Origin of the sequence: Nocardia sp. NPDC019323 (genome assembly GCF_044389845.1) — a bacterium.
Lineage (GTDB): Bacteria > Actinomycetota > Actinomycetes > Mycobacteriales > Mycobacteriaceae > Nocardia > Nocardia implantans.
The window spans coordinates 400,836-593,214 of sequence record NZ_JBIRYN010000005.1 but is presented as its reverse complement, the minus strand read 5'-3'; the positions used below and the strand labels follow the sequence as shown (position 1 = coordinate 593,214).

The 192,379-nt window shown below is 69.2% G+C and carries 189 protein-coding genes and 1 pseudogene (1 of these 190 running past the window's edge); 79 read left to right on the top strand and 111 right to left on the bottom strand.

What is annotated here, in order from left to right:
• Positions 1-191: 191 nt before the first annotated feature.
• On the bottom strand, positions 192-1,715 hold the full coding sequence (locus ACH49X_RS22105) for an acyl-CoA synthetase (RefSeq protein ID WP_357206226.1): 1,524 nt from the start codon (positions 1,713-1,715) through the stop codon (positions 192-194).
• A 589-nt stretch (positions 1,716-2,304) separates the two neighbouring features.
• On the opposite strand from ACH49X_RS22105, the gene ACH49X_RS22100 reads away from it, so the two are divergent.
• Together ACH49X_RS22100 and ACH49X_RS22095 are read left to right on the top strand one after the other, a co-directional pair.
• The gene (locus ACH49X_RS22100; protein ID WP_397070674.1) at positions 2,305-3,003 is read left to right on the top strand and encodes an oxygenase MpaB family protein; all 699 of its coding nucleotides are present in this window, start codon (positions 2,305-2,307) and stop codon (positions 3,001-3,003) included.
• Positions 3,004-3,126: 123 nt separating this feature from the next.
• Positions 3,127-4,356 (top strand): erythromycin esterase family protein, encoded by a 1,230-nt coding sequence (locus ACH49X_RS22095; protein ID WP_195081060.1) that lies wholly within the window; start codon positions 3,127-3,129, stop codon positions 4,354-4,356.
• 87 nt (positions 4,357-4,443) lie between these two features.
• Here the strand turns inward: ACH49X_RS22095 and ACH49X_RS22090 are convergent, their stop codons facing one another.
• The 3 genes from ACH49X_RS22090 to ACH49X_RS22080 form a co-directional block, all read right to left on the bottom strand.
• Positions 4,444-4,635: a DUF3072 domain-containing protein gene (locus ACH49X_RS22090; RefSeq protein ID WP_195081061.1), complete on the bottom strand. Its 192-nt coding sequence runs from the start codon at positions 4,633-4,635 to the stop codon at positions 4,444-4,446.
• Between the two features lie 93 nt (positions 4,636-4,728).
• Positions 4,729-6,036 (bottom strand): uracil-xanthine permease family protein, encoded by a 1,308-nt coding sequence (locus ACH49X_RS22085; RefSeq protein ID WP_397070671.1) that lies wholly within the window; start codon positions 6,034-6,036, stop codon positions 4,729-4,731.
• A gap of 235 nt (positions 6,037-6,271) precedes the next feature.
• Positions 6,272-7,126, bottom strand: a complete 855-nt coding sequence (locus ACH49X_RS22080) for a fumarylacetoacetate hydrolase family protein (RefSeq protein ID WP_195081062.1) — start codon at positions 7,124-7,126, stop codon at positions 6,272-6,274.
• 76 nt (positions 7,127-7,202) lie between these two features.
• Here ACH49X_RS22080 and ACH49X_RS22075 point away from each other — a divergent pair, with 76 nt between their 5' ends.
• Genes ACH49X_RS22075 through ACH49X_RS22060 form a run of 4 tightly spaced genes read left to right on the top strand, consistent with a single transcriptional unit; the run spans position 7,203 to position 10,346 of the window.
• Positions 7,203-7,943: a FadR/GntR family transcriptional regulator gene (locus ACH49X_RS22075; RefSeq protein WP_195081403.1), complete on the top strand. Its 741-nt coding sequence runs from the start codon at positions 7,203-7,205 to the stop codon at positions 7,941-7,943.
• A 12-nt stretch (positions 7,944-7,955) separates the two neighbouring features.
• On the top strand, positions 7,956-9,200 hold the full coding sequence (locus ACH49X_RS22070; RefSeq protein ID WP_195081063.1) for a DUF3500 domain-containing protein: 1,245 nt from the start codon (positions 7,956-7,958) through the stop codon (positions 9,198-9,200).
• Complete coding sequence (locus tag ACH49X_RS22065; protein WP_357206224.1) at positions 9,197-9,604, top strand: hypothetical protein; 408 nt, start codon at positions 9,197-9,199, stop codon at positions 9,602-9,604. The genes ACH49X_RS22070 and ACH49X_RS22065 overlap by 4 nt, the downstream gene beginning before the upstream one ends.
• A 4-nt stretch (positions 9,605-9,608) precedes the next feature.
• Positions 9,609-10,346: an IclR family transcriptional regulator gene (locus tag ACH49X_RS22060; RefSeq protein WP_357104762.1), complete on the top strand. Its 738-nt coding sequence runs from the start codon at positions 9,609-9,611 to the stop codon at positions 10,344-10,346.
• Between the two features lie 89 nt (positions 10,347-10,435).
• On the opposite strand, the gene ACH49X_RS22055 is transcribed toward ACH49X_RS22060, so the two are convergent.
• Positions 10,436-11,656 (bottom strand): MFS transporter, encoded by a 1,221-nt coding sequence (locus tag ACH49X_RS22055; RefSeq protein ID WP_357104765.1) that lies wholly within the window; start codon positions 11,654-11,656, stop codon positions 10,436-10,438.
• A gap of 331 nt (positions 11,657-11,987) precedes the next feature.
• On the opposite strand from ACH49X_RS22055, the gene ACH49X_RS22050 reads away from it, so the two are divergent.
• A complete protein-coding gene (locus ACH49X_RS22050) occupies positions 11,988-13,577 on the top strand; it encodes a bifunctional 3-(3-hydroxy-phenyl)propionate/3-hydroxycinnamic acid hydroxylase (protein WP_357206222.1) in 1,590 nt (529 codons plus the stop codon).
• 159 nt (positions 13,578-13,736) lie between these two features.
• On the opposite strand, the gene ACH49X_RS22045 is transcribed toward ACH49X_RS22050, so the two are convergent.
• From ACH49X_RS22045 to ACH49X_RS21995, 11 genes are all read right to left on the bottom strand, one after another.
• A complete protein-coding gene (locus ACH49X_RS22045) occupies positions 13,737-15,059 on the bottom strand; it encodes a UDP-glucose/GDP-mannose dehydrogenase family protein (protein ID WP_195081067.1) in 1,323 nt (440 codons plus the stop codon).
• Positions 15,052-16,002: a glycosyltransferase family 9 protein gene (locus ACH49X_RS22040; protein WP_195081068.1), complete on the bottom strand. Its 951-nt coding sequence runs from the start codon at positions 16,000-16,002 to the stop codon at positions 15,052-15,054. Before ACH49X_RS22040 ends, ACH49X_RS22045 begins: the two co-directional genes overlap by 8 nt.
• On the bottom strand, positions 15,993-16,682 hold the full coding sequence (locus tag ACH49X_RS22035) for an SDR family oxidoreductase (RefSeq protein ID WP_195081069.1): 690 nt from the start codon (positions 16,680-16,682) through the stop codon (positions 15,993-15,995). The genes ACH49X_RS22040 and ACH49X_RS22035 overlap by 10 nt, the downstream gene beginning before the upstream one ends.
• 8 nt (positions 16,683-16,690) lie before the next feature.
• The gene (rfaE2, locus tag ACH49X_RS22030; protein WP_357206220.1) at positions 16,691-18,088 is read right to left on the bottom strand and encodes a D-glycero-beta-D-manno-heptose 1-phosphate adenylyltransferase; all 1,398 of its coding nucleotides are present in this window, start codon (positions 18,086-18,088) and stop codon (positions 16,691-16,693) included.
• Positions 18,085-18,648 (bottom strand): SIS domain-containing protein, encoded by a 564-nt coding sequence (locus ACH49X_RS22025; protein ID WP_195081071.1) that lies wholly within the window; start codon positions 18,646-18,648, stop codon positions 18,085-18,087. Before ACH49X_RS22025 ends, rfaE2 begins: the two co-directional genes overlap by 4 nt.
• Entirely contained in the window at positions 18,645-19,688 is a 1,044-nt protein-coding gene (locus tag ACH49X_RS22020; protein ID WP_195081072.1) for a glycosyltransferase family 9 protein, read from the bottom strand. Before ACH49X_RS22020 ends, ACH49X_RS22025 begins: the two co-directional genes overlap by 4 nt.
• Positions 19,685-21,184, bottom strand: coding sequence for an HAD-IIIA family hydrolase (locus ACH49X_RS22015; RefSeq protein WP_357104782.1), 1,500 nt, complete (start codon positions 21,182-21,184; stop codon positions 19,685-19,687). Before ACH49X_RS22015 ends, ACH49X_RS22020 begins: the two co-directional genes overlap by 4 nt.
• Positions 21,181-22,803: a carbamoyltransferase gene (locus ACH49X_RS22010; protein ID WP_195081074.1), complete on the bottom strand. Its 1,623-nt coding sequence runs from the start codon at positions 22,801-22,803 to the stop codon at positions 21,181-21,183. Before ACH49X_RS22010 ends, ACH49X_RS22015 begins: the two co-directional genes overlap by 4 nt.
• A gap of 120 nt (positions 22,804-22,923) precedes the next feature.
• Positions 22,924-23,895: an NAD-dependent epimerase/dehydratase family protein gene (locus ACH49X_RS22005; protein WP_357104786.1), complete on the bottom strand. Its 972-nt coding sequence runs from the start codon at positions 23,893-23,895 to the stop codon at positions 22,924-22,926.
• 8 nt (positions 23,896-23,903) lie between these two features.
• On the bottom strand, positions 23,904-25,196 hold the full coding sequence (locus ACH49X_RS22000) for a glycosyltransferase (RefSeq protein ID WP_357104789.1): 1,293 nt from the start codon (positions 25,194-25,196) through the stop codon (positions 23,904-23,906).
• Positions 25,197-25,227: 31 nt separating this feature from the next.
• Positions 25,228-26,205 carry a glycosyltransferase gene (locus ACH49X_RS21995; RefSeq protein ID WP_195081077.1) on the bottom strand — a complete coding sequence of 326 codons (978 nt, stop codon included), beginning with the start codon at positions 26,203-26,205 and terminating at the stop codon, positions 25,228-25,230.
• Positions 26,206-26,363: 158 nt separating this feature from the next.
• On the opposite strand from ACH49X_RS21995, the gene ACH49X_RS21990 reads away from it, so the two are divergent.
• The 4 genes from ACH49X_RS21990 to ACH49X_RS21975 all read left to right on the top strand — a co-directional run bounded on the left by ACH49X_RS21990 (position 26,364) and on the right by ACH49X_RS21975 (position 30,511).
• Positions 26,364-27,755: an aldehyde dehydrogenase family protein gene (locus ACH49X_RS21990; RefSeq protein ID WP_357104795.1), complete on the top strand. Its 1,392-nt coding sequence runs from the start codon at positions 26,364-26,366 to the stop codon at positions 27,753-27,755.
• Positions 27,756-27,830: 75 nt separating this feature from the next.
• Positions 27,831-28,730, top strand: a complete 900-nt coding sequence (locus ACH49X_RS21985; protein ID WP_324722411.1) for a polysaccharide pyruvyl transferase family protein — start codon at positions 27,831-27,833, stop codon at positions 28,728-28,730.
• On the top strand, positions 28,727-29,611 hold the full coding sequence (locus ACH49X_RS21980) for a glycosyltransferase (protein WP_323124284.1): 885 nt from the start codon (positions 28,727-28,729) through the stop codon (positions 29,609-29,611). The genes ACH49X_RS21985 and ACH49X_RS21980 overlap by 4 nt, the downstream gene beginning before the upstream one ends.
• A gap of 3 nt (positions 29,612-29,614) precedes the next feature.
• Positions 29,615-30,511, top strand: coding sequence for a glycosyltransferase family 2 protein (locus tag ACH49X_RS21975; RefSeq protein ID WP_195081079.1), 897 nt, complete (start codon positions 29,615-29,617; stop codon positions 30,509-30,511).
• A 35-nt stretch (positions 30,512-30,546) separates the two neighbouring features.
• Here ACH49X_RS21975 and ACH49X_RS21970 read toward each other — a convergent pair whose 3' ends face one another.
• From ACH49X_RS21970 to ACH49X_RS21960, 3 genes are all read right to left on the bottom strand, one after another.
• Positions 30,547-31,524 carry an acyl-ACP desaturase gene (locus tag ACH49X_RS21970; RefSeq protein WP_357206236.1) on the bottom strand — a complete coding sequence of 326 codons (978 nt, stop codon included), beginning with the start codon at positions 31,522-31,524 and terminating at the stop codon, positions 30,547-30,549.
• Between the two features lie 117 nt (positions 31,525-31,641).
• Positions 31,642-32,421: a sigma 54 modulation/S30EA ribosomal C-terminal domain-containing protein gene (locus tag ACH49X_RS21965; protein ID WP_357104802.1), complete on the bottom strand. Its 780-nt coding sequence runs from the start codon at positions 32,419-32,421 to the stop codon at positions 31,642-31,644.
• Positions 32,422-32,675: 254 nt separating this feature from the next.
• Positions 32,676-33,416 carry a hypothetical protein gene (locus ACH49X_RS21960; RefSeq protein ID WP_357206217.1) on the bottom strand — a complete coding sequence of 247 codons (741 nt, stop codon included), beginning with the start codon at positions 33,414-33,416 and terminating at the stop codon, positions 32,676-32,678.
• A 571-nt stretch (positions 33,417-33,987) separates the two neighbouring features.
• Between ACH49X_RS21960 and ACH49X_RS21955 the strand changes: the two genes are divergently transcribed.
• The gene (locus tag ACH49X_RS21955) at positions 33,988-34,587 is read left to right on the top strand and encodes an SLATT domain-containing protein (RefSeq protein WP_195081082.1); all 600 of its coding nucleotides are present in this window, start codon (positions 33,988-33,990) and stop codon (positions 34,585-34,587) included.
• Positions 34,588-34,689: 102 nt separating this feature from the next.
• On the opposite strand, the gene ACH49X_RS21950 is transcribed toward ACH49X_RS21955, so the two are convergent.
• The 8 genes from ACH49X_RS21950 to ACH49X_RS21915 form a co-directional block, all read right to left on the bottom strand.
• Positions 34,690-35,979 carry an aromatic acid/H+ symport family MFS transporter gene (locus ACH49X_RS21950; RefSeq protein ID WP_357206215.1) on the bottom strand — a complete coding sequence of 430 codons (1,290 nt, stop codon included), beginning with the start codon at positions 35,977-35,979 and terminating at the stop codon, positions 34,690-34,692.
• Between the two features lie 161 nt (positions 35,980-36,140).
• Positions 36,141-37,106, bottom strand: a complete 966-nt coding sequence (locus tag ACH49X_RS21945; RefSeq protein WP_195081084.1) for a VOC family protein — start codon at positions 37,104-37,106, stop codon at positions 36,141-36,143.
• Between the two features lie 29 nt (positions 37,107-37,135).
• Positions 37,136-38,215, bottom strand: coding sequence for a 4-oxalomesaconate tautomerase (locus ACH49X_RS21940; protein WP_357104808.1), 1,080 nt, complete (start codon positions 38,213-38,215; stop codon positions 37,136-37,138).
• Positions 38,212-38,922, bottom strand: a complete 711-nt coding sequence (locus ACH49X_RS21935) for a 4-carboxy-4-hydroxy-2-oxoadipate aldolase/oxaloacetate decarboxylase (RefSeq protein WP_357206213.1) — start codon at positions 38,920-38,922, stop codon at positions 38,212-38,214. Before ACH49X_RS21935 ends, ACH49X_RS21940 begins: the two co-directional genes overlap by 4 nt.
• Positions 38,919-39,731 carry a DUF1932 domain-containing protein gene (locus ACH49X_RS21930; protein WP_357206211.1) on the bottom strand — a complete coding sequence of 271 codons (813 nt, stop codon included), beginning with the start codon at positions 39,729-39,731 and terminating at the stop codon, positions 38,919-38,921. The genes ACH49X_RS21935 and ACH49X_RS21930 overlap by 4 nt, the downstream gene beginning before the upstream one ends.
• Positions 39,728-40,465 (bottom strand): PIG-L deacetylase family protein, encoded by a 738-nt coding sequence (locus ACH49X_RS21925; protein WP_195081088.1) that lies wholly within the window; start codon positions 40,463-40,465, stop codon positions 39,728-39,730. The genes ACH49X_RS21930 and ACH49X_RS21925 overlap by 4 nt, the downstream gene beginning before the upstream one ends.
• Positions 40,466-40,583: 118 nt before the next feature.
• The gene (locus tag ACH49X_RS21920; protein ID WP_357206209.1) at positions 40,584-41,252 is read right to left on the bottom strand and encodes a GntR family transcriptional regulator; all 669 of its coding nucleotides are present in this window, start codon (positions 41,250-41,252) and stop codon (positions 40,584-40,586) included.
• A gap of 179 nt (positions 41,253-41,431) precedes the next feature.
• Entirely contained in the window at positions 41,432-42,721 is a 1,290-nt protein-coding gene (locus tag ACH49X_RS21915; protein ID WP_357206207.1) for an oxygenase MpaB family protein, read from the bottom strand.
• A gap of 475 nt (positions 42,722-43,196) precedes the next feature.
• Between ACH49X_RS21915 and ACH49X_RS21910 the strand changes: the two genes are divergently transcribed.
• A complete protein-coding gene (locus tag ACH49X_RS21910; protein ID WP_357104820.1) occupies positions 43,197-43,868 on the top strand; it encodes a TetR/AcrR family transcriptional regulator in 672 nt (223 codons plus the stop codon).
• A 30-nt stretch (positions 43,869-43,898) separates the two neighbouring features.
• Here ACH49X_RS21910 and ACH49X_RS21905 read toward each other — a convergent pair whose 3' ends face one another.
• The 6 genes from ACH49X_RS21905 to ACH49X_RS21880 all read right to left on the bottom strand — a co-directional run bounded on the left by ACH49X_RS21905 (position 43,899) and on the right by ACH49X_RS21880 (position 50,005).
• Entirely contained in the window at positions 43,899-45,443 is a 1,545-nt protein-coding gene (locus ACH49X_RS21905; protein WP_357206205.1) for a subtype B tannase, read from the bottom strand.
• A 16-nt stretch (positions 45,444-45,459) separates the two neighbouring features.
• Positions 45,460-46,077: a UbiX family flavin prenyltransferase gene (locus tag ACH49X_RS21900; RefSeq protein ID WP_357206204.1), complete on the bottom strand. Its 618-nt coding sequence runs from the start codon at positions 46,075-46,077 to the stop codon at positions 45,460-45,462.
• The gene (locus tag ACH49X_RS21895) at positions 46,074-47,573 is read right to left on the bottom strand and encodes a UbiD family decarboxylase (RefSeq protein ID WP_195081093.1); all 1,500 of its coding nucleotides are present in this window, start codon (positions 47,571-47,573) and stop codon (positions 46,074-46,076) included. The genes ACH49X_RS21900 and ACH49X_RS21895 overlap by 4 nt, the downstream gene beginning before the upstream one ends.
• A 22-nt stretch (positions 47,574-47,595) precedes the next feature.
• Positions 47,596-47,943, bottom strand: coding sequence for a DUF2218 domain-containing protein (locus ACH49X_RS21890; RefSeq protein ID WP_195081094.1), 348 nt, complete (start codon positions 47,941-47,943; stop codon positions 47,596-47,598).
• A gap of 524 nt (positions 47,944-48,467) precedes the next feature.
• Positions 48,468-49,397: a hypothetical protein gene (locus ACH49X_RS21885; protein ID WP_357206202.1), complete on the bottom strand. Its 930-nt coding sequence runs from the start codon at positions 49,395-49,397 to the stop codon at positions 48,468-48,470.
• Positions 49,394-50,005: a hypothetical protein gene (locus ACH49X_RS21880; protein ID WP_357104832.1), complete on the bottom strand. Its 612-nt coding sequence runs from the start codon at positions 50,003-50,005 to the stop codon at positions 49,394-49,396. Before ACH49X_RS21880 ends, ACH49X_RS21885 begins: the two co-directional genes overlap by 4 nt.
• A gap of 60 nt (positions 50,006-50,065) precedes the next feature.
• Between ACH49X_RS21880 and ACH49X_RS21875 the strand changes: the two genes are divergently transcribed.
• From ACH49X_RS21875 to ACH49X_RS21865, 3 genes are all read left to right on the top strand, one after another.
• Positions 50,066-50,833 (top strand): AraC family transcriptional regulator, encoded by a 768-nt coding sequence (locus tag ACH49X_RS21875; protein WP_357206200.1) that lies wholly within the window; start codon positions 50,066-50,068, stop codon positions 50,831-50,833.
• Positions 50,834-50,956: 123 nt separating this feature from the next.
• Entirely contained in the window at positions 50,957-51,418 is a 462-nt protein-coding gene (locus ACH49X_RS21870; protein WP_323124280.1) for a GNAT family N-acetyltransferase, read from the top strand.
• A gap of 84 nt (positions 51,419-51,502) precedes the next feature.
• Positions 51,503-51,946 (top strand): TIGR03618 family F420-dependent PPOX class oxidoreductase, encoded by a 444-nt coding sequence (locus ACH49X_RS21865; protein ID WP_357104839.1) that lies wholly within the window; start codon positions 51,503-51,505, stop codon positions 51,944-51,946.
• 169 nt (positions 51,947-52,115) lie between these two features.
• Here the strand turns inward: ACH49X_RS21865 and ACH49X_RS21860 are convergent, their stop codons facing one another.
• The 4 genes from ACH49X_RS21860 to ACH49X_RS21845 form a co-directional block, all read right to left on the bottom strand.
• On the bottom strand, positions 52,116-52,508 hold the full coding sequence (locus ACH49X_RS21860; protein WP_195044655.1) for a hypothetical protein: 393 nt from the start codon (positions 52,506-52,508) through the stop codon (positions 52,116-52,118).
• Between the two features lie 236 nt (positions 52,509-52,744).
• Positions 52,745-54,910 carry a 3-hydroxyacyl-CoA dehydrogenase NAD-binding domain-containing protein gene (locus ACH49X_RS21855; protein ID WP_357104842.1) on the bottom strand — a complete coding sequence of 722 codons (2,166 nt, stop codon included), beginning with the start codon at positions 54,908-54,910 and terminating at the stop codon, positions 52,745-52,747.
• 29 nt (positions 54,911-54,939) lie between these two features.
• On the bottom strand, positions 54,940-56,151 hold the full coding sequence (locus ACH49X_RS21850) for an acetyl-CoA C-acetyltransferase (RefSeq protein WP_195081101.1): 1,212 nt from the start codon (positions 56,149-56,151) through the stop codon (positions 54,940-54,942).
• A gap of 209 nt (positions 56,152-56,360) precedes the next feature.
• On the bottom strand, positions 56,361-56,846 hold the full coding sequence (locus ACH49X_RS21845) for a carboxymuconolactone decarboxylase family protein (RefSeq protein WP_195081102.1): 486 nt from the start codon (positions 56,844-56,846) through the stop codon (positions 56,361-56,363).
• Between the two features lie 330 nt (positions 56,847-57,176).
• Here ACH49X_RS21845 and ACH49X_RS21840 point away from each other — a divergent pair, with 330 nt between their 5' ends.
• From ACH49X_RS21840 to ACH49X_RS21830, 3 genes are all read left to right on the top strand, one after another.
• Positions 57,177-57,671, top strand: a complete 495-nt coding sequence (locus ACH49X_RS21840) for an anti-sigma factor antagonist (protein WP_195081103.1) — start codon at positions 57,177-57,179, stop codon at positions 57,669-57,671.
• A gap of 166 nt (positions 57,672-57,837) precedes the next feature.
• The gene (locus tag ACH49X_RS21835) at positions 57,838-58,743 is read left to right on the top strand and encodes a cyclase family protein (protein ID WP_195081409.1); all 906 of its coding nucleotides are present in this window, start codon (positions 57,838-57,840) and stop codon (positions 58,741-58,743) included.
• Between the two features lie 42 nt (positions 58,744-58,785).
• A complete protein-coding gene (locus ACH49X_RS21830) occupies positions 58,786-60,324 on the top strand; it encodes a long-chain-fatty-acid--CoA ligase (protein WP_357206198.1) in 1,539 nt (512 codons plus the stop codon).
• Positions 60,325-60,876: 552 nt separating this feature from the next.
• On the opposite strand, the gene ACH49X_RS21825 is transcribed toward ACH49X_RS21830, so the two are convergent.
• The 6 genes from ACH49X_RS21825 to ACH49X_RS21800 all read right to left on the bottom strand — a co-directional run bounded on the left by ACH49X_RS21825 (position 60,877) and on the right by ACH49X_RS21800 (position 66,799).
• Positions 60,877-62,274 (bottom strand): phosphotransferase, encoded by a 1,398-nt coding sequence (locus ACH49X_RS21825; RefSeq protein ID WP_357296696.1) that lies wholly within the window; start codon positions 62,272-62,274, stop codon positions 60,877-60,879.
• Positions 62,265-63,449, bottom strand: a complete 1,185-nt coding sequence (locus ACH49X_RS21820) for an acyl-CoA dehydrogenase family protein (protein ID WP_195081105.1) — start codon at positions 63,447-63,449, stop codon at positions 62,265-62,267. Before ACH49X_RS21820 ends, ACH49X_RS21825 begins: the two co-directional genes overlap by 10 nt.
• A complete protein-coding gene (locus tag ACH49X_RS21815) occupies positions 63,446-63,838 on the bottom strand; it encodes a nuclear transport factor 2 family protein (protein ID WP_195081106.1) in 393 nt (130 codons plus the stop codon). The genes ACH49X_RS21820 and ACH49X_RS21815 overlap by 4 nt, the downstream gene beginning before the upstream one ends.
• Positions 63,839-63,873: 35 nt before the next feature.
• A complete protein-coding gene (locus ACH49X_RS21810; protein ID WP_357206194.1) occupies positions 63,874-64,794 on the bottom strand; it encodes a hydroxymethylglutaryl-CoA lyase in 921 nt (306 codons plus the stop codon).
• Complete coding sequence (locus ACH49X_RS21805; RefSeq protein ID WP_357206192.1) at positions 64,791-66,047, bottom strand: CaiB/BaiF CoA-transferase family protein; 1,257 nt, start codon at positions 66,045-66,047, stop codon at positions 64,791-64,793. Before ACH49X_RS21805 ends, ACH49X_RS21810 begins: the two co-directional genes overlap by 4 nt.
• Positions 66,048-66,166: 119 nt before the next feature.
• The gene (locus tag ACH49X_RS21800; RefSeq protein ID WP_195081109.1) at positions 66,167-66,799 is read right to left on the bottom strand and encodes a TetR/AcrR family transcriptional regulator; all 633 of its coding nucleotides are present in this window, start codon (positions 66,797-66,799) and stop codon (positions 66,167-66,169) included.
• A gap of 109 nt (positions 66,800-66,908) precedes the next feature.
• Here ACH49X_RS21800 and ACH49X_RS21795 point away from each other — a divergent pair, with 109 nt between their 5' ends.
• Together ACH49X_RS21795 and ACH49X_RS21790 are read left to right on the top strand one after the other, a co-directional pair.
• Positions 66,909-67,475 carry a VOC family protein gene (locus tag ACH49X_RS21795; protein ID WP_357206190.1) on the top strand — a complete coding sequence of 189 codons (567 nt, stop codon included), beginning with the start codon at positions 66,909-66,911 and terminating at the stop codon, positions 67,473-67,475.
• 15 nt (positions 67,476-67,490) lie between these two features.
• Positions 67,491-68,129: a carboxymuconolactone decarboxylase family protein gene (locus ACH49X_RS21790; RefSeq protein ID WP_195081111.1), complete on the top strand. Its 639-nt coding sequence runs from the start codon at positions 67,491-67,493 to the stop codon at positions 68,127-68,129.
• Between the two features lie 24 nt (positions 68,130-68,153).
• Here the strand turns inward: ACH49X_RS21790 and ACH49X_RS21785 are convergent, their stop codons facing one another.
• Positions 68,154-68,675, bottom strand: coding sequence for a MarR family transcriptional regulator (locus tag ACH49X_RS21785; protein ID WP_357206189.1), 522 nt, complete (start codon positions 68,673-68,675; stop codon positions 68,154-68,156).
• A 58-nt stretch (positions 68,676-68,733) separates the two neighbouring features.
• On the opposite strand from ACH49X_RS21785, the gene ACH49X_RS21780 reads away from it, so the two are divergent.
• From ACH49X_RS21780 to ACH49X_RS21770, 3 genes are all read left to right on the top strand, one after another.
• Positions 68,734-69,459 carry an SDR family oxidoreductase gene (locus ACH49X_RS21780; RefSeq protein WP_357206187.1) on the top strand — a complete coding sequence of 242 codons (726 nt, stop codon included), beginning with the start codon at positions 68,734-68,736 and terminating at the stop codon, positions 69,457-69,459.
• A gap of 179 nt (positions 69,460-69,638) precedes the next feature.
• Positions 69,639-70,469 carry a DUF1684 domain-containing protein gene (locus ACH49X_RS21775; protein ID WP_195081114.1) on the top strand — a complete coding sequence of 277 codons (831 nt, stop codon included), beginning with the start codon at positions 69,639-69,641 and terminating at the stop codon, positions 70,467-70,469.
• Positions 70,466-71,530: an LLM class flavin-dependent oxidoreductase gene (locus ACH49X_RS21770; RefSeq protein WP_195081115.1), complete on the top strand. Its 1,065-nt coding sequence runs from the start codon at positions 70,466-70,468 to the stop codon at positions 71,528-71,530. The genes ACH49X_RS21775 and ACH49X_RS21770 overlap by 4 nt, the downstream gene beginning before the upstream one ends.
• Before the next feature lie 29 nt (positions 71,531-71,559).
• Here ACH49X_RS21770 and ACH49X_RS21765 read toward each other — a convergent pair whose 3' ends face one another.
• Both ACH49X_RS21765 and ACH49X_RS21760 read right to left on the bottom strand, forming a co-directional pair.
• Positions 71,560-72,051 (bottom strand): DUF2505 domain-containing protein, encoded by a 492-nt coding sequence (locus ACH49X_RS21765; RefSeq protein ID WP_195081116.1) that lies wholly within the window; start codon positions 72,049-72,051, stop codon positions 71,560-71,562.
• Between the two features lie 214 nt (positions 72,052-72,265).
• A complete protein-coding gene (locus ACH49X_RS21760) occupies positions 72,266-73,252 on the bottom strand; it encodes an oxygenase MpaB family protein (protein WP_357206185.1) in 987 nt (328 codons plus the stop codon).
• Between the two features lie 148 nt (positions 73,253-73,400).
• On the opposite strand from ACH49X_RS21760, the gene ACH49X_RS21755 reads away from it, so the two are divergent.
• On the top strand, positions 73,401-74,165 hold the full coding sequence (locus ACH49X_RS21755; RefSeq protein WP_357206183.1) for a TetR/AcrR family transcriptional regulator: 765 nt from the start codon (positions 73,401-73,403) through the stop codon (positions 74,163-74,165).
• Positions 74,166-74,181: 16 nt separating this feature from the next.
• On the opposite strand, the gene ACH49X_RS21750 is transcribed toward ACH49X_RS21755, so the two are convergent.
• From ACH49X_RS21750 to ACH49X_RS21700, 11 genes are all read right to left on the bottom strand, one after another.
• Entirely contained in the window at positions 74,182-75,162 is a 981-nt protein-coding gene (locus ACH49X_RS21750) for an oxygenase MpaB family protein (protein WP_195081119.1), read from the bottom strand.
• A 41-nt stretch (positions 75,163-75,203) separates the two neighbouring features.
• Positions 75,204-75,887, bottom strand: a complete 684-nt coding sequence (locus ACH49X_RS21745) for a hypothetical protein (protein ID WP_195081120.1) — start codon at positions 75,885-75,887, stop codon at positions 75,204-75,206.
• Complete coding sequence (locus tag ACH49X_RS21740; protein ID WP_195081121.1) at positions 75,884-76,855, bottom strand: MlaD family protein; 972 nt, start codon at positions 76,853-76,855, stop codon at positions 75,884-75,886. The genes ACH49X_RS21745 and ACH49X_RS21740 overlap by 4 nt, the downstream gene beginning before the upstream one ends.
• On the bottom strand, positions 76,852-77,883 hold the full coding sequence (locus ACH49X_RS21735; RefSeq protein WP_357104867.1) for an MlaD family protein: 1,032 nt from the start codon (positions 77,881-77,883) through the stop codon (positions 76,852-76,854). Before ACH49X_RS21735 ends, ACH49X_RS21740 begins: the two co-directional genes overlap by 4 nt.
• A complete protein-coding gene (locus tag ACH49X_RS21730; protein ID WP_357104869.1) occupies positions 77,880-78,968 on the bottom strand; it encodes an MlaD family protein in 1,089 nt (362 codons plus the stop codon). Before ACH49X_RS21730 ends, ACH49X_RS21735 begins: the two co-directional genes overlap by 4 nt.
• 11 nt (positions 78,969-78,979) lie before the next feature.
• Positions 78,980-79,999, bottom strand: a complete 1,020-nt coding sequence (locus ACH49X_RS21725) for an MlaD family protein (RefSeq protein WP_357206182.1) — start codon at positions 79,997-79,999, stop codon at positions 78,980-78,982.
• The gene (locus ACH49X_RS21720; RefSeq protein ID WP_195081125.1) at positions 79,999-81,012 is read right to left on the bottom strand and encodes an MlaD family protein; all 1,014 of its coding nucleotides are present in this window, start codon (positions 81,010-81,012) and stop codon (positions 79,999-80,001) included. Before ACH49X_RS21720 ends, ACH49X_RS21725 begins: the two co-directional genes overlap by 1 nt.
• Positions 81,009-82,034 carry an MlaD family protein gene (locus ACH49X_RS21715; RefSeq protein WP_195081126.1) on the bottom strand — a complete coding sequence of 342 codons (1,026 nt, stop codon included), beginning with the start codon at positions 82,032-82,034 and terminating at the stop codon, positions 81,009-81,011. Before ACH49X_RS21715 ends, ACH49X_RS21720 begins: the two co-directional genes overlap by 4 nt.
• Positions 82,035-82,041: 7 nt before the next feature.
• Entirely contained in the window at positions 82,042-82,926 is an 885-nt protein-coding gene (locus tag ACH49X_RS21710) for an ABC transporter permease (protein ID WP_357206180.1), read from the bottom strand.
• Positions 82,926-83,639 (bottom strand): ABC transporter permease, encoded by a 714-nt coding sequence (locus ACH49X_RS21705; RefSeq protein ID WP_195081411.1) that lies wholly within the window; start codon positions 83,637-83,639, stop codon positions 82,926-82,928. The genes ACH49X_RS21710 and ACH49X_RS21705 overlap by 1 nt, the downstream gene beginning before the upstream one ends.
• Before the next feature lie 453 nt (positions 83,640-84,092).
• Entirely contained in the window at positions 84,093-84,299 is a 207-nt protein-coding gene (locus tag ACH49X_RS21700) for a hypothetical protein (protein WP_195081128.1), read from the bottom strand.
• Between the two features lie 142 nt (positions 84,300-84,441).
• Here ACH49X_RS21700 and ACH49X_RS21695 point away from each other — a divergent pair, with 142 nt between their 5' ends.
• Positions 84,442-85,104, top strand: coding sequence for a cyclase family protein (locus ACH49X_RS21695; protein ID WP_357206178.1), 663 nt, complete (start codon positions 84,442-84,444; stop codon positions 85,102-85,104).
• A 40-nt stretch (positions 85,105-85,144) separates the two neighbouring features.
• Here ACH49X_RS21695 and ACH49X_RS21690 read toward each other — a convergent pair whose 3' ends face one another.
• Positions 85,145-85,996, bottom strand: a complete 852-nt coding sequence (locus ACH49X_RS21690; RefSeq protein ID WP_195081130.1) for a crotonase/enoyl-CoA hydratase family protein — start codon at positions 85,994-85,996, stop codon at positions 85,145-85,147.
• Between the two features lie 238 nt (positions 85,997-86,234).
• Between ACH49X_RS21690 and ACH49X_RS21685 the strand changes: the two genes are divergently transcribed.
• Positions 86,235-86,996: a 3-hydroxyacyl-CoA dehydrogenase gene (locus tag ACH49X_RS21685; RefSeq protein WP_195081131.1), complete on the top strand. Its 762-nt coding sequence runs from the start codon at positions 86,235-86,237 to the stop codon at positions 86,994-86,996.
• Between the two features lie 163 nt (positions 86,997-87,159).
• Here the strand turns inward: ACH49X_RS21685 and ACH49X_RS21680 are convergent, their stop codons facing one another.
• The gene (locus ACH49X_RS21680) at positions 87,160-88,089 is read right to left on the bottom strand and encodes a hypothetical protein (protein ID WP_357206176.1); all 930 of its coding nucleotides are present in this window, start codon (positions 88,087-88,089) and stop codon (positions 87,160-87,162) included.
• 98 nt (positions 88,090-88,187) lie between these two features.
• On the bottom strand, positions 88,188-88,949 hold the full coding sequence (locus tag ACH49X_RS21675; protein WP_195081133.1) for a DUF4239 domain-containing protein: 762 nt from the start codon (positions 88,947-88,949) through the stop codon (positions 88,188-88,190).
• A gap of 915 nt (positions 88,950-89,864) precedes the next feature.
• Here ACH49X_RS21675 and ACH49X_RS21670 point away from each other — a divergent pair.
• The 4 genes from ACH49X_RS21670 (at position 89,865) to ACH49X_RS21655 (ending at position 94,490) form a co-directional block, all read left to right on the top strand.
• The gene (locus ACH49X_RS21670) at positions 89,865-90,977 is read left to right on the top strand and encodes a hypothetical protein (protein ID WP_195081134.1); all 1,113 of its coding nucleotides are present in this window, start codon (positions 89,865-89,867) and stop codon (positions 90,975-90,977) included.
• Positions 90,978-91,333: 356 nt separating this feature from the next.
• Positions 91,334-92,605, top strand: a complete 1,272-nt coding sequence (locus ACH49X_RS21665; protein WP_195081412.1) for a cytochrome P450 — start codon at positions 91,334-91,336, stop codon at positions 92,603-92,605.
• A 327-nt stretch (positions 92,606-92,932) separates the two neighbouring features.
• Positions 92,933-93,808, top strand: coding sequence for a DUF4231 domain-containing protein (locus tag ACH49X_RS21660; protein ID WP_357206174.1), 876 nt, complete (start codon positions 92,933-92,935; stop codon positions 93,806-93,808).
• 298 nt (positions 93,809-94,106) lie between these two features.
• Positions 94,107-94,490, top strand: a complete 384-nt coding sequence (locus tag ACH49X_RS21655) for a VOC family protein (RefSeq protein ID WP_357104883.1) — start codon at positions 94,107-94,109, stop codon at positions 94,488-94,490.
• A 112-nt stretch (positions 94,491-94,602) separates the two neighbouring features.
• Here the strand turns inward: ACH49X_RS21655 and ACH49X_RS21650 are convergent, their stop codons facing one another.
• The 3 genes from ACH49X_RS21650 to ACH49X_RS21640 form a co-directional block, all read right to left on the bottom strand.
• The gene (locus ACH49X_RS21650; RefSeq protein ID WP_357104885.1) at positions 94,603-95,037 is read right to left on the bottom strand and encodes a hypothetical protein; all 435 of its coding nucleotides are present in this window, start codon (positions 95,035-95,037) and stop codon (positions 94,603-94,605) included.
• Positions 95,038-95,174: 137 nt separating this feature from the next.
• The gene (locus tag ACH49X_RS21645) at positions 95,175-96,734 is read right to left on the bottom strand and encodes a serine hydrolase (protein WP_357105481.1); all 1,560 of its coding nucleotides are present in this window, start codon (positions 96,732-96,734) and stop codon (positions 95,175-95,177) included.
• A 184-nt stretch (positions 96,735-96,918) separates the two neighbouring features.
• Complete coding sequence (locus ACH49X_RS21640; RefSeq protein ID WP_357104887.1) at positions 96,919-98,640, bottom strand: GMC family oxidoreductase; 1,722 nt, start codon at positions 98,638-98,640, stop codon at positions 96,919-96,921.
• Between the two features lie 187 nt (positions 98,641-98,827).
• On the opposite strand from ACH49X_RS21640, the gene ACH49X_RS21635 reads away from it, so the two are divergent.
• The gene (locus ACH49X_RS21635; RefSeq protein WP_195081139.1) at positions 98,828-99,526 is read left to right on the top strand and encodes a TetR/AcrR family transcriptional regulator; all 699 of its coding nucleotides are present in this window, start codon (positions 98,828-98,830) and stop codon (positions 99,524-99,526) included.
• 119 nt (positions 99,527-99,645) lie between these two features.
• Complete coding sequence (locus ACH49X_RS21630; protein ID WP_323124278.1) at positions 99,646-100,554, top strand: nitronate monooxygenase; 909 nt, start codon at positions 99,646-99,648, stop codon at positions 100,552-100,554.
• A gap of 5 nt (positions 100,555-100,559) precedes the next feature.
• Here ACH49X_RS21630 and ACH49X_RS21625 read toward each other — a convergent pair whose 3' ends face one another.
• Together ACH49X_RS21625 and ACH49X_RS21620 are read right to left on the bottom strand one after the other, a co-directional pair.
• Positions 100,560-100,754, bottom strand: coding sequence for a hypothetical protein (locus ACH49X_RS21625; RefSeq protein WP_195081141.1), 195 nt, complete (start codon positions 100,752-100,754; stop codon positions 100,560-100,562).
• Between the two features lie 34 nt (positions 100,755-100,788).
• Complete coding sequence (locus ACH49X_RS21620) at positions 100,789-102,108, bottom strand: family 1 glycosylhydrolase (protein ID WP_357104891.1); 1,320 nt, start codon at positions 102,106-102,108, stop codon at positions 100,789-100,791.
• 368 nt (positions 102,109-102,476) lie between these two features.
• Between ACH49X_RS21620 and ACH49X_RS21615 the strand changes: the two genes are divergently transcribed.
• The 10 genes and pseudogenes from ACH49X_RS21615 to ACH49X_RS21570 all read left to right on the top strand — a co-directional run bounded on the left by ACH49X_RS21615 (position 102,477) and on the right by ACH49X_RS21570 (position 112,014).
• Positions 102,477-102,959, top strand: a complete 483-nt coding sequence (locus ACH49X_RS21615; protein WP_195081143.1) for a nitroreductase family deazaflavin-dependent oxidoreductase — start codon at positions 102,477-102,479, stop codon at positions 102,957-102,959.
• Between the two features lie 27 nt (positions 102,960-102,986).
• Positions 102,987-105,270, top strand: a pseudogene (locus ACH49X_RS21610) (molybdopterin-dependent oxidoreductase).
• Between the two features lie 93 nt (positions 105,271-105,363).
• Complete coding sequence (gene lexA / locus ACH49X_RS21605; protein ID WP_195081145.1) at positions 105,364-106,023, top strand: transcriptional repressor LexA; 660 nt, start codon at positions 105,364-105,366, stop codon at positions 106,021-106,023.
• Positions 106,024-106,082: 59 nt separating this feature from the next.
• Positions 106,083-106,970 (top strand): Sir2 family NAD-dependent protein deacetylase, encoded by an 888-nt coding sequence (locus tag ACH49X_RS21600; protein WP_357104897.1) that lies wholly within the window; start codon positions 106,083-106,085, stop codon positions 106,968-106,970.
• 167 nt (positions 106,971-107,137) lie between these two features.
• The gene (locus ACH49X_RS21595) at positions 107,138-107,341 is read left to right on the top strand and encodes a hypothetical protein (RefSeq protein WP_195081147.1); all 204 of its coding nucleotides are present in this window, start codon (positions 107,138-107,140) and stop codon (positions 107,339-107,341) included.
• A gap of 156 nt (positions 107,342-107,497) precedes the next feature.
• Positions 107,498-108,340 (top strand): ABC transporter permease, encoded by an 843-nt coding sequence (locus tag ACH49X_RS21590; RefSeq protein ID WP_357206172.1) that lies wholly within the window; start codon positions 107,498-107,500, stop codon positions 108,338-108,340.
• Complete coding sequence (locus ACH49X_RS21585) at positions 108,341-109,069, top strand: ABC transporter ATP-binding protein (RefSeq protein WP_357206170.1); 729 nt, start codon at positions 108,341-108,343, stop codon at positions 109,067-109,069.
• Positions 109,066-110,655, top strand: coding sequence for an FAD-binding protein (locus ACH49X_RS21580; RefSeq protein ID WP_357104906.1), 1,590 nt, complete (start codon positions 109,066-109,068; stop codon positions 110,653-110,655). Before ACH49X_RS21585 ends, ACH49X_RS21580 begins: the two co-directional genes overlap by 4 nt.
• Complete coding sequence (locus ACH49X_RS21575) at positions 110,655-110,996, top strand: 4Fe-4S dicluster domain-containing protein (protein WP_195081151.1); 342 nt, start codon at positions 110,655-110,657, stop codon at positions 110,994-110,996. The genes ACH49X_RS21580 and ACH49X_RS21575 overlap by 1 nt, the downstream gene beginning before the upstream one ends.
• 16 nt (positions 110,997-111,012) lie before the next feature.
• Positions 111,013-112,014, top strand: a complete 1,002-nt coding sequence (locus ACH49X_RS21570; protein WP_357206168.1) for an ABC transporter substrate-binding protein — start codon at positions 111,013-111,015, stop codon at positions 112,012-112,014.
• Between the two features lie 142 nt (positions 112,015-112,156).
• Here ACH49X_RS21570 and ACH49X_RS21565 read toward each other — a convergent pair whose 3' ends face one another.
• The 3 genes from ACH49X_RS21565 to thrS form a co-directional block, all read right to left on the bottom strand.
• Entirely contained in the window at positions 112,157-112,774 is a 618-nt protein-coding gene (locus ACH49X_RS21565; RefSeq protein WP_357206166.1) for a TetR/AcrR family transcriptional regulator, read from the bottom strand.
• 301 nt (positions 112,775-113,075) lie between these two features.
• Positions 113,076-114,416 carry a cytochrome P450 gene (locus ACH49X_RS21560; protein ID WP_357206164.1) on the bottom strand — a complete coding sequence of 447 codons (1,341 nt, stop codon included), beginning with the start codon at positions 114,414-114,416 and terminating at the stop codon, positions 113,076-113,078.
• Between the two features lie 86 nt (positions 114,417-114,502).
• Positions 114,503-115,723: a threonine--tRNA ligase gene (gene thrS, locus ACH49X_RS21555; RefSeq protein WP_195081154.1), complete on the bottom strand. Its 1,221-nt coding sequence runs from the start codon at positions 115,721-115,723 to the stop codon at positions 114,503-114,505.
• Between the two features lie 251 nt (positions 115,724-115,974).
• On the opposite strand from thrS, the gene ACH49X_RS21550 reads away from it, so the two are divergent.
• From ACH49X_RS21550 to ACH49X_RS21530, 5 genes are all read left to right on the top strand, one after another.
• Positions 115,975-117,267 (top strand): extracellular solute-binding protein, encoded by a 1,293-nt coding sequence (locus ACH49X_RS21550; RefSeq protein ID WP_357206162.1) that lies wholly within the window; start codon positions 115,975-115,977, stop codon positions 117,265-117,267.
• On the top strand, positions 117,264-119,075 hold the full coding sequence (locus ACH49X_RS21545; protein ID WP_357206160.1) for a hypothetical protein: 1,812 nt from the start codon (positions 117,264-117,266) through the stop codon (positions 119,073-119,075). The genes ACH49X_RS21550 and ACH49X_RS21545 overlap by 4 nt, the downstream gene beginning before the upstream one ends.
• A gap of 31 nt (positions 119,076-119,106) precedes the next feature.
• Positions 119,107-120,813 (top strand): tetratricopeptide repeat protein, encoded by a 1,707-nt coding sequence (locus ACH49X_RS21540; RefSeq protein WP_357104922.1) that lies wholly within the window; start codon positions 119,107-119,109, stop codon positions 120,811-120,813.
• Positions 120,814-121,164: 351 nt separating this feature from the next.
• Complete coding sequence (locus ACH49X_RS21535) at positions 121,165-121,374, top strand: formyltransferase family protein (RefSeq protein ID WP_357206158.1); 210 nt, start codon at positions 121,165-121,167, stop codon at positions 121,372-121,374.
• Between the two features lie 9 nt (positions 121,375-121,383).
• A complete protein-coding gene (locus ACH49X_RS21530; protein ID WP_357104926.1) occupies positions 121,384-121,962 on the top strand; it encodes a histidine phosphatase family protein in 579 nt (192 codons plus the stop codon).
• 85 nt (positions 121,963-122,047) lie between these two features.
• On the opposite strand, the gene ligD is transcribed toward ACH49X_RS21530, so the two are convergent.
• From ligD to ACH49X_RS21515, 3 genes are all read right to left on the bottom strand, one after another.
• The gene (ligD, locus tag ACH49X_RS21525) at positions 122,048-122,989 is read right to left on the bottom strand and encodes a non-homologous end-joining DNA ligase (RefSeq protein WP_195081417.1); all 942 of its coding nucleotides are present in this window, start codon (positions 122,987-122,989) and stop codon (positions 122,048-122,050) included.
• Positions 122,990-123,246: 257 nt separating this feature from the next.
• Positions 123,247-123,645, bottom strand: a complete 399-nt coding sequence (locus ACH49X_RS21520) for a PPOX class F420-dependent oxidoreductase (protein ID WP_195081158.1) — start codon at positions 123,643-123,645, stop codon at positions 123,247-123,249.
• A gap of 161 nt (positions 123,646-123,806) precedes the next feature.
• Positions 123,807-124,283 carry a DUF1772 domain-containing protein gene (locus tag ACH49X_RS21515; protein ID WP_195081159.1) on the bottom strand — a complete coding sequence of 159 codons (477 nt, stop codon included), beginning with the start codon at positions 124,281-124,283 and terminating at the stop codon, positions 123,807-123,809.
• Positions 124,284-124,525: 242 nt separating this feature from the next.
• Between ACH49X_RS21515 and ACH49X_RS21510 the strand changes: the two genes are divergently transcribed.
• The gene (locus ACH49X_RS21510) at positions 124,526-124,909 is read left to right on the top strand and encodes a GFA family protein (protein ID WP_195081160.1); all 384 of its coding nucleotides are present in this window, start codon (positions 124,526-124,528) and stop codon (positions 124,907-124,909) included.
• A gap of 54 nt (positions 124,910-124,963) precedes the next feature.
• Here ACH49X_RS21510 and ACH49X_RS21505 read toward each other — a convergent pair whose 3' ends face one another.
• Positions 124,964-126,412, bottom strand: coding sequence for an amidase (locus ACH49X_RS21505; protein WP_357206156.1), 1,449 nt, complete (start codon positions 126,410-126,412; stop codon positions 124,964-124,966).
• A 523-nt stretch (positions 126,413-126,935) separates the two neighbouring features.
• Positions 126,936-128,141 (bottom strand): site-specific integrase, encoded by a 1,206-nt coding sequence (locus ACH49X_RS21500; RefSeq protein WP_195081162.1) that lies wholly within the window; start codon positions 128,139-128,141, stop codon positions 126,936-126,938.
• 1,023 nt (positions 128,142-129,164) lie between these two features.
• Between ACH49X_RS21500 and ACH49X_RS21495 the strand changes: the two genes are divergently transcribed.
• The 4 genes from ACH49X_RS21495 to ACH49X_RS21480 all read left to right on the top strand — a co-directional run bounded on the left by ACH49X_RS21495 (position 129,165) and on the right by ACH49X_RS21480 (position 132,871).
• Positions 129,165-130,100, top strand: a complete 936-nt coding sequence (locus tag ACH49X_RS21495; RefSeq protein ID WP_357206154.1) for a hypothetical protein — start codon at positions 129,165-129,167, stop codon at positions 130,098-130,100.
• Positions 130,058-130,699: a 1,4-alpha-glucan branching protein gene (locus ACH49X_RS21490; RefSeq protein WP_357206234.1), complete on the top strand. Its 642-nt coding sequence runs from the start codon at positions 130,058-130,060 to the stop codon at positions 130,697-130,699. The genes ACH49X_RS21495 and ACH49X_RS21490 overlap by 43 nt, the downstream gene beginning before the upstream one ends.
• A 90-nt stretch (positions 130,700-130,789) precedes the next feature.
• Positions 130,790-131,386, top strand: a complete 597-nt coding sequence (locus tag ACH49X_RS21485) for an HdeD family acid-resistance protein (RefSeq protein ID WP_195081164.1) — start codon at positions 130,790-130,792, stop codon at positions 131,384-131,386.
• 54 nt (positions 131,387-131,440) lie between these two features.
• Positions 131,441-132,871 (top strand): S8 family serine peptidase, encoded by a 1,431-nt coding sequence (locus tag ACH49X_RS21480; protein ID WP_357206152.1) that lies wholly within the window; start codon positions 131,441-131,443, stop codon positions 132,869-132,871.
• 275 nt (positions 132,872-133,146) lie between these two features.
• On the opposite strand, the gene ACH49X_RS21475 is transcribed toward ACH49X_RS21480, so the two are convergent.
• Positions 133,147-133,983, bottom strand: coding sequence for an alpha/beta fold hydrolase (locus ACH49X_RS21475; protein WP_195081166.1), 837 nt, complete (start codon positions 133,981-133,983; stop codon positions 133,147-133,149).
• Positions 133,980-134,567, bottom strand: coding sequence for a WHG domain-containing protein (locus tag ACH49X_RS21470; protein ID WP_323124273.1), 588 nt, complete (start codon positions 134,565-134,567; stop codon positions 133,980-133,982). The genes ACH49X_RS21475 and ACH49X_RS21470 overlap by 4 nt, the downstream gene beginning before the upstream one ends.
• A 140-nt stretch (positions 134,568-134,707) precedes the next feature.
• Between ACH49X_RS21470 and ACH49X_RS21465 the strand changes: the two genes are divergently transcribed.
• Positions 134,708-135,538 carry an alpha/beta hydrolase gene (locus ACH49X_RS21465; protein WP_357206150.1) on the top strand — a complete coding sequence of 277 codons (831 nt, stop codon included), beginning with the start codon at positions 134,708-134,710 and terminating at the stop codon, positions 135,536-135,538.
• 24 nt (positions 135,539-135,562) lie between these two features.
• Here ACH49X_RS21465 and ACH49X_RS21460 read toward each other — a convergent pair whose 3' ends face one another.
• On the bottom strand, positions 135,563-135,802 hold the full coding sequence (locus ACH49X_RS21460) for a helix-turn-helix domain-containing protein (protein ID WP_195081168.1): 240 nt from the start codon (positions 135,800-135,802) through the stop codon (positions 135,563-135,565).
• A 254-nt stretch (positions 135,803-136,056) separates the two neighbouring features.
• Between ACH49X_RS21460 and ACH49X_RS21455 the strand changes: the two genes are divergently transcribed.
• The 3 genes from ACH49X_RS21455 to ACH49X_RS21445 are packed head-to-tail and all read left to right on the top strand — an operon-like array spanning position 136,057 to position 137,671.
• On the top strand, positions 136,057-136,290 hold the full coding sequence (locus ACH49X_RS21455; protein ID WP_051020738.1) for a hypothetical protein: 234 nt from the start codon (positions 136,057-136,059) through the stop codon (positions 136,288-136,290).
• Complete coding sequence (locus ACH49X_RS21450) at positions 136,290-136,838, top strand: DUF6879 family protein (protein WP_357104950.1); 549 nt, start codon at positions 136,290-136,292, stop codon at positions 136,836-136,838. Before ACH49X_RS21455 ends, ACH49X_RS21450 begins: the two co-directional genes overlap by 1 nt.
• Positions 136,839-136,843: 5 nt before the next feature.
• On the top strand, positions 136,844-137,671 hold the full coding sequence (locus tag ACH49X_RS21445) for a helix-turn-helix transcriptional regulator (RefSeq protein WP_357206148.1): 828 nt from the start codon (positions 136,844-136,846) through the stop codon (positions 137,669-137,671).
• Between the two features lie 51 nt (positions 137,672-137,722).
• Here ACH49X_RS21445 and nuoN read toward each other — a convergent pair whose 3' ends face one another.
• The 14 genes from nuoN to ACH49X_RS21375 all read right to left on the bottom strand — a co-directional run bounded on the left by nuoN (position 137,723) and on the right by ACH49X_RS21375 (position 154,389).
• Positions 137,723-139,348: an NADH-quinone oxidoreductase subunit NuoN gene (gene nuoN / locus ACH49X_RS21440; RefSeq protein ID WP_357206146.1), complete on the bottom strand. Its 1,626-nt coding sequence runs from the start codon at positions 139,346-139,348 to the stop codon at positions 137,723-137,725.
• The gene (locus ACH49X_RS21435; protein WP_357206144.1) at positions 139,345-140,967 is read right to left on the bottom strand and encodes an NADH-quinone oxidoreductase subunit M; all 1,623 of its coding nucleotides are present in this window, start codon (positions 140,965-140,967) and stop codon (positions 139,345-139,347) included. Before ACH49X_RS21435 ends, nuoN begins: the two co-directional genes overlap by 4 nt.
• Complete coding sequence (gene nuoL / locus ACH49X_RS21430) at positions 140,964-142,850, bottom strand: NADH-quinone oxidoreductase subunit L (RefSeq protein WP_195081173.1); 1,887 nt, start codon at positions 142,848-142,850, stop codon at positions 140,964-140,966. The genes ACH49X_RS21435 and nuoL overlap by 4 nt, the downstream gene beginning before the upstream one ends.
• A gap of 1 nt (position 142,851) precedes the next feature.
• Entirely contained in the window at positions 142,852-143,151 is a 300-nt protein-coding gene (gene nuoK, locus ACH49X_RS21425; protein WP_195081174.1) for an NADH-quinone oxidoreductase subunit NuoK, read from the bottom strand.
• Complete coding sequence (locus tag ACH49X_RS21420) at positions 143,148-143,978, bottom strand: NADH-quinone oxidoreductase subunit J (RefSeq protein ID WP_195081175.1); 831 nt, start codon at positions 143,976-143,978, stop codon at positions 143,148-143,150. The genes nuoK and ACH49X_RS21420 overlap by 4 nt, the downstream gene beginning before the upstream one ends.
• Positions 143,975-145,870: an NADH-quinone oxidoreductase subunit NuoH gene (gene nuoH, locus ACH49X_RS21415; RefSeq protein WP_397070607.1), complete on the bottom strand. Its 1,896-nt coding sequence runs from the start codon at positions 145,868-145,870 to the stop codon at positions 143,975-143,977. Before nuoH ends, ACH49X_RS21420 begins: the two co-directional genes overlap by 4 nt.
• Positions 145,863-148,400 (bottom strand): NADH-quinone oxidoreductase subunit G, encoded by a 2,538-nt coding sequence (locus ACH49X_RS21410; RefSeq protein ID WP_195081177.1) that lies wholly within the window; start codon positions 148,398-148,400, stop codon positions 145,863-145,865. Before ACH49X_RS21410 ends, nuoH begins: the two co-directional genes overlap by 8 nt.
• Positions 148,397-149,719, bottom strand: a complete 1,323-nt coding sequence (nuoF, locus tag ACH49X_RS21405) for an NADH-quinone oxidoreductase subunit NuoF (RefSeq protein WP_195081178.1) — start codon at positions 149,717-149,719, stop codon at positions 148,397-148,399. Before nuoF ends, ACH49X_RS21410 begins: the two co-directional genes overlap by 4 nt.
• Positions 149,716-150,447, bottom strand: a complete 732-nt coding sequence (gene nuoE, locus ACH49X_RS21400) for an NADH-quinone oxidoreductase subunit NuoE (RefSeq protein WP_357206142.1) — start codon at positions 150,445-150,447, stop codon at positions 149,716-149,718. Before nuoE ends, nuoF begins: the two co-directional genes overlap by 4 nt.
• Positions 150,444-151,769: an NADH dehydrogenase (quinone) subunit D gene (nuoD, locus tag ACH49X_RS21395; RefSeq protein ID WP_357104964.1), complete on the bottom strand. Its 1,326-nt coding sequence runs from the start codon at positions 151,767-151,769 to the stop codon at positions 150,444-150,446. Before nuoD ends, nuoE begins: the two co-directional genes overlap by 4 nt.
• Positions 151,769-152,545: an NADH-quinone oxidoreductase subunit C gene (locus ACH49X_RS21390; protein WP_357206140.1), complete on the bottom strand. Its 777-nt coding sequence runs from the start codon at positions 152,543-152,545 to the stop codon at positions 151,769-151,771. Before ACH49X_RS21390 ends, nuoD begins: the two co-directional genes overlap by 1 nt.
• A complete protein-coding gene (locus tag ACH49X_RS21385) occupies positions 152,542-153,096 on the bottom strand; it encodes an NADH-quinone oxidoreductase subunit B family protein (RefSeq protein ID WP_067807367.1) in 555 nt (184 codons plus the stop codon). Before ACH49X_RS21385 ends, ACH49X_RS21390 begins: the two co-directional genes overlap by 4 nt.
• Before the next feature lie 51 nt (positions 153,097-153,147).
• Positions 153,148-153,528, bottom strand: a complete 381-nt coding sequence (locus ACH49X_RS21380) for an NADH-quinone oxidoreductase subunit A (protein ID WP_195081182.1) — start codon at positions 153,526-153,528, stop codon at positions 153,148-153,150.
• A gap of 441 nt (positions 153,529-153,969) precedes the next feature.
• Positions 153,970-154,389 (bottom strand): response regulator transcription factor, encoded by a 420-nt coding sequence (locus ACH49X_RS21375; RefSeq protein WP_195081183.1) that lies wholly within the window; start codon positions 154,387-154,389, stop codon positions 153,970-153,972.
• Positions 154,390-154,530: 141 nt separating this feature from the next.
• Between ACH49X_RS21375 and ACH49X_RS21370 the strand changes: the two genes are divergently transcribed.
• The 3 genes from ACH49X_RS21370 to ACH49X_RS21360 are packed head-to-tail and all read left to right on the top strand — an operon-like array spanning position 154,531 to position 158,045.
• Positions 154,531-156,072 (top strand): hypothetical protein, encoded by a 1,542-nt coding sequence (locus ACH49X_RS21370; RefSeq protein ID WP_195081184.1) that lies wholly within the window; start codon positions 154,531-154,533, stop codon positions 156,070-156,072.
• A gap of 3 nt (positions 156,073-156,075) precedes the next feature.
• On the top strand, positions 156,076-156,519 hold the full coding sequence (locus tag ACH49X_RS21365) for a hypothetical protein (protein ID WP_195081185.1): 444 nt from the start codon (positions 156,076-156,078) through the stop codon (positions 156,517-156,519).
• A complete protein-coding gene (locus ACH49X_RS21360) occupies positions 156,516-158,045 on the top strand; it encodes an FHA domain-containing protein (protein ID WP_323124271.1) in 1,530 nt (509 codons plus the stop codon). The genes ACH49X_RS21365 and ACH49X_RS21360 overlap by 4 nt, the downstream gene beginning before the upstream one ends.
• A gap of 25 nt (positions 158,046-158,070) precedes the next feature.
• Here the strand turns inward: ACH49X_RS21360 and ACH49X_RS21355 are convergent, their stop codons facing one another.
• Positions 158,071-158,925, bottom strand: a complete 855-nt coding sequence (locus ACH49X_RS21355; RefSeq protein WP_357206138.1) for an SAM-dependent methyltransferase — start codon at positions 158,923-158,925, stop codon at positions 158,071-158,073.
• A gap of 65 nt (positions 158,926-158,990) precedes the next feature.
• A complete protein-coding gene (locus ACH49X_RS21350) occupies positions 158,991-159,854 on the bottom strand; it encodes a LysR substrate-binding domain-containing protein (RefSeq protein WP_323124290.1) in 864 nt (287 codons plus the stop codon).
• Positions 159,855-160,010: 156 nt separating this feature from the next.
• Between ACH49X_RS21350 and ACH49X_RS21345 the strand changes: the two genes are divergently transcribed.
• From ACH49X_RS21345 to ACH49X_RS21325, 5 genes are read left to right on the top strand one after another with little or no spacing between them, the layout of a single operon-like run.
• The gene (locus ACH49X_RS21345) at positions 160,011-161,453 is read left to right on the top strand and encodes a form I ribulose bisphosphate carboxylase large subunit (protein WP_357206136.1); all 1,443 of its coding nucleotides are present in this window, start codon (positions 160,011-160,013) and stop codon (positions 161,451-161,453) included.
• 20 nt (positions 161,454-161,473) lie between these two features.
• Entirely contained in the window at positions 161,474-161,896 is a 423-nt protein-coding gene (locus ACH49X_RS21340) for a ribulose bisphosphate carboxylase small subunit (RefSeq protein ID WP_357206134.1), read from the top strand.
• A complete protein-coding gene (locus ACH49X_RS21335; RefSeq protein ID WP_357206133.1) occupies positions 161,886-162,890 on the top strand; it encodes an AAA family ATPase in 1,005 nt (334 codons plus the stop codon). The genes ACH49X_RS21340 and ACH49X_RS21335 overlap by 11 nt, the downstream gene beginning before the upstream one ends.
• Positions 162,891-162,914: 24 nt before the next feature.
• Positions 162,915-163,991 carry a class 1 fructose-bisphosphatase gene (locus ACH49X_RS21330; RefSeq protein ID WP_357206131.1) on the top strand — a complete coding sequence of 359 codons (1,077 nt, stop codon included), beginning with the start codon at positions 162,915-162,917 and terminating at the stop codon, positions 163,989-163,991.
• Positions 163,992-164,002: 11 nt separating this feature from the next.
• Complete coding sequence (locus ACH49X_RS21325) at positions 164,003-164,881, top strand: phosphoribulokinase (RefSeq protein WP_195081191.1); 879 nt, start codon at positions 164,003-164,005, stop codon at positions 164,879-164,881.
• A gap of 14 nt (positions 164,882-164,895) precedes the next feature.
• On the opposite strand, the gene dinB is transcribed toward ACH49X_RS21325, so the two are convergent.
• Complete coding sequence (gene dinB, locus ACH49X_RS21320) at positions 164,896-166,131, bottom strand: DNA polymerase IV (RefSeq protein ID WP_357104989.1); 1,236 nt, start codon at positions 166,129-166,131, stop codon at positions 164,896-164,898.
• A 117-nt stretch (positions 166,132-166,248) separates the two neighbouring features.
• On the opposite strand from dinB, the gene ACH49X_RS21315 reads away from it, so the two are divergent.
• From ACH49X_RS21315 to ACH49X_RS21305, 3 genes are read left to right on the top strand one after another with little or no spacing between them, the layout of a single operon-like run.
• Positions 166,249-166,629 carry a BlaI/MecI/CopY family transcriptional regulator gene (locus ACH49X_RS21315; protein ID WP_043691105.1) on the top strand — a complete coding sequence of 127 codons (381 nt, stop codon included), beginning with the start codon at positions 166,249-166,251 and terminating at the stop codon, positions 166,627-166,629.
• Positions 166,626-167,576, top strand: coding sequence for a M56 family metallopeptidase (locus ACH49X_RS21310; protein WP_195081193.1), 951 nt, complete (start codon positions 166,626-166,628; stop codon positions 167,574-167,576). The genes ACH49X_RS21315 and ACH49X_RS21310 overlap by 4 nt, the downstream gene beginning before the upstream one ends.
• A gap of 19 nt (positions 167,577-167,595) precedes the next feature.
• Positions 167,596-168,705 carry a DNA glycosylase AlkZ-like family protein gene (locus ACH49X_RS21305; protein WP_357206129.1) on the top strand — a complete coding sequence of 370 codons (1,110 nt, stop codon included), beginning with the start codon at positions 167,596-167,598 and terminating at the stop codon, positions 168,703-168,705.
• Positions 168,706-168,890: 185 nt separating this feature from the next.
• On the opposite strand, the gene ACH49X_RS21300 is transcribed toward ACH49X_RS21305, so the two are convergent.
• Complete coding sequence (locus ACH49X_RS21300) at positions 168,891-170,315, bottom strand: MFS transporter (RefSeq protein ID WP_357206127.1); 1,425 nt, start codon at positions 170,313-170,315, stop codon at positions 168,891-168,893.
• A gap of 11 nt (positions 170,316-170,326) precedes the next feature.
• Positions 170,327-171,124, bottom strand: coding sequence for a thioesterase family protein (locus ACH49X_RS21295; RefSeq protein WP_357206125.1), 798 nt, complete (start codon positions 171,122-171,124; stop codon positions 170,327-170,329).
• 54 nt (positions 171,125-171,178) lie between these two features.
• Here ACH49X_RS21295 and ACH49X_RS21290 point away from each other — a divergent pair, with 54 nt between their 5' ends.
• The 4 genes from ACH49X_RS21290 to ACH49X_RS21275 are packed head-to-tail and all read left to right on the top strand — an operon-like array spanning position 171,179 to position 172,976.
• Positions 171,179-171,652 (top strand): helix-turn-helix domain-containing protein, encoded by a 474-nt coding sequence (locus ACH49X_RS21290; RefSeq protein ID WP_195081196.1) that lies wholly within the window; start codon positions 171,179-171,181, stop codon positions 171,650-171,652.
• A gap of 52 nt (positions 171,653-171,704) precedes the next feature.
• Complete coding sequence (locus ACH49X_RS21285) at positions 171,705-172,118, top strand: NUDIX domain-containing protein (protein ID WP_357206124.1); 414 nt, start codon at positions 171,705-171,707, stop codon at positions 172,116-172,118.
• Between the two features lie 32 nt (positions 172,119-172,150).
• Positions 172,151-172,648, top strand: a complete 498-nt coding sequence (locus tag ACH49X_RS21280) for a hypothetical protein (protein WP_357206122.1) — start codon at positions 172,151-172,153, stop codon at positions 172,646-172,648.
• Positions 172,649-172,694: 46 nt separating this feature from the next.
• Positions 172,695-172,976, top strand: coding sequence for a hypothetical protein (locus tag ACH49X_RS21275; protein WP_195081198.1), 282 nt, complete (start codon positions 172,695-172,697; stop codon positions 172,974-172,976).
• Between the two features lie 151 nt (positions 172,977-173,127).
• Here the strand turns inward: ACH49X_RS21275 and ACH49X_RS21270 are convergent, their stop codons facing one another.
• The 4 genes from ACH49X_RS21270 to ACH49X_RS21255 are packed head-to-tail and all read right to left on the bottom strand — an operon-like array spanning position 173,128 to position 176,825.
• Positions 173,128-173,727 carry an ATP/GTP-binding protein gene (locus tag ACH49X_RS21270; protein ID WP_067807418.1) on the bottom strand — a complete coding sequence of 200 codons (600 nt, stop codon included), beginning with the start codon at positions 173,725-173,727 and terminating at the stop codon, positions 173,128-173,130.
• The gene (locus ACH49X_RS21265; RefSeq protein WP_195081199.1) at positions 173,708-174,082 is read right to left on the bottom strand and encodes a DUF742 domain-containing protein; all 375 of its coding nucleotides are present in this window, start codon (positions 174,080-174,082) and stop codon (positions 173,708-173,710) included. Before ACH49X_RS21265 ends, ACH49X_RS21270 begins: the two co-directional genes overlap by 20 nt.
• 8 nt (positions 174,083-174,090) lie before the next feature.
• Entirely contained in the window at positions 174,091-174,504 is a 414-nt protein-coding gene (locus tag ACH49X_RS21260) for a roadblock/LC7 domain-containing protein (RefSeq protein ID WP_067807423.1), read from the bottom strand.
• Positions 174,505-174,506: 2 nt separating this feature from the next.
• Complete coding sequence (locus tag ACH49X_RS21255; RefSeq protein WP_195081200.1) at positions 174,507-176,825, bottom strand: nitrate- and nitrite sensing domain-containing protein; 2,319 nt, start codon at positions 176,823-176,825, stop codon at positions 174,507-174,509.
• A 275-nt stretch (positions 176,826-177,100) separates the two neighbouring features.
• Between ACH49X_RS21255 and ACH49X_RS21250 the strand changes: the two genes are divergently transcribed.
• A complete protein-coding gene (locus ACH49X_RS21250; RefSeq protein ID WP_357206120.1) occupies positions 177,101-178,654 on the top strand; it encodes a succinic semialdehyde dehydrogenase in 1,554 nt (517 codons plus the stop codon).
• Positions 178,655-178,718: 64 nt separating this feature from the next.
• Here the strand turns inward: ACH49X_RS21250 and ACH49X_RS21245 are convergent, their stop codons facing one another.
• On the bottom strand, positions 178,719-179,198 hold the full coding sequence (locus ACH49X_RS21245; protein ID WP_195081202.1) for a DUF779 domain-containing protein: 480 nt from the start codon (positions 179,196-179,198) through the stop codon (positions 178,719-178,721).
• Between the two features lie 70 nt (positions 179,199-179,268).
• Positions 179,269-180,480: a transcriptional regulator gene (locus tag ACH49X_RS21240; protein WP_357206118.1), complete on the bottom strand. Its 1,212-nt coding sequence runs from the start codon at positions 180,478-180,480 to the stop codon at positions 179,269-179,271.
• Positions 180,481-180,677: 197 nt separating this feature from the next.
• Between ACH49X_RS21240 and ACH49X_RS21235 the strand changes: the two genes are divergently transcribed.
• Positions 180,678-180,803 carry a hypothetical protein gene (locus tag ACH49X_RS21235; protein WP_357105006.1) on the top strand — a complete coding sequence of 42 codons (126 nt, stop codon included), beginning with the start codon at positions 180,678-180,680 and terminating at the stop codon, positions 180,801-180,803.
• Between the two features lie 4 nt (positions 180,804-180,807).
• On the opposite strand, the gene ACH49X_RS21230 is transcribed toward ACH49X_RS21235, so the two are convergent.
• Together ACH49X_RS21230 and ACH49X_RS21225 are read right to left on the bottom strand one after the other, a co-directional pair.
• Positions 180,808-181,131 carry a hypothetical protein gene (locus ACH49X_RS21230; RefSeq protein ID WP_195081204.1) on the bottom strand — a complete coding sequence of 108 codons (324 nt, stop codon included), beginning with the start codon at positions 181,129-181,131 and terminating at the stop codon, positions 180,808-180,810.
• Between the two features lie 104 nt (positions 181,132-181,235).
• Positions 181,236-182,408, bottom strand: coding sequence for an MFS transporter (locus ACH49X_RS21225; RefSeq protein ID WP_357105009.1), 1,173 nt, complete (start codon positions 182,406-182,408; stop codon positions 181,236-181,238).
• Between the two features lie 64 nt (positions 182,409-182,472).
• On the opposite strand from ACH49X_RS21225, the gene ACH49X_RS21220 reads away from it, so the two are divergent.
• Positions 182,473-182,850 carry a MerR family transcriptional regulator gene (locus ACH49X_RS21220; RefSeq protein WP_357206116.1) on the top strand — a complete coding sequence of 126 codons (378 nt, stop codon included), beginning with the start codon at positions 182,473-182,475 and terminating at the stop codon, positions 182,848-182,850.
• Positions 182,851-183,058: 208 nt separating this feature from the next.
• Here ACH49X_RS21220 and ACH49X_RS21215 read toward each other — a convergent pair whose 3' ends face one another.
• The 3 genes from ACH49X_RS21215 to ACH49X_RS21205 form a co-directional block, all read right to left on the bottom strand.
• Positions 183,059-184,198 (bottom strand): alkaline phosphatase family protein, encoded by a 1,140-nt coding sequence (locus tag ACH49X_RS21215; protein ID WP_195081207.1) that lies wholly within the window; start codon positions 184,196-184,198, stop codon positions 183,059-183,061.
• Between the two features lie 43 nt (positions 184,199-184,241).
• Entirely contained in the window at positions 184,242-184,553 is a 312-nt protein-coding gene (locus tag ACH49X_RS21210) for a nuclear transport factor 2 family protein (protein WP_195081208.1), read from the bottom strand.
• A 61-nt stretch (positions 184,554-184,614) separates the two neighbouring features.
• Complete coding sequence (locus tag ACH49X_RS21205; protein ID WP_357206114.1) at positions 184,615-185,241, bottom strand: TetR/AcrR family transcriptional regulator; 627 nt, start codon at positions 185,239-185,241, stop codon at positions 184,615-184,617.
• 111 nt (positions 185,242-185,352) lie between these two features.
• Between ACH49X_RS21205 and ACH49X_RS21200 the strand changes: the two genes are divergently transcribed.
• The 3 genes from ACH49X_RS21200 to ACH49X_RS21190 are packed head-to-tail and all read left to right on the top strand — an operon-like array spanning position 185,353 to position 187,573.
• Complete coding sequence (locus ACH49X_RS21200; protein WP_357206112.1) at positions 185,353-186,429, top strand: NAD-dependent epimerase/dehydratase family protein; 1,077 nt, start codon at positions 185,353-185,355, stop codon at positions 186,427-186,429.
• A gap of 10 nt (positions 186,430-186,439) precedes the next feature.
• Positions 186,440-186,640 carry a hypothetical protein gene (locus ACH49X_RS21195; protein ID WP_195081211.1) on the top strand — a complete coding sequence of 67 codons (201 nt, stop codon included), beginning with the start codon at positions 186,440-186,442 and terminating at the stop codon, positions 186,638-186,640.
• Between the two features lie 48 nt (positions 186,641-186,688).
• Positions 186,689-187,573 (top strand): TIGR03621 family F420-dependent LLM class oxidoreductase, encoded by an 885-nt coding sequence (locus ACH49X_RS21190; protein ID WP_195081212.1) that lies wholly within the window; start codon positions 186,689-186,691, stop codon positions 187,571-187,573.
• A 15-nt stretch (positions 187,574-187,588) separates the two neighbouring features.
• Here the strand turns inward: ACH49X_RS21190 and ACH49X_RS21185 are convergent, their stop codons facing one another.
• From ACH49X_RS21185 to ACH49X_RS21175, 3 genes are all read right to left on the bottom strand, one after another.
• Positions 187,589-187,978, bottom strand: a complete 390-nt coding sequence (locus ACH49X_RS21185) for a hypothetical protein (protein ID WP_195081213.1) — start codon at positions 187,976-187,978, stop codon at positions 187,589-187,591.
• 157 nt (positions 187,979-188,135) lie between these two features.
• Positions 188,136-188,711, bottom strand: a complete 576-nt coding sequence (locus tag ACH49X_RS21180) for a bifunctional 2-polyprenyl-6-hydroxyphenol methylase/3-demethylubiquinol 3-O-methyltransferase UbiG (RefSeq protein ID WP_195081214.1) — start codon at positions 188,709-188,711, stop codon at positions 188,136-188,138.
• 21 nt (positions 188,712-188,732) lie between these two features.
• The gene (locus ACH49X_RS21175; protein ID WP_357206110.1) at positions 188,733-189,590 is read right to left on the bottom strand and encodes a helix-turn-helix transcriptional regulator; all 858 of its coding nucleotides are present in this window, start codon (positions 189,588-189,590) and stop codon (positions 188,733-188,735) included.
• 100 nt (positions 189,591-189,690) lie between these two features.
• Between ACH49X_RS21175 and ACH49X_RS21170 the strand changes: the two genes are divergently transcribed.
• Positions 189,691-190,410: an SDR family NAD(P)-dependent oxidoreductase gene (locus ACH49X_RS21170; protein WP_357206108.1), complete on the top strand. Its 720-nt coding sequence runs from the start codon at positions 189,691-189,693 to the stop codon at positions 190,408-190,410.
• An 84-nt stretch (positions 190,411-190,494) separates the two neighbouring features.
• Here ACH49X_RS21170 and fabG read toward each other — a convergent pair whose 3' ends face one another.
• Both fabG and ACH49X_RS21160 read right to left on the bottom strand, forming a co-directional pair.
• Entirely contained in the window at positions 190,495-191,247 is a 753-nt protein-coding gene (fabG, locus tag ACH49X_RS21165; protein WP_357105033.1) for a 3-oxoacyl-ACP reductase FabG, read from the bottom strand.
• A 14-nt stretch (positions 191,248-191,261) separates the two neighbouring features.
• Positions 191,262-192,379: the 3' portion of an acyl-CoA dehydrogenase family protein gene (locus tag ACH49X_RS21160; RefSeq protein WP_195081218.1), read on the bottom strand. Its footprint extends 31 nt past the window's final position; only the last 1,118 of its 1,149 coding nucleotides appear in the window; its start codon lies off the right edge, out of view — the gene reads right to left on this strand; it ends in the stop codon at positions 191,262-191,264.

Below are 192,379 nucleotides of genomic sequence, written 5' to 3'. Positions count from 1 at the left end.
AGATCATGCACACGTTGCCGCATGCCGCGCAGGTCGCGATCCGGGAATCACTTGCCGACAACGACGATACGCAGGTGATGGCCTACAACAGCGGCAACATGACGACGCTGGGGGATGGCGCGGCACGGTAGCGGGAGCGAACGTGCTGCCGGACCGCGTCCGCCGTCCGGCAGCGCAACAGCGAACTCCGGTCAGATGTCGGCTTCCTCCAGCTTGCGGCGCATCAGCTTGCCGGTGGCGTTGCGCGGCAATTCGTCGACGAACACCACGTCGCGAGGCACCTTGTGGCGGGCCAGGTTCGCTTTGACGTAGTCCTTGATCTCCTGCGGGTCGCGCGTGGCGTTTTCGGCGGGCACGACGAACGCGCGCAACCGTTTACCGAAGTCGCGATCCTCCACGCCGACGACCGCGGCTTCGAGGACGTCGGGACGGTCGGCCAAGAGGTTCTCCACCTCCAGCGGGTAGACGTTCTCGCCACCGGAGACGATCATGTCGTCGTCACGGCCGTCGATGAACAACCGGCCGTCGGCGTCGAAGTGGCCGACGTCGCCGCTGGACAGCAATCCGTCGACCATTTCCTTGTTGCGTCCGTCGGTGTAGCCGGAGAAGCTGAGCCCGCTGGAGACGAAGATCGTGCCCACCTCGCCGGGCGTGGTAATCCTGTTGCGCTGCGCGTCGTAGATCGCGACCCGGCAGCCGACCGGGGGTCTGCCGACGGTGCCCGGCGCCACGCGCATGTCGTGCGGGGTGGCCACGGCGGCGACCGCGACCTCGGTCGAGGCGTAGAGGTTGTACAGCACATCACCGAAGGCGGCGGCCGTGCGCCGGCTCAGGTCCGGCGAGACAGGCGCTCCCGCGGTGAAGATCACCCGCAGTGCGCTCGTGTCGAACTGCTCGAGGACGGCGGGTCCGAGGTCGAGGATGCGCTGCAGCATGGTCGGTACCACCACCAAGGTGGCGGCGCGGTGCTCGGCGACGTTGGCCAGCGTCCGGCGCGGATCGAATCTGCGCTGCTGGAAGACGATCTTGTTGCCCAATGCCCAGCCGAGAGTGAACTGCGACAGGCCGGTGCCGTGGAAGATGGGGGCCGCCATCACGACCGTGTCGTCGCGGGGAAACGGCACTCGGTGCAGGAACTGCGCGGACTGCAACGGCGAGACCTTCTCGCGCGGGGCGCCTTTGGGAGTGCCGGTTGTTCCGCTGGTCAGAATGACGATGCCGCCGGGGCGTTGCGGTGGCGGCAGCGGCGCGGACGAGTTGGCGGCGATGAGCGAGTCGATCGTCGGTGTGCCCGGCTCGACGGCGTCGCTCTCGTCCACCCAGCTCAGAATGCGCGGCACCCGTCCAGGCACCGCGCCGAGCAGTTCGAGGAATTCGCTGTCGAGCAGGATCGCGCCGACGTTCTCTCTGGCGGCGACCTCGGCGAGCTGCGGCTTGGCGAAGCCGGTGTTCATCAGGACCACGCGGGCGCCCAGTTTCCCGGCGGCCAGCAGGGTCAGGACCATTCCACGGTGGTCGCGGCAGAGTGCGGCGAGCACTGTGCCGGAGCCGATTCCGGCGGCGGCGAGCCCGCGGGTGAGCGCGTTGGACTGCTCGTCGAGCTGATCGAACGTGAGTGTTCCGCGTTCGTCGACGATCGCGGGTGCTGCCCCGTGGGTGCGGGTGGCATGAGCCAGCGTGGTGACGAACGGGCCGTACACGGAGGCTTCACGCATCACGCGAATCGTCTCCGCCGGCCGCGCCGGATCGACCACCCCGCGCCTGGCCGGCACGGCGGCCGCCGAGACCAGGTCGGCCACCGACCGCAGCGCCACGAGGGGGGGAGCGCAACGTCATGGTCATCCAACACCTCCAGTGAGCCGATCGGCGATCGAACCCAGCCGCCGAGCCGCCCCGTCGATGCGGCTCTCCGGCGATGAAGCCTACCTCGAGAGAAGAATCATCATTCACATAAATGCCGATTCGACCCGCTGGAGCGAGGGGGTGGGCGATTGCCGCCGCGGAGGCTTGATGAGAGGATAAAGTGAATTCTCTATCAACATATCGTTGGAGCTGGGCATGTCCGAATCCGAACCGGCAGCGCGGCTGTCGAGCACTCCTGCGTGGCCGCGCGACTCCGACCTGCTCGGCCGCGGCGATGCTCGGCACCTGTCCGCAGGGCATCTGCGGGCGGCGTGCGCCCCGGAAGCCGATATGCAGACCGCCTCCAGTCGTGTGAACCGCGCGGTCTCGGTCGGCGGTCCCGGATCGTTGCTGCGGAAGTACCTCGGCGACCGGCGATTCGCGCTGGCGCTTCCCCGGGCGGTGGCCCTGCAGATACTGCATCCCGCGATCGCGGCGGCGCTCACCGAGCATGTGACCTACCGGCTGTGGTTGCACAAGCGCCGCACCGTCAACGCGATGGTGCAGATCGCCTATTCCGACCGGGATCTGCGCTCACTGATCCACGCGGGGCACGCCCACGTGCAGGGTGGTGACGATTCGGGCGCCCGCTATCACGCGCTTCGGCCGGACGTGTTCTTCTTCCAGCATGCGACGTATGTCGACACGCTCTTCTTCGCGATCAACACATTCATTCGCCCGCTGACGCCGGAAGAGAGCGACGGGCTCTATCGCGAATGCGTCGAATGGTATGGCCGGTACGGCATTTCGGCCCGGTACATGCCGCGCACACTGCCGCAGTTCCGTGACTACCTCGAGGATGCCTGTGCGACCACGCTGCGCACGAGTCCGGCCGCGGCGCAGCTTGCGCCGCAGGTGCTGCGGCCGGACGCGTGGATACCACGGGCGCTGCCGGACTCGGTGGTGCGCGCTATCCAACACCCGCGAGCGCGGGATCTCCTCGGTGTGCCGCCTCGTCGCGGTGACCGGTCCGCGTTGCGCCTGTACGCGCTGGCGTCGAGAGCTGCGGGGTCCGTCGCGCCACGTCGCGTGAAGTACCTCCACCCTGCTCGCACGGCTGGCATCGGCGCGTCATGGGGAGTGGGCCAGGGGGGCGATTGACACCGGGCTCTGCCGAAAATACCTTTGTGATCAAATATAAATATGTTTGAGTGCAAAGATACTTTCCGTTGTTCTCCGTGGCCCGCGCGGGGTTCGGCGAATCAGTTCTCTCAGGAGCAGATCATGTCGGATGAGACGCACGACGCCGCGCATGTGGCGCGCTGGATCCGCGACTTCGCGCACCCGCTTGTGCAGGTCGAGGCCGATGGATCACTCGCCGACCTCGCGGCGTTGGCCGACCGGGCCGACGGCGCTGTAGTCGTCGGAGTCGGCACAACCACCCGAGCGGGGCACGAACTCTCCGTAACCGCACACCGCATCCTGCGATTGTTCGTGGAAAAGCTGGGGTTCCGGGCGCTCGCCTTGCTCGATGACGAATCGGTGGTGGCGGCCATGGACGCATACGCGCGCACGGGCGCCGGGGACGCGCGGGCGATCCTGGGTCAGGCGTGGGTGCCGTGGCGTACGGCTGAGACGCTCGCGGTTCTGCGGTGGGCGCGGGAATTCAACGCGGCGCATCCGCACGACCCGGTGCGCCTGGTCGGCCTGGCTGCCGAGACCGCCAAACCGTCGCACTACGAGCGGGTGACTCGCTTCGTGGAACGTGCCGCACCGCAACGGCTCGCGGAGCTGAGATCGCATTACGATCCGATCGTGACGGCCCATCGGCTGGGCGAGCACATCCAGCGCGCGAACGGCACCCACCCGGGGCGCCCGTTCGCCGACCATGCCGAAGACGCGTTGGCGCTGGTCGCGTCGCTGCCCGCTGCCGCCGACGCGCCCGAAGTCCTGGACGCGGCTCGCCTCATCGTGCGATACCACGACAACAGCACCGCCTCGGGCCGGCGTGACTTCGCCGCCGAATCGCTCGATGCCGCTCGCCGCATCGTGGACTGGCACGATCGCACGGGGCACCGGATCGTGTACTGGGAAGGCGTGTCCAACACCGCCGTCGCGCGAGAACTCACCGTCGCCGCTATGTCACAACGGTTTCCGAGTACGGGCTCGGTGCTGCGTGACCACTTCGGAAGCGGATATCTCTCGGTCGCGCTCACCTTCCATCATGGCAATGTCCGTGCCGACCTGGCCGTGCCCGCCCCGGCGGCGGGCTTCGCCGACGCCGTGCTCGATCAGCCCGAACTCGGCGACTACCTGCTCGATCTCCGGACCGCACCCGCGGGCGCGGTCCGGAGCTGGCTGCATCGGCCCGCCAGGCTCCGCCTCGTCATCGGCACCTACCGTCCCGAGCGCGACACCGACCACCACATCGCCGGCGCGGGCCTGGGTGACTGGTTCGACGTGCTCCTGCACATCCGGACCATCACCCCCACCCGCTCGCTTGCCGGACCGTGACCCGCCTACGTTGCGGGGCGTCGACGGAGTGCGCGCCCGGCCGGCGCACAGCGCCTCCCGCCGGTTCGGCGGGAGGGCCGCAGGCGGTCAGGAGCCGCGGCCGGTGCGTCGCTGGAGTTCATCGATCAGCTGTGACGCCTCCGCCTTGGTCAGTCCCTCCGGCACCTGCGCACCCGCTTCCTGGGCCAGGGTGTGTAGGTAGGAGTCCTGCGGGCCGGTCATCGGCTCGTCGCCGGTGGTCCACTCGTCCGGATCCTTCTCCGGCTTCGGCTGCACCATCGTCGCTCCTCACACTCGACAGAACAGATGTTCGACTCCCGCCTACCCGGATCGTGGAGCGTCAATCAGCGGTGCGGAGAATCCGGCCGCCCGTCACCGGACCGTCGGTTCCTCCGGCCTCGCCACGGCGTCGGGCGCGGCCGTCCCGCGCCATCCCCCGATCAGCCGCATCGCGTGGTAGATCAGCAGCGCGGCGACGGCGCCGAGGGTGATCCCGCCGAAGTCGAGATCTCCCATCACCCATGTGAAGTCGGCGATGCCGATGACCAGCGGGACGGCCGCGGTGAACTGGTTGATCGGCTTGCCGAAGTCCACCCGATTGCTCACCCAGATGTGCACGCCGAGAATTCCGACCAGGCCGTAGAGCGCGGTCGTCACGCCACCCAGCACCCCGGCCGGGATGGCGGCGATCACCGCTCCCACCTTCGGCGACAGGCTCAACGCGACGGCCGCGGCCCCCGCGACCCAGTACGCCGCGGTGGAGTACACCTTGGTCGCGGCCATCACGCCGATGTTCTCCGCATACGTAGTGGTCGCCGAGCCGCCGCCGCTACCGGCGAGCACCGTGGCCAGACCGTCGGCCGCCAGCGCGCGGCCCATGCGCCGGTCGTAGTCGATGCCGGTCATCGTGGTGATCGACTTGACGTGCCCGATGTTCTCGACCACCAGCACCAGGACCACCGGCAGGAACATCGGGATCACCGCGAGATGGAAGCTCGGGGCGTGGAAGTCGGGCAATCCCACCCAGGCCGCCCGCCCGATCGCCGCGGTGTCGACCTCGCCGCGCGCGAGCGCGAGCAGATAGCCGAGCACGACACTGGTGACGATCGCCAACCGGCCGAGCAGCCCGCGCAAGAGCACCAGACACAGAATCATCGAGACGAGCACGACCGTCGCGGTGATCGCGTCCTGCTCGAAATTCGTCTTGGCGGTCGGCGCCAGATTGAGGCCGATCAGTGCGACGATGGCGCCGGTGACCACCGGGGGCATCAGCGCTTCGATCCAACGCGCGCCGGCGAAGTGCACCACCACGCCGATGACGATCAGCAGGGCGCCCACCACGACGATCCCGCCGAGGGCGGCGCCCATTCCGCCGGACGCGCCGGCCGCGAGGACCGGAGCGATGATCGCGAAGCTGGAACCCAGATAGCTCGGCAGCCGGTTACGGGTGATCACGAGGAACAACAGGGTGCCGACCCCGGAGAACAGCAGCGTCGTCGACGGCGGGAACCCGGTGAGCACCGGAACGAGGAAGGTGGCGCCGAACATCGCCACCACGTGCTGCACTCCGATCCCGATCGTGCGGGGCCAGGTCAATCGCTCGTCGGGCGCGATCACAGCGCCGGTGGCGACCGGAGTCCACCGGAACATCGATCCCGTCCGCGATTCGGGGGTCGTCATGGGAGCAGTCTGCGGCATCGGGGGTCGGCCAGTTGTGTGGGCCGCGGTCGTCGCGGTCCTGGTTTCGCCGCCGGAGCCGAACGAGTCGACGCCCGCGGCGTGTTCCGCCGCGGGCACCGCGCCGCCCGGCAGTCGGCGCGGTGCCGGGACGCTCACCGTTCCCCGCGGAACATGGGTGACGGAGAGATCCGCCGTCGGCGGCGATACGTGCCGGACGACGGAAGCCGGTCGATCGTCACCGGTCGGCCGTACGGCCCTCGTTGCCGACGATGGTGTTGCGCAAGATGCCGAGCCGTTCGACCTCCACCTCGACCGTGTCGCCGGGCTGCAACAGCCAGGCGGGGGTGCGGGCGTAGCCGACGCCCGACGGCGTTCCGGTAGCCAGCAGATCGCCCGGTCGCAGGGTGAAGGTGCGGGAAATATGGGCGAGTGTGTCCCCGACGGTGTAGACCATCTCGTCGGTATGGGCGTCCTGGACGGTTTCGCCGTTCACCCGGGTGGTGATGTGCAAGCCGTCGCGCAGATCGCCCACTTCGGCGGCGGGGACGAGGGGGCCGAGCGGGCCGGATCGGTCGGCGTTCTTGCCCAGGATCCACTGCGAGGTGAGTTTCTGCGCACGGCGCGCGGTGACATCGTTGAACGTGGAGTAGCCGACGACCGCGGCGAGGGCCTGCTCGGGTGTGGCGTCGGCCAGCCGACTGCCGACCCAGGCCATCACCTCGCCTTCCCAGTCGAGACCGGCCTCGTCGGCGGGCACGGGAATCTCGTCGCCGTCGACGGTCAGTGACGCGGGCCAGCGGGCGAACAGCGTCGGGTACTCGGGGAGGGGCTCGGCGCGGAAACTGCCCTCGGCGACGTGTTTCAGGTAGTTGAGGCCGATGCAGACGACGCGCGCGTCGGGCAGAACCGGCGGCACCAGGGTCACCTGATCACGCGCGATGACTTCGGTGCCGCCGCGTGCCATGAAGCCCGCGGCATCCGCCCAGAACTCGGTCAGACCGGCGACCACCGTGACGAACTCGCCGTCGGCGGACAGGTCGGCCACCTCGATGTTGCTGGTGCCCTGGCGTTTGATCCCGACGAGTCTCATGTCCACTTGCTCCTGTATGCCGCAAAAACAACTAAACCCTTTTAAACCTTCGTAGGTTTATGGTTCTATGGTGACTATGCCCGAACGGTCACCGCGGAAGCAAGGGGTGCACGCCGCCCCGTCGAAAGTCTTCGAGTCGCGTGCCGGAGCGTTCGCCCAGCGCACGCGCGCCGAGCAGCTGGCCGCCGCGTTGGACGAGCGCATCCGCAGCGGCGGACTGGCGCCGGGGGAGCCGATCGGCACGCTGGAATCGCTGCGTGCCGAAACCGGCTTCGCGTACTCGACGGTCAGCGAGGCGGTCCGGTTGCTGCGGGATCGCGGGGTGCTCGAGATTCGCCCCGGCCGCAACGGTGGCCTGTTCGTCGCCGATATCGGCCCCGTCGTGCGGATGCGCCGCACGCTGCTCGACGTCACCGACGAGCCGTCGGCGATCGCCGACGCCATCGAGCTGCGGGATCACCTCGAGGTGCTGATCGATGTCGCGGCCGCGCGGCATCGCACCGCGCGAGATGTCGCCGAACTGGAAGAGCGTCTCGGCGCGCTGGAGATCGCGCCGACGTGGGACGACTTCGTGCACGCGAACTGGGCCCTGCACGAGCGCATCGCGGCGATCTGTCCGAACGAGATGGCGCGCGCGGTCTACGTCGGCACGCTCGGCCACCTGAACACGACTTCACCGCGCATCGAAGACCGTGATGCCGACTCCTACCGGCGCCAGCGGTACCAGATCCATGTCGATCTGGTCGCCGCCATTGCCTCGGGCGACGAACCCGCCGTGCGCGAGGTCGTCACCCGGCACAACGACACCACCGTGTGAGAGGAACCCGCGATGGCCGGAGAATTCCGCCGCTACCTGTTCGACCACGATCATCCGCGCCTGGCCGACGTGCGCGGCATGGACGCCTACACCTACCGCAAGGCCGCCAGGCAGCAGGGAACCTTCACCGGTGATCTGGTGGCGGGCTGGACGCCGTTGTATCTCAACGAGTTCCGCGGCGTCACCGAGGACGGGAACCTGCGCGCGGACGTCCATCGATTCCAGCCGCCGCGGCCTGGCGAGGAAGCGCCCGTCGCGGCGATGGTGACCGCGGCGCAGGCCCTGCTCGCCGCGCTCGACGACGACGCACGCGAGCGCATCCGCTATCCGGTCGACGCGCCGGAGTGGCAGACCTGGGCGAATCCGGAGTTCATGCAGTTCGACACCGGGTTGCGCCTGGAGTTCCAGCCCGTGGACGTGCAGCAGAAGGCTTTGGCGTTGATGCGTGCGTCGTTGAGCCCGGAAGGCTACGAACTGGCGCACAACATGATGCTGATCAACGGCTTCCTCGGTGAAGTCGTCGGGTTGGAGAGCATCCTCAACGAGTTCAGCTACAACGTGGCCATCTACGGCACCCCGCATCCGGTCCAGCCGTGGGGTTGGCAGATCTTCGGACACCACATGGCGGTGAACTGCCTGGTGGTCGGCGGTCGCATGGTCATCGGCCCTGCCTTCCTCGGCGCCGAGCCGAACGAGATCGATGCGGGCGAGCATGCCGGGGTGGAAGCGTTCAACCCGCGGATCGAGCTCGGTGTGCGGTTGATGGCCGCGCTCTCGCCGGAACAGCGGGCCGCCGCCACGGTCTTCGAGCAGATGGTCGATCCCGCGATGCCGCCCGGCCGGGTCCATCCCGGCGACGAGCGTCACCTCGCCGGCGCCTTCCAGGACAACCGGCAGATCCCGTTCGAGGGCGTGCGCGTCGCCGAATTGTCCTCGCAGGCGCAGGAGCTGGTGTTCGCGATCGTCGAGCAGTTCGTCGGCCTGCTGCCGGAGGGCCCGCGGGCGGCGAGGATGCGCGAGGTCCGCGACTTCCTGTCCGAGACCTGGTTCTGCTGGATCGGCGGTCACCAGCCGGGTGACGTCTTCTACTACCGCATCCAGTCGCCGGTGATCATCGCCGAACTCGACCACCACTGCGGAGTGTTCCTCGACTACGACACCCCGAAGCCTTTCCACGTCCACACCGTCCTGCGTATCCCGCACGGCAACGACTACGGTCGGGCCTACCTACGGCAGTGGCAGCAGGAACACCCGTGACGCGGAACCACCCTGCGGTGGCGGGCGAGGTCGCCCGTCACCACATCGCCGAACTGCTGCACCGTTACGTCGACATCGCCGACCGCAAGGACGTCGAGGCGGCGGTCGAGTTGCTCGGATCGGCGCGCGTGCGGTTCCCTGCGGGCGGCTACGACGCATCGGCGGATGCGCGCGAGTTCTTCACGAACCTGTGGGCGCTCCCATCGGCGCACCGGCATGATGTCACCAACCTGCGGGTGTCGCCGGTCGAGCAGCACCGGTGGCGCGCGCACGCTCACTACACGCGGTGGATCTTCGAGCCGGAACCTGTCTTGCACACCCTGGGTGAGTACACGCTGGTGGTGGACTCCGGAGACTGGACCTTCACCGAACTGACCGTGACCAGGACGTGGACGAGGGGCTGAGGCGATGGCGGACATCGGCCGCGCCACGGTGATCCTCGATGCCATCGCCGAAGGGCGCGGTCCGCTCACCCTGACCGAACTGGCCGGTCGCACCGGCTTGCCCCGGTCGACGGTCCATCGGATCGTGCAGGCCCTCGAACGCGAGTTGTACGTCGTGCGGGTCGCCGATCGTCACGGCTACAGCCTCGGACCGGGTCTGCTCAAATTCGGCATGAACGCGCACCTGCGACTGCTGTCGGGCAATCGGCCCCGGTTGGCGCGGCTGGCCAGGGAGATCAACGAGAACGTCGAGCTCGCCGTGTTCAGCGGCCGCGAGGTCGTCGTGGTCGATCAATTGGCGTCACCGGATCGCCTCCGTGGCGTCACGAAGGTGGGCAAGAGTTTCTCCCTGCACGCGAGCTGTCTCGGCATGGCTCTGCTGGCGCACCTGCCCGACGAGCGGGTCCGCGACCTGCTGTCCGCGCCGCTGACCCGGTTCACGGCGAAGACCGTGACCGACCGTGCGCGCATCATGGAGCGTCTGGAGCAGGTCCGTCGGTCGCATATCGCGATCGATCAGGAAGAGCACGACCTCGGTATCTGCGCGGTCGCGACGGGCTTCCTCGGCCCGACCGGTGCGCTGCAAGCGGTTTCCGTCGTCATGCCCACAGCTCGCTTCACCGAGAAACGGGACCTTGCGATCGAGGCTCTCGGCCGGGTCAATCCCGCGGTGGTCGCGTCCGGGACGACGCCGTGGCGCTGATCCTTCCTCTCGTCGCCGCGACTGCGAACGCCCGGAACCGGCGATCGGGGGCACTCCCGGATCGCCGGCTCTGAATCTCACGGACCAACTCAGGCCGTTGCCGCCGACACCGTCGGCACCGCCAGCGGATCGTCGCCGGCCCGGCCGAATCGCCCGCGTGCGGTGCGGTCCGCGAGGTAGAGGCCCACCACCGCGATCAGGCATACCGCCGCCGACGCGGCGAACAGGGAGAAGACGCCGTGGGCTCCGCCCGCCGCGATCGCGCTGCCGCCGACCACCGGCCCGAGAAACGCGCCGATGAACGACGTGCTGTTGGACCAGCCCAGTGCGGTGGCGCGGACGGGGAGCGGGAAGATGTCCGCGGTAGTGGTGTGGACCAGATTCATCGTCGAGTGGCCGCCGATGCCCATCAACGCCACGCACCCGATCGTGGTCACCGTGGACAGCGGCAAGACCAGGATGCCCACCAGCCCGCTCACCGTGCAGGCGCTGGTGAGGATGCCGATCAGCGCCGCGCCACGGCGGTCGGCGGCCAGCGCCGTGCCGAACGAGCCCGCCACCGCCGCTCCGGTCAGCGTGAACGTGATGAGCAACGCCACCGAGAGGGAGTAACCGAGGTCGACCATGGCTTGGGTCGCCCACACGTTGAGACCCTGCCAGGCCACCATGTTCGCGACCGCGCACCCGGCGATGATCGCGGTGGCCACCGCGCCGCGCCCGGCGAACATGACGCGCAGTTTGCGCCGGGTCGACCAGAGCCGGCCCGCCACTTCCTGCGGGGTGTCGGTCGGGATCGTCATGGCCGCGACGGCGATCATGATGGCCAGCGCGGTGCCGGCCCCGACGAAGAACATCGGGCGCCAGCCGTAGGCGGGCAGGATCGGGATGGCCAGCAGCGCCGCCGCGACGCCGCCGAGCGGGATGCCGGCCATCGTGATCGTGACGACCACCGACGCGTGCTTCGCGGCCGAGCTGTTGCGGGCCGCCGTCATGGCGGTGGTCAGCGACCCGCCGACGCCGAAACCGGTGACGAACCGCGCGAACGCGAGCACGACCACGTTCAGCGCCGATCCGGTCAGGAGCGCGCCCAGGGCGAACAGACCGATCGCGATCAGCAGCACCCGCTTGCGGCCGACCCGATCGGCCACCCAAGGAGCCATCACCGATCCGAGGATCGCTCCGATGTAGACGAGGCCACCGACCAAGCCGGTCGCCTGGTCGGTCAGCCCCAGCGTGGTGTCTTCCAACAGCAGCGGAACCACCGAGCCGTACACGATGAGATTGAAGCCCTCGATCACGGTGATGAACATGCACAGGACGATGACCCAGGGATGCGATCGGGTTTCCGGAGTTGCAGGGGTCCCGGGCGAAGTGGTCAGTTGCATAGCAGTCTCCAGTCTGGCGAGCGGCGCAAACCGGCTCGGCGAGTGACGCACGACATACTGGACGGACGACTGTGACCTGGGTAACCCGCCAGTCCCGGATTCCGGGACACCAACCGCGCCGCCGGGACCCGCCGTCGCGATCCGACGTTCTGTCCCGGAATACGGGACGCAGGCCGTGACCGGCGGCACACCGGCTCGCATCCTTCTAATCACTCGCGCGCAGCAGCCTTTGATCACGAGCCAGAACGGACCTGCCATGAACACCAGTCCCGCCACCCCGCTTCGGACGACCGCCGAAGTGCTGATCGTCGGATTCGGCCCAGTGGGAAAGCTGCTGGCCGTCAAGCTGGGCAGGCAAGGCCACACCGTCGTGGTGGTCGACCGCAACGAGGCGGGTTATCCGCTGCCCCGCGCGGTGACCCACTGCTCGGACGTCGCCCGGATCCTGCAATCCGTCGGTCTCGCTCCCGACACCATCCCGCACATCACCGAGCCCTACGACGACATGTACTGCTGGCGCAACGGCGACGGGCAGACGCTGGTCGAGGTCGACTGGAGCGGACGCGGGGAATCCGGCTGGTACAACACGTATTTCTTCAACCAGCCCGACCTGGAGGACGCCTTCGACCGGATCATCGCGGGCCTGGAGACCGTGCGGGTGCTGCGCGGCTGGGAGGCGATCGCGCTGTCGCAGCGGTCCGACGATGCCACCGTGGTCATTCGTTGCGGCGCGACCGGAGAACAGCGGTCGGTGACGGCGGACTGGGTCATCGGCGCCGACGGCGCCAACAGCAGGATCCGCGGCTGGGCGGGCATGGATTGGCACGACGACGGTTACTTCTTCGACTGGCTGGTCGTGGACGTGAAGCCACGGCCGGGATCGGAGTTCCCGCACGTGGCCAGGCAGAGTTGCGATGTGCGGCGACCCACGACCATGGTGCCCGGTGGTCCTGGACGCAGGCGCTGGGAGTTCATGCGGCTGCCATACGAGACGCCCGCCGAGCTCAACCGCGCCGAGAAGGCGTGGGAACTGCTGGCCCCGTACGGCCTCACGCCGGGCAACGCGGACCTCGAACGGCATTCGGTGTACACATTCCAGTCCTGCTGGGCCACCGAGTGGCGCAAAGGGCGGGTCGTGCTCGCCGGTGACGCCGCGCATCTCATGCCGCCGTTCGCGGGGCAGGGCCTCGGCGCCGGTCTGCGCGACGCCATGAACCTGGCGTGGAAGCTCGACGCGGTCCTGCGAGGCGCGGCCGACGAGAGTCTCATCGACACCTACGGCAGCGAACGCATCCATCACGCTGTGGCGTTCGTGCGATTCTCGACCTCGCTGGGGCAGGTCATCTGCATCACCGATCCGGCGGAGGCGGCGGCCCGCGATGCCCGGATGATCGCGGAATGGGAAGCAAGCCGGAAACCGCCCGCGCCGCCGCGGCCCGGCCTCGGCGACGGCCTGCACGTCGGCGCGACCGGCGGAATGCTCGCGCGCCAAGGGCGGGTCCGCGTCGGCGGCGATGACGTGGTGCTCTTCGACGACGCGCTCGGCGGCCCCGGCGCGGTGATCACCCGTACGGCGGACGCCCTCACGGCGATCCCGGCCGCCGCGCGGGCGTCGCTGCGCGCTCTGGGCGTGAACCTGGTCGCGTTGTCCGGCCCCGCGGGCGCTTGCGCCGTCGTCGACGATGTCGACGGCACCTACCGCGCCTGGTTCGACGAACTCGGCGCGGACACGGTCCTCATCCGCCCCGACTTCCATCTCTACGGGTCGAGCAGCGCCGCGGGCACCGCCGACCTCGTCGACGGGTTCCTGTCCCGGATCGGTTGTCGCGCACGGACTTCCGTGTGATCGTCAGCCGCGGGGATCACTCGTCTCGGTCGCCGGAATCGCGCCTGGCGCCGGCGACGTGCCCTGGTTCGAGGTCGAGGACTCGTCCCGGATCTACGCCCGCCACCTCGGCACGGCGCCGGTCCGACTCGGCCGGTCTCGGTGACTGCCCCAGAGCCGTCAGGTCCGTGCGGCGTCGGACGATTCGGCGGTGCCGTTGCCGAGCAAGGTGAAGCCGGTGCCGCTGAGCAGGTGTTCGTCGAGCAGGTTGCGGGTGTCGACGATCACGGCCCGGTCGACGTCGGTGGCGAGTTTCGCCCAGTCCAGCGAACGGAATTCGGGCCATTCGGTGAGGATCACCAGCGCGCCCGCGTCTTTCGCCACCAGATACGGGTCGTCCACCACGCGGATGCCGTCGAGGCCGGGGGTGCCAGGTGGGACACACGGGTCGTAGGCGGTGACCGTGGCGTCGTGCCGGGACAGTTGCCGCGCGACCGCGACGGCGGGGGAGTCGCGCAGGTCGCCGGTGCCGGCTTTGAACGCCAAGCCGAGCACGCCGATCCGGGTTCCGGCCAGCGAGCCGTCGACCGCGTCGGTGACCGCGCGGCGGATCTTGCGCAGCATCATCGCCTGTTGCCGATCGTTGGCCTGCAGAGCGTCCCTGAGCACGGCGAAGTCCACGCCCCACGCTTCCGCGGCACGCAACAGCGCACGGGTGTCCTTCGGCAGGCACGAGCCGCCCCAGCCGGGGCCCGGCGCGAGGAAGGCGGGGCCGATCCGGTCGTCCATGCCCATCGCGCCGGTGACCTCGGAGATGTCGGCGCCGACCCGTTCGCACAGTTCGGCCAGCGTGTTGACGAACGAGAGCTTGACCGCGAGAAACGCGTTGCTGGCGTACTTGGCCAGCTCGGCGCTGGCCGCGTCGGAGCGCAGCACCGGTGCGCCCGTTCCGGCGTAGAGCGCCGCGACACGGTCGGCCGATTCGCGATTCCGCTCGGTCGTACCGAGCACGATCCGATCCGGGCGCAGGAAGTCCTCGACCGCGTGGCCTTCCCGGAGAAACTCGGGATTGCTGACCACCGCCGTGCCCGCGAGGCCGGACAGGGCGGGAATGCGCGCCGCCGTTCCCACCGGGACGGTGGATTTGGTGACGAGCACGCAGTCCGGCGACAGGACGGTGGCCAGCCGCTTCAGCGCGTCCTCCAGCACACCGAGGTCGGCCGTACCTCCGCTGCCCATGGGCGTGGGAAGACACAGCAGCACCACTTCGCATTCGTGCAGCGCCGCCGGGTCCGAGGTGAAGACGAGTCGATTCTCCTGCAGCCCTTCGCGAACCAGCTCCGGCAAGCCGGGTTCGACGATCGCCACCGACCCCGCGCGCAGCGCCGCGACCTTGGCCTCGTCGTTGTCGACGCAGATCACGTGGTGTCCCAGGTGGGCCAGGCACGCGGCGCTGGTGAGCCCCACGTAACCGGCGCCGACCACACCGACGCGACTACCCATGGCGGACCCGCTGTCCGAGCAACCCGGCCGCGACGGTGAGCACGTGTTCGGGCCGCACCATCAGCAGGCCGGGATCGGGATGATCGGCGTGCGGATCGCCGACGGTTCCGGCCCACAGGGCGATGTGGTGTTCGGCGTCCGCCGGCGGCCCCCACCGCTGCGGCGGCGTCGGCCCGAACAGCACCACCGACGGGGTGCCGAACGCGGTGGCGAGATGCCCGACGCCGGTGTCGCCGCACACGACCAGCGCCGCGTCGGCGACCAGCGCGGCGAGTTCGGTCAGATCGGTGCGCCCGGCGTACACCGCCGTTGGCGCGAGCCCGGCCTTCTCGGCCACCGCGTTCGCCAAGCGCACTTCGTCCCGGCTCCCGGTGACCACGACGCGATGACCTTCGGCGCAGAGCTCACGCGCCACCCGCGCGAAACGTTCGGACGGCCAGCGACGCGCGGGATAGGCCGCGCCGGGATGGATCACGACCGCGTTCGACTCGGGGGAGGGCCGCAGGGGAGCCGGTAGCAGCAGCGCGGTGGGATCGGCGTCGATCCCGCCGTATTCCAGCAGCCGGCACCAGCGCTCCACTTCGTGCACGTCGTCGCGCCAGCCGGGGCCGGGCAGGTCGGGGAAGTCCGGATGGCGATGGGTCAGGAATGCGTCCGGACGCGCCGTCAGCAGATCACGGATGCTCTCCGGCCCTTTGCCGTGCAGATTGACCGCGAATCTCGGTGGGACCCCGAGCCATCGGAGCGCACCGAGCCCGGCGGTCGGCAGGAGTTCGTCGACTGCATCGATCAGGTCGACGATGTCACGCAGCGCTTGCGGCGCGGCGAGGACCACCCGGTCGTCGGGGTAGGCGTTCCTGATCCCGCGTAAGGCGGGCACGACGGTCAGCAGGTCGCCCAGCCCCAGCGCGCGCAGCACCAGGATCGTGCGCCTCAGGGCCACGATCCCTCTTCCGATGCGCACACGACCATCTCCCTGACCTCGCAGCCCGGCGGCTGCCGGAGCGCGAAGATCACCGCCTCGGCGACGTCCTGAGGCTGGTTGAGTTTCGCGTCGGGCGGCGGCTTGTACTGCTCGTCGCGGTCGTCGAAGAACGCCGTGTGCATGCCGCCCGGAATCAGCAGGGTCACCCCCACGCTGCCCGCCGTCTCGGCGGCCAGCGCCCTGGTGAAGCCCACGACGCCGAATTTCGACGCGCAGTAGGCGGTCGCGTGCCCGACCGCCTTGATGCCCAGGGTGGAAGCGCACGTCACCACCGTGCCCTTGGTCTCCCGCAGGGCCGGAAGGGCGGCACGGATGACGGCGGCGGTGCCGAACAGGTTGACCTGGACGACGTATTCCCACTTCTTCGTCGGCACTACGTCCAGCGGCCCGCACGCGTCGGTCCCCGCCGCGGTGAACACGCCGTCGATCCGGCCGCCCGTGCGCTCGATGATCTCGTGCACGGCTTGTTCGGCGGCGACGGTATCGGCGAGATCGGCACGCACGAAATCGACGGGGCTCTGCGGCTCCACCCGGTCGATCACGTAGGGGCGGCCCCCGTGTGCGCGGACGGCGGCGGTGACGGCCGCGCCGAGCCCGGAAGCGCCGCCGGTGATCAGGACATTGCCGAGGGTGCGCATCGTGCTCCTTACGTTCTCGGGTCGCCCGCGCCTGCCCGGCTCGCGGCGACCAGTTGTGTTGTCGAGTAACCGGGAACAGTGGGAATCAGCGCGATCTCGCCGCCGTAACCGCGAACGACCGCGGCCTCGGGCAGATCGACGCCGGAGTAATCGCCGCCCTTGACCCAGACATCGGGGCGAAGGCGGTCCAGCAACGCGCTCGGTGACGGCTCGTCGAAGACGACGACGGCGTCCACCGAAGACAATTCGGCCAGCAGCCGGGCACGGTCGCGCGCCGTGACGATCGGACGGTGCGGCCCTTTCAGGCGCCGCACCGACGCATCGGAATTGAGGCAGACCACCAAGGCGTCACCCATGGCGCGCGCTTGGCGCAGCAAACTCACGTGGCCGGGGTGCAGCAGGTCGAAACAGCCGCCGGTGGCGACCAGCCTGCCGCCGCGCGCCCTGATCCGCGCCGCCACCTCGAACGCCGACTCGTTCGGCTCGGTCGCGCCCGTCGTGGCGACGGCCGCGCTGTCGCACGTGGACAACGTGGCCGCGCCGCCCGCCGCGACGAACTTGGCCGCCGCGTCGACGGCGTGCGACACGGCGTCGGCCACCGTGCAGCCGTCGAACAGCGCGGCGGTCGCGGCCGAGGCGAATCGGTCACCAGCTCCGCACGTGTCGGTGCCGGAATGGCCGGCGAGACGAACTCCGGCAGGGACCGGAACGACGGTGAGCCGCTTCCCGTTGGCCAGGACCGCACCACCCGGACCGGTGGTGACCGCGACGGAATCCGCTGCCCACTCGTCCCGGAGCACCTTCGCCAGCTCGTCGGGCTCGACGTATCCCGGAGCGAACTGCCGCGCCTCCTTCAGGTTCGGCGAGACCAGCTGCGTCCCGGGTGTCGGCGCGGGGCCACGCGGATGCGGATCCCACACCACCGGTACGGACCGGGCAAGTTCGGTCAGCAGGCTCCTGATCCGCGGGTGCGCGGCGACACCTCGGCCGTAGTCCGCGACGAGAATCGCGCCCGCCGCCCGCAGTGTCCTGGTGACCGAAGCGCTCAGCGAGCCGCCGTCGGCGGTGCCGTCGCCGGTGTCCAGTCGCAGCAGCGACTGCCCTGCGGCGCGCACCCGCGTCTTGCGTATCGTCTTGCCGCGCAACGTGATCGGAACGACTCGGACATGCTGCTCGAGGAGTCTGGTGAGGGTGCGGCCGTCGTGGTCGTCGGCGGTCGCCGTGATGAGCGAGACCTCGGCGACCGACTGCGCGGCCAGCGCGGCGGCCAATCCGGCGCCGCCGGGGCGCGTCCACTGGCGTTCCACGTCGACCACGGGCACGGGCGCTTCGGGCGACAACCGCTCGGCGACCCCTTCGATGTCGACGTCCAGCATGCTGTCGCCGATCACGACCAACGGTTTCATGTCGGTACCCCCAGTGCGTCGTCCAGGGCCGAGCACAGGGCGTGCACCAGGACCAGATGCACTTCCTGCACAGTGGCCGTGGTGGGCGCGTCGACGGCAAGGGCGTCGTCGCACAGTGCGGCGAGCGGATTGGGCGCGGGCCCGGTCATGGCCCATGTGGTGACACCGATGTCGTGCGCGGCTTTCGCCGCGGCCACCACGTTCTGGCTGGTGCCGCTGGTGGACAGCAAGATCAGGATGTCGTCGGGTCTGCCGTGCGCGCGGACCTGCCGGGCGAACAGTTCGGTTTCGCCGTAGTCGTTGACGATCGCGGTGCCGGCCGAGGTGTCGGCGTGCAGGGCGATCGCCGAGAACGGACGGCGCTCGTGGCGGAAGCGGCCGACCAGTTCACCGGTCAGGTGCTGGGCTTCGGCGGCGCTGCCGCCGTTGCCGCAGGCGAGCAGTCGCCCGCCGTTGTCGAGCACGACCGCCAGATGCCGTCCCCATCTGCGGATATCGGGTGCGAAGCAGCTGGTGCGGTCCAGCGCCGCATGCAACGCCGCGAAATGCTCCTCGATCACCGCGCACCTCCTGTCCGCGGACGCGCAGCTCTGCCCGCACCCAGTTCTTCGGCTACCGTGACGACCTGCTCGGGGGCGATCGAGTCGAGGCACGGGTGGCCCGCCACCGGGCAGATCCTGGCTCTGCTGCCGCGGCACGGCGCGCGTTGGTCACCGAGCATGGCCACCGGCACGCCGTAGGGCGCCCACCGTTCGGCGGGCACGACCGGCGCGAACAGCGAGACCACGGGGGTCCCGACGGCCGCGGCCAGATGCGCAGGGCCCGTGTTGGGCGCCACCACGACGCTCGCGTCGCGCAGCACCGCGGCCAGCTCGGGCAAGGTGGTCGCTCCGCCGAGATCGAGGCCGTGCCTGCCCGCGACCGCGCCGGTGAGCGGCCGGTCGGAGGGTGCGCCGGTCACGATCACCCGATGACCGGCGCCGGTCAGCGCGGCGACGATGGCCGCCGACCGGGACGATGAGGGCTGCCGCGCAGGCACCGACGCGGCGGGATGCACGACCACGTAACCCGGTTCGCCGGTGAGCCCGCCGACTTTCGGCAACGGCTGCCGGACGGCGAGTTTCCCGTCGTCACCGGGCGGCAGCCGGAAACCGGCCGCTGCGGCCAGCGACAGCGCGCGTTCGGCTTCGGGCGGATCGCCCTCGACGTGATGGCGCAGATCCAGCAACGAACCGGGGTAGTCCTCCGAGATCGCCCCGATCCACGGAACACCGGCCATCCGCAGCAACAGCGCCAGCGGCAGTGGGGACTGGTGGAAAGACGTGAGAATCAACGCAACGTCCACCTCGAGCGCGCGGATCCGCTCGACGAAAGCGTCGATGCCCGCCGGCGTGACCGCGGGCGGCTCCAGATCGATCCACGGCGCGCGCCAGGTCACCACCTGGTCGACACCGGGCAAGAGCTCCGCGGCGGCCCGGCCGCGCGGGCCGGCCAGCAGCGTCACCGAATCGGCGTGCGCCGCCACCGCTCGCACGCACGGCCCCGCCAGCAGCACATCGCCGAAATTGTCCATGCGCGCCACCAGCGCCCGGCCGGTCACGGCACACCCGCCATCGCCAGCCGGACGGCTTCGGTCAGATCCCGCGCCACGGTCGCTTCGCGACGGGCGTGCCGCACCTCGTCGGGAAGGGTTCGCGCCGTCGGCACCAGGATCGCGCGTGCGCCCGCGGACTGCGCGGCGGCGACGTCGGCGCCGGTGTCGCCGATGACCACGCACCTGCCGATGTCGACGCCGAGATCCGCCGCGGCCTGCCGGATCAGGCCCGGCTCGGGTTTGCGGCACCCGCAGCCGTCGCCTTCGCCGTGCACACATACCTGCCACGTCCCGAACGGCCCGAGCACCTCATCGACCCGGGAGTTCACCGCCGCCAGCTGTTCGCGGCTGATCAACCCGCGCGCCACGCCGGACTGGTTGCTCACGACGCCGACCTGGATGCCTGCCGCGCGGACTCTGCGCAGCGCCTCGACGGCTCCGGGCACCGGCCGGACCTCGGTGGGGTCGGCGAGGTAAGGGACGTCGACGATGAGGGTGTCGTCGCGGTCGAACAGCAATGCCAGGGGCGAGGCGTGGGTCGCGTCGCGGTGGCGCAGCTCGCCGCGCAGCCGGTGCCAGCATGCCGCCGGTGGTATCAGCGCGCTGCTCAGTGTCATTCGGCCGATCTCGGCGGCCGTGCGGGGGCCGGGTGCGATGCGGCGCGCGGCGAAGTCACCGGTCAGCGCCAGCCACACCGCCGCGGCCGCGAGAGCAGGGCGTCCGCGGCCCGCGAGGCCCAGCGCCATGGCCCCGGCGCCTGCGGCCGTGGTGAGCGCGTGGCGGCGCAGGAGCCCGGCCTCTTCGCCGATCCGGGCCCGCCATCGAGCGCCGTACTTCCGGCGCAGCAAGGCGTTGTCGGCGTTGCCGCGTTGTGCTCGGACACTGGCCATGGGGCCCGATTCGCGCAGTGGGTGACGAGTGACGCGCCGGCCCTCGGCGATGGCGTAGCCCGCCAGACAGACCCGCAGCGCCAGATCGGCGTCCTCACGGAAGGCGCGCGGGAATCGTTCGTCGAAGCCGCCGACCGCGACCAGCGCTGACCTGCGGTAGGCCATGTCCGCCGTGATCCAGCGCGCCGTGGCCAGCCGTGCGATCCCGCGCTCCGCGTCGGTCGGCCTGCGGTGCTTCGGCAGCGGAACCTCGATGCGGGCCGTGGAAGCCGCCGTGTCGTCGTCGAGACCGTGCAGATCCTCGGCCAAGCGGGCAGGCCAATCCGGCGCGGTGAGCACGTCGTCGTCCAGGAAAGCGATCCAGGTGCCGGACGCGTGCCGCCATCCCGCGTTCCTGGCCGCGGCGGGTCCGCGTCCACCCGAGCGGATGACCTGAACCGATGGCGCCGTCGCGGGCAGCGGGAGGTCCCCCTCGCGGGGCCGGTCGTCCACCACGATGATCTCCCGTGGCTTCGGACCCGACGCGGTGGCCAGCGACGCGAGCAGCACGCGAAGACTTTCCCGGCCCATGGTCGGGATCACGATGCTGTAGTCCACGGTGTGGCCGTTCATGGGCGGCGGACCACGAACGACCCGATGGCGAGCAGATCGATGGGCGCCGAACCGAAGCATTCGAGGGCGTCGCGCGGGGAATCGACCATCGGCCTGCCCGCCGTGTTCAGGCTCGTGTTGATCACCACCGGCAGACCCGTGCGCCGCTCGAACTCCGCCAGCATTCGCGCCAGGACCGGCTTGTCCGCGGGATCGACGGTCTGCACCCGCGCCGTGCCGTCCACATGGGTCACGGCCGGAATCCGCTCCCGCCACCGCGGCGCGACGTCGTGCACGAACAGCATGTACGGGCTGGGCAGCGGTCCGCGGGTAAAGATCTCGGACGCCCGGTCGGCGAGCACCATCGGTGCCAGGGGCCGGAACTGCTCGCGCCCTTTCACGTCGTTGAGGCGTTCGAGATTCTCCGATCGGCCCGGATGCGCCAGCAGTGAACGGTGACCGAGTGCGCGCGGGCCGAATTCGGCCCGGCCCTGGAACCAGGCGACGACCTGATCTTGCGCGAGCGCCTGCGCTACTTCCGCCGCGATGTCGTCGGATTTGGTGTAGCGGACCTCGGCCGTGCGGAGAACGGTTTCCAGTTCCGCGTCCGTCCACTCGCGTCCGAGGTCGGCCCCCGGCATCGGGGTCACGCGCTCCCCGAATTCCGCCGCCAATTGCAGCGCGGCGCCCAGCGCGGTGCCTGCGTCGCCCGCCGCAGGTTGCACCCAGATCCGTTCGTAGGGGCCTTCGGCGTGCAGACGACTGTTGGCCACGCAGTTCAGCGCGATACCACCGGCCAGGGTCAGGGTTCGCTGCCCGGTCTGGCGATGCAGCCAGGAGGTCAACTCCAGCAGTACGTCCTCGAGTCGTCGCTGGACGCTCGCGGCGAGGTCGGCGTGATCGCGACCGAACTCGCCGTCGGTGACCGCGGGCGCGAAGTCCGGCCAGCGCACGGGCTCGGTGCGGAAACCGCCGTCGCCGGTGGCGTACACCAGTTCGCGGAACCGATCGAGGAACCGGGGCGTTCCGTAGGAGGCCAGTGCCATGACCTTGTATTCGTCGCTGGATCTGGTGAATCCCAGATGCGCGGTGAGGTCCTCGTACATCAATCCGAGCGAGTGCGGCAGCTGCTGCGCCGCCAGCTCGACGAACTTGCCGTCTCGGTATTCTCCGGCCAGATAGGACTGGCTCTCCCCGCGTCCGTCGGCCACCAGCACCGCCGAGTCGCCGGAGGGGGCCGCCAGAGCCGCGGACGCGGCATGCGCCAAGTGATGCCGCACGAAACGCACGATCGTGGGATCGAGTCCGGGCAACGCGGCCGCGAGGAAAGCCGGCGCTCGGAACGCGTAGTCCGTTCTGGTCGCCTCGCTTTTGCGATCCAGACCGCCGAGCGAATGGTCGACCAGTCGCGGGTCGTAGGAGTAGCCGACGGCGTCGAGCTGATCGGGACGCAACCCCGCTCGCTCCAGACACCAGGCGGCCGCCTGTTCGGGCAGTTCCCACGCGGAGAACGGAACCGGGCGCTTGCCGTGCTTGCGACGGGTGAACCGCTCTTCCTCGGCGGCCGCGACGATCTCGCCGTCCACGATCAGAGCCGCAGCAGGATCATGAAAAATCGCGTTGATTCCGAGAATGCGCACCGGGCCGCCTTTCTGTTCGAGACTTCGAGACGCGCGGGACCTGTCGGTTCGCCCGCTGGCATACAAGGGGGGCGCTACCCGCTGAAGTCACGACTAAACCGCTTCGCCGTCCGGCCCCGGTCAGCGCACGGATTCTTCGGCCGGCTCGGTTGTTCGACCGGCGAACCAATCGATCGTGCGCCGCAGGCCCTCCTCCCTGTCGACCAACGGCCACCAGCCCAACGCACGCCGGGCCAGCGAGATGTCCGGGCAGCGCCGCTGCGGATCATCGATGGCGCCGTCGACATACGTCACGATGGAACGGCTGCCGATCGCCGCCCGGATCTCCTCGGCGAGGCGGCGCACGGAGATCTCGTGCGGATTGCCGATGTTGACCGGGCCCGGATGGTCGGTCGAGGCCAGCGCGAGCAGGCCGCGCACCGTGTCGTCGACATAGCACAGTGAGCGGGTCTGCTCGCCGGTGCCCGCGACGGTGAGCGGCGCGTCCGACAACGCCTGGGCGATGAAGGTGGGCACCATCCGGCCGTCGTCGGTACGCATGCGGGGGCCGTAGGTGTTGAAGATCCGGGCGATTCCCGTATTCACCCCGCGTTCCCGGCGGAAGGCCATCGTGAAAGCCTCGGCGTACCGCTTCGCCTCGTCGTAGACGCTGCGCGGGCCGACCGGATTGACGTGACCCCAGTAATGCTCGGGCTGCGGGTGGACAGCGGGGTCGCCGTAGACCTCACTCGTCGACGCGAGCACGAAACGAGCCCGATTCCGCTCGGCCGCGTCGATGGCGTTGGCGGTGCCGAGAGCGCCCGCCCGCAATGTCTCGATCGGCAGGCGCAGGTAGTCCGGCGGCGATGCGGCCGAGGCGAGATGGAAGACGACGTCGAAAACGCCCATCGCGGGCAATGGCTCGGTGACATCGTGCTGAACGAGTTCGAATCCGGGGCGGTCCAGCAGCCGGGCGACATTGTCCGGTGTGGACGTGGCGAAGTTGTCGAGCGCGACCACCGTGGTGCCCGCGTCGAGCAACTGCTCGCACAGGTGTGATCCGACGAATCCGCAGCCGCCGGTGACCAACGCACGTTCGCGGGGTTCGGACATGACGCCGCCTATCCTTGACCGCTCGCGCGCACACCGTGGTCAGTCGACGGCGCCTCGGGAGGAAGCTCCGCGACGTCGACCGCACCGCCATCGGTGGGCCCGCTCCCGCGGCGGGCGCCGGATGCGATCACCCGGTGGTAGGCGTGGAGGGTCTCCGTGGCGATCCGGTCCCATGAATAACGCGCTTCGACGCGTTCGCGCCCGGCGCGGCCGCAGCGCTCCCTGAGCCCGGGCGTGGTCAGCAGATCGCCTACCGCGTCGGCCAGTTCCGCCGGCTCGCGCGCAGGGACCAACCTGCCGGTCACACCGTCGACGACGGTATCGATGAGACCACCCACCGCGGTGGCCACCACGGGAATGCCGCATGCCATCGCTTCCAGCGGCGTCATCCCGAACGGTTCGTACCACGGTGTGCACACCGCGACGTCCGCCGATCTCAGCAGCGGAGCTATCCGGGTCCGCGGCACCCGCCCCAGCATGTGCAACCGGTCGCGCACGCCCAGCTCCTCCGCCAGCGTCAGCAGCCGCTTGCCCTCCGGGTCGTCGGCGAGTTCGGCGTCGTCCGGGCCGCCGACCAGCACCAGCTCGGTGTCGCGCAGGCTGGTGAGCGCGGTGATCGCGGTGTCGAAACCTTTTCGCGGCACCAATCTTCCGACGCTGATCATCCGGTGCTCGGCCGACTTCGGTTCCGCCGGTCCGTCGGGTGTGAACTGCGCGAGATCCACGCCGCACGGGATCACCGAGGTCCTGGACCGGGGCACGCCGAACCTGGCGAGTTCGAACACCTCGTCGGTGCAGGTGGCGATGATGCGGTCGGTTTGTTCGGCGATCAGCCGCTCCAGGCGCACCCGGTCGGCCGGACTGGTGTCGTCGGCGCCTTGGTGGCGGCGCTTCACCACGCCCAGCGCGTGAAATGTCTGGACCACGGGAACGCCGGTGGGGCGTGCCCCCGACAAGGCCGCGAGCCCGGACATCCAGAAATGCGCGTGCACCACATCCGGCCGGACGTCGCGCCACTGCTCGCGCAGGAAGACACCGAATTCGACCATATGCGGCAGCAACTCGTCCTTCGGCAGCACACGAGCGGGACCGGCCGGAACGTGAACCACGCGGTAACCCTGTTCGGCGGTGACCGTGTCCGGCGCGTCGGCGTCCTCCCTGCGCGTGTAGACGGTGACCTCGTGCCCCTGCCCGCACAGGGCCGCGGACAGCTCGGCGACATGCACGTTCTGCCCGCCGGCATCGACCCCGCCCAGCACGGCGAGCGGGCTGGCGTGTTCGGACACCATCGCGATCTTCATGACTCCGCCTTCTCTCTCCGGGACACTGCCTTCATTCGGTGACCTCGGCGAGCAGGGCATCCCACCGGCGCAGGAAGACCCCGAGGCCGTAGTGCTCCAGCGCGAACTGCCGTCCCGACTTGCCCGCGAGCGCCGCGAGATCGGGTTCGTGGAGGAATTCGTGGAACTTCGCGGTGAGCGCCGCGACGTCGGTGGAGATCGCACCGGCTTCCGGCGGCACGGCCATGACGGCCTCGGTGGTGGCGATGGCCACCACCGGCATGGCCAAGTGCATGGCTTCCAGCAGGGACAATCCGAGCGAGGTCCAGCGCGCGGTGTGCAGATACACCCTCCTGCGCGCCATTTCCGGATGCAACGCCGACTGCCGCAGATCCCCGACGCCGCGGATCGGGTGGCCGGTGGATCTGTCGGCCGTGTAATCGGCCGCGCCGATGCCGTACAGGTCGATCGGTCCCGCCATCGCGAAGTCCGGCAGCAGATCGCTTCCGGTGATCCGCCCGCGCCGCGTCGGTTCGTTGATCAGCGCCACGCCATGGGGCAGTTCACCGGTGTAGAGCGCGCCGGGGTCGACGATTCCGTGCGGCACCACCCGGGTGGGCGCGCGTCCGTTGTCCCACATCAAGTTATTGAAGTGGGTGACGTGCACGAGCGGGATGTCGGCGCGATCGGACAGGGGATGGCTGGTGGTGGCCGCGCTGGGACGCGGGGCGTTGTGCTCGACGTAGACGGCGGGAATATCGGCCCCGGGGCGACGACCGAGCCAGCGTCCGGTGAGATCGATTTCCTCCGGGCGCTGCAGCACGACCACGTCCGGCTCGGTTTCGCGCAAGCGATCCGCGGGCACTTCCGCCGCCGAAGGCCAGTCGCGACCGCACCGTCCACGGCCCCACGGTCCGCCGCCTGCCAGCACGGGCAGCAGATAACGGTGCCGCCCTTGGACGAACGACGTCGTCCATGAGCCGTGCACGTGCCACAGCAGCACCGTGAGCCGCTCGGTCTTTTCGGCCATGCCGGTAGCTCTTGCCTATTACCGCCGGATCAAACCTGGTCGGCGCGGCACGGCAGCAACCTCTCAGCTATCGAGCCTGGTGAACGTGCCGTGCGGCGATATCGACACGGCTGTGGCACGACCGGTTTGAACCGCGGAAGCCAGGCAATGGCCGCGACATGAGCGCACCCAACGCTGCCCCGTCCGCCACCGGACTCCGCGCGACCGAAACGATCGAGATCGTCGATCCCGCCAGCGGAGCCGCCGTCGGCAAGGTGCCGATGACTGATCTCGCGCAGATCGATCGGCAAGTGGGTATGGCAAATCGCGCGCAATCCGCGTGGGCGCGTACTCCGGCGGCCGAGCGGGCCGCCGCCGTCCGTGCCGGCGCCGCTCTGCTGCGCGAGCGCGCCGACGAGTTGGCCGAACTCAACCGGCTCGAAACCGGACGTCCGCGGTCGGAGAGCAAGGAGGGGGTGCTGGCGGGTGCCGCGACGCTGGAGCAATATGCCGAACTGGGACCGCTGCACCGAGGCAGAAGCCTGCAGGGGGCTTTCGAAGCGACCGATCTCATGGTGTGGGAACCGCGCGGCGTCGTCGTCGCCCTGACACCGTGGAACGATCCCGTTGCGGTGTCCTGCGGTTTGCTCGGCGCGGCACTGGTCACCGGAAACACCGTCGTGTACAAGCCGAGCGAACGCGCGCCGCATACCGGAGGTCTGCTCGGTGAGTTGCTGGCCGGCACGCTTCCCGAGGGCGTTCTGCAGACGGTGCAAGGCGACGGAAGGGTGGGCGCGCTGCTGGCCGCGCGGCTGGATGTGGACGTCGTCGCGCATGTCGGCAGCACGGCCACGGGACGGTCGATCGCGCGGAGCGTGGCGAACACGGGCGCGAAGGCACTGCTGGAGAACGGCGGCAACGACGCGCTCGTGGTCGACGCCGGAGTGGATCCCGTCTGGGCGGCCGGGCAGGCGGCCCTCGGCGCGTTCGCGAACTCCGGTCAGATCTGCGTGTCGGTCGAGCGGATCTTCGTACACCGGGACGTCGCGGAATCATTCCTGGCGGCCTTGGTGGCCGAGGCCGAGTCGTGGAAGCCGGCCCCGCTGGTCGACCGGCGCCACCGCGAGCAGGTCCACGCGCAGGTCCGCGACGCGGTCGAGCACGGCGCCGAGCTGTTGACCGGCGGCGTGCTGCCGGACGGCGCCGGTGCGCACTATCCGGCCACCGTGCTGACACAGTGCGATCCGGCCATGCGGATCATGCGGGAGGAAACCTTCGGTCCGGTCGCGCCGGTGCGAGTGGTGGACACGTTCGAGCACGGCATCGAGGAGGCCGCCACCGACGACTACGGTCTCGCGGCCACCGTGTTGACGCCTTCGATGGCCCATGCCCAGCTCGCGTGGCGGGAACTGCCGGTGGGCACGGTGAAGATCAACTCCGTCTTCGGCGGCGCGCCCGGCGGAGCGGCGCACCCGCGGCGCGCCAGCGGATCCGGCTTCGGCTACGGGCCGGAATTGCTGGACGAGATGACCCAGACGAAGGTCGTGCACCTGCGCGCGGCCCCGAGCTAGGCCACCGGCCCGCGATGTGCGAAGTTCGCGGTCACCGAACCAAGACACGGCTGATTGACCTGGGGTGCGGCGGGTATGGGCACAGACATGCGGGTACTTGTCACCGGGTGGCCCAGCTTCCTGCACGGGGAAGCGACGGCCGGGGACGTGTTGAGCATGAGCCGAGTGTGTGACGCTCTGGCCTCCGCCGCGATCCCGCACGACACGGCGTGGAGCCCGGGGTTTCGTTCCGACGCGATGCATCTGGACGACGCGGACTCCGGACGCTATTCGCACCTCGTTTTCGTCTGCGGGCCCGCGCACGGTGAGCAGGTCCGGTTCCTGCACGAGCGGTACGCGAACTGCAGGCGCATCGCGGTGGGCGTCTCCATCCTCGATCCGGCCGATGCCGCGGTCACCGGGTTCCACCGCATCTTGCCGCGCGACAGTCCGTCCGTGGCGCGACCGGACATCGCGGTCGGGGCGTCCACGGTGAGCGTCCCGGTGGTGGGTGTCGTCTTCGCCCCGGGCCAAGCCGAATACGGCATGGCCCGCAGGCACCGCTCGGTGCATCGCGCGCTGCTGCGGTGGCTGCGCGAACTCGACTGCGCGCGACTGCCGCTCGACACCAGATTGACCTCCGACGACTGGCGGCTGTGCCGCACGCCCGACCAGCTCGCGTCGGTGTTCGCTCGCCTGGACGCGGTGATCACCACGCGGCTGCACGGCATGGTGCTGGGACTGCGCGCCGGTATCCCGGTGCTGGCGGTGGATCCCGTCGCGGGCGGCGGAAAAGTCACCGCGCAGGCGAAGGCGCTGGACTGGCCCGCGCTGGTCGGCGCCGAGCAGACCGCCGACACAGGCGCGTTCGATCAGTGGTGGCGCTGGTGCCTGGCGCCCGCGGGGCGCGAACGGGCGCGGCGGCGGGAGTTCCCCGTCGCCGACACCCTCACCAGCGACCTGCTCGAGGAACTGCTCGCGGGACGGCCGGCGTGAGCGCGCCGGCGGTGGCGAAGACCACCGTCGTCATCGCCACCCGCAATCGCGCCGCCGAACTGTGCCGAACCTTGACCGAACTGCGCGCACTGCGCCCGGCACCCGCGATCGTGGTGCTGGACAACGCTTCGGTCGACGACACGGCCGACGTGGCGGAGGCGTTCCCCGGGGTGCGCGTTGTCCGGCTGCCCCGCAATCTCGGCGCCGCGGCGCGCAACCTCGGCGTCGCGCTGGCCCGGACGCCCTACGTCGCGTTCAGCGACGACGACTCGTGGTGGGCCGAGGACGCGCTCGGGGAAGCCGAGCGGGTGCTGGACGCCCATCCACGGCTGGGCCTGGTCGCGGGACGCACGCTCGTCGGCGCCGACCACCGTGACGATCCGGTCAACGAACTGATGGCGACCAGCCCGCTCGGGCATCCCCCCGGGCTGCCGGGCCCGTTGGTTCTCGGCTTTCTCGCCTGCGCGGCGATCGTGCGCAAAGACGCGTATCTACAGGCGTCCGGGTTCAGCCCGCTCCTGCATTTCGGCGCCGAAGAACGGTTGCTGTCACTCGACATGGCGGCGTGCGGCTGGGACCTCTGTTACGTGGCGCGGGTGCGCGCCCATCACCACCCCTCGGCGCGGCGGCCGCCGCAGGCGTGGCGCAGACGGGCCGAACAGCGCAACAACGCGTTGATCGCCTGGATGCGCAGGCCGCTGCGGCGGTGCGCGGCCGAGTCCGCGAGCCTGCTGTGCCGGACGGTGCGCGACCCGGGAACGGTGCTGGCGTTCGCCGGGATCGTGCGCCGCCTGCCCAGGGCGCTGGCGCAGCGGCGCAGGCTGCCGCCGGAGATCGAGCGCAGGGCCAGAACTCTGGAACTCGCCCACGGAAGGAAGTGACGGATGCCAACGGAACGGATGACGGTCGTCATCATCACCCGCAACCGGCGCGAGCAACTGCTGCACACCCTCGCCCACATGACCGCGCTCGCCGACGCGGCCCCGATCATCCTTGTCGACAACGATTCCACCGACGGAACGGCCGACGCGGTCGCCGCGGCGTTCCCTTCCGTGCAGCTCATCCGCTCGGCGGACAACCTGGGCGCGGTGGCCAGGAACATCGCGGTCGAGCGGGTGGTCACGCCGTACGTGGCGTTCTGCGACGACGACACCCGCTGGCAGCCGGGCGCGTTGACCCGCGCGGCCGATCTACTCGACCGGTATCCGGGCCTCGGCTCGGTGACGGGACGCTGCCTGGTCGCCCCCGACCTCCGCGAAGACCCGATCACGCCGGAACTGCGCTACTCGCCGGTCGCCGGGCCCGACTGGCTGCCAGGCCCCGCCCTGCTCGGCGTGATGGCGGCGCTGTCCGCCTTCCGGGTCAGCGCGTTCCGTCAGGTCGGCGGGTTCTCCCGGCGCCTGTGGTTCGGTGGGGAAGAGGAACTGCTCGCGCTCGACCTCGCGGCGTACGGCTGGTGGATGTGCTGGGTGGAGGACATCGTGATCCACCACGAGCCGTCCACCACCCGGGACCCGACCCATCGTCGCCGCCTCGGCATCCGGAACACGCTGTGGACGCTGTGGTTGCGCCGCCCGGCCCGCAGCGCCGCGCGGCGGACCGCCGTGGTGCTCAGATCGGCCCCGGCCGACCTGACGACCGCGGCGGCCGTTCTCGACACGCTGCGCGGGATGCCGTGGGTGCTGCGCGAACGAAAAGTCCTGCCGCCGCGAGTGGAGGCGGGGCTCGTTCTGCTGGAAGAATCCCAGCGCCATTCCGCCGCGCGGCGCTATGTGGGCTGACGCCCGTTTCGCCGGCCAGGATCCCTCCGGTGCCACTATCCCGCCACGGTGCCGACACCCCGGCGCGCTTCCCGCGCGAGGGCGCGGTCGCGTTGTTCCTCGAACCGGGGAATGCGCACGTGCTCGAGGTCGTCCAGGAAGGCGGCGAGTCGTTCCCTGGCTTGCTCGCCGCGCGGACCGAAGTCGTCGCGCTCGAATACGTTCCACTGCCGGATGACCGGTTGCAGCACTTCTTCCGAATGCTGGCGCAGATCGTAGATGCCGTGTTTGGCCATGAGGACGCCGTTGCGCCGGAAGTTGGGCATGCCGGTGCCGGGCATCCGGAAATTGCGCACGATCAGGTCGATCGCTTCGATGGCCTGATCGGGCACCAGATCCAGGGCGGCGGCGCACATGCCGCGGTAGAAGATCATGTGCAGGTTCTCGTCGGCGGCGATGCGTTGCAGCATGCGGTCGGCGACCGGATCGTCGCAGACGGCCGCCGTGTTGCGATGGCTGATGCGGGTCGCCAACTCTTGAAAGGACACGTAAGCCACCGAGAACAGGAATCCGCCGTCACCGGAGGTGTCCGTGCGCTGCATCGGCGCGGCGAAACCGTGGGACATGTGCGCCATACGGTCGTTCTCCAAGGCGACCGGGTCGACAGCCCGGGTGACGACGAGGTAGTCGCGCAGGACGATGCTGTGGCGGGCCTCCTCGGCGGTCCATCGTCCCACCCACGAGCCCCACGCGCCGTCTCGGGAGAAGTTCGCGCTGATCTCGCGGTGATAGGAGGGAAGATTGTCCTCGGTGAGCAGATTCGTGATCAAAGCCGCCTTCGCCACCTCCGACAGTCGCGATTGGCTCGGCTCCCAATCGATTCCGCCCAGCATCGCGAAGTTGTGTCCCGCGTCCCACGGCACGTAGTCGTGGGGATGCCACTCCTTGACCATGGACAGGTGCCGGTCCAACGCGGCGCCCGCGAATTGTTCCAGTTCGGTGAGAATCTCCAGCTGTGTCAGATCACGCGCCAACGTCGTGTCCGCCTTTCTTTTGCGCATGGTTCGGAAGGAGAGGTGATCGATAACGGCTCGGTCCGGGCGTGACCGGCGACGACCGGTGCCGGACGGGCAGCGCCGGGGAGTGCGGTTTCAGGCGGTGACGGTGTCGATGCGGTCGGCGGGTGCGACGAGCGTCAGGCCGCCGTCGTAGCGGCGATACATCAGACGGCCGCGTCCCGACGCCGAGTCGGTGTAGAACAGCGACGGCAAGCCGTATTCGCATACCCGTGCCACGGCTCGGGTTTCGGTCAGCTCCGGGGCCGGGCGGGGATTGATGGTGACCAGTCCGGGAGTGCCCGCGATCCAGGGCGGGGTATGAACGCTGTGCTGGCGCGCCATCCGCAGCCCGAACGGCCCTGCGCGGTGGACGACGGCGTCCTCTCCGGTCTCGGCATCGGTGAACAGATGCGCGTCGTAATCCATCGCGTCCATGATCGCCGCCGCCGCGGGCAACCCGCAGGTCATCAGCGCGACGACCTTGCGGCGGACCAGTTCGCCCGGACCGGGGGCGTCCAGCGGCCGACGACCCGGATCCGGCCACGGACGCGGCTCCCACGTCTTCTGCAACGCCTTGATCTGCCGTTCCAACCGCACCAGCGTCGGCAACGCGTCACCACGGCGTCGCGCCAGTGTCTGGATGCGTGCCGGCGTGCCGCCGACGGACAGATTCACCTGGACGACCATCGGGCCGTCGTCGTGATCGGGCCCCGTGATCCGCAGGCGGGCGCTGCCCGCGGCAGGGAAGCGCGACAGCAGACGGCACACGGTGCCGGCGAAGCGCTCCCGCTCGAGTGCGGGCACCCGGCCCGCGGCGAACACGGCGACTTCCGGGAACGACGTCGACGACCACGCCTCCGACACCAGCGACATCCCATCCTCCACTGCTCTCGCCCCACCGACTCACCTGGCACGACTGTGCCCGCGGCGCGCGGCGTGGCCGTAGGGCCGAAAGTCCGCTGCGCCGGTTACTTTCCGCACCGGAGAGTCCCTCGGTGTCCGGTAGTTCAGCGCGGATCGCCCGGCGACCGCGGCCGGTCACGGTGTGCCGCCGCAGGGGGTGCGGCGCTGGTCCTACCCCGGATCGGCGGGGAGTCAGCGGAGCGCGTGGTGGCGTGCCGGCCCGCTCACTCGACGCGCCCGGCCGGTTCGCCGGAACGCGCACCGGCGAGTCGCGGCAGCCGCAGTGAGGTGGCCGGACGGTTGTATGCCCATTGGGCGACGGCGACGACGGCCGAGCCCAGCGAGGTGACCCCGGCGAGCAGGGGCCAGTGGGTGAGTCCCGCGGTGTTGTAGGAGACCTGCCGCACCCCCGGCGCGATCAGGCTGCCGTTGCCGAACGCCCAGCTGGTCACCATGCCGACCTGCCCGCCGAAGTCCGAGGAGCGCGCGAGCATGGCGCGCAGCTCGGGAGCCTTGCTGTTGACGTAGAGCACGGTGAGCGCGACCAGCGCCGCGGTCGTCACCGCGCACGCCGTCGCCGCGCGCGCCAGGATCTCGGTGCGCAGCCGGAGATTCACCGCCACCACGCAGACGGTCATGACGATCGCGCCCGCGGACAGCAGCGCCAGGGCGCCGCTGATCCGCGCGGTGGGCGGTTGCGTCGCCGACCAGACGTTGAGATACGAGGTGGTCGCGGTGATCCGGCCGAAGGCATTCGCACTGGCTCTGCCGTCGGCGCCCGCCGCCATGAGCCACGGCTGGAACAGCAGGATCAGCGTGACGAGGCTGCCTGCCGCGGCGCCGAGATAGCCCCGGTGGCCGTGCAGCGCGTGCCGGGATGCGCGCGATGCGCCGAGCCGTCCCGGCGTCGCGTCCGGTACTCGCTCGAGCCGAGAGTCCTTCGCTGACCAGGGAGTTGGCTGCACGTCGCTCCGAAATCGAGGATCGGTTCGCTGCGGAACCGAGGCGGACATGGCGATCCCCGGCTGCGGTCGTCCTCGGGCACGGTGCTCAGCAGGGTTCTCCGACACTAGGAGCTGCGCAATGGCCGGAAAATGATTGCGATCAACGGGATTCTGAATCCTCCGAGTAAAGCGGTTACCGACGAGGTCGCGACGACGTACCCGCGGTCGGACGGGAGTGACCGACTCATCGGAGGGTAGGGCCGGTCGCACAATTCCATCGGTGCCGTCGGAAGTCTCTTCGGTCCCGGCGCTGGTTGTGACCGACGCCTTGCCGTGGGACGCGAGCTGCCCGAATCCGTTACTAAGTCGCAACTTTCGTGCAATCCACCGCGTCCGCACCCTTGGGCACGGCGCGACCGGACCCGGTCCGCGACTGGGCGCTGTCTCGAAATGTGTTGTAGTGCAAGCTGAATCGAACAGCATCGATAAGAACTACGCCCGCGTCATCGTCGAGGTCCGCGGCACCGTTCGGCCCGACCGGCAAACGGGCGAAAGGTGATTCGGGAGCGCCAGGGGAGATACAGTACGGGCCGTGACAGAGCACCGATCGCCCCTCGGCGGGGATCGCTCGCAGGACCTCGGAGTGCCGCGTTCGCTGGACCTCCGCTCCGCCGATTGGTCGAGTTCCGATGAGACCCTTGCCCGGCTGTTCCAACGCGTCGAGGCGTATGCCATGGACGCACGCGAGTGGTATTCGCGGGACGGTCTGACGAAGCGGCGGGCCAGCCTAGCCCTCACCGCGGCGCTGATCGTGCTCGGCCTACTCGGAATCCTGGTGCCGCTGCTGACCACCGCGGGCGTCGACGCCATCAACCCGAGCTGGGGATACATCCTGCTCGCCTGCGCCGCAGGAAGCCTGGCATGCGACCGGCTCTTCGGCGTGTCCACCGCGTGGATGCGCGACCTCCGCAGCGCCCAGTCGATCAACGCGATGCTGTGCGACTTCCAGCTCGAGTGGGCTTCCGTCTCGCGCGCGCCCGCGAACTCGAACGGAGAGATCGACCGCAGGATGGGCCTGCTGCGGGACTTCTCCTACCGGGTCAACGAGGTGATCGCCCATGAAACCGACAGCTGGACCGGGCAATTGCAGCTGTCGGCGCACCCGCGGATGAGCAGACTCGACCGAAGGTGACGCCGGGCGGCGCGTGGAGAAACTCCGGCAGGCGATGGGGGCGCCAGGCCCGCGGCGGAGCGGACCTGGCGCTTCATCGGCACGTCGCCGGCCACGGGAGGATCAGGACGCCAGGTCCACGGTTCGGGGCGCGGCTGGAGCGACACGATCGGGTGCCGGCTCGGTAAGCGGACGCGCGCGCACCAGACCGACCATCACCGCCGCGATGAGAGCGGCGAGCGCGAACACCGCGAAACCCCAGTTCGACACCTGGTGGGAGACCAGGATGCCACCCAGCCATGGGCCGAAGACGGCTCCGGTGCGGCCGACGCCCGCGACCCAGCCGAGCGCGGTCGCCCGGACGCTGGGCGGGTAGTAGGTGCCCACGCTGGCGTAGATCAGAGTCTGCGCGCTGAACAGGAAACCGCCCGTGAGGAATACGTTGACGTAGGTGACGACCAGCGGCATGTGGACCGCGAGCAGTCCGATGCCGACACAGGTGATCGCGAACCAGATGACGGTGACCCGGCGCGGCCCGAACAGATCGGCCAGGCGTCCGGCGACCAGCATGCCGACGATGCCGCCGATATTGATCACGAGCAGGAAGCTGATGGCCGACCCGAGGTTGTAGCCGTGGCCGCGCATCATGGTCGGCAGCCAGGTGTTCACGCCGTACACCAGCAGCAGGCCGCCGAACGACGCGATCCAGAACAAAGCCGTCGTTCCCCGCAGCGCCGGGGTGAACAGCGCGGTGACTTTCGCGCGCCGCTGCTGTGAGCCTGCTTCCGGTGCGAACGCCGCCAACGAGACGCCGAACCTGTTCGCGATCGCCTCGGCCTTCTGCTGTTTGCCCGAGGCCAGCAGGTAGGTCAGCGATTCCGGCAACAGGAACAGGATGGCGGGCAGTGCGATCACCACCGGCGCCGCGCCGAACCAGTAGACCGAGCGCCAGCCGAGGGATTCCACGATCGTCATCGCCACGGCGCCCGCGATCGCGCCGCCTGCCTGATGGGCCGTCATCAGCACGGTGACGCTGAGGTTCTTGCGATGCGCGGGAGCGTATTCCATGACCAGCGCGATGGCGGTCGGCAGCAGGCCGCCGAGGCCGATGCCGGCGAAGAAGCGGGCCGCGCCGAAGATCTCGACGTTGGGCGCCGCGCCGCAGACGGCCGCGGCGACGGTGAAGATCAGCACGCCGGCGGCGATGATCTTGCGGCGGCCGACGCGGTCGGTGATCAGGCCCGAACCCAGGGCGCCCAGCAGCATGCCGAAGGTGTTGAGGCTGCCGATGTCGCCCGCGATGGCGGGTGTGAGGCCGAAGCTTTCGTCCTTGAGGACACCGGGCAGCGTGGCGCCGTAGACGAACAGATCCAGGCCGTCCAGCAGGACGAGAAACCAGCAGAGCGTCGTCACGCGGATCGACAGTCGGCCGCCGGCGGAAGCCGCGCGGCCGTTCGGTTCAGTCGAGGACAACATCGTCCCTTTCATCCATGGGGTACTTCATGTGACGCACGCTACAACGTTGGAGATGTCGCGCACAATATTGCTGAAGAAATTGTTAACAATTATTTCGGTCAGTGGTCCGCGGCCAGTTCCTCGGCCGTCGGGGTGCCGTGCGTGTGGAACGATTCGATGGTCTTCAAGCCCCACGCCTGCCCCTTGCGGCGCTCGGCCTCGGTCCAGTCGACGCGCTTCCAGTCCGGCGCGAGAATCAGCCGGGCGCCGGCGTTGCACAGCTCGACGCGATTGCCGCCGGGTTCGTAGACGTAGAGGAAGAACGTCTGCTGGATGGCGTGCTTGTGCGGGCCGGTCTCGATGAACACGCCCTGGTCCAGGGCCACGTCACAGGCCCGCAGGATGTCGGCGCGGCTGTCGGCCGCGAACGCGATGTGGTGCAGCCGCCCCGAGAATCCCAGATGGTCGCGGGTGTAGACCAGGTCGTAACTCTTGTTGGTGAAAGTCGTCCAGCTGCCCGCGACGGTGCCGTCGTCCAGCACGATCTGCTCGGTGACCATGCCGCCGAGCGTGTCGACCAGGAAGTCGCGATTGTCGGCCGGGCTGCGCCCGAGGAAGTTGACGTGATCGAGTCGTCGCGCCGGAACTCCGCCACCTGGATAGGCGCGGGCCTGGTTCTTCAGGGCGGGCCGGGTCTCCTCCTCGGCCAGGTGCCACTCGGCCTCGTAGTAGAGGCCGAATTCGTGCCCGTCCGGATCGGTGAACACATAGGTGGGCCCGAAGCCGGGTTCGCCGTCGGTCCAGCCGATGCCACGGCCAGCCGCTTCCAGCGCCGCGACCCGCCGCGTCAGCGCCTCGGGGCTGGACGCCCGCAGATAGGTGCGCCCGATGCCGGAACGTTTGCGCGCGCTGAGCGTGACCGTATGGTGCTGATAGTCGTCCCAGGCATGCAGGTAGACGTCGTCGCCGTCGGAGCCGACGACGCGCAGGCCGAGGAAATCGACGAAGAACGCGATGCTCTCGTCGAGCTTCGGGGTGAACAGCTGCACGTGCGCCAGATGCGCGATGTCGTGGCCAGGTGCCATGGTGATGTCCTCCTTGACGAACAGGCGCCTCAGGTGCGGGGGAAAACCGAACCGGCGAACAATTTGCGAGCGGTGCGGACCACCCCGGAGCGACGCACCAGCGGCGGGAAGACGCTGGTGTCGACGTCGACATCGACTCGAAGCCGCCCGGACGGATGTTCGACATCCACCCGTTGCGGACCGGCGGGCCAGTCCGCGGTGAGGTCGTAACCGACCGCTCCCGGCGTTCTCATCGCGGTGACCGCGCTGATCGCCGCGAACACGCCGATCGAGGTGTGTGGCTGGACCGGGATGAACGAGCGCGCGCTCACCTGTCCGCCGTCGCGGGCGGGAGCGACCAGCACCGTCTTCGGTACCGAGGATCGCGCGACATCGCCCAAGCCCATCAACGTCGCCGCCTGGCGGCGCACGCTGTCGATCCGGGTCAGCAGTGCCTCGTCATCGGCTAGTTCGGCCTGCGACTCGTATCCGGTGATGCCGAAACTCTCGGCTTCGGCGACGATCACCGGCATGCCGTTGTCGACACAGGTTACCTGCACGCCGTCGACGGTATCGGCCGGGCTACCGGTCGGAAACAACCCTGACGTGGCCGATCCCGTGGTGTCCTGGAAAGCCAGCAACACTGCGGCAGCCGTACCGGGCACGCCGTCGATGCGGGTGTCACCGGCGTATATCGGGCGACCGTCGCGCACCGGGAATGTCGCGGTGGCGGTGGCGCCGGAGTTGACCAAGTGGATGCGCACCGTGCACTGGTCACCGACCGCGCGCACCATCCCGGACTCGACCGCGAACTGTCCGACGCCGGCCAGGATGTTGCCGCAATTCTGCCGGTCGGACACGGTCGCCTCGGCGACGCCAAGCTGGAGGAACAGGTAGTCGACGTCGACGTCGGGCCGGGCCGACGGCGACACGACGGCCACTTTGCTGGTCAGTGAGGTCGCGCCGCCGATGCCGTCGATCTGCCGTGGATCGGGCGTGCCCATGATCCGGAGCAGCAGATCGTCGCGGGCGGCGGGATCGGCGGGCAGATCGTCGGCGCGGAAGTACGCGCCCTTGGATGTGCCGCCCCGCATCCACACGCATGGAACGCCCGCGTCCGGCGCCGTCACGCCCGTTCTCCCGCGGCCAGGTAGTCCTCGTAGGAGAGGTAGGTGATGCCGAAATCGCCCAGGCGATCCCGCAGACCGTAGCGGTCGAGGCCGAGCTCACCCGCCTGGAAGGCCGCCCGGGAGGCTTCCTCCTTGGCCAGCCGTGCGGCCGCGGCCGCCAGCACATCGGGCACATCCGCGCGCGGCACACAGGTCACGCCGTCGTCGTCGGCGACGATCACATCCCCGGGATGGATCACCTGTCCTTCGACGACGACCGGCACGTTGATCGCACCGGCGGTCGCCTTCACCGACCCCTGCGCGCTGACCGCCGCCGACCAGGCGGGAAAGTTCATCTCGCGCAGCTCGGCGACGTCGCGCACCCCGCAACCGAGCACGACGCCGCGCACGCCCCGCCGCTGCAAGGCGGTGGCGAACAGCTCGCCGAACAGTCCGTCGGTCGAGGGCGAGTTCGTCGCCACGACCAGCACGTCGCCCGGACGGCACTGCTCGACGGCGACGTGGATCATCAGGTTGTCGCCCGGCCAGCACAGGACCGTGACGGCGGTGCCGCCGATGCGGGCGCCCGGCCAGGCGGGCCGCAACCGCGGGCCGAGGTAGCCGACCCGGCCTGCCGCCTCGTGCACGGTCGCGACACCGTACTCGCCGAGTCGATTCGCGTCCTCGAGCGCCGCGCGGGGGTGGCCGGTGACCACAATCGATTTCATCTTTTCTCTCCTGAAGGTCGAGTACTGTCCGGGCCGGGCCCGTTCGCGATCGCGCGCAGCGCGTCGCGGGTCGCGGTGGCGCTGTGCGGGGTGACACCGAGGTCGGTGAGCTGGGCGGCGGCCGCCGCCATCTCCTCGGCGCGCCGGGCGGCGTGCAGATAGGTGCCGTCGATCAGCCGGTCCAGGGTTTGCTCGTCGAAGCCGCGCAATTCGGCGGCGATGTGCGAGCGGAACCAGTCGGCGCAGCCCGCGGCCTCGGCTCCCGCCAAGCCCTCGACCACCGCCGCGGCGAGGCCTTTGTATACGACGCTGCGCAGCAGTTTGCGGGAACTCGCGGCGCCGACCGGGCCGGCCACCACCGTCACCGTGACGTCGAAGCCCCTCATCAGCTCGGCGAAACGTGGCGCTCCCGGCCCGGAAACCGACATCGGCGTGTGCAGGCCGGTGCCGGGCACCGGAGCCATGATCGCCACGTCGACCAGCTCGGCGTCGACGCGGGCGGCCTGTTCGGCGAGCCGCGCCTTCAGCGCCGGTGCGCAGGTGTTGGCCTCCGCCCACAGCGTGCCCGCCGCCAGCGCGGGCAGGCCGGCGCGCAGCGCGGCCTCCGCCTGTTCGGCGGTGGTCAGGCTGAACACCAGCTCGGCGTCGCGTACCGCGTCGGCTTCGTCGGCCCGCTGCGCCACACCGTGCGGGGCGTGGACTTCCGGGTCGAATCCCCGCACGTCGGCGCCCGCGACGACCAGGTCGCGAGCGAATTCGGCTCCGGCTTCCCCGAATCCCAGGACGGCGACCCGCACCGGCGAGGTCATGACAACCGGTCGGTCACGTGGGGGTAGTGGCGTACGAACGCCTCGGCCTTGGTCTCGTGCGGCAGGCCGAGATTCGGCCCGGCATTGCGCTTGAGCTGTACGCCGCGGCGATCGGCGAGGTCCTCGTAGTAGGTCCACATGTGCTGCTGGGCGCCCAGGCAGCGCATGGCCTTGCGCTTGAGCTCGAACACCTCGGTGATGTCGAGCAGGACGTCGGGGCGGAATTCCGACATCTCCGACTGGTGCGGCTCGAAGCTGAACACCGGCGGCGCACCTAGCGGCTGGCCCGGCGCGTCGTATCCCACCGCCTGCGCGAGGATTCTGGCGTTCAAGGCCATGCGCGCCGCGGCCGGATGGTCGCCGTTGTAGGGGTCGACCAAGGTGTGCGTCAGAACCACCGTCGGCCGGGTCTCGCGGTAGATGTGCACCAGCTGGTCGGTCAGCTGGCGCGACTCGATCAGGGGGTAGTCGCCCGCGTCGAGGAAACGGATGTCGGCTCCGAGCACATCCGCTGCCGCCTCGGCTTCGCTGCGGCGTAGCGCCTTGATCTCGTCGAGCTGCTTGCCTTCGCGCCACGCCTTGGCCGATTCGCCGCGCTCGCCGTAGCTCAAGCACACCACGGTGGCGCGCTCGCCGCGCGAAGCGGCCAGCGCGATCGCGCCACCGGCGCGCCAGACGAAGTCGCCGGCATGGGCGCTGACCACCAGTAGCGACTCGGATGTGTTCTCGGGCATCGCCTCACCTCACGTGTTCTCACCGAACGGGTCACGGGCGCGGCGGCGCGCCCGTGACCGAGGGTAAGTGGATGCTCGCAAAATTGTCAACAATTCTGTTGACGCATAGGTGCGGCTGCTACGGCGCCTGCTCAGCCGACTCGTCCAGAGCGGCGATGACGCTGTCCAGATGGTTCCGCATCGCCTGTTCCGCGCCGGCCGAATCACCTCGGACCACCGCCTCCACCACGGCCAGGTGTTCTCGGAGCGAGACCTGCGGGCGACCGGGCCGCAGCGAGAGCTGGAATTGATGGCGCACGATCTGGGCGTTGAGCCGATCGATCAGATCGGCCGCGGTCGCTTGCCCGGCGATGTCGCGCAGGGCGGCGTGCAGCTCGTGATTGAGGCTCGAATACTTCATCGGCTCCCCGTCGCGCACCGCCGCGGTGAGCTGCTCGCCGTACTCGCGCAGCCGATCCCGGTCGGCGGCGGTGGCGTGCTGGGCGGCCTTTGCCGCGATCAACCCCTCGAGCACCTTGCGACACTCCAGTATCTCGATCGCCGCCCCACGCGACACCTTGCGCACCCGGGCGCCCCGATTGTGGATCCGCTCGACCAGTCCTTCGGCGACCAGTTCATCGATGGCGGCGCGCACACTGCCGCGGGTGACGCCGAACTGCTCGACCAGCTCCGCTTCCACCAGCCGCTGCCCCGGCGCCACCTCACCCTGCCGGATGGCCCTGCGCAGCTGGTCCATCGCGATGGCTTTTCCCTGGGTTCCCCGTTCGAGCCCCTGAGTCTCCGACACTGACACCGTCCTGCCGATCGATGTGACAACCGTTTTGTCGATAATTATGGCAACAATCTGGCAAGGTGTTGGACCGAGCTGGTTGTGCCCGGTTCAGGCCAGGGCGACCAGCTCGTGCAAGGCGTAGCCGGTGCGCATCGAAGTACCGGTTCTGTGAGAGGGCCGCCGCGACGCGGATGTCATCGGCGCAGCGCCCCGCTGGCGTCGAAAGCCGCATTCCGCCCGTGCATCTGAGCGCGGTACCAATTCTCGCGATGCCAGAGCATGAGCTTCTCGTGCGCCCGCGCGAAGGGCGGGAGCGTTCTACGCAGGATCTCCATCGCCGTGATCAGCGGAAAGCGCAGGAGGGGAATGACTATCCAGGGAAAGGCCGGGGGCAAGTTGTAGCGGCGCCGGGTGAAGGGCGCCATGTACATCGCGGAGTACACGGAGTTGATGCGGAAGTTGTACGCTTCGCGCAGCCTCGTGAGACCGCGATGGCCGTCGCGCGGCGCGAACGCCATCGGATAGGACTCGATCAGTTCCGCGCCGTGGTGACCGGCGTCGTAGGACCGCGAGGCGATGGTCATGGCCAGCACACGCAACGAGTCGAGGACGGTTTCCGGATACCAGCGCAGCCGCACGCCGAGCAGGTATCCCATGTACTTCTGGAAATGCAGCAGCGCCCGGATTTCCGACGCGGTCGTCTGGTACCCGAGCGCCCACAGGCCCAGCCCGGGTGTGACGCTGCCGGCGAGCAGGGTCAGCATCTGGTAGGTCTGGCTGATCGGCAGGCCCCACCGGTCCATGTCCCATTCCGGATGCCCGGCGACCTTCGCGCGGACCGAGACGTGCATGACGCGGACCTTCAACGCCGTGGCCCGCCCGGCCGATCCCGGCGTCAGCAGCGCACCGGGCGCGGAGACGTCCATCCAGAAGCGGGTGGTCTCCAGGAAACGACGCAGCGCGCTGTCCCCGGCGTACCCACCGGCCAGCGACAACGGTGTCGCCACCGCCGCCTCGGTGTACATCTCGAGTGTTTCCGCGCCGGCGAAGCTGAACAGCATCGTTCCCCACCGCCGCCAGATCGCCGCGCCTTGCTCGACCAGCTCGGGCACGACCCATTCGGGCACCGTCTCGAATTCCTCGAACAGGGCGCGCATCGACTCCGGGGCGTCCGGCACGGCGTCGATGCCAGCGGCCAGCGCGGTTTCCAACATCCGGCGCCCGGCCTGCGGGCCGATCTCACCGTGCATCACCTCCGCGACGAACCGTTCCGCGACCGGATCACCGGTGAACAGGTCCTCGCACAAAGCGACGGCCTGCGCGTCGGTCGGAAACAACTGTGTCCCGGCGACTTTCGCGAAGAGACGCTCGAACCGTCGCACCCTCGGCGTGCGGCGCGCTTCCCAGTACCTGAACGCGGTGGGGCACTTCACCGGTGGCTGGTCGCCGGCCTCCGCGCCCGCAGGCGGAATTTTCACTGACATGGGTGCTCCTACTCTTCGATGCGGTCGCGGGGCCGCTCAGCCCACCAGTTCGCGTCGACCAATCGGTGATGATCTGCCCGACGCCCTCGGGCTGGTCGACCGAGGAGTGCGTGAGACGGGGCGGTTCGATCAGCTACGCATGCGGAGCGGCGCCGACGGCCTGCATTTCCCGCGGATCGGTCCGACGGCATGGCCGCAGGCCAGGGTCGAACCGGCGAAGCCCGCGCCGACACCATGCGGAACTCGCGGCAGATCCGCTGTCTCATCTTCGAACCCTTCTCGGGGCGCCTTCGGCGCACACCCACGCCGGTGACCATACCATTGGGTATAGTTATCGGTACCATTTCGAATGGAGATACGTCGCGGGAGACGGCGCAGCCGCCAGCCCGGGACGGCGGACGGTCGCCGCGCCTGAACCTCGCGGGGTGGTCACCTACGATCGAGAGGTGATTTCCACCGATGCGGGGCAGCGCCGATGACGGCGGACCGGCCGCAGGCAGCCGATGCCTGCGGGCCCTCCGGCGTGGACGTCACCGAGTCGTCGCCGCGGCGTTCCCGCAAGGCGGCGGCACAGCACCGTGGCCGCGCACCCCGGCTCTCCTACGAGGCGTGGGTCGACGGTGCGCTGGCACTGCTCGCTCGTGAAGGCGTCTCCGCCATCAGGATTCCGCGGCTGTGCCACGAACTCGGCGTCACCAAAGGCAGCTTCTACTGGCATTTCGACGACATCGAACAACTCATGGAGGCGATGGCCGATCGGTGGTGCGCGCGGCAAACCGAGATCATCCGGGCACTCGGGGCGATCGACTCCGTTCCGGTCGAGCAGCGCATCGCCAATATGGCCGCCAATCTCATCGACCAGGGCACCTGGGCCACCGAGGCCACCGTGCGCGAGTGGGCGCGAAGCGACGAGAAGGTGGCCGCGACGGTGCGCGCCCTGGATCGGCAGGTCTTCGAGACGGTGCGAAAGGCGATGCTGGAGTTGGGCTTCGCTCCCGACGAAGCGCGTTTGCGCGCCGGTGCGATGGTGTATCTGGGCATCGGCTTCATTCACGGTCGCGGCAGCCTGCCCGCGCCCACCGCGGAGGAAGCGCGAGCGTTCCTCGGTCTGCTCACCATTCCCGCCCCGAAAGGAACTCCGCCGTAGGTTCCGGGCCGGCTGCGCCACCCGGCCGAGTCAACGGCCGTATCCGGTGATGCCGCGGATCCAGGTGATGAAATCCGCGGCGTCTTCGTTGCTGCCGTGCCCGGCATCCCAATACATGGCGGCGTCGACATTCGCGCCGAGGTTCTCCAGCTTCGCGGCGAGATTGCCGACGACGGTCAGGGAGGTGTCGGAATCCTTGGTTCCGACGCGGATCCACCAGTGCTCGGCCCGGCCCGGGGTCTGGTTGTCGAGGAAGTACATCGGGTTCATCAACTCGAGCTTGCCCGGCAGGTCGCTGTCGAGTTGCGCGTTCGCCTCGCCGGTGGCGTGGCGCAGGCTGTAGAGGGTGAAGTGGCGTGCCTTGGTGGTGCCGTTGCCGAATTCGTTGTTCTCCCCGGAGGACAGGTCGAACGCGTCGAAGGCGGGCACGTTCTTCTTGCGCGCGCCGACATGCGTCAGGTAGTCGGCCCAGGTGAAGGTCGCGGTGCCGTTGTCGAAGCGCAGCCACGGGTTGGCGGCCAGGTAGGAGTCGCGGTCGCTGTCCGGCAGGGCTTTCAGGTACTCGGTGGCCGAAGGTTGCAGGTAGGTGCGCAGCAGGTGCTCGCCGTAGTTGTCGGCGGTGAGCGCCGACCCGTCGCGTCCCCGCAGGTTCAGCGATGCCTGGTAGGCCGGGAACGCTCCGGCCAGTTCGCGCGACACCGTTCGATCGACCTGTTCACCGGACTGCAGCGGATTGCCGCCCCAATTCCATTCGTAAGCCATGTCGGCGTGTTCGAGGTCGGCGATGGGGCAGTAGTCGGCGCTGGCGAAGATGGCATCTGAGGCGTCGGCCGCACCGATATCGGTGAGGTAGGAGTCGTAGCGGTCGCTGTCCCCGGACGCGCCCAGCAGCGCCGACATCGCTCCGCCCGCGCTGACACCGGTGGAGACGATCCAGTCGGTGTTGCCCGGCACCCGCCCGCTGTTGTGGCGCAGGTACCGCACCGCCGCTTTCAGATCCACGATGGCCGCGGGCGCGACCCCGTAGTAGACGCCGTCGGCGGCGACCAGGTCGCGGCCGCGGGCTCCCGCCTCGACGACAACGTAACCAGCTGCCAGCGCGAGGTCGGGATTGCTGGTTCGGTTCCCGCCGTCGTCGAACCCGCCCGGTCCGCCGGGCGCCGTGCCGCTGGGCGGGGTCGCCCCGGACGGAAGGCCGCCGGGCATGCCGCCGGTACCGGTCACCGAGCCCGACAGGTATCCGGCGATGTTGTTGCTGAGCAGGATCGGCGCCTTACTCGCGTCCACCGCGGCGCCATCGATCTCGACCGGAACCTTGACGTTCAGGCTCTGGTATTGCTCGTCCACCGGTTTCGCCACATAGACGATGCCCTTGTACTGGCGGTAGGTGATCTTCCGCTCGCCGTCGGCAGTGGTGACCGTCGCGGTCTCCGTGGTGAACTTCTCGGGATCGAAGCGCAGCGTGTCCGAGGTGCCGGATTCGGACCCCTTGTCCTCCTGCGAGTCACAGGCGGAGGCGACCAGCGGGGTCGCGGTCGCTGCGGCCAGCGCGGCGAGCATGGTCCTGCGTCGCATGAATGTTCCTTTCGAATCAGAGAACCGGGTCTTCACCAGGGCGTGTCACCGAGCGCCGCAGCTCGTCGTCCCAGCGGGGAAAGATGTCCGTGTGGATGCCGAACTGGTCCAAGGCGCGGCCGACGGTGTGGTCGATGACGTCTTCGAGGCCCCGTGGGCGGAAGTAGTACGCGGGGACCGGCGGCATGATCGTGCCGCCCGCTTCGGTGATCGTCACCATATTGCGCAGGTGGATCAGGGTGAGCGGTGCTTCCCTGGCCAGCAGCACGAGGGGGCGGCGCTCCTTGAGCGTGACGTCGGCGGCCCTGGTGAGCAGTGAAGAGGTGACGCCGGAGGCGATTTCGCCGACGCTGCGCATGGAGGCCGGGGCGATCAGCATGCCGCGGGTGTGGAACGATCCCGACGACAGCGGGGCGCCGACGTCCGAGAGCGCCCACACGTGATCGGCGCGGTCGGTGAGGTCGCGGCGGGTGAGGTCGGTCTCGTACGCGCGCGTGAGGTCGGCGGCCTTGGTGACGACGAGGTGGGTCTCGATCCCCACCGTGCGCAGTACGTCGAGCGCGCGCACGGCGTAGACGATCCCGGTCGCGCCGGTCACTCCGACGACGATCCGGTCGGTGGGCGTCGGCGTCATGGGTACTCCAGATCCAGGTCGGGTGCGTACGGGCGGGGGTCGACGTCGCGGAAGCGGGCGCGGGTGAATTCCGCGCGCAGGTGATAGGGCGCGGTGGCGTCGAAGATGGTTTTCGACGTGGTGCCCTTGGCCGGCAAGCTCGGGTCGTAGGCGGGCTGCTGACTGGGATCGAGCACGTGTCCGGCCACCGCGGGCACGGTGATGATGTCCCGATTGCCCTGCATGCGGGTCTGCATCGCCCACAGCACGTCGTCGGTGTCGAAGATGTCCACGTCCGTGTCGACGAGGACGACGTTCTTCAGCTCGGAGTACACCCCGAAGGCCAGCAATGCGGCCTGGCGGGCTCGCCCGTCGTCGAAGGCGCTTTGCTTGGCGCATTTCAGGATCGCCAGGAACTTCCCCCCGCCCGCGCTGTGGGCGTAGACCTCCGTGACGAAGCCGGGCATCGCGTCGTGCAAGGCGTGGAAGATGCTTGCCTCGGTGGGGATACCGGCCAAGCTCACGTGTTCCTCGCCGGGCCCGACGAGCGTCTGCAGGATCGGCCGCTCGCGGGTGGTCACCGCGGTCACCTTGATCACCGGCAGCGCCGGGTTGGCCGGGCCGTCGTAGCCGGGGAATTCCGGCATCGCGTGCCCGGTGTGCGTGTTCTGGTCCTCGGCCTGGCGCTCGCCGGGAACGATATAGCCCTCGATCACCACCTCCGCGGCGGCGATGGCCTTTTCGGCCACCGTGACCCCGCGAACCAGTTCCACCGGCTTTCCGCGCAGGCCACCGGCGACGGCGAGTTCGTCGTAGCCCAGCGGTGTCGTCGGGGCCTCGAATTCGGCGCCTATGTGAATGGCGGGGTCGAGGCCCATGTTGACCGTGATCTCGAACCGGCGGCCCGCCTGCTCGGCTCGTTGCCGGAAGGCGTCGATGTGGCGTCCCGGAGCGAAGAAGATCGTCATCTCGTCGCGGCTCTGCACGCACAACCGGTGGATCGTGACGTCGGTGCCGAGCTCGGGATCGCTGCCGAGTACCAGGCCGAGACAGAAGTACGGCCCCGCGTCCTGATCGGTGTTGGTCGGGGCGGGCAGCACCTTGCGCAGATCGAAGCCGGGATCGTCGGCGCGATGGACCACCTGCTGGCATGGCGCGTCGCCGCCATGGAACTCGACCGGTCCCACGGCCTTGTCATAGGCTTCGGACATGCGCTGGGTCAGCCGGTCGGGTGGGGATTCGAGCAGGATGCCCACGCGTTTGCGGCTGGCCATCAAGCCGACCAAGACGCGGGCGTCGGGGTAACCGGTGACGTTGTCGAAGATCATCGCCGGTCCGAGCCGGGTCGGCCGCTGCACCGTGCCGCCCGCCCCGATCCGCCGATAGACCCCGGCGAGCTCACCGATCGGGTCGACCGGGTGGTCGGTCTCGAGGAGCTGACCAGGATGCCGCGCCAACCTGCGGAGCGCGGATCGGAGGTCGGTGATCGGTTCTTCGTCGCCGTTGTGGCCGGTCATGGGGGTCTCCTCGCGGTGGGCGTCAGCTGTCCGACGGGCGATCACCGGCCGGATCGTCCGGGGCCGTTGTGGCGGGATCGCGCCGCCAGGTCACGTCGAGCTGGTCGCGCTCGCCGAAACGGACGAGGTGCCTGGCGAGCACGTCCTCGAGCCGCGGCAGATCCTCGGCAGCCGCATCGATCCGCAGATGCAATTCGCCCGGACGGGCGGTGACCGTCGCTCGGCCTATGTCCAGGTCGATCCAGCCCGCCGAGGATTCCGACGACCACTCGCCGCCGTTGCGCCGCCCCAGGTGCGACACCAATTGCTTGCCGTACCGCTCCGGTCGGTCGGTGTGGACGACCGAGTGCGACGAGCCGCGCGCGGTCACGCCGCGACCCTCGATCGGAGACGCGCTCCCAGTTCCTGCGACGCCATGACGGCACCAACCTTCGGGTTGCTCTGTCTTCGCAAGTGCTCGCTGCCTAGGAGACGAGACCGGTCCAGCGTCGGCCCAGCAACCGGTGCGGCGGCGATATCGAGGGCACTACCCGGCCAGATGCGGTTCACACTTGCCGTCAACGGCGGGACCGGCGCAGTTCTCCGTCGTTACCGGGACGCGCCGAAACGGCCGGGCGGCGGCAGGACACGCCGCCCTGCGCCGCGACGGGCTCGACGGTGACACCCGTGCCCACGACCTCGTCGCGGCAGTCTACGAGGCGCTGTAAGTCCCCACTTCGCGGCATGGACAAGGCGGGTGTCGGTTGCGGCGACGGCCGGAGTGCGAGGCTGCCCGATCAGCCGTCGTGTTCCCCGTGGAGTCGGTCGCATGGCGTGGTCGCCGGGAAGCACCGCGGCGGCAGAGTGCTGCTCGTCGTCGGTGCTTTCCGCCGCTGGTCTCGTATTCGGTCCGCGTCATACCGTCGTGTGGCCGATCTCGATTTCGTCTGTCGAGAGGCCGGAGAGACCGAGGACATCGTGCAGCGCGTGTACGCCCGGTGCGGCGCCCCGCGCTCGCTCGGTCGCCGCGACGGCGACGAGGGCGGTGGCGCGGGACTGGTTGCGCCCGCGCGCCCAGCGCGTGGTGCCGTTGTGACCGCGAGCGAGCACGATCCACTGGTCCGTCCCCGGAATATGCAGTCCGCGTGGGGCTTTCGCTGCTCCCGGCAGCCAGGTCAAGACGGCCAGTGCAATAGTGGCGGGCCGGGAATCCAGTCCGAAGTAGGTGCGGACCGGGATATTCAGTTCCCGGCGCAGAGTGTGCTGATCGGAGAAGTCCAGCCGGAACAACAGCCGCCGCCCGCGGTGTCCCGGTAGCAGGAATCGTGCGGGTTGGCTGTAGTTGCGGATGCGCTCGCCGTCCTCGTGGAAGTGCGCGCCCAGCAGGCGGTAGGACCATTCCGTGGCGGCAGCGCCGTGGCGCTCACCCGCGCCGAGCAGCACGGCCAGGTCGATCGGCCCTGGCGCCTCCTGATGAACCGCGATGGCCAGCAGGTTGGTCAGGCCGGGTGCGAGCCCCACGTCGACCAGGATGGGCGCCGCCGCGGGCCGCCGACGGAGCGCATCGACGTAGCCCGGCGTCGCGGTGATGTCGACGAACGCGCAGCCGTCCGCGCCGGCGACGGCGGCCAATTCCGGATTCTCGGAGCCGGAGGCGTTGACGACCACATCGACTCCGGACAGCGCCGCGCGATAGCCCGTGAGCATCGGGTCGCCGAGGTCGACGACCGCGTCCGCGCGGACGCGATCGCGTCCAGCCGCGATCACGGTGGCCCCGCCGCGGCGAAGTTCGGTGACCACATGCCGCCCGACCGCACCGTAGCCGCCGAGCACCAGGACCTTCATCGCAGCGAATCATCCGGCGCGGACGCGGCGGACAAGCGCCGCCGGTCCCAGCGGGCCCACTCGTCGCGGGGCGCACCGGCGCGTCGTCCCTGCCCCGCGTCGAGGCGGCGGCGCGCCTCGGCCATCGACGCGCCGATCGAGTGGTGCCGCCCCCACCAGTGGATGTGGCGCAGGTATCCGCGTGAGCGGTAGGTGTTCATGACGGCTACATGCTCCGGACTGCCGGTGAACTCCTCGAGCGCCGCTTCGCCGCTCCACAGGGACAGCGAGTACGTGATCCGGCCCCACGGCTGATAGGCGGTGACGATGCCGAGCGCACCGTCGGTCCGAAGCACCTGCTGCTCCAATCGGGCCGAGATCACGGCGACCGGGACCACGTCGCGGAACCGGTGCGGGCGGAATTCGTTGACGCTCAGCAAGATCCGTTCGGGCAGTGCGGAGCCGGATGCCGGGTACCACGGGCGGTACAGGCGAAGCTCACGGGCAGGGAAGCCGGACTGCGCATGCGCGCGCAGCGTCGTCGCCGCGGACACCCGGAGCGCCCCAGCCGTCTCGGAGACGCGGTCGGCGCGTGCGCGAATTTCCTCACGGGCGCGAACAGGGAGCATGATCATCACTCTTTCCGATGCGGTTCGACGCCTGCGCGCCGTGCCGCTAGCCTCGCAGATGTGCTCGCCGCCGGACTTCCGAAAACGTGCGGTGGTCAACCGCCGCCGCTGGTGTGGATCAGGCCGGACCACGCCGGCTACCTCGGCCACAACATCCGAGTCGAACACCATTCCGCCGCGGTCGACGTGCTCAATATCGGGGTCGACGCGCCGTTGACCTTCGAAGCTCCCGGCCTCGGCCGTCTGCGCGTGCGCAGCGTCTACGCGCCTGCGCGTCTTCCGCACCGGGTGCTGGCTCCCGAAGGAAGGGTCTTGCTGCTGTTCGCCGATCCCGCCTGCCGCGCGGTGTCCGGCGCCATGCGCGGGTCCGTCGGTCATTTCGGCGTCGGACATCGGTGGGAAGCCGAGATCGCCGCGGCATGCCGCGACGGTGGCGCGCCCGAACTGATCGCCCGCCGTACCGCGCTGCACGCCGACGTCATCGCCGATCCGCGCATCACCCGCCTGACCGGAGCCATCCGGACCGCGCCCGAGCGCGCATACCGGGCGCACGAGGTCGCCGCCGGGCTCGGCTTGTCCACCTCGCATTTCCTGCGCTTGTTCGAGCGCAGTACCGGCACCACATTCCGCCGTTATCAGCAGTGGGCCCGCCTGCGCCGGGCCGTCCACGGTCTGGCATCGGGCCACGACGTGACCCGCAGCGCCGCCGAGGCGGGATTCGCCTCACCATCGCACTTCAGTGACACCTTCCGGCACACGTTCGGTCTCTCCGCGACCGACCTGCTCCACACCGGCGTGCGGTTCGATATCACCGATAGTCGTGGATAACGACAGGCAGGCCCACGGAGGGTTTCGCCCCGAACGGGCACCGCGGAGCTGAAAACGTTTGTGTGCGCGGGTAGCGGGCCGATGATGGTCGGCATGGAATCGTCGAAGGTGACTCTGCGGAGGATGACGGAAGCGGAGTACACGCAGGCTAGGCGGGACCGCGAGGCGGCGGGGGCACGCGAACTCGGCAAATTCATGTCAGAGGAAGAGGCTTGGAGGCGGGCGCGGAACGGCACGGCCCAGTTCCTTCCGGCCGGGCGCGACACCGAAGGTCATCATCTGGTCGTCGCCGTGAACGCGGCCGGTGAGGTCGTCGGCAACGCGTGGATCGGCCCGGACCCCCGGGATACCACCGGCACGGCCGAGTCGGCGTGGCTGTACGACATCAACGTCTACGAGCCGTTCCGCCGCCGCGGCTACGGATCGGCGATCCTCGCCGCCGCGGAGGAACTGATAGCCGGTGAGGGGCGAACCAGGCTCGGCTTGAACGTGGTGGGCGACAACGCGGCGGCGATCGCCTTGTACCGCCGCAATGGCTACCGGGTGTCCTCGATGCACTTGGACAAGCAGCTGCGTTGCGAATGACGTCGATCCACCGGCATCGGCGGCCGACCAGGTGATTCGCTGTTCCGGGCGGTCTTCGCCGACTCGCGTACTTAGACTCTCGGCATGACCGATCTCGCGGACTTCGCCCGGCTGATCGCCGGCGACCATGGACTCTGCGTCGTCTCCACGCTTCGAGCCGATAACACGATCCAGTCGTCTCTGGTCAACGCGGGCGTGTTGCCACACCCCGAGAGCGGGGCGGATGCGGTGGGTCTGGTGGTGCGCGGCGGTACGCGCAAATTGGATAATCTGCGTGCCCGGCCGCGTGCGACGATCGTGGTGCGCGTCGGATGGGAATGGCTCGCAGCCGAGGGGCCCGTGTGGATCGTCGGCCCCGACGACCCGGCTCCAGGCATCGACGCCGAACGGTTGCGTCTTCTGCTGCGTGAAGTGTTCACCGCGGCCGGTGGCACGCACGAGGATTGGGACGAGTACGACCGGGTGATGGCCGCCGAGCGCCGGGCGGTGGTGTTGATCTCGCCGGATCGCGTCTACGGCAACGGCTGACTCGCCGCGCTGTGCGAGAACTCGAGCCGCAGCGCCCGGCGACCTGACCGATGCCGAGGCGAGATGACGCGAGAATCAGCGATCCGGCCGGGCGCACGCAGCGACTCTCCGCGCGCTCAGCACGTGTGCCGCGGGAGCGGCAACCCACTCGTACGGCGAGCCGGCGTCGTCAGGGCGCATCCAGCACGCTTGCCGGAACCCCATACGGCAGGAACCGCACCCGCCGGCGCTCATCGGTGTTGTCGCGATGCGCGCGCAAGGCCTCGAGCTCGCTCGGGAAGACCTGGTCCACCCTGGCCTCGCCGCTGTCGTCGATGCGGTAGATCACCCATACCCCGCTGCCGGTCTCACCGGTGATGTCGCCCTCGGGCTCCGGTGGACGCGTCCGCTGCGGTTGGACGAACTGTCCGAGCAGCGACGCCAGTGAACCGATGCTCGCGTGATCTACGCGGTCCAGGTATACGCCTGCTTTCCCGAGCAGGTCGCGCAGCTCGGTTCCCGCCCCGCGCAGTGCGCGTTCGAAATCTTCCGGGTCGATGCCGAAAGGCCCGTTGGTTGGCATCGCATGTACTCCTGGGGCTTGTCGAGTGCTATCTCCCCAGTGTCCTCGGGAAACGCCGACTCCGCCACGTCGGCCTCGCCCGCTCCGGGAGTGCGGGAGATCCATCGGTGGGGAGGCGTCGTCGGGTGACGCCGTCGCGGACGGTGGGGGCGTCCCCGGTCCGGTCTTCTACTGAGGTGAAAAACGCGGCGGTTCGTGCCCTGCGCTGGGCACGAACCGCCGCGTTCACTCCGGGCTCAGGCGTAGGTTTCCCCGGCCGCGGCCTTGGCGCGCAACGAATCCGGAACCTCGAACCGATCACCGTAGCGGGCACGCAGCTCGTCGGCGCGTGCCACGAAACCGGCCGTGCCGCCTTCGTACTGGTTGATGTACTGGATCACGCCGCCGGTCCAGGCCGGGAAGCCGATGCCGAAGATGGAACCGATGTTGGCATCGGGGACGGTGCGCAGGACGCCCTCGTCGAAGCAGCGGACGGTGTCGATGGCTTCGGAGAACAGCATGCGCTCCTGCATGTCGCGGAACGGGATGCCGTGGTCGGCCTTGGTGTACTTCTCCACCAGGCCGGGCCACAAGCCGAGCTTGTTGCCCTGCTCGTCGTACTCGTAGAAGCCGCGGCCCGCCAAGCGGCCGGGTCGGTCGTACTCCTCGACCATGGCGTCGACCAGCGGGTAGGCGTTGGAGTCGACCCAGCGCTTGCCCTCGGCGAGGAAGTTCTCCCGCAGCGAGCGCCGGATCTTCTGCGCGAGCTCGAGATTGATCTCGTCGTTGAGCGCGAGCGCGCCGACCGGGTAGCCCGCCTGGGTGGCGGCCTGTTCGACGGTGGCCGGGTGCACGCCCTCGGCGACCAAGGCGACGGCCTCGTCCATGAACTGGCCGATGACGCGGCTGGTGAAGAAGCCGCGACTGTCGTTGACGACGATCGGCGTCTTCTTGATGGCGAGGGTGTAGTCGATAGCCCGCGCGATGGCCTCGTCGCTCGTCTCCGCGCCGACGATGATCTCCACCAGCGGCATCTTGTCGACGGGGGAGAAGAAATGCAGTCCGATGAAGTCCTTCGGCCGGGTGACGCCGGTGGCCAGATCGGTGATCGGCAGGGTCGAGGTGTTCGAGCCCAGCAGCGCGTCGCCGTTCACGACCGACTCGATCTCGGCGAAGACCTTCTTCTTCAGCTCCGGATCTTCGAACACGGCCTCGACGACGAAATCGCAGCCCGCGGCATCGGCCGGGTCGGCGGTCGGGTGGATGCGGTCCAGTACCTGATCGCGCTTGTCCTGGGTGATCCGGCCCTTGGCCAGCGCCTTGTCCAGCAGCTTGCGCGAGTAGTCCTTGCCGCGTTCGGCGGCCTCGACGGTGACGTCCTTGAGCACCACCCGCATTCCGGCCTGGGCCTGGACGTAGGCGATCGCCGCGCCCATCATGCCCGCGCCCAGCACCAGCACCTTCTCCGGTTTGCGCACCGGGTAACCCTCGGGGCGGCTGCCGCCCTTGTTGATGCTGCCCAGGTCGAAGAAGAACGCCTTGATCATGTTGGCGGAAATCTGGCCGCAGATGAGGTTGGTGCAGTACCGGGTCTCGATCTTGAACGCGGTGTCGAGGTCGACCTGCGCACCCTCGACGGCCGTGGCCAGCACGGCGATCGGCGCGGGCATGGGCGCGCCCTTCAGTTGCTTGCGCACGTTCGCCGGGAACGCGGGCAGGTTCGCCGCCAACGACGGGCTGGCCGGGGTGCCGCCGGGGATCTTGTAACCCTTGACGTCCCACGGCTGGACCGCGTCGGGGTTGGCCTTGATCCACGCGCGGGCGTTGTCGAAAAGTTCCTCGCGGGTCGCGACGACTTCGTGAATGATGCCGACCTGCAGCGCCTTCGCGGGCTTCATACGTTGCCCTTGGCCGACCACGTTGAGCACAGCGCCGGTGATGCCGAGCAGCCGCACGGTACGGGTGACGCCGCCCGCGCCCGGCAGCACGCCGAGCGTCACTTCGGGCAGGCCGAGCTGCGAGCCCTTGACGTCCAGCGCGATCCTGCGGTGGCAGGCGAGCGCGAGCTCGAAGCCGCCGCCGAGCGCGGTGCCGTTGATGGCGGCCACCACCGGCTTGCCGAGGGTCTCCAGGCGGCGGAACGCGGCCTTGTAGGTGTCCAGGCCGAGAGCGATGGTGGGCGCGTCCTGCGGCCCGGCGTTCATCAGCAGGTTGAGGTCGCCCCCGGCGAAGAAGGAGTCCTTGCCGGAGGTGACGATGACACCGTCGTAGCTGTCCTTCTCCGCTTCCAGCCGGTCCACGGTGGCGGTGAGATCCCGGGCGAACGCCTCGGTCATGGTGTTGGTGGCCTGAGTGGGATCGTCGATGGTCAGCACCAGCACCCGGTCCGCACCGAGTTCCCAGGCAATCATGTTGTCGCTCATTGCTTTTCGCCTCTACTACTTCCGGATGCTCAGACGCGCTCGATGATGGTGGCGATGCCCATGCCGCCGCCGACGCACAGGGTGATCAGCGCGCGGTCGGCGCCGCGCCGCTCCAGTTCGTCGACCATGGTGCCGGTGATCATCGCGCCGGTCGCGCCGAGTGGGTGGCCCATGGCGATGGCGCCGCCGTTGACGTTGATCTTCTCGTCCGGGATGCCGAGCTTCTTCTGGTAGTTGAGCACCACGGAGGCGAACGCCTCGTTCAGCTCGAACAAGTCGATGTCGTCGAGCGTCAATCCCGCGGTGGCGAGCACCTTCTCGGTGGCGGGGACGGGGCCGGTGAGCATGATGGTGCTGTCCGCGCCGCTGACCGCACCCGCGACGATGCGCGCGCGGGGAGTGAGCCCGGCCCGGCGCCCCGCCTCTTCGCTGCCGATGAGCACCAGCGCGGACCCGTCGACGATGCCGGAGGAGTTGCCGGCGTGGTGCACGTGGTCGATCTTCTCCACCCAGTGGTAGCGCTGCAGCGCGACCGCGTCGAAACCGCCCTGTTCGCCCATGAAGGCGAACGACGGCGGCAGGCTCGCCAGGCTCTCCACCGTGGTGTCCGGCCGCATCAGCTCGTCATGGTCGAGGATCACCGCGCCGTTGATGTCCTTCACCGGCACAACGGATTTGGCGAAGTATCCGCCCGACCAGGCGGCGGCGGCGCGCTGCTGGGAGCGGACCGCGTAGGCGTCGACGTCGGCGCGGGAGAAGCCTTCGACGGTGGCGATCAAGTCCGCCGACACGCCCTGCGGCACGAAGTAGGTGCTGTAGTTGGTCGCCGGGTCCATCGGCCACGCGCCGCCGTCGGCGCCCAGCGGCAGCCGCGACATGGATTCCACGCCGCCCGCGATGACGAGCTGGTCCCACCCCGAACGGACCTTCTGGGCGGCGGTGTTCACGGCCTCGAGGCCGGAGGCGCAGAAGCGGTTGAGCTGTACGCCTGCCACCGTCTCGGGCAGTCCTGCGGCCAGCGCCGCGGTCTTGGCGATATCGCCGCCTTGGTCGCCGACCGGGGACACCACGCCGAGCACGATGTCGTCGACGGTCTTGGGATCCAGGTCGGGGTTGCGCGTCTTCAACTCGTCGATCAGGCCGACCACCAGGTCGATCGGCTTGACGCCGTGGAGCGCGCCGGTCTTCTTCCCGCGGCCGCGCGGGGTCCGGATGGCGTCGTAGATATAGGCCTCGGGCATGACTTCCCTCGAGATGGTGTGCAGGTACCGGTGGACCGCGGGGCGAGGGGAGCGGATGGCGCCCCTCGCCGCACGCAGCGACTTGCACACGCCTTGTTGGCGTTGCGTCAACAAATGTCCACTGCTGTTGGCGGATTGTCAATATGGTTCCCGCCACCAGTTGGCGATCTGCCAATAGATCTGCGGAACCGGTGGGTGCCGGGCCTGGCTCAGCCGCGAGAGGCCTGCTCGCGGCGGGGGTGCGTCCACGGCGATGCGGGCTGGCGCACCATGGCGTTGATGCGATTGAAAGCGTTCATCGCGGCGATGAGTGAGATCAGCGCGGCGAGCTGCGTTTCGTCGTAATGGGCGCGGGCGCGCTCCCAGGTCTCGTCATCGACGCGCCCGCCGTCGGCGAGCCGCGTAGCGGTTTCGGCCAGTTCGAGGGCGGCGCGTTCGGCGTCGGTGTAGACCGCCGCCTCCCGCCACGCGGGCAGTAGGTGGAGCCGCTGTGGATCCTCGCCTGCCGCCAGAGCGTCCTGGCTGTGCAATCCGACGCAGAACGAGCAACCGTTGATCTGGCTCACTCGGATGCGCACCAATTCCTGGGTCTTCGCCTCCAGTGAAGATTGGGCGATCATGCGGTGAGCCGCCTCCATCGCGGGTAGGAACGCCCGGAACAGCGGATTGCGGCGATAGTCGAGCCGGGGACGCATCACGGAACTCCTGAGATAAAGAGAGAGTATTTCTCTTACGATATCGAACGCGGATGTATCCGGCCGTGTAAGCATGCGAAAAGGTAAGGCGCACAACGTATCAGCGAGTCGATCGGGGTGGCTGCGACCGGATCCGGCGGATCGCGCCGCGCGGGCACGTGTCGTGAACCCGACGCGGTGGCGGATTTGAAACAGCCTCCGGCGGAAGGGAATCGCGCCACCGCTGTACAGACGGGCATGCGTCTGTTAGCAAGGAGGGATGGGTCTGTCTTGAAGATGCAGGGTGGCCCGGTATCGAGCGCGCTACGCGCGAAATGAATCGAGTGCCAGATGAGCACAGAATTGCACGGTCTCGACGGCGGCGCCGCGACGTCCTCGGATGGGTGGAAAGACGCCCTCCTCGGACTCGACGCCACCTTCGAACACCGCGGCGACGCGACCATCGTCCACGCCCATGGTGAAGTCGACGCCTACACCCTGCCCGCGTGGCGGCGACTCCTACGCGAGGCGACGACGACCACCGCGGCGCCGGGGCCGATGGTGATCGACACCACCGGCCTCCGCTTCATGTCCGGCCGCTCGCTGGTGGTCTTGGCCGAGGAGGCCGAGGCGTGTTCGCGCCGTGGCATCCGTCTGCGGATCGTCGGTAACCGGCTGGTCGTGGGCCGCGTCGTGGCCGTCCTCGACCTCCACGCGCTTCGGCCCGTTCACTCCCGCCTCGAGGATGCGCTGGCCGACTCGCCGCCGAGCGGGCGATTCCACGGAATCGGGCCACGGGCGTCGTGGCGCGGGCATGCCGGCGCGGCGGAGCGACACCCGCTCTGACGCCGCGTGCCGCACGGCCGGGGTTCCGCTAGGCGGAGCCCCGGCCGTGCGGCACATGGAGGCTTGACAGGCGACGTGTCAGCAATCACACTTTGCGAAGAAAGTTGACATGACTGTCACGTCATTATCAGTTAGTCAGGAGGCATCGGTGCCTGCAGTTCCCGATATGCGCACGCTCGGGCGAGAAGTGAGCAACTGGGGTCGCTGGGGGAGCGACGACGAGCGGGGGACCACGAATCTCATCACGCCCGATCGGGTGGTAGCCGCGGCCGGATTGATCCGGACCGGTGAGGTCTTCCATCTCGGCATTCCCCTCGACGGTGACGGTCCACAACCCGGCGGCCTGCGGATCAACCCCATTCGGCTGATGTCGGAGAACGGGCAAGAACAGGTTCTGCCGGGCGGGTTCAAGTGGGCGGACGATTACGTCTTCATGCCGCTGCAGGCGGGGTCGCAATACGACTCGCTCGCCCACGTGCACTACGACGATCAGCTCTACAACGGCTTCTCCGGCTCCGGCGTCACGGTCAAGGGGGCGGAGAAATGCGGCATCCACACCCAGGCGGCCGGCATCGCCGGTCGCGGCGTCCTGCTCGACGTGGCGCGGGCGCGCGGGGTGGACTGGCTGGAGGCGGGGACCGCGATCGGTCCCGATGAGCTCACCGCGGTCGCCGAAGCCCAAGGGGTCACCGTCGGCTCCGGAGACATCCTGCTGATCAGGACGGGATGGCGCAAGAAGTTCCTCGCCGATCGCGACGCGGCCGGGTTCATGGCCGGTGAGCCGGGACTGGGCCTGAGCTGCGCCACCTGGTTGCGCGAGCGCGATGTGGCGGTGGTCGGCTCGGACAACTGGGCGGTCGAAGTGATGCCGGGCGAGAACCCCGGCGGAGCGTTCGAATTGCACATGGTCCTGATCCGGGACATGGGACTGACCCTCGCCGAAATGCTCGACTTCGAGGCATTGGCCGAGGCGTGCGCCGCCGACGGCCGCTACGAGTTCTTCTACGCGGGCCCACCGTTGCAGTTCACCCGCGGGGTCGGCTCTCCGATCAACCCCCTCGCGATCAGATGAGGCGAGTGATGACCGTTGTGTGGACCCGGAGGGGTGATGTGAATGTTGGTCGGTGACATCATCGAGTACGGTGCGCGCAAGCACCCGGATCGGCTCGCGCTTCGCTTCGAGGACGAGCAGATCGATTACCGGCAGTTGCGCGATCGGAGCCGCCGCCTGGCGAACGCTCTGCTGCAGGTCGCCGCGCCGGGAGACCGCGTGGCGATCCTGTCGGGCAACTGCACCGAGTATTTCGACTGCTATTACGGCGTTCCGATGGCCGGAATGGTGCTCACGATCCTGAACTTCCGCTCACACCCGGATCAGGTGGCGGCATTGCTCCAGCACTCCGGCGCGAGCGTGCTGATCGTCGCGGCGGAATTCGCCGACGTGGTGCGGCGTATTCGCGATCGCATCCCCGGCGTGCACACCATAGTTTCCATCGGCGCCGCCGAAGGCCTGCTCGGATGGGAGGAATTCGCCGGTGGCGCCCCGGCTTCGGTTCCCGCGGTGCGCCCGGACGCGGATGACACCGCCTGGCTGGTGTACACGAGCGGGACGACCGGAATGCCCAAGGGAGTGATGATCAGTCATCGCAACCTGCTCACCGGGATCACTTCCTCCGCGTTGCACTGGGAGCTGCCCGAAGACACGGTCTTCTTGTTCTGCTTCCCGCTGTGCCACGTCGGCGGATACGTCACGGTGCTCAACCATCTGCTCGGCGCGACTGTGGGTTTCCTGCGGGCCTACGACAACGCCACCTTCCTGCGACTGGTACGCGAATGGCAGGTCACGCAGACCGGGCTCGCTCCGACGATGATCAGCTTCCTGCTCCGGGATCCCGCGCTGGACACCCGTGCGCTGGAATCACTGCAAGCGATCGGCTACGGCTCCGCGCCGATTCCGGCGGCCGTGCTGCGGGAGGGACTGGAGCGTTTCGGATGCGACTTCTATCAGGGCATGGGCATGACGGAACTGTCCGGCAATGTCCTGCACCTCGATGTCGCCGCCCATCGCCGCGCGGCGGCCGGGGAAACGGGCCTGCTCGCGTCGGCGGGAAAGCCCATGCGGCTGGCCGATATTCGTGTCGTCGACGACGACCGCAACGATGTCCCCCTCGGCACGGTGGGTGAGATGGTGGTGCGCGGTGATCAGGTGACCGTCGGCTATTGGAATGACCCGGAGGCGACCGCGGACGCGTTCACCGACGGTTGGTTCCACACCGGTGACCTGGTCCGGCAGGACGAGGAGGGCTTCGTCTACATCGTGGACCGGAAGAAGGACCTCATCATCAGCGGAGGCGAGAACGTCGCGTCGCTCATGGTGGAGCAGGCGTTGTATCGCAATCCCGCCGTGGCCGAAGCTGCCGCGATCGGCGTACGTGACGACACCTGGGGCGAGGTGGTCTGCGCCGTCGTGGTGCTGCGGGACGGCGCCGTCGCGGAAGCGGCGGATATCGTCGCCGGGTGCCGCGAGCACCTGGCCGGGTTCCAGGTCCCCCGCCGCGTCCATTTCGTGGACGCACTGCCGAAGAACGTGACCGGAAAGATCCTCAAACGCGAACTGCGCGAACGGTTCTCCCGTGTGAGTGAATCGGCCTGAGCATCGGTCGTGACGGCTCGACCGGCTCGGAGGACTGCCTCGCGTACCTCCGAGCCGGTCGAACGGCTTTCGGCGTTCCCGAGTCCGTGACCGCAGCCCGGTGCAGGTGGGCGGCGAAGTCGTCGGCCCGGGACGAATTCATCGGAGTCACCCGGTGGACTCGTAGTCCAGGAGCAGTCGGTCCGGGTCGAACCGAGGGTAATCCGCGCCGGGATGGAGCCGCCGGTCGAGTGCTGGGCCGGATATCGGATCTGTCGCCTCCGGAGACCAGGTGCCCCGGTTCATCCGGTCTCGTCGGACGCCACAGCGTGCGGGTGCTGTCGTTCACGGCCATGCGCGTCGTCTCCGCGTCGGAGTTCGTCTGGACGATCGCCTCACGGTAGGCAGTTGCCGCCCGGGGAGCCGGCGAGTTTCCCGCGCCGACCGGCGACACCGCGATCCGGCCGCCGTATCGGTGGATCGAAGGCGGCGCGGTGGTGGAGGTCGCCGCGAGATCGCGCCGTACCTCCGCCACCTGTACGCGCCTCTTCCCCGTCACGCAGTTGGCCGGCGTCAGCGCTCGGAAGGCAGCTTCCCGGAAGGGGTCCGGTGGTGTTGCGGATTCGCGACTCGTAGACGCGAGAGCACGGCGGCCGAGACCGTCCGGCGAACGGCCTCGGCCCGGTACGGCAGTTCCCCGGCACGCAGTTTCTCGGCCAGTTCCGCTTCCGACGCGCAATGTAGCCCATCCAGCAGCTCCGCCACCCGGGACGTGGCGCCGGCGTCGCGTAGTTCGCGGCCGGATATCCGCAACAGGGAGACGCAGATCCGCAACAGATAGCGCTGCCGCTCGCGGTCTTCGGTCAGAGCCGGGCCGATGTCATCGGTCAAGGTCTCCGCGACCAGGTCGAGTATCTCCGTCACGCCGGGGCGGTCGTGGACGCTGGCCTCGGTGGTCGCGGGGCGATTGCCGTGAGCGGTTGTGTCGAGCAGATCGAGCGCGTCGATGAGGTCGTATTCGGATTCGCAGACCCGGCGGCCGATCGCCGCCAGCTCGAGTGACCGCTCCGCGCCGCCGAGGTGACGTTCGGCTTGAAACCTGCTGAGGATCAACCACTTCAGCGTGCCGAACACCTCCCACCAGTGCAGTTCCGCGTCCGACGGACGGTCGCCGGTGGCGCGCTGGTAGCCGTCGAGAAGTTGTTCGCGGGTGCCGAGACCGGCCACGGGCGCGGGCGCGCCGAAGCGCCAGGCCCGGACGCACAGCCAGCCGAGGTCCTCGATGGGGTCGCCGAGATGGGCGAGTTCCCAGTCGAGGACGCCCCGGATGCCGGTGGGGTCGATCAGCAGGTTGCCGAGCCGGAAGTCGCCGTGTACCAAGCCTGCGGGCCGGCCCGGCGGGCGGTGTTCGCGCAACCAGAGCAAGCCGATCTCCACGGCGGGGCGGGGTTCGCGGATATCGCGATAGACCCGCTCGATGGCGTCGAGGGGATCGGCATCGTCGAGCATGGTGAGCGTGTCGACGGGAGTGCGGTGGATCAGGCCGAGCACATAACCGAAGTCTTCGGCGATATGGCCGCGAACGTTCTCGAACTCCGTATTCCGCTGCAATTTCCGGGGGATCGACTCGCCATCGATCATATTCATCAGCAGATAGGGCGCGTCGATGCCCGGTGCGGAGTCGCCGCTGGCGAGGACTTCGGGTACCGGGACCCCGGCCGCCGCGGTGGCCCGCAAGCAGGCCGCCTCGGCGCGCATCCGGCCGATGTCGCCGTGGCCCGGCGGATCACGGCGCAGCACCGCGGCGAGCTGTCGTCCGGTCTCGTCCGTGGCGCGGACCGCGTACACCTCGCGGCTCGCGCCGCCGGTGAGCCTGCGTACCTCGGCGGCGGCCAGGCGCGCGCCGGTCGCCTCGCTCAGGACAGCGCGCACGCCGTCGGCCAAGGTCACCGCGGAGGTCGTCACAGCCACGGTGCGGCCCCGGGGTCGCGCAGCAGCCGCCGCGCGGTCGACATGCGGTGAACCTCGTCCGGACCGTCGTACACGCGGGCGTAGCGAGCCTGCCGGTACATACGTTCCAATGGCGTATCGGCGGTCAGGCCCAGTGCGCCGTGCACCTGGATGGCGCGATCGATGACGTCGTGCAGCATGCGGGCGCCCCAGAACTTCACCAGCCCCACCCGGACGCGGTAGTCGGCTCCGGCGTCCATCGCGCGCGCCGCGTCGAGGGTCATCAGCCGCGCGGCGTGGATCTGCGCCGCGGACTCGGCGATGTAGCGGTGGATCTCGCCCTTCTCCGCCAGCACCGACCCGTGCGCGAAGCGGGTGTTCGCGCGGGCGCACATCAGCTCGTAGGCGCGCTGGGCCTGGCCGAGCCAGCGCATGCAGTGGAAGATCCGGCCCGCGCCGAGGCGGTCCTGCGCCACCACGAATCCCTTGCCGCGTTCGCCCAGCAGGTTCGCCGCTGGCACCCGGACGTCGGTCAGCCGGACTTCGTAATGATCGCTCGGGTCGTGCCCCATGGTCGGGATGGCGCGCACGATCTCGAACCCGGGGGTGTCGGTGGGAACGATGATCGCGCTGATGCGTTCGTGCCTGGGCGCGGTGCCGGGCTCGGTTCGCGCGAACACGGTGCAGAACGCGGCCTGCTCGGCAGCCGTGGTGAACCACTTGTGCCCGTTGATCACCCAGCTGTCGCCGTCGAGTTCGGCGCGGGTTTCGATCAGCGTGGGGTCGGAACCGGCGGCATCCGGCTCGGTCAATCCGACCGAGGGCAGGATGTCCCCGGACACCATCGGTTCGATCCACCGGTCGCGCTGCTCTCGGCTGCCGTGCCGGTGCAGCATGAGGGTGTCCTGCATGGACACCGAGCCGACGGCGAGCTGGCCGAACTCGGAACGGCCGATGATCTCGTTGAGATAGACGAAATCGAGGAACGGCAGGCCGCCGCCCCCGACTTCCGCCGGATGGCCCAGCGCCCACAGACCGAGCTCCTTGGCCCGCTCTCGCAGCCGTGCCAGCACCGCCGCGGCGGCAGCGCCGGGCACGGCGAGAACGGCCTCCTGCGGGATGACCTCGTCATCGATGAAAGAACGCAGCCGCGAGGCCAATTCGGCTACTCGGCCCGCGGGTCGGTCGTGGGTCATGCGCGACGCTCCCCGGCAGCGGTGGACACCTCGCGCAGCGGCCGGGTCGCGGCCGAGTCGACATATTCGTCGATCCGGGTGATGCGCCCGTCCCGGACCTGGACGAACAGGCTCGCCGGAACCTCGAGCGCGCCGTGGCCCGGCAGATGACCACGCAGAACGTGCTGCTGGGCGAAGCCGTCGGGGAGCGCGTAGCGGCGGATGTCCTCGTAGCGCAGATTCTCGACGGTGCGCGACAGCCAGCGCAGCACGCGCAGATTCTCGGCGACGGTCTGTTCGGTGCCGTCGTCGTTGTGCCAGATCCTGGCATCCGGCGCGTACAGGTCGGTCAGCGCCGTCGCGTCGCCTGCGCTGACGGCGGCGAAGAAACGATCGGCCAGTTCATTCATGGGGTGTCCTCTTCTTCGAGCACGTGCCGCGCGGGTCAGCGCCCGGCGGCGGAGGATGGGGCGAGGCGTCCGCCCGCGCGCAGCAGGTTGCTGTCGGCGGGCTTGCCGAGCAGGCGGGAGAGCAGACGCGCGGCGTCGAGGGTCGCCTCGAGGTCGATGCCGGTGGCGATGCCGCTGTCTTCGAACAGGTAGACCAGTTCCTCGGTGGCGAGGTTCCCGCTGGCGGCCGGGGCGAAAGGGCAGCCACCGAAACCGCCTACGGACGAGTCGAACCGGCGGATGCCGTGCAAGTAGCCCGACCACGCGTTGGCCGAACTCTGGCCGCGGGTGTTGTGCAGGTGCAGACCGAGGTCGATGCCGGGGGCCGCCGCGCGCACCAGATCGATCACCGCGCCGGTGCGGCGCGGGGTGGCGGTGCCGACGGTGTCGGCGATGGAGAGGCTGTCGGCGCCGGAGGCTATCGCGCGGGCGGCGATCGCGGCGACTCGCTCCGGCGGGGTGGGGCCGTCGAACGGGCAGTCGAAAGCGATGGCGATGATCACCTCCAGCTCGCCACCCGCGGCGTGGACAAGATCGGCGATGGGCGCGATGAGCGCAACCGATTCCTCGCTCGTGCGACCGACATTCGCCACGCTGTGCCCGTCCGAGGCCGAGACTACGTATTCGAGCCGCGTCATGCCCGCCGTGAGCGCTCGCCGGACACCGCCGACCCCCGCCACCAGCGCGGAGAAGACGACACCGGGCCATCGATGCAGCTGGGCGGCGATGGTCTCGGCATCGGCGAGTGCCGGAACCGCCCGGGGCGAGACGAAGGAGGTGACCTCGATACGGCCGACGCCCGTCGCGACGAGCGCATCGATCAGCTGGAGTTTGGCCTCGGCGGGGATGGGCGCTTCGATCTGCAGGCCGTCGCGCGGCCCCACCTCCCGGATCTCGACCTGCGCGGGCGCGGTCACGCGATCGTGCCTTGGGCGCGCAGCGCGGCGAGCCGGTCCCGGTCGTAGCCGAGCAGCCCGGCGAGGACCTCGTCGGTGTGCGTGCCAGGGCGGCTGGGACCGCCCCACCGCACACCGCCGGGTGTGTCGCTGAGTTTGGGGACCACCCCGACTCCTTTCACCGGGACCGGATCGAACTCCTCGTCGGCGGGCCCGACGGAGGGATCACGATGGTCGACGAAGATCTCGCGGGCGATGAACTGGGGATCGGTCATCACTTCGGCGACGGTGTTGACCGGACCGGCGACCACACCGAAGCGGGCGAGCAGGTCGATGAGATCGGTGGCGGTGAATCCCGCCGCCCACTGCGCGATCAGCTCGTCGAGTTCGTCCTGATGTTCGCCGCGCGCGGTGTGGTTGGCGTATCTGGGGTCGGTGGCCAGCTCCGGCCGCTCCATCGCCGCGGCCAGCCGCCCGAACACGGTGTCCTGGTTGGCCGCGATGATGACCCACAATCCGTCCTTGGAGCGGTACAGATTCGAGGGCGCGATCCGGTCGAGCCGGGTGCCCGACGGCTGCCGGACGTGTCCCGTCTTGTGATAGTCGGGGACGGTGGATTCCTGAATGGCGAGCGACGACTCGGTCAGGGCGGCGTCGACGATCTGCCCGCGCCCGGTGCGTTCCCGCACCAGCAGCGCGGCGAGAACGCCTTGGCAGGCGAAGAGCCCGGCGAGACTGTCACCCAGGGACAGCGCGATCCTCGGCGGCGCCTGTCCCGGGAACCCGTTGAGGTACCGCAGCCCGCTGACGCCCTCGGCGACAGAGGCGTAACCCGGTCGCGACGCATAGGGGCCGGTCTGCCCGTAGCCCGATACCCGTGCGAGCACCAGCCCGGGACTGATCGCGGACAAGACGTCGTAGCCGAGCCCCCAGCGCTCCAAGGTGCCCGGACGGAAGCTTTCCACCACCACGTCCGCGGTGCGCACGAGTTCCAGGAAGACCTCGCGCCCGGCCTCGGTGCGCAGATCCAGGCTGACGCACCGCTTGTTGCGCGCGTGCACCGACCAGAAGTACTGGTGCCCGCCCGCGGCCTGCCCCCACTCGCGGAGCGGATCGGGGCGGTCGGGGGCTTCGATCTTGATGACGTCCGCGCCGAGATCACCGAGGAGGCGGCCGCAGTACGGACCGGCGATCAAGGTTCCCAGCTCGAGCACTCGGTACCCGTCGAGCGCGCCGGGGGGCGCGTCCGCGCCGGGCTGAGCCCCCGTTGTCATGATGCCTCCTCGGGGAATGGCGACATGGTGGGATCGGTCGCGGCAAGCGACGCGCCGGTCGGCTCGCAGGCACCGAAAAGCCCACTCGAGTAAGGGTTCTTGGATAGAGCGAGGGTCGGTCAGCGCTCCTGATCGAGGCCGAGCGCGCCGACGCACATCTGGTCGAGGGTCTCCAGCAGCGCCTCTTCGTTCGCGTCGTCGCCCTGGATCAACCACAGATACAAGGTGTGATCGACCATCGCGGCCATCGCGCGGGCGGCCAGCTCCGGGTCGAGATTCGCGCGCACCAGGCCTTCGGACTGCCAGCGGGCGATCGCGCGCGCGGTCCGGTCGATCAGCTGGCGGCGATGCTCGTGCCGCAGCAGGCGGAAGTCGTCGTTGATGGTCGCGACCTGCTCGATGATCGCCATCATCAGCGCGTTGCGCCGGTATGCCCGGTAATACGACCGGTTGGACGCGATCAATTTCTCGGCGGGCGACAGATTGCCTTCCGCCGGTTCGCGGCGGTGCATGTCCTCGAAAAGCCGATTGCTGAGCTCGCCGAAGACATCTTCCTTCGATTCGAAGTAGCGATAGAAGGTGCCGTAGGAGACCCCGGCCTCCTGGGCGATGTGCTCCACCCTGGCGTCGAGGAAACCGACTGTTTCGAAGACCTTCCGCGCCGCGTCCAGCAGCGAGTCGCGCGTCTTGCGTCCTCGCGGGGTCAGCGTGTCCACCGGGGCGGGGGAACTATTGACAGATGACTTCGCCACGAGACAGACTATTCCCGAAGATGACATGACTGTCAAGTCATCTTTTGTCCGGCCATCGGTGCCGGATCGGTTGCGTCGGCGACCATTGTCGCTCATCGGAAGGATTGCCATGAACGCTCCCAATTCGAAATACGAACTGCGCGGAATCAATCACCTGGCCCTGGTGTGCTCCGATATGCGCCGAACGATCGATTTCTACAGCGGAATGCTGGGGATGCCGTTGATCAAGACCATCGAGCTGCCCGGAAATCTGGGGCAGCACTTCTTCTTCGACTGCGGTAACGGCAACACCCTGGCCTTCTTCTGGCTGGCCGACGCCCCCGACGCCGCACCGGGCGTGGCGGCGCCCAGGGGCCTGCCCGACGCGGGGGAACTCCTCAGCGCGGTCGGCTCGATGAATCATGTCGCCTTCGCCGTTCCGCCGGAGCGGTTCGACGAGTACTACCAGCGGCTGCGCGACGAGGGCATCGAGGTCAGCCGCGTGCTCAACCACGACGACAGTCCGGCCGGTGTGTCGCGAGACGTGCACCCGGGGACGTTCGTGCGTTCGTTCTATTTCCAGGATCCCGACGGCGTGCTGCTCGAATTCGCCTGCTGGACGCGGACGTTCACCGAGGCCGACGTCTCCCACGAGCCGAAGACCGCCGCCGACCGCCGAATCCCCGCGTCGCGCTGAACCGAAAGAAGCGTCATGCCCCGACTGCGTGAAGTGCCCCGCGCCGAAGTCACCGACGAGCGGATCCTGTTCTTCTACGACCGCCTGTTCGGCCCCGACAAGGACCCAGCCGTCGATCACGGCACGATCCACGCCACGCCCGGCGACTGGTGGACGGTGTTCGCTCAATCGCCGGAGGTATTCCGGCACGCCGTGCGCGGTTTCGCCGTCTACCGCAACGCGACCCTCGATCCGGCGTTGCGCGAATTGGGGCAGAGCCGGGCCGGATACGCCCGCGGCAGCCAGTTCGTCTTCTCTCAGCACTGCAAGCAGATGCGCTCGCTTGGCGTGCCCGAGGAGAAGATCGCGGCGATCCCGCACTGGCAGATCAGCGATTGCTTCTCCCCGCTGGAACGCGCTTTGCTGGCCTACACCGACGCTCTCGTCTACGACGGAGGGCGCGTTCCGGACGAGGTGTTCGCGGTGTTGCGGGCCGAGCTGACCGATCGGGAGATCATGGAGTTCACCTACATCACCACTCTCTACGACATGCATGCCACCATCTGCCGGGCGCTGCGCCTGGAATACGACGACCGGCCGGAACCGGTGGCGGAAGTGCGGCTGCCCGAGGGTGTGGAAGCCAGGGATCTGTCCGCGGATCTGTCCGGAACCTGATCCGTTCGGGCGCGCCACGGTGGCCTAGGCCGGTTCGGCGGATCGGATCGCCGCCTCGAGCGTGCGCAATGCCGCGGTGAGCACGGCGCGTTCGTCGGCGGCAAGCCGGTCGGTGAACGCGGTCTCGTGCTCGAGCAGGGCGGGGACGACTCGTTCGATGCGGCGATGGCCGTCCGGCGTGAGCGTGACCAGCACGCCGCGCCGGGTGGCCGAGGTCGGTTCGCGGATGATCAGCCCGGCCGCTTCGGCGCGGGCGAGGCGCTGGGAGATGGCGCCGGCGGTGACGAGGCTGCGGGCGGCGATCTGGCGGGTGGTCAGCTGGTAGGGCGGCCCGGATCTGCGCAGGGTGCTGAGCAGGTCGAGGGTCGATTCGTCGATGCCGAGCCGCTGGAGGGTGCGCTGGCGCTCGTCGGTGAGGAGCTTGGCTACCCGCCACAGCGGCGTCAGGATCTCGATCGACTCGACCCGCGCGCCGGGCAGCTCGCGCCGCCAAGCGGAGGCGATCTGTGCGGGTGACGGTATCTCGTCGTGTGTTTCGTGCGTCATTGCCGGAATTCGCTCTCCTCGTTACATTTAGTGCTAAATATAGCGAGAGGAGACGAGAATGCGCGGAACGGTCGTCGTCACCGGGGCCAGCGGGGGAATCGGCCGCCGGGTGGCCCAGCGGTTCGCCGCAAGTGGGGCGGACGTGGTGATCACCGGGCGATCGCCGGAACGGGTCGAGCGGACGGCACGCGAGCTCGGAGCGCGTGGGATCGTCTGCGACGCGGCGGTTCCGTCGGAGGTGGAGAGTTTCGCCGAGTCGGTCGGGCCCGAAGTCGATGTGCTGGTGAACATGGCCGGCGGGAACACCGATCTCGCCGCGGGAAGCGCCGATGCGGCGTCGCTGGCGGAGGTGGCCGAGCGATGGACGGCGAACCTGTCGGCGAACCTCCTCAGCGCGGTCCTGACGACCTCGGCGCTGCGGGAGCGACTGCGACCCGGCGGGGCGGTGATCAACGTCGGCTCGATCGGCGCCGAGTACGCCGCCGGGTCCTACGGCGCCGCGAAGGCGGCGCTGGCGGCATGGTCGGCCGGGCTGTCGGCGCAGCTGGCGCCCAGCGGCGTCACGGTGAACACGGTCGCGCCCGGCTACATCGAGGACACCGACTTCTTCCAGGGGCAGCTGAGCGAGCAACGACGCACCTCGTTGATCGAGGCCACCCATGACAAACGCGCGGGTGATCCGGATGACGTCGCCGGGCTGATCGAGTTCCTGGCCTCGCCGCACGCCAGGCACATCACGGGCCAGACCCTTCACGTCAACGGTGGCGCGCACACGACGAGATGAGAGCCGGCGCGCGGGCCGGTTGCGTTCGCGCTGATCGCAATCCTGTCGGTGCGCCGCGGCCTGCGGTTGAATCCGGTATCACCTCCGTCCGCAGTCCGCAGTGGTGCCACGACATTTCGGCTCGAATCGTGAACGGCACCGGACCGGGGACGGGCACGGCTGCAGACGAGGAGCACCACATGACAGCGCAGGCCGCCGCGGCAACTCCGACCGACGCCTTCGTGGCCGACTGGCAGGACTGGCACCGCGGGCAAGAAGCGCGGCTGGCCGACCCGCACGGTTTCCTGGCCATCACGAATCTGCACTGGCTTTCGGAGACGCCGCAGCGATTCCCCGACGCGCCGGGCGCTTGGTCCACCGGCGCCGATGGCGTGACGGTGGTTCTCGACGACGGTGACGAACTGGTGGTCGACGGCACACCCGTGCGCGGCAGGCATGTGTTCGGGGTCATCCCGGAACGCGGTGGGGTGAACGCCGTTTGGGGTGACGCGGTGATCGAGGTCGCCAAGCGCGGCGGGCACGACATCGTCCGCCCGCGGCACCCCGGCAACCCGCTGCGCACGGCGTTCCGCGGCACGCCCGCGTACCCGCCACATCCCGAGTGGGTGGTCACCGGGCGGTATGTCGCTTTCCCGCAGCCGCGGCCGACCACGGTCGGCGCCGCTGTCGAAGGACTGGAACATGTCTACGAGGCGCCGGGCCAGGTGGAGTTCGAGCTGGACGGACGGCCGCTGCGCCTGACCGCCTTCCCCGGCAAAGACCCGGGCGGCCTGACCGTGCTCTTCACCGACGAGACCTCCGGGGTCACCACCTACGCCGCCAACCGCGTGCTGCAACTGTCGCCGCCGGAGGCCGACGGATCGGTGCGGCTCGACTTCAATCGGGCCGCGAACCTGCCCTGCGCCTACACCGATCTGGCGACCTGCCCGTTGCCGCCCGCGGAAAACCGGCTCCCGCTCGCGATCGAAGCCGGTGAGAAGCTGCCGTACGAACGCGGCGGAGTTCGATGAGCGACACGACGCCCCGGATCAGGACATTGTCGTTCCTGACGCCGGGCAATTATCCCGATGACGACCCCTACTCCGGGCTCGAGGACACACTGCGGCTGTTCGAGTACGGCGAAAGCCTCGGTTACGACGGTGCGTGGATCCGGCAGCGTCATCTCGAGCACGGCGTCGGGTCGGCGGCGGTCTTCTTGGCCGCCGCCGGTCAGCGCACGAGTCGAATCGAGCTCGGCACTGCTGTGATTCCCATCGGCTACGAAAGCCCGTTCCGGCTGGCCGAGGATCTGTCGCTGGCGGATGTGCTGTCGCGGGGCCGTTTGCAGGCCGGATTCAGCGCGGGCACACCGCCGCACGCCGACTTGATCGGCGATCTGGTCTTCGACGGGGACTGGCGTACCTACGATCTGTCCTACGGGCGGATCGCCCGGCTGATCGAGAACCTGCGTGGCGACTACCTCGGTGCCTCCGATACGGTGATCCACTCCCCGGGCAACACTCAGCGGCCCCGGCTACAGCCGCACAATCCGGGCCTGATCGACCGGCTCTGGTACGGCGGCGCCAGCGGCCGTTCGGTGCGCTGGGCGGGGGAGAACGGCCTGAACCTGCTGACGGGGAACATCGTCTTCGGCGAGCACAGCGACGATTTCGCCACTACTCAGTCGAGCCTGGTCACCGAGTATCGCCGGCTGGTGGATCCGGCCGGGCCCGCCCGGGTAGCGGTGGGGCGGGTGATCGTCCCGTTCGACAGCGCCGACCGCGCCACTCGCGAGCGGTACCGCCGATACGCGGCGAGCAGGCACGAGCGCACCCTCGCGCCACAGGGGGAGCGGCGCGTCCTGTTCGCGCCCGATCTGGTCGGACCCGCCGTGGAGATCGTCGACCGGCTGCGCGCCGATCCGGTGCTCGCGCAGACCTCGGAGCTGCGGCTGGAACTGCCGTACGAGTTCCAACGCGCCGACTACGAGCAGATCCTGCACGACACCGTGAAGCTGATCGCCCCCGCTCTGGGCCGTCGGCCGACGACCGGAGCCGAGCACGACGCCGGTGCGGTGACCGCGACCGCTTGATCGGTTGTGTCCGCGGGCTTGCGTGACGGTCACCGATCGACGCGGCGGTGGCCGGTGATCCAGGTATCGGTGAATTCCGCTTCCGCGGCGAGCACGTCGCGGAGCCGGGCGACGACCGCGCCTTCGATCCTCCTGCCGAACAGCGGGATGCCGACCTCGGCCGCACCGTCCACGATCGCCACCGCGGCGGTGCCGGACTCGGTGAGCCGGACGGTGCCGCTCACCCGCGCGGGCACTCCTTCGACGCGAGCGTCGAAACTGCCGCCGTCGCGGGCGTAGATCTCGGTGCGGGTCACGACCAGGCCCTCCGGTCGCACCGCCGTGACGACGCCGGGCAACTCCGCCGCCGCGACGGTCTGCGTCATGCGCACGCGCACACGGTCGTCGGCGGCGTCGAAGGCGACGAGCACTCCGCCGACCTCATCGACCCGGTCTTTCCAGTACTGCTCGTCGGACAACGCCGCGCGAAGCGCCTCGGCCGAATGGGAGTAGGTGGCCGTGTACACCACAGGGGTCGCCATAGCGGCACACGCTACCCGCCACGCGGCGCTCCCGAGCCGCTGAATCGCCGGGGCTTCCTACCGGGACGGGCCCGATTGTGTTGCGGACCATCGTGTTCCACGCAGGCACACCATGCCCGTATGCTTCCGCGGTGCCGCAGCTGGGGACGGCTCAGCGTAGCGATAGTCAGATTTCCTGAGACTATCATCAGGCCATCGGCGCGGTGGCCCCGCCTCAGATCGGGCAGCCGCCCGCCGTGCTCGTGGGCGGCGCGAAGGAGTCCAGCGCGAACCTTCGGTGGTAGCGGACCAGTTTCTCGTACTGCAGGCGGTTGTAGGCCAGCGGGAGCAGCAGCAGGCGATCCGGCAGCAGCCGCCACGCCGCCCGCAGCAACCAGACGTACACCGCGAACTCCCGGTGATGGCGCTGTTTCAGCTCGAAGCCGACCATGTCACGGACGCCGGGGTGCATGACCTCGGCCGAGCACACCTGGATCACGTGACCGGCGAGAGGACGCAGCAGCAGCCACAACGGCATGAGCACGGTACGAGCCAGCGGCGGCAGCCCGAGGGTCGGCAACGGCAGCCGGGTCAGGCCGGCGAACTGCTCGACCAGGAACGGGTTCGCGGCCAGTTCCCGCTCCACCATCGCGTCGTAGTATTCGGTCGCCGACGCGAGGTCCGGCGGCAGCTTGCCCGACCGCGCGGCCAGTTCCAGCCCGGAAAACCCTTCCCGCAGCAGCTGATAGGCGGCTTCCTTCTCCTCCGGCCGCAGCACCGTCCCGGTGCAGTAGGTGAACGTGTTCAGCGCGACGAACATCCCGCTGACCCCCACCCAGATCCACGTCTGCGGATTGAGGGCGCTGTAGCGGACATCCCGATAGTCGCCGCGGCCCCGGCCGTGCACGTCACGGTGGCGCTGCTTGAGCCATTCGGCCTCGGCCAGCCGGTCGGCCGGATCGCCCCACATCGCCAGCAGCGCCGAGAAACCCGAACGCACGCCCCGGTCGGCGAAGTTCGCGGCGAAGCGACCGGTGCGGTCGACGGCGGCGGCGACGGGGACGAGCGCGACCTGATCGAAGGCGGCGCCGGCGAACACGCCCGACAGCACACTGCCGGTGTGTTTGCGGAACTCGGCGATGACCTCGGGGCGCACCCGATCGGACAGCGCCGCTGCGGTGGCGGGCTCGGAAACAACGGGCAGCTCTGCGTTCGTTGCCATGGGTCACCTCTGAACTACGGGTGATAGTGACATAGCTTCAAGACTATCATTTCTGGAGTGGTACGACGAGATCCGCTGCGACGGGGGCGGTGGAAGAGCCGATGGTGGTGGCGAGGTGACGCGAACGATGCGCGGTAGGCTCACGCCGATGAGGGCGCAGCGAAACGATTCGAGCAAGCCCGAGGCGAGCACCCGGCGGGAAAAGGCCGCGGATGACGTCGGCCCGGCCGGCCCGCACGCCTCCGTGCGCCCGCAGGGACGCGGCGGTGAACAGGCGGTCGCGGAGTTCCTGAACGCGGTGGGCGACGCGTGGGCCGATCTCACCGCGCTGGATGCCCGATCCCGTCGCATCGTCGAGGCCGCCCGCGACTGTTTCGCCGAGGTCGGCTTCGAGGAGACGACGATGGTCCGCATCGCCGAGCAGGCCGGCGTCGGCGTCGCCACGGTCTATCGCCGTTTCGGCACCAAATCGGCCCTGGTCCGCTATGCCCTCATGGCCGAATCGCAACGCGTCGGGATCATCGTGGCGGAGGCGGTGCAGCGCTCGGCGGGGCCGGTGAGCGCACTGGCGGAGATGTTCTCGGCGTTCGTGAGCGAGGCGAAGGCCCCACGGTTGCTGACGCGCAGCCTCCGCGTCTCGTCCGCCGCAGGGGAACTCACCCGCTTCCTCACCGGCGACGAATTCATCGAGCAGGGAAGGACATTGGTCGCGCGCTTCATCGTGCACTGGCAGAAACGCGGCGAACTGGGTGTCTTCGATGCCGAGGTGGTCGCCGAGCTGTTCGTCCGCCTGACCATGTCGTTCATCTCGAACCCGCACGGCGCGCTGCCGCTGGCCGACACCGCGGCGGCGAAGGAGTTCGCCCGGCGTTTCCTCGCCCCGTTGCTTTTCCCGCATCCCGGCGGCGGTTAGCCCGTTCCGGCAGCGGCTACTGCTTGGGACGCACGCGATACGCCGCGGATTTCAGTTCTCGCTGCTTCATCCGCTCGATGCACCGGTGGTGCTTCCTGGCGTGGTAGGCGATGGGAAAGTAGGTGAGTCGCTCCGGCAGCACCCGGTAGGCGAGGCGGATGACCGCGTAGATCCGTTCGAGTCGCCGTTGCTCCTGCTCGCTCCATTCCACCCCGATCATGGCCCGCAGGCGCGGATCGAGCATTCCCACGATCGAGAGATAGTTGAACCGCAGCAGGGGACGAGCCAGCCCACGCGCCAGGGAGCGGACCGGGAAGGGCAGCGCCCGCAATTGCTCGCTGTCACCGGAGCGCAGGTCGGCGAACTGCTGCCGGACGTCGTCGGTGGCGCACAGGACATCCGACACCATGTGCTCGTAGTAGGCGTCGAATTCCGCCCTGGTCTTCGGATAGCCCTTCATCGGCACGCGCAGGATCCGCGCGATGCGGATGTTGTCGGCGAGTAGATCGTCCAGCTCCGTCGCGGTGAACTCGCGTCCGATCAGCAACGGCCCCGCCTTGGCGGTGGTGACGTAAGCGGTCGCGATGACCCATTGGTACGCCTCGGGGTTGAGGGCGCTGATATGTCTGCCCTCCGCGTTGCGCATGGTCAGCGGCTCGTGCAGGGAACGCAGTCGTTTGCCCTCGTCGATGGCCTCCATGCCGCCGTAGGTCCAGCGCAACACCGAGTCGACCGAGCGGATAGCGCGGCCGAGCGGATCGGTGCGGGCGACGGAATACCGGTCGACGACATCGCGGATCACCGGATGCAGCCCCTGCATCGCGAACGCGGCGCCCTCGACCACCAGATAGGTCCAATGGCCGACCATTTCGGCGGTCATGGAGTCCGGCGACACCAGTTCGATGGGTTCTCCGTCGACCGTCACCACCCTTGCGGCGGCCGCACCGGGGCGCGCGGCTTCTATCGTGCTGGTGGAATCGCGTGAGGCTCTGGTCATCATCTTCTCCTGTCTCATGGACTGCGAAAGCGGATCGCGCTTCATCGGGGCGCCGGTGCAGGCGCGGGGGTCGGTGCGGGCAGATCGGGAGTCACGCCGCCGACGTCGGTGATGGTCCAGGCGGCCGCGCGGTTGAGCGTGACGGTGTAGGCGGCGGTGGCGGTGACGCCCTCCGGGGTCTGTCTGCTGCGCGAATTCATGTCGACGAACACCTGGACCACGAACAGATCGCCGTCGCGGCGCGAGACTTTCGCGGCGAGCAGTTTCGCGGTCGCGGTGTATTCCATCTGCGACAACCACGGCCCGACGACGTCGACGGCAGCCGAGAGCTTCGGCGCGAGTTGCTGACTCACGCCGGCCTGCAAGGCTTTGCGCCATCCCTCGATGTCACCCGGGCGTACCTGCGAGACATTGAGCGCGTACGACGAGGCGGCCTGTTCGGCGGCGGCGTCCACGGCCAGCTGCGCGCGCAACGACGCCAGTTCGTCATCGGAACCGGCGCTGAGCCGCCCGGCGGCGAAAGCCACCGCGGTCACGACGGCGGCCGCGACCACGGCGGCGGTGGGACGGGCCCATCGACGGAGTGCGCGTATCCCGCGAATGCGCCCGACTCGTGGTCCCGCGGGTTCGCTGGAAGTATCCGCCGGTTCCGCATCGTCGGCAGCGGCGCTTTCGGATGTCGTGCCGTCCGGCGTCGTCCGGCGGATCCGGTCCGTGGTGCTCATCGTTCTCCTTCGTCGGCCTGCGCTGTCCGGAGGGTGATCCGCAGGCGGTCGCCGGGCAGTGCGCTGAGGGCGCGGTCGAGCAGGGTGGCCATGTCGACCGCCCCGAGCGCGGGCCCGGCGGCTGAGGACACCGGCCGCAGCGCCACCCCGAGCGCGCCGAGTTCGGGCGCGAGCCGGCTCAGGAAGTCGACGAACTGCTGTTCCTCTTCCCGCCACGAGCCGAGCACTTCACGGCCGCGCAGCAGGGCCGATCCCTCGAACAGGTACTGGTAGGACACGCCGAGCGTCGCGCCGAACCGGTCGAGTTGCGGCGGCGCCGCGGTCAGCGCGGGCCGCACCCAGTCGGCGTCGGGCATGAGCCGCAGCAGATTGCGCAACACCGTTTCCAGGGACGGCTCGTGCCGAGCGAGCGTGACCGCGAGCAGTCCGGCGGCCCGCTCGATCGCCGGAGCCACCTGCGGGGCGTGCTCGACCGCCGCGGCGAACGTGTCCACCAACCGGCTGATCGCGGCCGCGTCGGCCTGGTCGAGCAGCCGCGCCGAAGCCGCCAGCAGTTCCGGCACGGTGGCGGGCGTGTCGACCGAGCCGGCGAGTTCGTCGCCGTCGCGCAGGTAGCCGGCGCGGCCGGGCTCGCCCGGTAGGAAGGCGAAGACCGGTTCGCCCAGCGCGGAGAGGTTCTCGATTTTCATCACGCTGTTCACCGGGATCGGGCGGGCACGGTCGTAGGACAGCCGCAGCCGGACACCTCCTGGCACGCTGCGCACCTCGTCGACGGTGCCGATGTCCACGCCGCGGTAGACGACGGCCGAGCCGGGGCGCAGGCCGGCGGCGTGGTCCATCCGGACCGTGACATGGTCGCGCGCGGCCATCGGTTCCAGGTCGAGGACACCGAGCACCAGGTAGCCACTGCCGAGCGCGGTGACCACCGCGAGCGCCACGCCGGACAGCCAGGCGGGAATCCTGGTCATGGCAGGACTCCGATCAGCCGGAGCAGGATCAGCGCGTCCACATCGCGGTCTGGACTGCCCGCGAGTCCGACCCGGCGCAGTTCCAGCGCCGGATTGCCCAGGAACGGAACCACTTTGCCGGACAGCAACTCCGCGAGCAGCGCGCCGTTGCCGGTCCAGACGGCGGCATCGGGCGACGGGTCCCGCAACAGCACCGCCGTTCGCTCCAGCGCGTCGTTGAGGTGGGGCAGCCGGGGAATGAGCCAGTCCAGCCCGGTGGTGAGCGTGTTGACATCGATCACGACGTTGAGCACCGCGGTCATGAATTCGGGGACACGGCCGAGCCGCCGCGCAGCCGTTTCCGAGAAGAGGAATCCGACCTCCTCGCGCATCTGGTGCAGCCGCCGCGCCAATTGATCGGTGGCGGCGACGATCCGGTCGATGTCGCCGACACCGTCGGCCGCGGCGCCGAGGTCGGTGGCTACGCGGCCCGCCAGTTCCCTGGTCTCGGCCGGATCAGCGGGGAGGACGCGGTCGAGTTGTTCGACGGCGTCCTGCATCCTGGCGGCGCTGCCGCCGTTGACGAACGCCGCCATTCGCTCGAGTATCTGCTCGATCTGCGGGCCGGTGTCGGTGTCGCGCAACGGAATGGTGTCCCCGTCGCGCAGCAGTGCGACCGCGTCGCCGGGCGGCGGCAGCAGTGCGAGGTAGATGTCGCCGAGGACGGTGTTCTGCCGCAGTTCGGCGCGCGTTCCCACGGGCAGGCGCACGTCCGAACGCACGTCGATGTGCGCGACCGCGGCGTGCGGGAGGAGATCGATCGACCGCAGCCGGCCCACGTCGGCGCCGTCGCTGCTGACCCGGGCGCCCGCGGGCAGGCTCAGCACGGACTCGAACTCGACCGCGAGGCCATAGGCGGGTCCGTCGACGCCGGTGCCGGGCAGGGCATGGTCACTGGGGTCGAAACCGCAGCCGCAGGCGGTGAGCAGCAGGGTGACGATGCCCGCGAGCAGCAGCCGCGGACCACTCGGCCGTCGCCATCCGTTCATCGTGCGCCTCCGACGGTCGCGAGAACGGCCAGTGGCAACGGCAGCTGGGCCGCGTGCGCCGAAAGCGCCTGACAGGTAGGCGGATCCGGCACCGATGCGCACAGCGCCGTCGCATCGGCCGCGCCGAGAACGACGGCGGGCGGACGATAGTCGAAGCTGAGGCCGGACCCGTCTTCGATCATGCTGCGCAACATCGTCATGACCCCCGGTATGGCCGCGAGCAGATCACGGGATTCCTCGGCTCTGGTGCGCGCGAGCGTCACTATCGGCACCGAGGATTCGAGGATCTCCATCAGGTAGGGGAAGTGGTGGTTGAACAGCCGGTCGAGCGGGCCGATCGCCGCCGCGAGCTTGCCGACCAGGATCTTGACGATCACCAGCGTGCGTTCGAGCAGTTCCAGCCCCGGCCCGAAGGTGATCAGCGAGGTCTTGATGTCGCTCCATTCCGCGGCGACGAACCGGCTCAGCTCGGCGGAGTTGTCCAGTAGTTCGCCGAGCTGGGCCAGGAACGCGTCCGGCGCGGCGAGCAGGTCGGACAGCTGCCGCAGCTGCTGGTCGACGGCGGGGCCGAGTCCGCGCAGTTCGCGGTCCGTACCGTCGAGCAGGGCCCGCAACGGCGTCGCGCCGTCCGGTCCGGGACGGGTCAGATCGTCGAGGAGTCCGGTGAAGGAGCCGAGCGCGTCGGAGACGCTCACCGGCGTGGCCGTGTGGTCGGGCGCGACGCAGTGATCCGCGGGCAGCGCCGGTCCATCCCGCACCGGCGTGTCCACCAGTTCTACGCGACGGTCGGTGAGTATCGAGGAATTCATCACCACGGCCCGCATACGAGCCGAGAGCGGGCGCTCGCCGATGGTCATCTCCACCCGGACGTGTCGGTGGTCGGGCACGAGCGCTCGCACCTTCCCGACCGCGACACCGCGGATCGTCACGGGCGCGTCCGGATAGAGCCCGAAGGTGTCGTCGAACAAGGCGCACACCGCACGGGTGTGGCGCTCGGCGTCGTGGATCGCCGCGCCGGCCACCGCGGTCACCGCCACCGCGGTCGCGATCAGGATCGCAGGCGCCCGGCGTCGTCCGCTCTGCATCGGCCACATGATCAGCACCCCGCTCCCGGGACCGGAAGACAGACGTCGGGGCGGCGCACGGTGAGGCCGCTCTGATCGATGAGCGCTCGACCCTCCGGTCCGGCCAGTCCGGCGAGTTCTTCCATGGTGTGGGTCATCGCGGCGATGACGGCGTCCGTCGAACTCAGCAGCTCGCGGCTCAGATCGCGGCTCTGCTCCAGTGGGAAGAACAGCGGTTCCAGCTTCTCGGCGTAGGGACCGGCGAGGAAGTCGAACAGCAGCCCGACCACGGCGGTCACTTTGTCGGCGAAGATCTCGACCTTGGATCGCGCCGCCACGATCTGCGGTCCGAGCACGGCGTAGGCGCGGATCACCTCGGTGGCCAGCATCTCGTTGTCCCGCGCGGTCGCCAGGTATTCGTTGGACAGGGCCAGCAGCCCTTGGACCTGATCCTTCTGCTCGGCCAGCGTGCCGACCACCGCACCGAGCGAGGACACCGCCTGGCGAACCGCGCCGGGGGCGTCGGTGAGCGCGTGCGCCGCGGCGTCGAGCGTCTTGCGTAGCGACTCGGTGTCGATCTGGTCGGTCACCCTGACGGTTTCCGGCATCAGCTCGTTCACCAGGAACGGCAGGTGCGCGCGCTCCATCGGAATGGGCGCGCGCAACGGCTGCGCGCCCGCTGGCAGCAGCGCCAGGTACAGCCCGCCCACCGGGGTGAGCATCCGCACGTCCACGGCGGTGCGGTCACCGAGACGTTGTTCGGATCGCACGATGAATTCGACCTCGACGTGATCCTCGCCCAGTCGGATCGACAGCACCCGGCCCACCTTCACGCCGGCGATCCGTACGCTGTCGCCGGTGGTCAGTCCACCCGTTTCCGGCAAGTGCAGCCGATAGGTCACAGAGTCCGGCGGGCGGAGATACAGCACGCCCACCGTCGTGAAAGCCAGTGTGACAGCGATGACGCTGATCAGCGCCCACGTCAATTGCGTTCGGGGAGAAGGGGTTTCCGGCCCGAGCGAGACGACGGGACGCGCCGGGACCAATCGCATCACCGACTCCCTTCGCAAACGGTCAAGGGGCGGCCGTGGAGCAGCACGGCCGCCGTGATCGGCAGTGCGACCGTGCCGTTCGAACAGTGCCGGGAGGGCTCGGAGCGGGGGATCAGCGCGTTGAGCGCTTCCAGCAGGCCGGGCAGGGCCGACAGCGCGCGCACGGCGGCGGTGGTGTCGGGGATGGCCTGGTGGATGCGTTCGGTGAGCGCGTCGGAGCTGTCACGGGCGCCGAGCAGCAGCCGCGCGAGTGCCTCGGCGGTGCGGACGATCTCGGTCATCTCGACCGAACCCTTGTCCATCAGGCTCAGGAATTCCTCCATCCGGCTGGCGACCGGCATGAAGATGGAGTGGAAGACGCGCAGGATGTTCTCCAGATTGGCCGAGCGTCCGCGCAGCCGCTGCGACAGCGCGTCGAGATTCGCGACGATGGTCGCGATGACGGTGGTGCGGTCCTCGGCGTAGGCGGTCAGCGTGGCGAGATCGCGCAGCAGCGGAGCCATGTCGCCGTCGCTGCCCTCGACCATCGCGACGAGGTGGGCGGCGAACCTGTTGTACACCTGGGGATCGGCTTCACGCAGCAGCGGGCGCAATCCGTTGAACACGGTGGTGATGTCGAACGAGTCGACCGTGTCGACCACCGGTTGGGCCGGGTCGAGGAACGCTCCTCGCCCCTCGGCGGTGACCGCCAGATACCGCTGCCCGGTGAGATTCTGGAAGCGGACGGCGATACGGTCGGTGCTGCGCAGCCGATACCGCGACAGCAGGGTGAAGCGGACGGTGGCGCGATGATCGGCGGTCAGCGAGATGCCGGTCACCTTGCCGACCTGAACGCCGCGCAGCCGCACGTCCGCGTTCTGCTGCAGTCCGAAGACGTCGCCGAATTCCGCGTGGTACTCGGTCGTCTCGCCGCCGACCGGCCGGTGGATCGCCTGCACGACCACGGTGACCACGGCGATCACGACCAGCAGCAACAGCAGCAGGCGCACGGCGGCGGCTCGTGGTGTCCTCATCGCGGCGCACCGCCCGTGGCCTGGACCGGGAAGCGGAACGCCGGCACCGCCGCGATCAGCACCTCCACGTCGAGCACCACCCGGTCGTCGCGGCGGTGCAGCGCCCCGTCGATGCCGGCGGCCAGATCGTGCAGCTGTCGCGGCGTGACTCCCCGCATCGCCCGATCGAGCGGGATCACCAGGTCCAGCAGCATGTCCACCGCCTGCGAGGTGGGGCCGAGCGCGCCGACCAGTTGTCCGGCGAAGGCGAACACGAGGTTGGAGACCTCGGAGATGGTGTCGGAGGCCTGGCGGGTGCGCAGGTCGTCGTCGAGTTCGGTGACCGACGCCAGGGCCGTGAGGATGCTCAGCGCCGACGGGGTGAACGCACCGACGCCTTCGGCGACATCCGCCGACTCGCGCAGCAGGTCGGCGAGCGGGCCGGGCCGGGCGCGCTGCCAGGTGCGCGCGAGCAGCAGGGCCGAGGTGAGCATCGGAGCCACCGCATCGGTCAGGCTCGCCGCGTTCTCCAGCGACGTCGTCATGCGGGAGGTCAGCACGTCGGCCACGGCGCGGCCGGAGTCGCGCAGGATCCGTGTCACGGTGAAGTTGTCGACTCGATCGCCGATATCGAGCGTCGCGCCCGCGGCGATCGGGTCGCCGCCCGGCATCGGGACCAGTTCCAGCGCGGTCGATCCGAAGACGTTGGCGGAGACGAAACGGGTGTGCATGGTCGTCGACAGCTCGGTCAGCCGCGGCGCTTCGACGCCGACTCGCACCCGCTGCCGGTCGGGGCCGATCGGCTCGATCGCCTCGACCGAGCCGATCGTCATGCCGCGCAGCCGGACCGGCGTGTGCGTGCCGACGCCGTCGCCGATGCCGGTCATCACGAGGTCGAAACCGGCCAGGTCCGCGCGGGCGGGCTCGGAGGTGCGCCAGACGGCCACGGCCAGCACGGCCAGTGCCGCGAGCAGCGCCAGCCCGCGCAAGCGCAGACCGGCGGGGCCGGGACCGCGAACCGAGAACTGCGCCGCACGACTCATGACTTGCTCACCCCGCGAAACTGATGTCGGTGTCGAAGCCCCACATGGCGATCGTCAGCACCATGTCGGTCGATGCGATGAGCACCAGGCTCGCCCGGATCGCCCGGCCCGAGGCGATGCCAACCCCTTCGGGGCCGCCGGTGGCGTAGAAGCCCTGGTAGGCGTGCACGCCGGTGATCACGAGCACGAAGACCACCACTTTGATCAGCGAGTAGACCAAGTCGGTGGGCGCGACGAACATGTGGAAGTAGTGCGCGAAGGCGCCCGACGCCTGGCCGTGCACCGCGGTCACGGTGAGCCGGGTCGTCAGGAATCCGAGCGCGAGCGCGATCAGATAGGTGGGTATCACGGTGATCACAGCGGCGACCAACCGCGTGGACACCACGTACGGGATGGGGTCGATCGCCTGCGCTTCGAGCGCATCGATCTCCTCGGAGATCCGCATGGCGCCGATCTCGGCGGTCATCCGGCATCCCGCCTGCGCGGCGAAGCCGACAGCGGCGATGAGCGGGGCCAGTTCCCTCGGGTTCGCCAGCGCCGACATCGCGCCCGCCAACGGGCCCATACCCAGCATGTCCAGCGCGGTGAAGCCGACGATGCCGATCATCGCCCCGGCCACCACGCCCATGATGACCAGCACGGGCACCACCCCGCCGCCGACGATGACCGATCGTCCTCCGCCCCAGGCCAGGTCGGTGAAGACCGCGACCACCTGCTTGCGGTAGCGGCGTAGCGCGTAACCGGCGCCAAGACACGCCGCGGTCGCGAAGCGCAGCTGAAACCCCAACTCGTCCAGCGGCTCCCACAACCGAGTCAGGTGTCGTGTCCAGCGCAGGCCACGGGGCCGGTACTCCGACGGCCGCGCGGTTCGCGGCCCGCTTCGCAGGGCCATCACAGGAATCCCAACGGCACGAACAACAGCACCACCTGGGTGATGACGAGATTGACGATCAAGCAGGCCAGCAGTCCGAGCACGACCGCAGCGTTGACGCAATCGGCCACGCCTTTCGGCCCGCCCCGCGCCTCCAGCCCGCGCTGGCAGGCGATCACCGCGACCAGATAGCCGAAAACCGCTGCTTTGCCGATGCAGATCACCAGATCGGTGACGGTGGCGAAGCTGCCGAACGACAGCCAGTACGAACCCGGCGCGACGCCTTGGCCGACCGAGGCGACGAGAAAACTGGCCAGGATGCTCATCAGGATGACCAGCACCGCCAGCATCGGCGCCACCACGGTCATCGCCAGCAGACGGGGCGCGACGAGCCTGCGGTGCGGGTCGATGCCCATGGTGCGCAGCGCATCGATCTCTTCGCGGATCGTGCGCGCTCCCAGATCGGAGGCGATCGCCGACGCGCCCGCGCCGCCGACGAGCAGGGCCGCCGCCATCGGCGCGATCTGCTGCATCACCCCCATGCCGCCGACCGCGCCCGCCATCGAACCGGCGCCGACGTTCTCGGTGATGCTGCCGACCTGGACGGCGATCACCACGCCCATCGGCAGCGAGATCAGTATCGCGGGCAGCAGGGACACCGAGGCGAAGAACCACGCCTGCACCAGCGCCTCCCGCACCGGGAACCGGCGCAGCACCAGATCGATGGCGAGCATGGCGGTGGAGCGTGCGCCGAGTCGCACCGTGCGACCGAAAGTCCTTGCGCTCGAAGCGGTCCGGCTCGCCAGCGCGACCGCGAGCGGAACCGCGCCCTGTTCCCCGCCGGAGGGCCACTCGGCGGACGCCGCATGCTCGGACACGTCCCACTCCTCGCGCAACAATCCAACCCGTCGCCCGAAGAGAGGTCGTCTATCGCTCCGTGCGCGGAGTGCTGAGCCGTTGATAGTTCAACCGCGATAAGGCTATCAATTCGGCGGATCGGATGGGTTGAGATTCACGAAAACGATCGAAGGCTATCCGGTCTGGACTCGAGCACATCCGTTCCGTGCTGCCGGGAGCGAGTCGGGTTCCCGCTGGAGCCGGACGGTTGGCGGTCGTCGGCCTCGTGCGTGACGCGGCGACCGTCGCCCGCGGTTCGGCCATACCCGCCGGCGCGCGGCGACGCCCGATCAGGGCAGACGCATGAGCCGCCGGGAGAGGGTGAGCAGGCGGCGGGCGAGTTTCACGACCGGGAGGCCGAGGGGAAGGAGAACGACCGTCACGCACAGCACCGCGCCGACGAGCCACAGCACGGCCGCCACCAGCCCCAGTACCGTGCCGAGCACGGCGGTGAGGATCCCCAGCACGACGCCGAGCAGGCCCTGTAACGCTCGCATGACGACCTTCCGGTATCCATTCTGCACTTCCGCGCGGCGAAGCGCACGGGCCGATTCGAGCCTGCGGCTCGTGGTTCTGCCAGGGTGCGAGCACGCGGCGACTCCGTATACGAGCACGGGATCGGCCGGTAGCGTCCGGGGTATGAGCCGAGCGATCGTGGAGTTGTCGCATCCGGTCTCGGACGGCATGCTCACCTGTCCGGGCCAGCCTGCCCCGCGCATCACCACCGAAGTGGCGCCGGACAGATCACCGCTGATCGACATGACATTCGACATCGCACGGGTGGACATGGTCGGCCACACCGGGACCTACATCGACGCGCCTCGCCTTTTCCACGCGGAGGGCGCGGACATCGCCGAGCTGCCGTTGGAACGGTTGCTCGATGTGCCGATCGTGGTGATCCGCGCGTCGGGACTGCGCGCGGTGGGTCCGGACGTGCTCGGCGATCCGGCGCTGCTGTGGGGCAAGGCGGTGCTGGTGCACACCGGGTGGTCGGCCAGGTGGGGTTCGGCCGAGTACCGGGACCCCGCACATCCGTTCCTGGTCGGTGAGGTCGCCGAGGCGCTGGTCGCCGCCAACGTCGCGCTGGTGGGAATCGACTCGCTCGACGTCGACGACACGTCGTTGCCGACGCGTCCGTGCCATCACACGCTGCTGGGAGCGGGAATCCCGATCATCGAGCAGATGACCAACCTGGACGCGCTTCCCGGCACAGGCGCCAGGCTGGTCGCGCTACCTGCACCGGTGCACGGGATGGGGTCGTTCCCCCTGCGTGTCGTGGCGTGGATCGACCACCGGTATTGAACGGCCCCTCGTCCGCCGAATCTACTGTCTCGCCGAGAATTCACGGCCGGAACGGCGGCACCGCGAGATCGTCGCCGAAGATGTCCGGGAGGTCGCGGTCGACGCTGTCGGGGAAGCGCGCGGGCCGCTTCTCCAGGAAGGCGGTGACCCCTTCCCTGGCATCGGCGCTCGCGCCCCGGTGGTAGATGCCGCGGGATTCGATGCGGTGCGCGATCATCGGATGATCGGCTCCCAAGTTGCGCCACAGCATCTGCCGGGACAGGGCCACCGAGACCGGCGCGGAATGCTCGGTGACGCGGCGCGCGAGCGCATGCGCCTCGTCGAGCAGGGTGTCCGCCGGATACAGCGCGGAGAACAGTCCCGCCTCGAGCGCTTCGGCCGCCTCGACGAGTCGGCCCGAGTACACCCAATCCAGTGCGGTCTGCATCGGCACCAAGCGGGGCAGGAACCAACTGGAACAGGACTCGGGCACGATGCCGCGCCGATTGAAGACGAACCCGATACGGGCGTTGTCGACGGCGATGCGGAAGTCCGCCGCGAGCGTCATGGTGATGCCGACGCCGACGGCGGGGCCGTTGACGGCGGCGATGATGGGCTTGCGGGATTCGTACATGCGCAGGACCAGCTCGCCGCCGCTGTCGCGGAAGGACTCCGCGGCGTCGTTGTCGCCCGCGGCGAAGGTCTCCGCCCCCGCCGACAGGTCCGCGCCGGCGCAGAAGGCGCGACCAGCGCCCGTGATGATCACCGCGCGGATGGAATCGTCGCGGTCGCAGGTGTCGAAGGCTTCGATCAGCTCTGCGCCCATCGCGGTGGTGAACGCGTTGAGCTGCCGCGGGCGGTCGAGGGTGACGGTGGCGATGGCGTCGGAGACGTCCAGGCGAATATCGGCCATAACGAACACTGTGCCATCACGCCGACATGAGCGCTCTTGCAGGGGGTTCGCGGGACATCGTCGCACCCTCGGATCGAATCGAACGAGAATGACTGTTTACTTAATGCTCCCTGGGCGGTTAGCCTGTCGCCGTGTCCCGATCGGTCACGGCACCTGGCGCCCCGCACCGGGGTGGCGGCGCGGACCGATCGGCCGGCGTTTCGCGTCGTCGTTGGACAACCCGGAGAAGAGGAGTGGGATGGAGATCAGCAACGCGGTCGCTGCGGTGACCGGTGGTGCGTCGGGACTCGGCTTGGCGACCGTGCGGGAACTGCACGGCAAGGGAGCGAAGGTCGTGATCATCGACCTGCCGTCGTCCTCCGGCGAGGCCGTGGCCAAAGAACTCGGCGACGGCGTGGTCTTCGCCGCGGCGGACGTCACGAACGAGGAGCAGGTCACGGCGGCGCTCGACGCCGCGCAGGAGCTGGGCGACCTGCGGATCGCGGTGAACTGCGCGGGTATCGGCAACGCGATCAAGACCGTCGGCAAGAACGGGGCGTTCCCGCTGGCGGACTTCACCAAGGTCGTGAACGTCAACCTGATCGGCACCTTCAACGTGATCCGGCTGGCCGCCGAGCGGATCGCGAAGACCGATCCGGTGGGCGAGGAGCGTGGTGTCATCATCAACACCGCGTCGGTGGCGGCCTTCGACGGCCAGATCGGACAAGCCGCGTACTCGGCGTCCAAGGGCGGAATCGTCGGCCTGACCCTGCCGGTGGCGCGCGACCTCGCGGCGATCAAGATCCGGGTCGTGACCATCGCGCCGGGACTGTTCCACACGCCGCTGTTCGCCACGCTGCCGGATGAGGCCATCGCCTCCCTGGGCGCGCAGGTGCCGCACCCGTCGCGCCTGGGCGATCCCGCCGAGTACGCCGCGCTCGCGCGCCACATCGTGGAGAACCCGATGCTCAACGGCGAGACCATCCGCCTGGACGGCGCCATCCGGATGGCGCCGCGCTGAGGTAGTGCCCATCGGGGCTCCGAAGGCAGCGGTGGTGCGGGTGTCGGCGTAAGCCGCATCCGCACCGCCCTTTTCGTCTCAGGACCTCCCGCTGCTGGTCAGGAAGCCCGACAGCACCACGTAGGCTGCCCGGTCGATCGAGCCGACCGGCGTCGATCGAGATCTAGCGTGGTCGCTTGGAGCCGGGCGACAGACGGATCCCGACCACGGTGATGACGGTGACCACCAATACCGTCATCAGCTTCATGAGACTCCAGGCGTCCGGGTCGTGGGCCGGTTCGACGGCTTGTATGTCCCTTCCCCGTTGCCGGTTCTGCGGCGGAGGGGGCGACTCGGGGAGGGGGCGGTCGGCTCGCGGCGGGACCGGTACGGGGACGGCGGCAGGTGCCGGGACGATGGGGAGAACCGGGGCGGGCGGGCCGAGCTGCAGCGGGCTCATGGGCTCGGGCGGGGTGGTGGGAAGCAGCAGCAGGCAGGTCAGCACCGCGCTGCCGGTAGCGGCGCTGCCGACGGCGGCGCTGCCCAGACCGGATCCGCTGGACCCCGGGCCGATCAGACCCGGCACCAGCGAGCCGAAGCCGCTGCCGGTCACCAGTCCGAGCAGCAGCAACGCGCTTCCCGTCACGGCGCTGCCGGTACATGCCAGCTGGGCGCTGCCCGCGTCGACTCCCGGCGCCGCGGCCGGATGTTCCGTCGCGGTGTCCTGGCGGGGCGTCGTCTCCACCGGGTGGGTCACGTCGCCGGATGCCGCATCGCCGGTGGCGAGAAGACCGCGAGCACCACCGGTTCCGGTGCTACCGCTCGGGGAGAGACCGGCGCTGCCGGAGGGTAGCCTGATCGGACCGAGGCTCGAGGACCCGCCGAAAGTTTCACCCTCGGCGGCGCTGCCGGTCGACACGGCCTCGGCGGCGCTGCCGGAGGGCACGGCGGGCCCGAGGCTGGAACCGCCCCCAGGGAAGGCGCCCACCGGGTCGAAACCGGTAGCAGTGCCCGAACTCCCGGTGGCGAGGTCACCGAAGGGCGGCCACGGCGGCGCCTGGGCGGATGCTTCCGACGGGTGAGCCACGAATGCCGCCACGGTCAGGGGCAACATCGCAGTGGCCAACCCCTTTGCCAATCCGGGTGTTCGAGATGCGTCTCGGTTGGGTCGCATGTGCAGTCGCCTCGTCATAGTCGAAACCGGCCGGAAGTTCATGTCGTGTGCTGGTACCGCGACAGCGCGAGTTCGAAAGCCTCCTTCGGGACCACGTTCCCGCCGGAGAACGGCTCGTCGAGGTTGTAGATCGCCCGGATCACCACGCCGACGATGGCGCCGAGCAGCGCGGTGGTCACGACGGTGCGCTTGGTGACCTGGACGCCGGAGAGGACCACGCTGAACAGCAGCAGCACCGTGCAGATCCACATGGCCAGGTAGAGGAAGGCGGGTACCCGGTAGCCCGCGTCGAGCGCGCGATCGGCGCGTGCCTGCGCCACCGCGTCCAGGCTGGTCAGCGCACTGGTCCGGAGGGCGTCGACCTCGGGATCGACCGGATTCACCGCGGCCACCGCGTCGCGGAGGGTGTCGAGGGTGTCCTGGGTGGATTGACTGAGACAACCGTCGTCGGCCATGACGGTCCATTCGTCGGTGAGAACCTGCTGGGTGTAGTCGTGCACCAGACCTTGGACGCGGGCGTGGTCGGGTTCGGGCATCCCGTGCGCGGCCCAATAGGTATCGATGAGCGCCTTGGCTTCCGCGATGGTGTGATTGCGCGCGTTGTCGTACTGCTGCCAGGCGATGACCACGATGAATGCCACCACCGCCATGAAGATCGTGTTGATCAAGTTGAGCACCAGCGCGCCGACGGTGTCGTCGTCGGTGTGCCGCCATGCCTTCGGATGTAGGCGATCACCGGCGACGAAGACGACCACCGCGACGAGCGCGGTGAGAGCAGGCACCAGAAACTCGAAGGCCATGCGGGACTCCGTTCTGTCTGAGTGGTTCTCGCGACCGTGGCGTCGCAGGGCCGGTCGCACTGGAGTGGTGCGCGATTTCCGCGCACTCCGAAGCGCGCGGCCGCGGCGATGGCGCGACGGCGTGGTTGCGGGAGCGTCTTGGAGCTGGGTAGCTGTCAGTGCCGACCGGGCGTGACCAGATCCCGCGAGACGTTCGGCAGCTTTCGGCTATCCGGCGCGCCGGAACCGCTGCGGACAGGCATTTCGATGATCATGCGTGGCCCTCACCCCCGAGATGGATACCGAGACGATCAACGATCACGCCGTCGAGAGTCTGCGACTGTTCGGATCTGATCAGTGATGCACGGCAAAGCGGTGACACGATGCGGCGCCGTTGCGAATCAGGCGCCGTGAGATCGTCCGATCCGACAGACCGGTTCGGACCACACCGATAGTAGACCGCGAAACCGCCTGCCTGTGGCGAAATTTGGGAATGTCCCGCCGCACGCACCCGGAACGGGGGTGTGCCGTGTGCGGGGTGTCCACGACTCCGGGGTCGCGCCGGGTCACCGGCCGCGGGGAACTGCCGGCAAGCATCCTGTGTCGCCAGAACGTGCGCTGATGCGGGGAATCTCGTGACGGTGGTGCTCATCGGCCGCGACTTCGGCAGCAGACCCGCCCCCGGACGCATCGTTCGACCTATTGCTCTGGCTCACAGAGGATTTGATACCGAGGTAGATCGAAGGCGCGAATACCTGGATGGCCCACCACGACGGCGGAATGCATCCGGAAACGCCCCTCCGCGCGTCGATAGCGTGAGAACATCAGGAGATGCGGGATCGGAGCGCATCCAGGTACGCTTGCACAGCTACCGATCGGCGTAACGGGAAGATCCTGGGTCGCGGATCGCGCGTCCAGACAACAGAAGAGCCACAGATGACCAGATACGCGCATTATGTCGGCAGCCTGCCTGCCGAGCTGATGACGGGTGATCGTGCCGTCATGCAATGGTTTGCCGACCACAGCGAGGGGCGGCCGGTGACCGCCGTGCCCTGCGATCTCGATCCGGACTGGATTCTCGACTATCTGCGTACGCGCAAACAGCACGCCGACGTCTTCGAGATCGTCCGCCCCGGCGACTACGCCGACTACGGTGATTTCCCCAGCTACGGGCTCAGATCCGGTTGCACACTGGAGCCGCGGCATGTGTCGATGGACCGGGTCGAGCGGATCGGCCGGGTCGTGGAGACGTTCGAGTCGCTGCGCGCCGACCGGCCGGCGCTCGCCGGAACGAAAGTGCAGATCAGCCAGCCCAGTCCGCTGGATCTGGCGATGTTCGTCTTCGCGGGCGCCGCGGTCTCCGGTGGGCTCCCCGTCTGGCCTGCCGTCCGGCGCTCCGGGCTCGTGGTCGGCGCGCTTCGGCAGCTTCCCGTGTTCACCGAAGCGGTGGTGGGGGAGATGACCGAGGTCGTCGAACGGCACGGCGACCGTGTCGTCTGGCAGGTGGAGTCGCCGATCGCGCTGCTGAGCATGGTCAAGGCCGAGCAACTGCGTTCGCAGTGGGCGCTCGCGCCGTTGATCGCACGGCAGCTCGCCGGTTTCCTCGGGCGGATGCACGAGATCGGCGCGGAAGCGATCGTGCACCTGTGCTACGGCGACTATCAGCACAAGAGCCTGCTCACCCCGCGCACTCTCGCTCCGGCGGTCAAGCTGCTCGGCCGCACCGCACGGCTACTGCGCCGACAGGGCACACCGTTACCCCCGGTGCATATCCCATGCGCCTACGGCGCCGAGCCCGCGCCGCTGGAGCCGCGGTTCTACGCGCCGTTGCGCAAGCTCGATCCCGAGTGGAAAGTGATCGCCGGTGTCGTCTCTCCGGACTCCGGCGAGGACAGCGCTCGTGCGCTCGCTCTCTTCGAACAAGCCGCCGGGCGCTCGGCTTACGGTGTCGCCACCGCCTGCGGACTCGGCCGATGCACCGTCGACGCCGCTCGGCAGGCGGTAGCCACCACGGTCGCGCTGACCGGCGGCGCGGAACCCGGACAGTGATCTGCCGGGCGATAGCCGACGGAGCGTGACGGTGGGGCGACGCCAGCGGTCCGCACGCGCGCAGCACGATCCGGCGCCGATGCGCGAGCACCGGATCGTGCGCTGCCGACCAGCGCGTACGGTGTGCTTGCGGGCTGATGGCCGGTGAATTGTCTTGTCCGAATGTGGTTCTCGCGCCCATCGGCGCCGCCTACGTCAGCGGCGGGATCGGAGCGTTGCTATGTTGCTAGCGTAAGCGGGTCGCCGAGCTCTGGACAACAGGTCTTGGAAGGCACGTGTACCCGCTCACAGATCACGTTCGTCGAATTGCTGTTCCATAACCTGGAGTCACGTTCTTGACCACACCACAGTCCCCGATGGCCGCGCCGCACACCACTGGAGCCGGAGCGTGCCCCGTCCAGCACGGCCCCGTGACGGAAGCGGACGCCCCACGTGTCCCGATGTATACGAAGGAGTTCGTCGCCGACCCGCACCGCGCGTATCGCGAGATGCGCCGCGAACACGGCACGCTGGTTCCGATCGAACTGGCGCCCGGCGTGCCCGCCACGCTGGTGATCGGCTATCAGACCGCGGTGCGGATCCTCAGCGATCCCGACCATTTCCCAGCTGATCCGCGCACCTGGCAGAAGACCATTCCCGAGGACTCGCCCGTGCGGCCGATGATGGAGTGGTATCCGGCCGCCCGCTACAACACCGGACTGGCCCATGATCGCTACCGGCATGCTTCCGTCGACGCCATCGACGGGATCGATCTGTTCGACGTGCCCGCCACGGTGGAGCAGATCGCCGTTCCGCTGATCAACACCTTCTGCGCGACCGGATCCGCCGATCTGGTCACCCAGTACGCGTTTCCGCTCGTCCTGGAAGTGCTCAACCAGATGGTCGGCTGCCCGGCCGAAATCGGGGAGCGGGTGGCGACCGGCATGGCCGCGCGCTTCGACACCGTGCGGGGCCCCGAGGGCATGAAGATGCTCAAGGACGCGCTGATGCAGCTGATCCGGCTCAAGCGCAAACAGCCCGGCGACGACGTCACCTCACGGCTGGCGCACCACTCCACCGAACTCGACGATATCGAGATCTTCGCCCAGCTGATGAGCTTCTACGGCGCCGGTTTCGAGGCGCAGCGCAATCTGCTGACGAACGCGGTCCTGCTGATGATCACCGACGACCGGTTCCGCTTCGGCGACGTCCTCGGACGGAATCTGTCCACCACCGACGCGCTCGACGAGGTGTTGTTCAACGACCCGCCGATGGCGAACTTCTGCACGACGTACCCGCGGCAGCCGATCATGGTCGACGGTGTCTGGCTGCCCGCCGACCAGCCGGTGGTCATCAGTCTCGCCGGGTGCAACAACGACCCCCAGATCCGCGGTACCGACGAGCCCGGTGGCAGCCGTATCGGCAATCGGTCCCATCTGGCGTGGAGTGCGGGTCCGCACGCCTGCCCGGCCAAATCCGTCGCCTACATGACGGTGCAGAACGCCATCGATCAGCTGTTCGACGCCCTGCCGGAAATCCAACTGGGCCAGCCGAAGAGCGAACTGCAGTGGCGACCGGGACCGTTTCACCGGGCGCTGATGGCCTTGCCGGTCGTCTTCCCCAAGTCGGCGCCGGTTCACCTCGGGTAGGCGTGAGCCGCCGGGCCACAGCGCAAGTGGAACGGGTGTGACCCGACCGGTTCGGGTCCATACCGATGCTCGGCGGTGAAAGCGGCTGATGTGCACGGCGATATCACCGACGCGGCGGATGCGCCACGCCGATGTGGATATTCGTCTGCGGGGACGGGATGGTTCGTCGACGATGGTCAGCGGCATGGGGGGAGTTGTACGCCCGCGTTCGGGCCCGGGAAACCGCGTCGTGGCACAACCGGATTCGGGTGCGGTGCAAATAGATTCGGTGCTACCCCCGAACCCGGTACACTTCGGCCATGTCGGTTCGAACGCGTCCCGCGTCCCGTGCAGCACGCTGACGACTACCCGGGGCTGTTCCAGTCCGCGGACACCGCATCGCTGTACGGCCAGAAGTTCTTTCTTCGCGCCTACGGAACCCGGCTCTTGCTGGCTGTGGTGGCGGCGGCGTGTGCGGCATTCACCTTCCGTGTCGGCTCGTCGCGGACCGATATCGCGGCCATTCTCACCGCGATGGCCTTCGTGGGCATCCTCGCGGTGGATGTGGGCGTCCTGCGCGGCCGTCCGGGCAAGTCCTGGTACGAAGGTCGCGCGCTCGCCGAGTCGGTGAAAACGTTGACCTGGAAGTACGCGGTGCAGGGCGCGCCGTTCGCAGGCACGTTGTCCGCCGCCGACGCCGATCGGATGCTGATCGAGCGACTCATGCTGCTGCGTCAGGACATCTCGGCGCTCGCGCTGCGGCCGACCACTGCCCCGGCCATCACCGCTCGGATGCGGCAGCTGCGCTGCGCTCCGTTCGACGAACGGCGACGCGTCTATCTGGACGACCGCATCCGGGAGCAACAGCGGTGGTACGCGAGCAAATCCGGATACCATCAGCGCAGGTCGCAGCTGTTCGGCACGCTGGCACTGGTTTTCGAGGTAGCGGGTGTCGCCGGAGCGCTGGTGAAGGCGTTCAACGCGGTGAGCTTCGATCTGGCAGGCATTTTCGCGTCCGCGGTCGCGGGGTTGGCCGCATGGTCGTCGGCTCGCCAGCACAGCACCGGCGCTGCCGCCTATGCCGTCGCCTCGAACGAACTGAGCATCGTGGCCGAAGTCTTGGAACAGCACGACACCGAAGCCGACTGGGCCGATGCGGTATCCGACGCCGAGGAAGCGATCAGCCGGGAACACACGCTGTGGCGGGCCTCGCACGGCGAATGACCTTCGCGCACGGACGGTGACCGGTGCGACGTCAGCGATCGGACATCGGATGATCCGGCGTGGCTGCCGGATATGCCGGGCATCGGCGCTTACCATGAACGGGCTGTGTGACGTGGCGGCGTCGCACGGCGAACGGGGAAGCGGCCCGTCCGGCGTATCGCGATGCGCCGGGCGGGCCGTTGCGTTCGCTCCGGCCTGTCTCCACCGAATCCGTGCGCGACGCTGGGCGCCGTGCGGCGTTTGCCGCCGAGCGGCGCGGGTAGGCAACGACGAATGGCATAGGTCAGGAGGTCGGAGTATGGCATCGAACAACGGGGTCGGGCAGTTGCGCAGCGTGGTGCTGGATTGTCCCGAACCGCGCAAACTCGCCAGGTTCTACCAAGAGCTGCTCGGCGGAGACCTGCTCGAGGACGATGACGACGATTGGGTGGTTCTCGTAGAGACTTCGGGCCGGCGCATCGCATTCCAAACGGCGCCCGACTACCAGCCGCCGCGGTTCCCCGATCCCGAGGGATCGCAGCAGGTACATTTCGACGTCCTGGTGGACGACATCGAGCAAGCGGAGCCTGCGGCGCTCGCGTTGGGCGCGACTCTCGTGCAGGGCCGAACCGATGGAGCATTCCGCGTTTACGCCGACCCGGTGGGGCACACGTTCTGCCTGGTGTGGCTTCCGGAGGAGTGACAACCGCAGCCGGGGACCTGGACGCGACTCGGCCCGCCACACGGAAGCGATCGCGCGATCGTCTCCGATGGCGGGCCGGGCCGCGGCAGCGTCCACCGATCGGCCGCGCCCGTCAGTCGGGTGGCGCCGGGCGACGGATGTCCTCGCCCACCGAGCCGCCCGCGATGTCGGCCGCTACGCCGATCTCCTCCTCGTAGCGGTGTGCGGCGGGCACTTGCTCGCTGTCGTCGGTGATGTCCTGGAGCCGCCGGTCGTCCTCGCTTCCGGCGGCCTCCGGCTCCGGGTCACGACCGGGATCGGTGTCGGGCTCTTCCTCGGCGAGCCGGTCTCCGATCGATCGGGGATGAGCTTGCTCCCACTGCGTCACGCCGTACTTCGTGACGCCGCTCCAGTGCTCCGGTGGGTCCATTCCGGCCTCGAGCGGGTCGGAACGCAGCCGGTCCTCGTCCAGATCCTCGGCGCTGTTGAGAGCCGCCGGATCGGTTTCGACCGAGTCGGGCGCGCCGGTGTCCTGCGGCGGGTCGTATGTCTCGTTCGGTTCGGTCATCACTGCCTCCTCTCCTGCATTCAGCGACTTCCCGCAACCGCGGTCGGCAAACCCCTGGGAAATGGACGGGCGATATCCCCGATCGGCGGCGGTGCCGTGCTCGGCGGCCCCGGATCGCGGTCGGCGTGCCGCGACGGTCAGCGTCGCGTGAACACGCCGAGGTGTTCGGTGTCGTAGTACTCGAGGGTGAGCCGGTCACCGTCGAAGGTGGCCTGGGAGAGCGATCCGCGATTGGCGTTCTCGCCGGGCGGTGTGAAGGCGAAAGTGTCGCCGTCCCAGTGCGTCAAGGGGAAGGTCATGTTGTTCGGACCCAGGGTGAGCGTCAGCGATTGATCGGTGGCGCTGATCGTCGCGGGCCCGTAGTAGGCGTTGTCGTAGGTGCCCGCATACGACGCCGATGACCGGGCGGGAGCGGGCTTGGCGGGCGGCTGTTTGCCCGCCAGCGCCCCCGCCGGTGCGCCCAGCGGCTGGAACGCCTCGCGGTAGAGAGCGCGCCAGTCCTGCTGAACCTTCCCGAACTGGACCAGATCGGCGAACTCCGCGTTCAGTGTCTCCGGCACCCCGATCGGCGCCGCGTTGGTGAGCGTGACGATGCCGACGTCGGCGGACGGGATCAGGGTGAACGCGGTGGCCGCGCCGAGGCCGAACGCCCCCGAGTGACCGAGCACGACGCGGCCGGAGGCGGAATCGCTCACATTGAAACCGAATCCGTAGAACCCGGCTCGCGCGTCCGGCGTTTTCGGTGGCGCGGACACGGCTTGGGGGGAGATGGCGGGCAGGAGATCCTCCGGGGGCACCAGGACCGAGCCACCTGCGGAACCGTCGGCCAGCACCATCGTCATCCATGCGGCCATGTCGGACACCGAGGAGCTGACCCCTCCCGCCGGGGATTGGGCGTCCGGTTGGCGCTGCGGGTTCGCAGGCTCGTATTTCCCGTCGATCAGCACGTGCCCCTCCGCCCGGTTCGCGCGGGAGGCGAAGTCGGCGTAGCGAGAACTGGTCGATTTCATGCCGAGTGGGCCGTAGATCGTCTGCTGGGACAACGTCTCCCACTGGGTGCCCGCGGCGGCGGCCACGGCGACGGCAGCAGCGGTCAGTCCGAAATTGGTGTATTCGTACGAATTCCGGAAGGGACCCAATGGCAGCAGCCGCAGCCGGTCCAGAATCTGGTCGCGGTCGTAGCCGAGGTCCTCCAGAAGGTCGCCCGCATGATCGGGCAGACCCGATCGGTGCGCGTACAGGTCGCCGATCGTGACGTGCTCGGTGACGTAGGGATCGGCCAAGGCGAAGGACGGCAGCAGCCGGTGGACCGGAGTGTCCCATTCGACGCCCCCGGCGGCGATCCGGCGGGCGACCACCGTCGCCCCGACCGGCTTCGACAGCGACGCCAGTTGGAAAACCGTATCCGGGTCGACCCGCTCCTTGGTCACGACATTGCGGACCCCGAATCCCTTGCTGTACACCACCTTCCCGCCGTGCACCACGGCGATCGCCATACCGGGAACGCCGGAGGAGGCGAACAGGTCTTCGGCGAGCCGGTCCAGCTCGTTCACGGCATCATCGATCCGGCCGTCCGGTATCGGCACCCCGGCGATCTGGTTGGGCAGCGCCGCGGAAGGGGACGGTGCCCCCGTTTGCGTGGTGTCGGCTCGGTCGCCGCCGCATCCGGTCAGCGCGAGGACGGCGGCCGTCACCATCGCCGTGGGACCGAGCAACGCGCGCCGCAGTGTGCTCACGGGTCGCCTCCTGGCCGTTGCAGCGACAAAAGACCAGACAAAGGCTAGTTGAGTCGAGATTGCTGTGGGGGTCGGTTCTGATTTTCGCCGCCGCGGCGGGCCCGGCCGCCGTCGAATTGCGGCTGACCGGACCCGGCGGGCGGAATCATCCTGCGGCGGGCGTCTCGCGGATCTCCACGATCGGAAGCACGAGCGCGGCGGGTGAGCTCGCGGGCACCGCCGGATGCACCGGTGCGATGGGAGCGATGCGCCGGTATCCCGTGCCCACCGGCGGGCGGGTGTCCACCTCGCCCTTGTTCGGCCAGTACGCCGCCGCCCGCTCGGCCTGCGCGGTGATCGTCAAGGAGGGATTGACGCCCAGGTTCGCCGAGACCGCCGCGCCGTCGACGACGCTGAGCGTGGGGTAGCCGTACACGCGGTGGTAGGCGTCGATCACGCCGTGCTCGGCGTCGGCCCCGATCACCGCGCCGCCGAGGAAGTGGGCGGTCAGCGGGATGTTGAAGATCTCGCCCCAGCTACCGCCGGCGATGCCGCCGATCTTCTCCGCGACCCGCCTGGTGACGTCGTTGCCCACGGGGATCCAGGTCGGATTGGGTTCGCCGTGGCCCTGTTTGCTGGTCAGCTTACGGCCGAACAGTCCGCGTTTGGTGTAGGTGGTGATCGAATTGTCCAGGTGCTGCATGACCAGCGAGATGATGGTCCGCTCGCTCCAGTTCTTCGTGCTCAGGAAGCTGAGCAGGTTCATCGGGTGGCGCAGCACCAAGCCGAGGAAGCGCAGCCAACGCGGGATCCGGCCGCCGCCGTCCACCATGAGCGTCTGGAGCAGGCCCATGGAGTTGGAGCCCTTGCCGTAGCGGACCGGCTCGATATGCGTGTCGGGGGTGGGATGGATGGACGAGGTGATCGCGACGCCCTTGGTGAAGTCGGTGCCGGGGCGCACCGTCTTGGTCGCGGCGCCGACGATCGACTCCGAGTTGGTGCGTGTGAGCACGCCGAGCCGGTCGGACAGATCCGGCAGCACGCCCTTGTCCCGCATGGCGAACAACAGCTTCTGGGTGCCGCGCGTGCCCGCGGCGAGCACGACGTGCGCGGCGGTGAACGTGCGCGGTTGCTTGCGAATCCAGGCGCCGGTACGCGCGGTGGACACATCCCAGGTGCCGTCCGGGTGCGGACGCAGCTCGGTGACCGTCGTCATCGGGATGACCTCGGCGCCGGCCTGCTCGGCCAGGTAGAGGTAGTTCTTCACGAGAGTGTTCTTCGCGCCGTACTTGCAGCCCACCATGCAGTCCCCGCATTCCACGCACCCGGTGCGGTCCGGGCCGACGCCGCCGAAGTACGGGTCCGGCACGGTCTTACCCGGTTCGCCGAAGAACACGCCGACGGGTGTCTGCACGAAGGTGTCACCGACGCCCATGTCGTCGGCGACGGCCTTGAAGACCTCGTCGGCGGGCGTCATGTGCGGATTGCGCACCACGCCGAGCATTTGCTGCGCCCGCTCGTAGTACGGGGTGAGCTCGTCGCGCCAGTCGGTGATGTCACGCCATTGCGGGTCGCGGAAGAACGGCTCCGGCGGCACGTACAAGGTGTTCGCGTAATTCAGCGAACCGCCGCCGACGCCGGCGCCGCCGAGGATGAGGACGTTGCGCAGCGGGTGGATGCGCTGGATTCCGTAGCAGCCGAGCGCGGGCGCCCAGAGGAACTTCTTCAGCTCCCAGCTGGTCTTGGGCAGTTCGTCGTCGGCGAAGCGTCTGCCCGCCTCCAGTACGCCGACCTTGTACCCCTTCTCCACCAGCCGAAGCGCGGTGACGCTGCCGCCGAACCCCGAACCGACGATCAGCACGTCGAAATCCGTCGTCCGCTGGTCCATGTGGAACTCCTCGATCGTGTCGCCAGTGACTCGGCTAACACTACTCCCGGGTAAGTAACGGTTCGCAAGTCGGCCGGAATCGGCGGATCGCTCCGGTATTCGGCGTTGCCAGTAGTTGTCCGCCCCGATTCCAGAGCGATGCTCGCAATAGTTGACAACGCTCTCTGAAACGCGCATCGTTTCTGCTATGCCGACGACACCCCGCGCCCGCGCCAGGGCTCAGACCATGAACGACATCGTCCGGATCGGGCGCGAGCACTTGGCGACCGAGGGTGCGGCCGCGCTGTCGCTGCGCGCGGTGGCACGTGACCTCGGCGTGGTCTCCTCGGCCGTCTACCGGTATGTCCGCAGTCGCGACGAACTGCTCACCCTGCTCGTCGTGGACGGCTACAACGCACTCGGCGACGCGGTCGACGAAGCGCTGGCCGAGAGCGGGGACGATCCGATCGAGGGGCTACGAGTGCTCGGCCGCACAGTGCGGCGCTGGGCGCTGGCCGAGCCGGCCCGCTACGGGTTGCTGTTCGGCACACCGGTTCCCGGCTACGACGCGCCCGCCACCGAGACCATCGCTCCTGGCACCAGGGTGATCGCCGCGCTGCTCGCCCTGTTCGCCCGCGCCCATCGCGCGGGCCGACTCGCCGCACCCGGCGAGCAGCCGCGGATATCCGCGCCGCTCGCGGGCAGCTTCGCGCTGATCCGGGACGAGTTCCGGCTCGACCTACCAGATTGGCTGATCGTCCGCGGCGTGACGTTCTGGGTCGGTCTGTTCGGGGCGGTGAGCGCGGACGTGTTCGACATGTACGGCGCCCAGACCTTCGCCGACCGCGACGAGCTGTTCGAACTCCAGCTCGGCGGACTGCTGGACCTGCTCGGTCACCGCGGATGAGCTCCCGGCCGACCGGGGGCCGGTGAGCGGTCGCGGCGGCATGTGCTGCGATGGAACGCGTGACGACGCCCGGCCGACAGTCTGCAGCAACCGCATGGGCGCACCGGATGGGTGCGCGCATGCCCCTGGTCAACGCGCCGATGGGGGGTGTGGCGGGCGGACGGCTCGCCGCGGCGGTGACCGCCGCCGGTGGACTCGGCATGATCGGAATGGGCAGCGCCGGATCGGTCGCGGCGCTGGAGCGGGAGTTGCCGCACGTCCGCGGCAGCGACGGCCCTTTCGGCATCGGTCTGGTCGACTGGGTGGTCGCGAAGGAGCCGCGTCTGCTGGAGGTCGCGATCGCAGCCCGTCCCGCACTGATCTCGGTGAGCTTCGGGGAAGACCTGGACTGGGCGGCACGCGTCGCGGACGCGGGGATCGTCCCGGCCACCCAGGTGTACAGCGAGCAGGATGCGCGGCGTGCGCAAGACGGCGGTGTCGGCCTCTTGGTCGCCCGCGGTGTGGAGGGCGGCGGACACGGCGCCGTGAACTCCGCGCTGCTGCCGCTTCTGGAGGAGGTGCTGGAGGTGGCGTCGGTTCCCGTACTCGCGGCGGGCGGAATCGGCACACCGGGGGACCTGGCCACCGTGTTGCGAGCCGGAGCCGGTGGCGCCTGGCTCGGCACCTGTCTGGCAGCGTGTTCGGAGTCGCTGCTGCCGGAGGCGGCCCGTCGCGCCATGATCGACGCGCGCGGCGACGACACGGTGCTCACCCGCGCCTACGACGTGGGAATGGAATTGCCCTGGCCGACAAGGTTTCCCGCGCGAGTCTTGCGCACCGGATTCACCGATCGGTGGACCGGACGCGAAGACGAACTCGCCATGGACGCGGCGGCCAAGCGCGCACTCGCCGCGGCGCTCGCCGCCGCCGACCCGGCCGTCACGCCCATCGACGCGGGGGAGGGCGTCGGCCTGGTCACCGCCGTGGAACCGGTCGCGCGCGTGCTGGAGCGGCTGTGGGCGGGTGCGGCCGGGTCGGTCGCGAGCTGAGCGTTTCAGTCCTCGCTGCTGCTTCGGTCACCGAGATAGCGGATCAGCTCGGGATCGGAAGAGACCAGCCGGTCGACCTCCTCGCCACCGGTGCACTGGTAGAGGGCGACGGTGACCGAACCGGATCGACGTCCGGCGACGCGCCAGATCCCGCCGGAATCGGTCCAGCGCCGCAGCACTTCGATGGGATCGTCGGTCATCGTCCACCTCCGCGCGATGGTGTACCCAGCGGCGTCACCGTGGCACGGTGACCGGATCGGCGCAACTGGCGGGCACGTCGACAAGGGAGCAATCCTTCGGCGCACGGGTCGGCCGGTAATCGGGCGCGACGCCGCCACTGCGGGTGATGCCGGTGTACGCGGCCACCGCGTCCGTCGGCTTGCGCGTCAGGGCCGGATCGGTCAGGACGTCGACGGTGTAGAGACCGAAACGCGGTGTGTAGGAACCCCACTCGTAGTTGTCGGTGAGACTCCAGTAGTTGTAGCCGATCAGGTTCATGCCGTCGGCCTTGGCGCGCTGGAGCCAGTAGACGGTGTCGCGCAGCGAGTCGGCGCGGCCGTATCCGTCCGCGCGTGGCAGGCCGTTCTCGGTGGGCATCCCGTTCTCGACGATGTAGAGCGGCTTACCGGGGAACTGACGCGCATAGTGCTGCAGCGCGTAGTAGATCCCCTCCGGCTGCAGCGGGTTCTTCCACAACTCGGTGAAACTAGCGGAAGCGGTGAGGCTGTCGGGGGAGAGGCCGTAGTAGTAGTCGATGCCGATGTAGTCGAGCTTCGCGGCGATCCTGTCCATCAGCGGCTTGTTCACCACGTCCTCGCCGCCGGGGATGTAGGCGACATTGCTGGTCACCATGGCGCCCGGCTGAACCCGGTGGATGTAGTCGTAGATGCCGTCGTGGGCCCTGGCGATCCGGTCCTGCATCGCGGGCGCCGCCGCGGGCGGCAATCCGCCGTTGCGCAGTTCGTTCACCAGGTAGAAGGCGGGCTCGTTGAACGTGACCCATAGCGGCTGGTACGGCGCGTAGCGGTCCACGACCGCGCGTGCGTTGGCCAGCCAGTCCTCGATGATCCCCGGGTTGTTCCAACCCCCGCGGTCCACCGCCCAGCCCGGGTAGACCCAGTGGTCGATGGTGATCATGGGGCGCATGCCTGCCGCGGTGATCGCGCCGACGACGTCGTCGTAGAACTTCAGCCCTGCGGGATCCCAGGTGCCTGGTTCGGGCTGCAGGCGAGCCCACTCGACGCCGATGCGATACACCTTCACGCCCAGATCGGCCGCGAGGGCGATGTCGGAGCGGTAGCGCGAGTAGAAGTCGATCGAATCCAGGTAGGGATCTGTCGTCTTCCCGGACGCGACATAGCGGGACCAGTTGCTGTCCGGTGCGTGGCCTTCCGATTGGTATCCCGACGAGGCGACGCCCCAGAGGAAATCCGGGCCCATAGGCGCCACCGCGGCGGGCGGCGCGGGACGGGCGGCCGCTGGAGTGGCGCCTCCGAGCAGTACCGCGGCGACGGCCGCCAGCGCAGCCGACAGATGGCGGCGGTGTGAACGCATCGAACTCCTGTTCCGAGAAGTGGCGGGCCCTCGTGGATACCTCGGCGCACGAGGCCGCGGTGGGGAGGGCGGCATGGGGGACAGGGTAACTGGTCGCTTGACCGTTTTCTTGGACTCGGGGAAGGCGGGGAGCCCGGACTGAATGGTCCTGCGGAGCGGAGAACCGCAACGACCGCGATGCCGGCGCAGGACGTGGGGTATTACATATGGATACGTAGATATTCGCATCTAACTATCTATTTTGCTGAACCTCAAACACCACATTTCCAAAAGACAGCAAGGACGGAGGGGGCGAATCGGCTGTGAGATGCCCCTCGGTCGCGGCCTGGATCACCTGATCGGAAGCTGGGGCGTGTCAGGATTTGCCCATGGTGTCGAATCCGTTGCCGCGAGTAGCCCGACGGCTCGCCCAGCGCCGCTGGGTGATGCGGACGGCGCCGGTCGTGCTTCGGTTCGAGCGCTTGATCCGGCGCGTCACCGGCGGACGAAGGGGCGTTCTGGATGTGGCGGGCCTGCCCTCTATCGAGGTCACCGTGCCCGGCCGGAAGACCGGGATCCCGCGCACCACGTCGTTGCTGTACGTGCCACGTGGTGCGGACTTCATCGTCCTCGGCTCGAATTGGGGTAGTCCCCGGCATCCGGCGTGGTCGGCGAATCTGCGCGCCGCGGATACCGCCTCGGTCCGCCACAAGGGCGAGCAGTTCCTGGTCGCGGTGCGTGAGATAGACGGCGCGGAGCGCAAGTCCGTCTGGGATCTGGCGGTGGAGTTCTGGCCCGGCTACGCCATGGAGTACGAGCTCTCCGGCGGCCGGCTGTTCCGGATCTTCGAGCTGCGTCGGAAGTCGCACTGAGGCAACGCGAATCGGCAGAGGCGCGGGGTGGGTGCGGACGGTTACGGTGGGGCGGTGACCACGCATCTGACCCACTGGGGGGCCTTCGAGGCGGACAGCGACGGGGAACGGCTCACGGAGGTGCGGCCGTGGCGTGGTGACCCGGAGCCGATGCCGTTGATCGGCAATGTCGCTTCGGCGCAGCATCACCCCACTCGTATCGATCGGCCGTATGTGCGCCGGGGCTGGCTGGAGAACGGGCCCGGGCCGGGCCCGCGCGGTTCGGAGGCTTTCGTTCCGGTGTCCTGGGAGCGGGCGTTGGACCTGCTGGCCGGCGAGCTCGGCCGGGTGTACCGGCGGTACGGTGCGGCGGCGGTGTTCGGCGGTTCGTACGGCTGGGCCAGCGCGGGGCGCTTCCATCACGCGCAGAGCCAATTGCACCGCTTCCTCAACTGCCTCGGCGGCTACGTCCGGCACGTGAACAGCTACAGCTTGGGCACCTCGACGGTGCTGCTGCCGTACGTCATCGGTGACATCGGCTGGGTGACGCAACAGGCCACGGCGAAGGCGGTACTGGCCGAGCACTCCGAACTCGTGGTGGCTTTCGGTGGTCTGTCGCCGAAGAACGCGGCCGTGTCACCGGGCGGGGTCTCCCGGCACAACATGCGGGGCTGGATCACGGCGGCGCGAGACCGGGGCTGCCGGTTCGTGTCGATCAGTCCGTTGCGCGACGACACCCCGCCGGAGAGTGCAGCCGAGTGGATCGCGCCGGTGCCGGGCACCGATGTGGCGATGATGCTCGCGCTGGCTCAGGTGCTGGACGCGGAAGGCCTGGCCGACCAGAAGTTCCTACGCGAGTACACGGTCGGTTACGACCGATTCGCGGCGTATCTTCGTGGGTCGGCGGACGGAGTCGTCAAGAATCCGGAGTGGGCCGAGGCGATCACCGGCGTGCGGGCCGAGCGCATCCGGATGCTGGCGCGCGAGATGGCCGCTGCCCGGACTCTGGTGACGGTGAGCTGGTCGCTGCAGCGGGCGCGTCATGGTGAGCAGCCGGTGTGGGCCGGTGTGGTGCTCGCGGCGATGCTGGGGCAGATCGGGCTTCCCGGTGGCGGGTTCGGGCATGGTTACGGATCGGCCGCGGGCGTCGGTGAGCCCGCGCGCGGGCCGGTGCCTCGTCTTCCGCAGGGGCGCAACGGCGTCGACGCGTTCATTCCGGTCGCGCGGATCGCGGACATGCTGCTGAACCCGGGTGCGCCCTATCGGTACAACGGTCGGGAACTGGTGTATCCGGATGTGCGGTTGGTCTATTGGTGTGGTGGCAATCCGTTTCATCACCACCAGGACCTGGCCCGTTTGCGGGCGGCGTTCGGACGCCCGGACACGGTCGTGGTGCACGACGCGTTCTGGACGGCTACCGCGCGGCACGCGGACATCGTGCTGCCGTCGACGATGTCGATCGAGCGGGACGATTTCGGTGCGGGAGAGGGTGATCGGTCGTTGTTCGCGATGCGCGCGTTGACCCGTCCGCCCGCCGATGCGCGCGACGATTTCCGGATCTTCGCCGAGACGGCCGATCGGCTGGGGGTCGGCAAGGAGTTCACCGAAGGACGGTCCGTCGCGGAGTGGCTGCGGCATCTGTACGAGCGGTGGCGTGCCGAGCGGTCGGATGCGGGACACGACTTCCCGGATTTCGACCTGTTCTGGTCCGGTGAGGCGATCGAGCTTCCGGTGCCGGACCCACGGCAGGTGCTGGCTGCGGACTTTCGCGCCGATCCGGACCGATGCCCGCTCGCCACGCCCAGCGGGAAGATCGAGATCTTCTCGACGACCATCGATGGCTTCGGGTACGCCGATTGCCCGCCGCATCCGGTGTGGCTGGAGCCGGAGGAGTGGCTCGGTGGTCGGGTGGCGCAGCGGTTTCCGGTGCAGTTGGTGGCGAATCAGCCGCGCACGAAGTTGCACAGTCAGCTCGATGTGGGCGCCTACAGCCAGTCGGTGAAGATCTCGGGGCGCGAACCGATCCGGATGCATCCCGCGGACGCCGGCGCTCGTGGCCTGTGTGCTGGTGACATCGTGCGGGTGTTCAACGACCGGGGTAGTTGCCTGGCCGGCCTGGTGGTGGACGAGGGGGTGCGGCCCCGATCCGGCGGATCCGGCGTTCTGCCGCCACGGCAATCCGAATGTGCTCATCGCCGATCGTCCGTCCTCGACGCTCAGCCAAGGGTGCGCGGGGCAGCTCACCATGGTGCAGATCGAGCGCTATGCGGGAGCACTCACGGACGTGGCTGTGCTGCGCCCGCCGGGCAGGCTGGGCGAGGACGCACTGTGAGGTCGCCGTGCGGGCGATGGCGGTATCGGGTTTCGGCGTGCCGGGTGTGATGGCCGGTCGGCAGTGTCGGCCGGTGCCTCTACCATTCCCCGGGTGACCGGATACGACCCGCTCGATGCGTTCGAGCATCTCGACACCTCGACGTTGCCGCCGCGCCAGCAGCGGATTCTCGCCACGATTCGGGACTGGGTTCAGCGCTACGGGTATCCGCCGAATACGCGCGAGATCGGTGCTGCGGTGGGTCTGCGGTCGGCGTCGTCGGTGTCCAAGCATCTGCGGAGCTTGGAGGAGCGTGGTTTTCTGCGGCGCGGCCGCACGGTGTCGCGTCCGATCGATGTGCGGATGTTCTTGCAGGCCTCGGCGCGGGAGACGGCGGAGGATTCGGTAGCGGTGCCGGTGGTGGGTGATATCGCGGCGGGCGCTCCGATCCTGGCCCAGGAGCATGCCGACGACACGATGACGTTGCCGCGTGAACTCGTCGGCCGCGGCACGGTGTTCGGGTTGCGGGTGCGTGGTGATTCGATGGTCGATGCGGCCATCTGCGACGGTGACATCGTGGTGGTGCGGCAGCAGCACGAGGCGCATTCGGGGGAGATCGTGGCGGCGATGATCGATGGGGAAGCGACGGTGAAGGTCTACCGGCGGCGTAACGGTCACGTGTTCTTGGAGCCGCGCAATCCCGCCTACGAGGTGATCGATGGCGACGAAGCCGTGGTGCTCGGCAAGGTCGTGTCGGTGATGCGGCGGGTCTGACCTCGACGAATCGGCGGTGCGCCGGGTGCGGTGATCGTGGCGGTCGTACCCTGAACGGCATGTCGGAGTTGGTGCGGATGCCGTCCGGCGCCGGGTTCGAGCGGCTGGTGGGCTTGCTGGACGGGCGCCGGGTGGTCGCGTTGACCGGCGCCGGGATCTCGACCGACAGCGGGATCCCGGATTATCGTGGTCCGTCCTCGCCGCCGCGCAACCCGATGACCTACCAGCAGTTCGTGGGCGATCCGGTGTTCCGGCAGCGGTACTGGGCGCGTAATCACGTCGGCTGGCGGCGGATGGACGGATCGTGGCCGAATCCGGGGCATCGGGCGCTGGCGCGGCTGGAGCGCATGGGCGTGGTCAGCGGGTTGATCACGCAGAATGTGGATCTGTTGCACACCAAGGCGGGGCATCGGCGGGTGATCGACCTGCACGGCACCTACGCGCGGGTGCGCTGCCTCGGTTGCGGATCGCTGATCTCACGGATGTCGCTGGCCGACCGGCTGGAGGCGGCGAACCCGGGCTTCGCGGAGGCGGTGACCACCGATGGGCTGGAGGTGGCGCCGGACGCCGACGCGGTGGTCGCCGACACCACGGGCTTCCGGATGGTGGACTGCGAGCGCTGTGGCGGACTGCTGAAGCCGGACATCGTCTATTTCGGGGAGAGCGTGCCGAAGGAGCGGGTTGTCGCGGCCTACGAACTGGTCGAGGCCGCGGACGTGCTGCTGGTGGCCGGGTCGTCGTTGACCGTGATGTCGGGATTGCGTTTCGTGCGCCACGCCGCAAAGCGCGGTCGTCGCGTCGTCATCGTCAATCGGGGGCGCACGCGCGGCGACGAGCTGGCGGCGCTGACGTTGGACGGCGGGTGTTCGACGGTGTTGCCCGCGCTCGCCGAGTGTTTGGACGGGACGCGCGTGCCGGCCACGGCCGATCCCGCAGGGCGCGCGTAGTCCCGATCGTGTGCTCATTGCGGCCGGGACCGCGGTGCAGCGCGTGTGACCCGTTCCGGCATGGACATCGGTCATTGACCAGGGGGACGTTTCCCGTGGCGTGGCGGTGCTATTCGGGGAAGGAGTGGACACAGTGCCCCGATGAGGGGCGATCGAAGGAGGATCCCGTGGCCGAGAAGAGCTATCGCTCCGCCGAAACCGGTGAATACGTGAGTGAGGAGACCGCGGCGGAGAACCCGAGGACGACGCTCGGTGAGGACGAGCCGCACGCTGGGGACAATCGGCGTGACCGCTCGGCGATCACCGGGCACTTCGTCAAGCCCGATACCAGCCGTCGGCACCCCGACACCACCGTGACCGAAAACGGGTGACTGGATTTCGGATCCGCGTCGTACCTGATCGCGGCAGGTCGGCGCGGGAAGAGCGCCCGCGCCCGGGTTCAGGATCGCGCTGATCGCAATCATTCTGTGAACCGTCCGCACACCTTACTGTTCCGGACAGTACTTCTCGTGTGAGGACCGTGTCAGATGACGTTGCAGTTGGATCCGGCCACCTCCGCGCCGCCTTCCGCCTCCGTCGAGGCGGTGACCGAGAGCTCGTTCCCGTTCGCTCGCAGGCTGATCGGCTTGGCGCGGGCTTCTTCCGGTTTGGTCTTGGCGGTGATCATCTGGCAGCTGGGCGCTCGATCCTGGCTGGGGGCGACCACTCCCGCGCCGACGGAGGTGCTCGAGGCGGGGTGGGAGCTGATCAGGTCGGGGGAGTTGTGGCAGCATCTGGCGGCCTCCGGGCGCCGGGTCGCGGTCGGGTTGGCCATCGGCATCGGCATCGGTCTGGTGTGCGGGGTGGCGGCGGGGTTGTTCCGTGTCGCCGAGGATCTGGTTAACGGTCCGCTGCAGGCGTTGCGGATGTTGCCGACGCTGGCTTTGGTGCCGGTGTTCATCATCTGGTTCGGTATCGGCGATTCGTTCAAGATCGCGCTGATCATCGTCGCGCCGATCTTCCCGATCTATCTGAACGTGCTGGCGGGGATCCGGGGCGTGGACCGGCGGCTGGTGGAGGCGGCGGAGTCGCTGGGGCTCAACAGGTTCGAGTTGACCACGAAGATCATCCTGCCCGGAGCGTTGCCGCAGATCTTCGTCGGTTTGCGGCAGGCGCTCGGCATCGGCTGGCTGACCTTGGTGGTCGCGGAGATGCAGACGACGCCGGTCGGTCTCGGGTTCTTGATGAACGATGCCAAGGAGTTCCTGCGGACCGACCAGATCTTCCTGGTCCTGGTGATCTACGCGGTGCTTGGGTTGCTCACCGATCTGTTCGTGCGCGTGCTGGAACATCGGTTCCTGGCGTGGCGCACCGGATACGAGGGGAAGTAGATGACCGCCACCATCGGAACCGGTGTCCGCATCCGCGGGGCGGCGCGTGCCTTCGGCGGGCGCACGGTACTGCGCGGGGTGGATCTGGATATCGCGCCGGGTGAATTCGTCGCGCTGCTCGGTGCCAGCGGCTCGGGCAAGAGCACGCTGCTGCGTGGAATCGGTGGTCTCGACCGCGGCTTCAGCGGGTTGTTCGAGGTGCCCGGTTCGAAGGCGATCGTGTTCCAGGAGCATCGGCTGATTCCGTGGATCAACGTGTGGCGCAACGTCATTCTCGGCGTCCACGGGGCCGGTAAGGCGCGGGCGTTGACGGCGCTGGAGGAAGTGGGGCTCACCGCGAAAGCGGATGCGTGGCCCGCGACGCTGTCGGGTGGGGAAGCGCAGCGTGTCGCACTGGCCAGGGCGCTGGTCCGCAATCCGGAGCTGCTGCTGCTCGACGAGCCGTTCGGTGCTCTCGACGCGCTGACCCGGTTGAAAGTGCAGGCTCTGGTGGCGCGTCTGTGGACGCTGCACCGGCAGTCGGTGCTGCTGGTGACTCATGACGTGGAAGAGGCGCTGCTGCTGGCGGATCGTGCGCTCGTGCTGCGTGCGGGCCGCATCGCCGAATCCTTCGCTATCACCGTCGCCCGCCCGCGTTCGGTGGTCGACCCCGAATTCTCCGACCTTCGCCGCCGGTTGCTGCTCGCACTCGGCGTGAACCCCGAGGCACCGACAGGAGCAGACGCATGAGTGAACCGTTGCAGATCAGTACCGACGTCTTGGTGATCGGCGGCGGGCCCGCCGCCTGCTGGGCGGCGATCCATGCCCGCGAGGCCGGCGCCGAGGTGACGTTGGTGGACAAGGGCTACTGCGGGACCAGCGGCGCCACCGCCCCTTCCGGCACCGGCGTGTGGTACGTGGCGCCGGAGGCGACCGCGCGGGCGAACGCGAAGGCCAGCCGGGAGGCGTTGGGCGGGCATCTGGCCGACCACTATTGGATGGACCGGGTACTCGATCAGACGTACGCGAACATGAATCGGCTCGCGGTGGAGGGGCGGTATCCGTTCCCCGTCGATCCCGCTACGGGTGAGCAGATCCGCACCGGTGTGCAGGGGCCGGAGTACATGCGGCGGATGCGGGCGTGGGTGAAGCGTGCCGGGGTGCGCGTCCTCGATCACTCGCCCGCGCTGGAATTGCTGGTGGACGGCGACGGTGTGGTGCGCGGCGCCGCGGGCTACCAGCGTCAGGCCGACCGGGACTACCGCGTGGTGGCCGGTGCGGTGGTGCTGGCCACCGGCGGTTGCGCGTTCCTGTCCCGTGCGCTGGGCACCAATGTCGATACCGGTGACGGCGCGCTGATGGCGGCCGAGGTGGGTGCGCGGTTCTCGGGGATGGAATTCTCCAACGCTTATGCGATCGTGCCGAAGGGCTCGACGATCACCAAGACCGCCTACTACGGGTATGCGACGTTCTTCCACGAGGACGGGCGGGTGCTGGAGGGGGCGGGCTCGACCAAGGGCCGTTCGGTGATCGCGCGGACTCTGTTGCGGGAGAGGGTGTTCGCGCAGCTGGATCGGGCCGATGCGGCGGTGCAGGCGCAGATGCGGCTGGGTCAGCCGAATTTCTTCCTGCAGTTCGATCGGCGCGGGATCAATCCGTTCACCGATCGGTTCGAGGTGGACCTGCTCGCCGAGGGCACCGTCCGCGGCACCGGCGGCATCGATGTCGTCGACGACGACTGCGCCACCACGGTGCCGGGACTGTACGCCGCGGGTGACGCGGCGACCAGGGAACGGATTTGCGGTGGCTTCACCGGTGGGGGCAGCCACAATTCGGCGTGGGCGATGTCGTCGGGCAGTTGGGCGGGCCGTGGCGCGGCGTTGTTCGCGTTGGGGGCGGGCCGGGTCGGGAGTGCCGATGTGCGGGGCGCGGGGCGTACCGGGTTGCGACCGGAGCACGCGGAGTCGGTGTCGGCCGCGGATGTGGTGGCGGCGGCGCAGCAAGAGGTGATTCCGTTCGAAAAGAACTACTTGCGCCATGGTGACCGGATCCGGCCCGCGGTGGAGCGGCTGGACGATGTGTGGGCCGACGCCAGCCGTGGTTTGGGCGGCGGTACGGGAGACGAGCGGGTGCGTGCTCGGCAGGCGGCGGCCATGACCGCCGTGGGGCGGCTGATGTATCGGTCGACGCTGGCGCGCACCGAGACGCGGGGGATGAGCAAACGCGCGGATCACCCGGATCTGGACCCCAAGCAGCACCATCACATCCTGTCCGGCGGGCTCGACGAGGTGTGGACGGCGACGTCGGCGGCGGCCACCACCCTGGCGGTGGCGTGATGATCGAAATCCTGCGCGCGGGTGACTGCATCGCCTGCGACAAGTGCGTGGAGGTGTGCCCGACGAATGTGTTCGACCGCACCGACAGCGGCATTCCGGTCATCGCGCGGCAATCGGATTGCCAGACCTGTTTCATGTGCGAGGCCTACTGCCCGACGGACGCGCTGTACGTCGATCCGGAGGCGACGCCGCTGGCCGATCACGACGCCGTGCGCGGCGAGCACATCGGCCGCTACCGCAAGGAGATCGGCTGGGGCCGCGGCCGTAAACCGGGCAGTCTGGTCGCGGTGGGACCGCGTCTGCCGCACGGCACTGCGCCGCCGCGGTTGTCGGAACTGTGAACTACGAAAGCGAATCATGCGCAAACTTCGGCTGATGGTGCCTGCTGTCGTGTCCGCCTTGCTGCTGGTCCTCACCGGCTGTGGGTCGGACGACGCGGGTTCGGCGACTCGCGCCGAGATCAAGACCCTCCGTATCGGCACGATCGGCACCGGCAACGTGCTGACCGGGCCGGTCGGCTTCGCTCATCAGCGTGGCGCTGTGCTGCCCGCGCTGAAGCCGCTGGGGGTGGACGCCGTCGAGGTCTACAGCTTCCCCAACGGGCCGGACTTGAACCAGGCTCTGGTCGGTGGGCGCCTCGATGTCGCCACCTACGGTGACACCCCTGCGCTGGTGGCGCGCGGCAGCGGGTTGAAGACGCGGTTGCTGGCCATCGCGGCGGTGAACTACAACGCCGGTGTGGTGGCCAAGGATCCGGCGATCCGTACGCTGAAGGATCTGGCGGGCAGGAAGATCGGTGTGCAGTCGGGTTCGTATATCGATCGCTATCTGCAGGGTGCGCTGAAGGCAGAGGGTATTCAGGCGCAGCTGGTGCATCTGCTGGCCACCGACGCGGAGGCGCCACTCAACGGCGGTGACGTCGCGGCGGTCGCGTTGCCGGATGTGAACCCGTCGTCGTTCTTCCACGCGTTCTTGGCCAAGGGTTTCCACCAGGTCGACTCGATTCACGACAATCATCCCGATCTGGCCGGCACCAGCTCTTCGGTGAGCAGCCAGGACTTTCTCGACAGTCATCCTCGGTTCGGTGCCGCGTGGCAGTCGGTGATCGCCGAGGCCAACCGGTATGCCAAGCAGCACTGGGACGAATACCTGAACTACGAGGTGTCGCAGTCGAAATCGCCGGAAGCGGTGGTGCGTGCGACCGCGCGGCAAAGCTACATTCCCGACGAGATCTTCGCGCCGCAGGGCGTCCAGTTGCTGACGGGTACCAAGCAGTTCCTCGTGGAGCAGAAGAAGATCCGGGAGGATTTCGGTGTGGAGGAGTGGTTCTACCGGCCGGAGCGGCCCGGACAGGGCTGAGCCGATCCGGGCCGGCATCGTTCGGAAGTATCGACCGGGGTCGCGTCGCGGTGGCCAACGAGCTCGACAGCAGCGCGGTGGTGCCGGTTTCGACCGACGGAGCGTTCGTCGATGCCGCCAGGTGACACCGAAGCGGTGGGTGTCAGCGGTGGGGTGCGATCAGTCCGATCGCGGATTCGACCGCCACGTCGACGATGCTCGCGATGTCGTCGCCGTCTTCCACGGTGGTGGCGATGAGTTCGCGGAAGCCGCCGAAGAGGATCGTGGCCACCTGGCGCGATGGCGGCCGCAGTCCGGCGGCCGCGAATTCCGGTGTGTCGGCGAGTTTCTGGATGAGCGTCACGAATGCCGCGCCGACCTCGCGCTGCAGCTGCCGCGTGTCGTCCCCGAGAGCGGGGACGACTCGGATCCAGCTGAGGGTGAGGGAGGGTTCTTGTTGGGCGGTGCGGATCCAGGCTTCGATGGCCTGGCGTACTTGGGTGCGCCAGGGCAGGTGCGGGTCGACGGCGGCCTCGATCCGTTGGATCATGTCCTTGTTGTGCTCGGTGAGCAGGGCGATGAAGCAGTCCTGTTTGCTGGTGAAGTGCTCGTAGAAGGTGCGGCGCGAGGTGCGGGCGTAGCGGACCACGTCGGCGACGGTGGAGTCCTGGTAGCCGCGCTCGCGCACCGCGGTGGCCATGGCGTCGAGCAGGCGGCGGCGGAACCCCGGATCCTGGCCGTTGTCGGCGGCGGTGCGGGGTACGGGCGCGGCGCGGGTCACGAGAATCAGGGTAGTTACTCCCTTCGGTTCGCCGCGTCCGGCCCGAGCGTCGCAGGGCGGTGGTCGGGCCGTGCATTGCCCAGCACCGGGTCGCGATGTCTTGGCCTTTCCCGTGGTCGGGCAGAGCGCCGCCACGGGGGACGCGATGGTGCCGTCATCGGTGCGACCGTAGCGCAGGGCGTGCACGTCGTGGGCGTGGCTCGTGCCCAGCCGCCTGGGGGCGGGTCGATGTCACGCAGTACGTAGCCGCCGACCGGCTGGCAGGTGGGCGCGGCGACGATCAGGACGTCGAGATGTGCGCTCATGCCGTGGCCTCGACGGCGCGCTCTAGCGCTTGCCCGCTGGGTGTCCGGCGATGCACCACGGCGCGGCCCTTCTGCGCCGGGACCAGTGCGACGCCGCGGAAGTGGGTGCGCTCGTCGCGGGCGGTGGTGGGTTCGAGTGTGAAATCGCGCAGCAGCGTGCGCAGGACGACGTTCATCTCCAAGGTGGCGAAGGCGGCGCCGATACAGCGGCGGCTGCCGCCGCCGAACGGGATCCAGCTGAACGTGCCGGGACGGACACCGACGAACCGGTCGGGGTGGAAGGCGCGGGCGTCGGGGAAGAGTTCCTCGTTGTCGTGCATCAGCCGGATGTTGGCCACGATCTTCTGCCCGCGCGGCAGGGTCCAGCGGCCCAGCTGCACGGTTTCGGCCCGAACCTGGCGGAACGTCGCGTCGATCACCGGCCGCACTCGCTGCACCTCCAGCAGCGTGGCTTCGCGCAGTTGCGAACCCCCGGCGTCGGCTTCGGCGACCAAGCGGCGCAGCACGTCCGGGTGCCTGCGCAGCCGCTCGATCGTCCACGCCAGCGTCGTGGCGGTGGTCTCGTGCCCGGCGGTGAGCAGGGTCAGCAGTTCGTCGGCGATCTCACCGCGCGACATGGCCGAGCCGTCGTCGTAGCGGGCTTGCAGCATCATCGCCAGCACGTCGTCGCGCTCATCGATGCGGTTCTCGGCTGCGGCGCGGTCGATGAGCTGGCCGACGATCTCGTCGTAGCGGCGGCGGTGGGCCGCGAAGCGCGCCCAGGGGCCGAATCTGCCCAGCGTCCGCTGGGGGACCGGGACGGCGGCGAGGGCGGAGGCGATCAGGACCAGTTCGGGCAGTAGTCGGCGTAGTTCCTCGAACTCCGCTCCCTCGGCGCCGAAGACCGCGCGCAGGATCACGTTGAGGGTGATGCGCATCATCGAGTCCATGGTCGCGAACTCCCGGCCCGAGGGCCAGGAGGACATCTCACGGACCGCTTCGTCTTCGATGAGCGCTTCGTACACCGTGAGTCTGCGGCCGTGGAAGGGTGGGGTGAGCAGTTTGCGCTGCTTGCGGTGTTCGGCGCCGCTGAGGGCGAACAGTGAACCGGGGCCGAGGAACTGGCCGAGGTTGACGTCGATGTTGTCGACGAGGTCGGCGCTCGTGGTGAACAGGGCTTTGATCTCGGCGGGGTCGGCGAGCACGACGGCGCGTCCGAATCGGGGCATGTGGATGGTGAAGGCCGATCCGTAACGGTCGTGCAGGCGCCGCCATGTCCGGGTGCGTCCGGTCAGGACCTGCAGGTTCTGCACGATCGGCGGGGTGGATGGCCCGTCGGGAAGTCGCACAGCGGGCATGCGCCCACCTCCTCGTGTGGTACTTCGATGTACCACCCGTACGGTACGCGTACGTACCACGCTGTGGCAAGGATTACACACCGTCGTCACGAGATGTCCCACAACCGGGCACTGGGGGCGGCGAGCGCGGCGGCGATGCGGTCGAGTGCTTCGGCGGCGGGCAGCGAGCCCGGGCGGCGGCCATCGCGCAGCCGCAACGCCACTTCACCTGCGGCGACCTCCTGCGCGCCGATGACCGCCTGATACGGCACGAGCCGGTGTTCGCGGATACGCGCGGCGAGGCTGCCGCGATCGGCCGGCGAGATCGCCACCCGTAGCCCGCGGTCACGGCAGCGGCTTTCCCACCGCGCGGCCTCCGGATGCTGAGCGTCGGTCACCGGCAGCACAACCACCTGGGTGGGCGCCAGCCAGGCCGGGAACCGCCCGCCGTGACATTCGATCAGGTGGGCCACCGCCCGCTCCAAGCTGCCGATGACGCTGCGGTGCACCATGACCGGCCGGTGCGCGGCGCCGTCGGCGCCGGTGTAGCGCAGATCGAACTGCTCGGGTTGATGGAAATCGACCTGCACGGTGGACAAGGTGGATTCGCGTCCCGCGCTGTCGCGCACCTGCACGTCGATCTTCGGGCCGTAGAACGCGGCTTCGCCCTCCACCGCGTCGTAATCAAGGCCGCAGTCGTCGAGGACAGTGGTGAGCAAGGTGATCGAGCGCTCCCACAAGCGCGCGGCGGCGGCATATTTCCCGCCGGTGCCGGGCAGCGACAACCGATAGCGGGCGGCGCGGATACCCATCGCGGCGTAGGCGTCGGCGATCATCGCCAGCGCCCCGGCGACTTCGGCTTCGGCTTGCTCGAGGGTGCAGAAGATGTGCGCGTCGTTGAGTTGGATCGCGCGCACCCGGGTCAGCCCGCCCAGCACGCCCGACAGTTCCGAGCGGTACATGCCGCCCAATTCCGCGATGCGCAAGGGCAGTTCGCGATAGCTGCGCGCCCGCGAACGGAACAGCAGCGCGTGGTGCGGGCACAGGCTCGGGCGCAGCAGCACTTGCTCACCGCCGAGATCCATCGGCGGAAACATTTCCTCCCGGTAATGCCGCCAGTGTCCGGACAATTCGTAGAGCTCACGCTTGCCGAGTACCGGCGAATACACGTGCTGGTAGCCCGCGCGGCGTTCGGCGGTGCGCAGGTAGTCCTCCAGGGCTTGGCGCACGGCCGCGCCGTCGGGTAGCCAGAACGGCAGTCCCGCGCCGATGAGCGGGTCGGTGTCGAACAGATTCAGCGCACGGCCGAGGATGCGATGGTCGGGCATGGTGGTCTCCTCGTCGAGAGGGGGCGAGTGACCACGAGAAGAAGGCCCGGGGCACTCGCCCCGGGGCTGGCATGAACGTGGATCAGCGCGCCGGGACGAATTCCGGCGTCGTCGTCACAGCAGCGCGCTCCATGCCGGCGACGGTAGCAGAGGCAGCCGCGCCGGCGCACCGGAGTTTTCCAAGACGCCCCCGGCGTGACGATTCCGGCGCATAATCGAGTCCGTCTGGAACACAAGGACATCGGGGGTCGATGGGGACACGCAGAGCGGTGCTGCAAGCGGGTATGGTTCTCCCGCTGGCCGCCGCGTGCGCGCCGGAGCTGTTGCTGGGCAGTTCGGACGCGGTGCGCGTCGGTGTGTCCTGGAGCGGGCAGGAACTCGCGGCCTTCCACGCCGTTCTGGACGGGCTCGACCTCGAGTTCGAGGTCGAGGTGATCCCGCTGGGCGACAACACCGACACCGCGTTCACCGCAGGTGGCCGGTCCGCGCCGGACGTGGTGTTGCTTCCGCAGGCCGGGCGGGTGCGGGAACTCGCCGAAGCGGGCAAGCTGCGGCCCGTCGACGAGACGGTGTGGGCCGACGAATCCGGCAGCCGCTACGCCCAACCCTGGCAGCTGTTGCTGCGCCACGAGAGTCGGCTCTACGGTGTGCCGTTCAAGGCGGCGGACAAATCGCTGGTCTGGTTCGACCGGCAGCAGTTCGCCGCCCACGGCTTGGGCGAACCGGCGGCATGGACGCTCGGTGGCTGGGTCGACCGGATGGAGGTGCTCGCGCAGACGCCGATCCGCCTGCTGGCGCTGGCCGCGGCCGACGGCTGGGTGCTCACCGACTTCTTCGAGAACGTGCTGCTCGCCGAATCACCGCGCATCTACGACGATCTGGCCTCCAAGGACAAGCCGGAGTGGGACAACCCGGCGGTGCGGGCCGCCTTCGGGCATCTGGGCGTCCTGTGGGGGCAGCGTCACGCGTTTCCCGGCGGGGTCGGCGTCGCGTTGACCAGGCAGTTCTCCGACGCCGTCCGGGAGGTGTTCCAGCATCGCCGTGCCGCGGCGGTCGTCGCGCCCGACTTCGCCGAACCGATCGTGCGCAGCGCCGTCCGCGCGTCCGGGCGAGCGATCGACGACGCTGTCGGGGTGGTGGCCTTCCCGCCGGTGAACGCCGCGTCGCTGCCGCCGAAGATCGTCGGCGGCGACGTGATCGTGGTGACCAGGCAGGCGAACCCGCGCGCCGAGGACCTGGTCGAGAAACTGGCCGGCGCCCGCGCCCCTCTGCCGTGGATCGAGCGCTACGGCGGTTTCCTCGCCCCGAACCTGCGCACCGAGGCGGACTACTCGCCGTTGCTGGCGCCCTCGGCGCGGGAGCTGGCCGCGCGCAGCACCTTCGATCTGTCCGACCGGATCGGGCCGGTGGGCGGCCGGGAAGGATTGTGGCGGGTGCTGACGGAATTCCTCATCGCGATCGGCGACGGCGCGCAAGCGGGAACGACCGCGGCCACCGACCGCGCGATCGCCGCGCTGGACGACGCGGACCGGCGGCGCCGATGACGCGGCAGGATTTCGACGTCAACGGTCTGCGCATCGAGTTGGCCACCCGCCGCATGCGCGGGCCGCTGGTCGCCGGCGGCAGGCCACGACGCTGGCTGGGCCGGCTGGCGGGACTGCCTGCGACTCTGCTGACGGTGGCGCTGCTGGTGCTACCGGCCGGGTGGACCGTGCTGATCGCCGCCAGGGCCAGCCCGTTGTCGGTGCTCGGCTGCGCGGTCGCCGCGACCGGTGCATTGCTGCCCGCCGCGCTGCGCAGGCGGCTGGGTGTGCCGTGGATCCGGATCCTGGTGTGGCCTGCGTCGATCGGCGCCACGATCGGCGGGCTGTCGCTGCTGGCAGGCACCATGAGCGCCGACGGGCGCGGTGCGTACCTGCGCACGCTGCTGTGGGTGGCGTTCGGGATCGGGCTGCTGCTGGTGGCGCTGACGATCGCCTGGTGGGGGCGGGCGGCGCGCTGGCTGTGGCTGCCGCTGATCGTGCCGTTCGGGGTGTCGGCGTTCGTGTCAGGGGTGGCGTTCCGGGTGATCTTCGGCAACGGCGCGCGATGGCTGGACATCGAGGACGTCACGCTCTACCGATGGTGGCTGGCGGCGATGCTGGGGTCGGCGTTCCTGTGGACCTGGCTGGGTTTCCTCACGGCGCTGTTCCGCGCGGGAATCCATGCGATCGAAGCCGATCCGGCGCGCGCCGGGTACCTGTATCGCGACGACGGCAGGCCGCTGGCGATCCGGCTGTACGAGTTGCTGCGGCCGGTGCTGTTGATCGCCGGACTGGCCGTCGGCGTCGCGGCGGCGCGGGTGTTCGATGTGGTGTTGATCGGAGTGCCGGGCGCCCTCGAGTACCAGGTCGACAGCGCGACCGTGCACTGGTGGCGGCTGGCGGGCGACGCCGAACCCGGCGTCGCGGCCGCCTACGCGCTGCCGTTGGCGGTGCTGGTCGGCGCGGTCGCCTGGCTGCTGCAAGTCGACGTACGCCGCCACCGCGCGAGTTGGTCCGCGGTGCGGGTGTTCTCGGTGGCGGGACGACGGCGCATCGGTCCGGTGCGGGCGGCGGGCATCGTGCTGGTCTCGGTGCTGGTGCTGTACCCGATCGGCGTGCTGGCCTACACCGGATTGCGCGGGCACGACGGCTTCGGCTTCTCGGCGCTCGCGCTGGTGTGGGGCGACGACGGACTGTGGCGTTCGCTGCAGACCACCGCCTGGGTCGCGGGGATCGTCACCGTGGTCGTGGTGACCGCCGCCGCTCCCGTGGCCTACCGGTTGGCCGCGCTGCGGCCCAACGGCACCGCCGCCCGGCTGGCCGTCGCCGCGCTGGTGGTGCTCGCGGTGATCCCGGCGCAGACCTACCTCGGACCGATCGACGGTCTCATCGACGCCTATGAGCTGTCGGGCACCAGGATTCCCCTGATCCTGGTGCACGCGGCCGCCGGACTGCCGATCGCCATCCTCGTGCTGCGCGGCGCGATGCTCGCCCCGCCGGGCAGCGCCGCCGCGGACGCCCTGCACGGTCTGGCCAGTCCTGGCACCATCGCCCAGCGCGTGCTGGCCTCCTCCGGGCCCGCGCTGGGTGCGGTGGCGGTGCTCGAATTCGTCCAGGTGTGGAACGACTTCTTCCTCGGCCTGGTGGTCAGCGGAGCGGGAGCGAGCCCGTGGTCGCTGCTGCTGTGGGGCGAAGCCAGGCAGTTCGGCGAGAACAGCGCGCAACTGGCCGCGGGATCGCTGCTGTCGGCCGTGTTGCCGGTGGCGCTGCTGCTGGTGACCTGGCGGCGCTGGGTGGTGCCGGGCCTCACCGGCGGAGTGCTGCGATGACCAGGGCCGGTGGCCGCGAGAGAGGACTCGGGTGAGCACATCGACCGACCACACCGAACCGGTGGGGCAGACCGCCACACCCAGATCCTCGATCTGGATCGGGTTCCTGGGCACCGCGTCGCTGGTCGCCTACACGGTGCTGTTCGAGTTGGTGCGCACCCTGGTGGTGAACTCGTTCGGCGAGAACGCCGTCGTGCAGTTCTTCAACGGGCCGCTGCGCTGGTTGTCGGTGCTGTTCATCGCCGCGGCGGCGACCTACGCGCTGTACCGGTTCGCGCGCGGGTACCGCACCAAGGTGCGCACTGCCCGCGAAATGGACCTCATCGCCGGACTCATCGAGCCGGGCCCCGCGCTCGCCGACCGCGGACCGCGGCAAGCCGCGCCGCCACCGCGGCCGGTCGCGGAGCTGAACGGGCATCTGATCGCCGCCGTGCTGCGCGACCTGCCGGTGCACGACTACGAAACCGTCGCGCTGCTGGCGGTGCTCAACGCCATCCGGGACACGCCGGGCCGGTTGCCGCTGGCACGGGAACCCTCGGCGCGCACCGCGGCGAAGCTGCTGGAAGGCCTGCTGCGCCGCGGGATTGTCGCCCAGGACGGCGCCCAGCGGTGGAGCGTGCGGCAGGTGCCGAGGCTGCCGGATCGAGCGACGGTGACCGACGGACCGCAGTGGGCGGCGGCGCTGACCGCGCTGTTGCACCATTACGCCGACCGTGCGCGCCGCTGGGCCATCGCGCTGGAGTCACGGCGCTTCGCCGTGGGCGCTCGCCGGTGGTTCGAAAGCGAGGAACCGTACCTGCGCGCTCTGGTGGCCGCGTGCGCGAATCCCGGCGTGGATTTTCCCCCGGCGGCGGTCGCATACCTGATTCGCCTCGGCAACGCCCTGGACGTGTGGTACGCGCGTATCGGGCTGGGGGAGAACGAGCGCGGTGTGGCCGACGACCTGTGCTCCCTTCCGGGAATCGACGAACTGAACCGGGATCTGGTGCGGCTGCGAGCAGGACGGCTGACCGAACGGCCACGCGGCTACCGGCCACGGCGGTTGTCGACGAGTCTGGCCGCCCGCTGGGAGCATCAGGCGGCGCTGCGGAAACTGGACGCCGCGTCGCCGCCGCTGGAGGAGGTGGCCGACCAGCTGGAGGCCGCGTGGTGGCTGCTGCCGCGTGACGACGTCGCCGGTGAGGTGTGCGCCCTGATCAACCTCGCCGTCGTGCACATCCGGCAAGGACGACCAGACGCCGCGCAGGACCGTCTCGAACTCGCCGAATCCCTCACCCGCACCGGCCTCGATCCCGACGGACGCGCGCAGACCCACGAGACCATGGGCACGATGTGGTGGGCTCGCGGCGAACCCCGCCGAGCCCTGCGCTGCTGGCAACTCGCCCTCACCGCCTACCGAGCCATCGACGACGACCTCGGCATCGGCCGCTGCCTGCAGCACCTCGGCTCCGCGGTTGTCGCCGACCCAGGCCACGCCACGCTGCTGCTGCCCACCGACCCGCCCCTCACCCGCACCGAAGCCCTCCGCCAAGCCAGCGGATGGCTCGCAGAAGCCCGGCGCAGGCATCCAACGGCTCGCCATGCCGGACACTACGCGGCGCGAGCGCGTGCGGACCTCCGCGCCGATCGCGGCGTGCGTGATCTCCTCACGCCCCGCCGCCGCACCCCACTGACTCGCATAGATCAGTGGCCCGCGTCCGTCGAAGACCACGCCCACCGCCCGCAACCCACCCGCTGATACCCCGCCGCCCGCCCGCTCGAGTTCGCAACCGCGGCAGTGGAAGTACCGAACCCGACCGCGCAGCCCGCGCGTTGTCGCGAAGTTCGTTGTGCGACAATGCGACACCGTGCCGGAACTTCGCGTCGCGGTGATCGCCTCCCACGCCGGATCCGATCCGCGCGCGCTGCACCGCGCTTCCCTCCTCGCGGACGCACGCTTCCGCATCGTGCTCGTCATCAGCAACAACAGCGACTCCGGGGCGCTGCGCTACGCCCGCGACAACGCGATTCCCGCCCGGCACCTGGCCGGGCGCACCCACCACGACCCGGATGAAGCCATCCGCGCCGCACTCGTCGAACACTCCACCATGTGCACCGAGCCGTTTTCGACGCCGGAGATCCCGTCAGCGGCGCATCCGTCCACTTCGTCTCCGGCGATTGCGACACGGGGCAGGTCATGGGCCAGGTCGAGGTACCGGTCCGGCCGGGTGACACCCCACCGTTGCCGTACACACCGAGTACGGGGCTCTTGTGCTGGGCCGGGCGCGAATTCGGGTGTTCCGGCAAGGCAGGCCGCTGAGTGGCGCCGATGACCGTGCGATCCACCCTCGTTCTGGTCCGTCATGCCGAGCCCCTCATCCCTCGCGCCGGTGGGCCGGGTGACTACGAGCGGTCCCTGACCGCAGCGGGCGGACAGCAAGCCGAGCGGCTGGTCACCGAACTGGCCGCCCTGCAGCCCGCGGCGATCTTCTCCAGCCCGTTCCTGCGCGCCGTGCAAACGGTCCTACCGCTCGCACGCCGCACCGGCCTGCGCATCGAAACCCACCCCGACCTGCGCGAGTGGCAGTCCGGGATCGGCCCGAGACCCGACTATGCGCGCTACTACCGCGAGAGCTGGGCCGCCCCCTCGCTCGCCAGGCCCGGCGGTGAGAGTCTGCGGCAGGTGTCCGACCGAGCCGCGGCGATCCTGACGACGCTGGCGCACCGGCACCGCGGCCGGACCGTCGTCATCGGCAGCCACGGGACGTTCGTCTCCCGGGCTCTGGTCGCGTTCGGCCGCAGCGAGGTCGACTGGGCATTCAGCCACGCGATGCCGATGCCCGCGGTCTACCGGCTGGATGTCGAGGGCGACCGCGTCCAGGCCACGGGTCCCGGGTTGCGAACGTGAGTTGTTGCGGCGGGGTCACTTCGAGTGGTGTCCACCTCGCGTTGGGCGGGCCTGAGGCACCGCCGTATCCGCGGTGCGTCTGATCCTATGAAGGAACCTTCGCGTCATGCGGAGACTTGTCGGGGCGCAGGCCGCGCCAGCTGGGGTGGCGTAGACCCTCGGAGGTGACCTCGCGATACTCGATATCGCCGACGAGGACCGGCTCGACCCAGTGGGCGGAGGCGGCGAGCGCCCGCGGCGGCGGAACGTCGAAGGGCGTGTCAGGACGGGACAGCTCGTTGAGGCGAACTTGCAGCGAACGGCGGTCGTGCATGGTCCAGCCGGTGCCGACATTGCCCACGTGCACCAGCTGGTCTTCGTCGTCGTAGGCGCCGAGCGCCAGCGAGCCGAAGGTCGCCGAGAAACGGCCCGTACCGGGCAGCCAGCCCGCGACGACGACCTCGGTCGTCTTGCGCAGCGGCGTCTTGATCCACAACGGAGAGCGACGCCCGGGGTAGTAGGCCGAATCGAGCCGCTTGGCGACGATGCCCTCCAGGCCGTGTTCGCCGGCGATGCGCAGCAGCGTGTCGGCGTCGATGTCGCGGTAGAACGGCGGCGTCCGCACGAGCGGCCGGTCCAGCGCCAGTTCGGCCAAACGCTCCCTGCGCTCGGTGTAGGGCAGAGTCATGATGGATGCGCCGCCGACCGCCAGCAGATCGAACGCGAGATACTGCGCCGGGAATCCGCGCAGCAATTCCGCGCTGGGCGCGACCACATGCATCCGCCGCTGCAGGCGACCGAACGACGGCGCCCCCGTCTTCGGGTCCGGTGCCACGATCTCCCCGTCCAGAATCAGCTCACCGGCCTCGGCCAGTTCCGCCAGGACCGCCGTGAGTTCGGGAAACGAGCCGCTGAGATCCCGATTGTTGCGACTGTAGAACCGGCATTCCCCCGGCCGGCAAAGCGCGATGGCGCGGATGCCGTCCCATTTCATCTCCAACGCCCACCGGCCACGCTCCCTCGGCGGCCGTCCGGAGACGGCCAGCATCGGCGCCGGCGCTGACAGCACACTATCAGCATATCTTCAGCTTCTCGGCGCTCCCCCATTAAGCACGAGCTTGATCAGGCTCTATTCCATACCGGCGTGAAGATCGGTCGCTCATAAATCAGCACTGGCAATTCTTCAGCTGACTCGGATCTGGCTGCCGTCCCTGGTGGTCGACAGGTCGACCAACGGGCGGTGACCCCGTCGAACGTAGTGAAATGGCGATCACGTGCGTTCGAGGGGTCGCCCACGATGCTGAGCTACTCGGCGTGGCGGCTGGTGAAGTCGAAGGATCCGCCGTCGATACCCCAGGAGATGACCCGTTCGGGGTGGATCCGGATGACCGCGCGTTCTTGAGAAGGGAACGGCGGCTCCTGATCCTCGAGCGCCTCGGCCGTGCCGCGCACCTCGATACCGCGAATCACATACGGCTCCAGTGAGACCTGCTCGTCGACCACGAACGACACCCGGCTACCGGCCCGGACATTGCGGTACTTACGGCTGTTGCGCATGCCCATACCGCCGATGTCGATACTGCCGTCGGCGTTGACCCGATAGCCGGTCGGGTTGTTCTGCACCACCCCATCGGGCGACACCGTGGCCAACCGACCGATTCCCGCCTCGGCGAGAAACTTCCGCTCATTGATGGTGAAAATCATGTCGACAACTCCTTCGTGAATTCGATATCAGATAAGCCCCGGCGATGAGCCGGAAGTCCTCGAGCGCGGCGAGCGCAAGCCCTCGCCTGCCGCTCGTCTTGTGCCGGCGGTTCAGCCGGACCGCGACACCGCGCAGGACGGCACACCCCCGCGCTGCGTGATCAGAACAGGATCAACGCGGCGCACAGTCCGGCAATGGCAACGAACTGCAGAGCAACCCGGTATTTCAGAATGCTGTCCCACTTGTCCTGCAGCGCACGGGCATCCGCCGGGATGATGCCGCTGCGCGCCGCGGCGGTCTGCCGGGAATTGATCGGCTTGGCGACACGGACATAGAAAACAAGCCAAGCCGCCAGCGCCACCACCGTGACCCCCGCCGACACAGCCGCCCCCATCCGCCCGGCCCCCAACGCGATCAGCACCGTCAGCACCGCGGTCACCACACCGACCACACCGACCACCGGCATCCGCCTGTCACCGTAGTAGTGACCCCACCCCGCGCTGATGGTGACTGTCGCGTCATCCAGCCTGCGATACACCGACCGGGTGATCAACGCCACCGAGACATCGGTGCCATAGACGATGGCATTGGACACAACGGCCACGGCGGCCATGATCTGGCCGGCGACAATCAGCATTTCCGTTTCCTTCCGCACATCTAGCATCGCTAGAACCTGGAGCAACGGTAACACTGGGGCGCTAGCTTGTCTAGCTTTGCTAGATCAAGTCGCAACCGCAGGGTCCGGCCCGAATCACGCAAACTGTTAGCGAACTCATCGTCGGCTGCGCTGGAGTGGCCATGCTCGATCGGCCGTGCCGGCCAAAGCCGTTGTCGAGGATCGGGTGTCGCTGATCGACAACGCGCGGCACAAGATGAAACGTGTCCAGCAAAGGAGCGAATGTGAATGGCGGCTGCCTGTGCGGCAATATCCGGTTCTCCGCGACCGGCGACCCGGATTTCCCTCACCTGTGCTCGTGCGAGCACTGCCAACGGCTTTCAGGCGCTCCGGTGATGTCGTGGGTGTCCTTCCCCGCGCAAGGATTCACCTGGACCGGTCCGGGCGGGGAGCCGACCTGGTACGAAACGTTCCCGCAAATCTGCCGCGGGTTCTGTCCGAAGTGCGGTTCCTCGGTCGCGTCCAAGGGTGACGAAGCCGGCTCGGTGGGGGTCACGATCACGGCGTTGGACGATCATGCCGACCTGGTCCCGGTCAAGCAGAGTTTCGCCCACAACGCAGTTCCGTGGATGCCTCCGCTGCGATGAGGCGCGTTGGCCGGAGCACCGCCGCCGACGCACTGGTCTGCCGCGGTGCGCGCACTACGGTGCCCGGAAGCCGCCGATCTTCTGTTCGAGCAGTTCGGCCAGCCGCAGCGGGGTTCGGTCCTCGAACATCGGACCGATGAGCTGCACGCCCACCGGCAGGCCATCGGGGCAGCGGCCCGCCGGTATGGCGGTGGCGGGCAAGCCGGGCATGGTGGCCACACCGGCCCAGACGAGCTGGTCGAAGTACGGGTAAGCGACACCGTCGATGTCGATCCGGCGTGCCAGTGGATCAGGGTGGTGGTCGTGCGGGAACGCGGGAGTCGGCGTGATCGGACACATCACGGCATCGAACTCGGCGAACAGTTGCCGCCAGCCGTGGCGGTGTAGCTCGCGACGATTGTTCACCGCCAGCCAGTCGCGGTGATCGAACACCATCGCGCGCAGCCGGGCCGCGTCCAAACTCTGATCGTTCGCGCTCAGTTCGGCTGCGCGGCTGCGCAGTTGCTCGTACTCGTCGACGGGGAAGTATGCCACGGAGCCCGAAAACAGCAGCTGCATGTAGAGCGCCGCGGCTTCGGTCATATCGGGTAGCAGTGGACTGTGTCGTTCGACGCGGGCGCCGCCGTCGGTGAGCGCGTCGGCCACCCGGTTCACCCCCGCCCGCACCGCGGATCCGGTCGGGATGAGCGGATGCTCCTCGAGGACCAGAACCCGGAAGTCGCAGAGCCGTTCGTGACGAGCCGGCGGCAGAGCCAGATCGAACGCCACGCCGCGTGTCAGGGGGTCCGGTCCGGCCATGACGTCGAGCAGCAGCGTGAGGTCGCGGGCGGTGCGCGCCATCGGACCGACGACGGCCATGTCGAGATCGACCGGCAAGGCCGGCGCGGACGGCGGGACCATCCCGCGCGGCGCCGCCAGCCCGAGTGTCGGCTTGTGCGCGTAGACCCCGCAGAAATGCGCGGGGGTGCGCAGCGAACCGGCCAGGTCGGAGCCGATGGACAGCGCGCCGAATCCAGACACCAGCGCCGCCGCCGACCCGCCGGAGGAACCACCCGACGTGCGACCGTGATCCCATGGGTTGTTGGTGGTGCCGTAGATCTCGTTGAAGCTCTGTATATCCTGCAGACCGAGCGGCACATTGGTCTTACCGAGCACAACGGCGCCCGCGGCCTCGAGCCGCGACACCTGTAGCGCGTCCTCGGCCGGCAGATAGTTCCGGTGCTCCGGCATGCCCCAGGTCGTGGGCAGCCCGGTGATGTTGTAGCACTCTTTGACCGTCACCGGTATGCCGAGCAGTGGTCGGTCCTCGCCGCGGGCGCGCGCCTGGTCGGCACGGTGCGCGGCGGCCCGCGCACGGTCGAAGGTCCGCACGCAGATCGCGTTGATCGACTTGTCTTCCCGCTCGATACGGGTGATCGCTTCGCCGGTCAGTTCCACCGAGGTCACCTCACCGGCACGCAATGCGGCCGCGAGCTCTTCGGCCGACCGAAAATTCCACTCCATGAATCGGACGGTATCGGCCTGCCGTGACGGACATAAAATGCCGGTTCGCGCAAACGGGAAACTCCGACGGGTGACCTCCGGTGCGAATCAACGCACTCGTTCTCTCCTGTCCCAGGTCACGCTGTCGGCACAACCAGAGCGATTGGCACAGGCCATGAAACGCAGTTTCGATCAACGGGATACATGTCACCATGGCTGCCGTGTTCCCGATCCGACCGCAGAGGGTTCTACCGGCCGGTCAGGGCGGTTTGCGGCGAGATGGGCTACCGGGAAATGCATTGAGATGTGCCTGCGAGGCAGGCGTGCCCCGGGCGCGCCCGAATGTGCGATTCATTTCCGGAAATCGGTGAAGTAGCGGTATCGCATCCTTGCTCGAATTGTCGTTCGAAAGGCATTCGTGATGGGGAGCTTCGCCGGGCTGTGGTTACTTGTAGAACGAGGACAGCCATCACTCTCGGCCTGCGTCGCAGCTTTCATTTGGAAGTGCTCAGCTTTGTAGACAACGCAAGTCCAGTTCTGGGGCTCACAGTCCGAGTTTGGTGACCGCGTTGTCTTCCAACGGGTTGGCGGTGCGGATGTAGCCGTGGACGGTGCGCGGGTTGCTCCAGCGGCCCTGACGCATGATCTCGCGGTCGCTGGCGCCGCCGAGCGCGGCCTGGGTGGCGAATCCGGCGCGTAGCGAATGACCGGAGAACAGGTCGGGGTCGAGCCCGGCGCGGGCGGCATAACGCTTGACCAGTTCGGCGATCGCCCGGCCGGACATCGCGCGGTCGCCGATTCCGCCGTGCCGATTGACGGTCGGGAAAAGCGGCAGGTCCGCGTCGGTGAGCGTGGTGCCGGTGAAGCCGTGGCAACGGTGGATGTCGGCCGATTTCGCGGGAAGCTCGGCCAGCCAGGCCCGGACACCGGAGGTTCCTGCGCTGGCATAAGTTTCCCGCAGGCGTAGCCAGTCGGCGAAGGCGCAGACCGGGCAGGTCGCGGGGCGGCGGCCGCGGGGCAGAGCCACGCGCTGTTCGGCCGCGCCGGTGGGGTCGGTCTTCGTCATGGGCAACCGGATCAGCAGGATCGGTTCGCCGGTCGTGTGGTCGACGCCCACCTCGACGTCCCCGATGCGCAAACCGGCCAGTTCACTGCGACGCAGGGCGCCCGCGAAACCGATGAGCAGTGCCAGCGCATCCCGGCGGCGGGCTGGTTCGGTGGGCCAGCCCGGTGCGGGCAACTCGCCCAGTAGTTGATCGAGGGTGTGCAGCAGGACCGGGCGTTTGCGGCGGGGTTGTGCCCGCCGGGTGCGGCGGATGCCGCGCAGGGTCAGGCGCACCACATCGGATCGAGTGGGGGACGGCAGACCGTTGGCCGCGTGCACCGCGGCGATGGCGGCCGACTTGCGTTCCAACGTCGCGGGACTGAACGCCCATGCGCCGCCTTCGCGGCGCGCGTCGGCGGCCGCGGCGAGATAGACGGCGACGTCCAGCGCGTCGGCGGGCAATGCCTGACGGCCTTCGGCGGCGCACCATGCCGACCACGCCACCCAATCGGACCGATAGGCGCGCAGCGTGTTCGCCGATTGCGACGCTTCGAGATACCGGCGCAGCGAACCGGCTTGACCGTCGTCGAAACGGTCACGCACCAGCCGCAGTGCCGCCGCGTCGACCAGCACGCTGCCCACCCCGCGGCGCAGCTCGGTGCGCACCGACTCCGGAACCGCGACCACGCCGGATCGATCGTCCATGACTCGGGCTCCCGCGTTTCGGTGACGGAACTGTTCAGCGCCACGGCCTTCGGCGCAGGCAGTCAGCCTACTTCACCGAGACGGCATCCTCGCGGGGGCTGTCGGGTGGCGGACCGGCCCCGCACGGATGCCCGTCGGCCACCAGTCATGGAGCGTCACAGTGACGGTGCGCAAGGCAGTCGGGGAGGTGGGCCAACTCGCAGTCAGTGACGAACTCTTCGCGTCTGCTCTTCGGCCACCTCCGTTCGGCGACTTCCTCCGGCTGCCGTCGAACCGTGCCTCGTCCTCGAGACGCTCATGGGTCTAGGGCCCAGTAGTCAGCGAGGGGGTGCCCAGTTTTCCACTAGTTCCGTAGCAGTTTCGTTTCGTCACCAATGACGAAACGAAACTAAACGCACACACCAAAGGGTGTTGGAGCCCGCGCATCTGACCACCGATAAGGTTCACTTATCGGCGGTCAGGAGTAGGAGGTTGTATCTAGCGGCCGTGGGGCGGAATGGAGGTTATTTCGTCTGGATACATCGCAGGCCAACGAAACAAACGCTACGGTTCTCTCGTTTCGAAGGGGAGTGCAACCCTGTCGGCTACGGCCGGTCTCCGAGAACCGAGGGTCAACGGTTCGCCGCTCGGGGCACCCGGACCCGCGGAAGAAAAGAGGGTTGCCCCGTCCCGAAACCTTGACGCGGTCGAGATCGCCTCTCCGGGTCCAGGACATTCGGCGCAGTGCCTGGTAGTTCGTCGTGATGGGCGGTGGGGCGGAAGCATTGCCCGCCCGGCGCGCTGACCCCTCGCTCAGCGGTCACGCCTCCGGAACGGATCGAACGCTACGATCTGGCCGTGTCGAAGGTGTGCAACTATCCGGGCTGTTCCCGTCCGATCACGAGCGGGGCGGGTCCCGGTCGTCCCTCGGAGTACTGTGACCGGCCCGATCACACGCGCTGGCGTGCGTGGCGCGAGCGGCAACGGCAACAACAGGAATCAGAGGCCGCGACCGCTGCCGTCACTGTGACGCAACCGGGCCCGGTGACGGCCGCGCGATTGCGGGCCGATGAACTGCTCACCCAGTTCCGGGGACTCGCCGAGCAGTTGAACACCACACTGAACGCGGCGGTCGCGGAGTTGTCCACACTGGCCGATCCGGCGGTCGCGGAAGCCCAAGTGCAGGCGGTACAGGTGGACGCGGCCCGGCGGATCGCCGAGGCGGAGGGCGCGGCGGTGGCGGCCGAGCAGGCGCGGCGGGAAGCGCAGGAGGCACGGGCACTCGCCGAGTCCGCCGCCGACGACGCGGCCGGCGCCGCCGAACAGGCCGAAGCGCAGATCGCCGAGGCGAATTCCGCGCGCGACGACGCGCTGCGGGAGGTCGAACGCGTCACCAAGCAGGCGGCCGACGACGTGTTCGCCGCCCGCAGCGCCGCGGAATCCGAAGTCCGCGCGGTGCGCCGCGAGACCGCCGAGCAGATCGAACGCATCGAACAGCAAGCAGCCGAACAGGTCGAGCGGGCCGAGCGCCGCGCGGACACCGATATCGCGCACGCTCGGCGTGAGGCCGAAGCACTGGTCGCGGCCGCGCATTCCGAGCGCGATCTCGCCGTGCAACGCGCGGCGGACGCCGAACGTGCGGCCGAACGAGCGGAGCGCGCCGCCGCGGAGCGCGCCGAAGCCGCCGACGAAGCGCGTGCCGAATGGCGCCGAGTACGTGCCGAACTCGACACCACCCGCGCCGAACTCGCCGAGGCCCGTCGCGCCGCGGCAGCGGAACTGGCCTCCGTCCGTGCCGAAGCCGCCGCGGCTGTCGAGAAAGCGCGCGCGGAAGCGGATTCGCGACTGGAAGCGCTCGATGAAGCTCGCCTGCAGACCCTCGCACGCGCCGAACGCGCCGAAGCCCAGCTCGACGCCCTTCTCGCTGAACCTCGCAAATCACCCGCTATCCAGGAGCCCGGTCGGCGCGACGACATCTAGAGAGGCAACTGCTGGCCTCCTGGCTGCCCGGCCGCGCCTGGTATCGCGGTGGGAAGGTACCGGATCCGCAGAAGGCCGGTGGTTTCCGGCTCGACGACCCGGACGGGGAAGTCGGGATCGAATTCATGGTGGTCACCGAGCACTCCGGCACGCAGCCGCACACCTACCACGTGCCGCTGACCTACCGTGGCTCGCCGCTACCCGACGCCGCCGAAGCACTCGTGGGCACTTCCGAACACGGTGTGCTCGGCACCCGATGGGTATACGACGCCACCCGGGACCCGGTGGCGATGGCCCAGATCGTCGCATTGCTCACCGGACACGCGCGGCCCCAAGCCCAGAGCGCAAGCGACACACCGGACCCCTCGGTCACGGTGCATAGCACGGACACGCTGTCTGCCGCAGTAGGATTCGGTCCGGTGCGAGACGGGTCGTCCTCCACCGACATCACGGTGGGCAGTCGGATCATACGCATTCATCGCCTTCTGCAAGCGCCGATCTCGCCCGCGGAGCCGGCGGTAGCCGGCCGCGTCAGCGCGCCGTGGCGGCTGGGCGCCGACGTCATCGGCAAGGGTGTATTGATCAGCGTGGCTGCATAATTCGAGAGCGGCGGCGGCGCCACGCGCACGACGATGACTGTGATCGGGCAAACCAATCGCTAACGGCGCCTCTGGTCATATCATGTAGCTATGCCCGAAACCGAGGTCGAAGGGCGTACGGAACCACTGGCCGGCGCAGCCCGGCAGACGGTACTGGTGGCCGGTGCCTGCTCGATGATCATGGGTGTGGCCTTAGCGGTGTGGCCGCACAAGTCGCTGCCGACAGCGGAACTGCTGTCCGGCGGCTACCTGCTGCTCAACGGCGTCCTACAACTGGTGGTGGCGTTCGGCGCGCGCTTCGTGACCCCGTTGCGAGTGCTGGTGCTGGTCAGCGGGGCGCTGTCGGCGCTACTGGCGGTGCTGTGCTTCGCGGGCGGGAATTCGGCTCCGCTGCTGTCGTTCTGGATCGGGTTGGCGTGGGCGATCCGAGGGATCTGTCACGCCACCGTGGCGGTCTGGGTCGACGACCTGGCCGGGCGCGGACGGCAGGAGCTGTTCGGACTGGTCACGCTGGCACTCGGTGTGCTGGTGGGTTCGGTGCCGTTCGAGTCACCCGACACGCTCGGTTGGGTGGCCGGCTCGTGCCTGATCGCGATAGGAACGCTGGAAGCCCTGTTCGCCGTGGGCTCCCGGCGCGACGCGGTCGCGCTGCCGGGCATGGTGGCGACCCTGCGCCTGGATGGCTGAGCGCGACGACGCATCCGGTGGCGAGCCGGATGGCATCCCGGTTGACTGGGCGCCATGGCATCCCAGCAATCCGAACTCCGGTCGCCGGCCGAACTCGTCGTGGTCACCCACGGCACCGGCACCGCGATCACGCCGATCGCGCTGAGCGACAGTCGCAGCGCGCAAGCACGTCTGACGGAACTGCTTCCGGCCGGGGGCGAACTCGTGCGCATCTTCGGGCCGGCCAACCGTTTGGAGCGCAGGCTCACCGCCACCCCATATCGGGAGACCGGAGCGGAATACCTGCGCTACTTCTACGTCCGCGGTGTCACCGGCCGACTCGACGAGTTGGCCGCGCGGTTGCGTACCGCCGAGGACGTGGCGGCGGCATATGTGAAACCGCCCGCGGAACCGCCGATCGCGCCGGAGGGCGCGCGAGCGATCACAGGCCGCTCCGCCGCCGAGGCGCCGCCGGTCACGCCGGATTTCACGGTGCGGCAGGGATATCTGGATGCCGCTCCGCAGGGGATCGACGCCCGGTGGGCCTGGACGGTCCGCGGAGGCCGCGGGACCGGCGTGCGAGTGGTGGATGTCGAGGGCGCATGGCGGTTCACCCACGAGGATTTGCAGGTCAACCAAGGCGGGGTGATCGGGGGCAGCCCCTCGCCGCAACAGGGTTGGCGCGACCACGGCACGGCGGTCGCCGGGGTGATCAGCGGCGACGTGAACGCCTACGGCATCACCGGCATCGTGCCCGAAGCCCACATCCGCGCGGTGTCGATCTTCGGGTCCGGATCGGCGAGCGCTATCCGCTCGGCGGCGGACGCGCTCGGGCCCGGCGATGTGATGTTGCTGGAACTGCACCGTCCCGGACCGCGTTTCGACTACGCCAACCGGCCCGATCAGCGCGGCTATATCGCGGTCGAATGGTGGCCCGATGACTTCGCGGCGATCCGGTACGCGGTCGGCAGAGGCATCGTCGTCGTGGAAGCGGGAGGCAACGGCGGCGAAGACCTCGACGCCGCGCTCTACGACGCCCGCCCCGCGGAGTTCCCGAGCATATGGCGCAATCCGTTCCGCGGTGGCGACGCCGACTCCGGGGCCATCATCGTCGGCGCCGGCGCACCCCCACCCGGCTTCCACGGCCGCGACAACGGTCCGGCCCGCTCACGCTTGCCGTTCTCCAATTACGGAGAGCGGATCGACGTGCAAGGCTGGGGCCTGGAGGTCACCACCACCGGATACGGTGACCTGCAAGGCGGTCCCGACGAGGACCTCTGGTACACTGACGTGTTCAGCGGAACTTCGAGCGCGTCCCCGATCGTGGTCGGCGCGGTCACGAGCTATCAGGGCATGAGCGCGGCCGCGGCCGGACGCAAGACTCCCGCGGAAGTGCGCGCCCGGCTACGGGAAACCGGCACGCCGCAAACCGATGCCCCGGACCGGCCCGCATCTCAGCGCATCGGCAACCTACCAAATCTGAAATCGATGATTCTGCCTCGGTAGGACGCCGAAGGCGGTCATACTCCGAACTCCGGGAATTCGGCATGACACCCGATTATCCGCCCGATTGCGATCAGTGGAATCTACTCATCGCATAGTTGCTTCAGGTGGAATCCACGCGAAGGAGTTCCAGCCGTCCGTGGCCGCAGTCGGAAATTCCGCGGACGTGAGGTGCTATCGGCCGTCTTATTGGGACGGGGCGGCGAGTGCGCACTTCTCCCCCTGCGCGGAAACGCTGTCGGGGAACCGACCTGAGTTGCCTGCTCCTTGCGCGCGGATCACTCCACGCGTGCCGCGAGCAGCAACTCCAGCAGCAGCTGGGCGAATTCGGCAGGCGCGTCGGTGAATCCGCTGTGTCCGCCGGGGAACTCGATGAGCGGGATACCGATCCGGCGGGCGAGCTCCTCGGCGGGACGGTGGGGGAGCTTGCCCTTGGTCTCGCGGCCCGCGCCGAGCACGAGGCGGTCGGCGACCGCCGCCAGCGCCGCGACGTCGGGCAGATGCGAGGTGATCGTGCGCAGTTCGTGCGCCATATTGCGCGGCGCGTTGGCGTGCAGGCGTTCGATCATCGCCGCGGCGCGCGGGGAGAGTCCGGCGGGATCGGGCATGCGCACGCCTCCACCGATCCCTTCGAGGAAGCGGGCGCCCGCAGCGGCGAGGCCCTCGGTGACGAACAGTTCGTACACCTCGTCGACGAACGCTTTGTGCTCGGCGGCATCGGGCAGCACTGCGAAAGACGGCGGCTCGTGCGCGATCACCAACCGCAACCGGTCCGGGTGCCGGGCGAGCAGGTCGAGTGCCACCACCGCGCCGCCGCTGCCGCCGAAGACGTAGGCATCCTCGCCCGCAGGGGTGAGATGTCGCAGGAGTGAGTGGGCGTCCTCGCTTTGCACCTCGACCTCGATGTCGGCCGGTGGTCCAGGGTCGAGCACGCTGCGCGAGTATCCGCGCGGGTCGATGGTGACCACGGTGAAGTGCTGGGCGAGCGGGTCGAGGATGGGGTCGAACACCGCCGCGTCGCCTCCGCTGCCCGGCAGCAACAGCAGCACCGGCCCGGCGCCGCTCACCTCGTAGTACAGCGTGGCTCCCGGAACTGGCAGCGTGCCGGATCTCATGGTTTCTCCTCGTTGTCGGTCGGCCACTGCTCGAGGGCTACGTGCAGGGCATCGATGATGCGTTCCCAGGACTCGGCGGTGGAGCGCGCGTGCCCGAAGCCGCCGGTCGCCTCCAGAACGCTGTAACCGTGAAAGGTGCTGCGCAGCAACCGGACCGCGTCGGTAAGGTCGGGTTCGGCCAGACCGTAGGCGCGCAGTACGCCATAGGTCAGATCGATGGCGCGCAGGGCGCCGGTCGCGGTGCGCGCCCCTTCCGGATCGAACGGCAGCTGGGTCGCGGCGTAGCGGCCGGGGTAGCGCAGTGCGTAGTCCCGCCAGGCGTGGGCGTAGGCGGCGAGCGCGTCGCGTCCGGCGCGACCGGCCACGGCGGCCGCGATCAGTTCGGTCTTCTCCGTGGCCGCCAGAACGGATATCCGGGCCCGCAGGTCGCGCAGATTCTTCACGTGCGAGTACAGGCTCGCGTCCTGGACGCCGAACTTCTTGGCCACCGCCGACATGGTGACGTGCTCCAATCCGATCTCGTCGGCGAGATCGGCGGCGACTCGCGTGATCCGCTCCGCGGTCAGTCCCGCTCGGGCCATCATGCGCACACCTCCATAAACTCGGACTATTAGTTAGTATCCTAATTGCCCTAGGTTTCGCAATCGCGGCTGCTCGCGATGAATCCCGGTCGTGCGCATCGTCTCCATTGCGGATACGAGAACCGACTGCACGAGGAGAACTCATGACCCCACTGCCGTCCGCGGTCAGCGCGCGGACCCTCGACGTTCCCGGCGCCCACCTGTACTACGAATTGCGTGGCGCGGGACCGCTGGTCGTGCTGGTGGGCGCGCCGATGGACGCCGCCGCGTTCGCGCCACTGGCCGATCTGCTCGCCGCCGACCACACCGTGCTGACCACCGACCCGCGCGGGCATCAGAACTCCACGCTCGACGACGCCGAACAGGACTCGACGTCGGAACTGCGCGCCGACGACCTCGCCCGGCTGATCGCGCACGTCGACGCCGGACCCGCCGTGGTCCTCGGTTCCAGCGGCGGCGCGGTGACCGCGCTCGCCTTGGCCCAGTCTCGTCCCGAGCTGGTCACCACGGTCATCGCGCACGAACCGCCGATCAACGCACTGATCGCCGACCGGGACGCCCACCGTGCCGCGACCGAAGACATCGTCGCGACCTACGCCAGGGGTGACATACCCGGCGCCTGGCGGAAATTCTTCGCCGCCGCGAACATCGCGATGCCCGAGCCGGTGCTCGAGCAGATGTTCGGTCCGGATCGCGACCCGCGGCAACTGGCTGGTGAACGTTACTGGTTCGCCCACGAGATCCGCGGCACCACCACGTGGGAGCCCGACCTCCGCGCTCTGCGCCACGCGCCCACCCGTCTCGTCGTCGGGATCGGCGCCGAATCCGCCGGACAATTCTGCGATCGCACCTCGCGCGCACTCGCCGCGGCACTCGGTTCGGCACCGGCGCTGTTCCCGGGCGGACATACCGGATTCGTCGACGACCCTGGCGCTTTCGCCGACCGGCTGCGCGAGGTCGTCAGCGTGTCCTGAGCCGGGAACCACCGAGGTCTCGGCTCACAACGTGAATCTGCGTCCCTTCGCCGCCCACTCACCACGGCCGCGCGGCGTGATGGCCCAGCGGCCGCGGTGCTGGCAGTCCATGATCAAACCGCGCGACTGCAGGCGCAGCAATGCGCTGCGCACGGACCAGGCGGTCAATCGCGCCTGCTGCGCCAGTTGCTCGACGGTGAGCAATCCACCCGGCGCCAGCACACCCAGCACCGCGAAATCGGCGGCAGTCCTGGGTCGTCTCATCATGTTCGCAGCCCTTTCCCTCGCGGAGAACGCAGCCCGGGATCGACATCGGCGCGGCGGCCCGAGTTGCCGAATCGACGGTAGAAGCCACACCGATACCGCCGCCCACATTTTGCGCGACTTTGCGAAGTGCGTTGACCGGCATCGGGTCCGGTGGGGACGATTGCACGACATCGTCCGCCCGCTCTCGCAAAGGATCAGCTATGAACCTGCGACTTCTCGGATCCGGATCCGACCATGGAGCTTGCCCCGCCGTGTATGCGACCGACACCGGCGTGCTCGTGGTGCAGGGCGATGCCACCGACCGCACGGGCACCGTCCGCGTACCGCACCAACTGCTGGACTGGCTGGAGCCGGGCATGTGGCTACGGGTGGAGGCCAGCGGAACCTGCGGTTCGGTGCTGGTGGCCGGTGAACCGGTCACCGACCCCGAACTGCTCGCCCAATTGACCCTCGACTGTCACGAAACCGCCGTGGTGGTGCGCTGATGCTGCACGTCGCAGGCGATCGCTGTTTCGAGCCGCTGTTCCGGGCGGCTCGATTCCGCGCCTTTCACCTGGAGGTTCGAGATCACTACGTCATGGAGGACGAGCAGGAAGCATTGCGCCGCTTCGATGCCGGAGTAGCGTACGAGCGAGAGGAACAGCCCGAGTCATGGAAATCCTGGGATGCCCTGATGGTCGAGTCGGCCGCCCGCGGAGTCACCCTCGAACGACTACGTGTCGTGACGGTCCCGCACACCGGCTACACCCGGTGGCTGTTGTCGGCCACCGACGACAACATCGCCACCGGTGAGGCGGTGCGCTGGCTGCCGCGGCATCTGGTCGACCCCGCCGATCTGCCGCACGACGACCACTGGCTGTTCGACACCCACACCGTGGCCTTCAACACCTTCGCCGAGAACGGGTCGTTCACCGGCTTGTCGATCACCACCGATCCGGCGCTGGTCAGCAGGTACCTGGGTGTGCGGGAACGGCTGTGGCCCATGGGAATCGAGCACCAACGATATTACGAGAGTGAGCACGTACACGAGTGAACGGTGTGTCGGACGCACGTGAGGTGCTGGGCGCCCGCCTGCGTGAACTTCGTCGCGCCGCCCACCTCACCGGCCTGGAGCTGGCCGCGAGGTGCGGGTGGCATTCGAGCAAGGTCTCCCGGATCGAGGGCGGCAAGCAGACGCCCTCGGAAGCCGATCTCGCCGCCTGGTGCGAAGCGTGCGGGAATATCGCCGTGCTGGACGATCTCGTCGCCAACGCACGCAATCTGCAATCGATGTACCTGGAATGGCAGCGCACCGTCGCCTCCGGGCACGCGCGCAGGCAGCGGCAGTCGATCGACCTGGAAGCGCAGACCACACAGATCCGCTGGTACGCGCCGGATACGTTGCCGGGGCTGCTGCAAACCGAGGGCTATGCGCGCGCGATCCTGACCGCCTGCATCGCCGTCACCGGCGGCCGTGACGACCTGGAAGAAGCGGTGGCCGCGCGCATGAGCCGCAAGCAGGTGCTCTTCCGGGCGAAACACCGGTTCCACTTCGTGGTCAATCAGGCCGCGCTGTGGCGCACGGTCGGTGACAGCGCCGTCATGGCCGAGCAGCTCGCCCACCTGCTGGCGGTGATGGCCAACCCGAGCGTCCGGCTGGGCATCATCCCGATCTGTGCGGAGTACCGCGCTCCGGCAACGAACTTCGTCATCTACGACCGGGCGCAGGTGCTGACCGAGACGGTCTCGGCGGAGCTGACCATCACGCGGCCCTCGGAGATCGCGCTGCACGAGAAGACCTTCGCGATCCTCGCCGAGCAGGCCGAGTACGGCGATCGCGCCCGCGCGCTGATCGCGAAAGCGCTGGAACGCCGGCGCGGCGCCTGAGTACGTCCAGCCGCAGGTGCCGCCGCGATGGGGCGGCGGCACCGGGGCGCGTCAGCGCACGAAGGTCGCCGCGCGGTCGGCGAGGTCGAGCACTGGCTGCGGAAAGACGCCGAGCGCGAACGTGACCGCCGCGGTGATCGCCACGATCGTCGTCGTCAGCGGCGGGCTGACCAGCACCGGCGCGTCGGCGGGCGGATCGGTGAAGAACATCAGCACGATGACCCGCAGGTAGAAGAACGCCGCGATGGCGCTGCAGATCACGCCGATGATGACCAGCGGTGTGGCGCCGCCCGAAGCGGCGGCCTCGAAGACGGTGAACTTGCTGACGAAGCCACTGGTGAGCGGCAATCCGGCGAAGGAGAGCAGGAACAGCGCGAACACCGTCGCCAGCCACGGCGAGCGGCGGCCGAGCCCCGCCCAGCGCGGCAGGCCGGTGGCCTCGTCACCGTCCGGCTCGCGGACCAGGCTGACCACGGCGAACGCGCCGAGCGTGCCGATGCCGTAGGCCAGCAGATAGAACAACACCGCCGCGACGCCGCGGTCGTTGGCCGCCACCGGGCCGGTGAGCAGGAATCCGGCGTGGGCCACCGAGGAATACGCGAGCATCCGTTTGACGTCGGTCTGCGTGATGGCCATGACCGCGCCGACGGCCATGGTGGCGATGGCGACGGCGGCGAGGATGGGACGCCAGTCGTCGCGCAGGCCGGGCACCGCGACCTGCAGCACGCGCACCAGCGCGCCGACCGCCGCGATCTTGGTCGCCGCGGCCATGAACCCGGTGATCGCGGTGGGAGCGCCCTGGTAGACGTCGGGCACCCAGGATTGGAACGGCACCGCGCCGATCTTGAACAACAGCCCGACCGCGAGCATCGCGATCCCGAGAACCGCCAGCGTCGCGTTGTCCGGCTGCCGCGCGATCGCCTCGGCGATGCCGCCGAGGCGCACCGTGCCCGCCTGGCCGTACAGCAGCGCGACGCCGTAGAGGAAGAACGCCGAGGAGAACGCGCCGAGCAGGAAGTACTTCAGCGCCGCTTCCTGGGAGAGCAACCGCCTGTGCCGGGCCAGACCGCACAACAGATACAGCGGCAGCGACAGCACTTCGAGAGCGACGAACATGGTCAGCAGGTCGTTGGACGCCGGGAACAGCAGCAGCCCGCCGACAGCGAGCAGCGTCAGGGGAAACACCTCGGTGGTCGCGACACCCGCGCGCAGCGCCGCCGCTTCGTCCGCGCTGCCCGGCACCGCGGAGGCCTGCGGCGTGAAGGCATCGACGCCGCGTTCGAGGGTGGCGGCCGCCCGGCTCCAGGTTCCCGGGCCCGACCGCGCCCGCTGACGCGGCTGCGCTCCGCGCTCGGCGATGAACAAGATCCCCAGCAGCGACACCACCAGGATCGTGCCCTGCAGGAACAAGGTCACGCCGTCGATCGCGACCGCACCGGCGACAGCCGCGGTTTCGGTGCCCGCCAGCAGCGCCACGGCGATCAGCGCGGCGATCAAGCCCGCCACGCTCAGCACCAGATGGGTGGCATAGCGGTAAGGCCGCGCGACGAACGCTTCGGCCAGGACACCGAGCACGGCAACGCCGAACACGATGAGCATGGGCGACAGGGCGCCGTATTCGATGCTCGGCGCGGGAACGCTCGCGGCGAGCGTCGCGGTGGAGGCGAGGTCGGTCATTTGTGGGCACCTCCGGGATGGTTCGCCGATCCCGCCTCCGCCGGTGGCGCCGACGGCGCGGGATCGCTGCGGCCGATGGTGGTGAGCGTCTGGCTCACCGCGGGATCGATGAAGTCGGTCAGGACTTTCGGGTAGATGCCGAGGAACAGCAGCGCGGCGATCAGCGGGATAACGACGGCGAGTTCACGCGGAGCGAGATCCCAGATCCGTTCGTTGCCCTTCTTCACCGGTCCGGTCATCATCCGCTGGTAGAGCCACAGCACGTAGAGCGCCGCGAGCACCAGCGCGCTGGCGGCGATGACGGCGGCGAATCGGTAGCGGGTGAAGGTGCCGATCAGCACGAGGAATTCGCTGACGAACGGCGCGAGGCCGGGGAGCGACAGCGTCGCCAGACCGGCGATGAAGAACGTGCCTGCCAGCACCGGGGCCACCTTCTGCACGCCGCCGTACTCGGCGATGAGCCGGGTTCCGCGCCGCGAGACGAGGAATCCGGCCACCAGGAACAGCGCGGCGGTGGAGATGCCGTGATTGACCATGTACAGCGTCGCGCCGGTTTGCCCCTGGCTGGTCATGGCGAAGACACCGAGGATGATGAAACCGAAGTGGGAGATCGAGGTGTAGGCGATCAGGCGCATCACGTCGGTCTGCCCGATGGCCAGCAGCGCGCCGTACACGATGCCGATCACCGCGAGCGTGATCACCAGCGGCGCATAGGTGTCCGACGCGCCGGGGAACAGCAGCAGGCAGTAGCGCAGCATGCCGAAGGTGCCGACCTTGTCGACCACCGCCATCATCAGCACCGCGCTCGACGGCGTCGCGGCGACGGCGGCGTCGGGCAGCCAGGTGTGCAGCGGCCACAGCGGCGCCTTGACCGCGAAGGCGAACATGAATCCGAGGAACAGGGCATTGAGCACCGCCGGACCCGCGCCGAGCTGCCCGGCGTTGGCGGCGGCGACCACCGCGCGGAAATCGAACGTGCCCGCCGATCCCTCGCCCAATCCCTCGCGGGCGGTCAGCACGTACAACCCGATGACCGCGGCGAGCATGATCAACCCGCCGAACAGGTTGTACAGCAGGAACTTCACCGCCGCGCGTGACCGCTGCCTGCGCAGCAGCGCGTCGCCGGTGCGTGGACCGAACCCGCCGATGAGGAAGTACATCGGGATGAGCATCGCCTCGAAGAACACGTAGAACAGCAGGATGTCCAAGGCGAGGAAGGAGATCAGCACCATCGCCTCGACGAGCAGGATGAGCGCCACGTAGGTGTGGGCCACCCGTCTGCCGCTGCCGACTTCGCGTTCGTCGTGCCAGCCCGCCAGGATCAGCAGCGGCACCAGCGCCGCGGTCAGCAGCACCAGCACCAGCGCGATGCCGTCCAGTCCGAGGGTGTAACCGGCGCCGAACGCCGGAATCCACTGATGGGATTCGACGAACTGGTATTGCGCGCCGCCGGGTTCGAAGCGCACCGCGAGCGCGATGCCGATACCCAGCGCCAGCACCGAGAAGCCCAGTGCCACCGCGCGTGCGAGGGTGCGCCGCGCGGCGGGCAGCGCGAGCACGATCGCCGCGCCGACCACCGGCGCCAGCCACAGCGTCGTCAACCAGGGGTATTCGTTCACCACAACCTCACCGCCAGCAGGGCGGCGGCCACGAGGGCCGCGCCGGTGAACATGGACAGGGCATAGGAGCGCACGAATCCCGACTGCACTCGCCGGGCCCGCGCGGACAATCCGCCGATCAGCGCCGCGGTGCCGTTGACGATCCCGTCGATGCCGCGGTTGTCGAGGAAGACCAGCGCCCGGGTCAGGTACTGTCCCGGCCGCATGAGCGCGGTCTCGTTGACCGCGTCGCCGTACAGGTCGCGGCGCGCGGCGACGGTGAGCGCGGAGACAGCGTCGGGCGCGGTCTCGGGGACCTCACGCTGCGCGTACTGCGAGTAGGCCACCCACACCCCCACGGCGACCACGCCCAGCGCGAGAACCGTGACCAGCGCCGCGGGAACGGTTTCGGTGCCGTGGTGGGCGCCGACGACCGGTTCGAGCCAGTTCTGCAGCGAGGAGCCGAAGACGAACACGGCCCCGGCCCCGATCGAGCCGACGGCGAGCAGGATCATCGGCCCGGTCATCACCGCGGGAGCTTCGTGCGGATGGGTGTCCGGTTTCCAGCGGCGTTCGCCGAAGAACGTCATCAGCATGACCCGCGTCATGTAGAACGCGGTCAGGCCCGCGCCGAGCAGCGTGACCAGCCCCAGTGCGACCCCGCCGAGGCCGCCTTGGTTGAACGCCGCCTCGATGATCCGGTCCTTGGAGAAGAATCCGGCGAACGGTGGCACGCCGATGATGGCGAGGTAGCCGAGGCCGAAGGTGACGTAGGTGATCGGCAACAGCGTGCGCAGTCCGCCGTAGCGGCGCATGTCGGTCTCGTCGTTCATCGCGTGCATCACCGAACCGGCGCCGAGGAACAGCCCGGCCTTGAAGAACCCGTGGGTGAGCAGATGCATGATGGCGAAGGCGTACCCGGCGGGACCGAGGCCGGCGGCCAGCACCATGTAGCCGATCTGGCTCATGGTGGAGGCGGCGAGCGCCTTCTTGATGTCGTCCTTCGCGCAGCCGATGATCGCGCCGAACAGCAGGGTGACCGCGCCGACCAGCACCACGCCGAGGCGCGCGTACGGTGCGAGATCGAAGATCGCGTTGGAACGCGCGATCAGGTACACGCCCGCGGTGACCATGGTGGCCGCGTGGATGAGCGCCGACACCGGGGTGGGGCCCTCCATCGCGTCACCGAGCCAGGATTGCAGTGGCACCTGCGCGGACTTGCCGCACGCGGCCAGCAGCAGCAACAGGCCGATCGCGGTGAGCGTGCCCTCGCCCGCGCCGGACGCGGCGCCGAACACGACGTCGAAGTCGATGGATCCGAACGTCGCGAACATGACCATCATCGCGATCGCCAGGCCCATGTCGCCGACCCGGTTGACCACGAACGCCTTCTTCGCCGCCGTTGCCGCCGACGGCTTGTGGTACCAGAACCCGATCAGCAGGTAGGAGGCCAGGCCGACGCCTTCCCAGCCGAGGTAGAGCACCAGGTAGTTGTTCGCCAGGACCAGCAGCAGCATGGCCGCGAGGAACAGGTTCAGGTAGGCGAAGAACCGCCGCCGCGCCGGATCGTGGCTCATGTAGCCGATCGAGTAGACGTGGATCAGCGAGCCGACACCGGTGATCAGCAGCGCGAAACACATCGAGAGCTGGTCCAGGCGCAGCGCGAAGTCGACCTGGAGCCCGGCCACCGGGACCCAGCTGAACAGGTCCTGGTGCACCGCGCGGTCGGCGGTGTCGCGCCCGAGCATGTCCGTGAACGCCAGCGCAGCGACCACGAACGAGGCCAGGGCCAGCGCGGTGCCGAGCAGATGACCCCACTTGTCGGCGTGACGTCCGGTCAGCAGCAGGACGATGGCGCCCGCCAGGGGGAGGGCGGGCAGCAGCCACAGCGTCGCGGTGTCCACGTCAGAACTTCAGCGCGCTGGCGTCGTCGACCGAGGTCGAGCGGCGGGTACGGAAGATGGTCATGATGATGGCCAAGCCGACGACCACCTCGGCCGCCGCGACCACCATCGTGAAGAACGCGAACACCTGTCCGTCGAGGTTCTCGTGCATCCTGGCGAAGGTGACGAACGTGAGATTCACCGCGTTGAGCATCAACTCCACGCACATGAACACGACGATGGCGTTGCGCCGCAGCAGCACTCCGGCCGCTCCGATCGTGAACAGCAGGGCGGACAGGAACAGGTAGTTCTCGGGATTCACCGGTTGCCTTCCTCGTCGCTGGGTGTGTCGGTCCCGTCCGGTGCGGGCGTGGTGCCGACCGAGATGACGGCCGCTTCGGTGAGCGCCCTGGTGCGGCGGTGCCGCAGGATGGTGCTGACCGACAGTTCCTCGAACGACCCGTCGGGCAGCCGCGCGGGGATGTCCACCGCGTTGTGCCTGGCGTAGACGCCGGGGGTGGGCAGTGGTGTGGCGCGGTGGCCTTGCTCGCGGAACCTGCGCCGCGACAGCTCGCGCTGGTCGGTGCGGGGGCCGAAGTGCTCGCGGTGGGCGAGCACCATGGCGCCGATGGTGGCGGTGATCAGCAGGGCGCCGGTGAGTTCGAAGGCCCACACGTAGCGCAGGAAGATCAGTTCGGCCAATTCGGCGATCACGTTGCGTCCGGGAAAACCCCTGGCGGGGAGAGTGATGCCGGATTCGCGCACGCCGTGGGCGATGCCGCTGCTGAGCAGCAACCCGAAACCGACGCCGACCGCGGCGGCGGCGAGCCGCTGGCCGCGGATGGTCTCCTTCAAGGATTCGGCGGAGTCGACGCCGACGAGCATCAGCACGAACAGGAACAGCATCATCACCGCGCCGGTGTAGACCACGATCTGCACGATGCCGAGGAACAGGGCGTCCTGGGCGATGTAGAACGCGGCCAGCGCGATCATCGTGGCGGCCAGGCACAGTGCGGAGTGCACCGCCTTGGGGGCGAACACCATGCCGAGGGCGCCGAGTACGGCCAGCGGGGCGAGAATCCAGAACTGGACGGTCTCCCCGGTGGAGGCGCGGGTCAATGGCTCCGCGGCCAGGATCAGTTCGGTCACCGTGTCGCTCCTTCCACACCGGCGGCGGCAGGTCGGCGGGGCACATCGGTCGCCGTGGCTCCGTTGGGGGCCGGCGTGGCGCCCGGCACTCGGCCGAGGTAGTAGTCCGCCTCGTCGGCGCCGGGGTGCATGGCGTGCGGCGGCGCGGTCATTCCCGGTTGCAGCGGGGCGAGCAAGCGGTCCTTCTCGTAGATCAGATCGGCCCGGTTGTCGTCGGTCATCTCGTAGTCGTTGGTCATCGTCAGCGCCCGGGTGGGGCAGGCTTCGATGCACAAGCCGCAGCCGATGCAGCGCAGGTAGTTGATCTGATAGACCCGGCCGTATCGTTCACCGGGCGAATACCGTTCGGTCTCGGTGTTGTCGGCGCCCTCGACATAGATCGCGTCGGCGGGGCAGGCCCACGCGCACAGCTCGCAGCCGATGCACTTCTCCAACCCGTCGGGATGCCGGTTGAGCTGGTGCCTGCCGTGGTAGCGCGGCGCGGTCGGCGTCTTCTGCTCGGGATAGAACTCGGTGTTCGGCTTCTTGAACATGGTGCCCGCGGTGGCGGCGAACCCGGCCAGCGGCTCGAACAGCCCGGCTTTGGCGCGGGTGGCGTCGCGGGCGTGCGCGTCGGCGGGCAGCGGCGGAACCGGGAAGCCGAGGAAGACCGTCGAGTCGGTGCCGTCCGTTGCCACGGGTTCCTCGACCGGTGGTGGCGCCGCCTGCGCTCGGCCGGCGCGCAGGAACTGCAGCACCAGCAGGCCGGTGACCACCAGGCCGCCGATCACCAGGATGGGGGTTTGCACCCGGTAGCCCTCGGCTTGCAGCACCCGCGCGGTGGCCACCACCATGACCCAGGCCAGCGAGGTCGGGATCAGCAGTTTCCAGCCGAGATTCATGAACTGGTCGTAGCGTAGCCGTGGCAGCGTGCCGCGCAGCCAGATGAAGACGAACAGGAACGTCCAGACTTTCGCGGTGAACCACAGCACCGGCCACCAGCCGGAATTCGCGCCGTCCCACATGTTCAACGGCCATGGCGCGTGCCAGCCGCCAAGGAACAGGGTGGTGGCCAGCGCGGACACCGTCCCCATGTTGACGTACTCGGCCAGCATGAACATCGCGAACTTGAGCGAGGAGTACTCGGTGTGGAAGCCGCCGACCAGCTCGCCTTCGGCCTCGGGCAGGTCGAACGGCGCGCGGTTGGTCTCGCCGACCATCGAGACGCAGTAGATCAGGAACGACGGCAGCAGCAGGAACACATACCAGGTGCCTTCTTGCGCGGACACGATGCCTGAGGTGGCCATGGTGCCCGTGAGCAGGAACACCGTCGCGAAGCACAGCGCCATCGCGATCTCGTAGGAGATGACCTGCGCCGTCGAGCGCAGCCCGCCCAGCAGCGGGTAGGTGGAGCCCGAGGACCATCCGGCCAGCACGATGCCGTAGACGCCGATGGAGGTGATCGCGAGGATGTACAGCACCGCCACCGGCAGATCGGTCAGCTGCAGCGGAGTGGTGACACCGAAGAAGGACACTTCCGGTCCGAACGGGATGACCGCGAAGGCCATGAAGGCGGGCACCACCGAGATGACCGGCGCCAGGATGTAGATCGGCTTGTCCACGATCGCCGGGACGATGTCCTCTTTGAGGGCCATCTTCACGCCGTCGGCGATGCTCTGCAACGAACCGAACGGCCCGGTGCGGTTCGGGCCGATACGCATCTGCATGCGCGCCACGATCTTTCGTTCCGCCAGCACCGCGACCAGCGGGATCAGCATCAGGTAGACGAAGACCGCCAGCGCTTTGACGATCACCAGCCACAGGGGGTCGTGCCCGAAGCCCGCGGGTGCGTAGGGATCGGCGGCGGTGTCGGTCACCGTGGAGGCCAGGACGAGCGTGGCGAGATCACTCATGGCGGTGCTCCTTCATCCTCTCGTCGGCGTGCCGCAGCTGCACGATCGCGCCGGGCTGGACGCCGAGTTGCTCGGCGATGGAGCAGCCGGGCGAGTGCTGCGGCAGCCAGACCACGCGGTCGGGCAGGTCGCTGATCAGCAGGGGAAGCGTGACCGCGCCGCGGCTGGTGGCGACGGTGACCGGATCGTCGGGCTGCACGCCGATCTCGGCGGCGGTGGCCGCCGACAGCCGCACCACCGGAGGCCGGGCGATGCCGGCCAGGTTGGGTTCGCCGTCCTGCATGCGCCCCTCGTCCAGCAGCATGCGCCAGCCGGCGAGCACCGCCGTTCCTGGTTCCGGCCGCGGCAGCGGGTTCGGCGCATGGGTGGGTGCGGTGACGGGCGTGCCGTCCCACGCGCCGAGTTCGTCGAGTTCGGCGCGGGCGGAGTCGATGTCGGGCAGACCCAGGCGCACCGACATCTCGGCGGCGATGGCGTGCAGCACGCGCTGATCCGACAGCGGCGCGGTTCGGCGGCGTACCATGTCGTCGCCCAGCGCGGCGGCGAACGGGCGCGGCCTGCCCTCCCAGGTGCGGAAGGTGCCGGATTTCTCCATCGCCGTGGCCACCGGGAACACCACGTCGGCGCGTTCGGTGACGGCGCTGCGGCGCAGTTCCAGGCTCACCACGAATCTGGCGGCGTCGATGGCGGCCAGCGCGGCGGCCGGGTCGGGCAGGTCGGCGACGTCGACTCCGCCGATGACCAGCGCGCCGAGGCCGGGCGCCGCCTCCAGGATGGCCGTCGTGTCGCGGCCGGCGCCCACCGGCAGTTCCGGCACGTTCCAGACGGCCCTGACCTGTTGGCGGGCACGGGGATCGGCGACCGGCCTGCCGCCGGGAAGCAGGCCGGGCATGGCGCCCGCTTCCACCGCGCCGCGTTCGCCCGCCCGGCGCGGCACCCAGGCGAGGGCGGCGCCGGTCTCATCGGCGAGCCGCACGGCGGCCGACAACGCGCCCGCGACGGCCGCCATGCGCTCGCCGACCATGATCACCGCACCCGGTTCGCGCAGCAGCCGGGCCAGGTCGGCCAGCTGGGCGGGATCCGCACCGGGCGTGGTGATCTCGCCGGTGCGGATCGCGTCGAGCAGATGCGGTTCGGCGCCGGGCGCGGTGCGCATCAGCCGTCCGGACATGCGCTCGAGCCCGCGCGATGAGTACGGCGCCAGCGCATAGATCGGCAGGCCGCGCTTGCGGGCGGCCTTGCGCAACCGCAGGTAGACGATCGGTGACTCTTCTTCGGGTTCGAATCCGACCAGCAGCACGACCGGCGCGGCTTCCATGCTGTCGTAGGTGACCGCGGGGTCCTGGCCCGCGACGCGGGCGGCGAGGAAGTCGGCCTCCTCCGCCGAATGCGCCCGGGACCGGAAATCGATGTCGTTGGTGCCGAGGGCGACTCGCGCGAACTTGGCGTAGGCGTAGGCGTCCTCCTCGGTGACCCGGCCGCCGACCAGGACCCCCGCGTTACCGAAGGACGCGGCCAGTCCCTCCGCTGCCGCGGCCAGCGCCTGCGACCACGAGGCGGGGGTGAGTTCGCCGTCCCAGCCGCGCACCAAGGGGGTGGTGAGCCGGTCGGGCTCGGTGGCATAGGTGAAGGCCCACCGGCCCTTGTCGCAGTTCCACTCCTCGTTGACCTGCGGGTCGTCGCCGGCCAGCCGGCGCAGGACCTTGCCGCGGCGGTGGTCGGTGCGCTGGGCGCAGCCGGAGGCGCAGTGCTCGCAGACGTTCGGGCTGGACACCAGGTCGAATGGGCGCGCCCGGAATCGGTAGGCGGTGCCGGTGAGCGCGCCGACCGGGCAGATCTGCACGGTGTTGCCGGAGAAGTAGGAGTCCAGCGGTTCGGCCTGCGCGGTGCCGACCTGTTGCAGCGCGCCGCGATCCATCAGCTCGATGAACGGATCGCCGGCGATCTGCTGGGAGAAGCGGGTGCAGCGGGCGCACAGCACGCAGCGTTCGCGGTCCAGCAGCACGGCCGTGGACAGCGGAATCGGTTTGGGGTAGGTGCGTTTGCGGCCGTCGAATCGGGATTCGGCGCGGCCGGTGGACATCGCCTGGTTCTGCAGCGGGCACTCGCCGCCCTTGTCGCACACCGGGCAGTCGAGCGGATGATTGATCAGCAGCAGCTCCATCACGCCCTCCTGCGCCTTGTCGGCGGCGGGGGAGGTGAGCTGGGTGCGCACCACCATGCCGTCGGCGACGGCCATCGTGCAGGAGGCGACCGGTTTGCGCTGCCCTTCGACGTCGACCAGGCATTGGCGGCAGGCGCCGACCGGGTCGAGCAGGGGATGGTCGCAGAAGCGGGGGATCTGGATGCCGATCAGTTCGGCGGCCCGGATCAGCAGCGTGCCGGGCGGCACGCTGACGGCGGTGTCGTCGATTGTCACGGTCACCAGGTCGGTGGGCGCGGGGCCGCCGTTGTCGTCACGCACGGTGGCGGGCCCGCTCGCCGCACGGCCGCCACCCCTGATCGCATCGCTGCGCGATACCGGTTTCATCGGACCTCTTCTCCTGACTCCGCCCATGCCGTGCTGCGCGCCGGATCGAACGGGCAGCCGCCGAGCCGCAGGTGTTCGGCGTACTCCGCGCGGAAGTACTTCAGCGAGGAGACGATCGGGCTGGCCGCGCCGTCGCCGAGGGCGCAGAACGACTTGCCGTTGATGGTGTCGCTGATGTCGAGCAGCTTGTCCAGGTCGGACGCGACGCCGGTGCCCGCCTCGATGCGTTGCAGCAGCTGCACCAGCCAGTAGGTGCCCTCCCGGCACGGGGTGCACTTGCCGCAGGACTCGTGGGCGTAGAATTCCGTCCAGCGCAGCACCGCCCGCACCACGCAGGTGGTGTCGTCGAAGATCTGCAAAGCCTTGGTGCCGAGCATGGATCCCGCGCCGGCGACGCCTTCGTAGTCGAGCGGCACGTCGAGGTGTTCCTCGGTGAACAGCGGCGTCGACGAGCCGCCCGGCGTCCAGAACTTCACCCGATGCCCGGCGCGCACGCCGCCCGCGTAACCGAGCAGCTCGCGCAACGTGACGCCCAGCGGCGCCTCGTACTGCCCCGGCCGCGTCACGTGACCCGACAGCGAGTAGAGGGTGAAGCCGGGCGATCGCTCACTGCCCATGGACCGGAACCACGCGATGCCGTTGCGGATGATGGGCGGCACGCTGGCGATGGACTCCACGTTGTTCACCACGGTCGGGCAGGCGTACAGGCCTGCGACGGCGGGGAACGGCGGGCGCAGCCGAGGCTGGCCGCGGCGGCCTTCCAGCGAGTCCAGCAGCGCGGTCTCCTCACCGCAGATGTAGGCGCCCGCTCCCGCGTGCACGATCAGTTCCAGGTCGTAGCCGGAACCGAGGATGTCGTGACCGAGGAAACCCGCTTCGTAGGCCTGGGCCACCGCGGCCTGCAGCCGCCGCAGCACCGGAACGACTTCGCCGCGCAGGTAGATGAACGCGTGCGCCGCGCGGATGGCGTAGGCTGCGATGACGACGCCTTCGATCAGCGCGTGCGGCGCGGCCAGCATGAGCGGAATGTCCTTGCAGGTGCCGGGTTCCGACTCGTCTGCGTTCACCACCAGGTAGTGCGGTTTGGTGACGCCGTCGGGGCCGGGGCCCTGCGGGATGAAGCTCCATTTCATGCCGGTGGGGAAGCCCGCGCCGCCGCGCCCGCGCAGGCCCGCGTCCTTGACCGTCTGGATGACCTGATCCGGCTCCATCCGCAGTGCGGCGCGCAGCGCTTGATAGCCGTCGTGGCGCAGGTAGGTGTCCATCGTCCAGGACTGCGGGTCGTCCCAGTAGGTGCTCAACACCGGGGTGAGCGTCATCGCGTGCCCTCCTCGCGGGCGACCCGCAGACCGGCGAGCGTCGCCTCACCGGCCGCGCCGTCGAGCACACCGGGGCGCTCGTCGGGGAACCCGGCGAGGATGCGCGCGGTCTGCTTGAACGTGCACAGCGGCGCGCCCCTGGTCGGGGTGACCTGTTGTCCGGCCCGCAGCGCGTCCACCAACGCTCGCGCGGACTCAGGGGTCTGGTTGTCGAAGAACTCCCAGTTCACCATGATCACCGGCGCGAAGTCGCAGGCCGCGTTGCACTCGACGTGCTCGAGCGTGATCGACCCGTCCGCCGTGGTCTCGCCGTGCCCGATGCCGAGATGGCGCTCGAGCGCGGCGAGGATTGCGTCGCCGCCCATGACCGCGCAGAGGGTGTTGGTGCAGACGCCGACGTGGTAGTCACCGGTGGGTGTGCGCCGGAACATCGAATAGAAGGTGGCGACCGCGGTGACTTCGGCGCCGGTCAGGCCCAATTGCTCGGCGCAGAACTCGATTCCGGTGCCGGTGACGTAGCCCTCCTCGGACTGCACCAGGTGCAGCAGGGGCAGCAGCGCCGAACGCGGATGCGGGTAACGCGCGATGATCTCCTTGGCGTCGGTCTCGAGCCGTTCGCGCACGAAGGGCTGATAGGGCTCGGGGCGGGTACTGAGCTTCAGCAGGACTTGCGTCCCGCCGGTCGCGTAGCCGCCGTTGGGGGTGTCGCCGTGCGTTGCCGGGTTCATCGGTCCACTCCGCCCATGACGGGGTCGATGCTGGCGACCGAGGCGATGACGTCGGCGACCATGCCGCCCTCGCACATCGCCGCGACCGCTTGCAGATTGGTGAACGAGGGGTCGCGATAGTGCACCCGGTAGGGCCTGGTGCCGCCGTCGCTGACCATGTGCACGCCCAGTTCGCCGCGCGGTGACTCCACGGCCGCGTACACCTGGCCCGCGGGCACGCGGATGCCTTCGGTGACCAGCTTGAAGTGGTGGATCAGGCCCTCCATGGACGTGCCCATGATCTTGCCGATGTGCGCGGGGGAGTTACCCAGTCCGTCGGCGCCGAGTTGCAGGTCGGCGGGCCAGGCGATCTTCTTGTCGTCGATCATCACCGGTCCCGGCCGGAGCCGGTCCAGGCACTGCTCGACGATCTTCAGCGATTCCTTCATCTCATCCACCCGGATGACGTAGCGGCCGTAGCAGTCGCATCCGGTGGTGGTGGGGACGTCGAATTCGTAGTTCTCGTAGCCGCAGTAGGGCTGGGCTTTGCGCAGGTCGTGTGGCAGGCCGGTGGCGCGCAGCACGGGGCCGGTGATGCCGAGGGCCATGCAGCCCTGCAGGTCGAGATAGCCGATGTTCTGGGTGCGTGCCTTCCAGATCGGGTTGGCGGTGAGCAGGTGCTCCATGTCGCGCAGCCGTTTGGGCAGCAGCGCGAGCAGTTCGCGCACTTTGGTGACGCCGTCCTCGGGCAGGTCCTGGGCCAGGCCGCCGGGGCGGATGAACGCGTGGTTCATGCGCAGACCGGTGATCGTCTCGAACACGTCGAGGATCAGCTCGCGTTCGCGGAAGCCGAAGAGCATCGGCGTCAGCGCGCCGAGCTCCATGCCGCCGGTGGCCAGGGCGACCAGGTGCGAGGAGATGCGGTTGAGCTCCATCAGCAGCACGCGCACGATCGTGGCGCGCTCTGGGATCTGTTCGGTGATGTCGAGCAGCTTCTCCACGCCCAGGCAGTACGCCGTCTCGTTGAAGAACGGCGACAGGTAGTCCATCCGGGTGACGAAGGTGACGCCCTGGGTCCAGTTGCGGAATTCGAGATTCTTCTCGATTCCGGTGTGCAGGTAGCCGATGCCGCAGCGGGCTTCGGTGACGGTTTCGCCTTCGATCTCCAGGATCAGCCGCAGCACGCCGTGGGTGGACGGATGCTGCGGGCCCATGTTGACGACGATGCGTTCTTCGCCCGCGCCGGACAGCGTCTCGGCCACCTGGTCCCAGTCCTGCCCCGCGACGGTGACCGTGGCGGGCTCGGGGGAGGTGACCTCGGGTTCGGTGTCGGTGTCGTGCATCAGCTGTATGCCCTCCGCTCGTCGGGCGGCGGGATGCGCGCGCCCTTGTATTCGACCGGGATCCCGCCGAGCGGGTAGTCCTTGCGCTGGGGGTGGCCGCGCCAGTCGTCCGGCATGGTGATCCGGGTCAGCGAGGGGTGCCCGTCGAACCGGATGCCGAAGAAGTCGTAGGTTTCGCGCTCGTGCCAGTCGGTGGTGGGATACACCTCGTAGAGCGAGGGGATGTGCGGATCGGCGTCCGGCGCGGCGACCTCCACCCGTAGGCGGCGGTTGTGCGTGATCGACATGAGGTGGTAGACGGCGTGCAGTTCACGGCCGGAATCCTCCGGATAGTGCACGCCGTTCACACCGAGGCAGAGTTCGAAACGCAAAGCGGGGTCGTCCCGCAGCGCGCGGGCCACCACGGGCAGCTGCTCCCGGCGCACGTGCAGGGTTAGCTCGCCGCGGAAGACGATCACCTTCTCCAGCGCCGCCTCCGGACGGGAGCCGGCGGCGGTGAGCGCGGCGCGCAGCACGTCGACGACCTCGTCGAAGTACCCGCCGTAGGGTGGCGGCGTGCCGCCGGGCAGGGTGACCGGGCGGACCAGGCGGCCGTAACCGGAGGTGTCGCCGGTGCCGGTGACGCCGAACATGCCGCGGCGCACGCCGATGACGTCGGCCTCAGGCGGTACGGAATCCTCCTCCGGCAGTGTGCCTTCCGGCCCCGCGGTGGCCGCGGCATCGATCGCGTCGTGCGCGGGCGGGGTCTCGGTGTCGTCGGGGGTGTCGAAGGTCATCGCAGCAGACCCTCCATCCGGATGGTCGGCGTCGAGGCGAGCGCGGCCTGTTCGGCGGCGCGGACGGCTTCCTCGCGGTTGACGCCGAGCGGCATCTGTTGAATCTTGGCGTGCAGTGCCAGGATCGCGTTCAGCAGCATCTCCGGCCGGGGCGGGCAGCCGGGCAGGTAGATGTCCACCGGCACCACGTGATCGACGCCCTGCACGATGGCGTAGTTGTTGAACATCCCTCCGGATGAGGCGCAGACGCCCATCGCGAGCACCCATTTCGGTTCGGTCATCTGGTCGTAGACCTGGCGCAGCACCGGAGCCATCTTCTGGCTCACCCGGCCCGCGACGATCATCAGATCGGCCTGCCGCGGCGAGGCGCGGAAGGCCTCCATGCCGAAGCGGGCGATGTCGAATCGGCCCCCGCCGGTGGCCATCATCTCGATGGCGCAGCAGGCCAGCCCGAAGGTGGCTGGCCACAGGGAGCCCTTGCGCAGGTATCCGGCGAAATCCTCGACCGTGCTCAGCAGGAAGCCGCTGGGCAGTTTTTCCTCGAGACCCATGTTCTACTGACTCGCTTCCATTCGTCGGCTACGAAATCGGCTGCCGGGCGGTCACTCCCAGCTGAGCCCACCCCGCCGCCATTCGTAGGCGTAGGCCACCGAGACGTTGACGATGAACAACGCCATCGCGGCCAGACCGAAGAGACCGAGCGCATCGAAGTGGACTGCCCACGGGTAGAGGAACACGATCTCGATGTCGAAGATGATGAACAGCATGGCGGTGAGGTAGTACTTCACCGGAAAGCGTTGCCCGGTAACGTTTCCCGGCCCGCCCGCGACGGCGTGGGGCGTCGGCTCGATACCGCATTCGTAGGGTTCGAGCTTGGCCCGGTTGCGTCGTTTCGGACCGACCAGGGCGGACAGGACGATGGAGAACAACGCGAACGCCGCCGCGATCGCGCCGAGTACAAGCGTCGGCACCTCGATGTTCACGACTGCACTTCCCCTCCTTGCGAGCGGCAGATAACAGCGTCCGAGGCGGGCTGACGTCGTTGTCCGCCTCGGCCAGACTCGCCCCTCGGCTCCACCCGGGGACGGTCATTACCGGATCCGTCTCCGTGTGAGATAGGGCACAGCCTACAACTGAACGGGCGGCCCGCAGCGTGTTTGGCGACGGCGTTTGATCGAATTCAGTACAAGCATTTATGACCGAAACGGTGGTAATCCGCGCGGAGCGTCCGCAGGGTTGGGTGAACGGTCAGTTGGAAGCCTGAGATGTCGGGTTTCGCGACGTCAAATGTGGTCCCGAGCGGGTTCGCAGTCGGGAAGGGCGACAATTGTGTGACACACGGGGCCGTGGGCGCGCAGGGCGTCCGCCAGGAGCCGGCACGCCCGAGCAAACTAATTCATGATCGCTATGAATGGCCGGTGCGATCAGGCTGCCGTGCGGTTGCGCAGCAGAGCGACGACGGCCTCGGTGAGCCGCAGTGGATCGATGGGATGCGCCACCGCCGCCTCCGCCCGTGACCAGCTGGCCAGCCATGCGTCGTCGGGCCTGCCGGTGAGCACCAGCAGCGGCGGGCACGGATCGACTTCGTCCTTCAACTGCTTGGCGATGCCGAGCCCACCTGCCGGGGAGGCCTCGCCGTCGAGCACAGCCAAGTCGATGCCGCCTGCGTCCAGTTGCGCGATCACCACGGGGGCGGTGGCGACCTCCAGATACTCGAACTCCGGTAGCTCCGCGCTCGGACGCTTGCCCAAGGCCTGGATCACCTGGCGCCTGGTGTCGGCGTCGTTGCTGTACACGAGAACCCGCAGCGGGGTGGAACGAGGAGAATCGGCCACGAACGGCATGGTACGTCCGCGACGGCGCACCGCGTGGCAGGTTCGGCGCAGATGATTCGCGCGCGTCGTGCACCGCGCGTCACCAGTGCAGTCGTCCCCCGAAAGCCGATGGCAAGCAGTTGACAAGAATCTGCCGGTAGAGTCCGGCCAATGCGGGGAGACATCACGCAGGCCCTCGTCGACACCGACGTCTGGACCGATGAAATGCTTGGCGGCGCCGGGATTCCGGTGATCGACGTACCGTTCGTGACCATCGGCAGCGGGATCGGGTCCTTCGTCACCTACGACACGCTCCGGATCTTCGGCGTGCCCGCGGAGGCGATGGCGGTGCTCGGTCCCCAGGAGCACCCGTGGGCCTCCTACGAGTATCTCACCAGGGTGTCTCAGATCCCCCGCGGCGAGCGCCTGCGCAGCGACTCCGCCTCCACCCCGGACAACATCTGGGGCTTCCCGTCCTACGCGGTGCGGGAGGCGATCGCCGACAAGTCGATCAAGGCGCTGTGGAACGTTTTGGTCGAGCCGATCTTCGCCAACTACTACACCCCGCGGGCGGGCCAGGCGTTCGAGTCCATGGAGCGGGAATTCCACCGCATCGGCTACGCCCGCTCCTTGCACCGCGGGCACGTGCGCATGGTCCGCAAGCGCCACGGCGGCGGGTACTTCACCATCCTCACTCCACCCGCCGGATCGACGCCGACCAAACGCGTCGCCTTCCGCAGCACGTATGTGCATGTGGCCGTGGGGTATCCGGGCTTGAAGCTGCTGCCGGACCTGCAGGAGTATCGCGAAACCCATCGTGACCCGACGCGCGTGGTCAACGCCTACGAGCCGCACGAGCACGTCTACCAGGCGCTACAGCGGCGGCCGGGTACCGTGCTGATCCGCGGCAGCGGGATCGTGGCCAGCCGCGTCCTGCAACGGCTCATCGACGACCGGGACAAATACCGCCTCGACACCCGGATCCTGCACCTGTTCCGCACCTATATCGCCGGACCGCACGGCAAGAACGTCTTCAGCAGGCGCAAGGGCGGCGACGGGTGGGCCTACCAGGGCTTCAACTATCCGAAGTCGGTGTGGGGCGGTCAGCTCAAGCAGAAGGTGCGGCGGCTGCAAGGCGAGGAACGGGCGCGGGCGTACAAGGAGATCTCCGGCACCAACACCCCCATCCGCGACAACTGGCAGGAACAGTTGCGCCGCGGTCGCCGGGAGGGGTGGTACCAGGTGATGGCGGGCACGATGCGTGCCCCGCGTCCGGCCGCGGGACGGCAGGGCGTGGTCGCCACGATTCTCCCGGACGCCGGTGCGCCGCTGCCGTTTCCCCCGCCGACGCAACCGTTCGACACGACCGTCGACTACATCATCGACTGCACGGGCCTGGAAGCCGACATCCGCGAGCACCGGCTGCTGGCAGATCTGCTCGATCACGCCGGCGCGGGTCGCAATCCGCTCGGCAGGCTCGACGTGGACACGACCTTCGAGCTGATCGGCACCCGCAGCGGGGCGGGACGGATGTACGCCTCCGGCAGCGCGACGCTCGGCGGGCCGTTCGTGGGCGTGGACACCTTCCTCGGCTTGCAGATCGCCGCGCAGGAGATCGCCGACGACCTGGCCGCGGTCGGGTTCTGCCGGAGGATGGGTCCGCTGCGCTCGACGCGGCAATGGTGGCTGTGGGTTACGAACGAGAAGATCTGAACAATGCTCCCAACTTTGAACGGGCGAATCCAGACCCGCCTGCTCGCGCTGAGCGTGATCGGCTTCGTCGTCGCGCTGCTGATCACCCCGTTGCTGCCGACCGGCTCGCTGAGCACCGGGCAGGCCTACCGGGTGACGCTGTCGGTGCTGCTGGCCACCGTTCTGGTCGGTGTGCTCTGGGAACTGCTCTACCATCTGCTGCAGCAGTTCCGCTGGGAAAAGGACTGGCCGACCCTGTTCGGTCTGGTCACCATCCTGAATGAAGGAGTGCTGATCTGGGTGCTGGTGCGCTACACCACGATGGTGCTGCCCGAGCATCTGCGCCCGTCGCTCACCGCCTTCCTGCTCCAGTTCGTCATCACGTGGATCGTCTTCTGGCTGATCGTGAACGGGCCGATGCGGGTGGTGTTCCATCGGTGGCGCTTCCAAGGCGGCCGATTCCTGTGAGCGCGCAGATCGAGGTGTTACCGGGCGCCCACCTGGTGGCGAGCGCCAGCGGCGCCGTAGTGGTCGTCGCGCACCGGAGCGACGGACCGGTCACGGCGGACACGGTCGCGGCCCGCACGATGACGGCGCTGCTGGACATCGTGGGCGAAGCCGTCGCGCGTGACCGCCGTAGCGGGCGGGCGGTGGCGCGGCTGGCCACGACATGGCTGATGGGCTTGTCCAACGGCGAGGAGGACGAGGTCGAATTCGGCGTGATCACGCCGGTGGACGACGGACTCGCGGTGTTCCTGCACGGGGGCATCACCGCGGTGCTCGCCGGGCCGGGCCACACGGAGGTGCTGCGCGGCCGGGACGCCGGATTCACCGTCGACCGGATGGTGACGCCTGCACCCGGCAGTGGCGCGGGACTGTTCGTGGACGAGGCGGGTTGGGCCGCGGAATCGCTGCCGGAGCGCGGGATCCTCTCCCTCGGCGCCGGGACCGCACCTGGATCGGGAGCGGTGTTGTGGTCGGCCGCGATCGGTGACGAGCCGCGCGGCCACGGCGTCACCGAGGGGCTGCGGCAGCCGCACGCTGGATCCACACCGCACGCCGAACCGGAGCCGACCGGTGAACCGCGGGGAACCGCGGAGCCGCCGCACGCCGCGCCACGACCGGCGTCCGAACCGCATCCCGTTCAGGCCCCGGCGCCGATGCCGGGTCCGAATGTGACCGCCGCACCGCAGGCGGCGCCGCAACCACACCGTTCCGGTGCGCAGCCGGGTTCCGACACGCCCGCGGCCCAACCACGGCGAGCGCCGAGCTTGCGTAAAGGCGAGGACTCCGTTGATGCCGCGACGGAAATCGATCTCCATGCGCCGTCGCGGCGCGCCACGCCACGCGATGGCGTGACACCCGCCGCGCAGCCGATTCCGCCGGCGCCACCGCCCGCACACCGCACGGATCGGGATCACGCGATCGCCAACGACGCGAACCTCGCCGAGACCGTGGCGCCCTCGGCCGGAGTCGTCGCGGCCGCGCTCGGTTCGACCGGATCGAACACGATGGGGCATCGGGTGATCGTGCAGGGTTTCCAGTGCGCCCGGCGTCATCACAACGATCCGCGAGTGTCGTTCTGCGCGGTGTGCGGCATCCGGATGGATCAGCTCACCTGCGTGCTCAGCGCAGGGGTGCGCCCACCGCTCGGTGTGCTGCTGCTGGACGACGGCACGTCGTTCGTCCTGGACAGCGACTGCGTTCTCGGTCGCGAGCCGGAACATTCGGAGGCGGTCGCGCGTGGTGCGCGGCCGGTGCGGCTGGAGGACAGCTCGGGCGGAATGTCACGGGCGCACGCGGAGATCCGCCTGCTCGACTGGGATGTCACGGTCGTGGACGGCGGCTCGACCAACGGCACCCACATCCGTCATCCCGGCCGCCAGGACTGGGTCCGGGCGGTGCCGGGCCAGCCGATCGTCCTCGCACCGGGCGCGCAGATCCAACTGGGCGGACGCGTCCTGACCTTCGACTCCCAGCACGGCCAGCTGTAGCGGCGGGCGGCGGCGATCGGCGCGCTCAGGTGCGGCGGAAGCGGATGATGCCAGACCACGGGTTGCGCACGGGTTTGCGGGGGTCGGGCTGGGGCAGGTAGGTGAACGGCCGCAGGTACCACGGCGCCCGGCGGAACTTGCGGGCGTGCAGCAGCAGGCTCTCGAGCTCGATCGGCTGCCAGCCCAGGTCTTCGAAGAAGCGGACGCCGTTGGCGGGCTCGAACTTCATCGGGGCGTTGGCGAAGGTGTCCCCGGAGCGCATCTTGCGCATCCCGAGACTCAAATCCAGCAACCACCAGGCGATCTCGGGGCGGGACAGTGCGGCGGCAAGGTCGGTGACCGTCGGCGGGTCGAGGTACATCAGCAGGCCCTCGGTGAGTACCAGGGCTTTCGACGCGGGGGCGGTGACCGGGCCGATCGCGCCGAGCGCCTCGTCGAGGAACTTCGCCCGCGCGTCCGGATCGGCGAGATCGACCGCTCGGCGGATGAGCACGCAGTGCGGCGTCTCACCGGCGAGGGCGCTGTCCTTCTCCGCGACGAGCTCGGGCAGGTCGGCCTCGATCCACAGCAAATCGTCGGGCAGCGCGAGCCGATAGGGGCGGGTGTCCAGGCCTGCGGCGAGGTTGAGGACGCGGTCGCAGCCTTCGCCGATCGCGGTGGCGACGAGGTCGTCGATCAACTTGGTCCGTGTGACGATCGGCCACCCGCCGCGCATCACCGGGGGTGCGTTGTCGGCGATGGCGTGGCCGCGTTCGCCGGCCAGCCGGTCGGCGAGCGGGTCGCGGAACAGCGCGTCCGGGCGCTCGGTCTCGCGTGCCCGGTAGGCCGCGACCCAGCGAGCGGTGTCCGAGACGTTGGACGGTACTTCCCCTCCGGTCATGCGAGCCAGTCTGTCACATCCAGCCAGCGGATTCCGCGCCGATCGTGGGCTTGTCGGTGGCGGCTTCAATGGGGGTGGAATGCGGCGGAGCCGGCCTCGGCGGCGTCGAGCAGGTGTGCCAGGAACAGGCGGGTGGTCGGCGTCGGGGTGCGGGTGGTGACGGCGTGCCACGGACGATCCAGCGGGGTGCCATCGACCGGGAGCACGCGCAGCACGCCGTTGTCCAGGTCCTGGGAGATGGCGTCGCTGTGGATCAAGGTCACGCCCAGTCCTTCGCGCGCGGCGGCCAGGACGGCGCCGTGGGATCCGAGGGTGAGCGTGGGCGGTTCGATCCGGAGCTGATCGAGCAAGCCGAGGGTGGCCTCGCGGGTGCCGGAACCGCGCCCGCGCAGCAGCCAGGTGGCGTGCAGCGGGTCGAGTTCGGGCAGGCCGACCACGACCAGGCTGCTCGGCCGACGGGCGCGCACCACCAGCCCGGTGTCGCGCGGCGGGCGCCCCGCGATGACGAGATCCGTTTCGTGATGCTGCAATTCGAGGAACAGCGCGTCGCGCGGATGCACCGACAGGCTCAGTTCGATGTCGGGGAACCGGCGGCGGAACGACGCGAGCGGCCGCAGCAGGATGTACTCGCCCGCGGTGGCGACCACGCCGATCCGCAGGCGCCCGGTCTCGGCGCGGCGCACGGCGGCCTGCGCCTCCTGCATCAACCCGAGGATGCCGCGGCAGTACTCGGCGTAGACCCGCCCGGCCTCGGTGAGCGCGATGCCGCGCCCGGCCTTCGCGACGAGCTTGGCCCCCAGCTGTTTCTCGACGTGTGCGACGGCCGCGGAGACGGCGGCCTCGGTGATGTGCAGTTGCGCCGCGGCGCGGCGAACGCTGCCGTGGCGGGCGACGGCCAGGAAGGTTTCCATCCGAGCCGCGGTCACCATACCCACCGGAAAACGGTAACAAACTCAACGAATACGTTGAATATCGCGAGGAACAATCAAATTGTTTGTCGGTATCCGGCCGGTCATCCTGGAAATCTCGAGGCACGCCCGTTCACCCGGGTGCGGGTGTCCCGCAGTGGCACAGCAGGAGGAACGATGGCCGAAGAAACCGAACGCGACCGCTGGGATCCGGGTGTCCAGTCCTATGCGTCGATGGGGTATTACGCGCCCGACTATCAACCGTCGGACACCGACGTGCTCGCCGTGTTCCGTGTGACTCCGCAGCGCGGCGTCGATCCGATCGAGGCGGCTGCCGCGGTGGCGGGTGAGTCCTCCACGGCGACCTGGACGGTGGTGTGGACCGACCGGCTCACGGCGCACTCGCGCTACCAGGCGAAGTGTTACCGCATCGACGAGGTGCCAGGACGGCCGGGGGAGTACTTCGCCTATATCGCTTACGATCTCGACTTGTTCGAGGAAGGGTCGATCACCAATCTGACCTCTTCGATCATCGGCAACGTGTTCGGGTTCAAGCCGCTGCTGGCGCTGCGGCTGGAGGACATGCGCATCCCGGTGGCTTACGTGAAGACGTTCCAGGGGCCGCCGCACGGCACGGTGATGGAACGCGAATATCTCAACAAATACGGCAGGCCGCTGCTCGGCGCGACGGTGAAACCGAAACTCGGGCTATCGGCCCGCAATTATGGCCGCGTCATCTACGAGGCGTGCAGAGGCGGTCTGGATTTCACCAAGGACGACGAGAACATCAACTCGCAGCCGTTCATGCGCTGGCGCGACCGCTACTTGTTCGCGATGGAAGGCGTCAACCGCGCGATGGCCGAGACCGGCGAGATCAAAGGCCATTACCTCAATGTGACCGCGGCGTCGATGGAGCAGATGTACGAGCGCGCGGAATTCGCCAAGGAACTCGGCAGCGTCGTCATCATGATGGACCTCACCGTCGGCTTCACCGCGATGCAGTCGATGTCGCACTGGGCGCGCCGCAACGGGGTGCTGCTGCACCTGCATCGCGCGGGGCATTCCACCTACACCCGGCAGAAGACGCACGGTGTCAGCTTCCGGGTGCTGGCCAAGTGGTGCAGATTGATCGGCGTCGACCATCTGCACGCGGGCACCGTGGTCGGGAAGCTGGAAGGCGACCCGGCGACGACCAAGGGGTTCTACGACACGTTGCGGGACAACCACATCCGCACCGAGCCGGCCAACGGGATCTTCTTCGACCAGTACTGGGCCAGCCTGCCCGGGGTGATGCCGGTGGCTTCCGGCGGCATCCATGCCGGGCAGATGCATCAGCTGCTCGACCTGTTCGGCGACGACGTGGTGTTGCAGTTCGGCGGCGGCACGATCGGGCATCCGCTCGGCATCGCCGCGGGCGCGGAGGCGAACCGGGTCGCGCTGGAGGCGGTCGTTCAGGCTCGCAACGAAGGCCGCGACCTGCTGAAGGAAGGCCCCGAGGTGTTACGGAAGGCGGCCGAGATCTGCCGTCCGCTCGACGTCGCGCTGGCGACCTGGGGCGATGTCACCTTCGACTACACCTCCACCGACGCGCCGGACGCCGTGCCGACGGCCAGTCGCTGACCGTTCAGGAAGGAAAACCGATGTATCTCAGGCACGGAACGTTCTGCTACTTGCCGCCGCTGACCGATGAGCAGATCGCCGCCCAGGTGCGCTACGCGTTGCTCAACAGCTGGCCTGTGTCCATCGAGTACACCGACGATCCACACCCACGCAACGCCTACTGGGAGATGTGGGGGCTGCCGCTGTTCGACCTGGACGAGCCCGACGGCGTGCTGGCCGAGATCAACGCGTGCCGGGCGACGTTCCCCCGGCACTACGTGCGGGTGCTCGCCTACGACGCCCGCTACACCAGACAGACGACGGCGCTGAGTTTCCTGGTGCAGCGGCCGCCCGACGAGCCCGGCTTCGTGCTCACCCGCACCGAGGGCCCCGACCGCAGGCAGACCTACGGCCTGCACTCGTATGCCACGACCGTCCGGCCGGGACAGCGGTATGGCGGCTGAGCGCAACGGCTCCGGATTCCGTCTGCACCGGCCGGGGGCCGAGGTCCCCGGCGCGGTGCGGACGGCGCCCGCCGAATCGGAGGAGCCGCAGATCCTGGCCGAGGACGCGGTGCTCGACCTGTCGAGCGACGTCGCCGGGCACGACGTCGAGGAGACGTTGCGCAGGCTGGACGCGGAGCTGATCGGGCTCGCTCCGGTGAAGCGGCGGGTACGCGAGATCGCGGCGCTGCTGCTGATCGACCGGGCCCGGCAGCGTTTCGGGCTGACCTCGTCGCGGCCGACCATGCACATGAGCTTCACCGGCGGGCCGGGCACGGGCAAGACCACGGTGGCGTTGCGGATGGCGCAGATGCTGCACGCCCTCGGCTACATCCGCAAACCGAAGGTGCACACCGTCACTCGCGACGATCTCGTGGGCCAGTTCATCGGGCACACCGCGCCGAAGACGAAGGAGGCGCTGGCCAAGGCTGCGGGCGGGGTGCTGTTCATCGATGAGGCCTACTACCTGTTCCGGCCGGAGAACGAACGCGACTACGGGCAGGAGGTGATCGAGATCCTGTTGCAGGAGATGGAGAACGAACGCGCCAGCCTGGTGGTGATCTTCGCCGGCTATCCCGACCGGATGGACCGGTTCTTCTCCGCCAATCCGGGCCTGTCCTCGCGGGTGGCTCATCACCTGGAATTCGCCGACTACACGCACGCGCAGCTGCTGGGCATCGCCGAACTCATGGTCGCGGGGGAGAATTTCCACTTCGACGACGCGGCGCGCACCGCTTTCGGGGAGTACCTCCAGCGCCGGATGGCCCGCCCGCGCTTCTCCAACGCGCGCAGCGTGCGCAACGCGCTCGACCGCTGCCGGTTGCGGCAGGCCAAACGTCTCGTCGAACTGCGCAGACCGCTGACCAGAACCGATTTGATCACGCTGACCGACGAGGATGTCTACGGCAGCAGCGTGTTCACCGACCCGGAGCCCGCGGGCGGGCCGACCGTGTGACCGCGGTGACGAGATCGAGGCGTTATGCCAGAAGGACTGAAGACCCTCACCCGCTATACCATCGAGCAGGAGCATCGGCATCCCGGATCGTCCGGTGAGTTCTCCGCCCTGGTGAACGTGATCGCGACCGCGACGAAGATCGTCGCCAACCAGGTCACCAGGGGTGCGATCGCCGGCTCGATCGGCGCGTCCGAACCGGACAATCTGCCGCCGACGGTACATCGCAAGCTGGACGCGATCTCCAACGACATCATGGTCGCCCAGACGCGATGGACCGGCCATCTTTCGGCGTTGCTTTCCGAACAGATCAGCGAGATCCATCCGGTGCCCGCCACGCATCGGCGGGGAAAATACCTGCTGGCCTTCGACCCACTGGACGGTTCGTCGAACATCGACGTCAATCTTCCGGTGGGCACCATCTTCAGCGTGCTGCGCGCGCCCGCGCAGGGCACGGCCCCGTCCGCGGCCGACTTCCTGCAGCCCGGCATCGAGCAGGTGTGCGCGGGCTTCACCCTGTACGGCCCGGCGACCATGCTGGTGCTGACGACCGGCAGCGGGGTGGACGGGTTCACCCTGGACCGGGAGATCGGCGCGTTCGTGCTGACCCACCCGCGGATGCGCATCCCCGATGACACCTCCGGTTTCGCGATCAACGCGGCCAACGAGCGGTTCTGGGAACGGCCGGTGCGCCGTTACGTGCACGAGTGCCTCGACGGCGTCGACGGCCCGCGCGAACGCGATTTCAATATGCGCTGGGTTGCCTCGCTGGTGGCCGACACGTTCCACATCCTCACCCGAGGCGGGGTGTATCTGTATCCGCGTGACACCCGTCCGCCCACGCGTCCGGGCCGGGTGGCATTGCTGTATGGCGCCAATCCCATCGCGTTCATCGTCGAACAGGCCGGTGGCGCGGCGACCACCGGCAGCGAGCGGGTGCTGGAAGTGGAGCCCCGCGACGTCCATCAGCGGGTGCCGCTGATCTTCGGCTCCCGCAACGAAGTCGAGCGCATCGAGCGGTATCACCGTGAACCCGACGAGGGCCCCAGCTTCGACACCTCGCTGTTCGGCAGGCGGTCGCTGTTTCGCCCGGCCCAGCGCTGAACAGGAGAACCATGTCGGTCAAGCATCCGGTCGTCGCCATCACCGGATCCTCCGGGGCGGGGACCTCCAGCGTGACGCGGACGTTCCAGGAAATCTTTCGTCGCGAAGGGATCAACGCGGCCGTCGTCGAGGGCGACGCGTTCCACCGCTACGACCGCAACGAGATGAAACTGGCCATGGCCGAGGCCGAGCAGAACCGCAATGTTCGGTTCTCCCATTTCGGTGAGGAAGCCAACCTGCTGAAGGAACTGGAGACGCTGTTTCGAGACTACGGCGAGACCGGCGTCGGAACCGTGCGCCGCTACCTGCACGACGAAGCCGAAGCCAAACCCTACGGTCAGCCGCCGGGCACCTTCACGCCGTGGGAGGAACTGGCGCCGGGCAGTGATCTGTTGTTCTACGAGGGCCTGCACGGCGCGGCGGTCACCTCGACCGTCGATGTGGCGCGCTACACCGATCTGCTGGTCGGCGTCGTGCCGATCATCAATCTGGAATGGATTCAGAAGGTCATCCGGGACAAGACCGAGCGCGGGTACTCCAGCGAGGCCGTGATCGATACGATCCTGCGGCGGATGCCCGATTACGTCACCTACATCTGCCCGCAGTTCTCCCGCACCTACGTCAACTTCCAGCGGGTGCCGACCGTGGATACGTCCAATCCGTTCATCGCGCGCACCATTCCGACGGCGGACGAGAGTTTCGTGGTGATCCGGTTCGCCGACCCGAAGGTGATCGACTTCCCCTATCTGCTGTCGATGCTGCACGACTCGTTCATGTCCCGGTCGAACTGCATCGTGGTGCCCGGCGGCAAGATGGAGCTGGCCATGCAGTTGATCTTCACGCCGCTGATCCTGCGGTTGATGGACAAGCGGCCGAAACGGTCGTACTGAGCGGCGGGGCAGCGCTAGTCGGGCAGCAGCGGCACCGAGAGCCCCTCACCGCGGTGCAGCAAAGCCGCGCGCGTGACGGCGGCGGAGCCGAAGCGCCTGCGCAAGTCGTCGAGGGTCGCGTCGAGGCTGCCCGCGGCACGGGGCTCGAAGGGCAGGGTGAGCTGGACGGAGTCGGCGTCGTCGAGGTTGGTCAGCGCGAGGCCGATCAGGGTGAGGCCGCGTTCCTGGATCAAGGGCATCGCGCCGGTGAGCAGGGTGCGGGCGGCGAGCAGGATGGTCTCGGTGTGGTCGGTGGCTTCGGCCAGGGTGTGCGAGCGGGTGGCGCGGGTGAAGTCGTCGAAACGCAGGCGCAGCACCACGGTTCGGCATACCCGGTCGGCGGTGCGCAGGCGTCTGCCGAGCCGATCGGTGAGTCCGTGCAGATAGGCCTCGATCTCCTCCGGCGGCCGGCGCTTGCGGCCGAGTGCGCGCTGGGCGCCGATCGAGCGCCGCCGCCTGCCGGTCTCGACCCGGCGTGGGTCACGTGCCCAGGACAAGGCGTAGAGGTGGCGGGCCGCGGCGGGACCGAGGATCGCCCGCAGCGGGCGCTCGCCCAGTTCGGCCAATTGACCCACGCGGGTGATGCCGTGCTCGCGCAACGTGCGCGCGGTGACATCGCCGACGCCCCAGAGTCTTTCGACCGGCAGCGGATGCAGGAAATTCAGTTCGCCGTCCGGCGGCACCAGCCGCAACCCGTCGGGTTTGGCGACGGCGCTGGCGACCTTGGCGAGGAACTTGGTGCGGGCGATGCCCACCGAGATGGGCAAGCCGACCCGGTCGCGAACTTGCGCGCGCAGCCGCGCCGCGATGGCGACCGGTTCGCCCGCGATCCGGCGCAGGCCGCCGACGTCGAGAAACGCCTCATCGATCGAGATGCCTTCGACCACGGGGGTGGTGTCGCGGAAGATCTCGAAGACGGCTTTGCTCGCCTCGGCGTAGGCGGACATGCGCGGCGCCACCACGATCGCGTGCGGGCACAACCGGCGCGCCTGCCCGCCGTTCATCGGGGTGCGCACGCCGAACGCCTTCGCCTCGTAGCTGGCCGCCAGGACGACGCCACCGCCGACGATCACCGGCTTTCCGCGCAGTCGCGGATCGTCACGTTGCTCGACCGACGCGTAGAACGAGTCGAGGTCGGCGTGCAGGATCGATGCTTCCGGCCGCGCGAGGATCCGAGGCCTTCGGGAGCGGGGCGCATCGGACACGAACATATGTTCGCACAGGCCTCCGACAGGTGAATCGATCTACTGGTTGCCTCCGTAGTAACCCGCCTCAACCGGTAACCTGTTCCCACGACGGGGCACAGCTCGGATGAGGGAGTCGGTACGGTGCGTGGATTCGGGGATCTGGAGGCGGTGATCATGGACCGCATCTGGGATCAGGACGCAGAGGACACAACGGTGCGTGAGATCTTCGACGAACTGTCGGCCCAGCGCGACATCGCGTATACGACGGTGATGTCGACCATGGACAACCTTCATCGCAAGGGGTGGCTCGCGCGCGAACGCGCAGGTAAGGCCTATCGATATTGGCCGACGCTGACCAGGGAGGAGCACAGCGCCAGGCTCATGCTGGAAGCGCTCGGTTCCGGCGGACGCTCGGATCTGGTGCTCAGCCATTTCGTCGATCGGATCAGCGCCGAGGAGTCGGCCGGGCTGCGTGCCGCGCTCCGCAGACTCGCGGCGCGCAAGTCACCAGAAGTCCCGTGAGCCTGGCCCTGGCACTGACGTTGTACGGCGGCGTCGTGGCGACCTTCGGTCCGCCCGTGCTGCGCAGACTGACCCACCGCGGGATCGCGCCGCGACTGGGTGTGATCGCCTGGGTGGTCGCGATCATCGGCGCGCTGAGCGCGTGGGGCGTGGCAGCCGCGGTGCTGACCGTCGAGTTCGCCACCTACTGGGGACATCCGAAGGACGCGTTGCGCGCCTGCGCGTCGTTCCTGTGGGCCCCCGCGGATGCGCACGGCGCCGCGGCAGGCCACGCGGCGACATTCGCGGTGGCGGCGCTGGTGGCCACCGGCACCGTCGCGCTGATCGCGCGCGCCGTGGGTGTCGTGATGGACATGCGCAAGCGCACCAGCGTCCACGCCCGAGCGGTCCGCTTGGTCGGCAGACCGGTGCCGGGTATCGGGGCGGTCGTGCTCGACTCACCGGAACGGCAGGTGTACTGCGTGCCGGGACGACCCGACACCATCGTGGTGACCACCGCCGCGCTGGATGCGCTGGACGACGACCAGCTCGCCGCGGTGCTCGCGCACGAACGCGCGCACCTGTCCGGCAGGCACGCGGCGCTGACGGCGGTGCTGCGCGCGGTGGCCAGCACACTGCCCGGCCTGCGGTTGTTCACCGGCGGTGCGGCCGAGATCGCCCGTCTGCTGGAGATGTGCGCCGACGACAAGGCCGCCGACGAGCACGGTTCGCTGCCTCTGCTGGGCGGCCTGCTGGCGATCGTCGGCATCGCCGAACCCGCGCCGCCGGGTGCGCTGGCCGCGGCGGGCACGGCGGTACTGGCCCGCGCCGAGCGGCTGGCCGACCCGGTCGGCGCGATCCGGCGCGCCACCACCCGCACCGCCCTGCTCGGCGTCATCGCCATGACGGTCACCGGGTCTGCGCTTGCCGCCGCGACGGTGGCCTGCGCGGGCACGCTGCTGAACTGACCACGAGTAAGGAGCACGAGTGCGGGCCACCTGGGATCAGGTCTTCGCCTGGCGGCTGGACCGGCAGTACGTCCGGTCGCGGACCGACGAAGGCGCGGTAGCGGTGGCCGGGCGTCTGTGCGGCGTGCAGGCTCAGATCACCTCGGCGGCGGAGCTGGCGGTGGCACTGCGCAGCACGAAGCCCGAATCCGGCGCGCTGGTTCGCGCGCTCGACGACGGTGCGCTGATGAAGACCTGGGCGATGCGCGGCACGTTGCACGCGCTGCCGCCGGAATCGGCCGCCGCCGTTCTCGCGCTGATCGGTTCCGCGCGCACCTGGGAGAAGCCTTCGTGGCAGAAGACCTTCGGCGCGTCGCCCGCGGAGGTCGCGGCGCTGACCGAGGCGGTCGCCGAGGTGCTCGACGCCGCCGTGCTCACCAGAGAGGAGCTGGTCGACGCCCTGGTGTCCGCGCCGGAGTTCCACCGGCTGGGGGAGGAGCTGCGATCCGGTTGGGGTGCGCTGCTCAAACCGCTGGCCTGGCAGGGCGCGCTGTGTCACGGCCCGGCACGGGGGACCAAGGTGACGTTCACCAGCCCGGCGCACCTGGTGCGCGACTGGCCCGGCCTGCCCGAGCCCGATGCCGCGGCGCCTGCGGCGATCCTCGGCTATCTCGGCGCCTACGGCCCGGCGACGCCGGAGACCTTCGACGCCTGGCTCACCCGCGGCAGCCTGCGCAAGACCACGGTGCGCCGCTGGTTCGCCGACTTGGGCGACCTGATCACCGAAGTCGACGTGGAGGGCCGTCGCGCCTTCCTGCCGACCGACCAGGTCGATGCCATGGCCGCCACCGCGCCGAGCGCGACGGTCCACCTGCTCGGCGCGTTCGACCAATACGTGCTGGGTCCTGGCACCGGCGACACCGACCTGCTGCCCGCCGCCCACCGCGCGAAGGTGAGCCGCGCCGCGGGCTGGATCTCTCCGATCGTCGTGGTGGGCGGACGCATCGCGGGCGTCTGGGAACTCACCGGGGACGCCGTCCAGATCACCATGTTCGACGGTGCGCCGTTGCCCACGCAGGGGCTGGAGGCGGCCGTCGCCCACGTGGCGCTGGCGGCCGGACGCCAGAGCCTCACGGTGCGTGCCGCGTAGCGGCGCAGTGCGGCGGCCACCCGGCGTTCCAGGGCGTGGAGGATGCGCTGCACACCAGAGCGGGCTGCTGGTGCTTCGACCCCGGAACGGGCGGGTCGCGGCGCAAAGGGCGTCGCGACCCGCACTGCCGGACCCGACCGCGTCGTCCGGACGCGGTGGCGCGTACGCACCGAGACGATCCCGGGTCAGGCGACGGCCGAATCGGCGACCGGTTCTTGCGGCACGACAGCGGGTTTCGGCGTGCGCGCGACCGCGCCGACCAGTCCCGCGATGACCGCTACCGCGGCGGTCGCATACCATCCGCGCCGGAACGCGTCGAGCGTCGCCTCGGGGCCTGCGGGTGAGCCCAGTACCGCGACCAGGCCCGCGACGCCGATCGCGAGACCGATCTGGCGCGCCATGCTCAGCACGGCCGACCCGGTGGCGAACCGCTGCGGCGGCAGTCCGCTGGTGCCCGCGGCGAAGGCGGTCGGCAGGGTGAGTCCGACGCCGATGCCGCTGACCACCATGCCGCCGAGCAGGCCGCCGACGTAGTCGGGTGTCAGGCTGATCGCCCGCGCCCACCACAGCATGCCCGCGCCGAACACGATCCCGCCCGCGGCGATGACCGGCCCGGCTCCGATCCGGCCGATGAGCCGCCCCGCCGAGGCGGCGACCACCGGCACCATCAGCGGGCCCGGCGCGATGGCCAGTCCGGTGCGCAACGCCGACCAGTCCCACACGTTCTGCGCCCACAGCACCACCGACAGCAGCATCGCGCCGAAGGCAACGTTGAACAAAACCGCGTTACCGGTCATCCAGGCGAAGTTCGGCGCGCGCAGCAGCGCCGGATCCACTACCGGGCTGTGGTGCCGGGCCGAGGAGACGACGAACGCCACGGTCAGGATGGCCGCCAGCGCGAACGCGCTCAGCACCCGCGCCGACGACCAGCCCCAGTCCTCGCCCTCCACCAGTCCGAGCACCAGGCTCGCGATCGCCCCGACCAGCAGCGCCGCGCCGAGCAGGTCGGGCAGCCGCCCACGGTCGCCCTCGGGGTCGGGCAGCGTCCGCAGACCGATGATCACGGCGGCCAGGCCGATCGGCACGTTGACCAGGAAGACCCAGCGCCAGCCGAATTCGACGAGTAGGCCGCCGAGCACGGGGCCGAGCGCCGCGCCGAGCCCGCCGAAGGCGACCCACAGCCGCACCGCGGCGGCGCGGCGGTGCGGTGGGCTGGCCGCGAGCACCAAGCCGAGCGAGGCGGGCGTCAGCAGCGCGGCGCCGACGGCCTGGAGGACGCGGAATCCCACCAGCGACCCGACGTCCCATGCGGTCGCGCACAGCGCCGATCCGGCGACGAAGATCGCCAGTCCCAGCAGGAAGGTGCTCCGGATGCTGCGGCGGTCGCCGAGCCGTCCCGCCGGGACCAGCAGGGCGGCGAACACGATCGCGTAAGCGTTGAGCACCCAGGACAGGCCCGAGATGCGCGCTCCGCCGAGATCGGCGGCCATGTCCGGCAGGGCGACGTTGACGATGAACAGGTCCAGGCTCGACAGCAGGACGCCGATCGAGACGACGGCCAGCACGACTCGGAAGTCGGTCCGCTCAGGCGGTGTAACAGAGGAATTCACGATCGTCTCCTTCAGCCGAGCACGCGGCGGGTCTGGCGGGCCGAGGCGAGCAGCAGGCCGCTCCGGTCCCAGATCGAGGTGTCGTCCACCGACCAGCCACCGCCGGTCGAGGCGTTCACCGTGCGTACCAGCACCGGGGAGCCGCCGGTCGGCACGTGGTGCAGATGGATCGACAACGCCACGGTGGGGATCGCGACGGGCGCGCGCAGCGTGGGGAAGACGGCGGGCGGCAACGCGTCGGCGAGGATGGCGAGGGCCGCGGCATCGGTGGGCGGCTCGGGGACGAGTTCGATCCACGCGCACATCATCGGTTCGTCCGCGCCGGTCAGCGGCAGCGGGCCCGCTGCGGGGCGGATGTCGAAATGAGCGCTCGCCGGCACGATTTCCGGCGGCAGGGCGAAGCGCGCGCAGGACTCGGGTTCGGGTACTCGTGGTGCGGGCGCGCCGGCGTAGTCCGCGACGCCCGATGCCGTGGTACGACCGAGTGTGACGGACGCTCCCGCGACGGGCCTGCCGTCCTGCTCCGCGCCCACCTCGACCACGACGGTGCTGCGGCCGACGGCGCGCTCGGTCGCGTGGAAGGTCAGCACGCCGTCCGTGGGGCGGCCGAGGAACCGGAGGTCGACGGCCCGCACCGGCAAGGGTTCGGTCGCCGCCGCGCGCGCCACCTCGATGAGCAGTGCCGCGATCACGCCGCCGTGCGGGCCGGTCCAGCCGCGCCAGGACCGGTCGACACGAGCCCGCCACCCGGCACGGGACTCGGTGAGCGCGAACTCCTCGGCGAGGCTCCGCTTAGTGAGTTGTTTCATGCAACGCACCATAGGGTAGTGAGTTTTATGACGCAACCGACTATGCTGACGACCATGCGCAGGACGAGCTTCGAGGAGATGAACTGCTCACTGGCCCAGTGCCTCGAGGTGGTCGGCGAGTGGTGGACGCTGCTGATCGTGCGCGACGCTCTGTTCGGCGTGACGCGCTTCGACGACTTCCGCGCACGCCTCGGCATCGCCCGCAACGTGCTCACCCAGCGTCTCGAGCACCTGATCGAGCACGGAGTGCTGACCAGGGAGCCCTACCAGGACAACCCGGTGCGCTACGACTACCGGCTCACCCCCAAAGGCCGCTCGCTGTGGCTGGTGGTCACCGCGATGCGGCAGTGGGGAGACGAATGGGCCGCCCCGGACGGTCCGCCGGTGCAAACCCTGCACACCACCTGCGGGCACCTCGCGACCGTCGAGCCGGTGTGCTCCGTGTGCGGTGAGCGCATCGCGGTGCGCGATCTGCGTCCGGTGCTCGGTCCCGGCGCCAAGGATCCTTCGCTGCTGCCATCGAGCTGAGGCCGGTTCGACCGATTCCGTGTTCGCCGCCGCGCGGCGCTAGGCTGCGGCGGTGGCGGACGGGCGAGTGCGGCAGCTGATCGACACGGTGGCATGGGTGCGCATCGAGAAGGGGCGCATTCTCTGCGCCAGACCCCGCGGCAAGGACGTCTTCTACATCCCGGGCGGCAAGCGTGAGGGCGAGGAAACCGATCTGCAGACGCTGCTGCGTGAGATCGAGGAGGAACTTACCGTCGCACTGCTGCCGGAGACCGCCGCGCACGTCGGCACCTACGAGGCAGTGCACGGCCCGCAGGACGGGGCGCTGGTGCGGATGAGTTGCTACACCGCGGAATATCGCGGAACGCTCGCCGCCAGCAGTGAGATCGAAGAGGTCGCCTGGTTCTCCTATGCCGAGCGCCCCCTCGTGCCCCCGGTCGATCAATTGCTGTTCGACGATTTGGTGCACGCGGGCCTGCTGCGGTGAATCGCGGGCCGGACAGCGCTACCGTCGGCGGTATGTCCTGGTTTCGGGCGCTGCTGCGTTACGCCGCCTACGCACTTCGCGCGCTGCCGCTGGCGGCGCGGCGGATTCCGACCCGGCTGCGCGCGCCGCGGCGAATGCTCGGTGAATCCGTTCTGCCGCACCGATTCTCGGCTCTACGGTCGGTGTCGCACTCGGTGCTCAGCGGCGGCGTCGGCCTGCAGACGTGGTTCCTGGCGTTCCTCGCGGTCCTCGCCGCGTTCCGTGGCGTCTGCTTTCCGCTCGTCGCAGGCCACGATCTCGAAAAATCGTGGGGCGGTCCGACTTTGGCGGGAGCGTGGGCGGTCCACGCGGCGCTCGGTGTCGGACTGCTACCGGTGTGGCTGTTGATCCTGGCCGGGCTGGGCGCGTTCCAGTTGCGGCTCACCCGCGGCCTGCTCGGCCGGAACGGGCCGCGCTGGCCCGCCCCGGCCGCGGTCGCGATTGTCGCGGGCGGCGCGCTGCTGTTCGTCGCGTGGATCCGGCAGGTGTGAGGACCCGATCACGGCAGCGGCATCCACCATGAAGGACGATGGGAACGTGAACGCTCCCGCTCCCGGCCCTGTTTTCGACGTGATCGCTGTGTTGAACGGTGCGGTGGACCTGCGCTCCTATCCGCGCAGGAACCTGGTCCTGAGCTCGCTTCAGGGCGGTGGGTTCGCGTTCGGCTCGGCCGGTTACCAGCGTGCGATCTTCGAGCCGGTCGTCCACCTGGTCAACGGCATCGAACTGCTCGAATCCCAGGGTTGGGAGCTGGTCAGCGTGCTCGACCGGAACATCTCGAACGTCAACTACACGTTGGCGTTCATGCGCCGAACCTGACGAGGCGGCCAGCGAGGGCGGCTTGTTCGAGCAAGCCTGCGGTGGCGAGGACTCTCTCCGCGTAGGTGACGGCCACCGATCGATCATCGATGTCCGGCACCCACGTACGAAGCGGCCACCGCCCTGGCGACCCTATGCACGAATTCCTCGCTCAGGTGGTGGCGTGTGCGCGCTGCGCCCGCTGGATGAGGTGCTCGACGAGGGTGAGCAGGACGTCCTTGCAGGAGCTGCGCTCGCGGGCATCGCACAGCATGACCGGGGTCACCGAGTCGAGATCGAGGGCGTCGCGCACTTCGTCGATGGTGTACCGCGGTGCGCCGTCGAAGCAGTTGACGCCCACCATGAACGGCAGGCCGCGCCGCTCGAAGAAATCCACGGCGGCGAAGGAGTTGCCCAGCCTGCGGGTGTCGGCCAGCACGACGGCGCCCAGCGCGCCGCGCGCCAGTTCGTCCCACAGGAACCAGAACCGATCCTGGCCCGGCGTGCCGAACAGGTACAGCACCAGGTCGCGGTCGATCGTGAGCCTGCCGAAATCCAACGCGACCGTGGTCGTGGATTTCTGCTCGACGCCGGACAGATCGTCGATGCCGGTGCTCACTTCGGTAATCAGCTCCTCGGTGCGCAGTGGCGCGACTTCGCTGATCGCGGAGACCATCGTGGTCTTGCCGACGCCGAACCCGCCGGCGACGAGGATCTTGACCGAGGCAGCCAGTTGCGGTGTGCCGCTCGGATCAAAGTTTTCGGATTCCATCCAGTACCGCTCGCAATATGTTGAGGTCATCGGGTCCGGCCTCCGTCGGGACGGGAGCACGGAAGATCAGTTGCCCGTCGCCGATCAGATCACCGACGAGGATCTTCGTCACCGCCAGCGGCAAACGCAACTGTGCGGAGAGTTCGGCGACGGTCTGCGAGACCCGGCACAGGCGAAGGATTTCGGCGTACTCGGGTTCGCTGCGTCGCAGCGCGGTCGCGGACGGGTCCGCCACCACGGTGGTGAGCATATCCAGTTCCGGCCCGGCGCCGCTGGTGCGCCCGCGTGTCAGCGCGTAGGGGCGCACCAGCGGGCCGGCCGCTTCGTCGAACCAGGGCTCACGCGGATTGGTCATGGCGGTCGCTACTCGACATGCCCGACGAGGTCTTGACGCGGGGTCGTGGACAGGTAGTTGCCCACGCGCTGGACGGTCAGGTTCATTTCGTAGGCCACCATGCCGAGATTGGCCGATTCGGCGGCTTGCAGTGCCAGGCAGGCGTTGTCGCCCGCGGAGGTCACGAACAGCACCGCGCGGTCGAGTTCGATGACCGCTTGGCGGACGCCGCCGCCGTCGAACCGGTTGCCCGCGCTGCGCGCCAGCCCGTAGAGCGCCGAGGACATCGCGCCGAAGTGTTCGGCGTCCTCGCGGTTCATTCCGCCGGAGCGGCCCAGTAGCAGCCCGTCGGTGGACAGCACCACCGCGTGGCGCACGCCTGCCAGCCGGTCGACGAGATCATCGAGCAGCCAATTGAGATCACCTGCGGGAGAAGCGGACACACCTAGCCTTCCTGTTCGTCGGAGATGACAGCGCGACGGCCCTGTCTGGTTCCGTTCTCGATGGCGGACATCAGATCACGGGCTTGCTCGGCGGAGCGGTGCGACTGCACGGATGCGGCCTGCTCCTGGACCGGCTGCGCCAATTGCGGTGCGAGGTTGGTCTGTCGATGCCTGCGGGGCAACGCCGGACGCCCGTCCGGCGTGACCTGCGTCGGCGCCTCGGTGTACGGGCGGGGTCCGTAGCGGGGGAGTTCGGCGGGTTCGGCAGGCAGGGTCGCCACCGGCGACGGCGCGGTCTGCGTGGGATTTCCCGTGTCCGCCACCGCCGGACCGGCGACGAGCTTGCGCCGGCTGCCGGGATCGGTGAGCTCCGCCGGAGTCTGCGCCGGGGCGGAATCGGCCGCGATGAGCGCGGACGGGATGATCACGATGGCCTTGATGCCGCCGTAGTCGGAGTCCGACAGCCGTACCGTGATGCCGTGGCGGGTGGCCAGCTGCGCGACCACGAACAGCCCGAGCCGGGAGTCCGCCGACAGGGCCGCCACGCCGAAATCCGGTGGGTCGCGCAGCATGTCGTTCATCTTGGCCAGCTCGGGTTCGGACATGCCCATGCCTTGGTCGCCGATCTCCACCACGACGCCCTTGCCGACCACGTTGCCGGTCACCTCCACCCGTGACTGCGGCGGGGAGAAGGAGGTCGCGTTGTCCACCAGCTCCGCGAGCAGGTGGATGAGGTCGGCGACCACCGTGCCGAGCACATGCACCTCGGGCAGCCGCGACACCCGGACCCGCGCGTAGTCGAGGGTCTCGCCGACGGCGCTGCGCACCAGATCGATCAGCGGCACCGGGTTGCGCCACTGCCTGCCCGGCTTGCCGCCGCCGAGGATGGTGAGGTTCTCGGCGTTGCGCCGCTCGCGGGTGGCGAGATGGTCGAGGCGGAACAGGGTGTCGAGCAGGATCGGGTCCTCCTGCCGCTGCTCGGCTTCGTCGAGGATCTCCAGCTGCCGGTGCACCACGATCTGGCTGCGGTGCGCGATGTTCAAGAACACCGCCCTGACGCCTTCGCGGGTACGAGCTTCGGCCACCGCCGCGGAGACGGCCGCCGAATGCGCGTGCTGGAACGCCTTGGCGACCTGGCCGATCTCGTCGCTGCCGTAGTCCAGATTCGGGGATTCGGCCGCGGGATCGACATCCTCGCCCGCACGCAACCTGCGCAGCATCTCCGGCAACCGCTCATCGGCCAAGGCAAGGGTTTCCCCACGCAACCGCTTCAGCCTGCGGATCACGCGGTTGGCCAGGACGACCGCCACGACGAGCACCAGAAGGCCCACCAGCAGCATGCCGCCGCCGGTGACGGCGGAGCTGGTCGCGGTCGCGGCGGCCTTGTCCTCGGCGGACCGCTGCACATTCCGGTTGTCCGCCGCCCAGGTGTCGAGCAACGTGCGACCGACCTCGGTGGCGGCGCGGTGCCATTCCTCCGTGCTCAGTGGCAGCGGCGGCACGCTCGTTTGCCGTGCGCCGCCGCTCTGGCCCGCGGCGGTGGCGCGCTGGATGATGGCGTTCTCCATCGCGGTCAGCTGTTGCCAGGCGGAGCTGGTGGTGAGCGCTTGCAATCGATCTTTGGTCGGACCGCTGAGTTCGGTGATGAGGTTGGCCAACTCCGAGTGGTAGAAGCCGGTCTGGTGAATGTACTCCTCGATCGGAATGGGTGGCGGCGTGGCGCCGTTGACGTACACCGCACCCAGGGCGTTGCTGCGGGCCATGGCCTCGCTCACGTAGTACAACCGGACACCGGCCACGGCCCGCACCGCGGTGTCGCTGTCCGGCGCGCCCTGCACGGCGTCCATGGCGCCTTTGGGAATCGGCTCGAGCAGCCGGTTGTAGAACATGTACGCGTCCGGGATCGGCAATGCCCCCGCGTCGGCGGCGGAGCGCACCATGATCATGTTCTGCATCAGGACATCGAAGTCGGCGTCCTTGCCGGTGATCTTCGTATCGTCGACGTTGCGCAGGTTGCGTGACGCCGTGAGCAGGCGGCGCACCGCCGCGTCCACCCGCAGGCGCACGCTCGCGAGCGAGGAGGAGAGGGTGTCGTCACCGGACAGCTGGGCGATCGTGAGGTGGCGTTCCTGCTGCACCGCGTCCATGACCTCGCTGGTCACCGCGATGGCGTTCTGGCTCTCGGCGGCCCAGTCCTTGGCCTTGGTCCCTTCGGCCACGAGATAGCCCGCTGCGCCCACACCGACCAAGAGCAGAGTCAGGCTCGGAATGAGCGCGATCGCCAGAATCCGGGTGCGGACCCCGAGCCTCGCTCTGAACATCGGCACAACGTAAACCACGAACCCGGCGATCCGGACGTCCTGTCCCGGTGAGCGGGACTGGATTTGACGTGACATGCTTTCCTGTGATTCCGCGCACGATCTGCCGAAAATTATTGCGTTGCCGCATAACTGGGAGTCAGCGGGGTCCGGTGCGGCCCGCCTGCGCGATCACTCGTGCGGCGATACCGCGAAATCATCCCGTAGCCGGTTCATGGCGCCTCGTACGCGGCGTAGATTGTCCGTATCCCTCGGTTACTCACAAGTAGGAGGCAACGATGCCCGCGCCGGAAGCCGATGTATTCGACCGCCTCAGCGCGCTGGCCGCGATCGAGGCGCCCGCGGAACGTCAGAGCAGGACGATCGCCGAAACCTTCACCGGAAAGCCGCTCGGCAGTGTGCCGGTCGGCACCGCCGCCGATGTCGCCGCCGCCTTCGACAAGGCCAGGGCAGCGCAGCAGCGCTGGGCCGCGCGGCCGGTGGCCGAGCGCGCCGCCGTGCTCGACCGCTACCGCGCGCTGGTGGTCGAGCACCGTGACTTCCTGATGGACGTGGTGCAGGCCGAGACCGGCAAAGCGCGCTGGGCGGCGCAAGAAGAAATCATGGGCCTGATGTTCGCGGCCCGCTATTTCGGCAGAATCGCGCCCGGCGTGCTGGGCGGCCACCGGGTACCGGGCGCGTTTCCCGTGCTCAACCGCGCCTCCGTGCGTTACCAGCCCAAGGGCGTGGTCGGCGTCATCGCTCCATGGAACTACCCGCTGTTGCTGTCGATCGGCGATTCCATACCGGCGCTGGTCGCGGGCAACGCCGTGGTGGTCAAACCCGACAGCCAGACTCCGTTCTCCACGCTGGCCGGTGCGGAGTTGCTCTACCGGGCCGGTCTGCCGCGGGAGTTGCTCGCGGTCGTCCCCGGGGCGGGCGGCGTCGTCGGCACCGCGATCGTCGATGCCTGCGATTACCTCATGTTCACCGGTTCGTCGGCGACCGGCCGCACCCTGGCCGAACAGTGCGGCCGCAGGCTGATCGGCTTCTCCGCCGAACTCGGCGGGAAGAATCCGATGATCGTGACCGCGGGCGCCGATCTGGACAAGGCCGCGCGGGCGGCCGTGCGCGCCTGCTTCTCCAACGCGGGGCAGCTGTGCATCTCGATCGAGCGGTTGTATGTCGAGCGGCAGGTGGCGGCGGCGTTCACCGAGAAATTCGTCGGCGCCGTGAACGCCGCGAAACTCGGTGCGGCCTACGACTATTCCACCGACATCGGCAGCCTGATCTCCGAGGCGCAACTGGAGACGGTGTCCAAGCACGTCGCGGACGCCACCTCGAAGGGGGCGAAGGTGCTCACCGGCGGCACCGCCCGCCCGGATCTGGGGCCGCTGTTCTTCGAGCCCACGGTGCTCGCCGAGGTGACCGACGAGATGGAATGCGCTCGCAACGAAACCTTCGGCCCGCTGGTGTCGATCTATCCGGTCGACGATGTCGAGCAGGCCATCCGCCTGGCCAACGACACCGACTACGGATTGAACGCCTCGGTCTGGGCGGCGAGTAAGTCCGAAGGCGAGCGAATCGCGGCGCGGCTGCACGCGGGCACGGTCTGTGTGGACGAAGGCTATGCGCCGGCCTGGGGCACCACGGGCGCGCCGATGGGCGGTATGGGCATCTCCGGTGTCGGGCGCCGCCACGGGCCCGACGGCCTGCTCAAATTCACCGAGCCGCAGTCGATCGTGGTCACGCGTTTCCTGAATCTCGACGCGCCGAAGTTCTTCCCCAAGGGCAAGTGGCAGCCGTTCCTGATGACCGTGGCCCGCAACCTGCGTTTCCTGCCCGGACGCTGAGGCACGCGTCCGTCCGGGTGGTCGTGCCCACCCGGACGGACGGCCCGCCGGTTCCGTGCAGGGGTCACGCCAACCGGTCGGCTCCGGTGCGCGGCGGCCCGCCCGCCGCCAGCGCCGCTGCTTCCTCGTCGGTGAGCAGCCGTGATCTGATGACGAAACGCATGTCCTCGAGCGTGTCCGAAGCATCGCCGCCGGGGTCGTCGGTCACGTCCACGGTGAGGTGGGCGTGCTTCCAGCGCTCGTACTGTTCCCCGCTGATCCACAACTCGGTGTGCCAGGGCAGGTTCCCCAGCAGAACATCCCCGCCGCCGATCCGGGACTCCCGGATGGGCAGGCAGCGCGGCGAGCCGCTGTCGCGGTGTCCGCCGGACTGGTGCAGCAGCACGGCCCCGTGCTGGTCGATCACATGGCGCAGCACGGCCCTGGCGCGGTCGGTGATGTCCACCCGCCGCGTTCGATGCGCCACCGCACCGCGGGGACGACGGATCCGGACGTCGGGTAGTCGGCGGTGCCGGAGTCCCGCCCCCGGTCTGGTGTAGCTCATGGTTCCTCGCAGATATCTCGGACCGAACCAACTATGGTCCGGGGAGGTTGGTGCGAGGTTGGTGGAAACCTCAGTCCCGCAACGCCGTATGCAGCCGAGCCGCGACAACGGCGCGGCGCACGTCGTCGGAGGGGAGCAGCCGCAGCGCGTGCTCGTGCACCGCGATGTCACGGGGCACGCGCTCGCCGAAGGCCACCGCGTGCTCGGCGCGGTCACCGGCGAGCACGGCGGTGCGCACACCCACGTCGAGATGGTCGCGCCACTGCAGCACGGCCGGCGCTTCCGAGCCGGGCAGCAGCGGCCCCCGGTACAGCCATACCGCCGAGGTGGTGTCGCCCGCCGTGACGGCGGCGAGCAGGTCGACCGCGTCGCAGGACACCGGGCCGGTCAGCACGTAACGGCGATTGCTGATCTGGCCGCCGATCGCGCGCCGCAGATGCGAGACGTCGGCCTTGAGCGTGCTGATGGACACCGCACGGTCGCCGTACAGGGCGGCATGCAATTGTTCCGGCGAGAAGCCGTCCGGCTGCAGCGCCAGCAGGGCGAGGATCTCCAGTTGCCGAGGCGGCAGCGGCAGCGGCGCCCCCTCGCGCACCAGTCGAGCGGTGCCGAGGCATTCCAACCGGATCCCCCGCGAGGGCACGGGCGCGGCCGTGCGCAACATCGTCTCCACCGCCGTCACCAGCGCCCGCACCGACGTGCGCACCGCCGGATGGGAGCGGTCCCAGGAGCTGGACAGGTCCAGCGCGCCGACCTGCCTGCCGTCGGGTCCGTGGATCGGCGCGGAATAGCAGACCCAGCCGTGCAGGGCGGCGACCAGGTGCTCGGCGGAGAACACGGTGGCGGGGCGATCGGTGTGCAGCGCGAGGGCGACGCCGTTGGTGCCCATGTGGCTTTCGTCCCAGCAGCCGCCGGGCGCGAGGTTGACCTGCTCGGCTCGTCTGCGCAGGGTGCGGTCACCGCAGGACCACAGCACGGTGCCGGCGCTGTCGGTGACCACGGCCAGGTAACCGGAGTCCTCGGTGACGGCGCGCAGTTCACCCGCCAGCGCCGTCACCGGTTCGCGCAGCGGGGAAGCGGCCCAGCGGTCGCCGATGTCGTCCACTCCCGGTGCGACGGTGGTACCCGGATCGACGGTGTGCAGCGACCGCCGCCAGGATTGCGCTACTTCGTTGCGCAGAACGGTGTTTCGTGGCTCCGGCATCGGCGGAGCCGTCGCCCATCGCTCCCATTCTCTTTCCAGTTCGACCCGCTGCTGGGTGAGGGTGCGGAACAGCGCCACGTGGAGGACCCATCGTCGTGTGAGCTCGTATTCGCACTCTCATTCTGGCGGACGCCGCTGACGGTGGCGAACCGTTCGGCCGCTACCCGCCGGTCGCGTCATAAGCTGACGCCATGGCGACCGGTTCTGCGCGGGCATGCCTCGCCGACGTCCACGAAATGGCCGCGGACATGCCCTAAGGGCATCCCTCGGTCCTGGTGCGCGCGGCCCGGCTCGGCGAACTGAGTCGTCGCGAACTCGCCGAGGTCATCCAGGACGCCTGGCTGTCGCGGGCCTCGCGCAAGCGCACGGCGGACTGGCTGGCCGCCCATCCACCGCGCTGATCGGTCACTTCCGAATGAAAATGCCCGCGACGTCGGCGTTCTTGATCGGGGTGTCGGCGTTGGCCTGGGCGCCGCACAGCAGGTCGACCGACACCATCGTCGCGTCCACCACGGTTCCTGCGGGCTCGCGGTCGTCGTTGCTCTGTTGCTTGACGAACTTGGTGATCGTCGTGCGCTTGGTGTCCTGGTCCTGCTTGATGTACTCGCTGCACGGGGTGTCGCCGCCGCGGTTGAGCGCGCGCTCGATGTCGGTGCAGCCCGCCAGCGCCATGGCGACCATCGCGATCCCGAGGCCGGTTCGGCCGGTTCGTGACAGCGTGGCGTTCATGGGACTCCTCCTGACGGTTCGGCGGCGTTGCCCGCCGCGATCGGACTCCAGACTAGTTGTAGGAGGCCGCGCCGTCGGTGCCACGCTGACCCGACAGGCGGCCCTCAGTCCGTGATCACCGCGGCGTCTTCGCCGCGGGTTCCGCGCGGCGCGCGGGTAGCCGTGGCGGTCAGCAGCAGGCCACACATGGTCAGGCTCGCGGCTACGAGGTAGATGGGCCTGGGGCCGGCGGGGGAGTCGGCGATGAGTCCGCCGAACAAGCCGGCGCAGGCGGCCGCGACCTGGTAACCGGACGCGTTGACGGCCATGGCCAACGTGGGCGCCTCGGCGGCGGCCGTCATGACGCGTGCTTGCATGCCGGGGATGATCGCGAAGCCGAGCATCCCGATCACCACGACCGCCGCCGCCGTGAGTGCGGTCGAGGTGGCGACGAACCAGGTACTCGCCAGGATCACGGCCAGCAGTCCGAGCAGGGCGGGTTGGAAGAAGCGCGGATTTCGGTCATGGAGCGTGCCGCCGACGAGATTGCCGATCGTCGCACCGACGCCGTAGGCGAGGAGCAGGACCGGCAGCCGGGTGGCGGGATGACCGCCGAGATCGGTGAGCAGCGGGGCGAGATAGCTGAACACCATGAGAACACCGACGTTGCCGACCGCGGTGATGGCCAGCGCCACCAGCACCGGCCGCTGTCGCAACACCCGCAACTCCGCGACCGCCGAGGTCCGGCCCGCATCGCTCGGTGGGCTGAGCAGCCAGAACACCAGACCCAGGCCGATCAGGCAGATAACCGCGATCGCAGTGAACGTCGCGCGCCAACCCGACTGATGGCCGATCCAGGTGCCGATCGGCGCTCCGAGAATCATGGCGGTATTCATCCCGAACGCCAACCGGGCCACCATCGTCCCGGCTCGTTCTGCGGGCGCGGACCGCACGGCGATCACAACGGCTTGGGCGAAGAAGGTGGAGCTCACCAGCGCGGTGAGCACGCGGGCGGCCAGCAGCACGGGGAACCCGGAGGCCAGGGCGGAGACCGCGTTTCCGACGACCGCGACAACCAGCAGCGCCAGCATCAGCCGCTTTCGATTGATCCCGGCGGTCGCCGCGGTGAGCACCGGGCCGCCGATGATCATGCCGATGGCGTAGGCCGTGACCAGCAGGCCCGCGGTGCCGACAGCGACCCCGAGATCGGTGGCGACCTCGGGAAGTATTCCGGCCACGACGAACTCGCCGGTCGTGATGCTGAAGACGCAGAACATGAGGACCGTAATTCGAAGCATGCCGGCACGCTAAACTCTCACGTCGACGTGAGAGTCAAGCCCGGGTAGCGAACGGAGCGGCCCGATGAAGATCGGCGAGCTGGCAGATCGGACCGGCGTCAGCGTGCGAGCGCTGCGCTACTACGAGGAGAAGGGGGTCCTGAATCCGGATCGAACCCACAGCGGATACCGGATCTTCACCGAAGCCGATGTCCGCACGGTGGCGCACATCCAGACCCTCCTCGCGGCGGGTCTCGGCATGGACCTCATCGGCCAGATCCTGGCCTGCCTGTCCGGCGAATCCTTGTTACTGGACAGCTGCCGCGAACGTCTCGAAACAGAACGCCGCCGGATCACCGGCGACATCGACCAACTGATCCACACTCGGTCGCTGCTGGACGACTTGCTCGCCACCGCCAAACCTCCGGCCCGGTACAACCTCGCGGAGTCGGCCACCACATAGTGGCGCCAACTGCCCGACCACCGCGGTGGGTCCGCCGGTACTGCATCCAAACGATCACCGCCACCGCGGCGATCTTGGATCGTATCCTGAGCGCCGTCCGGGCGAAGGGCCTCGCCGACGGCGCACTCGGTACCGCCCGGGCCGAGGTGCAGCGAGCGATCGCCGCCGGCTACGGAGCCGACGGATTCGGCAGGCTCGCGGCACTCGATCAGGCGCGGAAGACGCACAGCGGGACGTCGATCTCCGCCGGGGTCAGCGAACCGTGGTGACCGACCAACCGCGACTGCAGCGGTTCGGCGCCGGTCCGGATGACGCCGCGCCGCCCGCGCGCGACGACGACCAGATCGCCGATGCGCTGGGCGACCGCGGGGTCGACGGTGGGGCCGAACCAGCCGCGTCCCATGGTCTCCGCCCTGGTCAGCACCTCGAAGTCCGCGCCGAGCGTGGCCTCCCACGCCGCGGCGACGTCGGATTCGGCGTCCGGCTCGGTGTAGATGTGCCTGGCGCGGGCCTCGCCGCCGAGCGCTCGAACGCCCTCTTGCAGCACGGGGGTGGTGTCGAAGTCGATACGGTCGTCCAAGTGCACCATGCCGTGGTCGGCGGTCACCAGCAGCGCCGCTCCGGCGGGCAACTCCTCGGCGAGCGCGGCGGCGAGCCGGTCGGTGTTCGCCAGTTCCAGCTCCCAAGAACGGGATGCGGGCCCGCGCACGTGCCCGGTGAGGTCCAGATCGCCGTGATAGGTGTAGACCAAGGAACGCGGACCGGCGCGCAGCGCGTCGCTCACATTCGCGACGAGATCGCCGAACGAGAACTGGGGGCGGAACTCGCAACCGCGCAGCACCGCCTCGGTCAATCCCGATCCCGCCTGATCGCGCGGCGATACCTGTGCCACGGCGATGCCGTCGGCGACGGCCCGCTGGAAAACCGTTGTCCGGGGCTGGAATTCCGTCGGAACGAGTTCCTTGCGCAGATCGGATTTCGGCACGCCGTGCAGCCGCCAGGACAGCGGCGTGAACAGCGGGTCGTATCCGGGCACGTGGAACAGATAGCCGACGATGCCGTGCTCGCCAGGGGGAACGCCCACTCCGAGCGAGGCGAGGCTGGTGGCCGTCGTGGTCGGGAAGCCGGCCGTGAGCGAGATCGGAGCGAGACCGGACAGGAAGGGCGCAGCAGCGGGATTGGCGATCAGATCGTGGTAGCCCAGCCCGTCGACCAGCAGCACGCAGACCCGGTCGGCGTCGAGCCCGAGCCCGAGGCGGTCGGCCTCGCCGGGCACGCCGAGACCGGCGAGGACGGAGGGCAGCAGGTCGGCGAGAGAACCGGTACCGTAGCGCGGCGCGACGAACACGAGGGTCAGGATGTCAACGCGGGCGGCGAGCTGGCAAGGGCTTTCACGCCTGTCCGGTCTCGAAACGGCTCACTTTGCCTTCCCGCAGGACGAACCGCCAGGTGGTTCGCATCGAGCCCCAGCGCGAATTGGTGTAGTCGGCGACCAGTTCGGTGCCGTTGTCGCCGACCGACTCGACGCGCATGCGGCCGTTGCTGTCGAAGATCTCCGCTTCGGTCCACTGGGCGAGGTTGCGCTCCACGCCGTCGTCGGACATGGTGGCGTCGTCGGTGAGAACCGCGTAGAAGCGGTCTTGATCATTGGCGTTGAGAGCGTCGACGAACTCCTGCACCGTCGGATCCAGCTGTGCGGTCATCCGTGTCGTCCTCTCGGATCGGTGTGGGAAGCATCGGAGGAGCAAACGTCTGGCGTTTACTCTAGGGCAGCGGTGACTCGCCGGGTTCGATCAATGTCGCGAAGGTCCGCATCACATCGTCCACCAGCGCCGTGGCGGTGGAGCCGAACTGTTCGGCGCGCTTCTCCAGCTGTCCGTCCAGCCACAGCGAGGCAAGGCCGTGGCCGAGTCCCCAGAACATGACGGCCAGTGTGTCGGCTTTGTCGGCGGGCAGCGCGCCCGCGCGCACGCACTCCGCGATCGCGTCGGCCAGCACCGCGAAAGCGGCGTCGCCCGCGGCCATGGTGTCGGGATGCTTGTCGGGCTGGGAGAGTTCGGGCCGGAACATCAAGCGGAAGTAGGCCGGTTGCTCGCGGGAGAACCGCACGTAGGTGTGCGCCAGCGCGGTGAGGGCGGCCATGGGCGTCTCCGCTTCGGCGCGGGCGGCCGCCAGTCGCGTTCCGAGCATCTGGAATCCCTGGGTGGACAGCGTCGCCAGCAGGGCGGCTCGGTCGGGGAAGTGATGGTACGGCGCCGCGGTGCTCACGCCCGCCTCGCGGGCCACCCGGCGCAGGCTGACCGCCGCGAGCCCTTCGGTTTCGATCAAACGCAGGCAGGCGGCCAGCAGCGCGTCGCGCAGGGCGCCGTGGTGGTAACTGGTCCGCGTCACCGTCCGAGCGTATGCGACGCCTCCTGGACAACCTAACTATGCGATGCTTAGATTATCTGAGCGGCGCTCAGATGACTGCCGCCTCAGCCAATCCACGAGACGGATGAACTAATGAGCACACGGGTATCGGTCACCGGCGCAACGGGATTCGTCGCCGGTCACGTCATCGCCGAATTGCTGGAACACGGTTACGCCGTGCGCGCGACGGTTCGTGACCTCGCCGCCACCGGCAAACGGGCACACCTGGTCGAGCTGGCCCGGCGAACCGGGGGCGAACTGGAGTTCGCGCAAGCGGACCTCAACGGCGACGACGGCTGGGCGGCCGCCGTCGCGGGCAGCGCGGCGGTGCTGCACGTCGCCTCCCCGTTCCCCACCACGCCGCCCGACGACGAGCGAGAACTCATCGATACCGCGGTCGAGGGAACGCTGCGCGTGCTGCGCGCCTGCGCCGCCGCGGGCACCGTCCGCCGGGTGGTGCTCACCTCGTCGATCGCGGCGATCGTCGCCGGTCACACCGATGAGGGCCTCCGCACCGAGGCCGACTGGACGGTGGTCGAGCGCAGTCCGGCCTACCAGAAGAGCAAGACGCTGGCCGAGCGGGCGGCCTGGGATTTCGTCGCGGGGCTTCCGGCGGGCCAGCGCTTCGAACTGGTCGTCGTCAATCCGGGCATGGTGCTGGGGCCGCTGCTGTCCGCCGCGACGAGCACCTCGCATGAACCGGTGCGCAGATTGCTCGCCGCGGACGCGCCCGGCATGCCACGCGTCGGCTGGGCGCCGGTGGACGTGCGCGATCTCGCCGTAGCCCACCGGTTGGCGCTGGAGACGCCGGAAGCCGCGGGCAACCGATACATCTGCGCGGGCGAGCACCTGTGGATGGGGGAGATGGCGCGCATTCTCGCCGAGGAATACGGGCCGCGCGGATTCCGGGTGCCGACCAGGCAGCTGCCGAACTGGCTCGTACGCTGCGTCGCGATCTTCGACAAGAGTCTCCGGCTGACCGTGCCGACCCTGGGGCGCACCGAGTCGCTCAGCGCCGACAAAGCCCGGCGCGAACTGGGCTGGACCATGCGGCCGGTGCGCGAAACCGTCTTGGACACCGCCGAAAGTCTGCTGCACCACCGGATAGTCGCGCCGCCGCGCGGCAAGTCCGCCCCCCACGCCACCGCGCCGCACGCCGTGCGGGTCTGAGGGTGCGGACATGCTGATCGCGACGCTGATCATCACCACGGTCGCCATGATCCGGCGCCGGTCCGCCCGTCGATCCCCGCGCGTGAACCCCGCCGGGCACACCGCTCCCGGCCCGGTCGGGCGAGCGCTGCGACGGCCGGTGCCGGCGGCCGCCACGGTCGTCGCACTGCTGGGCGTCGTAGTTGCCGCGGGTGCGCTCGCCCAGTGCTGACCCGGCCCCGGAGTACGGCGGCCCGGCCCGGTTCGCTAGACAGGACACGTGACTGCACAGCACCCTTTCCGGTTCGGTGTCAACATGGTGGTCCCCGAATCACGTTCGGGTTGGATCGAAAAGTGCCGTCGGGCAGAAGAACTCGGCTTCGACGTGGTGGGTGTCGCCGATCATCTCGGCCTGCCCGCGCCGTTCCCCGCGTTGATCCTGGCCGCCGAGGCGACCGAGCGGGTGCGGTTGAACACCTTCGTGCTCAACACCGCGTTCTACAACCCGGTGTTGCTGGCCCGCGACGTGGCCGGCGCCGATCAGTTCACCGACGGGCGGGTGGAACTCGGGCTCGGCGCGGGCTATGTGCAGGCCGAGTTCGAGGCCGCGGGCATCCCGTTCGAGAGCGGGAGCAAGCGCGTCGAGCACTTGGAGCAGACGGTGATCACCCTGCGCAGGCTGTTCGCCGATCCGGAGTATCAGCCGCAGCCCGCGCAGCCGTCGGGGCCGCCTGTCCTCATCGGCGGATGGGGTGATCGTCTGCTCGGCGTCGCCGCGCGGCACGCCGACATCATCGCCTTCACCGGCGCGGCGGCCGCGCGCAACGGCGGGCCGCTGCAGATGGCCGGGCTCGCCGAGATCGAGGAGCGCGTCGCCTATGTGGGGCAACTGCTCGGTCCACGGCTGGACAAGGTCGAGTTCAACATCCTCGTGCAGCGGGTGGTGCCGCCGCGCGAACGCGCGAGCGTGCTGGAACTCTTCGGTCCGGCGCTGCCGCCGGACGTCGCCGACTCCCCGGAGGAGCACCCGCTCCTGCTGATGGGCACACCCGAGGAGATGGCCGACCGCCTGCGCGACCGGCGCGATCGCTACGGCATCAGCTACGTCACCGTCCTCGAGGACAGCATGGAGAAACTCGCCCCCGTCATCGAGTTGCTGCGCTGAGCCGCCGGGTGCGGGTCAGGGCAGCGGATCGATGATGACGCGCGGATCGATCTGCCGGAGCCGTCTCGGACGGCTGGTCAGGCAGGGCCAGGTGCGGGCGACCGCTTCGCGGGTGACATGCCCCGCGGCCGCCAGGATATCATCGCCGAATGCCGGCAGTGGCGGGCCGGTGCGGTCGAACGTCGGGACGACGGTGTGCGGCAACCCGACCAGCACGGCCAGGATATCGAGCCGGTCGGCCGGGATGTGCGTGCGCGCCGCCGCGAGCACGGTGCTCGGAACGACGATGGTGCTTCCCGCCTCGACCGTCGCCCAGACGACCGCCTGGGCGTAGTTGGCGCGGTTGGCGAACGCGACGACCGCCGCGGCGTCGAAGACGACACCGCCGAGGGCCCGGGAGGTCACGCCGCGCCGGCGAGCCGTGCGCGCACCTCCTCCCCGGATAGTAGCGGGGGCATCGGCACGGCGTGGCCGGGCAGCGTGCGGATGGCCTTTCGCGGTCTGTGCTCCCGAAGCGGCGGCATGCCACGACTCTAGCCGGGTGCGTCCTCGGGACCGAGGATCACGCGGGCTTGTGCCACAACAGTGTGTAGCGCCACATGAGCCGCCGCCGTACGCGCGCGCCGGGCAGGAGTTCGGCTGCGGTGGAACGGATTTCGGCGAATCCGTCGATGGGGTCGCGCGTTCGCGCATTCGGCCCGCCGACACGGTGGGAAAGGTGGATCGCCCAGATGAGCGGGAACAGCGGGAAGTAGTGGAAGTCCGTGCGCGGCGACATCTTCCACAAGCCGACCACGGCGAGCACGCCACCAGGTGCGACCAGACGGCGCAGCGCCGTGAGCCCCGCCCGCAGGGGAACGTGGTGCAGCGTGGCCACGGTGGTGACGACATCGAACGAGCCCGCGTAGTCGAGGAAGTCGGCCTGTTCGAGGGACACCCCCGCCACGGCGGGCGCTCGGGCGATGATGGCGGGGTCGACGTCGATTCCGGTGACCGTCAGCCCGCGTCCGGCCAGCTTGCCCGCCAGCAAGCCGTCCCCGCAGCCGATGTCGAGGGCGGTGCGCGCCGAGCGTGGCACCTGCTTCAACAACCAAGGGTGGTAGTGAGTGTTGTGATTCCAGTAGGGATCATCGCGCACGCTGTCACTGTAGTGCGGTGGTCAACCGGAGGGCTCCGTGACCGTGAACCGCTGAGCGCCGGTCACTCGGAGCAGTTCCAGGGCCGACGCTTCCTTGCTGCCGGGCGCCGCCGAATAGACGACGACGGCTTGGTCGGTGTCCGGGACGAGCAGGGTGTCGCAGTCCAACCGCAAGCAGCCCAGCTCCGGATGATCGATCGTCTTGGTCGCGCTACGCCACTGACCGGATCGTCGCGCGTTCCACAGCTGCTCGAAGCGTGGACTGCGCGAACGCAATTCGGAAACCAATCGCAGCAGTCCGGGATCGTCGGGGTAGCGGGCGCGGGCGCTGCGCAGACTGGCGACCGAGAAAGCGGCGGCATTGTCCGCCTCGGCGGGTGTCATCATCACCCGTCCGGGCTCGGTGCCGAGGAAGCGCTGCCAGATGATGTTGCGCTGGGCGGGCGGCCACGCGGAGAAATCGCCGAGCAGCGCGGTCGCCATCGGATTCCAGGCCAGCAGATCGGCTTTCGCCGACAGCACCAGCGCGGGCAGATCCGCCATCCGGTCCAGCAGACGCAAGACGCTGGGCCGCACCACCATGTCGATCCGGCCTGCCTGCGGAAGCGCCGCGCCCGCGAGCTGGAACAGCAGTGCGCGGTCCTCGTCGTTGAGCCGCAGCGCGCGGGCGAGCGCGGCCAGCACCGAGCTGGACGGCCGGGGGCCGCGCCCCTGCTCCAGCCGCACCACGTAGTCCACGCTGACCCCCGCGAGCTGCGCGACCTCCTCGCGTCGTAATCCCGGCACCTGCCTGCGCGCGCCCGCGGGCAGCCCGACATCCACCGGACGCACCCGGTCACGCGCCTGCCGCAGCAGGGCGGCCAGCTCGGTTCGATCCACATCCCGATCATGCCGCAGCGGTTCGGTGCGGGGGTGGGATCGCTGCTCCCAGGAGATGGCATCCCTGGCGCGGGGTTGCCGGAACCGTGACGCTGGCTCCGTGAACGACACGACTACGGCCCTGGTGACCGGGGCGAACAAGGGCTTGGGACGCGAAACTGTCCGTAGGCTGGCGGATTTGGACTGGCGGGTGTTCCTGGCCGCTCGCGACGAGAAGCTGGGCGAGGCGGCCGCGGCGGAGTTGACCGCGACGGGGGTGTCGGTCGAGTTCGTCCCGCTCGACGTCACCTCCGCCGCATCGATCGCGGCTGCGGCCGAATACGTCCGCCAGCGCACCGCGCGGCTGGACGTGCTGGTCAACAACGCGGGTATCGGGGGCACCAGGAAGACGCCGGATCTCGTCGATGCCGCGGACATGCGCGCGGTGTTCGAGACCAACGTCTTCGGTCCGGTGCAGGTGACGAACGCGTTCCTGCCGCTGTTGCGGGCCGCGGCTCAGCCGCGGATCGTGATGGTCTCCAGCGGTATCGGCTCGCTGGCGCGGACCTCCGACCCGAGCCGGATCGAATCCACGTTGCTCGGCCTGCCGTATCCGGCGTCGAAGACGGCGCTGAACATGATCACCTCGCAGTACTCTCGGGCACTGCCCGGCTTCCAGGTCAACGCCGCCGACCCCGGCTACACCGCCACGGACCTGAACGGGCACTCCGGCTTCCAGACCGTCACCGAGGGGACCGACGCGATCGTGCGGCTGGCCACGCTTCCGCAGGACGGGCCGACCGGCGGCTTCTTCGACCGCGTCGGGCCGGTCCCGTGGTGAGCCGCCGACGGGACCGGCGGCCGGGTCGCTGGGGCGCGTGCGCATCGAGCGATGCCACGTGCGGTCACGGCGGAGCCGCTCTGGTCAGCGCGCGCCGCCGTTGACATACAGCGTCTGGCCGCTGACGTAGCTCGCCTCATCGCTGGCGAGGAACGCGATGACCGCCGCGACTTCTTCGGGCTGTCCCACCCGGCCCAGTGGCGTCCGGTCCGCGGCGGCCTTCTGGTGGTCTTCGGCCGTCAGGCCGACCCGGTGTGCGGTGGCGGCGGTCATGGCGGTGGCGATATAGCCGGGCGCCACCGCGTTCACCGTGATGCCGTAGGGCCCGAGTTCGAGCGCGAGCGTGGCGGTCAGCCCTTGGATGCCCGCCTTGGCGGCCGCGTAGTTGGCCTGCCCGCGATTGCCGAGCGCCGACCGGCTCGACAGCGAGACGATCCTGCCGTACCGCTGGGCCACCATGAACGTCTGCGCCACCTGCGCACAGTGGTAGGCGCCGGTCAGATTGACCGCGAGCACCGCGTTCCAGTCCTCCTCGGACAGGCGGAAGAACAGGTCGTCGCGCGTGATCCCCGCGTTGTTCACCAGAATCTGCGGGCTGCCCAGATCGGTGGCCACGCGATCGAAAACCTGCCCCACCGAGCCGCGGTCGGTGACGTCGCAGACATAACCGCGCGCCACGCCGCCCGCGGCGGTGATCCGCGCGGCGGTCTCGTCGGGCTCGTTGCGGTCCAGGACGGCCACGGCCGCGCCCTCGGCGGCGAGGCGCAGCGCGGTGGCCGCGCCGATGCCCTGAGCCGCGCCGGTGACGACCGCGACGCGGTCGGTGAAGCGGTGCATCGGAAGTTCTCCTGTCAGAACGCGGCGACGCCGGTCAGGGCGCGGCCGATGAGCAGTTTCTGGATCTGGCTCGTGCCCTCGTAGAGGGTCATCACCTTGGCATCGCGCAGATACTTGCCCACGGGGAACTCGTCGATGTAGCCGTAACCGCCGAATACCTGCACCGCGCGATCGGCCGCACGGACCGCGGCCTCGGAAGCGAACAGCTTCGCCTTCGACGACGCCAGCGCGAATTCTTCGCCGCGGTCGATGAGATCGGCGACCCGCCATACCAGCAGCCGCGCCGCGTCGACGTCCAGCGCGATGTCGGCGAGCAGTTCCTGCACCAGCTGGTGGGCCGCGATCGGCTTGCCGAACTGTTCCCGCTGGGTGGCGTAGCCGACGGCGGCGTCCAAACACGCCTGGGCCAGCCCGACACACCCCGCCGCGACCGACATGCGGCCTTTGGCCAGCGCTGCCATCGCCACGGTGAAGCCTTTGCCTTCGTCGTGCAGGCGGGCGCTGTCGGGTACGCGCACCCCGTCGAGGACGAGTTCGGCGGTGGCCTGGCCACGCAGCCCGAGCTTGCCGTGGATCTCGCGCGCGGCGAAGCCGGGGGAGTCGGTGGGGACGAGGAACGCGCTGATGCCCCGGTGTCCTTCGCCGCCGGTACGCGCGAACACCAGCGCCACATCGGCCCAGGTGCCGTTGGTGATGAACATCTTCGTGCCCGACAGCACCCAGTCCGCGCCGTCGCGCGTCGCGCGGGTGCGCAACTGGGCGGCATCGGATCCGGTGCCGGGCTCGGTGAGCCCGAAACAGCCGAGCGCCTCCCCCGTGACCAGCCGCGTGAGCCAGGTCTGCTTCTGCTCCTCGGTGCCGAAATGGTGGATCGACTTGGCGACCAAGCCGAGCGAGACCGAGACGATGCCGCGCACGGAGGAATCGCCCCGTCCCAGTTCCTCCAGGACCAGGCAATAGGTGAGGTGGTCGCCCGCGCTGCCGCCGTACTGCTCGGGGATGGTGAGCCCGAGGAAGCCCAGTTCACCGAGCCGGGCGACGATCGAACGGTCCACCTGTTCGTCGCGATCCCATCGCGCGGCGTGCGGCGCGATCTCCCGGTCGACGAAATCGGAAGCGAGCCGCCGTGCCG

Bases quoted from the DNA above. Each gene is read 5' to 3' on its own strand.
- ACH49X_RS21370 (WP_195081184.1), top strand. From the start codon at position 154,531: ATGCGGGGAGACATCACGCAGGCCCTCGTCGACACCGACGTCTGGACC.
- ACH49X_RS21570 (WP_357206168.1), top strand. From the start codon at position 111,013: ATGCGCAAACTTCGGCTGATGGTGCCTGCTGTCGTGTCCGCCTTGCTG.
- ACH49X_RS21975 (WP_195081079.1), top strand. From the start codon at position 29,615: ATGCCAACGGAACGGATGACGGTCGTCATCATCACCCGCAACCGGCGC.
- ACH49X_RS21325 (WP_195081191.1), top strand. From the start codon at position 164,003: ATGTCGGTCAAGCATCCGGTCGTCGCCATCACCGGATCCTCCGGGGCG.
- nuoD (WP_357104964.1), bottom strand. From the start codon at position 151,769: ATGCACGACACCGACACCGAACCCGAGGTCACCTCCCCCGAGCCCGCC.
- ACH49X_RS21375 (WP_195081183.1), bottom strand. From the start codon at position 154,389: ATGCCGTTCGTGGCCGATTCTCCTCGTTCCACCCCGCTGCGGGTTCTC.
- ACH49X_RS21725 (WP_357206182.1), bottom strand. From the start codon at position 79,999: ATGCGATTGGTCCCGGCGCGTCCCGTCGTCTCGCTCGGGCCGGAAACC.
- ACH49X_RS21550 (WP_357206162.1), top strand. From the start codon at position 115,975: ATGGGGACACGCAGAGCGGTGCTGCAAGCGGGTATGGTTCTCCCGCTG.
- ACH49X_RS21965 (WP_357104802.1), bottom strand. From the start codon at position 32,421: ATGTCGCTGGTGTCGGAGGCGTGGTCGTCGACGTCGTTCCCGGAAGTC.
- ACH49X_RS21865 (WP_357104839.1), top strand. From the start codon at position 51,503: ATGACCGATCTCGCGGACTTCGCCCGGCTGATCGCCGGCGACCATGGA.
- ACH49X_RS22050 (WP_357206222.1), top strand. From the start codon at position 11,988: ATGAACACCAGTCCCGCCACCCCGCTTCGGACGACCGCCGAAGTGCTG.
- ACH49X_RS21850 (WP_195081101.1), bottom strand. From the start codon at position 56,151: ATGCCCGAGGCCTATATCTACGACGCCATCCGGACCCCGCGCGGCCGC.
- ACH49X_RS21200 (WP_357206112.1), top strand. From the start codon at position 185,353: ATGAGCACACGGGTATCGGTCACCGGCGCAACGGGATTCGTCGCCGGT.
- ACH49X_RS21280 (WP_357206122.1), top strand. From the start codon at position 172,151: ATGTCCTGGTTTCGGGCGCTGCTGCGTTACGCCGCCTACGCACTTCGC.
- ACH49X_RS21855 (WP_357104842.1), bottom strand. From the start codon at position 54,910: ATGAGCGACAACATGATTGCCTGGGAACTCGGTGCGGACCGGGTGCTG.
- ACH49X_RS21470 (WP_323124273.1), bottom strand. From the start codon at position 134,567: ATGATGGCCCGAGCGGGACTGACCGCGGAGCGGATCACGCGAGTCGCC.
- ACH49X_RS21450 (WP_357104950.1), top strand. From the start codon at position 136,290: ATGCTGCACGTCGCAGGCGATCGCTGTTTCGAGCCGCTGTTCCGGGCG.
- ACH49X_RS21355 (WP_357206138.1), bottom strand. From the start codon at position 158,925: ATGACCGGAGGGGAAGTACCGTCCAACGTCTCGGACACCGCTCGCTGG.
- ACH49X_RS21645 (WP_357105481.1), bottom strand. From the start codon at position 96,734: ATGGTGACGGCCGCCGTCCTCGCGCTGACCGGATGCGGCGGCGACCGA.
- ACH49X_RS21600 (WP_357104897.1), top strand. From the start codon at position 106,083: ATGTCGGAGTTGGTGCGGATGCCGTCCGGCGCCGGGTTCGAGCGGCTG.
- ACH49X_RS21845 (WP_195081102.1), bottom strand. From the start codon at position 56,846: ATGCGTCCCCGGCTCGACTATCGCCGCAATCCGCTGTTCCGGGCGTTC.
- ACH49X_RS22005 (WP_357104786.1), bottom strand. From the start codon at position 23,895: ATGTCCGAACCCCGCGAACGTGCGTTGGTCACCGGCGGCTGCGGATTC.
- ACH49X_RS22000 (WP_357104789.1), bottom strand. From the start codon at position 25,196: ATGAAGATCGCGATGGTGTCCGAACACGCCAGCCCGCTCGCCGTGCTG.
- ACH49X_RS21195 (WP_195081211.1), top strand. From the start codon at position 186,440: ATGCTGATCGCGACGCTGATCATCACCACGGTCGCCATGATCCGGCGC.
- ACH49X_RS21815 (WP_195081106.1), bottom strand. From the start codon at position 63,838: ATGAATGAACTGGCCGATCGTTTCTTCGCCGCCGTCAGCGCAGGCGAC.
- ACH49X_RS21560 (WP_357206164.1), bottom strand. From the start codon at position 114,416: ATGCCCGCTGTGCGACTTCCCGACGGGCCATCCACCCCGCCGATCGTG.
- ACH49X_RS21885 (WP_357206202.1), bottom strand. From the start codon at position 49,397: ATGAAGGTCCTGGTGCTCGGCGGCTACGGTGCGGTCGGGCGGCATGTG.
- ACH49X_RS21760 (WP_357206185.1), bottom strand. From the start codon at position 73,252: ATGGCAACGAACGCAGAGCTGCCCGTTGTTTCCGAGCCCGCCACCGCA.
- nuoH (WP_397070607.1), bottom strand. From the start codon at position 145,870: ATGAGTGATCTCGCCACGCTCGTCCTGGCCTCCACGGTGACCGACACC.
- ACH49X_RS21945 (WP_195081084.1), bottom strand. From the start codon at position 37,106: ATGGCACCTGGCCACGACATCGCGCATCTGGCGCACGTGCAGCTGTTC.
- ACH49X_RS21245 (WP_195081202.1), bottom strand. From the start codon at position 179,198: ATGAGCTACACCAGACCGGGGGCGGGACTCCGGCACCGCCGACTACCC.
- ACH49X_RS21655 (WP_357104883.1), top strand. From the start codon at position 94,107: ATGGCATCGAACAACGGGGTCGGGCAGTTGCGCAGCGTGGTGCTGGAT.
- ACH49X_RS22085 (WP_397070671.1), bottom strand. From the start codon at position 6,036: ATGACGACCCCCGAATCGCGGACGGGATCGATGTTCCGGTGGACTCCG.
- ACH49X_RS22055 (WP_357104765.1), bottom strand. From the start codon at position 11,656: ATGTTCATCACCGTGATCGAGGGCTTCAATCTCATCGTGTACGGCTCG.
- ACH49X_RS21685 (WP_195081131.1), top strand. From the start codon at position 86,235: ATGGAGATCAGCAACGCGGTCGCTGCGGTGACCGGTGGTGCGTCGGGA.
- ACH49X_RS21350 (WP_323124290.1), bottom strand. From the start codon at position 159,854: ATGGTGACCGCGGCTCGGATGGAAACCTTCCTGGCCGTCGCCCGCCAC.
- fabG (WP_357105033.1), bottom strand. From the start codon at position 191,247: ATGCACCGCTTCACCGACCGCGTCGCGGTCGTCACCGGCGCGGCTCAG.
- ACH49X_RS21515 (WP_195081159.1), bottom strand. From the start codon at position 124,283: ATGCTGATTGTCGCCGGCCAGATCATGGCCGCCGTGGCCGTTGTGTCC.
- ACH49X_RS21705 (WP_195081411.1), bottom strand. From the start codon at position 83,639: ATGCTCGCCATCGATCTGGTGCTGCGCCGGTTCCCGGTGCGGGAGGCG.
- nuoE (WP_357206142.1), bottom strand. From the start codon at position 150,447: ATGAACCCGGCAACGCACGGCGACACCCCCAACGGCGGCTACGCGACC.
- ACH49X_RS21700 (WP_195081128.1), bottom strand. From the start codon at position 84,299: ATGCGAGCGTTACAGGGCCTGCTCGGCGTCGTGCTGGGGATCCTCACC.
- ACH49X_RS21695 (WP_357206178.1), top strand. From the start codon at position 84,442: ATGAGCCGAGCGATCGTGGAGTTGTCGCATCCGGTCTCGGACGGCATG.
- ACH49X_RS21675 (WP_195081133.1), bottom strand. From the start codon at position 88,949: ATGGCCTTCGAGTTTCTGGTGCCTGCTCTCACCGCGCTCGTCGCGGTG.
- ACH49X_RS21480 (WP_357206152.1), top strand. From the start codon at position 131,441: ATGGCATCCCAGCAATCCGAACTCCGGTCGCCGGCCGAACTCGTCGTG.
- ACH49X_RS21750 (WP_195081119.1), bottom strand. From the start codon at position 75,162: ATGACCAGAGCCTCACGCGATTCCACCAGCACGATAGAAGCCGCGCGC.
- thrS (WP_195081154.1), bottom strand. From the start codon at position 115,723: ATGCCCGACCATCGCATCCTCGGCCGTGCGCTGAATCTGTTCGACACC.
- nuoN (WP_357206146.1), bottom strand. From the start codon at position 139,348: ATGACCGACCTCGCCTCCACCGCGACGCTCGCCGCGAGCGTTCCCGCG.
- ACH49X_RS21225 (WP_357105009.1), bottom strand. From the start codon at position 182,408: ATGCTTCGAATTACGGTCCTCATGTTCTGCGTCTTCAGCATCACGACC.
- ACH49X_RS21820 (WP_195081105.1), bottom strand. From the start codon at position 63,449: ATGACCCACGACCGACCCGCGGGCCGAGTAGCCGAATTGGCCTCGCGG.
- ACH49X_RS21575 (WP_195081151.1), top strand. From the start codon at position 110,655: ATGATCGAAATCCTGCGCGCGGGTGACTGCATCGCCTGCGACAAGTGC.
- ACH49X_RS21880 (WP_357104832.1), bottom strand. From the start codon at position 50,005: ATGCTCCCTGTTCGCGCCCGTGAGGAAATTCGCGCACGCGCCGACCGC.
- ACH49X_RS21630 (WP_323124278.1), top strand. From the start codon at position 99,646: ATGCCCCTGGTCAACGCGCCGATGGGGGGTGTGGCGGGCGGACGGCTC.
- ACH49X_RS21870 (WP_323124280.1), top strand. From the start codon at position 50,957: ATGACGGAAGCGGAGTACACGCAGGCTAGGCGGGACCGCGAGGCGGCG.
- ACH49X_RS21390 (WP_357206140.1), bottom strand. From the start codon at position 152,545: ATGACCTTCGACACCCCCGACGACACCGAGACCCCGCCCGCGCACGAC.
- ACH49X_RS21505 (WP_357206156.1), bottom strand. From the start codon at position 126,412: ATGGAGTGGAATTTTCGGTCGGCCGAAGAGCTCGCGGCCGCATTGCGT.
- ACH49X_RS21650 (WP_357104885.1), bottom strand. From the start codon at position 95,037: ATGACCGAACCGAACGAGACATACGACCCGCCGCAGGACACCGGCGCG.
- rfaE2 (WP_357206220.1), bottom strand. From the start codon at position 18,088: ATGAAACCGTTGGTCGTGATCGGCGACAGCATGCTGGACGTCGACATC.
- ACH49X_RS21520 (WP_195081158.1), bottom strand. From the start codon at position 123,645: ATGATTTTCACCATCAATGAGCGGAAGTTTCTCGCCGAGGCGGGAATC.
- ACH49X_RS21915 (WP_357206207.1), bottom strand. From the start codon at position 42,721: ATGTCAGTGAAAATTCCGCCTGCGGGCGCGGAGGCCGGCGACCAGCCA.
- ACH49X_RS21385 (WP_067807367.1), bottom strand. From the start codon at position 153,096: ATGGGTCTCGAGGAAAAACTGCCCAGCGGCTTCCTGCTGAGCACGGTC.
- ACH49X_RS22090 (WP_195081061.1), bottom strand. From the start codon at position 4,635: ATGGTGCAGCCGAAGCCGGAGAAGGATCCGGACGAGTGGACCACCGGC.
- ACH49X_RS21250 (WP_357206120.1), top strand. From the start codon at position 177,101: ATGCCCGCGCCGGAAGCCGATGTATTCGACCGCCTCAGCGCGCTGGCC.
- ACH49X_RS21335 (WP_357206133.1), top strand. From the start codon at position 161,886: ATGGCGGCTGAGCGCAACGGCTCCGGATTCCGTCTGCACCGGCCGGGG.
- ACH49X_RS21615 (WP_195081143.1), top strand. From the start codon at position 102,477: ATGGTGTCGAATCCGTTGCCGCGAGTAGCCCGACGGCTCGCCCAGCGC.
- ACH49X_RS21735 (WP_357104867.1), bottom strand. From the start codon at position 77,883: ATGAACGGATGGCGACGGCCGAGTGGTCCGCGGCTGCTGCTCGCGGGC.
- ACH49X_RS21765 (WP_195081116.1), bottom strand. From the start codon at position 72,051: ATGGCGACCCCTGTGGTGTACACGGCCACCTACTCCCATTCGGCCGAG.
- ACH49X_RS21265 (WP_195081199.1), bottom strand. From the start codon at position 174,082: ATGACCAATCCGCGTGAGCCCTGGTTCGACGAAGCGGCCGGCCCGCTG.
- ACH49X_RS21775 (WP_195081114.1), top strand. From the start codon at position 69,639: ATGACAGCGCAGGCCGCCGCGGCAACTCCGACCGACGCCTTCGTGGCC.
- ACH49X_RS21900 (WP_357206204.1), bottom strand. From the start codon at position 46,077: ATGACGCCGACGCCCACCGACCGGATCGTCGTCGGAGTGACCGGCGCG.
- ACH49X_RS21930 (WP_357206211.1), bottom strand. From the start codon at position 39,731: ATGACCTCGCCGGTGCGGGTCGCCGTCCTGGGATTCGGGGAAGCCGGA.
- ACH49X_RS22095 (WP_195081060.1), top strand. From the start codon at position 3,127: ATGTCGGATGAGACGCACGACGCCGCGCATGTGGCGCGCTGGATCCGC.
- ACH49X_RS21755 (WP_357206183.1), top strand. From the start codon at position 73,401: ATGAGGGCGCAGCGAAACGATTCGAGCAAGCCCGAGGCGAGCACCCGG.
- ACH49X_RS21805 (WP_357206192.1), bottom strand. From the start codon at position 66,047: ATGACAACGGGGGCTCAGCCCGGCGCGGACGCGCCCCCCGGCGCGCTC.
- ACH49X_RS21465 (WP_357206150.1), top strand. From the start codon at position 134,708: ATGACCCCACTGCCGTCCGCGGTCAGCGCGCGGACCCTCGACGTTCCC.
- ACH49X_RS21895 (WP_195081093.1), bottom strand. From the start codon at position 47,573: ATGACCGGCCACAACGGCGACGAAGAACCGATCACCGACCTCCGATCC.
- ACH49X_RS21365 (WP_195081185.1), top strand. From the start codon at position 156,076: ATGCTCCCAACTTTGAACGGGCGAATCCAGACCCGCCTGCTCGCGCTG.
- ACH49X_RS21730 (WP_357104869.1), bottom strand. From the start codon at position 78,968: ATGCAGAGCGGACGACGCCGGGCGCCTGCGATCCTGATCGCGACCGCG.
- ACH49X_RS21410 (WP_195081177.1), bottom strand. From the start codon at position 148,400: ATGAAACCGGTATCGCGCAGCGATGCGATCAGGGGTGGCGGCCGTGCG.
- ACH49X_RS21475 (WP_195081166.1), bottom strand. From the start codon at position 133,983: ATGAGATCCGGCACGCTGCCAGTTCCGGGAGCCACGCTGTACTACGAG.
- ACH49X_RS21290 (WP_195081196.1), top strand. From the start codon at position 171,179: ATGCGCAGGACGAGCTTCGAGGAGATGAACTGCTCACTGGCCCAGTGC.
- ACH49X_RS21860 (WP_195044655.1), bottom strand. From the start codon at position 52,508: ATGCCAACCAACGGGCCTTTCGGCATCGACCCGGAAGATTTCGAACGC.
- ACH49X_RS22035 (WP_195081069.1), bottom strand. From the start codon at position 16,682: ATGCGCACCCTCGGCAATGTCCTGATCACCGGCGGCGCTTCCGGGCTC.
- ACH49X_RS22080 (WP_195081062.1), bottom strand. From the start codon at position 7,126: ATGAGACTCGTCGGGATCAAACGCCAGGGCACCAGCAACATCGAGGTG.
- ACH49X_RS22105 (WP_357206226.1), bottom strand. From the start codon at position 1,715: ATGCGTGAAGCCTCCGTGTACGGCCCGTTCGTCACCACGCTGGCTCAT.
- ACH49X_RS21985 (WP_324722411.1), top strand. From the start codon at position 27,831: ATGGGCACAGACATGCGGGTACTTGTCACCGGGTGGCCCAGCTTCCTG.
- ACH49X_RS22060 (WP_357104762.1), top strand. From the start codon at position 9,609: ATGGCGGACATCGGCCGCGCCACGGTGATCCTCGATGCCATCGCCGAA.
- nuoF (WP_195081178.1), bottom strand. From the start codon at position 149,719: ATGACGCTCACCCCGGTGTTGAGCACCTACTGGGACGACCCGCAGTCC.
- ACH49X_RS21710 (WP_357206180.1), bottom strand. From the start codon at position 82,926: ATGGCCCTGCGAAGCGGGCCGCGAACCGCGCGGCCGTCGGAGTACCGG.
- ACH49X_RS21530 (WP_357104926.1), top strand. From the start codon at position 121,384: ATGACCGTGCGATCCACCCTCGTTCTGGTCCGTCATGCCGAGCCCCTC.
- ACH49X_RS21910 (WP_357104820.1), top strand. From the start codon at position 43,197: ATGACGGCGGACCGGCCGCAGGCAGCCGATGCCTGCGGGCCCTCCGGC.
- ACH49X_RS21720 (WP_195081125.1), bottom strand. From the start codon at position 81,012: ATGAGGACACCACGAGCCGCCGCCGTGCGCCTGCTGCTGTTGCTGCTG.
- ACH49X_RS21740 (WP_195081121.1), bottom strand. From the start codon at position 76,855: ATGACCAGGATTCCCGCCTGGCTGTCCGGCGTGGCGCTCGCGGTGGTC.
- ACH49X_RS21230 (WP_195081204.1), bottom strand. From the start codon at position 181,131: ATGAACGCCACGCTGTCACGAACCGGCCGAACCGGCCTCGGGATCGCG.
- ACH49X_RS21345 (WP_357206136.1), top strand. From the start codon at position 160,011: ATGGCCGAAGAAACCGAACGCGACCGCTGGGATCCGGGTGTCCAGTCC.
- ACH49X_RS21690 (WP_195081130.1), bottom strand. From the start codon at position 85,996: ATGGCCGATATTCGCCTGGACGTCTCCGACGCCATCGCCACCGTCACC.
- ligD (WP_195081417.1), bottom strand. From the start codon at position 122,989: ATGCTGGCCGTCTCCGGACGGCCGCCGAGGGAGCGTGGCCGGTGGGCG.
- ACH49X_RS21340 (WP_357206134.1), top strand. From the start codon at position 161,474: ATGTATCTCAGGCACGGAACGTTCTGCTACTTGCCGCCGCTGACCGAT.
- ACH49X_RS21715 (WP_195081126.1), bottom strand. From the start codon at position 82,034: ATGAGTCGTGCGGCGCAGTTCTCGGTTCGCGGTCCCGGCCCCGCCGGT.
- ACH49X_RS21830 (WP_357206198.1), top strand. From the start codon at position 58,786: ATGTTGGTCGGTGACATCATCGAGTACGGTGCGCGCAAGCACCCGGAT.
- ACH49X_RS21905 (WP_357206205.1), bottom strand. From the start codon at position 45,443: ATGCGACGCAGGACCATGCTCGCCGCGCTGGCCGCAGCGACCGCGACC.
- ACH49X_RS21780 (WP_357206187.1), top strand. From the start codon at position 68,734: ATGCGCGGAACGGTCGTCGTCACCGGGGCCAGCGGGGGAATCGGCCGC.
- ACH49X_RS21790 (WP_195081111.1), top strand. From the start codon at position 67,491: ATGCCCCGACTGCGTGAAGTGCCCCGCGCCGAAGTCACCGACGAGCGG.
- ACH49X_RS21210 (WP_195081208.1), bottom strand. From the start codon at position 184,553: ATGACCGCACAGCTGGATCCGACGGTGCAGGAGTTCGTCGACGCTCTC.
- ACH49X_RS21220 (WP_357206116.1), top strand. From the start codon at position 182,473: ATGAAGATCGGCGAGCTGGCAGATCGGACCGGCGTCAGCGTGCGAGCG.
- ACH49X_RS21330 (WP_357206131.1), top strand. From the start codon at position 162,915: ATGCCAGAAGGACTGAAGACCCTCACCCGCTATACCATCGAGCAGGAG.
- ACH49X_RS21640 (WP_357104887.1), bottom strand. From the start codon at position 98,640: ATGGACCAGCGGACGACGGATTTCGACGTGCTGATCGTCGGTTCGGGG.
- ACH49X_RS21580 (WP_357104906.1), top strand. From the start codon at position 109,066: ATGAGTGAACCGTTGCAGATCAGTACCGACGTCTTGGTGATCGGCGGC.
- ACH49X_RS22045 (WP_195081067.1), bottom strand. From the start codon at position 15,059: ATGGGTAGTCGCGTCGGTGTGGTCGGCGCCGGTTACGTGGGGCTCACC.
- ACH49X_RS21770 (WP_195081115.1), top strand. From the start codon at position 70,466: ATGAGCGACACGACGCCCCGGATCAGGACATTGTCGTTCCTGACGCCG.
- ACH49X_RS21635 (WP_195081139.1), top strand. From the start codon at position 98,828: ATGCCGACGACACCCCGCGCCCGCGCCAGGGCTCAGACCATGAACGAC.
- ACH49X_RS21460 (WP_195081168.1), bottom strand. From the start codon at position 135,802: ATGAGACGACCCAGGACTGCCGCCGATTTCGCGGTGCTGGGTGTGCTG.
- ACH49X_RS21935 (WP_357206213.1), bottom strand. From the start codon at position 38,922: ATGAAATCGATTGTGGTCACCGGCCACCCCCGCGCGGCGCTCGAGGAC.
- ACH49X_RS21840 (WP_195081103.1), top strand. From the start codon at position 57,177: ATGAGCACAGAATTGCACGGTCTCGACGGCGGCGCCGCGACGTCCTCG.
- dinB (WP_357104989.1), bottom strand. From the start codon at position 166,131: ATGTTCGTGTCCGATGCGCCCCGCTCCCGAAGGCCTCGGATCCTCGCG.
- ACH49X_RS21585 (WP_357206170.1), top strand. From the start codon at position 108,341: ATGACCGCCACCATCGGAACCGGTGTCCGCATCCGCGGGGCGGCGCGT.
- ACH49X_RS21665 (WP_195081412.1), top strand. From the start codon at position 91,334: ATGGCCGCGCCGCACACCACTGGAGCCGGAGCGTGCCCCGTCCAGCAC.
- ACH49X_RS21670 (WP_195081134.1), top strand. From the start codon at position 89,865: ATGACCAGATACGCGCATTATGTCGGCAGCCTGCCTGCCGAGCTGATG.
- ACH49X_RS21995 (WP_195081077.1), bottom strand. From the start codon at position 26,205: ATGGCCGAAAAGACCGAGCGGCTCACGGTGCTGCTGTGGCACGTGCAC.
- ACH49X_RS21990 (WP_357104795.1), top strand. From the start codon at position 26,364: ATGAGCGCACCCAACGCTGCCCCGTCCGCCACCGGACTCCGCGCGACC.
- ACH49X_RS21500 (WP_195081162.1), bottom strand. From the start codon at position 128,141: ATGGACGATCGATCCGGCGTGGTCGCGGTTCCGGAGTCGGTGCGCACC.
- ACH49X_RS21795 (WP_357206190.1), top strand. From the start codon at position 66,909: ATGAACGCTCCCAATTCGAAATACGAACTGCGCGGAATCAATCACCTG.
- ACH49X_RS21590 (WP_357206172.1), top strand. From the start codon at position 107,498: ATGACGTTGCAGTTGGATCCGGCCACCTCCGCGCCGCCTTCCGCCTCC.
- ACH49X_RS21745 (WP_195081120.1), bottom strand. From the start codon at position 75,887: ATGAGCACCACGGACCGGATCCGCCGGACGACGCCGGACGGCACGACA.
- ACH49X_RS21620 (WP_357104891.1), bottom strand. From the start codon at position 102,108: ATGCGTTCACACCGCCGCCATCTGTCGGCTGCGCTGGCGGCCGTCGCC.
- ACH49X_RS21925 (WP_195081088.1), bottom strand. From the start codon at position 40,465: ATGCCCGAGAACACATCCGAGTCGCTACTGGTGGTCAGCGCCCATGCC.
- ACH49X_RS21625 (WP_195081141.1), bottom strand. From the start codon at position 100,754: ATGACCGACGATCCCATCGAAGTGCTGCGGCGCTGGACCGATTCCGGC.
- ACH49X_RS22015 (WP_357104782.1), bottom strand. From the start codon at position 21,184: ATGAACGGCCACACCGTGGACTACAGCATCGTGATCCCGACCATGGGC.
- ACH49X_RS21295 (WP_357206125.1), bottom strand. From the start codon at position 171,124: ATGAAACAACTCACTAAGCGGAGCCTCGCCGAGGAGTTCGCGCTCACC.
- ACH49X_RS21485 (WP_195081164.1), top strand. From the start codon at position 130,790: ATGCCCGAAACCGAGGTCGAAGGGCGTACGGAACCACTGGCCGGCGCA.
- ACH49X_RS21255 (WP_195081200.1), bottom strand. From the start codon at position 176,825: ATGTTCAGAGCGAGGCTCGGGGTCCGCACCCGGATTCTGGCGATCGCG.
- ACH49X_RS21680 (WP_357206176.1), bottom strand. From the start codon at position 88,089: ATGTTGCCCCTGACCGTGGCGGCATTCGTGGCTCACCCGTCGGAAGCA.
- ACH49X_RS22070 (WP_195081063.1), top strand. From the start codon at position 7,956: ATGGCCGGAGAATTCCGCCGCTACCTGTTCGACCACGATCATCCGCGC.
- ACH49X_RS21835 (WP_195081409.1), top strand. From the start codon at position 57,838: ATGCGCACGCTCGGGCGAGAAGTGAGCAACTGGGGTCGCTGGGGGAGC.
- ACH49X_RS21785 (WP_357206189.1), bottom strand. From the start codon at position 68,675: ATGACGCACGAAACACACGACGAGATACCGTCACCCGCACAGATCGCC.
- ACH49X_RS21545 (WP_357206160.1), top strand. From the start codon at position 117,264: ATGACGCGGCAGGATTTCGACGTCAACGGTCTGCGCATCGAGTTGGCC.
- ACH49X_RS21270 (WP_067807418.1), bottom strand. From the start codon at position 173,727: ATGGAATCCGAAAACTTTGATCCGAGCGGCACACCGCAACTGGCTGCC.
- ACH49X_RS22075 (WP_195081403.1), top strand. From the start codon at position 7,203: ATGCCCGAACGGTCACCGCGGAAGCAAGGGGTGCACGCCGCCCCGTCG.